The sequence below is a fragment of the Cognatundibacterium jejuense genome (assembly GCF_014284255.1).
GTDB classification, from domain to species: Bacteria; Pseudomonadota; Gammaproteobacteria; order Burkholderiales; family Burkholderiaceae_D; genus Undibacterium; species Undibacterium jejuense.
Window position 1 is genome coordinate 1 of the sequence record NZ_JACOFV010000004.1, and the last position, 230,686, is coordinate 230,686.

General features: G+C 45.9%; 199 protein-coding genes, 2 tRNA genes, 1 other RNA gene and 1 riboswitch (1 of these 203 cut by a window edge). Of the genes, 134 read left to right on the forward strand and 68 right to left on the reverse strand.

The features are described 5' to 3' along the window. The first annotated feature begins 145 nt into the window (after nucleotides 1-145). Together H8K32_RS05510 and H8K32_RS05515 are read left to right on the forward strand one after the other, a co-directional pair. Nucleotides 146-2,035, forward strand: coding sequence for an ATP-dependent nuclease (locus tag H8K32_RS05510; RefSeq protein ID WP_222613024.1), 1,890 nt, complete (start codon nucleotides 146-148; stop codon nucleotides 2,033-2,035). Beyond that, nucleotides 2,022-4,148, forward strand: a complete 2,127-nt coding sequence (locus tag H8K32_RS05515; RefSeq protein ID WP_186911489.1) for a UvrD-helicase domain-containing protein — start codon at nucleotides 2,022-2,024, stop codon at nucleotides 4,146-4,148. The genes H8K32_RS05510 and H8K32_RS05515 overlap by 14 nt, the downstream gene beginning before the upstream one ends. Before the next feature lie 89 nt (nucleotides 4,149-4,237). Here the strand turns inward: H8K32_RS05515 and H8K32_RS05520 are convergent, their stop codons facing one another. Both H8K32_RS05520 and H8K32_RS05525 read right to left on the reverse strand, forming a co-directional pair. Further along, the gene (locus H8K32_RS05520) at nucleotides 4,238-5,875 is read right to left on the reverse strand and encodes a PEP/pyruvate-binding domain-containing protein (RefSeq protein WP_186911490.1); all 1,638 of its coding nucleotides are present in this window, start codon (nucleotides 5,873-5,875) and stop codon (nucleotides 4,238-4,240) included. Then, complete coding sequence (locus tag H8K32_RS05525; protein ID WP_186911491.1) at nucleotides 5,872-7,824, reverse strand: DUF47 family protein; 1,953 nt, start codon at nucleotides 7,822-7,824, stop codon at nucleotides 5,872-5,874. Before H8K32_RS05525 ends, H8K32_RS05520 begins: the two co-directional genes overlap by 4 nt. A 548-nt stretch (nucleotides 7,825-8,372) precedes the next feature. Between H8K32_RS05525 and H8K32_RS05530 the strand changes: the two genes are divergently transcribed. The 3 genes from H8K32_RS05530 (at nucleotide 8,373) to H8K32_RS05540 (ending at nucleotide 13,530) form a co-directional block, all read left to right on the forward strand. Then, nucleotides 8,373-9,260: a type 2 periplasmic-binding domain-containing protein gene (locus tag H8K32_RS05530; RefSeq protein ID WP_186911492.1), complete on the forward strand. Its 888-nt coding sequence runs from the start codon at nucleotides 8,373-8,375 to the stop codon at nucleotides 9,258-9,260. Between the two features lie 767 nt (nucleotides 9,261-10,027). Next, nucleotides 10,028-12,865: an HD domain-containing phosphohydrolase gene (locus tag H8K32_RS05535; protein ID WP_186911493.1), complete on the forward strand. Its 2,838-nt coding sequence runs from the start codon at nucleotides 10,028-10,030 to the stop codon at nucleotides 12,863-12,865. Nucleotides 12,866-13,080: 215 nt separating this feature from the next. Further along, nucleotides 13,081-13,530 carry a bacteriohemerythrin gene (locus tag H8K32_RS05540; protein WP_186911494.1) on the forward strand — a complete coding sequence of 150 codons (450 nt, stop codon included), beginning with the start codon at nucleotides 13,081-13,083 and terminating at the stop codon, nucleotides 13,528-13,530. A gap of 89 nt (nucleotides 13,531-13,619) precedes the next feature. Here H8K32_RS05540 and H8K32_RS05545 read toward each other — a convergent pair whose 3' ends face one another. Then, nucleotides 13,620-15,023, reverse strand: coding sequence for a carbohydrate porin (locus H8K32_RS05545; RefSeq protein WP_343067928.1), 1,404 nt, complete (start codon nucleotides 15,021-15,023; stop codon nucleotides 13,620-13,622). A gap of 217 nt (nucleotides 15,024-15,240) precedes the next feature. Further along, on the reverse strand, nucleotides 15,241-16,245 hold the full coding sequence (locus H8K32_RS05550; RefSeq protein ID WP_186911683.1) for a sodium:calcium antiporter: 1,005 nt from the start codon (nucleotides 16,243-16,245) through the stop codon (nucleotides 15,241-15,243). A gap of 96 nt (nucleotides 16,246-16,341) precedes the next feature. Beyond that, nucleotides 16,342-16,447: riboswitch (yybP-ykoY riboswitch) on the reverse strand. Nucleotides 16,448-16,777: 330 nt separating this feature from the next. Here H8K32_RS05550 and H8K32_RS05555 point away from each other — a divergent pair. From H8K32_RS05555 to H8K32_RS05595, 9 genes are all read left to right on the forward strand, one after another. Beyond that, nucleotides 16,778-17,779 carry a substrate-binding domain-containing protein gene (locus H8K32_RS05555; RefSeq protein WP_222613026.1) on the forward strand — a complete coding sequence of 334 codons (1,002 nt, stop codon included), beginning with the start codon at nucleotides 16,778-16,780 and terminating at the stop codon, nucleotides 17,777-17,779. 12 nt (nucleotides 17,780-17,791) lie between these two features. Continuing rightward, the gene (locus H8K32_RS05560; RefSeq protein WP_186911495.1) at nucleotides 17,792-20,221 is read left to right on the forward strand and encodes an ATP-binding protein; all 2,430 of its coding nucleotides are present in this window, start codon (nucleotides 17,792-17,794) and stop codon (nucleotides 20,219-20,221) included. 399 nt (nucleotides 20,222-20,620) lie between these two features. After that, nucleotides 20,621-21,820, forward strand: coding sequence for a toxic anion resistance protein (locus H8K32_RS05565; RefSeq protein WP_186911496.1), 1,200 nt, complete (start codon nucleotides 20,621-20,623; stop codon nucleotides 21,818-21,820). Nucleotides 21,821-21,853: 33 nt separating this feature from the next. Further along, nucleotides 21,854-23,137 (forward strand): VWA domain-containing protein, encoded by a 1,284-nt coding sequence (locus H8K32_RS05570; RefSeq protein WP_186911497.1) that lies wholly within the window; start codon nucleotides 21,854-21,856, stop codon nucleotides 23,135-23,137. A 71-nt stretch (nucleotides 23,138-23,208) separates the two neighbouring features. Beyond that, nucleotides 23,209-24,009, forward strand: coding sequence for an FHA domain-containing protein (locus tag H8K32_RS05575; protein ID WP_186911498.1), 801 nt, complete (start codon nucleotides 23,209-23,211; stop codon nucleotides 24,007-24,009). A 30-nt stretch (nucleotides 24,010-24,039) separates the two neighbouring features. Further along, nucleotides 24,040-25,446, forward strand: a complete 1,407-nt coding sequence (locus H8K32_RS05580; RefSeq protein ID WP_186911499.1) for a hypothetical protein — start codon at nucleotides 24,040-24,042, stop codon at nucleotides 25,444-25,446. Further along, the gene (locus H8K32_RS05585; RefSeq protein ID WP_186911500.1) at nucleotides 25,443-26,624 is read left to right on the forward strand and encodes a hypothetical protein; all 1,182 of its coding nucleotides are present in this window, start codon (nucleotides 25,443-25,445) and stop codon (nucleotides 26,622-26,624) included. The genes H8K32_RS05580 and H8K32_RS05585 overlap by 4 nt, the downstream gene beginning before the upstream one ends. 71 nt (nucleotides 26,625-26,695) lie before the next feature. Continuing rightward, the gene (locus H8K32_RS05590) at nucleotides 26,696-28,945 is read left to right on the forward strand and encodes a serine/threonine-protein kinase (RefSeq protein ID WP_186911501.1); all 2,250 of its coding nucleotides are present in this window, start codon (nucleotides 26,696-26,698) and stop codon (nucleotides 28,943-28,945) included. A gap of 18 nt (nucleotides 28,946-28,963) precedes the next feature. Next, nucleotides 28,964-29,920: a protein phosphatase 2C domain-containing protein gene (locus tag H8K32_RS05595; RefSeq protein ID WP_186911502.1), complete on the forward strand. Its 957-nt coding sequence runs from the start codon at nucleotides 28,964-28,966 to the stop codon at nucleotides 29,918-29,920. A gap of 62 nt (nucleotides 29,921-29,982) precedes the next feature. Here the strand turns inward: H8K32_RS05595 and H8K32_RS05600 are convergent, their stop codons facing one another. Then, nucleotides 29,983-32,004 carry an ATP-binding protein gene (locus H8K32_RS05600; protein ID WP_186911503.1) on the reverse strand — a complete coding sequence of 674 codons (2,022 nt, stop codon included), beginning with the start codon at nucleotides 32,002-32,004 and terminating at the stop codon, nucleotides 29,983-29,985. A gap of 24 nt (nucleotides 32,005-32,028) precedes the next feature. Beyond that, a complete protein-coding gene (locus H8K32_RS05605) occupies nucleotides 32,029-32,901 on the reverse strand; it encodes a phosphate/phosphite/phosphonate ABC transporter substrate-binding protein (RefSeq protein WP_186911504.1) in 873 nt (290 codons plus the stop codon). Nucleotides 32,902-33,191: 290 nt separating this feature from the next. Here H8K32_RS05605 and H8K32_RS05610 point away from each other — a divergent pair, with 290 nt between their 5' ends. The 8 genes from H8K32_RS05610 to clpB all read left to right on the forward strand — a co-directional run bounded on the left by H8K32_RS05610 (nucleotide 33,192) and on the right by clpB (nucleotide 43,779). Then, on the forward strand, nucleotides 33,192-34,397 hold the full coding sequence (locus tag H8K32_RS05610) for a molybdopterin molybdotransferase MoeA (protein ID WP_186911505.1): 1,206 nt from the start codon (nucleotides 33,192-33,194) through the stop codon (nucleotides 34,395-34,397). Between the two features lie 47 nt (nucleotides 34,398-34,444). Continuing rightward, nucleotides 34,445-34,702: a molybdopterin converting factor subunit 1 gene (gene moaD, locus H8K32_RS05615; RefSeq protein WP_186911506.1), complete on the forward strand. Its 258-nt coding sequence runs from the start codon at nucleotides 34,445-34,447 to the stop codon at nucleotides 34,700-34,702. Between the two features lie 2 nt (nucleotides 34,703-34,704). Continuing rightward, nucleotides 34,705-35,160 (forward strand): molybdopterin synthase catalytic subunit MoaE, encoded by a 456-nt coding sequence (gene moaE, locus H8K32_RS05620; protein WP_186911507.1) that lies wholly within the window; start codon nucleotides 34,705-34,707, stop codon nucleotides 35,158-35,160. A gap of 253 nt (nucleotides 35,161-35,413) precedes the next feature. Then, nucleotides 35,414-35,797: a BlaI/MecI/CopY family transcriptional regulator gene (locus tag H8K32_RS05625; RefSeq protein WP_186911508.1), complete on the forward strand. Its 384-nt coding sequence runs from the start codon at nucleotides 35,414-35,416 to the stop codon at nucleotides 35,795-35,797. Continuing rightward, a complete protein-coding gene (locus tag H8K32_RS05630) occupies nucleotides 35,794-37,647 on the forward strand; it encodes a M56 family metallopeptidase (protein ID WP_186911509.1) in 1,854 nt (617 codons plus the stop codon). Before H8K32_RS05625 ends, H8K32_RS05630 begins: the two co-directional genes overlap by 4 nt. A gap of 150 nt (nucleotides 37,648-37,797) precedes the next feature. Beyond that, a complete protein-coding gene (locus tag H8K32_RS05635) occupies nucleotides 37,798-39,981 on the forward strand; it encodes a TonB-dependent receptor plug domain-containing protein (RefSeq protein ID WP_186911510.1) in 2,184 nt (727 codons plus the stop codon). Nucleotides 39,982-40,061: 80 nt separating this feature from the next. After that, complete coding sequence (pip, locus tag H8K32_RS05640) at nucleotides 40,062-41,030, forward strand: prolyl aminopeptidase (RefSeq protein WP_186911511.1); 969 nt, start codon at nucleotides 40,062-40,064, stop codon at nucleotides 41,028-41,030. Nucleotides 41,031-41,187: 157 nt separating this feature from the next. After that, nucleotides 41,188-43,779 (forward strand): ATP-dependent chaperone ClpB, encoded by a 2,592-nt coding sequence (gene clpB / locus H8K32_RS05645; protein WP_186911512.1) that lies wholly within the window; start codon nucleotides 41,188-41,190, stop codon nucleotides 43,777-43,779. Between the two features lie 186 nt (nucleotides 43,780-43,965). Here clpB and H8K32_RS05650 read toward each other — a convergent pair whose 3' ends face one another. Beyond that, nucleotides 43,966-44,754: an AraC family transcriptional regulator gene (locus tag H8K32_RS05650; protein WP_186911513.1), complete on the reverse strand. Its 789-nt coding sequence runs from the start codon at nucleotides 44,752-44,754 to the stop codon at nucleotides 43,966-43,968. Nucleotides 44,755-44,887: 133 nt separating this feature from the next. Here H8K32_RS05650 and rraA point away from each other — a divergent pair, with 133 nt between their 5' ends. Next, nucleotides 44,888-45,382, forward strand: a complete 495-nt coding sequence (rraA, locus tag H8K32_RS05655; protein ID WP_186911514.1) for a ribonuclease E activity regulator RraA — start codon at nucleotides 44,888-44,890, stop codon at nucleotides 45,380-45,382. Nucleotides 45,383-45,385: 3 nt separating this feature from the next. Here the strand turns inward: rraA and H8K32_RS05660 are convergent, their stop codons facing one another. After that, on the reverse strand, nucleotides 45,386-46,129 hold the full coding sequence (locus H8K32_RS05660) for a helix-turn-helix domain-containing protein (protein WP_186911515.1): 744 nt from the start codon (nucleotides 46,127-46,129) through the stop codon (nucleotides 45,386-45,388). A 119-nt stretch (nucleotides 46,130-46,248) separates the two neighbouring features. Here H8K32_RS05660 and H8K32_RS05665 point away from each other — a divergent pair, with 119 nt between their 5' ends. From H8K32_RS05665 to ftsB, 10 genes are all read left to right on the forward strand, one after another. Continuing rightward, nucleotides 46,249-47,001 carry a hypothetical protein gene (locus tag H8K32_RS05665; RefSeq protein WP_186911516.1) on the forward strand — a complete coding sequence of 251 codons (753 nt, stop codon included), beginning with the start codon at nucleotides 46,249-46,251 and terminating at the stop codon, nucleotides 46,999-47,001. Between the two features lie 160 nt (nucleotides 47,002-47,161). Next, nucleotides 47,162-47,593, forward strand: a complete 432-nt coding sequence (yiaA, locus tag H8K32_RS05670) for an inner membrane protein YiaA (RefSeq protein ID WP_186911517.1) — start codon at nucleotides 47,162-47,164, stop codon at nucleotides 47,591-47,593. 181 nt (nucleotides 47,594-47,774) lie between these two features. Further along, on the forward strand, nucleotides 47,775-48,578 hold the full coding sequence (locus H8K32_RS05675; protein ID WP_186911518.1) for a TatD family hydrolase: 804 nt from the start codon (nucleotides 47,775-47,777) through the stop codon (nucleotides 48,576-48,578). 7 nt (nucleotides 48,579-48,585) lie between these two features. After that, nucleotides 48,586-51,024 (forward strand): DNA internalization-related competence protein ComEC/Rec2, encoded by a 2,439-nt coding sequence (locus H8K32_RS05680; RefSeq protein ID WP_186911519.1) that lies wholly within the window; start codon nucleotides 48,586-48,588, stop codon nucleotides 51,022-51,024. A gap of 14 nt (nucleotides 51,025-51,038) precedes the next feature. Further along, nucleotides 51,039-51,848: an alpha/beta fold hydrolase gene (locus H8K32_RS05685; protein WP_186911520.1), complete on the forward strand. Its 810-nt coding sequence runs from the start codon at nucleotides 51,039-51,041 to the stop codon at nucleotides 51,846-51,848. 17 nt (nucleotides 51,849-51,865) lie between these two features. Continuing rightward, complete coding sequence (locus H8K32_RS05690) at nucleotides 51,866-52,828, forward strand: lipid A deacylase LpxR family protein (RefSeq protein ID WP_186911521.1); 963 nt, start codon at nucleotides 51,866-51,868, stop codon at nucleotides 52,826-52,828. A 110-nt stretch (nucleotides 52,829-52,938) separates the two neighbouring features. Then, a complete protein-coding gene (locus tag H8K32_RS05695) occupies nucleotides 52,939-54,573 on the forward strand; it encodes a CTP synthase (RefSeq protein WP_186911522.1) in 1,635 nt (544 codons plus the stop codon). 5 nt (nucleotides 54,574-54,578) lie between these two features. After that, nucleotides 54,579-55,430 carry a 3-deoxy-8-phosphooctulonate synthase gene (gene kdsA, locus H8K32_RS05700; protein WP_186911523.1) on the forward strand — a complete coding sequence of 284 codons (852 nt, stop codon included), beginning with the start codon at nucleotides 54,579-54,581 and terminating at the stop codon, nucleotides 55,428-55,430. Nucleotides 55,431-55,608: 178 nt separating this feature from the next. Next, complete coding sequence (eno, locus tag H8K32_RS05705) at nucleotides 55,609-56,892, forward strand: phosphopyruvate hydratase (protein WP_186911524.1); 1,284 nt, start codon at nucleotides 55,609-55,611, stop codon at nucleotides 56,890-56,892. Between the two features lie 80 nt (nucleotides 56,893-56,972). Then, nucleotides 56,973-57,332, forward strand: a complete 360-nt coding sequence (gene ftsB, locus H8K32_RS05710) for a cell division protein FtsB (protein ID WP_186911525.1) — start codon at nucleotides 56,973-56,975, stop codon at nucleotides 57,330-57,332. A gap of 25 nt (nucleotides 57,333-57,357) precedes the next feature. On the opposite strand, the gene H8K32_RS05715 is transcribed toward ftsB, so the two are convergent. After that, nucleotides 57,358-58,803 carry a hypothetical protein gene (locus tag H8K32_RS05715; RefSeq protein WP_186911526.1) on the reverse strand — a complete coding sequence of 482 codons (1,446 nt, stop codon included), beginning with the start codon at nucleotides 58,801-58,803 and terminating at the stop codon, nucleotides 57,358-57,360. A 387-nt stretch (nucleotides 58,804-59,190) separates the two neighbouring features. Here H8K32_RS05715 and H8K32_RS05720 point away from each other — a divergent pair, with 387 nt between their 5' ends. The 9 genes from H8K32_RS05720 to H8K32_RS05760 all read left to right on the forward strand — a co-directional run bounded on the left by H8K32_RS05720 (nucleotide 59,191) and on the right by H8K32_RS05760 (nucleotide 69,843). Next, nucleotides 59,191-60,816, forward strand: a complete 1,626-nt coding sequence (locus H8K32_RS05720) for a benzoate-CoA ligase family protein (RefSeq protein WP_186911527.1) — start codon at nucleotides 59,191-59,193, stop codon at nucleotides 60,814-60,816. A 56-nt stretch (nucleotides 60,817-60,872) separates the two neighbouring features. After that, the gene (locus tag H8K32_RS05725) at nucleotides 60,873-63,266 is read left to right on the forward strand and encodes a bifunctional salicylyl-CoA 5-hydroxylase/oxidoreductase (RefSeq protein WP_186911528.1); all 2,394 of its coding nucleotides are present in this window, start codon (nucleotides 60,873-60,875) and stop codon (nucleotides 63,264-63,266) included. Between the two features lie 5 nt (nucleotides 63,267-63,271). After that, on the forward strand, nucleotides 63,272-64,063 hold the full coding sequence (locus H8K32_RS05730; RefSeq protein WP_186911529.1) for an SDR family NAD(P)-dependent oxidoreductase: 792 nt from the start codon (nucleotides 63,272-63,274) through the stop codon (nucleotides 64,061-64,063). After that, nucleotides 64,063-64,596 carry a MarR family winged helix-turn-helix transcriptional regulator gene (locus tag H8K32_RS05735; protein WP_186911530.1) on the forward strand — a complete coding sequence of 178 codons (534 nt, stop codon included), beginning with the start codon at nucleotides 64,063-64,065 and terminating at the stop codon, nucleotides 64,594-64,596. Before H8K32_RS05730 ends, H8K32_RS05735 begins: the two co-directional genes overlap by 1 nt. A 3-nt stretch (nucleotides 64,597-64,599) precedes the next feature. Beyond that, the gene (locus tag H8K32_RS05740) at nucleotides 64,600-65,454 is read left to right on the forward strand and encodes an enoyl-CoA hydratase family protein (protein ID WP_186911531.1); all 855 of its coding nucleotides are present in this window, start codon (nucleotides 64,600-64,602) and stop codon (nucleotides 65,452-65,454) included. 2 nt (nucleotides 65,455-65,456) lie between these two features. Further along, nucleotides 65,457-66,662, forward strand: coding sequence for an acyl-CoA dehydrogenase family protein (locus tag H8K32_RS05745; protein WP_186911532.1), 1,206 nt, complete (start codon nucleotides 65,457-65,459; stop codon nucleotides 66,660-66,662). A gap of 11 nt (nucleotides 66,663-66,673) precedes the next feature. Further along, nucleotides 66,674-67,066 carry a RidA family protein gene (locus tag H8K32_RS05750; protein ID WP_186911685.1) on the forward strand — a complete coding sequence of 131 codons (393 nt, stop codon included), beginning with the start codon at nucleotides 66,674-66,676 and terminating at the stop codon, nucleotides 67,064-67,066. A gap of 3 nt (nucleotides 67,067-67,069) precedes the next feature. Further along, a complete protein-coding gene (locus H8K32_RS05755) occupies nucleotides 67,070-68,587 on the forward strand; it encodes a 3-hydroxyacyl-CoA dehydrogenase (protein WP_186911533.1) in 1,518 nt (505 codons plus the stop codon). Nucleotides 68,588-68,667: 80 nt separating this feature from the next. After that, nucleotides 68,668-69,843, forward strand: a complete 1,176-nt coding sequence (locus H8K32_RS05760; RefSeq protein ID WP_186911534.1) for an acyl-CoA dehydrogenase — start codon at nucleotides 68,668-68,670, stop codon at nucleotides 69,841-69,843. A gap of 115 nt (nucleotides 69,844-69,958) precedes the next feature. Here H8K32_RS05760 and H8K32_RS05765 read toward each other — a convergent pair whose 3' ends face one another. Both H8K32_RS05765 and H8K32_RS05770 read right to left on the reverse strand, forming a co-directional pair. Next, on the reverse strand, nucleotides 69,959-71,293 hold the full coding sequence (locus H8K32_RS05765; RefSeq protein ID WP_186911535.1) for an MFS transporter: 1,335 nt from the start codon (nucleotides 71,291-71,293) through the stop codon (nucleotides 69,959-69,961). A gap of 10 nt (nucleotides 71,294-71,303) precedes the next feature. Beyond that, entirely contained in the window at nucleotides 71,304-72,350 is a 1,047-nt protein-coding gene (locus tag H8K32_RS05770; RefSeq protein WP_186911536.1) for a MerR family transcriptional regulator, read from the reverse strand. Nucleotides 72,351-72,474: 124 nt separating this feature from the next. Between H8K32_RS05770 and H8K32_RS05775 the strand changes: the two genes are divergently transcribed. Then, entirely contained in the window at nucleotides 72,475-72,765 is a 291-nt protein-coding gene (locus H8K32_RS05775; RefSeq protein ID WP_186911537.1) for a helix-hairpin-helix domain-containing protein, read from the forward strand. A gap of 79 nt (nucleotides 72,766-72,844) precedes the next feature. Here H8K32_RS05775 and hslO read toward each other — a convergent pair whose 3' ends face one another. Next, on the reverse strand, nucleotides 72,845-73,771 hold the full coding sequence (hslO, locus tag H8K32_RS05780; RefSeq protein WP_186911538.1) for an Hsp33 family molecular chaperone HslO: 927 nt from the start codon (nucleotides 73,769-73,771) through the stop codon (nucleotides 72,845-72,847). 72 nt (nucleotides 73,772-73,843) lie between these two features. Continuing rightward, nucleotides 73,844-74,368 (reverse strand): gamma carbonic anhydrase family protein, encoded by a 525-nt coding sequence (locus tag H8K32_RS05785; RefSeq protein ID WP_186911539.1) that lies wholly within the window; start codon nucleotides 74,366-74,368, stop codon nucleotides 73,844-73,846. 164 nt (nucleotides 74,369-74,532) lie between these two features. Between H8K32_RS05785 and H8K32_RS05790 the strand changes: the two genes are divergently transcribed. Next, nucleotides 74,533-75,309 (forward strand): ferritin-like domain-containing protein, encoded by a 777-nt coding sequence (locus H8K32_RS05790; RefSeq protein ID WP_186911540.1) that lies wholly within the window; start codon nucleotides 74,533-74,535, stop codon nucleotides 75,307-75,309. A gap of 144 nt (nucleotides 75,310-75,453) precedes the next feature. Here the strand turns inward: H8K32_RS05790 and H8K32_RS05795 are convergent, their stop codons facing one another. Further along, nucleotides 75,454-76,080, reverse strand: coding sequence for a TetR/AcrR family transcriptional regulator (locus H8K32_RS05795; protein ID WP_186911541.1), 627 nt, complete (start codon nucleotides 76,078-76,080; stop codon nucleotides 75,454-75,456). A 144-nt stretch (nucleotides 76,081-76,224) separates the two neighbouring features. On the opposite strand from H8K32_RS05795, the gene H8K32_RS05800 reads away from it, so the two are divergent. Further along, complete coding sequence (locus tag H8K32_RS05800; protein WP_186911542.1) at nucleotides 76,225-77,241, forward strand: zinc-dependent alcohol dehydrogenase family protein; 1,017 nt, start codon at nucleotides 76,225-76,227, stop codon at nucleotides 77,239-77,241. Nucleotides 77,242-77,335: 94 nt separating this feature from the next. On the opposite strand, the gene H8K32_RS05805 is transcribed toward H8K32_RS05800, so the two are convergent. From H8K32_RS05805 to H8K32_RS05830, 6 genes are all read right to left on the reverse strand, one after another. Further along, entirely contained in the window at nucleotides 77,336-77,716 is a 381-nt protein-coding gene (locus H8K32_RS05805; RefSeq protein WP_186911543.1) for a tautomerase family protein, read from the reverse strand. Nucleotides 77,717-77,745: 29 nt separating this feature from the next. Beyond that, nucleotides 77,746-78,225, reverse strand: a complete 480-nt coding sequence (locus H8K32_RS05810; RefSeq protein WP_186911544.1) for a nuclear transport factor 2 family protein — start codon at nucleotides 78,223-78,225, stop codon at nucleotides 77,746-77,748. Nucleotides 78,226-78,283: 58 nt separating this feature from the next. Next, nucleotides 78,284-79,882 carry a 2Fe-2S iron-sulfur cluster-binding protein gene (locus H8K32_RS05815; RefSeq protein WP_186911545.1) on the reverse strand — a complete coding sequence of 533 codons (1,599 nt, stop codon included), beginning with the start codon at nucleotides 79,880-79,882 and terminating at the stop codon, nucleotides 78,284-78,286. 77 nt (nucleotides 79,883-79,959) lie between these two features. After that, nucleotides 79,960-80,493 (reverse strand): carboxymuconolactone decarboxylase family protein, encoded by a 534-nt coding sequence (locus H8K32_RS05820; RefSeq protein ID WP_186911546.1) that lies wholly within the window; start codon nucleotides 80,491-80,493, stop codon nucleotides 79,960-79,962. 450 nt (nucleotides 80,494-80,943) lie between these two features. Continuing rightward, nucleotides 80,944-81,576 (reverse strand): GIN domain-containing protein, encoded by a 633-nt coding sequence (locus H8K32_RS05825; protein WP_186911547.1) that lies wholly within the window; start codon nucleotides 81,574-81,576, stop codon nucleotides 80,944-80,946. A 163-nt stretch (nucleotides 81,577-81,739) separates the two neighbouring features. Beyond that, a complete protein-coding gene (locus H8K32_RS05830; protein WP_186911548.1) occupies nucleotides 81,740-82,297 on the reverse strand; it encodes a GNAT family N-acetyltransferase in 558 nt (185 codons plus the stop codon). 253 nt (nucleotides 82,298-82,550) lie between these two features. On the opposite strand from H8K32_RS05830, the gene H8K32_RS05835 reads away from it, so the two are divergent. Further along, entirely contained in the window at nucleotides 82,551-83,174 is a 624-nt protein-coding gene (locus H8K32_RS05835; protein ID WP_222613027.1) for a flagella assembly protein FlgT middle domain-containing protein, read from the forward strand. 12 nt (nucleotides 83,175-83,186) lie between these two features. Here the strand turns inward: H8K32_RS05835 and H8K32_RS05840 are convergent, their stop codons facing one another. Continuing rightward, nucleotides 83,187-84,881 (reverse strand): acyl-CoA synthetase, encoded by a 1,695-nt coding sequence (locus tag H8K32_RS05840; protein ID WP_186911550.1) that lies wholly within the window; start codon nucleotides 84,879-84,881, stop codon nucleotides 83,187-83,189. Nucleotides 84,882-85,028: 147 nt separating this feature from the next. Here H8K32_RS05840 and H8K32_RS05845 point away from each other — a divergent pair, with 147 nt between their 5' ends. The 7 genes from H8K32_RS05845 to H8K32_RS05875 all read left to right on the forward strand — a co-directional run bounded on the left by H8K32_RS05845 (nucleotide 85,029) and on the right by H8K32_RS05875 (nucleotide 93,885). Further along, on the forward strand, nucleotides 85,029-85,931 hold the full coding sequence (locus H8K32_RS05845; RefSeq protein ID WP_186911551.1) for an alpha/beta fold hydrolase: 903 nt from the start codon (nucleotides 85,029-85,031) through the stop codon (nucleotides 85,929-85,931). Nucleotides 85,932-85,989: 58 nt separating this feature from the next. Then, the gene (locus tag H8K32_RS05850; protein WP_222613028.1) at nucleotides 85,990-87,084 is read left to right on the forward strand and encodes a patatin-like phospholipase family protein; all 1,095 of its coding nucleotides are present in this window, start codon (nucleotides 85,990-85,992) and stop codon (nucleotides 87,082-87,084) included. A 184-nt stretch (nucleotides 87,085-87,268) separates the two neighbouring features. Next, nucleotides 87,269-88,510: a cystathionine gamma-synthase family protein gene (locus H8K32_RS05855; protein ID WP_186911553.1), complete on the forward strand. Its 1,242-nt coding sequence runs from the start codon at nucleotides 87,269-87,271 to the stop codon at nucleotides 88,508-88,510. 122 nt (nucleotides 88,511-88,632) lie between these two features. Beyond that, nucleotides 88,633-91,143 (forward strand): ABC transporter permease, encoded by a 2,511-nt coding sequence (locus H8K32_RS05860; RefSeq protein ID WP_186911554.1) that lies wholly within the window; start codon nucleotides 88,633-88,635, stop codon nucleotides 91,141-91,143. A gap of 43 nt (nucleotides 91,144-91,186) precedes the next feature. Continuing rightward, nucleotides 91,187-91,828, forward strand: a complete 642-nt coding sequence (gene yfcF / locus H8K32_RS05865; protein ID WP_186911555.1) for a glutathione transferase — start codon at nucleotides 91,187-91,189, stop codon at nucleotides 91,826-91,828. A 58-nt stretch (nucleotides 91,829-91,886) separates the two neighbouring features. Then, nucleotides 91,887-92,354 (forward strand): group II truncated hemoglobin, encoded by a 468-nt coding sequence (locus H8K32_RS05870; RefSeq protein ID WP_186911686.1) that lies wholly within the window; start codon nucleotides 91,887-91,889, stop codon nucleotides 92,352-92,354. Between the two features lie 55 nt (nucleotides 92,355-92,409). Continuing rightward, nucleotides 92,410-93,885: a DNA recombination protein RmuC gene (locus H8K32_RS05875; RefSeq protein WP_186911556.1), complete on the forward strand. Its 1,476-nt coding sequence runs from the start codon at nucleotides 92,410-92,412 to the stop codon at nucleotides 93,883-93,885. Nucleotides 93,886-93,894: 9 nt separating this feature from the next. Here the strand turns inward: H8K32_RS05875 and soxR are convergent, their stop codons facing one another. After that, complete coding sequence (gene soxR, locus H8K32_RS05880; RefSeq protein ID WP_186911557.1) at nucleotides 93,895-94,344, reverse strand: redox-sensitive transcriptional activator SoxR; 450 nt, start codon at nucleotides 94,342-94,344, stop codon at nucleotides 93,895-93,897. Between the two features lie 98 nt (nucleotides 94,345-94,442). Here soxR and H8K32_RS05885 point away from each other — a divergent pair, with 98 nt between their 5' ends. Beyond that, nucleotides 94,443-95,498: a questin oxidase family protein gene (locus tag H8K32_RS05885; RefSeq protein ID WP_186911558.1), complete on the forward strand. Its 1,056-nt coding sequence runs from the start codon at nucleotides 94,443-94,445 to the stop codon at nucleotides 95,496-95,498. Nucleotides 95,499-95,560: 62 nt separating this feature from the next. Here the strand turns inward: H8K32_RS05885 and H8K32_RS05890 are convergent, their stop codons facing one another. From H8K32_RS05890 to H8K32_RS05920, 7 genes are all read right to left on the reverse strand, one after another. Continuing rightward, complete coding sequence (locus H8K32_RS05890) at nucleotides 95,561-96,781, reverse strand: SGNH/GDSL hydrolase family protein (protein ID WP_186911559.1); 1,221 nt, start codon at nucleotides 96,779-96,781, stop codon at nucleotides 95,561-95,563. 463 nt (nucleotides 96,782-97,244) lie between these two features. Beyond that, the gene (locus tag H8K32_RS05895) at nucleotides 97,245-98,849 is read right to left on the reverse strand and encodes a sensor domain-containing diguanylate cyclase (RefSeq protein WP_186911560.1); all 1,605 of its coding nucleotides are present in this window, start codon (nucleotides 98,847-98,849) and stop codon (nucleotides 97,245-97,247) included. A 5-nt stretch (nucleotides 98,850-98,854) separates the two neighbouring features. Continuing rightward, entirely contained in the window at nucleotides 98,855-99,265 is a 411-nt protein-coding gene (locus H8K32_RS05900) for a substrate-binding domain-containing protein (RefSeq protein WP_222613029.1), read from the reverse strand. Between the two features lie 30 nt (nucleotides 99,266-99,295). Further along, a complete protein-coding gene (locus tag H8K32_RS05905; protein WP_186911562.1) occupies nucleotides 99,296-100,552 on the reverse strand; it encodes a hypothetical protein in 1,257 nt (418 codons plus the stop codon). 223 nt (nucleotides 100,553-100,775) lie between these two features. Further along, nucleotides 100,776-101,651 carry a peptidylprolyl isomerase gene (locus tag H8K32_RS05910; RefSeq protein WP_186911563.1) on the reverse strand — a complete coding sequence of 292 codons (876 nt, stop codon included), beginning with the start codon at nucleotides 101,649-101,651 and terminating at the stop codon, nucleotides 100,776-100,778. A 191-nt stretch (nucleotides 101,652-101,842) separates the two neighbouring features. Then, nucleotides 101,843-102,967, reverse strand: a complete 1,125-nt coding sequence (gene moaA, locus H8K32_RS05915; RefSeq protein ID WP_186911564.1) for a GTP 3',8-cyclase MoaA — start codon at nucleotides 102,965-102,967, stop codon at nucleotides 101,843-101,845. A gap of 229 nt (nucleotides 102,968-103,196) precedes the next feature. Continuing rightward, the gene (locus H8K32_RS05920; RefSeq protein WP_186911565.1) at nucleotides 103,197-106,175 is read right to left on the reverse strand and encodes a ribonuclease E/G; all 2,979 of its coding nucleotides are present in this window, start codon (nucleotides 106,173-106,175) and stop codon (nucleotides 103,197-103,199) included. 645 nt (nucleotides 106,176-106,820) lie between these two features. Here H8K32_RS05920 and H8K32_RS05925 point away from each other — a divergent pair. The 7 genes from H8K32_RS05925 to ccoS all read left to right on the forward strand — a co-directional run bounded on the left by H8K32_RS05925 (nucleotide 106,821) and on the right by ccoS (nucleotide 113,166). Next, on the forward strand, nucleotides 106,821-107,834 hold the full coding sequence (locus H8K32_RS05925) for an RluA family pseudouridine synthase (protein ID WP_186911566.1): 1,014 nt from the start codon (nucleotides 106,821-106,823) through the stop codon (nucleotides 107,832-107,834). A 109-nt stretch (nucleotides 107,835-107,943) separates the two neighbouring features. After that, complete coding sequence (locus H8K32_RS05930) at nucleotides 107,944-108,603, forward strand: HAD-IA family hydrolase (RefSeq protein WP_186911567.1); 660 nt, start codon at nucleotides 107,944-107,946, stop codon at nucleotides 108,601-108,603. A gap of 11 nt (nucleotides 108,604-108,614) precedes the next feature. Continuing rightward, on the forward strand, nucleotides 108,615-108,980 hold the full coding sequence (locus H8K32_RS05935) for a Rieske (2Fe-2S) protein (RefSeq protein ID WP_186911568.1): 366 nt from the start codon (nucleotides 108,615-108,617) through the stop codon (nucleotides 108,978-108,980). A 21-nt stretch (nucleotides 108,981-109,001) separates the two neighbouring features. Next, a complete protein-coding gene (locus H8K32_RS05940; protein ID WP_186911687.1) occupies nucleotides 109,002-109,988 on the forward strand; it encodes a S49 family peptidase in 987 nt (328 codons plus the stop codon). A 528-nt stretch (nucleotides 109,989-110,516) separates the two neighbouring features. Beyond that, nucleotides 110,517-110,729 carry a heavy metal translocating P-type ATPase metal-binding domain-containing protein gene (locus H8K32_RS20145; RefSeq protein WP_281388436.1) on the forward strand — a complete coding sequence of 71 codons (213 nt, stop codon included), beginning with the start codon at nucleotides 110,517-110,519 and terminating at the stop codon, nucleotides 110,727-110,729. Continuing rightward, entirely contained in the window at nucleotides 110,726-113,020 is a 2,295-nt protein-coding gene (locus H8K32_RS05950) for a heavy metal translocating P-type ATPase (protein WP_186911570.1), read from the forward strand. Before H8K32_RS20145 ends, H8K32_RS05950 begins: the two co-directional genes overlap by 4 nt. A 2-nt stretch (nucleotides 113,021-113,022) precedes the next feature. Next, nucleotides 113,023-113,166 (forward strand): cbb3-type cytochrome oxidase assembly protein CcoS, encoded by a 144-nt coding sequence (ccoS, locus tag H8K32_RS05955; protein ID WP_186911571.1) that lies wholly within the window; start codon nucleotides 113,023-113,025, stop codon nucleotides 113,164-113,166. A gap of 5 nt (nucleotides 113,167-113,171) precedes the next feature. On the opposite strand, the gene mnmH is transcribed toward ccoS, so the two are convergent. Together mnmH and H8K32_RS05965 are read right to left on the reverse strand one after the other, a co-directional pair. After that, entirely contained in the window at nucleotides 113,172-114,233 is a 1,062-nt protein-coding gene (mnmH, locus tag H8K32_RS05960) for a tRNA 2-selenouridine(34) synthase MnmH (RefSeq protein ID WP_186911572.1), read from the reverse strand. A gap of 4 nt (nucleotides 114,234-114,237) precedes the next feature. Continuing rightward, nucleotides 114,238-114,816 (reverse strand): arylesterase, encoded by a 579-nt coding sequence (locus H8K32_RS05965; RefSeq protein ID WP_246447146.1) that lies wholly within the window; start codon nucleotides 114,814-114,816, stop codon nucleotides 114,238-114,240. A 67-nt stretch (nucleotides 114,817-114,883) separates the two neighbouring features. On the opposite strand from H8K32_RS05965, the gene H8K32_RS05970 reads away from it, so the two are divergent. Then, nucleotides 114,884-115,603, forward strand: coding sequence for an ABC transporter ATP-binding protein (locus H8K32_RS05970; RefSeq protein WP_186911573.1), 720 nt, complete (start codon nucleotides 114,884-114,886; stop codon nucleotides 115,601-115,603). Here the strand turns inward: H8K32_RS05970 and H8K32_RS05975 are convergent. Genes H8K32_RS05975 through H8K32_RS05995 form a run of 5 tightly spaced genes read right to left on the reverse strand, consistent with a single transcriptional unit; the run spans nucleotide 115,600 to nucleotide 119,951 of the window. After that, entirely contained in the window at nucleotides 115,600-116,385 is a 786-nt protein-coding gene (locus H8K32_RS05975; RefSeq protein ID WP_390311914.1) for a UDP-2,3-diacylglucosamine diphosphatase, read from the reverse strand. The two genes, H8K32_RS05970 and H8K32_RS05975, sit on opposite strands and share 4 nt — an antisense overlap. A gap of 39 nt (nucleotides 116,386-116,424) precedes the next feature. Beyond that, nucleotides 116,425-116,913 carry a peptidylprolyl isomerase gene (locus H8K32_RS05980; protein ID WP_186911574.1) on the reverse strand — a complete coding sequence of 163 codons (489 nt, stop codon included), beginning with the start codon at nucleotides 116,911-116,913 and terminating at the stop codon, nucleotides 116,425-116,427. Nucleotides 116,914-116,968: 55 nt separating this feature from the next. Then, nucleotides 116,969-117,631, reverse strand: a complete 663-nt coding sequence (locus tag H8K32_RS05985; protein WP_343067931.1) for a peptidylprolyl isomerase — start codon at nucleotides 117,629-117,631, stop codon at nucleotides 116,969-116,971. Nucleotides 117,632-117,645: 14 nt separating this feature from the next. Further along, nucleotides 117,646-118,914 (reverse strand): L,D-transpeptidase family protein, encoded by a 1,269-nt coding sequence (locus H8K32_RS05990; protein ID WP_246447147.1) that lies wholly within the window; start codon nucleotides 118,912-118,914, stop codon nucleotides 117,646-117,648. After that, nucleotides 118,914-119,951 carry a nuclear transport factor 2 family protein gene (locus H8K32_RS05995; protein WP_222613032.1) on the reverse strand — a complete coding sequence of 346 codons (1,038 nt, stop codon included), beginning with the start codon at nucleotides 119,949-119,951 and terminating at the stop codon, nucleotides 118,914-118,916. The genes H8K32_RS05990 and H8K32_RS05995 overlap by 1 nt, the downstream gene beginning before the upstream one ends. Nucleotides 119,952-120,550: 599 nt before the next feature. On the opposite strand from H8K32_RS05995, the gene H8K32_RS06000 reads away from it, so the two are divergent. The 21 genes from H8K32_RS06000 (at nucleotide 120,551) to purL (ending at nucleotide 144,478) form a co-directional block, all read left to right on the forward strand. Continuing rightward, on the forward strand, nucleotides 120,551-121,525 hold the full coding sequence (locus H8K32_RS06000; RefSeq protein WP_186911576.1) for an acetyl-CoA carboxylase carboxyltransferase subunit alpha: 975 nt from the start codon (nucleotides 120,551-120,553) through the stop codon (nucleotides 121,523-121,525). Between the two features lie 9 nt (nucleotides 121,526-121,534). Beyond that, on the forward strand, nucleotides 121,535-122,944 hold the full coding sequence (gene tilS, locus H8K32_RS06005) for a tRNA lysidine(34) synthetase TilS (RefSeq protein WP_186911577.1): 1,410 nt from the start codon (nucleotides 121,535-121,537) through the stop codon (nucleotides 122,942-122,944). Nucleotides 122,945-123,007: 63 nt separating this feature from the next. Next, nucleotides 123,008-123,715, forward strand: a complete 708-nt coding sequence (gene dnaQ / locus H8K32_RS06010) for a DNA polymerase III subunit epsilon (RefSeq protein WP_186911692.1) — start codon at nucleotides 123,008-123,010, stop codon at nucleotides 123,713-123,715. 507 nt (nucleotides 123,716-124,222) lie between these two features. Continuing rightward, on the forward strand, nucleotides 124,223-124,540 hold the full coding sequence (gene flhD / locus H8K32_RS06015; protein WP_186911578.1) for a flagellar transcriptional regulator FlhD: 318 nt from the start codon (nucleotides 124,223-124,225) through the stop codon (nucleotides 124,538-124,540). A gap of 33 nt (nucleotides 124,541-124,573) precedes the next feature. Continuing rightward, complete coding sequence (gene flhC / locus H8K32_RS06020; protein WP_186911579.1) at nucleotides 124,574-125,128, forward strand: flagellar transcriptional regulator FlhC; 555 nt, start codon at nucleotides 124,574-124,576, stop codon at nucleotides 125,126-125,128. Between the two features lie 18 nt (nucleotides 125,129-125,146). After that, nucleotides 125,147-125,956 (forward strand): class I SAM-dependent methyltransferase, encoded by an 810-nt coding sequence (locus H8K32_RS06025; protein ID WP_186911580.1) that lies wholly within the window; start codon nucleotides 125,147-125,149, stop codon nucleotides 125,954-125,956. Nucleotides 125,957-126,096: 140 nt separating this feature from the next. Beyond that, nucleotides 126,097-126,957 carry a flagellar motor stator protein MotA gene (gene motA / locus H8K32_RS06030; protein WP_186911581.1) on the forward strand — a complete coding sequence of 287 codons (861 nt, stop codon included), beginning with the start codon at nucleotides 126,097-126,099 and terminating at the stop codon, nucleotides 126,955-126,957. A 21-nt stretch (nucleotides 126,958-126,978) separates the two neighbouring features. After that, nucleotides 126,979-127,908 (forward strand): flagellar motor protein MotB, encoded by a 930-nt coding sequence (gene motB, locus H8K32_RS06035; RefSeq protein ID WP_186911582.1) that lies wholly within the window; start codon nucleotides 126,979-126,981, stop codon nucleotides 127,906-127,908. 49 nt (nucleotides 127,909-127,957) lie between these two features. After that, nucleotides 127,958-128,506 carry a chemotaxis protein gene (locus H8K32_RS06040; RefSeq protein WP_186911583.1) on the forward strand — a complete coding sequence of 183 codons (549 nt, stop codon included), beginning with the start codon at nucleotides 127,958-127,960 and terminating at the stop codon, nucleotides 128,504-128,506. Nucleotides 128,507-128,558: 52 nt separating this feature from the next. Next, complete coding sequence (locus H8K32_RS06045) at nucleotides 128,559-128,924, forward strand: response regulator (protein WP_162020889.1); 366 nt, start codon at nucleotides 128,559-128,561, stop codon at nucleotides 128,922-128,924. Between the two features lie 52 nt (nucleotides 128,925-128,976). Then, nucleotides 128,977-131,031 carry a chemotaxis protein CheA gene (gene cheA / locus H8K32_RS06050; protein ID WP_186911584.1) on the forward strand — a complete coding sequence of 685 codons (2,055 nt, stop codon included), beginning with the start codon at nucleotides 128,977-128,979 and terminating at the stop codon, nucleotides 131,029-131,031. A 37-nt stretch (nucleotides 131,032-131,068) separates the two neighbouring features. After that, complete coding sequence (locus tag H8K32_RS06055; protein WP_186911585.1) at nucleotides 131,069-131,584, forward strand: chemotaxis protein CheW; 516 nt, start codon at nucleotides 131,069-131,071, stop codon at nucleotides 131,582-131,584. Between the two features lie 62 nt (nucleotides 131,585-131,646). Continuing rightward, a complete protein-coding gene (locus tag H8K32_RS06060; protein WP_186911586.1) occupies nucleotides 131,647-133,359 on the forward strand; it encodes a methyl-accepting chemotaxis protein in 1,713 nt (570 codons plus the stop codon). 80 nt (nucleotides 133,360-133,439) lie between these two features. After that, a complete protein-coding gene (locus H8K32_RS06065; protein ID WP_186911587.1) occupies nucleotides 133,440-134,330 on the forward strand; it encodes a CheR family methyltransferase in 891 nt (296 codons plus the stop codon). Further along, the gene (gene cheD / locus H8K32_RS06070) at nucleotides 134,327-134,935 is read left to right on the forward strand and encodes a chemoreceptor glutamine deamidase CheD (protein ID WP_186911588.1); all 609 of its coding nucleotides are present in this window, start codon (nucleotides 134,327-134,329) and stop codon (nucleotides 134,933-134,935) included. Before H8K32_RS06065 ends, cheD begins: the two co-directional genes overlap by 4 nt. A 50-nt stretch (nucleotides 134,936-134,985) precedes the next feature. Continuing rightward, the gene (locus H8K32_RS06075) at nucleotides 134,986-136,062 is read left to right on the forward strand and encodes a protein-glutamate methylesterase/protein-glutamine glutaminase (RefSeq protein ID WP_186911589.1); all 1,077 of its coding nucleotides are present in this window, start codon (nucleotides 134,986-134,988) and stop codon (nucleotides 136,060-136,062) included. Nucleotides 136,063-136,161: 99 nt separating this feature from the next. Beyond that, on the forward strand, nucleotides 136,162-136,557 hold the full coding sequence (gene cheY / locus H8K32_RS06080) for a chemotaxis response regulator CheY (protein WP_186911590.1): 396 nt from the start codon (nucleotides 136,162-136,164) through the stop codon (nucleotides 136,555-136,557). Nucleotides 136,558-136,584: 27 nt separating this feature from the next. Further along, a complete protein-coding gene (gene cheZ / locus H8K32_RS06085) occupies nucleotides 136,585-137,217 on the forward strand; it encodes a protein phosphatase CheZ (RefSeq protein WP_246447148.1) in 633 nt (210 codons plus the stop codon). A 41-nt stretch (nucleotides 137,218-137,258) separates the two neighbouring features. Next, nucleotides 137,259-138,476: an EAL and HDOD domain-containing protein gene (locus H8K32_RS06090; RefSeq protein WP_186911592.1), complete on the forward strand. Its 1,218-nt coding sequence runs from the start codon at nucleotides 137,259-137,261 to the stop codon at nucleotides 138,474-138,476. 186 nt (nucleotides 138,477-138,662) lie between these two features. Next, nucleotides 138,663-140,339, forward strand: coding sequence for an ArnT family glycosyltransferase (locus H8K32_RS06095; protein WP_186911593.1), 1,677 nt, complete (start codon nucleotides 138,663-138,665; stop codon nucleotides 140,337-140,339). A 137-nt stretch (nucleotides 140,340-140,476) separates the two neighbouring features. Further along, complete coding sequence (gene purL / locus H8K32_RS06100) at nucleotides 140,477-144,478, forward strand: phosphoribosylformylglycinamidine synthase (protein ID WP_186911594.1); 4,002 nt, start codon at nucleotides 140,477-140,479, stop codon at nucleotides 144,476-144,478. A 415-nt stretch (nucleotides 144,479-144,893) separates the two neighbouring features. On the opposite strand, the gene H8K32_RS06105 is transcribed toward purL, so the two are convergent. From H8K32_RS06105 to H8K32_RS06115, 3 genes are all read right to left on the reverse strand, one after another. Beyond that, nucleotides 144,894-146,042 carry a carboxypeptidase-like regulatory domain-containing protein gene (locus H8K32_RS06105; protein ID WP_186911595.1) on the reverse strand — a complete coding sequence of 383 codons (1,149 nt, stop codon included), beginning with the start codon at nucleotides 146,040-146,042 and terminating at the stop codon, nucleotides 144,894-144,896. Nucleotides 146,043-146,343: 301 nt separating this feature from the next. Beyond that, complete coding sequence (locus H8K32_RS06110; protein WP_186911596.1) at nucleotides 146,344-149,919, reverse strand: M1 family aminopeptidase; 3,576 nt, start codon at nucleotides 149,917-149,919, stop codon at nucleotides 146,344-146,346. A gap of 9 nt (nucleotides 149,920-149,928) precedes the next feature. Beyond that, nucleotides 149,929-150,846, reverse strand: a complete 918-nt coding sequence (locus tag H8K32_RS06115) for an ABC transporter ATP-binding protein (RefSeq protein WP_186911597.1) — start codon at nucleotides 150,844-150,846, stop codon at nucleotides 149,929-149,931. Between the two features lie 244 nt (nucleotides 150,847-151,090). Here H8K32_RS06115 and ffs point away from each other — a divergent pair. From ffs to H8K32_RS06130, 3 genes are all read left to right on the forward strand, one after another. Further along, an RNA gene (gene ffs / locus H8K32_RS06120) (signal recognition particle sRNA small type) lies at nucleotides 151,091-151,189 on the forward strand. 264 nt (nucleotides 151,190-151,453) lie between these two features. Continuing rightward, complete coding sequence (locus H8K32_RS06125; RefSeq protein WP_186911598.1) at nucleotides 151,454-151,915, forward strand: cache domain-containing protein; 462 nt, start codon at nucleotides 151,454-151,456, stop codon at nucleotides 151,913-151,915. Nucleotides 151,916-152,411: 496 nt separating this feature from the next. Then, nucleotides 152,412-153,245 carry a potassium channel family protein gene (locus H8K32_RS06130; protein ID WP_246447149.1) on the forward strand — a complete coding sequence of 278 codons (834 nt, stop codon included), beginning with the start codon at nucleotides 152,412-152,414 and terminating at the stop codon, nucleotides 153,243-153,245. 59 nt (nucleotides 153,246-153,304) lie between these two features. Here the strand turns inward: H8K32_RS06130 and H8K32_RS06135 are convergent, their stop codons facing one another. Continuing rightward, a complete protein-coding gene (locus H8K32_RS06135; RefSeq protein ID WP_186911599.1) occupies nucleotides 153,305-154,981 on the reverse strand; it encodes an isovaleryl-CoA dehydrogenase in 1,677 nt (558 codons plus the stop codon). A gap of 170 nt (nucleotides 154,982-155,151) precedes the next feature. Here H8K32_RS06135 and H8K32_RS06140 point away from each other — a divergent pair, with 170 nt between their 5' ends. The 5 genes from H8K32_RS06140 (at nucleotide 155,152) to H8K32_RS06160 (ending at nucleotide 160,287) form a co-directional block, all read left to right on the forward strand. Beyond that, nucleotides 155,152-155,718: a TetR/AcrR family transcriptional regulator gene (locus tag H8K32_RS06140; protein WP_186911600.1), complete on the forward strand. Its 567-nt coding sequence runs from the start codon at nucleotides 155,152-155,154 to the stop codon at nucleotides 155,716-155,718. 37 nt (nucleotides 155,719-155,755) lie between these two features. Beyond that, nucleotides 155,756-157,951 carry a DNA polymerase III subunit gamma/tau gene (locus H8K32_RS06145; RefSeq protein ID WP_186911601.1) on the forward strand — a complete coding sequence of 732 codons (2,196 nt, stop codon included), beginning with the start codon at nucleotides 155,756-155,758 and terminating at the stop codon, nucleotides 157,949-157,951. Nucleotides 157,952-158,032: 81 nt separating this feature from the next. After that, nucleotides 158,033-158,359 carry a YbaB/EbfC family nucleoid-associated protein gene (locus tag H8K32_RS06150; RefSeq protein WP_186911602.1) on the forward strand — a complete coding sequence of 109 codons (327 nt, stop codon included), beginning with the start codon at nucleotides 158,033-158,035 and terminating at the stop codon, nucleotides 158,357-158,359. Between the two features lie 11 nt (nucleotides 158,360-158,370). Beyond that, nucleotides 158,371-158,967, forward strand: a complete 597-nt coding sequence (gene recR / locus H8K32_RS06155) for a recombination mediator RecR (RefSeq protein WP_186911694.1) — start codon at nucleotides 158,371-158,373, stop codon at nucleotides 158,965-158,967. Between the two features lie 78 nt (nucleotides 158,968-159,045). Next, complete coding sequence (locus H8K32_RS06160; RefSeq protein ID WP_186911603.1) at nucleotides 159,046-160,287, forward strand: CaiB/BaiF CoA transferase family protein; 1,242 nt, start codon at nucleotides 159,046-159,048, stop codon at nucleotides 160,285-160,287. Between the two features lie 213 nt (nucleotides 160,288-160,500). On the opposite strand, the gene H8K32_RS06165 is transcribed toward H8K32_RS06160, so the two are convergent. Further along, nucleotides 160,501-161,103, reverse strand: coding sequence for a MarC family protein (locus H8K32_RS06165; RefSeq protein WP_186911604.1), 603 nt, complete (start codon nucleotides 161,101-161,103; stop codon nucleotides 160,501-160,503). A gap of 382 nt (nucleotides 161,104-161,485) precedes the next feature. On the opposite strand from H8K32_RS06165, the gene H8K32_RS06170 reads away from it, so the two are divergent. The 16 genes from H8K32_RS06170 (at nucleotide 161,486) to H8K32_RS06245 (ending at nucleotide 177,561) form a co-directional block, all read left to right on the forward strand. Continuing rightward, nucleotides 161,486-161,674: a DUF1289 domain-containing protein gene (locus tag H8K32_RS06170; RefSeq protein ID WP_186911605.1), complete on the forward strand. Its 189-nt coding sequence runs from the start codon at nucleotides 161,486-161,488 to the stop codon at nucleotides 161,672-161,674. 104 nt (nucleotides 161,675-161,778) lie between these two features. Further along, complete coding sequence (locus tag H8K32_RS06175) at nucleotides 161,779-164,046, forward strand: xanthine dehydrogenase family protein molybdopterin-binding subunit (protein ID WP_186911606.1); 2,268 nt, start codon at nucleotides 161,779-161,781, stop codon at nucleotides 164,044-164,046. A gap of 263 nt (nucleotides 164,047-164,309) precedes the next feature. Then, nucleotides 164,310-164,783, forward strand: coding sequence for a type II secretion system major pseudopilin GspG (gene gspG, locus H8K32_RS06180; protein ID WP_186911607.1), 474 nt, complete (start codon nucleotides 164,310-164,312; stop codon nucleotides 164,781-164,783). Nucleotides 164,784-164,793: 10 nt separating this feature from the next. Beyond that, nucleotides 164,794-165,258 (forward strand): type II secretion system minor pseudopilin GspH, encoded by a 465-nt coding sequence (gene gspH / locus H8K32_RS06185; RefSeq protein WP_186911608.1) that lies wholly within the window; start codon nucleotides 164,794-164,796, stop codon nucleotides 165,256-165,258. Nucleotide 165,259: 1 nt separating this feature from the next. Then, nucleotides 165,260-165,640 carry a type II secretion system minor pseudopilin GspI gene (gene gspI, locus H8K32_RS06190; RefSeq protein WP_186911609.1) on the forward strand — a complete coding sequence of 127 codons (381 nt, stop codon included), beginning with the start codon at nucleotides 165,260-165,262 and terminating at the stop codon, nucleotides 165,638-165,640. Beyond that, complete coding sequence (locus tag H8K32_RS06195; RefSeq protein ID WP_186911610.1) at nucleotides 165,630-166,337, forward strand: PulJ/GspJ family protein; 708 nt, start codon at nucleotides 165,630-165,632, stop codon at nucleotides 166,335-166,337. The genes gspI and H8K32_RS06195 overlap by 11 nt, the downstream gene beginning before the upstream one ends. After that, nucleotides 166,337-167,431 (forward strand): type II secretion system minor pseudopilin GspK, encoded by a 1,095-nt coding sequence (gene gspK / locus H8K32_RS06200; RefSeq protein WP_246447151.1) that lies wholly within the window; start codon nucleotides 166,337-166,339, stop codon nucleotides 167,429-167,431. Before H8K32_RS06195 ends, gspK begins: the two co-directional genes overlap by 1 nt. 6 nt (nucleotides 167,432-167,437) lie before the next feature. Next, nucleotides 167,438-168,694, forward strand: a complete 1,257-nt coding sequence (gene gspL, locus H8K32_RS06205) for a type II secretion system protein GspL (protein ID WP_186911611.1) — start codon at nucleotides 167,438-167,440, stop codon at nucleotides 168,692-168,694. Beyond that, on the forward strand, nucleotides 168,691-169,191 hold the full coding sequence (gspM, locus tag H8K32_RS06210; RefSeq protein WP_186911612.1) for a type II secretion system protein GspM: 501 nt from the start codon (nucleotides 168,691-168,693) through the stop codon (nucleotides 169,189-169,191). The genes gspL and gspM overlap by 4 nt, the downstream gene beginning before the upstream one ends. Nucleotides 169,192-169,216: 25 nt before the next feature. Then, nucleotides 169,217-169,984, forward strand: a complete 768-nt coding sequence (locus tag H8K32_RS06215) for a type II secretion system protein N (protein WP_246447152.1) — start codon at nucleotides 169,217-169,219, stop codon at nucleotides 169,982-169,984. After that, complete coding sequence (gspD, locus tag H8K32_RS06220) at nucleotides 169,981-172,149, forward strand: type II secretion system secretin GspD (RefSeq protein ID WP_246447154.1); 2,169 nt, start codon at nucleotides 169,981-169,983, stop codon at nucleotides 172,147-172,149. The genes H8K32_RS06215 and gspD overlap by 4 nt, the downstream gene beginning before the upstream one ends. A 3-nt stretch (nucleotides 172,150-172,152) precedes the next feature. Continuing rightward, nucleotides 172,153-173,583 (forward strand): type II secretion system ATPase GspE, encoded by a 1,431-nt coding sequence (gspE, locus tag H8K32_RS06225; protein WP_186911614.1) that lies wholly within the window; start codon nucleotides 172,153-172,155, stop codon nucleotides 173,581-173,583. A 5-nt stretch (nucleotides 173,584-173,588) separates the two neighbouring features. Beyond that, nucleotides 173,589-174,809, forward strand: a complete 1,221-nt coding sequence (gene gspF / locus H8K32_RS06230; RefSeq protein WP_186911615.1) for a type II secretion system inner membrane protein GspF — start codon at nucleotides 173,589-173,591, stop codon at nucleotides 174,807-174,809. Nucleotides 174,810-174,820: 11 nt separating this feature from the next. Next, complete coding sequence (locus H8K32_RS06235) at nucleotides 174,821-175,417, forward strand: type II secretion system protein N (RefSeq protein ID WP_186911616.1); 597 nt, start codon at nucleotides 174,821-174,823, stop codon at nucleotides 175,415-175,417. Next, a complete protein-coding gene (locus H8K32_RS06240) occupies nucleotides 175,414-176,232 on the forward strand; it encodes a uracil-DNA glycosylase family protein (RefSeq protein ID WP_186911617.1) in 819 nt (272 codons plus the stop codon). The genes H8K32_RS06235 and H8K32_RS06240 overlap by 4 nt, the downstream gene beginning before the upstream one ends. A 99-nt stretch (nucleotides 176,233-176,331) precedes the next feature. Beyond that, a complete protein-coding gene (locus H8K32_RS06245) occupies nucleotides 176,332-177,561 on the forward strand; it encodes an HD-GYP domain-containing protein (RefSeq protein WP_186911618.1) in 1,230 nt (409 codons plus the stop codon). 64 nt (nucleotides 177,562-177,625) lie between these two features. On the opposite strand, the gene H8K32_RS06250 is transcribed toward H8K32_RS06245, so the two are convergent. Beyond that, nucleotides 177,626-178,606, reverse strand: a complete 981-nt coding sequence (locus tag H8K32_RS06250) for an NADPH:quinone oxidoreductase family protein (protein ID WP_186911619.1) — start codon at nucleotides 178,604-178,606, stop codon at nucleotides 177,626-177,628. Nucleotides 178,607-178,713: 107 nt separating this feature from the next. On the opposite strand from H8K32_RS06250, the gene surE reads away from it, so the two are divergent. From surE to H8K32_RS06355, 21 genes are all read left to right on the forward strand, one after another. Continuing rightward, the gene (gene surE, locus H8K32_RS06255; RefSeq protein ID WP_186911620.1) at nucleotides 178,714-179,451 is read left to right on the forward strand and encodes a 5'/3'-nucleotidase SurE; all 738 of its coding nucleotides are present in this window, start codon (nucleotides 178,714-178,716) and stop codon (nucleotides 179,449-179,451) included. Continuing rightward, entirely contained in the window at nucleotides 179,448-180,302 is an 855-nt protein-coding gene (locus H8K32_RS06260) for a protein-L-isoaspartate(D-aspartate) O-methyltransferase (protein ID WP_186911621.1), read from the forward strand. The genes surE and H8K32_RS06260 overlap by 4 nt, the downstream gene beginning before the upstream one ends. A 75-nt stretch (nucleotides 180,303-180,377) precedes the next feature. Further along, entirely contained in the window at nucleotides 180,378-181,334 is a 957-nt protein-coding gene (locus H8K32_RS06265) for a peptidoglycan DD-metalloendopeptidase family protein (protein WP_186911622.1), read from the forward strand. Nucleotides 181,335-181,507: 173 nt separating this feature from the next. Beyond that, on the forward strand, nucleotides 181,508-182,560 hold the full coding sequence (gene rpoS / locus H8K32_RS06270; RefSeq protein ID WP_186911623.1) for an RNA polymerase sigma factor RpoS: 1,053 nt from the start codon (nucleotides 181,508-181,510) through the stop codon (nucleotides 182,558-182,560). Between the two features lie 114 nt (nucleotides 182,561-182,674). Then, entirely contained in the window at nucleotides 182,675-184,012 is a 1,338-nt protein-coding gene (gene rlmD, locus H8K32_RS06275) for a 23S rRNA (uracil(1939)-C(5))-methyltransferase RlmD (RefSeq protein ID WP_186911624.1), read from the forward strand. 136 nt (nucleotides 184,013-184,148) lie between these two features. Beyond that, nucleotides 184,149-184,574, forward strand: coding sequence for a nucleoside-diphosphate kinase (gene ndk, locus H8K32_RS06280; RefSeq protein WP_186911625.1), 426 nt, complete (start codon nucleotides 184,149-184,151; stop codon nucleotides 184,572-184,574). Nucleotides 184,575-184,659: 85 nt separating this feature from the next. Further along, nucleotides 184,660-185,817: a dual-specificity RNA methyltransferase RlmN gene (gene rlmN, locus H8K32_RS06285; RefSeq protein ID WP_186911626.1), complete on the forward strand. Its 1,158-nt coding sequence runs from the start codon at nucleotides 184,660-184,662 to the stop codon at nucleotides 185,815-185,817. Beyond that, nucleotides 185,814-186,617, forward strand: a complete 804-nt coding sequence (gene pilW / locus H8K32_RS06290) for a type IV pilus biogenesis/stability protein PilW (protein ID WP_343067932.1) — start codon at nucleotides 185,814-185,816, stop codon at nucleotides 186,615-186,617. Before rlmN ends, pilW begins: the two co-directional genes overlap by 4 nt. Beyond that, nucleotides 186,610-187,644, forward strand: coding sequence for a helix-turn-helix domain-containing protein (locus H8K32_RS06295; protein ID WP_186911627.1), 1,035 nt, complete (start codon nucleotides 186,610-186,612; stop codon nucleotides 187,642-187,644). The genes pilW and H8K32_RS06295 overlap by 8 nt, the downstream gene beginning before the upstream one ends. A 2-nt stretch (nucleotides 187,645-187,646) precedes the next feature. After that, the gene (ispG, locus tag H8K32_RS06300) at nucleotides 187,647-188,924 is read left to right on the forward strand and encodes a flavodoxin-dependent (E)-4-hydroxy-3-methylbut-2-enyl-diphosphate synthase (RefSeq protein WP_186911628.1); all 1,278 of its coding nucleotides are present in this window, start codon (nucleotides 187,647-187,649) and stop codon (nucleotides 188,922-188,924) included. A gap of 12 nt (nucleotides 188,925-188,936) precedes the next feature. Then, nucleotides 188,937-190,298, forward strand: a complete 1,362-nt coding sequence (hisS, locus tag H8K32_RS06305) for a histidine--tRNA ligase (RefSeq protein ID WP_186911629.1) — start codon at nucleotides 188,937-188,939, stop codon at nucleotides 190,296-190,298. 14 nt (nucleotides 190,299-190,312) lie between these two features. Then, complete coding sequence (locus tag H8K32_RS06310; protein ID WP_186911630.1) at nucleotides 190,313-190,972, forward strand: YfgM family protein; 660 nt, start codon at nucleotides 190,313-190,315, stop codon at nucleotides 190,970-190,972. A gap of 12 nt (nucleotides 190,973-190,984) precedes the next feature. Beyond that, entirely contained in the window at nucleotides 190,985-192,133 is a 1,149-nt protein-coding gene (gene bamB / locus H8K32_RS06315; protein WP_186911631.1) for an outer membrane protein assembly factor BamB, read from the forward strand. Between the two features lie 5 nt (nucleotides 192,134-192,138). Continuing rightward, complete coding sequence (gene der / locus H8K32_RS06320; protein ID WP_186911632.1) at nucleotides 192,139-193,479, forward strand: ribosome biogenesis GTPase Der; 1,341 nt, start codon at nucleotides 192,139-192,141, stop codon at nucleotides 193,477-193,479. A 175-nt stretch (nucleotides 193,480-193,654) separates the two neighbouring features. Beyond that, a complete protein-coding gene (gene hfq, locus H8K32_RS06325; protein WP_186911633.1) occupies nucleotides 193,655-193,891 on the forward strand; it encodes an RNA chaperone Hfq in 237 nt (78 codons plus the stop codon). Nucleotides 193,892-193,930: 39 nt separating this feature from the next. Then, nucleotides 193,931-195,061: a GTPase HflX gene (gene hflX, locus H8K32_RS06330; protein WP_186911698.1), complete on the forward strand. Its 1,131-nt coding sequence runs from the start codon at nucleotides 193,931-193,933 to the stop codon at nucleotides 195,059-195,061. A gap of 31 nt (nucleotides 195,062-195,092) precedes the next feature. Continuing rightward, on the forward strand, nucleotides 195,093-196,382 hold the full coding sequence (gene hflK / locus H8K32_RS06335; protein ID WP_186911634.1) for an FtsH protease activity modulator HflK: 1,290 nt from the start codon (nucleotides 195,093-195,095) through the stop codon (nucleotides 196,380-196,382). A 1-nt stretch (nucleotide 196,383) separates the two neighbouring features. Next, on the forward strand, nucleotides 196,384-197,286 hold the full coding sequence (hflC, locus tag H8K32_RS06340; RefSeq protein ID WP_186911635.1) for a protease modulator HflC: 903 nt from the start codon (nucleotides 196,384-196,386) through the stop codon (nucleotides 197,284-197,286). Nucleotides 197,287-197,397: 111 nt separating this feature from the next. Next, entirely contained in the window at nucleotides 197,398-198,549 is a 1,152-nt protein-coding gene (locus tag H8K32_RS06345) for an ATP phosphoribosyltransferase regulatory subunit (RefSeq protein ID WP_186911636.1), read from the forward strand. A 3-nt stretch (nucleotides 198,550-198,552) separates the two neighbouring features. After that, on the forward strand, nucleotides 198,553-199,866 hold the full coding sequence (locus H8K32_RS06350) for an adenylosuccinate synthase (RefSeq protein WP_186911637.1): 1,314 nt from the start codon (nucleotides 198,553-198,555) through the stop codon (nucleotides 199,864-199,866). An 18-nt stretch (nucleotides 199,867-199,884) separates the two neighbouring features. Then, entirely contained in the window at nucleotides 199,885-200,427 is a 543-nt protein-coding gene (locus H8K32_RS06355; RefSeq protein WP_186911638.1) for a phosphoribosyltransferase, read from the forward strand. A 151-nt stretch (nucleotides 200,428-200,578) separates the two neighbouring features. Here H8K32_RS06355 and H8K32_RS06360 read toward each other — a convergent pair. Both H8K32_RS06360 and H8K32_RS06365 read right to left on the reverse strand, forming a co-directional pair. Further along, nucleotides 200,579-200,663, reverse strand: a tRNA-Leu gene (locus H8K32_RS06360). A gap of 150 nt (nucleotides 200,664-200,813) precedes the next feature. After that, nucleotides 200,814-200,898, reverse strand: a tRNA-Leu gene (locus H8K32_RS06365). A 157-nt stretch (nucleotides 200,899-201,055) separates the two neighbouring features. Here H8K32_RS06365 and rnr point away from each other — a divergent pair. The 3 genes from rnr (at nucleotide 201,056) to cysE (ending at nucleotide 205,225) form a co-directional block, all read left to right on the forward strand. Then, nucleotides 201,056-203,554 (forward strand): ribonuclease R, encoded by a 2,499-nt coding sequence (rnr, locus tag H8K32_RS06370; protein ID WP_186911639.1) that lies wholly within the window; start codon nucleotides 201,056-201,058, stop codon nucleotides 203,552-203,554. A gap of 77 nt (nucleotides 203,555-203,631) precedes the next feature. After that, nucleotides 203,632-204,378, forward strand: a complete 747-nt coding sequence (rlmB, locus tag H8K32_RS06375; protein WP_186911640.1) for a 23S rRNA (guanosine(2251)-2'-O)-methyltransferase RlmB — start codon at nucleotides 203,632-203,634, stop codon at nucleotides 204,376-204,378. 106 nt (nucleotides 204,379-204,484) lie between these two features. Continuing rightward, nucleotides 204,485-205,225 (forward strand): serine O-acetyltransferase, encoded by a 741-nt coding sequence (gene cysE / locus H8K32_RS06380; protein WP_186911641.1) that lies wholly within the window; start codon nucleotides 204,485-204,487, stop codon nucleotides 205,223-205,225. Here the strand turns inward: cysE and H8K32_RS06385 are convergent. The 14 genes from H8K32_RS06385 to fliF form a co-directional block, all read right to left on the reverse strand. Beyond that, a complete protein-coding gene (locus tag H8K32_RS06385) occupies nucleotides 205,222-206,772 on the reverse strand; it encodes an NAD(P)H-hydrate dehydratase (RefSeq protein WP_186911642.1) in 1,551 nt (516 codons plus the stop codon). The genes cysE and H8K32_RS06385 overlap by 4 nt on opposite strands. Nucleotides 206,773-206,794: 22 nt before the next feature. Continuing rightward, a complete protein-coding gene (fliR, locus tag H8K32_RS06390; RefSeq protein WP_186911643.1) occupies nucleotides 206,795-207,589 on the reverse strand; it encodes a flagellar biosynthetic protein FliR in 795 nt (264 codons plus the stop codon). 18 nt (nucleotides 207,590-207,607) lie between these two features. Further along, on the reverse strand, nucleotides 207,608-207,877 hold the full coding sequence (gene fliQ / locus H8K32_RS06395) for a flagellar biosynthesis protein FliQ (RefSeq protein WP_186911644.1): 270 nt from the start codon (nucleotides 207,875-207,877) through the stop codon (nucleotides 207,608-207,610). 7 nt (nucleotides 207,878-207,884) lie between these two features. Continuing rightward, nucleotides 207,885-208,652, reverse strand: a complete 768-nt coding sequence (gene fliP / locus H8K32_RS06400) for a flagellar type III secretion system pore protein FliP (RefSeq protein ID WP_186911645.1) — start codon at nucleotides 208,650-208,652, stop codon at nucleotides 207,885-207,887. Between the two features lie 5 nt (nucleotides 208,653-208,657). Then, nucleotides 208,658-209,095 carry a flagellar biosynthetic protein FliO gene (gene fliO / locus H8K32_RS06405; protein WP_222613034.1) on the reverse strand — a complete coding sequence of 146 codons (438 nt, stop codon included), beginning with the start codon at nucleotides 209,093-209,095 and terminating at the stop codon, nucleotides 208,658-208,660. After that, the gene (gene fliN, locus H8K32_RS06410; protein WP_186911647.1) at nucleotides 209,092-209,514 is read right to left on the reverse strand and encodes a flagellar motor switch protein FliN; all 423 of its coding nucleotides are present in this window, start codon (nucleotides 209,512-209,514) and stop codon (nucleotides 209,092-209,094) included. Before fliN ends, fliO begins: the two co-directional genes overlap by 4 nt. After that, the gene (gene fliM, locus H8K32_RS06415) at nucleotides 209,507-210,508 is read right to left on the reverse strand and encodes a flagellar motor switch protein FliM (RefSeq protein ID WP_186911648.1); all 1,002 of its coding nucleotides are present in this window, start codon (nucleotides 210,506-210,508) and stop codon (nucleotides 209,507-209,509) included. Before fliM ends, fliN begins: the two co-directional genes overlap by 8 nt. A gap of 4 nt (nucleotides 210,509-210,512) precedes the next feature. Beyond that, nucleotides 210,513-211,022: a flagellar basal body-associated protein FliL gene (gene fliL, locus H8K32_RS06420; RefSeq protein ID WP_186911649.1), complete on the reverse strand. Its 510-nt coding sequence runs from the start codon at nucleotides 211,020-211,022 to the stop codon at nucleotides 210,513-210,515. 220 nt (nucleotides 211,023-211,242) lie between these two features. Continuing rightward, complete coding sequence (locus H8K32_RS06425) at nucleotides 211,243-212,541, reverse strand: flagellar hook-length control protein FliK (protein WP_186911650.1); 1,299 nt, start codon at nucleotides 212,539-212,541, stop codon at nucleotides 211,243-211,245. Between the two features lie 146 nt (nucleotides 212,542-212,687). Beyond that, nucleotides 212,688-213,128: a flagellar export protein FliJ gene (fliJ, locus tag H8K32_RS06430; protein ID WP_186911651.1), complete on the reverse strand. Its 441-nt coding sequence runs from the start codon at nucleotides 213,126-213,128 to the stop codon at nucleotides 212,688-212,690. Between the two features lie 35 nt (nucleotides 213,129-213,163). Continuing rightward, a complete protein-coding gene (gene fliI, locus H8K32_RS06435; protein ID WP_186911652.1) occupies nucleotides 213,164-214,543 on the reverse strand; it encodes a flagellar protein export ATPase FliI in 1,380 nt (459 codons plus the stop codon). Between the two features lie 5 nt (nucleotides 214,544-214,548). Next, nucleotides 214,549-215,238 (reverse strand): flagellar assembly protein FliH, encoded by a 690-nt coding sequence (locus H8K32_RS06440; protein ID WP_186911653.1) that lies wholly within the window; start codon nucleotides 215,236-215,238, stop codon nucleotides 214,549-214,551. After that, nucleotides 215,231-216,226: a flagellar motor switch protein FliG gene (gene fliG, locus H8K32_RS06445; RefSeq protein WP_186911654.1), complete on the reverse strand. Its 996-nt coding sequence runs from the start codon at nucleotides 216,224-216,226 to the stop codon at nucleotides 215,231-215,233. The genes H8K32_RS06440 and fliG overlap by 8 nt, the downstream gene beginning before the upstream one ends. After that, a complete protein-coding gene (fliF, locus tag H8K32_RS06450) occupies nucleotides 216,219-217,928 on the reverse strand; it encodes a flagellar basal-body MS-ring/collar protein FliF (protein WP_186911655.1) in 1,710 nt (569 codons plus the stop codon). The genes fliG and fliF overlap by 8 nt, the downstream gene beginning before the upstream one ends. A 206-nt stretch (nucleotides 217,929-218,134) precedes the next feature. Here fliF and fliE point away from each other — a divergent pair, with 206 nt between their 5' ends. Next, nucleotides 218,135-218,491 (forward strand): flagellar hook-basal body complex protein FliE, encoded by a 357-nt coding sequence (gene fliE, locus H8K32_RS06455; protein ID WP_186911656.1) that lies wholly within the window; start codon nucleotides 218,135-218,137, stop codon nucleotides 218,489-218,491. A 21-nt stretch (nucleotides 218,492-218,512) separates the two neighbouring features. Here fliE and H8K32_RS06460 read toward each other — a convergent pair whose 3' ends face one another. The 10 genes from H8K32_RS06460 to H8K32_RS06505 form a co-directional block, all read right to left on the reverse strand. Then, complete coding sequence (locus tag H8K32_RS06460; RefSeq protein ID WP_186911657.1) at nucleotides 218,513-219,271, reverse strand: flagellar brake protein; 759 nt, start codon at nucleotides 219,269-219,271, stop codon at nucleotides 218,513-218,515. A 12-nt stretch (nucleotides 219,272-219,283) separates the two neighbouring features. Then, a complete protein-coding gene (locus tag H8K32_RS06465; RefSeq protein ID WP_186911658.1) occupies nucleotides 219,284-219,634 on the reverse strand; it encodes an EscU/YscU/HrcU family type III secretion system export apparatus switch protein in 351 nt (116 codons plus the stop codon). After that, nucleotides 219,618-220,715, reverse strand: a complete 1,098-nt coding sequence (gene fliK / locus H8K32_RS06470) for a flagellar hook-length control protein FliK (RefSeq protein ID WP_186911659.1) — start codon at nucleotides 220,713-220,715, stop codon at nucleotides 219,618-219,620. Before fliK ends, H8K32_RS06465 begins: the two co-directional genes overlap by 17 nt. Before the next feature lie 3 nt (nucleotides 220,716-220,718). Continuing rightward, entirely contained in the window at nucleotides 220,719-221,054 is a 336-nt protein-coding gene (locus H8K32_RS06475) for a flagellar protein FliT (protein WP_186911660.1), read from the reverse strand. Nucleotides 221,055-221,060: 6 nt separating this feature from the next. Beyond that, nucleotides 221,061-221,534 carry a flagellar export chaperone FliS gene (fliS, locus tag H8K32_RS06480; protein ID WP_186911661.1) on the reverse strand — a complete coding sequence of 158 codons (474 nt, stop codon included), beginning with the start codon at nucleotides 221,532-221,534 and terminating at the stop codon, nucleotides 221,061-221,063. 26 nt (nucleotides 221,535-221,560) lie between these two features. Continuing rightward, a complete protein-coding gene (fliD, locus tag H8K32_RS06485; protein WP_186911662.1) occupies nucleotides 221,561-223,576 on the reverse strand; it encodes a flagellar filament capping protein FliD in 2,016 nt (671 codons plus the stop codon). Between the two features lie 151 nt (nucleotides 223,577-223,727). Beyond that, nucleotides 223,728-224,111, reverse strand: a complete 384-nt coding sequence (locus tag H8K32_RS06490; RefSeq protein ID WP_186911663.1) for a flagellar protein FlaG — start codon at nucleotides 224,109-224,111, stop codon at nucleotides 223,728-223,730. Nucleotides 224,112-224,193: 82 nt separating this feature from the next. Beyond that, on the reverse strand, nucleotides 224,194-225,993 hold the full coding sequence (locus tag H8K32_RS06495) for a flagellin N-terminal helical domain-containing protein (RefSeq protein WP_186911664.1): 1,800 nt from the start codon (nucleotides 225,991-225,993) through the stop codon (nucleotides 224,194-224,196). Between the two features lie 616 nt (nucleotides 225,994-226,609). Next, complete coding sequence (locus H8K32_RS06500; RefSeq protein WP_186911665.1) at nucleotides 226,610-228,289, reverse strand: GGDEF domain-containing protein; 1,680 nt, start codon at nucleotides 228,287-228,289, stop codon at nucleotides 226,610-226,612. A gap of 28 nt (nucleotides 228,290-228,317) precedes the next feature. After that, nucleotides 228,318-228,965: a response regulator gene (locus tag H8K32_RS06505; protein ID WP_186911666.1), complete on the reverse strand. Its 648-nt coding sequence runs from the start codon at nucleotides 228,963-228,965 to the stop codon at nucleotides 228,318-228,320. A 298-nt stretch (nucleotides 228,966-229,263) separates the two neighbouring features. On the opposite strand from H8K32_RS06505, the gene greB reads away from it, so the two are divergent. Together greB and H8K32_RS06515 are read left to right on the forward strand one after the other, a co-directional pair. After that, nucleotides 229,264-229,812 (forward strand): transcription elongation factor GreB, encoded by a 549-nt coding sequence (greB, locus tag H8K32_RS06510; protein WP_186911667.1) that lies wholly within the window; start codon nucleotides 229,264-229,266, stop codon nucleotides 229,810-229,812. 126 nt (nucleotides 229,813-229,938) lie between these two features. Next, nucleotides 229,939-230,686 carry the 5' portion of a DUF3422 family protein gene (locus tag H8K32_RS06515; protein WP_186911668.1) on the forward strand. Its footprint extends 614 nt past the window's final position, so 748 of the gene's 1,362 nt are visible here — the first part of the coding sequence; it begins with the start codon at nucleotides 229,939-229,941; the stop codon falls past the right edge of the window.

Here is a 230,686-nt window from a genome sequence, read left to right on the forward strand (position 1 = left end):
ATTGGAAAGGCTACCATTGCAACCATTCAGCCGCATCAGCGAACTACTTCCGCACAACTGGAAGCCTGCTCAATAAATCCGATCATCAATCTAAGGATCGGTCAACCTGTGTTGACCGGGTGCTTACCCAGTTAGTGTACGCATCATGGTTAATGTGGCACTTGCAGAGGAGGCTGAATTTAAAGAGGGAGTTTACAGGATTTTTACGGCTGAATATTCAAAGGGTCATAAACTAAACGATAGGCAGCAGTTTGATAAGTTTTACGCATTGCTTTCAAAAGAAACAAGAGTAGGTAAAACTGATGGAAGTCTCTATAAAACTACATTCGTAGATCGTAATGGGGATGCAACAGATAAGTTTTCCCTAAAAAAACTGATAAATATTAAAGAAATCAAAGCAAACCGCCACCTTAAAGAAGGTGTGCTGAGCGATATTTTTAACAAGATAGTTGCTTTTCAGTTCACCAATGACCCTAAATCTCGTTCAAGTTTGGAAACAAGTATAGGAGGGATTAATGTTGAGATAACTGACAAGGTAGGGTCTAAAAGTACTGATATTTCTCAAGTCTTAGGCGAAATCGAAAGTACAGAAAAAGTTGATCTAAGCTTGTCTGGTAACGTTACTTATGATGCCGTTATGAAAGGACTGATCAAATACAACTTCATGGATGGAGATTACAACATACCTGAAGATCAATTTGGCTTGGGCTATATTAATCTGTTGAATATTATTGGTGAAATTATTCATTTTGTTGATAGCTATGAAGACAAAAGTCATCTTAGTCGAATTAATCTACTTTTTATTGAAGAGCCAGAAGCGTTTATGCACCCTCAGATGCAGGAATTCTTCATCAAGCGCATTGATAATGCAGTAACAAAGGCACTTGAGATCGCAAATGCATCTTCAACAGTTAAAAAAACGCTACATTGCCAGATCGCAATTACGACCCACTCGTCTCATATCGTAAATAGTAAGATTCATAGTAGTAATACGTTTAATAATCTCAATTATTTAACAACAATTGATAAATGTACTAAAGTCATAAATTTGACAGATGAGGCCGTGGCTTCCAGTGAAGTTGGCGACACCGACAAAACGCTAAATTTCATTAAGAAGCACATAAAGTATAAGGTCTCAGAGTTGTTCTTCTCTGACGCTATTATTTTTGTTGAGGGTATTACAGAAGAAACCTTGCTAAATTATTACTTGGAAAAACACTCAATTCTTAGTAATTACTATATCTCCGTGTTTAATATAAATGGCGCTCACGGAAAATTGTATTTGCCTTTGGCGAAAAAACTTTGTGTTCCTAGCTTGATTGTGACGGATTTAGATATAAAACGTGCAAAATGTGAGAAGGACGAAAAGCACACAGAAAATGAGTCTTGTGAAGTATGTGGACAGCTGGCTAAAGATGGTGATACGCCTCGTGTACTGGGCTCGGATCCCGGCTTTGTTCAAATCACTAAGCTAGCTGATCGTAAGACAACCAATACGACCCTTAAAGAGTTCAATCAAAAACTGAGAGATAAGTTAATAGATGACGCGGATAAACTTGATGACATTGAGTTTTTTGAAGATGGTAACCTTTATGTGGTATTCCAAAAGGACCCTATTGAAGAGCAACATGCAACTAGTTTAGAAGAGGCGCTAATCTTAACTAACTACCAAAACAATATTATCAATAGTGCAATTGAAAAATGTAAGCCCGATATATACCAGGACATTTTAAATGACGATAATGGGAATAAATTACGAAAAAATTTGATCCATAACTCTTATAAATTACAGAAGAAACTCTCAGACAGTAAGAGCAAGTTCTCTAATGAGTTGCTATTTAGTCTCCTTTCAGCGGACGAGGGGGAGGATATACCGAAGCTACCAAACTACTTAGAAAATGGTTTAGGTTGGCTTGTCACTAAACTGAAAACTAACGATATGCGTTCATTAAGTGAAGCTGAGGAGCTTGTTGCTGTAGAGGCTAAACATGCGACAAATGAAAGTAGAGAGGCTACATCTGATGACAAAAAATGAGATGGCGGAACTACAGATTCAGCAACGTATTATTAAACATGTTGATGACTTCAGAAGCTTTCGCTTTAATGCTGGGGCCGGTGCAGGCAAAACCTATGCCCTTATAGAAACGCTTAAATACGTTGCCGTCAATAAAATAGCAGCTAGCAAGAGTGCTCAAAAAGTGGCGTGTATTACCTATACAAATATTGCGGTAAATGAAATAAAGAGCCGATTAGGTAACTCAGAGACGATACACGTTTCAACAATTCATGAAAGATTATGGGAGATTATTAAAAGGGCTCAACCTGAGCTTTTGTTATGTCATAAGGAAAAGATAGAAGAGGTTATAGATAAAATTAGTTCCAATCTCGACGGTTCCGATAAAGTAAAATTCTATAAGGAGCTTGGGGAGCAACAAAAGAAAGAATTCATTGAGTTTGCTATGCAGACCAAAGATATTTTCTATAAATCAAGAGATTTAGGCGCCAAACTTTTCAAAAATGCTTATAGCAACATTGAGGTTAACAGCCCCGCGTTTCTTGATGATTGCTTTAAAAATGTAGGAAATTTCAAATATGTGGTTGAATTACTATATCAAAATCAAAGACTTAAAGAGTGTCTAAAAAGAATTGATGCAGGAGAAGAGAAACGTGTTAATTATGACAGCAAGGTAAATGCCGACAGACTTCACTACATGAAGTTCAGTCACGATACCTTACTTGAGTACGGATTGAAACTAATTGAAAATTACCCTACTCTTTGCCGCATTATTATTGATAGCTACCCATATTTTTTTATTGATGAATATCAGGATACACATGCCAATGTCGTTAAATTTATCAAAACCATTCATGGCTACGCCATAAAAAACAATAAAAATTGGATGGTGGGCTACTTCGGCGATATTGCTCAGAGCATTTATGACGATGGAGTCGGAGGAAAGATTGCAGATCTTCATGCTGGACTGGTTAATGTCGATAAGATATTTAATCGACGCTCACATCGTCAAATAATTGATGTTGTGAATAAAATCCGTGCTGATGAAATAGTTCAAGAACCTATTTTTGAAGAGCGAAATACTGGTTCGGTAAACTTTTTCTACAATGTATCAGACCAAAAACTAACGACTGCACAACAATTCCTAGTCGAGTATAAAGAAGCTCTGATCAAATGCAATGGAGAGTTAGGAGATGAAGTTGATGAAGATACTAAAATTCACTGCTTGGTATTAACAAATAAACTCATGGCCAGCTTTAACGGGTTTGGTGATGTGTATGAAGTTTATCAAAATTCATCAATCTATTATGATAATTTAAATGCCCAAGTATTATCTCAACAACTGGAAAAACTACACCCAACGGTTTTAACCATCTACCACTTAGTTAAGCTATACCATGACATACAGAAGGGCATAGTTTCCTACTACGATATTTTTGGAGTGGCTAGCAAAAATATGGCTTTTTCCAAGGCAAGCTTGGTTATCCGTGAGTTAGAAAAAAAAGTAGTCAATTCATTCAAAGACTGGATCGACATAATTATTGATAGACTTGAAAATAGTGAGGCTACAGAAGCACTAGCTAGAGCATTAATTAATCGAATTAATTTTGAGTCTCGTAAGATTACTTCTGCCGATGCATTTCAGTCAGCATTGTTAGACGACATTAATACTCTAATGAATGGTGATTCGGAGGCTGAGGATACAGCTAAAGGAAAAATAAATAGTGTTTTAGAGTTGCCAATCAACTCATTAATAAAATGGGCTAATTTTATTGATGGCATTGAAAATAATGAAATTTCTTACCACACCTATCATGGTACTAAGGGTGAGGAGTACGAGAATGTAGCCATTATTTTAGAACATAGCTTTGGAAGAAATAATGCCAATAAATTTAAAAATTATTTTGAGGTTGTGAAAAAAACTCAAGAAGAAGTGGAATTCATATTCGCCGATCCGCATGAGAAAGAAAAACACCTTAACACAAAGCATTTGCTCTACGTTGCTTGCTCTCGGGCGATAAAAAATCTGAGAGTACTGTATTTGGATGATATCTTGGGTATAGAGAATGGCATTAAAGCTATTTTTGGTGATATTAAACCATGGGAAGTAGCTGGAGTTCAAATGTCTGAATGATTGGTTTTTTTCTGATTTATACGATGGCTAGCCACAATTTGAAATGCAGAATGGAGGCGATGCCAGTGTCGCCTCGAACCTACCAATTTTCACTTCTCACGCCTACCATGATGCCCTGCACCTGCTGACTTGCGCAGGGCGCGAAGGCGTTTGAGTAGTGCTTCATCGGGGATCAATACAGCCGCTACTTTGCCGTGATAGATCAAGCCTTCATTGCCGTCGAGGGTGATGATGTCGCCTTCGTGTAGCGTGGTTTCTGCAAAGCTGACGGTGCGGGCTGTCATGTCGATGCGCAGGGTGTTGCAACCGACCAGGCAGACTTTGCCTAGTTGTCTGGCGACGACGGCGGCGTGGGAGGTGCGAGCGCCGCGTTCTGTTAAAAGGCCTGCTGCAGAATCCAATGCGGCAATGTCGCTGGTCTCTGCGTCTTGTCTGACCAGAATCGTGGATACGCCGCCTTTAGCGTGTTCAGCGGCGCTTTGTGCGTCGAGCACGATTTTGCCAGAGACTACGCCGGGGCATGCGGATGCGGCCTTCGCTAAAGGTGCGATGTCGGAAGAGGTTTTGTGTTGTGGTGATAGTCTGATGGTTCCTATCTCTTCTTCTTTTAATTGTTCGGTGCGTTGTAAGGCGGTAGCGGCGTCGATGATATTTTCATCTAGCAAATCCAGTGCAATGCGGGCGCAGGCGAGGGGAGTGCGTTTGCCTGAACGCGATTGCAGCATGTAAAGCACGCCATCCTGGACGGTGAATTCAAAATCCTGCATGTCTGAGAATTCTTGCTCCAGTGCTTGTGCTGCTTCCTGAAGTTTTTGCCACGCTGCTGGTGCAACGGTTGCCAGACCCTGATGAGCGTCAGCATTGCGGCGACCTGAGACCACGTCTTCGCCTTGGGCATTGCTTAAAAAATCAACCCAAAGACCTTGTTCACCTGTGGTTGGGTCTCTGGTAAATCCAACGCCAGCGCCAGAATGTGCCCCGCTATTGCCAAACGCCATGCTTTGTATGGTGACGGCTGTGCCTATTGCCGCGTCGATCTTATTTAAATGCCGGTAGGTGTCTGCTTTGTCTGACATCCATGACGCAAATACGGCGTGAATTGCTCCGGTCAGTTGCACATGCACGTCTTGTGGAAATGGCTGACCGACCTGTTCTTGATAGATTGCCAAAAAGCGTTTGGTTAATGCGCGTAATTCACTGAAATCCAATTCACGCTCGTCGCGTCCCTGGGCGATGATGGCAATCTCATTTTCAAATAAAGACGCCGGGACGCCGGATACGATCTCGCCGTAGCAAGCGACCAGATGACGATATGCGTCCCACACCAGGCGCGGGTTGCCAGTTTTACGCAAAAATCCAGATAAGGTGGCGTCGCTAATGCCAACATTGAGTATCGTTTCCATCATGCCTGGCATCGACACCGATGCACCTGATCGCACTGAAACAATCAGGGGATTGCGGATGTCGCCAAAGACTTCGCCTGCAACGTTTTGTAGTGCGGGTAAGCCGATATCAAAGAGTGGCTTGAAGCATTCTTCCGGACGTTGAGAAAAATCCGTACCGATTACCAAAGCAGGGGGAACTTGCAGCCCGATTTCTGCCATGCGTAATAAATTGTACGCCTTGGTTCCCATGCTCTCACGTCTAGGTTTGTGATTGAAATGGTGATCAGTGTTGTTGCCCGAAATCAGGAAGAAATGTTTAGGCCAGTGTGTTGAAGACGTCATGACGAGATACCTGTTTTAGTGAACACCATCTTACGCAATGCATACCCAGCAGCGAGTAGATGATCAGAAGCTTTTTCGATGATATTGGCCAGATCGCTGGCAAGGCTATACGCCGCGGCTGACGAATGTAGTGAGCGTACGATGGTCATACGTGCCTGCCGCGATAGATCGTCGCACACCCGTTCGGCACGTAGCATGCGCCACAGTGCTTGTAAAAATAAATCGCTGTCTATCGGTTCGCCTAAGACATTGATATGACGTGCAATTTCGATCGCTTTGATTAAATCTTGTATCGCCGCGAGAGTGGTGTTTGCCAAAAGCAGAAGCGCTTGTTTGACTTCTGAGGGGAGTCCCTTGAGCGGTTCAATCAAGGTCATCGAATAAATGAAGATTGCTTCTTCTAAGGCGTCTGCCACATCATCGGATCTTTCGAGTAAGTCCACCACGGGCAGCCATTGGCCGTGCCGTTCTGCGCGCTGTCGTGCATCCATCAATTGATGATCGGCCTGTCTTTCCCAGGCTTTGGCGCGAGATACGACGTCTGTCATGTGCCTGGCTTCTGTGGATTGTCCACTTTCCAGTACGTCGCATAATGCTATCGCAAGTGTATGACAATAGGCAGCATGTTCTGCCAGCAGGTCAAAGCCAAACGTGCGTTGTTTCAGTGCTCGCGCCAGTAGCATTCGGGCTTCGTCAGCGACCAATGCGACCGGTTGTTGCTGGCGCAAAATGCTGCTGCACATGCGCATCAATTCCAGCAAGAATGTCGTGGCAACGGATTCGCCAAGCACTTCATCAAGGCGATCACCGATCCGAAACGCTTCGGTATCGACGGCTTGCATTGCATTAAAAACCAATTGTTCTCCACCAGCCAGCAGCCATGCCATGTGTCCCCATTCTTCTTTTGCCGCACGTTGAAGAATCAAATACGCCTGGTTCTTGTTCAAAAAATGTCGCAGGCGCTTACGGGCGCGGTTCCAGTCAATCACAAAAACAATCCGCGATGCGGCAGCTTCCAGACCATTGAGCAGGTCTTGTCCTTGTGCTTTGAAAATGGCGGTCCCAACCCGGTAAGGCTTACCCGAATTGAGCGCATCGGATTGAACCGGGGCCGATACTGTCCATATAAAGCCAATTTCCTCTAACATTCCTTTAAAGAACTCGAAACGCTCCACATGTAAGTCAGAATAAGTCATGCTCACAGTGTCTTGTTCGACCTCAATGACCAGCACATGCGCGTCGTTCGTGCCAATGTCATTCTGGATGAGCAAGCGTGCGCCATCGCGGGTTACTGCGGTGTCTAATCCGGGGTGAGAGAATTTGAGTGGCGCTGTGCGATGCAATCCGCGCATAAATGCTTGAATGAGCGGGCGGTCGCTATCTTCAATTTGCCATACGTTTGCACCATCGACTATTTCGGTCGCAATCTCGCTTGCCATCGCATTGAGCTGCTTATGCAAATCCATCACTAATAGATGGAAACTGTCTCCATCCTTGCGATTGCCTTGGGTTAGTGCTGTCATTGACTCGTGCGTAAGACCTTCGTCGTCTTTCATCTGCTCAAATTGCTTGATCCAGTGATCACGTCGTGCCGTGATATTGAGTGGAACTGTCCGGTCAGTTTCGCACACGGGGCGCGCCATGATCGTGATATCTGCCGTCAACGCATCGAGCAGTTGATTTAATTGCGGCAATACAAGCGTGTCGCCATCGATATAGGCAGTTTTAATCAACTCAATAGGCCATGTACTACCTTGCAGCCCAGCCTGCGCGAGTTCGGTTCCTAAGTCGCTTAGCGCAGCCGTCGGTGCGTTGGCATGCTGAGCCGCTGACTGAAGTAGTGTCAGATACAGCTTCAATCGATCGTTAGCATTGAGTGCTGATTTGACCCACGCTGGCATCAATAATGATTGTTTTCCAAGTGCTGAGACAGCCTGTTCTTTAAGCATTGAGATTCTCGGTATGAGCAAAATGAATGTTTAAAGTGTAGGTTTGTTAAGTGACAATTGAATGACAAAGCATCACTTTTTGAATTGATAAAAAGCATCAAAACTAAGACGTCTAAATAAGTGTTTTGAGTTCATTTCTCCTCTGATGCGAGCGTCTGATTGTGCAAGTTAGGTGATAACTTTACTGCTTCAGGTTCAAATTTTATTTGATCGAATTTTGATAAATATCAAGTGAAAAAATCTTCCCGAGCGAAAGCTGATAACTGAGTGTTGAAGTTCAGATTTCTTCATGCAATGAGCAGTGGTGTGTTGCATTCAAGACCTGTTGATGGTGAAAAAATAAGGGGGCGTTGACAACTAGGTACATGTATTTGTCCAACGGAAGAGGGAATCACCGATCTTCACACAGAAGTTGAAGATTAAAATGCTCTGTGGAAACAGAAAGCCTTTAAATTAGCGAACTCTGCAGAAAAACCTGCCTTAACAATAAGAAGAGCTGGAATTCTATTTGTCGTTAACAATAAAAATTCTAGGCCTATACTGAAGAAATGAAAGCTATTGCCAGATTGACCCATCTGTTATTACTGATTGTTATCCTGGTAACACCTGTATATTCACGGGCGAAGATGACCCGCGTGATCTATCCCGCAAATGATGTTCATACCGATAAACGTTTTGATGATGTAATAGAAATTTTGCATACGGCGTTGGAAAAAACTAAAGCAAAGTATGGGAAGTATGAGTGCATCCCCAGCAGCACGATCGTTCCTAAAAAACGTTCGATTCAAGAGTTGGAGCAAAATGCAGGTGAAATAAACGTCATCTGGAATCCGACCTCGGAAGAAATGGAAAAGAAATTCTTGGTAATACGCATTCCATTGCGTAAAGGCTTATTAGGTTACCGGATACCATTAATTCGTAAAGAAGATCAAAGCAAATTTGATCAAATCAAAACCGAAGATGATTTGAAAAAATTCACCGTCGGGCAAGGTATCGACTGGGTTGATATTCCTGCTTACACCTCGCGTGGTATCACCGTGATTCAGGCACCTTATGTTCAGCTCAGTGCGATGTTGGCCAACAATCGATTCGATATGTTCCCCAGAGGTGTTGGTGAAATTTTGCCTGAGTACGAGCAATATCATGAACTTTATCCTGATATTGTGATTGAGAAAAATTTGCTGATCTATTATCCGTTTCCATACTATTTCTTTTTTAATCCCGCTGATCGCCAATTGAAAGAGCGCATTGAAGCGGGATTAAACATCATGCGTAAAGACGGGAGTTTTGACGCCATTTTTAATAAATATTATCAAGTGGCGATTAAGCAATTGAATGTAAAAAAACGTCGTCTGATTAAATTGAGTAATCCGGCACTGCCTAAAGATACTCCACTCGATGAGAGTGACCTTTGGTACGCACCCCACGTACGTTGATTGACTTAACTCGCAAACAATGACTCTGTGAGTTTGTATTCGCAGTTCCACTAATAGCGATGCGATGCTGAAGTGATCAATTACCCGAGTTGTTGGATTTTTAGCTTATTAAAATATTAGCTACACTTTTGATGAACAATTTGCTACATTGAATTGCTGGTGAGTAAAACTGAGATGAAAACTCTATCATTGCTCAGGTCTCTTTATATTCGAGTCAGAGAGGGGGAATTATCATCGTCGGATTAACTGACGTTTGCCGTGACGAGGCCACTTCTTTTCGTTCCATATGGCTGTTTGCAATCAACCTGGGGCTGTATGTAATGTCAAATCGACTGAATCACCATATTTCACGAAGACTTATTCTTATCGCGATGGTCTTGTCAGGCGTTTTTATTGTTCTGGGTTTGAGCATTTTCTTCAATTTTGCGGAGCAGTCAAAAGAAAAGCTTCAGGATGATATCAAGATCATTGCCGCTAACAAAAAACAAGAAGTGGAGAGCTTTTTGTTTGAACGTAAGGCAGATGCTGAGAATCTTGCTGGCGAACAGTTTGTAATTGATGCCATATCAGGCGTTAGTGGTGTGAGTCAGTCTGATCTTGCAACAAGCCAAGCTTACCGAGCGATTGATCAGTTAGGTAAGTCGTATGGCTATCATGATGTGAGATTACTTGACCGTTCACTGAATGTAAAACTGGCACTACATCAATCTGGAATTACCCCTTTAGAGCGCGAATGCTTGAATCAGGCTATGGCAAACCGAAGTCCGGTGCTGATTGATATTCATCAGGCCGTAGATGGAATCTGGAGTTTCGGTTATGCAAGACCGGTTTATGCTTTGAATCAGCGTGACGCACCTGTTATTGGTGCAGTCTATCTTGAAGTTTCAGTTGTCAGCACTATCGATAAGATTCTTTCAGCATGGCCCTCGAATTCAAATAGCTCAGAATTGGTGCTGTTTGAGAAGAAAAATAATGAAATTTTTTATTTGAGTGCGCTCCGGTTTGAGCCCGCAAGCCAGCGCTTTAAGCTAAGTCGTCCGATAGAAACGGCGAATCTTGTGGCATCCGAGTTGCTTACTACCAATAGCGCCGCGTTATTGGATGGCATTGATTATCGCGGAATACGCGTGCTGGGAGCTGGTGCGCCAATTACTGGCACGAATTGGTTTTTGCTTGCCAAGACTGACTATGCCGAAGTTATTTTACCTATGAGAGAGTTGGTGTATTCGGCTATTGCAGGCGGCGTAGGGTTTATCTTCGCTTTATTTGCTTTTTTAAATTTCTATTGGCGAATAAAAAATGTGGATGCGATCGTTAAGATGGCATCAATGGATGGTCGGCTAATGGCGGCAAGGCGAGCATCGCTTGACGGTTATTTAACGATAGATGCTCAAGGTCGGATTATTGAAGTCAACGAAAGCCTTGCTAAATTGAGTGCCTTTTCTGTTGAGGAACTTTGCAATAAATATTTGTATGAGCTAGAGGTCGATAGTAGTCCCGAGAAAACTACGCGCAGACTGCAACAAATTCAGGCGGCTGGTAGCACGCGTTTTCGAACTCAACTGAAGTGTCAACATGGCGTGGTGTTGGATGTTGAGGTGAGTGCCGTTTTTGTGCAGCAGCAGGATGTTGGAATATTTAATGCATTTGTGCATGATATTAGTGCTGAACTGGCATCACGAAAAAGGATGGAACGGCTAAACAGCTTCTATCGTTTTACCAGCAATATCAATATTCTCATCTTCAATACTAAAGACCTTGTTCAATTGTTGCAGCAAATATGTCAATCGGCGAACGAAGATGGTGGTTTCGTTCTTGCCTGGGCAGGCCTGCCTGACGAAAAACTTGGGCGTATCGTTCCTGTCACGGCAACTGGAGACGCGTCTGCATACGTCGAAGACTTGATCATTACTTTAGATCCGGCGTTGAATACCAGTCATGGTCCGACGCGTATGTGCATGCTCGAAAAGAAAATTCAGTTTGCGAATGATTTTAAACATGATCCGCGTACCCGTTCATGGTATGAATTAGGAGAAAAATACGGTATCTATTCTTCTGCTGCGATACCGGTTTTGGTCAATAATGAAGCGGTCGCGGTCATCACCTTTTATGCGAATCAGTTGAATTATTTTGATGAGGAGTTTCGGGATTTGATCGAGGAGGTAGGACGAAATATTTCAATCGGATTTCAATTGCGGGAAACGGAGCAGCAACGCGATCGGGAAACGCAACAGCGCATAGAAAGTGAGCAGCGGTTTAAACGTATATTTGAAGTATCTCCTCTCCCAGTACAGATTCATTCATTATCGACACGAAAACTGCTTGCAATTAATAGTGTACATGAGGAGACATTCGGATATCCGCTTGCAGAGATTGCGGATGAGGAAACGTGGTTTGCTAAGGTGTTTGCATCTTCAGACTTCCGGGAAAAAGTCAAAAGCTTGTGGGAAGATAATCTGGCGATGGTCATATCGGACGTGTCGAACAGAGTGATTCGTTCTCCTGAAATTCAATTGCGTTGCAAAAACGGTGTTGACCGCACTGTACGCGGATTCGTGAGTATTGATGCGGATGACGTCATTGTGCAATGGCTTGATCTGACGGAAATCCGGCGAGTGGAATCTGAGTTGGTTGAGCATGAATCGCAAATTCGTGGTTTGCTTGAGCAAACGATTACTGGCATTTATGTTATTCAAGATGAACATATCGTTTATGCCAATGCCCGAATGGGAGAGATTTTAGGACGCTCACCATCTGAGATGATAGGTAAAGACTCTATCGACGTCTTTGATGCATCTCCAGATGCTGTTGAAAAAATCAAGCATGCGCGAAGGGAGTTCAAAGCCGGTACCCGCCAGATTGCAATGAACCTTTCAGCAATGACCAGATTTGGTGACGCTATTATTCTTGGAACGCATGCTAGCAGGGGGTTGTGGGATGGTCGAATGGCAATCATCGTGATGGCGCAGGACATTACGGAGCGATTGCATGCTGAAGAGAGAATCTCGACCTACGTTAAGCAACTAGAGCTCTCAATGCAGAGTACCTTGGAGGTGGTTGCCAAAATGGTCGATATGCGTGACCCCTACACGGCGGGGCATGAGCGTCGGGTCGGATTGATTGCTTTTGATATTGCGAGAGAAATGGGTTGGACCGAAGATCAATGTAAGTATCTTGAATTGGCAGGGTTGGTGCATGATATTGGGAAAATTGCGATCCCTGCGGAAATACTTTCTAAACCGACGCGCTTAACTGCAATAGAGTACGAATTAATTAAATCTCATGCTGAGCGAGGATATGAGATTCTTAAAGATGCAAAATTTCCGATTCAAATTGCAGAAATTATTCGAGAGCATCATGAGCGTATGGATGGTAGCGGGTATCCTCAAGGATTGAAAGGGGAACAAATTTTGCCCGAGGCAAGGATACTGGCGGTAGCCGACGTTGTTGAATCCATGTCTTCGCATCGCCCATATCGCCCCGCAATGGGGATTGAATCTGCATTAAAAGAAATTCGAGAACACCGTGGCACCTTATTTGATGACGCAGTAGTTGATGCTATGTTGCGACTGGTTGTGGAGAAAAAATACTGCCTGCCTTTATGATTTATACTCATTCACCATTGAGAAGTGAATGCGTGTGAAAGTTGAAAGGTGGTCAGTATCATGCGAATTGCGATTCGATACGCGATTTAAACGTTGTTTAAATGCTTGGAAAACGTCAACATCAGGCTTGGCGGAGAATTTTTTGATTGGGTGTTGTAATGTTCGTGTGGAGAGTTTCTCACGTTCTGACATCGGTAAATTGTTGAGGGAGCATCATGTATATCCATTGGGAAAAAACTTTTGTGCTCAATAACGATCTTATTGATACACAGCATCGCATACTCATTTTGTTGTACCGGAAATTGGACATAGCGATTAAGGCTAACGAATCAAGGCAAACTATTCTCAGAATCATGCTGGAAATGAAAAAATTTACTGAATTTCATTTTGTCAGTGAAGAGAATCTGATGCACGAAATTGCCTATCCTGATGTTGATCAGCATGCGTTAGTGCATACAGAACTATTGAAACGCATAGAGTCAATGTTGGTGAAGATTAATCGCCAGCAGGAATTTCCGGAAGATTTGCTGTATTTTTTAAATGAGTGGATATCTGACCACATTTTGCATGAAGACTTGAAAATAGCGAATTATGTAAAAAGCGCGGTGCGCCGCCCGATTGGTGAACATCTTTATGAGCAGTATCTGTTATTAGAAGAGAAATAGTGGATGCTGTATGTCGTTCATCAATGCGGAGAAGCCTGTGAGTTTGCCTATGTTGTAGCTCGTGACAAAAGGCAGTATTAAGCTGCCGATCAGATGTCAGTATGGAAGCGTAAGCCATAAACATTGATCGGGCCGCGATCCATGTTGTAGCTTGGGTTTTTGATTTGTTGATAGTCAATAGTGATGGTCGCGTGTGGATGAACGCGGATGGCGTAGTAGGTTTCCAAAATATTTTCAGCGCCATAATTGAGTGTGCCATCACCAATCAAAACACCAAGCCCGCCCGCTTTAAAGTATCGCTGCGCATCGCCTGAGATGCTATTGCGTGCAATCGCCAGGCCAATCGTATCGTCATGCCGTCCCCAGCGGTCGCCTTTGATTTGGATGCCTGCAGAGAAGCCTTGGCTGATGTCCGTGAATTCGTAAACTTCTTTATCACCGGGTGTTTTGCTGAAACGCGCAAACGCGCCGATGTCAGACGTTAATTCTTGTTCGCCGTTTAAAACGAAGCCATAGTTGGATGCGTAATGGCGATTGGCTGCGACGTCAGGTGTCGTGTTGTTGGCTATCGCACTCTGAACGGCATCGCTGTATTTACTCATTGACGCGTGGTTCAGGTAAGCGAGCAACTTCAGCTTGCCCGGGTGACCTGCGAGTTGGTGGCGTTCTTCCACTTCGGTGATGAATTCAAATTGATGGAAATCAATGCCAGTAATTTTACCGTTTGGAACCAGCGACATTTGATAGATACCATTGCGCCACGTCCAGTTTCCTTGATTCCATTCTGCGGCTACCCCATAAGTGTAGCCCCACATGTCGGCTGCATAATCAAGTGCGCCACCGTCGATCATTGCCCAGTTTAAAAAATCAGAACGTGGATCATGTGCATAGGTATTGTTATCAAAAATGTCGACCACGGCCATCTTGCCGAAGGTCAGTGTGACATTATCGGCGCTATGCGTGCTCGCCAATTGATTGGCACCGGCTTCAACTGCGACTTGTTCGCCGCTAAGCGGAAATACCTGACGTACAAATAAGCGTGGCATGCGAAGGTAGGGCATGTTTGCACCTTCTTTGTAAGCGCCGCCACTGGGAAAGCCAGCCGCACCAAACGAGTGGCTCAAGCCAAAGCCTTGATCGATTTCCGCATTGATCCATAATTCTGCGTTGCGCCATAACTTTGTGCCAGCAAAGAGTGTCACATCCGTTGTCTCTTCCTGACGACCATTCGGATCCATGCTCTGCGGACCGCTATAAGGAGAGGTAAATCGGGGATGTTGTTGCAGGATGGTTGTTACCTGGCCATGCACCGCCCATGTTTCATCAGCTTGCGGAGGCAGAGCCGGGGCGGCTTCATCGGCATGGGCGTGAAGAGCCAGGGCTAAAATTGTGCCGCCAAATGCTACGGCAGCGACGCCTTTGGGCGGTCTGCTTACACGAATTGAGGTGGGGGCGGACTTGTCTGGTACTAAATCAAAAATACGTTTTTTCACACTAGTTTTCTTTATCAATGATGTTATTCGTCGTGTTTTTTGAAAGTTAAAGCAGCGTTTTCTGGATTTTATCGCAATGTGGCATGGCGATCTTCAGTGTTTGACCGATACAGCGAAATACCACTTCGTTCGTCAGTTGAAACGATGATGTCGCATTAAATGTAGCTGACGCAAAGAATTTTCCTTTGAGCTGGGACAAGTCTGCGCGTGTCTTACCTTAGCGTGAAAAACAGCATGCCACCAATAACACGAAGACGCCATAAAAACCACTGACAACGAGTAGTTTTCGGCCATCAACAGCTCCGCGTCGGAATAGCTGCCAAAGAAATACAATCGCAAGCGCTGTGATAATGCCTGAGGCTAGCAGCGGCCCATCAAACAGCCATGGCGTAAAAAATAGCCCCAAGGCACTCGGTATCGTTGCCTGTATCATCATGGCGCCAGAAATATTAGCCAGTGCCAGCCTTTCTTTGCCTTGTTTGACCCAAATGAGCGCGTTCATGGTTTCTGGCAGCTCTGTAGCGACTGGACTCAATAATAATGCCACCAGATGCGGCGACCAATTCAGGGCGGTGCCGATCGCTTCGAGCTGACCGACAAATACATGCGATGCAATGCTAATAACAACGAGTGAGCACGTCACTTGAAGTGCTGCCCAACGCAAAGATGGCTCAGCGACTGAAGGACAGAACTTAAGAGGCTCTAATTGTTCTTCTTCGGGTGCGGTATCGCTGGTTTGAATTTCGCGCCAGACATACAGCGCATAGGTTGCAAGAAATAAAAGTCCCAACCAAGGCTTATAGGTAAATGCCACCAAGCCCAATCCAACTTTGACCACAAAAACGCCAAGAAATGCTGCCTGATCGTGACTCAGGCGAATATGGTCGACTTGTACCTGACGATTAATACGTTGAAGTTTATGCCGATGAAAAATTAATGCCGCGCCAACGACTGCATATGCCAACGTCGCCAATACAAGTGGACCACCCATTGCGGCGCCTATGCCTATGTCTTTTTGGGCTGAAGTTTTACCGAAAGCGACTGCCATAAAAGTGACTGCGCTTTCCGGCAAGGCAGTGCCAAATGCCGCGAGTACTGAACCAATCGCTGTAGCGCCGAGCTTGAGCCTGTGGCCAAACCATTCGATACCGTTCACGAAAAATTCGCATGCAATATAAATCGCGACTGCAGAGAGAGAAAATAGCGTAATAGTGAGAAGCATGGGTCTCAGTGGTCGGGCGAGAATGAGGACAATGGCGCAACCATACGACTCGCCCGACTGGCAAAACGTAAGGTGGCCAAAGGTCTTGCCTGGCTTAACTGCAACAGCAGAAGCTGACCACGCCATGAGTTTTTTTTCTCAAGTTTGTTGACGTGGACTCTTTAGCGGGAACTAAAGATGGCTACTCCCCAATGACAATGGCGAGCATTCTATCAGCCACGTTTTACCTTGTCTGCCTATTTTTTTAGAAATTTAAATACTTGTATGCGGCCAGGAAAATATCTTTTATGCATTATTTATGATCTGTGTAGTGGATCAATTGTCGCTTTTTACTGAATCATTTAATAATTTTTATAGTGGGAAGCATATTTAATACAATTTAATATGTTTTTGTAGGCGAGATGTAATCAATTGCCTATAGTATTAGTAAATCTATTTGAGAGTCCGATTGTCCTTGCTTAAACCATTCCGAGTATTTTGAGTCTGTTTTTGTATTAATTAATTCATTTTCCAGCCTGCGCGCCTGGGTTAAATGTTGGGTTTTTATGAGGAAATTATGAGTGCTTGTCGTTCATTTTTGATTTGCCTGCTGTTTATTTTTTTATGTGGATGTGGGCAAGGCGATAAATCTGGGAATAATTCCACTTCTAGCTCATCTCCAGCGCCGGAACTCTCGTCCAGATATAAAGTTGGGTTGGTTTTGAAAGCCTTTACCAATCCTTTTTTCATTGATATTGAGAAAGGGGCAAGACGGGCTGAGCAAGAGTTGGGTGTTGAACTTATCGTTAAAACTGCGGGGCAGGAAACGGCGATAGAAGAACAAATTCAGATTGTCCAGGATTTGATAGAGCAAAAAGTGAATGCAATAGTAATTGCCCCCGGTGATTCTCGTCGCTTAATTCCAGTGTTAAAAGAAGCGAATAAAGCGGGGATTGTCATCATTAATATCGACAATCAGCTTGACCCTGGCACCTTGCGTAATTCTGGTATGCCGATGATCCCCTTTATCAGTGTCGATAATGAAGGAGCAAGTTTTGATGCAGTGAAGTCGGTGGTCGATAAAATTAGTAAGCCCACCCAGGTCGCTATTATCGAGGGTTTGCCTGGCGCAGAGAACGCGCGCATGCGGATGACGGGGGCAGTTCGCGCTTTTAATTCAAATCAGCTGATACAAATCGTGGCAAAAGAAACAGCACATTGGAAAATTGATGAAGCGTACAAGGTAACAAAGCAGATCTTTGAAAAATATCCGACAGTTAAGGTGATTTTCTGCGCTAACGACATGATGGCATTGGGTGCCATTAAATATATTTCTGATAGTGCTCGAAAGAATGTGCAGATCATTGGTTATGATGCTCTTGATGATGCTAAAGCGGCGGTTCGGGCTGGTAAGATGAAGGTAACTGTAGACCAGCAAGCAGCCTTGCAAGGGTATCAGGGAGTGGTTCTCGCAGTGCGTGCATTGAAGGGGGAAAAATTGCCCTCAGTCCTCACTGTTGACGCGCATTTAGTTTCAATCGATACGCTTAAATAGGTAGAGTGAGTTTTGAAACTCAAGTTCATCAAGTTTAATATCATTTATAAGCTGATTGGCTATCTGGTCATCGTGAGCATCTTGCCACTATTGATTTTTGCTGTCAGTTCCTACGACGTGGTTCAGGAAACTATTCTGGATTTAACCAGTGGATATAGTTCTCAGTTAGTCAATAATCAGCGTGATTATTTACAGTTGCAGTTGCAACAGGTAGATAACCTGGCGTCCCGGATTGCAACGATAGATAAAATCGGCGAGGTTGCCGCTCGAACAGACGCGTTGAATGAAATGAAGCGCGACGCCTATGACGATTTGTCCACTCAGGCAGAAATTCGCCAAAATCTGAATTTATATAGCAGCCTAAAAGGCGTCGCCTCGATCGATTTTTATACTGCAAAAGGGCACCGCTTTTATGTCGGTGAAACTTTAAGCGAGCCGGAAGTCAATAAGCACGTGCGTGACACGATGTACAGAACGGCGTTGGCTTCGGATGGTGCATTGCAGTGGCTGAGTGTGGGCAATAAGTTATACCCCGCATCTGATTCTGAAAAATTACTCACTGCATATAAGATTGTGTGGCGCTATTCCAGCGAAACGCAGTTGTCGGAGCCAGTTGGTATGTTGTTGATTAATTGCTCTACCAGCTACCTCTTTGATCATTTCAGTAAAGTTGATTTGGGACGTGGTTCTTATATGGTGGTTACTGACGCTGATGGGCGGGTAGTTTACGCACCAGATAAGAAAATAGTAGGGCAAAATATGCCCGAAAGCCTCGCGAATTGGCTCAAAAGTGGCAATGAAAAATCAGCTTTGCACATTGATAACCGTGATTATCTCGTCAGCCTTGCGACCATAAAAAATCAGGGATGGCACTTGTTTGGGGTAATTCCTCAGGAAACTTTGCTCGCACCAATGCGAAGATTGACGCAGCTTGTCGGATTGTTGATTGTTCTCAGTTCGATTATTATTTTATTGGCTAGCCATTTATTCAGAAGAAACATGGTTGCGCCCATTCAAGAAATTTCTAAAGGTTTTCGCCGTATTCAAGAACAAAAAAATGACCTGGTTGAACACCTGCCGGTACCCGCAAGCAGGGATGAAATCAGTGAGCTTGTTGTTTGGTTTAATGCCTTTGTAGATGCCCATAAAATGCGTTTGCAATACGAAGAAGAATTGCGCGAAAGTCAATATAAGTTTGCCAGCATTTTCCAGCAGGCACCGATTCCACTGGGGTTGGTTCGCATAGAAAATGGCCAGTTTGTGGACGTTAATGATGTCTGGCTTGCGCAATTTGAATTTTCCAGAGAAGAGATCATTGGCAATACTTCGTTTGAACTCAATGTCTGGGTAGATTTAAATGAGCGCCAAGCCATGTTGGATCAGATCAAGCAAACGCAAGCGACGAGAATCGAGGTTCGCCAGCGAGCAAAGAGCGGTCGTATTTTGATTTGTATTTTATCTGGCCGACCAATCAAAATTCATGAGGAACGACTCTTCATTTTTTCGGCGGTCGACATCACACGCCAGCGTGAAACCGAAAAAGAAATTCAAGAAATTAACCAACAATTAGAATCGCGGGTACAGTCTCGTACGTTGAAATTACAAGAAACCAACGAGGAACTATATGAAGCTCTTGAGTCATTAAAACTCACAAAAAGTGAGTTGGTACGCTCGGAAAAATTAGCCGCGCTTGGTTCCCTGGTTGCTGGTATTGCACATGAATTGAATACTCCGATAGGTAATAGTGTAACGGTGGCAAGCACTTTGCATGACGATACGCGTGATTTACGTCGTTCTGTGAAAGAAGGTAATTTGCGTCGCTCGGCTATTGAGACGTATTTTGATATTATCGAAAAGGGTACCGAGTTGTTGTTGCGCAATCTTGGTAACGCCCATGACCTGATTGCCAGTTTTAAACAAGTTGCGGCGGACCAGGCAAGCAATCAACGGCGTAGTTTTGATTTGAAAGAGACGATTGAAGGAATCATGGTCACTCTGGTGCCTATGTATAAAAAAACTGCATTTGTCATGACTAGCGATTTAGCGCCGGGTATTAAGATGAATAGTTATCCCGGGCCTTTGGGGCAAGTATTGACCAATTTGGTCACCAATGCACTCACGCATGCGTTTGAAGAACGGCGGCAGGGAACGATGCGCTTGACGACGCGTTTGATCGATGAGACTCACGCAGAGTTGGTTTTTAGCGATGATGGTTTGGGTATCCCAACTGAAAATCTCGCACGTGTCTTTGATCCTTTTTTTACGACCAAATTGGGGCAGGGCGGATCTGGTCTCGGCTTAAATATTGTCTACAATATTGTCACTAGCGTGCTTGGCGGAACCGTGCAGCTCGAGTCCGAAGTCGGTGTTGGTACTTGTTTTATTATCACCCTGCCGCTGACGCCCGTCGCGCTCGAAGCACTTACCCAGCAAGGGTTGTAAATTTCCGAAAGCTTCTCATTCAAGATTCATTAGCGACTTCCACGGTTCGCGCATGCGGCTAGTTTTGTGTCTTTAACTTATTCCCCCACTGTTGTTTATCCTTTCATCTCTTATTAAGTGGCATAATTGCAATAATCTAAAAGTCAGACCACATAGATTGGTGATTTTTCGATTGTTCCCCTGGATTCTGTCTGGTTGTAAATATGCAACGGTTTCTGCTGATAAATTATCGGTTAAAGAAAAAAATAATTACCGTTTCTTTTACGCTAATGCGGTGCCAAGATGCAGCTTGTCCAAAATGAATTGGACTTGTAGATGCGGATTTGCAGATGCTCCCCATCCTTGCAGGGAGTAAATAGTGAGATTGATTTTTCAATGGATTTAGATCGGGGTTGCATAATGAGCGAGTCAAAAACAGAAACAGAATTGGTTGTTTCTCCGTTGAATACGGTATCTTTGTACGATGGAAATCCACCTGCCCTGCGTTACGAATTGCAAGCGGACCGGCAAATCGATTTAAACAAATTTACCGATGAGCAAAAAGCGCGTATCAATCAAATCGCTGCCAGTGTATCGTTTTCCGATACCAATAGCCTGATGTCATTTGGCGCTGATGCGCAACGTGAATTGAGTAAACATCTCGATCAGTTATTGGAAGGAATGCGTACCAGCGAAGCAGGGCGTGCGGGAGAAATTACCATTGCACTGGCGACAACCTTGAAAGACCTGAATCTTCCTAAGATCAAACAAGAGGTTGCAGGTCAAAGCAGTCTGGCTGAACAATTTGGGAAAATCCCTTTTGTTGGTGAATGGTTCTCGGCATTACGTGCATTACAGCAAAATCATAAGAAAATTACTGAACATCTGAATGCGATCGAACAAAAATCGCAGGCGCAACTGACTACCCTCAGATCGACCAACGATAAATTGGATCGTCTGGTGCAAGCCAGTATTGACCATATCAAAACCATGGAATTGTATATGGCGGCCGGCCAGATACTGATCAAGCGTGCGCGTCTGGAATTTGAACAAAAACGTGTTGCGGTAGAGCAATCACGCGATGTAGTCGAAATCGCTAAGCTGCGCGACTTTGCTGAGCAAATCAATGCATTTGAAACACGAGTCGTGCGTATGCATGTGGCGCACAGCCAGTCTATCGTCTCGGTGCCAGAAATTCGGGCCACACAAACGGCTGCCATGATAGAAATGAATAATGTCATGGATAGTATTCTGTTCGATCTACCTGCTTTGAAACGGGCAATTCTTAATGTAGCCGCTTTATCGGAAACAGCAAAGGCATCCAAAGCGACGGAAGCACGCCGTGCCTTGTCCAGAGAATTGGGTGGTATAGGTAGCGATCAGTTGCAAGACGCGTATTTAAAAGCGAAAAACAGCCAGGGAGATTTTGCGGCGGATGTTGCTGTACTGGCGCAATCCGCGGATAAATTGTTGCAGACGATCGCGCTTGGTCATCGTCTGGATCTGGAAAACGCCGATAAACGTGAAAAATCCATTAATGATTTGAACGCACTCAATCGTAAATTTACTGAAGGTTTGCTGGAATCTGGCAATCAATTTGTACAAAAAATTTCATCTTAATATCGTCTTAACTGACTCTCGTCGGAGTGTTTTATGTTTCGTATTCAAGGGTTCTTCAACCCATATTTATCTGTAGGTCAGTCACGTCTTGATACGGTATTGACGATTTCTTCGGATGTGCAGATTGTCCCCAATGCAGGTGGTCGAAAAATTGTCGGTTTTGTCCTGGATGTATCGGGTTCGATGGGTGGTGAAAAGCTCTCACAAGCAAAAAATGCTGCACGTCGTGGTATCGATATGTTGTCGGAAGATATGTGGTTCTTTGTGGTCAGTTTTTCAGGTAGTGCTGATATTGTGGTTAAAGCAAGCCCTGCCACTGCGGCGAATAAAGCGTTTGCGCATAGTGCAATTCAAGGTTTGCGCGCGTCAGGTTCAACGTCCATGTCATCTGGACTGAAAGCTGCCTATCACCAGGTCAGGAGTAGTGGCGCCACCATGGCGAGCGTGTACTTTCAGACCGATGGTGAAAATGGTGCTGAAGACAGCATGCATCTTACTGCTGTGATTGAAGAATGCAAAGGCGTGTTTCATTGTGACTGTCGCGGTATCGGTACCGATTGGAAGCCAGTAGAGTTGCGCACCATCGCTTCGGCTTTGTTGGGTACTGCTGATGCGATCACTGATCCAGCCGGTCTGGAAGAAGATTTGCAAGCCTTTTTAAGGCGTTCCATGTCGAAAGGTATTTCAGGCGCGGTATTACGCATCTGGTCGCCAAAAGTCGTCAAGCTACTGACAGTAAAGCAAATGAGCCCTGACATTATGGATCTGATGCCAGTCGCCACACGAATCGATGATAAAACGCTTGATGTGCCGTTGGGAGCTTGGGGTAATGAGGCGCGTGATTTCCAACTTGCCTTTGAATTGCCAGCTGGTGCTGTTGATGAAGAAGTGTTGGCATGCCGTGCGAGTGTTGTTTATCTGGAGGGTGGAATAGAAACTAAAGCCACTTGTGATCCGATCGCAGTCAGATGGTCAGGTGATGACATGCTGACGACACGCATCAGTAAGGAAGTTGCACACTATACCGGGCAAAAAGAATTGGCAGACTCGATCCAGGAAGGGCTTGAAGCGAAGGCCAAGGGTGATGAAGATAAAGCCACGCGTTTGTTAGGACGCGCGGCAAAATTGGCACAGGAATCCGGTAACGAAGAGGTGACGCGTCGCTTGAAAAAAGTAGTTGATGTGATTGATGCCGACGCCGGTACAGTACGCCTGAAAAAGGCTGATAAAGCAGCTGATATGGAATTGGAGTTAGGCGGAACGCGCACGGTGCGCCGTCGTACTGGTGTTGTTGGTGATGTGGTTGGTAACATTTAAGATGACTTTTGACAAGGTTCATCGGATCAAGGTTTACACCATCACACTCTCACTTTAACTGAATTGAAACCATGAGTAATATTTGTCCTAAAGGTCATTTTTCCACGGATATGGATTATTGCTCGGAGTGTGGTGCTCCGATTAAATTATCAGCCGCGAATAATAATGCGCCCGTTGCACCTAAAGTGGCCGATGCAAAACCTGCTTCTGCCAGGGTTGATAATCTGGATTGTCCAGATTGCATGACGCCACGTCGCAGTGGTACTCGCTATTGTGAAGTTTGCCGTTATGATTTTGAACTTGGTGCATCGTTTAATGGCTTGCAGAGTTTAGCTAAGCCAGCACCTACGCCAATACCGCAAATTTCTCCGGTAGTAGCTGCCGAGCCGCCAGTGCTAAAAACTGTTGCAGAGACTGTACCAACGTCACCCGTTGTTCCAGATGTCTGCGTTTCGTCACCCATAGTTAACACGGTGAACAATGTCGCGGATACGACGATGCAGTCGCAGCGCCTCAAGCTCATTATTACGGTCGATTCGACCTTGTACACTGAAAATGATCCGGGAAATCCGTGTCCGGTCGGGGCGCCCGACAGAGAATATCATCTTGATTTGGATGAACAAACTTTGGGGCGGCAGTTTGAAGGTAAGGGCATTTATCCCGAAATCGTCGTTCAGGATCCGGGTATTTCTCGCCGTCATTTGAAATTGATGCGCGACGAAAAAGGAAACCATACGGTTCTCGATTTGGGTTCTGCCAATGGTACCGAACTCAATAATAAACTTATGTTAGCCGGTGTTGTTGCCATGATCAGTCCGGGTGACGAATTGACTCTGGGTATGTGGACACGGATTCGTGTCGAACTTAGATAATCGACACTTACCGTTTTAGGAAAGCTATTTATGTCTTCTGCTATGCTAACTCCAGTCAACGCTCCCGTGGGTGGAACTTTGCAAGATACTTTGCACGTCTCTTTAGTCGAGGCTGATTTGTATCAGGTATCTGAAGTCCCACAGCAACTTAAGCTGAGACGCGCGTTGTGCGTAGCTCTCAGTGTTTGTGTTTTTATTGCAGCTTTTTTTGTTTTCGATAGCTATCGCTCGGTAGTCAATACCGTCGGGAAGGACGCGGTTCCTTCTATTGTCGCCGCTGAGCAAATACGTTCACGATTGGCTGATGCACATACCAATCTCATGGATCTTTTTTTGCTAAAAGAAGAAGCAAATGGAGCATCTGGCAAAGCATATATTGCTGCGATCAATCAGGCGCATAATAAGTTATTGTCGGCGGCGCAAAACATTACTTTTGGTGACGAAGAGCGTAAGCCGATTTTAACGGCAATGACCCTGTTGTCAGAATATGAACGCGTTGTGGGCATGGCTCTGGTTACGAAAGATTCACATGACTTGCTGCTGAAAGCTGACACATTGATGCGTGAGCATATTTTGCCGGCTGTGGTTGAGCTTGATAATGCGAATTTTACACATCTTGCGAGTAGTTATGCCGAGGGCAGGCAAGCTGCAAAAAATTATTTTGTGACGTTCCTGTTGTTGTCTATATTGTTGATCGTGGCATTGATAGAAGCGCAGGTGAAGATGTTTGCAATATTTAAACGTATCGTCAATCCAGTCATGCTATCTGGCTTGTTGGTATTTATCGCCAGCATTTCTTGCATGGCAATTAAAATTGATCAAATATCGTCTGATCTTCGAACTGCCAAAGAAGACGCGTTTGATTCTGTCCACGTGTTATCGCAGGCACAAGCGTTGGCATATTCAGCGAATGCACAGGAAAGTATGTACTTGTTAATGACTGACAAGCAAGTGCAAGCAAAGCAAACTGCTTTGTTCGCTGACGCTGCCGATAAAATTTTCTCGTCTAAAATAGGCGCTGCAAACGCCTTAATTTCTAATCCCAAAGAATTGAAAGGGCATGGTTTGCTGGCTGATGAGTTGGTGAACGTGACCTTCCCTGGGGAACACCAGGCAGCCGTTGATACATTAAAAGCCTGGGTCGAATACGTCTATATTGACAAAGAGATCCGTCAACTCGAAGCCAGTGGCAAACATGAACAAGCGCTTGCTCTTTGTATTGGTAAACTTGAACATCAATCAGACTGGGCGTTTGATCGTTTTAATGCAGCGCTGTCGAAAACCTTGATGATCAACCAGGCCCAATTTGATGATGGCATCGCCCGAGCAATGTCCTCGATAAAGCAACTTGTTTATCTATTGGCGCTTCTGTTATTTGCACCTGTATTGGGAACGATAGTTGGTATCCAAAAACGTCTGGTGGAGTTTCGCGAGTGAGCAATATAGATGATTCGCTAGCGGTCTGGCAACAGCGGCTTGCCGCTATCAGCACGAATGCAAATGAGTTAGCGGATGCTGAGAGTACGAAGCGGATTCGCATCAAACTCAGGGCTGGTAATTATTCGGGTTTGAGTAAAGCTAAAGCAGAACAAGCGACAGCGCAATTAAGTACTCTGGTCGATGATTATTTATTGTTAGCCAAAATAGTCGATGAGGCATTGAATATTGCGCAGCATAGTTTATTTATGTCATCGTCAACTCGCGAGGATAAAATATTCGCCTTGCTGGAAGGCTCTTCCATCGTCAGGACAACCGGGCAAGTGTCGATCAAGAACCGCGACTTGTTAGGCAGTGCTGCGCAGAGTTCGCAGTTGACGCCTGCGGCGCTCTTGCTGATCATGCAAAATGAATTTGAGCAGGCCAGAGATAGCTTAAATCAGTTAGATCTCGCCGAGTCAAGAGGAGCCGAAGCCCTGGTTGGCATCAAGCATGATTACAGCCTGATGGAGCAACGTGCTAAAGGGTTAAAAGCTGAATCTGATCGTCCATCGTTTATCGAAATTCAAGGTTTGCAGGCGGATCCTCTCAATGCCTTAGACGGCATAGAAGCCTTGCGTCGAAGCCTCAGTGTCTGGGCCGCCAAATTGGATGACCTTGAACGTACCAGGCTATCGGCGGAGAAAGAAGTTGAGCAGGCCAAGTTAACGTTAAATGAATTAAGGGATCTGGAGCTGACGTATCACTCACAATGTGAAAATCTCAGTCATCTATGTGGTGCGCAGACTTTAAGCACCTTAAAAATGCCTGGCACTTCACCGATCGCGATGTTGCAAAGCTGGTGCGAGACTTTAGAAAATAGTTTGCATGCCGGTCAATGGTCGGCGGTGTTGGTGGGTATGAGTAGGCTGCAATTGGCGATGACCCAGGCGCAAGCCGACTTAAATCGTGCGATTGCCGAAGTGCAAACCCGATGTGCAGAAGTTGATGAATTAAAAGGACGTTTTGCAGCATATAAAGCCAAAGATCAGACACTCATTATGCAGCACGGTATTGATCAAAGACGACAACAGCTGCGCGTACAAATTGAAACTGATTTGTTGATGCGTCCTTTGGATCTGGAAAATTTACGGGTCAAGGTGTCTCAGTATCAGCAGCAGTTAAGCAAGATAATTTAACCCCATACTGGGAACCGTTTTTTAAAGACCGCTTTTTAATAAGCTCGGATAGTAAAACTTGAGGTGATTTTATGGCAGCGTCCTGTCAATATTGCGGTGGAGTCGTTGTCGACGACGTGTGTGAAGATTGTGGTAAGCCAGCCAGTAAAACGCTGCTAACGGCGGCGACTGGCGGTCTTGGATTGCCGCCGGGAGTTGTTGCGCCGAATCTCTCTGCTGACTTTACGACCGGTAATGTGACCACCGGACGCACCCGCGGATCGACGCGCTTTACCGTCAATTATCCTGTACGTTTACCAGAATCTGGTGGCGCTAAAACTACCCGTCGCCGCGCTGGTATCACCTCCCACTCAAGCACTCGACGTAATGCACTTGGCGGTGGTTTGGTGTCGCTGCCAGATCTGCCGAATCAGGATCCATTGAAACTCTTAATGGCCGATCCTGAAGTACCTTTACATAAACGCCATTGCCCGAAGTGCGATGCGCAGGTGAATCGTGCAAAGGGTTTTTGTCCTGCATGTGGCACCCCTTACGATTTCGTTGCACGACTCAAAGCGGGTGACGTGGTCGCCGGAAAATATGAAATTAAAGGTCCGATTGCGTTTGGTGGTCTGGGTTGGATCTACCTTGGGTGGGATCAGGTGTTACAGCGTTGGGTGGTGCTTAAAGGTTTGCTGAATGCGAATGATGAAGCCAGTGCGGCTGCGGCTGTGGCGGAGCGCCGTTATCTTGCAGTGTTAAAGCATTCTAAGATTGTGGCTATTTATGATTTTGTGAATCAGGGCACTGAAGGTTTTATCATTATGGAGTATGTTGGCGGGCAAACGGTACATAGTTTGCGCAAACAACGCGGCCCATTGCCAGTGACCGAAGCAATTTCCTATATTTTGGGGATTTTACCAGCATTTGCTTATCTGCATGCACAAGGCCTGGTGTATTGCGATTTTAAACCAGACAACGTCATGATTGAGGCGGGGGATGTCAAACTGATTGATATGGGCGCCGTCAGAAAAATTGGTGATCCGAACGGTGATATCTATGCCACGATAGGTTTCTCAGCACCTGAGGCAAGTACCGATCCGATTGCAGTGTCGGATTTGTACACGCTTGGCCGGGCGTTAGCGGTATTGATCATGGACTTTAAGTTTTCTTCTGACTATGAGTTCAAATTGCCTAGCCCAGATAGCGCAGAGGTTTTGGCGGAAAACGAATCTTTGTATCGGTTTTTATTGCGCGCTACGCATACCGATCCGGACGAACGCTTCCAGACTGCGGATGAAATGGGTGAGCAATTATTTGGGGTGTTGCGAGAAATCGTCGCCTTGCAATCGGGACCTAAACCGGTTGATAGCAAAGTGTTTACCGGCGACCGATTAATCCATGCCTCAGCACGCGAATTGGCAACGCAAATCAATCCTTTATCTTTGCCTAATCCTCGTGTCAGGATCGATGATAGAGCCGCAGGTGAAGTGATTTGTGTGCTCAGTATGATGGATGCCAACGAGCAATTGGAAGAACTGCAAAAGCTGGTAGAAAAGAATGGCGACAAAGCGGCCGAACCAAGATTGCGTTTGGTTGAAGTGTTGATCGCGAATAAGGATTTGTTGCCCGGGCAGCGCGATGCCGTGATCGAGTCAACCTTAACTCAGTTGGAAAACGCTGATCCATTTGACTGGCGCGCAAGTTGGTATCGTGGTTTATACCTGATCACGAAAAATGAAGGCGCAAAAGCGCTTCCATATTTTGAGCGCTGTTATTTCGAAATGCCAGGTGAGTTGGGACCGCGCCTTGCAATGGGATTTGCAGCGGAAATTGCCAATGACTTCGAACAAGCCTTGCCGTATTACGATAGGGTAGGGCAAGTCGATCCGGCTTTTGTCAGCGCTCATGTTGGTGCGGCGCGTTGTCATGCTAAAGCGGGTCGTCTCATGGAAGCCTTTAATATTTTACAACGCGTTCCTGGCAATCATGCCTTGCACACAGAAACGCAACTGAGCGTCGGAGAAATGTTGCTCGCCTATCCGCACACTGTCGATATCAAAGTTATGCAAGTGGCAGAAACGGCGATTAAATCTGTGTTGGGCAGTGGCGGCTCGGTATTTCAAATTGCGGGTCGCCTGATTAATCTGTTGGTGGAGCGAACTAAGAGTTCTAATTGGCCAGCGAACACCACATTTTTAGGCGCCGAATACACCGAACATGCCTTGCGGATTGCGGCAGAAGGCCAATTCAGACAGGCATCCAGGTTAGCTAAAACCGAGGCAGAGCGTCATTATTGGGTGGATCAGGCAAATCGCGTTCGCCCAGTAACTTTACTTTAATGATGGCAGGAGTGGATAGTGGATTGTAAGCAGTGTGGTGAAGTGCTTGGTACTGGTTTCTCATTTTGTGAGGCGTGTGGTACCGCGATTTCAGTTGCGACCGAAAGTAATTTGGCTGGTGTTCAATCCAATACGATTAGCATCGCTTGTGCCTGCGGCCATGCTGAATTTGACGTTGATAGTATTTGTGAAAATTGTGGTCGTAAGCAGCAGATAATTGATTTTCCTGATTTGCAGGTTTTAAATGCGATGACTGTCAGTGCCAGCCATCGCGGTCTGCAACATACCGAAAACCAGGACGCGGTAGCAATGCGTGATAGTGATGGAATTTTTTCGTTAGCGGTTGCAGATGGCGTCTCTACTGCTTGTCGTTCTAAAGAAGCAGCACATGTGGCAGTGACAACAGCGTTGGCTAGTTTGCAAACGCACAGTGATATGCGCGCCAGTCAGCGTTTGCAAATCGCCGTCAGCGCAGCCAATGATGCGATCTGTGCGTTGCCATACGATGACCACACGCTGGCAGAACCAGAGGCGACAATAGTATTGGCGATGATAGAAGCGGGACAATTGCATTATGCGTGGGTTGGCGATTCCAGACTCTATGTCGTTCGTCATGAAAATGTAGTGCAGTTGACCGAAGACGATTCCTGGCTCAATCAGCAAATTAAAGCGGGGATCAGCATTAATACCGCACTGAAAGACCGCAATGCTCATTGTATTACTCAATGTCTGGGGATGCGCGATGATGTTCCCGTTATTCATTTTGCCAGCATGAAGTTGGAAAGTGATACGGCGATTTTGTTATGCTCTGATGGATTATGGAATTACTGCGATAGCCCGGCAATGATGTTGGCCTTATTTGATTCACGGTTGACGGTGAGTGAACAATGTCTGAGGCTTGTCAATTTGGCCAATCAGCAAGGCGGGCATGACAACATTAGCGTGATTTTGCATCGTTATTCACCCTCAGTTTGAAATGATGCCTTTGGAGATGTATTTGCTGCGGTGATATTCATCACAATTGATGGGCGATTTTTTTATGTGCCTCTTTGCGCAATGGTGCTTAGTACTTGATTGAGCACCTGACGATTGACCGGTTTGGTCAGATAGCCATCCAGTCCGGCTTCAATCGCCTCTTGCTGTTCACTCGCCATCGCTGAGGCGGTCAGTGCATGGATAGGAGTTCGTTGAGTGATATTTTTTTCTTGCTCGATTCTGCGTATCTCTCTGGTGGCATCCATACCTCCCATGACTGGCATCTGCATATCCATCAGAATTAAATCAAATTTACCCTCTTGCCACATAGTCACCGCTTCGGCACCATTGTTTGCTATACAGGTTTTATGTCCTTGACGGCTCATTAAATTGACCATTAATGCTTGATTGATCGCATTGTCCTCTGCAATCAGAATATTTAATTTTCTGATTTCAGCTGCCTCGGTATGATTTGCGGGTTTCTTTGTTTTAGCCGCTTCCGGAGGAAAATTGACCGGAAGATCCAGGGTGAACTGGCTTCCTTCCCCAACCTGACTATTAATGGTAATGCGACCACCCATCAATTGCGCTAGCTTATTGCAAATACTCAGGCCTAAGCCGGTGCCACCGAAACGCCTTGTGGTTGATACATCCTGCTGTGAAAAAGCATCAAATATGCGATCTTGAACTTCCACAGGGATGCCGATGCCGGTATCTTTTACGCTGATGAGTAAGCGCGTCGGCGCTTCATTGCTGACATAAGCAGATAACGTAATTTGTCCATGGTCAGTAAATTTAATCGCATTCCCAAGCAGATTATTGATAATCTGACTTAAACGAACCGGGTCACCTAATATCAGCTGTGGTAGCTCTGAACTGAGGTCTGTTTTTAAACTTAAATTCTTTTTGTTTGCTGGAAATTCGGCTGCTTTAAATAAATCAGTCAGAAAATCTTTGAGCGAAATTGGAATGGACTCAAGTTCTACCTTATTGGCTTCTATCTTACTGAAATCAAGAATGTCATTAATGATCACTAACAAATTGTCAGCAGAGTGTTTTGCCATCGCTAAAAATTCTTGCTGGTTTTTGTTTAGCGAGCTGTCCAGACATAGATCAATCATGCCGATGATGCCATTCATAGGCGTGCGGATTTCATGGCTCATATTGGCAAGGAAAATGCTTTTTGCCTGATTGGCTTGTTCAGCACTCTCTTTGGCGGTAATTAAGGCTAAACGGGATTTCTCACCCTCGGCTATTAAATGCTCAATATCAGACAAGATAATCGAGATATTTTGTCCTTCCGAGGGTTTGTCTGCAGATTCAGGAAGAAGGCTGATTAAAATCTGTCGCAGTGATTGCAGCGTACTTTCGCGTTCGCTGAGTTCGATGCGCAACTGACTGGCGGTATTTTGCAGGCGTATCAAAGTTTGTCGGACTTCAAGTGGCGCCTCGCTGATCAATGACTCGTTTTCAAGGTCACGTCCTTCCACTGTGCCTAGTGCAAGTACGCTACTTCCCTGAAGTTTGCCCAACCAGTTTTTGAGTGGATACCAAATCAAAATCAATCCGCCGATGAAGCTAGCGAGGGTGAGTGCTAATGCTACCTGCATCATTTGCCACATACGTTCGGCAATTTGCAAATTATCGAAGCTTAAACGTAGAACCCCATAATCGATGCCGCCAACTTTGATGATATTGTTATCGTCAAACAAGTGGTTTTCTACTCGCTCAATAATCCACGAGGGGATGTAGCCATGATTGATCACTGGTTTTTCATGACTACTCACTACACCTTGTTGCAGCGTGATAAATTTGGCCGAAGAAAAATTGGAGCTAACCATCATATGGTCTAAGGTGCGTTTGATAGTGTCAAAGTCCCCTATAACAACACTATCCGAAACACTGTTCGATGCGACGACCAGCATCGATTCCGCCGCTTCTTGTACGTCTTCTATTTCTTGTGTGAAGCGCGTTTCATAGTAAAGCCCAATAGCGGCACACATAAATGACAGCCAGGTCACGGTGTAAAGCGCGTAGACGCGCAAAACCAGAGATTCTGGAAGTAAAAACTTTAGCAAACGCACGTCAGCACCTGTATTGGCAATGCATTAGCGTAAGCTGGGGGGGAGATTTTGATAGAATTTTCTGTAATTAGCATACTCGCTACCATCAGACGGGATAAAGAAGCTGCTTTCCGATAAACCGATTTTTGCCGATGCCTGTTTCAAAATAACTTTTCCGTTTGGATCGTCTTTCATGCCAAAAAAAGCCGCTGCGACTGCTTTGAGGTCAGCAGGGGTAACTTTATTTGATGCCATTAAAGCCAGGTCGTAGTAGGGTTCCGATTTCCATAAGATCCGGAATTTTTTATCTTCACGGACACTGTAGCTGTCGATTAATTGTGAATTGCCTCCGACTGCTTGCACCTGTCCGGAAAATAGTTGTGCCAGTGCGCCATTCTGGTTGCCGCCAAAAAACACGTTTACATTGATTTTTTGCTCCATGAGATGCGCCATGGGGACTTTATAAGCAATCAAAGCTTCAGGGCCGGGGAACGCGATGTCTTTTCCACTCAGTTGCGAGATGTCGGTGATAGCAGAGGTTTGGGGGACGACTATTTCTCCTGAAATAGGCGGAATATTGCGACGCCCAAAAGTTTGCCAGCCAAGTTTTTCGCGTTCTGGTGCAAACAAATGATTGGTGAATGCAAAATCGACTTCTTTTGCAAGTACATAGCTTGTTGTGTCGGCGGAAGTACGACCGATTTTTAAAATGAGTTTGACGCCGCTTTTTTCCGATACGTAGCTGATAATCGGATTCCAATAGGCGGCAGTTAAGTTGATATCGTACTGATTGACGGGAGAAAAGCGATATTCTGAGGCCGCAATAGCATTGTTGCTAATGAGCGTGCTGAGAGAAATGCAGAAAGCTAAGCCTAAACTGTTGTTATATAGAAATGATGGTCTTGTTTTTGCGAACATTGAGGCCTCACTTTATAGATTAGTTTTGTTTCATTATAGTGAGTTTGACAGTTAATCGATGCTTTGCAATAAAATTTGCTTTATTTCACTTAATGTTGTTTCTCTTAGTTTCTCTTAGTTTCTCTTAAATAGGAAATTTTGGTGATGTCGTTTGTACGTCAACATGATCTCGCGACATATTTGCAGGGGCACAAACTGTGGATCGCAGGAGGAACGGCTACAATGAAGGCTGTTAATCCAATTAATGCCGCTACTGCTTTTAACGATTTTCTTATTGGACGTTTTTTACAATGACAGAAAAAAAACCACTTTTGAGTGTTGATCAGGCACTTGAATATATATTGCAAGCCGTGCGTCCGCTGACAGAATTTGAGGCACTTCCGACGATAGACGCATTTGGCCGGATTTTGGCGAAAACACAAGTCTCTTTGCTGGATGTGCCACCAATGGATAATACCCAGATGGACGGTTATGCCGTTCGTGCGGCTGATTGTGTCAATGCTCCCGCCAGGCTGCAAGTGACTCAGCGGATTCCTGCTGGACAAATTGGTTACCCTCTGCTTGCGGGAACTGCTGCACGTATTTTTACTGGTGCCATGATTCCTCCTGGCGCCGACGCTGTTGTGATGCAAGAGCAATGTGTGTCAGACGACGATGAGGTCATCATTAAACATGTGCCGAAAGCCGGGGAGTGGGTTCGTCGTCGCGGTGAAGACATACAGGTTGGCGCAACGATACTCACGGCTGGAACCAAATTAGGTGCTGCCGAATTGGGTCTGGCGGCTTCGGTAGGATTAGCTAGTTTACCAGTGCTACGTAAGCCGAAAGTCGCCGTTTTTTTTACTGGTGATGAATTAGCGATGCCAGGCGAAGAATTAAAGCCCGGTGCTATTTATAACTCGAATCGTTTTACCCTGACTGGTTTATTGCAAAGCATGGGCTGCGAAATAACGGACTTTGGTATTGTCCCGGATACCTTGGAGGCCACGCGCGACACCTTACGTAAAGCAGCGCAAGGGCATGATCTGATTGTGACTTCCGGTGGGGTATCTGTTGGTGAAGAAGATCACATTCGTCCTGCTGTTGAAGCAGAAGGGCGTTTAAACATGTGGCAGATTGCTGTAAAACCCGGCAAGCCGCTGGCATTTGGTGAAGTCGGGCAGGCATTTTTTATGGGCTTGCCAGGCAATCCCGTGTCGAGTTTTGTCACGTTTTTATTGTTTGTCCGGCCATTTATTTTGCGTATGCAAGGCGTTGTTGATGTTGCTCCGAAAGCTTATTCTGTGCGGGCTGACTTTGATTGGCTCAAAGCTGATCGTCGTCAGGAATACTTGCGGGCGCGTATGAATGCAAATGGTGGGCTCGATTTGTTCTCAAATCAAAGTTCAGGTGTGCTGAGTTCAGCAGTCTGGGGTGATGGTCTGGTCGAAGTGAGGGCAGGGCAGGTGATCCATGCTGGTGAAATAGTACGTTTTATACCGTTCTCTTCTTTTTAAGATCGCCTGTTTTTCAGGTTCAACGAATTCGTTCTTTTTTTGGTTCTATGAAAATTCAATTACGCTTTTTTGCCAGTGTTCGTGAAAAACTGGGTGTGTCTGCGCAAACCGTCGAGGTGCCGGAGGAAATTAAAACTGTCGGCGATGTGCGCGCGTGGCTCGCCTTGCGGGGGGCAGATTGGGCAGAGACTTTGTCCGACGAGCAGCCTTTGCGTACGGCGCATGATCACGTCATGTGCGAGGCCGACACCCTTATTGAAGATGGAAAGGAAGTTGCGTTTTTCCCACCAGTGACGGGAGGTTGATCATGGTAGTGCGCGTCCAGATTGAGGATTTTGATCTGAGCACCGAGGTCAGACAGCTACGTGAAAATAATCCACAAATAGGTGCGGTGGTGAGTTTTCTTGGTTTGGTACGCGATCTGAATGATGGGCAAAACGTCAGCGCGATGGAGCTGGAACACTACCCAGTCATGACGGAAAAAGCGTTGCAAGATATTGCTGCACAAGCCGCCGCTCGCTGGACTGTGACCGATAGTCTGATTATTCATCGAATTGGTGTCTTGTTACCCCTTGATCAGATTGTGTTGGTAGCAGTTGCATCACAACACCGCGGCGATGCTTTTGCGGCTTGCGAATTCATCATGGATTATCTCAAAACCCAGGCGCCGTTTTGGAAGAAAGAGCAAACGTCAACTGGCGCACGCTGGGTCGATGCACGCGAAAGCGATGAGTTGGCGCGTAAGAAATGGCAGTTGGATTAGTTGCTTGTGTTAGTTGCTTGTTATTCGTATCTGGTCGGTGTTCGCCGACCTGCTAGCCTCCTTTTCCTCACCCTATCCTGCAAGTCGTTGAGTTTTCTGTCAGTTCGTCTATAGATCACTGTTAAATAGTTAATATATAGAAAAATAGTTCTAGACAAAAGTTTCTAGAACATTTATTCTGGATGTGTTGATGGGTTCACCCATCTATTATCTATTTGCGATCTTCGTTTTCCCACGGAATTAAGGAAAATCTATGACCCAGAAGTCAAACACCCCCAAACCCACTGCGGCAGAAATTAATCTGCTTAAAGTCCTATGGCAAATCGGGCCAGCGACCGCCAAGCAGGTCCATGCCGCTGCGTACGCGGAACGTCCTGAATTGGCGTACGCGACCGTACTGCGCCATTTGCAATTGATGCATAGCAAGGGCATTTTGAAACGCGACGAGAGTCAGCGTTCTCATATTTATGCACCGGTGCAAGAGCAGGATGATATGCAAACCAATTTACTTAAAGACCTGATACAAAAAGTATTTGCGGGTTCCGGCAAGGCATTGGTGATGGCAGCTCTACGCAGTCATGTGAGTCAGGAAGAACGGGCTGAAATCGAACAATTTTTGGGCGAGGATAAATCGTGAATGCCAATTTTTCAGTTGCAGAAATCATAGGTTGGCCTTTACTGCATTTTGTCTGGCAGGGGGTAGTGATCGGCTGCATCGCTGCGTTGGTGTGTGCATTGTTGCGTAATCGTCGTCCAGAAACACGTTATCTGGTTCTTTGTGTGGCCTTATTAATTTGTGTCGGTTGGCCAGCTTTTGGCATCTACCAGCAAGTGATTACTCCGCAGGCGATGGGGCTGGAAGCCGCGCTGGACTTGATTCAACAATCTGGAGGCAGGTTTGATGTGGAATTTGTTAAAGATAACCGTGTCCTTCACACATTACAAAATCAATTACCTTTGATTGTCACCATCTGGTTGTTGGGCGTTAGTCTGATGGTTGCTCGCTTAGTGGTTGGTTTATTGTGGGTCAGGCAGTTAGGACGAAACCTTTTACCTCAGGAGCAGCAACAATTGCAGGTGCATTGGCAGGGGCGCACCCGATTGATGGCGCAGGCATTTGGTTTGCAGCGTCAGGTCGCTTTCAAAATTGATACTCGCTTACAAACACCTGTGACCAGTGGATGTTGGCAGCCAGTAATTGTTATGCCAGCATCCTTGTTGTCCGGTATGTCACCAGATTTGATTGAAGCCTTGTTGGCGCATGAGTTAGCGCATATCAAACGATGGGATTACCTCGTCAATATGGCACAGCACCTCGCTCTGGCGTTCTTGTTTTACCATCCGGCAGTATGGTGGATTTCACGCCGTATGGATATTGAGCGTGAACAGATCGCTGATGACGTGGCGGCAGCGGTCTTAGGTAAGCCAAGAGCATTGGCATTGGCATTGCAAAAGCTCGATGGATGGCAATCGGCACCAAGGATGGCGCTGGCAGCCAACGGCGGACATTTGTTAGCACGCATCAGACGTTTGATGAGACCTGATCAGCAGGCGTGGCGTTGGACGATGGCTTCACCAGTATTAGGTGTGATCTTGAGTTGTGTCGTTGTGAGCGCCGTGGCTAAGTATGAATATCATGTGAATGAAGAACAGACTCAGGCATTGCAAGGAGCATTGCAAGCACTCAAAAGTGACCCGATTGCCGCACCGGTCAAATTATTGGTCAAACTCAATTCTGCGCATGCGATAGTCATTGATGATGCCAGTGGTGAGATTCTGTTGCAAAAAGAGGCAGATAGCACCGTACCAATGGCATCCTTAAGTAAATTGCTGACCGCGATGGTAGTTCTGGATGCGCATCAGAACATGCAAGAAATGCTTACCGTGACCAAAGAGGATGTTGTTGCACTGAAAGGCGCTTCTTCGCATCTGAAACCAGGTAACCGACTGACGCGTCAACAGATGCTGGAAATGACTTTAATCCCTTCGGATAACCGTGCTGCACAAGTGCTGGCGCGTACTTATCCTGGTGGTGAAACTGCATTCCTGGCAGCAGCACAAACGAAAATTGACAAGCTGGGTTTGACCCATATGCATATGGAAGAACCCACAGGCTACAGCAAGAATAACGTAGCAAGTGCTGGGGATTTGGCGCACCTGACACAGACCGCGATGACCTATCCTGAATTACGCAGTATCGCGAGCGCCGCGGCTACTTCTAAAGCGAAGTTGATGGTGTCGTATGGTGTTAAATCGGAAGATAGTAGTCATCAAAATACGAATGTTTTGGTTGGTCAAAAAGGCTGGGATATTCAATTGTCAAAAACCGGTTTCACACGGGTAGCGGGTCGTTGCATTCTGATGCATCTGAATGTAGCCGGAAGAGCCATTACGATGGTGTTGTTAGGTGCTGAAGACCTCGATCAACGAACCGACGATATTCTGCATATCCGTGAGGCAATCGAGCAGCAGTCCACCTCTTCCTGATGGCGCTACTGCTTATCTGATTTTTTGTGGCAGCAGTTGCATATTTTACCGGAAACTGCTGCCAAATCCTCCTGACCATTGATTGAATTACGCCGTGAAGCAATGCTAATTGCAACGCGAATTGCGTAATGGACTCGTGTTGCCTTTTTTATGAAAAAAAATTTTAGTCATTATCCTTTAAAGCAGCTTGTTGCAGCTTCGTGCTTCATAGTCTTTCCAATCGTCGCCGTTGCAGAAGCAGATCAAATCCAAAGTGTGGAGTTGAATGGAATCAATGCCACTAACAAGGTACGGCAAGGTGAACCAACCATAGTCAGTGTATTTGGAAAAGAGGAATTTGCACGCTATGGTGACACAGTCTTAAGCGAGGTCTTGAAACGTTTGCCCGGAGTGACAATCAGCGAAAGTAAAAATAAGGGCACAGTTATTTCTCTGCGTGGGCTTGGCGTTGGATATACACAAATTTTACTGAATGGTGAAACCATGCCAGATGGTTTTGCGATTGATACGATTGCTCCCGAGAACATCGAACGCATCGAAATCATGCGGGTCGCAGGTGCAGATAGCAGTGCGCAAGGGATAGCGGGTAGCATCAATGTCATCTTGAAGAAAAAGACCAGTCAGGATCAGACTGAAGTGAAATGGCGACTTAATCAGCAGCTGGGTTATGTTGACCCGGGATTGACTTTTAGTAGCTCGGGCAAGTCCGGTGATCTGGCATATAACCTCAGCGCTGTACTTGATCGTAGCCGTACTGATAATAACGACAGAATCGATGAATATTTGTTGCAAAAAGCAGCAGCAGATTCAAGGCAGGCTGAAACTTTGCTTTCGGCGCGACAATTGCAACAAGCTGCACAAGTACAACGCGACAGCCTCAGCATCACGCCGCATATCAATTGGCAAATAAATCCGGATCAGACCCTGAGTTGGCAGGGATTTATTAATCAGGTTTATGTACATCAAACCAAGCAAGAAAGTGAAACAACACTTGCTGGTGCAACGACGGATTTTCCACGCAATACCAGTGTCTGGAATGGGCACTTAAGTACCACCCGTAATACGTTTAGTTGGGAACGTAGCCTTGAGAATGACGCTAAATTAAGTCTGATAACCGGATGGAATTATTTTAGACGTGCCTCATTTTTCCAATTCTGGGGAAGTGACGGCGGTGGTCAATTGTTGCAGCATAGAGATGTCAGCGCGGATGCAAATGAAAATGTATTTAAATTGAATGGCAAATATCTGGTGCCAGCGATAAAAGATCATGTGTTGTCCATGGGGTGGGAAACTAGCTATGGAAAAAGGCAAGAACAACGCACAGAACACGATCACGATGCTGGCGAAAATCAGGTTCTTTACACCAATCAGCAATACGATGCGTCGATGACTAAGGTGGCTCTGTTTGCACAGGATGAATGGCGTCTATCTGAAAACTGGCTGAGTTATCTTGGTCTGCGCTGGGAACATGTCAGAGTGCAAAGTGATGTCGCAGGCGACTTTCCACTGACGCATACCGATAGCTTGTTGAGCCCGATTGTGCAAACTGTCTGGAAGCTTGATGAGCAACGACAATGGCGTTTCGCACTCAATCGCACACTCAAAGCACCAACTTTGGTGAATTTGATTCCACGCATTATTCGCATCGACAATGACAATGGGCCGCTGAACCCTGATCAGCAAGGTAATCCGGTTTTACGTGCCGAAAAATCGTGGGGGCTGGATGTCGCTTACGAGCAGTTTAATGCAGAAGGCAGTATGTTGAGTGCCAGTGCCTATATGCGCAAGATTTCGGATGTCACGATCGACTCCTTATCGCAGCAAGCCAACGGATGGTTAGTCATGCCAGTCAATAACGGTAATGCAGTTGTAATGGGGATAGAGCTGGAAACCAAATTTGCGCTGACGGCAATTGACGTGAGTTTGCCTAAAATTAATCTGCATGCGAACCTTAATCGCAATTGGTCGCGTGTGATGAATGTTTCCGGTTCGGATAATGTGATGCCAGATCAGGTGAAGTTCAGCGCAAACTTAGGCATGGATTATCAGCTACAAGCCGGATGGACCTTAGGTGGTAATTATGCCTTCCAAACTCAAGGGACGGAAAGGGCCTCGGCGTATTTATATTCAAGCCAAAATCCGGAGCGTAAGTTGGATATGTATTCCGTCTGGAAAGTCAATCCGCAAACACAGATCAGGCTGTCAGTTAGCAATCTTTTGCATCAGGATAGCCGGCAACGTGCTGATTATGAAGACACGCAAATCCGTGCTGGGCAACAGATCGTCAAAGCCAGTAATGCGGTCTGGCATTTGTTATGGGAGCAGCGTTTTTAGAGGTTGAATTGAGCAGATGTGTGCGATGTCGTTCCAGCTCTGCGTATAATGAGGGATTACTTTCAAGATCAGGAGGCACGATGTCTGATACCCTCAGCTACCCATTATTCCCGGAAATTGAACCGTATCGCACTGGTATGCTACCGGTCGATGATCTGCATACCTTGTACTGGGAAGAAAGTGGCAACCCTAAAGGTCAGCCTGTCTTATTTTTGCACGGTGGCCCGGGCGCTGGAACGTCGCCGGGGCATCGACGCTTTTTTGATCCTGCACACTATCGTATTGTAATGTTTGACCAGCGCGGTGCGGGTAAATCAACGCCGCTCGGTGAATATCGCCAAAACACGACACAATTACTGATCGCAGATATCGAAAAAATCCGAGCGATGCTGGGGGTTGAACAATGGCTGGTATTTGGCGGTTCCTGGGGTTCTACGCTGGCGCTGGCTTATGGTGAAGCGCATCCAGAGGTGTGTCTGGGTTTTATTCTGCGTGGAATTTTCTTGTGCACCAAAGCTGAGGTCGAGTGGTTTGTGAATGGCATGAAATATTTCTATCCAGAGGTTCATCAACGTTTTGCTGAAGGCGTGCCAGAGCAAGAGCGCGGTGACCTGCTGCAAGCGTACGTCAAGCGCTTATTTTGTGATGATCCGGCGATTTATATGGAAGCTGCACGCAACTGGAGTCGCTACGAAGGTTCATGTTTATTCCTGAAGCCGCAAGCGGCAGCGATTGCCAATTTTGAATCGGATGAAGTCAGTCTGGGTATCGGTCGTCTGGAAGCGCACTACATGCTCAATGCCGCGTTTATGGAAGACGACGCCTTGATTAACAATGTTGCAAAAATTGCGCATTTGCCAGCAGTGATCGTGCAAGGTCGTTATGACGTGATTTGCCCACCGGTATCCGCTTATCGTCTGCATCAGGCCTGGCCGACGGCGGCATTTCATTTGATCGGCGATGCTGGTCATGCGGCAATGGAGCCGGGGATTGCGAATGCCTTGGTTCGCGCAACTGAGGAATTTAAGAAGCAAGCTAGTTTTTCATAATTAATTTTCATATTTGCAACATGTGTTGCCCGACGTCATGCAAACTTCGGGCAAGCTTGCGCTATCACAAACAGTTTTGTCTCGTCTGCTCCACACTGCTTGAAAACAGCCCCACAGCCCCAAATTGTGTTGGTAACTAATCATTCAGGAGCAAAAAATGCGTCTCGATAAACTGACTACCAAATTGCAAGAAGCGTTAGCCGATGCCCAAAGTCTGGCGGTGGGCAACGATAATCAATACATAGAACCTGTGCATCTGCTATTAGCACTGATCAATCAGGATGATGGCGGTAGCCGCTCGCTGTTGCAGCGGGCAGGTGTGAATGTGAATGCACTGTTAAATGCCTTAAAAGGTGGTTTGGATCGCTTGCCTAAGGTGTCTGGCACCGATGGACAGGTACAAATTGGTCGTGAACTGACTGGTCTGCTTAACCTGGCGGATAAAGAATCGCAAAAACGTGGCGATGAGTTTTTGGCTAGTGAAATGGTTTTACTTGCTTTGACAGAAGATAAATCCGAAGCAGGTAAATTGTCCCGTGAAAACGGCCTTACCCGCAAATCCTTAGAGACTGCCATTGCCGCGGTACGTGGCGGTGGCAACGTCAATTCTCAAGATGCTGAGGGGCAGCGCGAAGCCTTAAAAAAATATACGTTAGATCTGACCGAACGTGCGCGCTTAGGTAAGCTTGACCCAGTTATTGGTCGTGATGATGAAATTCGCCGTGCAATTCAGGTTTTGCAACGTCGTAGCAAAAATAATCCGGTATTAATTGGTGAACCAGGCGTCGGTAAAACAGCGATTGTCGAAGGCTTGGCGCAGCGTATCGTCAATGGCGAGGTACCTGATAGCCTGAAATCCAAACGCGTATTATCGCTCGACATGGCGGCGCTGTTGGCGGGGGCCAAATACCGCGGTGAATTTGAAGAGCGCCTCAAGGCTGTACTCAAAGAAATCGCCTTGGATGAAGGTCAGACCATCGTCTTTATCGACGAGCTGCACACCATGGTCGGTGCGGGTAAAGCTGAAGGTGCAATGGATGCTGGCAATATGCTTAAGCCAGCTTTGGCACGTGGTGAATTGCATTGTGTTGGCGCAACAACGCTCGATGAATACCGTAAATACATAGAAAAAGATGCAGCTTTGGAACGTCGCTTCCAGAAAATCATCGTTGATGAGCCTAGCGTAGAGGCCACGATTGCTATCCTGCGCGGCTTGCAAGAGAAGTACGAAGTCCATCATGGCGTCGATATTACCGATCCGGCTATTGTTGCAGCGGCCGAGCTGTCACATCGTTACATTACTGATCGTTTTTTACCAGACAAAGCGATTGATTTGATTGATGAAGCGGCTGCCAAAATTAAGATCGAGATTGATTCCAAGCCTGAAGTCATGGATAAGCTTGATCGCCGCCTGATACAGCTGAAGATCGAACGTGAAGCGGTAAAGCGCGAAAAAGACGAGGCTTCGCACAAACGTCTCGGTTTGATCGAAGAAGAAATTGAAAAACTATCGCGCGAATACGCTGACTTGGAAGAAATCTGGAAATCAGAAAAAGCCATCGTTCAAGGTAGTACGCATATCAAGGAAGAGATAGAAAAAATCCGCCTGCAAATGGAAGATGCAAAGCGCAAGGGCGACTGGCAAACCATGTCGCAGCTGCAGTATGGCCGTTTGCCAGAATTGGAAGCGCAACTAAAGCAAGCTGACACACAGGCCGAAAAAAATGAGGCAGGTAGCGGTAAGTTGCGCCTATTACGTACTCAGGTTGGCGCTGAAGAAATTGCCGAAATCGTCTCTCGCGCCACCGGCATACCTGTGTCACGCATGATGCAAGGCGAGCGCGAAAAGCTGTTGCATATGGAAGATGCTTTGCACGAGCGTGTGGTGGGTCAGGAAGAGGCGATTGTTGCAGTCTCGGACGCTATTCGCCGTTCTCGCGCGGGTTTGGGCGATCCGGGGCGTCCTTATGGTTCGTTTTTGTTCCTTGGCCCTACGGGTGTTGGTAAAACCGAATTGTGTAAAGCGTTGGCTGGATTCATGTTTGATACTGAAGAATCTTTGATTCGTATCGATATGAGCGAGTTCATGGAAAAACACAGCGTCGCCCGCCTGATCGGCGCGCCACCTGGTTATGTTGGCTATGAAGAAGGTGGCTATCTGACCGAAGCCGTGCGTCGTAAGCCATACAGCGTAATTTTGCTCGATGAAGTTGAAAAAGCACACCACGACGTATTCAATGTTTTGTTGCAAGTCCTAGACGATGGACGCATGACTGATGGACAAGGACGTACCGTGGACTTTAAAAACACGGTCATTGTCATGACCTCGAATCTGGGATCACATCAAATTCAGGCAATGGAAGGCAGCGATCCTGCGGTAATTAAGATGGCGGTAATGGGGGAAGTGAAAGCGCATTTCAGGCCAGAATTTATCAACCGGATTGACGAGATTGTCGTGTTCCATGCTCTCGATGCCAAAAACATTGGTGCCATCGCCAAGATCCAGCTCAAAACACTGGAAAGTCGTTTGCAGCAAATGGATATGGGCTTGCAGGTCAGTGATGCAGCTTTGTTGAAGATTGCCGAAGCAGGATTCGACCCCGTCTACGGAGCACGTCCTTTGAAACGCGCAATCCAGCAAGAGATAGAGAATCCTTTATCGAAGCAAATCTTGCACGGCAAGTTCGGGCCAAAAGACGTGATTGCAATCAATGCGCATGAAGGCGAGCTGGTGTTTAGCAAAGCCTGATGCTTGGTTGGAATGGTGCTGAGCTGATCGAGCTTAAGCTTATGTCCTACCCTTCTCCCGCATGCGGGAGAAGGGTAGGATCGAGGGTAATTGAACAAGGTAAATATAGCGTGCTTGCAGGATTTCTGCGAAATTAGGTCTGCTTTTGATGAGCGGGTTGCAACCGCCATCAATGTCAACCCTCCTTTACTCGGCCTGTCGAAAAAATATCGTCGGTGACACTCCAAAGGTCTTTTTAAACATCGCAGAAAATGCCGATTGGCTAGAATAACCGAGCTCGGCGGCAACTTGCGATAAGGGCGTGCCATTTGCGATTAATGGATAAGCACGGGCGAGACGCATTTGCTGACGCCAGTCGCCAAAACTCATATGCAACTCTTGCTCAAATAATCTGGTGAGTGTTCGGGTAGAAGCTCCGGCTTTTTTTGCCAGAATTTCCAACGTGTCATTACTGGCGGGATGGGCAAGTAATATTTCACAGAGATGCTTCAAGCGCTTGTCTTTTGGCATTGGCAGATGAATTGGCAAAGGTTTAGCGGAGATTAACTCATCAAGAATGACCTGAGTTAAATGCTGTTCCCGCCGGGTATCAGGTTCGATAAATTCCAGGCTGAAAATCAATTCCCGCAGCAAGTTCGATACTTCTAATACCAGACAATGTTCTTTGTTGAGTGGCGAGTGTTCCGCGTGGATATGAATCGCCCGCAGATTAGATTCGGTTAATAGCCGGACTTCATGCACCATATCTGGCGGTATCCAGATCGCTCGCATGGGTGGTACAAACCATGCAGTTCCATCGGCGATGACTTGTAACGTGCCTTGCGGGGTGTAAGTGATTTGACCGCAGGGGTGGCTATGTGGTGCAAGGTCTTGCGAAATTTTTAAATTACGTGCGACGAGGCGTACCGGCCTTTCTGGCGTCGGTAAATTTGGTGCGGTGACAGGAAGATTATGGGTCAGTATCGGAGTTGCCATATTGGGAATTATGCCATCATCTCAAAACTGCGCGATTTTTTTTGTAGTTGTAAACTTGCTTTTGTTCGTTGGCACTCTACAAACTCTACAACAAGCACGCTAGAATAAGCTCACCAATTGAAAGGATGAAATGATGAGCTTTGCAACCTGTGATCTATGTGATGCCAATGAAGGTAAATTAGCGATTGGTGCGCTGTCAGTATTGCCACCAATTTTTCATGCATATGGTGCTGTAAGTCACTTTTCCGGCCCTGCTAGCACGCTCAAATTATTTGAAGATAATGGTATGGTGCGCACTGTGTTAGAGACCCCGGGGCAGGGGCGCGTTCTGGTCGTCGATGGTGGCGGCAGTTTGCGCTGCGCCTTATTGGGCGGCAATCTTGGGGTGTTGGCACAAAACAATGGATGGGCTGGTGTGATAGTCCATGGCTGTATTCGTGATGTGGCAGAAATCAACGCGTGTCAGATAGGCGTGCGTGCCTTGGGCGTGATGCCAGTACGTAGCGTTAAGCGTGGTGGCGGCGAACACGATGTACGCGTTTCAATTGCTGGCGTTGCCATTCACCCAGGCGATTGGATATATGCTGATCAGGATGGCATACTGATTTCTCAGCAAGCTTTGCAATAATACTTAGCGACGACGTAGTGCAGTAAATTCTTCTGGCTCCCATTCCCGCATCGCTAATAGCAGCGCAGTACCGCGCCGCTTCCTGATGGGGGCGGCTAAACTTTCTGTGTGCAATTCGGCAAATTTGCTCTTGAGCAGACGCAGTTCTGCGTCTAGCTTGCTTAATGCTGCGTCGGTCAGCATGCCGTGGATAAAATTCAGAGATTGATCGTCCTGATGAAATTTGGCTGCCAGAAAATCTGGCATGCCTTTGTGACGAAAATAGTGCTGTATCGGCCCCTCCGGTAGCCAGTCAAAATCCCTTGCCAGATTGAGACGTATGCGATTGCCGGGCAATAAACTTAGTAAGCCTAATTTATCCAGCTTCAGTAAATGCCGCACACATTCAGTCTCTGAAATGCGGTAAGCGCTAATAATGTCTGCATGTGTCCAATGATTAATGGCACACACCGCAACTAACAATAACGTCGTGTCCGCGACCAATTCTCTTTCTTGTGCTAACGCCAGTGTATGCAGGCGTTGGCCTTGGGCATCTGCCTCCTGCATGAGTTCCGCCAGGCTTAATCCTAGCATCTGACTGATTTGCGATAGTCTTTCTATGCTGATGGACGCGGCATTTTCCGCTTGCAGCAGTCGCTTGACACTCGCTTCAGACAAATCGAGTGCCACCGCGACATCGCGGTATGTTTTGCTCTGGAGTTTAAGCTGGTGCTTGATGGTTTTAAGAATTTGGCTAATTTCACTCATAGTCTGGTAGTAAAACGTAATACTTGTATGTCGTTGAGTTGCTACTTTTTTTGAGATGGTTTCATATTTCTATGCTTTTTGGCAAGCTGTGTGTATCAATTTTGAGATTGGATATAAAAATGCACAAACGTTTCGCCCACTTGCCCGCCTTATTGAGTTTGTTGATCGTGATTGGAATGGTATTGCATGGCCCCATCCCTCAACTTGCGCATTACCATGATTTTGCTGATCAATCAAAGTGGATGGGGATGCCACATGCTGCTGATGTATTGAGTAATGTCGGTTTTGTATTGGTTGCTGTAGTTGGGTTTTATTATATGGTGCGAAGCAGTCAACTCATGATTAAAGCCATCAGCTTTCCTGCGTATTGCGTGTTCATTATGAGCTTGTTGCTGACTCCGGTGGGTTCCTGCTTTTATCACCTGGCTCCTGATGATGCGCGTTTGTTTTGGGATCGCTTGCCTATTGCCTTGGCATGCGCAAGTCTTATGTGTGCAGTGCACGCCGAGAATGTTCCTGGTATGGCTAAACTGCGTTCATGCGTAGAGCTATGCCTGGCTTTGGCTTTTGCTGTGTTTTCTGTGTTCTGGTGGAAATGGACATCGGATTTACGTCCTTATTTGTTGTTGCAAGGATTGAGTCTGATCTTGATACCAGTGTGGCAAATGACTTGGCGCGCTCCGAAAGCCGATCGTATCGCTTTTAGTTTGGCGATGATATTGTACGTTTTAGCAAAAATTGCTGAGTTATCAGACGGCGCGATATTGAACTTGACTCACATCGTGAGCGGACACAGTATTAAGCATCTGCTGGCAGCCGCTGCTGCTACGGTGATTGTGTTGCGTCTGTTGCAGAGAGATAGAAAGCTTTGAAATTGGGTAGTGCGTAAGGCGGCTGAAACTCAGGCTGCAATGATGTAAAAGCATGCGTTGCGGGTTGTACCTGCCCTACAGGTTGCAGTATTTCTGAATGCTGGATTGAGGTATTTGTCGGTTTTCAACAAAATTACTCATATTAAACAAGGAAAATGGTATGCCATCAAAAATTCAAGCTCCAACCGGTGCCTTTGTCGCCGCATCTTGGGTTTCTATGCTTTGCGGCGCTGCTGCTTTTGTCATCGGGTTATGGAATTCGACGATGCAGCTTAATGAGCGCGGCTATTACTTTACGGTACTGTTGTTTGGTTTGTATGCGGCTATTTCCCTGCAAAAATCGGTGCGGGACAAATCCGAAGGTATTAACGTGACAGGCATCTATTTTGGCGTATCCTGGTTTGCGTTAATCGCGGCAATCATGTTGCTGGCGATTGGATTGTGGAATGCAAGCTTGCAATACAGTGAAAAAGGTTTCTATGCGATGTCATTTATTTTGGCGTTATTCGGCGCCGTAACGGTACAAAAAAACATTCGGGATATGGCGGTTTTTCATGTTGATGCAGAAGTGACGCATCATCAGGAAGAGTAAATTGGTTCGAATGCATAGAAAATTGTGGTTCAAATTATTTGATGCTAATTGTCAGCTTTGGCAAAATTGATACGTCCAATCCCAATTCCTGTTTGGGCTTGTTGTGCCATATCCTGCATAATCGTGGGATGCGAAATATTAATCAAAATTTGAATCAAATGATTTACTTCAAGGTGCAGGTATGTGGATAGATACGCATTGTCACCTTGATGCCTCTGAATTTAACGGTGGTTCGCTTGCGGTTGCAGAGGCGGCGAGGCAAGTTAGTGTTGATGGTATTGTGATACCTGCTGTGCACAAAAATAATTTTGAGCATGTGGCGCAGTTGGCGCAGCAAGCAAGTAATTGTTTTTATGCTTTAGGTATCCATCCCATGTATGTGCCGACTTCGGATGAGCAGGATTTAGTTTTTTTGCGTGACCGCGTCGCCGGGTTGATGGCACAAGCAAATGACAATCATCGCTTTGTCGCCATTGGAGAAATTGGTCTCGACTTTTTTGTTCCTGCGCTAATGCAAAGTCCTTTGCGTGAGAAGCAAGAGTTTTTCTACGTTGAGCAATTAAAAATTGCGCGTGATTTTGGATTGCCGGTCTTACTTCACGTGAGACGTTCGCAAGACATTATTTTAAAACATTTGCGTCGTATTCAAGTTGTTGGCGGTATTGCCCATGCTTTTAACGGTAGTGTGCAGCAGGCCAATCATTTTGTTGATTTGGGATTTAAATTAGGCTTTGGCGGGGCAATGACTTACACCCGTGCCTTGCAAATCCGCCGTCTGGCAACCGATTTGCCTCTGGACGTTATTGTTTTGGAAACCGATGCGCCAGATATTCCGCCGAGCTGGAATTCACACGGCGTCAATAGTCCCGTGGAATTGCCGCAAATAGGTAGTGTACTGGCTGAATTGCGTGGCATGAGTTTGCTTCACATTGCCGAGGCTACCAGCGCTAATGCAAAAAATGTTTTGCCTCGCATGAGCAGGTAAAAATGCGATGCGGGTGACATGTCTTTTTTTTGTTATGGGTGTCGCCTGTTTGCAGCAACAAGCTACTTTGCTTTCTTTAACGCAGGTTGGCTATCTGATAGCGCTTGCTTCATTGACCTTTCTTGCTGTTCGCCGTTTTATTGATAAAACGGAAAATCCGAATTTCTGGCGTACGCTCAACCGCGGTCTATTCGCTCTGGTTGTAGGTTTTGTCTGGGCAAGTTGTTTTGCACACTTCTATTTGCGCACATCGTTACCGTCAGTATATGAAAATCAGGATATGACGATTATCGGCACGATAAATAGCCTTCCTTTGCAAATGGCAGAGGGGCAGCGATTTAATTTTGCTGTTGAGCAGATTCTCGATAGCAGACTGACGGCTGACGATCAAGCTCACTTTCCGGAAAAATTATCTTTATCGTGGTATTTGAAAAGACAAGCCACTGATGATCCCGAAAATCCCGGCGTTCGACCTGGCGAGCGCTGGCGCTTTAAGCTGCGACTAAAGCGCCCGCATGGGGCTGCTAACCCTGATGGTTTTGATTATGAAGTCTGGCTTCTGGAGCAGGGTATACGTGCTACCGGAACGATTCGTGATGACGCAGTTGGTGGTGCTGTTAATCAGCGTTTGGATGAATTTGTGTGGGGTATCGGTAATCTCGTTGAGCGCGGCCGCGCAATATTGCGTGATCGTATTCATGCAGCCTTGCCAGGGTATCCGTATGCCGGTGTGATTGTGGCATTGGTGATCGGAGATCAACGCGAAATCCCGCAGTCTGACTGGACAGTGTTTAATCGGGTTGGTATCGGTCATCTGATTAGTATCTCAGGTTTGCATATCACGATGGTGGCAGGTATGTTTTCAGGGTTGCTGGCTTTTTTGTGGCGACGTTCTTTTTATCTGAACTTGTCTTTACCTTTGTACGTCCCTGTGCAGAAAATTGCTGCATTAGCTGGAGCAATGATGGCGGTGTTGTATGTAGCGTTGGCGGGTTTTGGTGTGCCAGCGCAACGTACGATGTATATGTTACTCGTGGTCGCAGTGGCGATCTGGAGCGGGCGTATAACGAGCTTTTCTTCAGTGCTTTGTCTGGCTTTGTCCCTGGTGACTTTGCTTGATCCCTGGGCGGTATTGTCGCCGGGTTTCTGGTTGTCGTTTGGCGCAGTTGGCGTGATTATTTTTGCGGCAGGAGGTCAGCTGCAACCTGATACTGATGGGCGTTGGCAGAAAATCGTTCGCGATGTGCGTTTAGCTAGTCGTACCCAATATGCGGTGACGATAGGTCTGGTGCCGCTGACGATGTTGTTATTCGGGCAGATATCTTTGGTGGGGCCGGTTGCCAATGCGGTGGCGATACCTTTGGTAAGTTTTTTTGTTACGCCACTGGCGTTATTGGGCAGTGTTTTACCGATGCCGCTTTCAGGTCATGTGTTAAAACTTGCACATGGTTTGATTCAGCTTTTGGTTTGGTTTTTAGATTATTTAAGTGCATCACCAATGGCTGTGTGGAGTGCCGCCTTGCCTTCATTTTCGATTTTCTTGCTGGCGTTGGTGGGGATGTTGTGGATGTTGTTGCCCAGAGGGTGGCCTATGCGATGGCTCGGAGGGGTATGTTGCTTGCCTCTGGTATTTCAACCGCCGCTGGCAATTGCAAATAAAGATTTGCGGGTGACGGCATTAGATGTGGGGCAGGGTATGGCGTTGCTACTGGAAACTGCGCATCATCGTTTGCTGTACGATACCGGCCCCTCTTACTCTGTTGATTCAGATAGTGGGAGTCGTGTCATTCTGCCGTACTTGAAAGCACGTGGGATTAATGCGCTCGACATGTTGATGATTTCGCACAATGATAGCGATCATTCAGGTGGTGCGCTCAGCATCCTAAGGCAATTGCCTGTGAGTCTGACAAGTAGCTCTTTAGCTTTGGATAGTCCAATTGTGGCGCAATCAGCGCAACATAGGCGATGTCAGGCGGGGCAGGAGTGGGATTGGGATGGCGTGCATTTTGAAATTTTACAACCCGTGCCAGTCAGTTATGAGAGCATCAAATGGAAACCCAACGCCCGCAGCTGCACTCTGAAAGTCACAACCGATCATCATTCCATGTTATTGCCTGGTGATATTGAGGCGATTCAGGAAGATGAGTTGATCAATAGTATTCCCGATAAATTAAAGGCAGATGTATTATTGGCACCACACCATGGAAGTGGTACCTCGTCGACGCCAGCATTTTTGCATGCAGTAAGTCCTTCACTGGGAATTTTTCAGGTTGGTTACCTGAGTCGCTATCATCACCCCAAAGCAGAAGTGTATTCTCGCTACGCTGATTTTGGAATAAATCGTCTAAGAACCGATGAATCGGGTGCAATCACATTACAATTCAGCGCATCATTGCAGTTTTCTCAATTCAGACAGGAACATGCGCGCTATTGGTATGGTCAATAATGCGGTAAATCATTATGAGCGAGCAATCCGGTAAGCCTATTCTTCACTTTGCGCACGGCAATAGTTTCCCTTCAGGGGCGTATCGTGTATTTCTGGATCAATTGCGTTCCTACTATGATGTACGCGTTACCGAGATGTTCGGGCATAATCCTGCCTATCCGGTGACTGATGGTTGGCGTTATCTGGTGCAAGAGCTTATCGACACGCTGGATGCTAATTATCAGCAACCCGTTATTTTGCTAGGGCATTCGCTTGGCGGCATGTTGTCATTGATGGCGGCCAGGGCGCGGCCAGATTTGGTGCGTGGTGTGGTGGTGATTGATTCTCCGGTGGTTGCCGGTTGGCGCGCAATGCTACTGAGATTTTCGAAAATGTTTGGTTGGGCGCAGAAATATGGGCCCGCGCGTTTTTCAGAAAAACGCAAATATGTCTGGAAAGACAAAGAGGCGGCCTATCAACATTTTGCCGCTAAAGAGGCGTTTGCAATCTGGCCACCTGAAGTCTTGTGGGACTATATTAATGCTGGGACAGTGCCTGTTGCTGAAGGGGTGACGCTGCGCTTTACGCGCGAGGTTGAAACCGCAATTTATCTCACCCTGCCGCATGGTATGGGGCGCTTGATAAGGCGCCCGCCTGCAGTGCCGATTGGGTTTGTCGGTGGTACGGAGTCGATAGAGTGTGCCCAGGCAGGCGATTTTTACACCAAGAAATTGATGGCTGAAAATTACGTCCTGATACCAGGGGGGCATTTAATACCAATGGAAACGCCAGTACAAACAGCAGAGGCGGTTTTGAAGATGCTGGCGAAATTAAAATTGAACTGATCTTACGCGAATCGAATATGAAATTTTCTCAAAAAGTTTTGGCATCTTTGGTGGCGTTAGCCTGCATTACGGTGTCTGGCATTGCTGCTGCGAACGACAATGCATCTGCAAACTTTAGTGCTCCTTCCTGGCAGCAAGCAAAAACCGTGATGGATCAAGGCAAGGCGATCTGGATGCTGGAATTGGAAAATGATAGTTTTCTTTTAAACAGAGATGATAAGTTTTATACCGCTGGCGATCATTTGCAGAAGACTTATGTTGTGCAGTCGGATTTGCATTCGGTTGAATATGGATGGCGTATCGCGCAAGACTTATATACGCCATCTGATGTTAAGTTATTGCCGTCGCAGTTGGCGTCAAATGATCACCCCTATGCGGGTTGGTTGTATGGTGGCATATTTAATAATAACGTCGACGTGACCGGTAAAAGCTGGCGCTGGGGTGTGGATATAGGTTGTTTTGGTCAGTGTGCTGGTGGTGCCCGGACGCAGGCGCAATTGCATCGATTGATTACTCAGCCTCTGCCGCAAGGTTGGAGTACTCAGTATCACAATGAACTTGGCGTCGTTTTGTCAGGTGAAATGTCGCCAGGTCGTTTGCTTCCATTTGCTGGCGTTGATATCACACCTAAGGTGCATGCTCGTTTCGGAAATATTTTCACTGATCTGGGCGCAGAAGTTGCGATTCGGTTTGGCCGTTTGAATGCTTTACCCTACCAGCCGGCGAGTTATGGATTTTTACGTGGCGACATGAAAGCGGTTGCTTACAACGCGACGATAGAAGGTGCCTATTTTAGTAAAGACATACCTAAGGTGCATGCAAAAACTGCTGGTGGCGAGATTGAATTGGGTTATGTGTGGCAGGCTGGCAAGTATGGTGCTACTGCCTCGATTTTCCGTCGTGCGAATGAAATAAAAGAAATGTCGAACGCTGTTGGTGCACAAAATGTTGTTAGATTGCAATTTTTGTACGCGATGTAAATATTCGTGAATTGCATATTTTTTAGCTGCATGAGCGGGAAAGCGTGAACTCTGTTCCAGAGTGATGTATAATTCGAATTTCCCGCTTGTGCCGTCTGGCACCTTCTGCAATGACTAAGTTCGTATTCGTTACGGGGGGCGTAGTCTCCTCATTGGGCAAAGGCATCGCTGCCGCCTCTCTCGCCGCCATTTTAGAATCGCGCGGTCTCAAAGTTACTATGCTTAAACTGGATCCGTATATCAACGTTGATCCGGGTACCATGAGTCCATTCCAACATGGTGAAGTTTTCGTGACCGATGACGGCGCAGAAACTGATCTGGATCTGGGTCATTATGAGCGCTTCATCACTGCCAAGATGAAGAAGGTGAATAACTTTACAACAGGCCAGATTTATGAATCCGTGATCCGCAAGGAGCGTCGCGGTGAGTATCTGGGTAAAACTGTTCAGGTTATTCCTCATATCACCAACGAAATTCAAGAGTTCATCCATCGCGGCGCAGCGGGTGCTGACGTTGCACTGGTTGAAATCGGCGGTACCGTCGGCGATATCGAATCCCTGCCATTCCTGGAAGCTGCACGTCAATTAAGTCTGCGTGCTGGCCGTAATGCAGCTGCATTCGTGCATCTGACACTGGTTCCTTATGTTGCTGCTGCTGGTGAATTGAAAACGAAGCCTACGCAACATAGCGTGCAAAAATTACGTGAAATCGGTATTTTCCCTGACGCACTGCTGTGCCGCGCTGATCGTCCGATTCCTGACGATGAACGTGCAAAGATTTCTCTGTTTGCGAACGTCCCAGAAGAGGGTGTTATTTCAGTATGGGACGCAGATACGATCTACAAGATTCCCCAAATGTTGCATGATCAGGGCTTGGATAAGATTGTTTGTGAAAAATTACAGTTGTCTCCAAAGCCAGCTGATTTGACGATGTGGGATAAATTGATTTATGCCCTCGAAAATCCAAAAGAACAAGTTACCATCGGTATGGTTGGTAAGTATGTTGACTTGACTGAATCGTATAAATCGTTGACTGAAGCTTTGCGCCATGCGGGTATTCACACGGAAAGCCGCGTCAATATTGAGTACGTTGATTCTGAAGAAATCGAAGCCCACGGTACTAAAGCATTGGAAAAATACGATGCGATTCTGGTTCCTGGTGGCTTTGGTAAGCGTGGCGTCGAAGGTAAAATTCTGGCCGCTCGCTATGCCCGTGAAAACAAAATCCCTTACCTAGGTATTTGCCTCGGTATGCAAGTTGCACTCATCGAATACGCACGCCACATGGCTGGCCTGACCATGGCGAACTCTACCGAGTTTGATCCGGAGACAGAGCAACCAGTCGTTGCGCTGATCAATGAATGGAAAAATCACGACGGTAAAGTTGAACAACGTGATGAAAATTCTGATCTCGGTGGCACTATGCGTCTGGGTGCGCAAACTTGCGCCATCAAACCAGGCACGTTGGCTGCAGAAATTTACGGCAATGTAGTGACTGAACGTCATCGTCATCGCTATGAGGCGAACAACCATTACCTGACGCGTGTTGAAGCGGCTGGTCTGGTGGTTTCTTCTCGTACAGCGACCGAAGATTTGTGCGAAATCATGGAATTGCCGCGTGAAGTGCATCCGTTCTATATCGGTGTTCAGTATCATCCGGAATTCAAATCAACACCACGTGATGGTCACCCATTGTTCATCGCTTTTGCTAAAGCAGCACTTGCCCATAAAAAGGCACAAGGATAAATAACATGAAGTTATGTGGATTTGATGTTGGTCTTGATCAGCCTTTCTTTTTGATTGCTGGTCCATGTGTAATCGAGTCGCGTCAAATGGCGCTTGATACAGCGGGCTATCTGAAAGAGATCACGCAAGAACTGGGCATACCATTTATTTACAAGTCTTCTTTTGATAAAGCCAATCGTTCCTCAGGTAATTCTTTCCGTGGTTTGGGTATGGAAAAAGGCCTGGAGATTCTGGCAGATGTCAAAAAGCAGATTGGTGTCCCGGTGCTGACCGACATCCATTCCATCGAAGAAATCACACCGGTCGCCGCCGTGGTCGATGTGTTGCAAACGCCAGCATTTTTGTCACGCCAGACAGATTTTATTGAAGCGTGTGGTCGCTCTGGCAAACCAGTTAATATTAAGAAGGGGCAGTTCCTTGCTCCGCACGATATGATCAACGTGATTGCGAAGGCGCGCGCTGCTGCAAAAGCGGCTGGCCTCAATGAAGATAACTTCATGGCTTGCGAGCGCGGCGTATCGTTTGGCTACAATAATCTGGTGTCGGACATGCGCTCGTTGGCGATCATGCGCGAAACCAATTGTCCGGTCGTATTTGACGCGACGCATTCGGTGCAATTGCCAGGCGGGCAGGGCTCATCTTCTGGTGGTGAGCGCCAGTTTGTGCCGGTGCTGGCACGCGCGGCGGTGGCGGTAGGTGTTTCCGGATTGTTTATGGAGACACATCCTAATCCTGCTGAAGCTTTGTGTGATGGTCCAAACGCAGTGCCTTTGAATCGTATGAAAGAATTGTTATCCACCCTTGTTGATCTTGACAGGGTGGTGAAAAAAACGAGTTTCCTGGAAACCAGTTTTTAATTGAAATATGCAAACCTCCTATTGCTGCATAAGTAATAGGAGGTTTTTTTGGCACTTGAGTTTAAGTAATTTTGGTGGCTGTAACGTATCTTTTTTTATAATTAGAAGAACGTTTCATGTGCGCCACTACATCAGATTTTTTACTTTGTTCGCTATATTGATCGTTTAGGAGAATTGAATGAGTGCCATCGTTGATATTATCGGCCGTGAAATTATTGATTCACGCGGTAACCCAACTGTTGAATGTGATGTGTTGCTTGAGTCTGGCGTGATGGGGCGCGCTGCGGTTCCTTCTGGTGCCTCTACTGGCTCCCGCGAAGCGATTGAATTACGTGACGGTGATAAATCACGTTACCTCGGTAAAGGCGTATTAAAAGCCTGCGAAAACATCAATACCGAAATCGCGGAAGCGATCATGGGTTTGGATGCAAATGAACAAGCATTCCTCGATCGTACTCTGATCGACCTCGACGGTACCGAAAACAAAGGCCGCCTTGGTGCAAACGCGATGTTGGCAGTGTCGATGGCGGTGGCGAAAGCCGCAGCAGAAGAAGCTGGCTTGCCGCTGTACCGTTACTTCGGTGGTTCCGGCGCGATGCAATTGCCAGTGCCTATGATGAACGTCATCAACGGTGGTGCTCACGCGGATAATAATCTGGATATTCAAGAATTTATGATTATCCCAGTTGGCGCGCCAACATTCCGTGAAGCAGTTCGCTACGGTGCAGAAGTTTTCCACGCACTGAAAAAAATCCTGCAAGAAAAAGGTTTGACGACAGCGGTTGGTGACGAAGGTGGTTTTGCTCCTTCCGTTGATAACCACGAATCTGCGATCAAAATGATCATTCAAGCGATTGAAGCAGCGGGCTATGAGCCAGGTACGCAAATCGCTCTGGGTCTGGATTGCGCAGCGAGCGAATTCTACAAAGACGGCAAATACCACCTCGAAGGCGAAGGCTTGACTTTGTCTGCGACGGATTTCACTAACCTGTTGGCGACTTGGGTCGACAAATATCCTATTATCTCCATTGAAGATGCAATGGCTGAAGGTGACTGGGAAGGTTGGGCAATTCTGACAGAAAAACTGGGCAAAAAAGTACAGTTGGTCGGCGATGATTTGTTTGTGACCAACACTAAAATCCTGAAAGAGGGTATCCAGAAGGGTATCGCTAACTCGATTTTGATCAAAATTAACCAAATCGGTACTTTGACTGAAACGTTTGCAGCGATTGAAATGGCAAAACGTGCAGGCTACACCGCTGTTATTTCTCATCGCTCTGGCGAGACAGAAGATAGCACCATTGCTGATATTGCTGTTGGTATGAATGCTTTGCAAATCAAAACTGGTTCTATGTCCCGTTCTGATCGTATGGCAAAATACAACCAATTATTGCGTATTGAAGAAGATCTGGGTGAAATCGCGAGCTACCCAGGCCGTGATGCATTCTATAATCTGAAATAATTCATCGTTTTCAGATGAGAAAGGGGGAACGATGTTCCCCTTTTTATTGTTCTTTAATTCAATTTTAAACGCGAGTATTTGTGCGACTGATTGCTGTATGTTTTATTCTTTTGCTGGCACTGATTCAGTACCCTTTATGGTTGGGGAAGGGGGGATGGCTGCGCGTCTGGGAATTTCAGCGCCAAGTAGACCAGGCAAAAGCAAATAACAATAAACTCAAAGAGCGCAATGGTAAACTCGAATCAGAGGTCGCTGATCTGAAAACTGGTACCGACTCCGTTGAGGAGCGCGCCCGCTTTGAGTTAGGTATGATCAAAAAAGACGAAGTTTTTGTTCAGATTCTGGATTCAAATGCAATCATGCCGGCATCTGTTCCGGCAGAAACCACGCAGCAACCACCTCCGAAAGCTGCGGCTAAAAAACCAATCTCAAAGCACTAATACACTGCTGTACAATTTTCCTTCTTCAGTGCAGTTGAACAGTGTAGATGTTTCTTCCAGATAAATCGCTTTTATAGTCGCTGTAGTTCTGGCGCCCAACAAATTGTAATTGCTTCTTTTGCGCTACCCACGTCATTGGCGTTGCATCATAGGGGCTTCTAAACTGGCTATCAGTCGTTGCTACAAAATTCTGTATTGCGTCAACGGTCACGCCTTTGCGGCGTATTTCAGCTTGCAAGCCAACCAGACGGATATAGCCGTCAAGATCGGCGATTTGTTCCATGTATCTAAAATAGCTTTCTGGATGCGCAATCTGAGCTTCGTAAAGGCCTTTGCCTACTGGGTTGTACAAAAAATGAACGAAAGTCGAAAAAGTTTGTTTGTTGGTGTCTTTTGTACGCAGTTTTATTTCATTTTCAGCTTGCTTGAAACCTGATGGCGGAAGATGTGCGGCCTGTATTATCGGTTCAAGATAATTTGCCATCAAATTCATAGTGATATTTGGTTGATAGAACGCTTTAATAAGTAATGCAGAAAATTTTTCTGAAACGGTTTCCGGAGCGCCTGTCACATACCCGGTTGTCAGATTTTTTAAGACAAATTGGGCTTCTTTTTTAAATGAAGAAGCCATTGAAAGTTCCGCTTCGCTCATAGGGCGCAGCATGCCACTCATTTCATTACCATTGCTTTTGAGTACGCGTGGATAGACTTCAATAATTTCACTGATCGCCCTGATTTGCTTTCGAAGTATGGCGCTGACGACGTGTTTGGAAGTGAGTGTCGATGACTGTTGCATCAAGCGGCGTAAGAATTGATCGTTTTTCTTTAACGCATCGATACCTTCTTGTGTTTTTCCATCTGCAATATTAAAAACAGCTTTCGTAATGACCACGTCTGAAGCATTCAGCAACGCTAAGTATTGCGGTAAAGGTGTTGTCACTGAAAAAATTGGCGGCTCCTCAAAATTTGGGAGTTGTTGAATCATTTCATAGCGTTTTAACAGAAGTAAACTCTGTGAGATCATTGTTTCTACTTTATTTCTGTTTAAAATATCTGCCTCAATACAGGTGCTGGTGACATCTCTGCAGCGATCGTTTTGTCGGGTAAAAAGAGTCGTTGTTTTATAACTTGTGCTTTTTGTGTAGTCAGGTCGCAATGGGTCTGCCTTGCTGAGGGTTATATATTTTTCCGTTACTTCCTGCCCTGTTTTTAAGACATCCAGACTTTCATCGGCATCCATTGCAATCAATACAAAGTAGCCATTGGTTTTCGGATCAACAGCATTGGTCGTACCGTCAAGCATGGCTTTTGCCTTTGAATCAAGTGGTTCATCTTTTAGATTGATCAGAATCCCGACAACGATAATAGAGATTGCTAGCGCAGTTACACCACCAATAAAGGTTAGCGTCCAACGCAAAATTTTTCTGATCGGTGAAACCATATTTGAACGTTGATTCAAGGAAATTTCCATGCCTGCTTCCATATTGTTACGTCAGTCTGTTAAGTGATGTATCTGAGGTAAAACATCCCTCATCTCTCGTGCGCATCGGCGATTAAAGATGAGAGGAAATTGTTTATGACAATAAATTAAATTTAAATAAATTGCAATTATTGTATTGTTTTATTGCAACTGTGGTGTGTAACGGACGTGACCCGTGTCGTAAGATTGCTTGACGTTAAATTACGACTTTTATTTAAGTTGTGTTGCTTTTGTTTTTTGAGGTGAAGAGCCATCCTAAAGTTTTTTAGATTTGTCTTTAAAATTACTTTACCTTTAAATAGTTTAGGTTTAAAGTATATTTCACTTGATTGCGTAAGTCCTGAATTCTTCGCCGAAAATGAAGTGATAGGAGGTGACATGGCTATAAATGCACAAACGGTGTCCGCTCATGTGGATACGTTTGCCTACGATAACTTGCCGCCGCGTGAACAGTGGCCAGAGTTGAGTTTTTCTTTGCCCGAGCTGGCATATCCCGAGCGGATTAATTTTGTTGCAGAGATTTTAGATAAAGCCTGCGCACAGGGTTTTGCCGATAAGGTCGCGATACGCACCTACACAGAAGCCTGGACTTACGCGCAATTACAAGAAAAAGTAAATCGCATTGCTCATGTTCTGGTGCAAGATTTAGGGATGGTCGCCGGAAATCGCGTCTTATTGCGCGGTGCGAATCACCCCATGATGGCAGCCTGTTTTTTTGCAGTGATTAAAGCGGGTGGTATCGCTGTACTGACGATGCCCTTGCTACGTGCCAAAGAGTTGGGTGTGATCGTTGAAAAAGCAGAAATCACACATGCACTTTGTTCTTATTCCTTACATGAAGATTTAGAAAAGACCCGCCAGGAGCAACCCCGCTTACAGCACGTGATGTACTTTTGCGGTGGTGACGATTCGCTTGAAACTCGCATGCAATCGAAGTCTGTTGAATTTGCGGCTGTGGATACTGCGGCGGAAGATGTGTGTCTGATCGGCTTTACCTCTGGTACAACAGGTAAACCCAAAGGAACCATGCATTTTCATCGCGATGTATTAGCGATTTGCGATTGCTTTCCACGTTCTACACTCAAATCTGCCGTCAACGATATTTTTATAGGCACACCACCATTGGCGTTTACCTTTGGGCTTGGGGGCTTACTGCTGTTCCCATTGCGGGTAGGTGCAACCGCAGTCTTGCTCGAAAAATTAACGCCAGAATTATTACTCAAAGCCATTGCCGATTTTAAAGCAACGATTTGTTTTACTGCACCTACCTTTTATCGTCAGATGACGGGATTAGTGTCGCAACATGATCTGACCAGCCTGCGTAAAACCGTCTCTGCGGGAGAAGCATTACCAATTTCCACACGTGAAGCGTGGCGTCAGGCGACCGGATTGATCATGATTGATGGCATCGGTGCGACCGAAATGTTGCACATTTTTATTTCCGCTGCTGATGAACAAGTGCGTCCGGGCGCAACTGGTCAACCGATTCCTGGCTATCAGGCCTGCATACTGGATGAGGATGGAAATCAAGTATCGGCGGGTGTGGTTGGGCGCCTGGCGGTGAAGGGGCCCACCGGGTGCCGTTATCTGGCGGATGAGCGTCAAACGAAATACGTATTGAATGGTTGGAATCTCACTGGCGATGCGTATCAGATGGATGCCGATGGCTATTTTTGGTATTGCGCCCGCACTGACGACATGATTATTTCAGCTGGTTATAACATCGCTGGCCCGGAGGTGGAAGAAGCGATTTTATTGCATCCAGCGGTTGCTGAGTGTGCGGTCGTCGGTATTGCTGACGAAGAGCGAGGTCAGATCGTCAAGGCGTTTATCGTTGCCCGGCCTGATGTGGTAGTGGACGATATGTTAGCTAAAGATATTCAAGACTTTGTGAAGCAATCTATAGCGCCTTACAAATATCCACGAGCGATCGAATTTAAAACAGCATTGCCGCGAACTGAGACTGGCAAATTACAGCGTTTTAAATTGCGCGTTGCACAGTGACATGATTTGACGATGATCCCGATGAAGATCATCGAAACTCAATTTTGGGAAACGAGATGAATATTCTTTGCATAGGCGGTGGACCAGCCGGATTGTATTTTGCTTTACTGATGAAGAAGCAATATCCAGCGCATCAGATCACAGTCGTAGAACGCAATCGCCCATACGATACGTTTGGTTGGGGCGTCGTTTTTTCTGATCAAACTTTAGGTAATCTCGTCAAGGCGGATGAAGATACTGCACGTTCGATTTTGCAGGCGTTTAATCATTGGGATGATATTGACACCCATTTTAAAGGGCAGGTCGTTACTTCTGGCGGACACGGCTTTTGTGGGATAGGCAGAAAGCGCTTGCTGAATATTTTACAGGCGCGTTGCGAAGCGCTTGGCGTTAAGCTGGTATTTGAAACTGATGTATCCGATGATCAGGCTTTGGCAGCCCAATATGATGCCGATATCGTGATCGCTTCGGATGGTCTCAATAGCCGCATCAGAACGCGCTATGAGGCGAGTTATCAGCCAGATATTGATACACGCAAATGCCGCTTTGTCTGGTTAGGCACCAAAAAATTATTCTCCGCTTTTACCTTTGCGTTTGAAGAAACCGAACACGGTTGGTTTCAGGCGCATGCGTATCAGTATGACGGTGATACTGCGACCTTTATTGTCGAGACGCCAGAAGAAGTCTGGCTCAAGGCGGGCATAGACAAAATGTCGCAAGAAGAAGCGATTGCTTTTTGCGAGCGTCTGTTTGCCAAATATCTGGATGGTAATGCCTTGATGGCGAATGCTGCACATTTACGTGGTTCTGCGAACTGGATTAAATTTCCACGCATTATTTGCAAAAATTGGGTGCATTGGAACACAGTCAATCAAAAACAAGTACCAGTTATTTTGATGGGTGACGCCGCACATACAGCACATTTTTCGATAGGCTCTGGTACCAAGTTGGCGTTAGAAGACGCGATTGAGTTAAGCAATAGCTTTTCGCAATATGGTGAGCAAGGCATGCAGGCGGTGCTCGATCATTATCAGCAATTGCGCTCGATCGAAGTGTTGAAGATTCAAAGCTCGGCACGTAATTCGATGGAATGGTTTGAAAACGTTTCACGCTACACTGCGCTTGACGCACCGCAATTTGCGTATTCTATGTTGACCCGCAGCCAGCGTTTGTCACATGAAAATCTGCGAGTCCGCGACGCCAGCTATGTCCGTAGTTTTGAGCACTGGATTGCCGAACAAGCGTATGCCAAAGCAGGTGTTCCTATGCCTGCCAGTGCACAAGCAATTCCTCCGATGTTGACGCCTTACAAATTACGCGATGTGGTGTTGAAAAATCGCATTGTAGTGTCACCCATGGCGCAATATTCGGCGGTGGATGGTGTGGCGGGGGACTATCATTTAGTGCACCTTGGTAGTCGCGCAATGGGTGGGGCGGGTCTGGTGTTTGCCGAAATGACTTGCGTCTCTGCGGATGCACGTATTAGCCCAGGATGCCCTGGTTTATATGCGCCGGAACATACGGTGGCGTGGAAGCGCATTGTCGATTTTGTGCATGCGAATACCGATGCCAAGATCGCAGTGCAATTGGGGCATGCCGGTGCGAAAGGTTCCACCCGCGTCGCTTGGGAGGGTATTGATCAGCCGCTGACTAATGATAATTGGCCTTTGATTTCTGCTTCTGAGCAGCGTTATCTGCCTGGTGTTTCGCAATTGGCACGCGTTGCGTCGTTGGCTGATTTGGATAAAATATCACATGATTTTGTGCAGGCAACACAAGCCGCAGAGCAGGCTGGATTTGATTGGCTGGAGTTGCACTGTGCGCATGGCTATTTGTTGTCTAGCTTTATTTCTCCGTTGACGAATCAACGTGAAGATGAATATGGCGGGTCGTTAGAAAACCGTTGCCGTTTTCCTTTGCAAGTGTTTGCCGCTATGCGCGCTGTGTGGCCGCAAGAAAAGCCTATCTCAGTGCGTATCTCCGCGCATGATTGGGTGGAGGGCGGTATCACACCAGACGATGCGGTGCAAATTGCCCGTTTATTCAAAGCGGCGGGTGCTGATTTAATTGACTGTTCCTCTGGTCAAGTGAGTAAAGCTGAAAAGCCCGTGTTTGGACGCATGTTCCAGACGCCGTTTGCTGACCGTATCCGTAACGAAGTGCAGATTCCTACGATGGCCGTTGGCGCTATTTTTGAAGCCGATCATGCCAATAGCATTATCGCTGCTGGTCGTGCTGACTTGTGCGCGATCGCGCGACCACATCTGGCTGATCCGGCATGGACTTTACATGAAGCCGCCAAACTCGGCGTGACCGACATCGCATGGCCGAAGCAATACGTGGCCGGTAAATTCCAGTTGGAACGTAATCTCGAACGTGAACGCCAGATTGCAGCAGCGAGCGCCGGTCTGACGCCGCAGCAAATCGCGGCAAAGTTACTTGAAGGCTGAGCTTGATGATGACCGAAAAAAATCTGAACAATAAGCACGCGCTGATTACTGGTGGAGGTAAAGGCATAGGCTATGCAATTGCTGATGCTTTGCTGGCGCAGGGGCTAAACGTAACGATTGCCGGACGCAATGAGGAAGTCCTCAAGGCTGCAATGAAAAGTCTTAGCAGTGCACATGGCGAACCCGGGATCGCTTACATCGTACTTGATGTTTCTGATTCAAAAGCCGTTGAAATCAACTTTGCACTCGCAGCACAGCAGCTGGGGCCTATCGATATTCTGGTCAATAACGCTGGTCAGGCAAGTTCTGCGCCATTTTTAAAAACCGATACTGCACATTGGCAGCAGATGCTGAATGTGAATTTGATGGGTACGGTCCATTGCACCAAACAGGTACTGCCTGTCATGTTGGAAGCTGGCTGGGGCCGTATTATCAATGTCGCCAGTACGGCAGGTTTGACTGGATATCCGTATGTCAGTGCTTATTGTGCGGCCAAACATGGTGTGATCGGACTGACCCGCGCACTGGCTTTGGAGTTGGCAACCACGGGTGTCACAGTTAACGCGGTGTGCCCTGGTTATACAGAAACAGATATTGTCAAAGAGGCGGTCAGCAATATTATGTCGAAAACCGGTAGAACCGAAGAGCAGGCGCGTGCGGCGTTGGCTTCCGGCAATCCGCAGCAGCGACTAGTGCAGCCTTCTGAGGTAGCTAATACAGTCGCCTGGCTGTGCCAGACTCAGGCAAGTGCCATCACAGGTCAGTCTATTGCCGTTGCTGGTGGCGAGGTAATGTAATGGATACCGAATTGAATAAGGGGGAGCTGGAAGTCAATTCCGATCTGGAAACCCGATTGACTGGCGATCACCATGATTCTTTACGCCTTTGGTTACGCATGCTGTCTTGTACGGTGATGGTAGAAGCAGAGATTCGTTCGCGTCTTCGCAACGAGTTTGGCATTACTTTGCCGCGTTTTGATCTGATGGCACAACTTGAACGTTACCCGGACGGATTGCGTATGGGTGAATTGTCTAAGCGCATGATGGTCACCGGCGGCAATATTACTGGCATTACCGATCAGCTTGAGCAAGAAAACCTGGTGGTGCGGGTGCTTGATCCTAAAGATCGGCGTGCCTACAGTGTCAAGCTTACAGCCAGCGGGCGTGAGGCTTTTCAACGCATGGCAGCGGTGCATGAAAGCTGGATTGCTGAATTATTTTCCGGCATGCCCGGCAAGCAGAAAACCCATTTGTCCGAATTATTATCGCAAGTAAAAAATCACTTGAATGTCTCAATAAGCAAGTTTGAAAATAAGTCTGAACAGGAATAAACCATGAAATACCTCCCGGGACAAACGCATCAATTGCCAGGTGGCCGCCTGCATCTGGCGACCTATGAAGCGCAGCATTTTTATTTTGAAGTGGCAGATACGGTTGCCACGATTATTCTAAATCGCCCAGAACGTAAAAATCCATTGACCTTTGAATCCTACGCTGAACTGAGGGATCTGTTTCGTGCACTTGCGTATGCCGATGATGTCAAAGCGATTGTCATTTCTGGTGCCGGAGAAAACTTTTGCTCGGGTGGTGACGTGCATGAAATTATCGGTCCGCTGACCCAATTAGACATGCCAGGTTTGCTTAGCTTTACGCGAATGACGGGTGATCTGGTGAAGGCGATGCGCGCTTGTCCGCAACCAATTATTGCGGCAATCGATGGTGTTTGCGCGGGTGCAGGTGCGATCCTGGCTTTGTCTTCGGATGTTCGCTTTGGTACGGCACGCAGCAAAACCGCGTTTTTATTTACGCGCGTTGGTCTGGCTGGCTGTGATATGGGGGCGTGCTCGATTTTGCCACGCTTAATTGGTCAGGGACGGGCGTCTGATTTGCTGTATTCCGGACGTTCAATGTCTGGTGAAGAGGGTGAGCGTTGGGGCTTCTTTAATCGCCTGAGCTCACCAGATGATGTGTTATCTGATGCTCGCCAATACGCAAAAAATCTCGCAGAAGGACCAACATTTGCACATGCAATGACAAAAAAAATGTTGCAGCAAGAATGGAATATGGGCGTCGACGAAGCCATCGAGGCAGAAGCGCAAGCACAGGCAATTTGTATGATGACCAATGATTTTCATCGTGCTTATCATGCGTTTGTGGCTAAGCAAAAACCAGTATTCGAAGGAGATTAAGCATGACGCATGTATTATCAAAATCCGATCGTAGTTATCTGGATTGGCCATTTTTTGATCAGCGTCATCGCGATTTGCAACTACAGCTCGATGCCTGGGCTGCGCAACATATTTCAGACGGCCATGGGCATGATGTAGATCAGGCATGTATAGACCTGGTCAAGCAATTGGGCGAGGGTGGTTGGCTTACACATGCGATTGGTGGTAAGACTTACGGTGCGGCGACGGATGTGATTGATACCCGGGCGTTGTGCCTGTTGCGTGAAACCTTGGCGCGCCATTCTGGTCTGGCAGACTTTGCGTTTGCGATGCAGGGCCTGGGTTCTGGTGCGATCAGTTTGTTCGGTGCCGAAGAACAAAAGCAAACTTATTTAAGTGCCGTAGCGCGTGGTGAAAAAATCGCTGCCTTCGCTTTGTCAGAGCCAGAAGCTGGCTCTGACGTAGCAGCAATGCAATGCGCCGCGACACCAGATGGTAATGATTATATTTTAAATGGCGAAAAAACCTGGATCTCTAACGGTGGCATTGCTGATATGTATGTGGTGTTTGCCCGCACAGGTGAGGCACCGGGAGCACGTGGTATTTCGGCTTTTATTGTCGATGCTGGTTCGCCCGGTTTTGAAATTGCCGAACGCATCGACGTGATTGCACCACATCCGCTGGCACGTCTGAAATTTACGCAATGCCGTATTCCGGCCTCCCAACGTATAGGTGAAGCGGGGCAGGGCTTTAAAGTGGCGATGGCGACCTTAGATGTTTTCCGCACTTCAGTTGCTGCCGCTGCGCTGGGATTTGCGCGTCGTGCAATGGACGAGGCTTTACATCGCGCGACAAGTCGCAAGATGTTTAATCAGACTTTAGCTGATTTCCAATTGACACAAGCAAAGTTCGCGCAAATGGCAACGGCCATTGATAGCTCGGCTTTGTTAATTTATCGCGCCGCCTGGCAACGCGATCAGGGGAAAAAAGTCACCAAAGAAGCGGCAATGGCTAAGCTAACGGCGACCGAAAGTGCGCAACAAGTGATCGATGCTGCCTTACAAATGTTTGGCGGTCTTGGCGTCGTATGCGAAGTGCCTGTGGAGCGCCTGTATCGCGAGATTCGTGCATTGCGCATTTATGAGGGGGCGAGTGAAGTCCAGCAATTGATTATTGGAAGAGAATTACTCAAAGAATTTGCTGCGACTACATCAGGAGAAGAAAAATGACGCAAACATTGATGCAAATTCTTCAACCCGAAGGTTGGGCCAGACCACGCGGTTATTCGAATGGTATTGTAGCTAGTGGGCGCACAGTCTGCGTCAGCGGTATGATAGGTTGGGATGCACAAGGACAATTTCATACCGATGATTTTGCCGGGCAAGTGCGTCAGGCCTTGCTTAATATCGTGGAAGTATTGGCACAAGCCGATGCTAGACCAGAGCATATCGTGCGCATGACCTGGTATGTGACTGATAAAAAAGAATATGTTGATGCCTACAAAGAAATCGGCGTTGCTTATTGCGATATCATTGGCAAGCATTACCCAACGATGACTGCAGTGCAGGTGGCTGCGTTGATTGAAGACCGCGCTAAAGTAGAAATTGAAGTCACGGCGATTATTCCGGAGTAATTTATGTTGCGAGTCATTGCGGTGGTGGGGGCTGGTGCGATGGGCAAAGGGATCGCACAGATCAGCGCTCAGGCGGGTTTTCAGGTGCTATTGTTTGATGTGAACACCGCTGCGGCAGAAAAAGCGAGAGCCGATATTTGTTTGCAGTGGGATAAAATGCAAGACAAGGGCAAGCTCAGTCCGCACTTATGTTCGGCAGCCAAATCTAAGTTGCGGGTGGTTGATACCTTGTCGGGATTGGCGTCCAGTGATCTGGTGATAGAAGCCATCATCGAGAACCTGGATGTCAAGCGCGATTTATTTGCACAATTGGATGAGGTGGTCAGTGAACATTGCATACTCGCTACCAATACCTCGTCCTTGTCTGTGACCTCAATTGCTGCAAAGACCCGGCTGCCACAACGCGTGGCTGGGCTACACTTTTTTAATCCCGTACCTTTGATGAAAGTGGTCGAGGTCATCCACGGTCTACGTACTGACACGGCAGTGATTTCGCAATTGCGGATTTTTGTGCAGGAAACCGGACACACCCCAGTGTTGGCCAAGGATACCCCAGGATTTATCGTCAACCACGCCGGACGCGCCTATGTGACCGAAGCGCTTAAAATTCTTCAAGAAAATGTCGCCGATGTCAGTGTTATCGATCAAATCATGCGTAGCGCAGGTTTTAAATTGGGCCCGTTTGAATTGATGGACCTGACCGGGCTGGACGTGTCGCATCCGGTAATGGAAGCAATTTACCAGCAATACTATCAAGAGCCACGTTATCGCCCTAGCCAGATAGCGGCGCAACGCTTGCAGGCAGGTTTATTAGGACGTAAAAGCGGTGAGGGTTTTTATTCCTACCCAACGACCCCTGATCTATCTCCGACGATTCCTGAGTCGGTGGATGCGCGTTGGCATATTCCGATCTGGATTAGTCGGCAAGATACCGAAGCGCATGCCTTGTTATCTGCATTTTTTGCGCACTGTGATATGCCGCTTGATACCAGCACTTCGCCCTCTGAACACGCTTTGTGCATCGTCACCCCCTTTGGCGAAGATGTCAGTACCTGTGTTGTACGAGAAGGACTGGATGCGCGCCGGACAGTGGGGGTGGATACGATGTTTGCAAGCGATGTATCAATGACAGTCATGCTAAATCCCGCGACCGATGCGCATTTGGCGCAACAATTGAAAAGAAATTTGTCAGAATTCAATTGTATTGTCCATTTGATACAGGATAGCGTTGGTTTTGTTGCTCAACGTATCATCGCCAGTATTGTCAATGTCGCCTGTGATATGAGCCAACAGGCTGTTTGCAGCCCGGCCGACCTTGATTTGGCAGTGGTATTAGGGCTGGCTTATCCTGATGGCCCATTAAGCTGGGGCGACAAATTGGGTGCTTCGCGTATACTATTGGTATTGCGGAATATGCTGGACAGCACCGGCGACCCGCGTTATCGTCCTAGTCCTTGGCTGGTACGCAGGGTGCAATTGGGCTTGTCTTTATTGCAGCAAGCGCAAGATGCCAAAAATTGATGTATGTTCAGCTTTGCTTGCTTCGTGATTGTTTCGCTATACCGTAAAAAATTAACACAAAAAATATTCAGGAGAATTAGATGGCTAAGGCAGTATTTAGTTGGGAAGACCCTTTGTTATTGTCCTCGCAGTTGACGGACGAAGAGCGCATGGTGCAAGACGCTGCGCGCGCCTACAGTGAAGAAAGACTCGCACCACGAGTGCTGGAAGCTTTCCGCCACGAAAAAACTGACCCTGCCATCTTCAGAGAAATGGGCGAACTTGGTTTACTCGGTTCGATGATCCCCACCGAATACGGCGGAGCTGGCCTCAATTATGTATGTTACGGTCTGGTCGCTCGCGAAGTCGAGCGCATCGATTCTGGCTATCGCTCAATGATGAGCGTACAAAGTTCCTTGGTCATGGTGCCGATCAATGAATTTGGTAGCGAAGCGCAAAAACAAAAATACTTGCCTAAACTGGCAACCGGTGAGTGGATAGGTTGCTTTGGTTTGACTGAGCCAAATCATGGTTCCGATCCTGGTAGTATGGTGACCCGCGCTAAAGCCGTGCCAGGTGGTTACTCTTTGTCTGGCGCCAAAATGTGGATCACCAATAGTCCTATCGCAGATGTTTTCGTCGTGTGGGCGAAAACTGATGACGGACGTATCCGCGGCTTTATTTTAGAAAAAGGCTGGAAAGGTTTATCTGCCCCGGCAATCCACGGCAAAGTGGGTTTGCGCGCTTCGATCACTGGTGAAATCGTGATGGACGAAGTGTTCGTGCCAGAAGAAAACCTGATGCCGCACGTAGAAGGCTTGAAAGGCCCGTTCACTTGCCTCAATTCTGCACGTTACGGTATCGCATGGGGCGCATTGGGCGCGGCAGAGTTCTGCTGGCATACGGCGCGTCAATACACCATGGATCGTCAACAATTTGGTCGTCCTTTAGCGGCTAACCAATTGATCCAGAAGAAGCTTGCCGACATGCAAACTGAAATCACGCTGGCGCTACAAGGCTGTCTGCGTTTAGGTCGTATGAAGGATGAAGGTACTGCCGCTGTCGAAATTACGTCGATCATGAAACGTAATTCTTGCGGTAAATCATTGGATATTGCCCGCATGGCGCGCGATATGCTCGGTGGTAATGGTATCTCCGATGAGTTCGGCATTGCCCGTCATCTGGTGAATCTGGAAGTCGTGAACACCTATGAAGGTACGCATGACATCCACGCGCTGATACTTGGTCGTGCGCAAACAGGTATCGCTGCATTCTAAAATTTCTGCTTCATTGTGAGTGAAACAAATAAGGCAATTACTGACCAGGTAATTGCCTTATTTATTGTCTTATTTATTGCCTTATTTATTGCCTTACTTTTATGCTTGTAAAGACTTAGCCAGCCTGATTGGCGCTAGCACGATTGTCCTTTACTAGTCGCATCGGTGACGCAAATAGCGCAAATATAACGATCAACATCAACATAGCTCCACAAACAAAGAATAACTGTGTCAGTTGCAGACTACGCATCATCCAACCAGATAGTGCGGCCGATATCGGCCCTATACCCATGAAGATAAACATAAACATACTCATTGCCCGGCCCAGCAGGGCAGGTGGCACCTGCGTTTGTATCCAGGTGAACACCGCGACATGCAGATAGCCACCAAGACTGGCTATCGTCAATAATATCAACACCGCTTGCCAGCTAGATTGCACCAAACCTAAAGGCATAAACAAAAGTGCAATGATAAAATCAATCAATAACATGGTGCCACCCAGCGTGCCAAAACGCAGATTGGGTTTGATGCCAGAAACTGCCATACCTAAGAGTGTTCCTGCACCGTGAGCACCCGCTAATAAACCAAAAGTGCCAGCGCTGTTGTTAAGCTTGGTCGCTAGCAGAGGCATCGCAATTTGCATAGGTCCCATAATAAAAAAGGCGATGGCTGACCAATACATGAAGCAAGTACGTAACTCTTTTTGTTGCCAGCAAAATTGTAAACCTGTGAAGACATTCTTTAAGATACTCACAGCGTCAGATTTATTCTGCGCATCGTCTCTGGTTATCACTTTGTTTAGGGTCCATGCTGAAATCGCATAACTGGCGCAATCCAATAAAAACGCCGCACTGAGCCCAGTTGAGTCTTTAATTCCGGCATTCTCTGATTGCCCACATATCGCAATCAATATACCTGCCATGACGGGACCTAAAAACATACTGACCTGACGTATGCTCAGCGTAATGCTGTTGGCTATTTGAAGCTGCGACAGAGCGACCACGCGCGGGAGCATCGATGTTCCGGCCGGTATGCTAAATGCTGTAGAGATGCCCAGGCTGAGCGCCAAAGCGTACACCATCCATAGACTCAAATGGCCAGAGAAAACTAAACCTGCAAGTGTGGCGAGCAATACGGTATTGATGCACTTGGTGATCATCATGACGCGTTTAGGCGAATATTGATCAACGATGGCGCCACCGATAAAAATAAACAATGCACGAGGCACACCTAACATTGCCAGCACGATTCCTAAGATGAAGGTGTCGCCAGTCATTTTTAACACCAGCCATGGCAGAGCGACCATAGTGAACTGATCGCCCAACATGGAAATCGTACTCCCGCCGATCAGCCAGCGAAAATTCTTATCACTAAATAGAGTTGCTTTTGCCGTTGTCGTTGTCGTTGTCGTTGCAGTTGCTTTTGCTTCTTTTTTTATTTGTGGCTGCATGATTTTTCCTTTAATTCGATTGTTGTCTGATTTCTGCTTCCAAATAAACCAGGCCTTGTCTGGCATAAGTCATCAGTTCCTGGGTTATGCTCCCACCCAACAAGACCCCGCTTTCTTTGGTATGAATTTCTCTCACTTTCGCAATGGTTGCCATGTCACCACCCCACGCGTCTAAAAATAGGCTGCGCCATTTTCTTAATACCGTGAGAGTTTGCGTAGAGGTAGCGGGTATGCCAGCTTGTATGAGTTCACGCACTTCTGAAAAAATTAAATCCCACTCCAAAGAGTGCTTTAGCATTGAACTCCGGAAGCAACGCAATTCGTGCTCACTCAGATATTTTCTGTAAATGCTGTAACGCACTTCAATACTGGCTTGTGTAATGAAATCCATCAATTCGTTGTCGACGCCAGTCAGTGTTTGTAGCGAAGGCTCATTTCTGTGCATCTTGGTAATAATAGTGAGATAGCGTGGAATTGATGGCATGGTCTCATTCATCGTCGTAACCCACCGCACCGCCAGATCTTTCGCCTTTGCATCATCCGGGCGTATTCCAGCCTGCAATAATTTTTTGGCTTCTTTGATCAATTCTTGCATGCGCAAATCCGGAGAGACACTCCCATTTTTATGGTGCCTTAGTTTATGCAGGTCTTCCCGCGTAAAATATTTATCGGCGATACTCATCATTTCCATTACGCCTAACCAGTAATCAAGTTGTGGTTCCTGGTTGGCGTTAAGCAATTCCTGAAGATGTTGAAGCTGGTCGCGTAAAGCAATGCTGCTGGCAATTTGTTGTTCCAGCATAGCCAACTGTTCAGAGACAACATTCTCCAGCCCGACTTGATCTTGCTCTACCAGTGTGGCAATCTCAGCCAGGGACAAATTCAGGCGGCGTAAAGCCTGTATTCGATGCAGGCGAGTAATATCGTCACGGTTGTACAGGCGGTAATCAGACTCAGAGCGTTCTGACGGGCGTAGTAGCCCGATTTTGTCGTAGTGGTGCAGAATGCGTACGGTCAAGCCGGTACGTTTTGCAAGTTCACCAATTTTTAATAACATGGCAAGTCTCCATTGATTTTGCGAGACTATAAAGCCTGACACCGTGTTATGGTCAAGCACATTTTTAGGTGAATCCTGATTAAGCTACAGTGCTCGCGACCTATGATCTGAGAGTAAAGAAAATATGCATCCCGATAAAGTTGACCGCCAGCGTCTTAAAAAATTAACTGACTTACCTAATATTGGTAAAGCGGGCGCAGATGATTTAAAGATTCTTGGTATTGATACGCCAGATCAGTTAGTCGGGCGTTGTCCTTATGAACTATATGAGAGTTTGTGTCGGCTGACAGGCAAGCAACACGACCCATGCGTGATCGACGTCTTCATATCGGTCACCAGGTTTATGAATGGCGAACCAGCGCTTGTCTGGTGGGCTTATACGGAAGAGCGCAAGCTGACGCTTGCTAATGGTTGATTGTCTTTGCGGTGATGGATGCCAGATGGTGCTAGCGAGAGCGCTTTTTGCCATCTGGCTTTATTGGTGCCGAAAAAACTTAGTGCTTAATTTCAGTTGGTGTGACTGTGCCTTCGGCTAACGTTTTAGCAACGAATAACTGCGTGCAATCAACCTGGTCAAAGCCGTAATGTTTTCCGCAGAAATCGCAATTAATATCAAGTCTGCCGATCTCGGCTATCGCTGATTCTACTTCTGCCTGACCTAACATTTTGAGCATATCGCCGACTTTTTCACGCGTGCAGCTGCAATGGAAAACCGGATGCAGAGGATCAAATACGCGTAAAGTTTGTTCCCAGAACAGGCGATGCATCAGTGTTGCAATATCGGTGCTTAACAGCTCTTCGTGTTTCAAGGTGTCGCCCAGCATGACAGCGTGGCTCCACATGTCTTCGCCATCTTCTGCTTGCGCGCCCGAACCGCCGATTTCTGGTAGTTTTTGCAATAGCATTCCGCGGGTGACTTTTTCATTTGCCGCGAGCCAGAGTTTGGTGTCGAGCTGCTCCGAGCGCAGCATGTAATTTTCAATCACGGTCGCGACGGTGTCACCGTCTAACGGGACAATCCCTTGATAAGCCTGCTGCCCTGGCATTTTGTCATTCGGATCAAGGGTAATCACGAAGCGTCCTTGTCCATGGGCATGAACGAGTTCTTTCAGTGTTTCGTGATCTTCGATAACGGCGTCGTCAGCTAATTTTGCGGTTGCTCTAATGCGCAGATCTGCATCACATTCAACAACCATCAACTTAACCGGACCATCACCGTGAATTTGCATAATCATGGTGCCATTAAACTTCAGATTGGCTGACAGTAAAGCAGAAGCTGCCATCAGTTCACCTAAAATGGTTTGCACGGCTTTTGGGTAGACTTTATGAGACAACATCTGTTGCCATGAAGATTCCAGTTCAACCAGCTCGCCACGGACGCCAGCGTTTTCGAACATGAATTTTTGTAAGGTGTCAGTCATTTTTTTACTTTTTCTAAAACGAGTAATTCTTTGTAACGCTCAAGCACTTCTTAAAACATACGAATCGCTGAATTAGTCTATGCGTTTGAGTTCTGTTTTATACAATTGACCACGCATGGCGTAGTTGTCGGTATTCCGGTGCATACCACGAATATCTTGCTCGGTCAGTTCGCGCACTGCCTTGGCTGGTGAGCCTATGATTAGTGAATTGTCAGGGAATTCTTTCCCTTCTGTCACCAATGCACCAGCGCCTACCAGGCAATTTTTGCCGATTTTTGCACCATTTAAAATCACGGCTTGTATGCCTATTAATGAGCCTTCACCGATGGTGCAGCCATGCAACATCGCCTGATGGCCGATGGTGACATTTTTACCGACAACTAAGGGATAGCCGGGATCAGTGTGTAAAATGCAGCCTTCTTGCACATTGCTATTTTCACTGATCGTAATTAATTCATTGTCTCCGCGGATGGTAGCATCAAACCAAATGCTGGCTTTGGCTTCGATTTTGACTTTGCCTATAATTTTGGCGGTGTCAGTAATATAAGCTGAGGCATCGATATCTGGTGCAATGTCGCCTAACTGGTAAATGGGCATATGAATTCCGTAAAATAGAGGCTGAAAAGGGGTGAGGCAAAAGCGCCCCAGCTTCGCTGTGTGCCAAGCGCGTGAATTGCATGCAGCTGAGCTGCTATTTTAACGCTGCCTTAGCACTTACGTCAGATTTAACAAAAAATGAGTATTTTGAAAACGGATTTTTAATGGAATTACGCGCTACCGCCTTGCAAGCTTTACTTGCTACCGACACTGATACCAAATGCGCACTATTGTCTGCCATTCCTGATGATGTGCTGGTTGATTGTGAGAAGCAATTCGCTGTACCAGTTGGCATACCTGGCCGCCCAGAGAAACCAGAACTGATTGCTCCAGGTAAAGTCGGTCGTCGCTCTATGGTAACGGTAGAAGGGCGTGCGATATTGGTTCACGCTCTGGCACATATCGAGATGAATGCAATCAACCTGGCGGCAGATATTTTGTGGCGCTTTGCCGAGATGCCAGAGAAATTCTATCGAGATTGGTTGAAAGTCGCCAAAGAAGAAGCCTATCATTTTCAATTGCTGGAAGCGCATTTGCGCACCATGGGATATCACTATGGTGCTTTTCCTGCGCACAATAGTTTGTGGGAAATGGCAGAAAAGACTACGGATGATTTACTTGCTCGTCTGGCATTGGTCCCACGCACTTTAGAAGCACGTGGTTTGGATGTCACTCCAGGTTTGTCGGCAAAATTAGCGCAAGCCGGAGACAAGGCGGGTGCCGATATCCTCTTGATTATTTATCGTGATGAAATTGGCCACGTGGCGATAGGGAATCATTGGTATCAAAGTCTGTGCGATGCCCAGGGAGTCGACACGATAACAACGTATTCACGTTTGGCAGCGCAATATCAAGCCCCTAAATTACGCGGACCATTTAATCTCGATGCGCGTAAAGAAGCGGGATTTAGTGAAGCTGAGTTGCAGGCGTTGGAAACATGAAAATCTTGTCACGAAGTTTTTTACATTGATTGATCTCGTTGTGCTCGGGAGCACCATTCGAAATTCTGCAGTCCACCCATTCAAATCGACCTCTACACCAAGCGGGATAAAAATGAGGCTCTTCTCGCTGATGCCAGTCTTAGTTTAGTTCGTACCATCGGGTGTTGGCCAGGCTTGCATCGTTAGTTCCACGATTCGTTCTAACGCTGTTAAGCTAGCGCCATCATGCGCTTGTACCGCCATGCCTTGTATCGCCATTGCAATGTACGCGGCTAGTGCGGAGGCATCTGTTTGCGCAGCTAATTCTCCAGCATCGATGGCGAGTTCCAGACGTTTCCGTATTGCTGTTTGCGCAGTCAGGCGAGCGTTGCGTGTTGCTTCGGCAATTGCTACATTATCAGTGGCACTATGTATATTCGCCGTCGAGACCATGCATCCCGCGGCATGCCCGATACTTGTAAATTGAAGTGCTGCGCCATTTAATAGCGTAACAATTGCCTCCTTGGCTGGGGTGGCCGCCGTAAGGGCGGCACTAAAATAGCTTGCGTGTTGTCTTTGGTAGTGCGCCAGCGTTTCAAGGTAGAGCTGGTCTTTGGAGCCGAAGGCAGCGTATAGACTGGGTGCAACAATTCCCATTGCGGCGGTCAATTGTGCGGTTGACGTTCCTTCGTAACCATGGCGCCAAAACAAATCCATTGCAATAGTCAACGCTCGTTCGCGATCAAATACGCGTGGTCTGCCCGCACTTCGCTTGGCTGCAATTTCTGTCATGGCTATTTCCTAAGATTAATTTATTTCCCGACAAGTGGTAATGTCAATTCCCTTATATTATAGCGTTCACTAAATAATTCTTGCGAAATTTATCGACAGCCTTTAATATGTAGTGATCACTATATAAATGTTGAGGAAAATCTTATGCTGACACGTCAATACGAATTAAGCCCCGGTAATCACTACGCTCAATTGAAAATTGGAACACGCGAACTACCTGGTCTGAGTCCGACGCAAATACTTATACGCGTAGGAGCCGCCAGCTTGAATTACCGTGATTTGTTGATTCGGAAAATGCAGGATGACAACCAGCCTCATCTTGTTCCTTTGTCGGATGCGGCGGGCACGGTCGTGGCTGTCGGCAGCGCAGTGGCACAATGGCGTGAGGGCGATAGAGTCAGCCCTGGTTTTTTTGCTGATTGGGTTGCTGGTGCGTTTCGTTTGCATCACATGGCTTCAGCGCTAGGTGGCGGACAAACCAATGGCGTGTTGGCCGAATACATCGTTGCAGATGAGGCAGCAATTGTTGCCGTGCCTGAGCATCTCAGTTTGGCGGAAGCGGCAACATTGCCATGTGCCGGTGTTACCGCATGGCATGCGCTGTTTGAACGTGGAAATTTGCAAGCAGGTGAAACGGTGCTGGTGCAGGGTACTGGTGGTGTAGCGATACTTGCACTACAGTTAGCTGGCGCACATGGTGCCAAGGTGATTGTTACGTCGTCTTCGGATGAGAAATTGGCTCGTGCTCGTCAATTGGGTGCATGGCAGACAATTAATTACCGGGAGCATGCTGATTGGGATCGTGTTGCGTTGGAGATGACGAATGGAACAGGCGTCGATCATATTCTTGAATTGGGTGGTCCGGACACGTATTCACGTTCACTTAAAGCCATCGGCTATGGTGGACGTATTGCACAGATAGGTGTATTGAGTGGATTTGACGCAGCACCGCACATCACGCCTATGCAATTTAAAAATGCTAGTATTAACGGCATTTGTGTTGGTTCGGTTGCCCACTATGCACGTCTGAATCAATTCATCAGTGAGCACAAGATCCATCCTCTGATAGACCAGTCCTTTGCGTATGAAGAAGCGGACGCTGGATATGCCGCACTGGCAGCTGCGGGACATATGGGCAAGTTGGTTATCAACGTTGACTAAGCAGGTGCTTTTACGCAATTTCACTCACGTTAAAGTGCCACAGAATTAACGAGTGAGACATTTTTTGCCTCACTCGAAATTACGTGCCAGAAGCTTATGTGTGTATCAGTCGGCCACCACCAAACGACCAGTTTTCCCACGCTGTTTCCTTAAAACAGACCATCACATTTTCTGTATTGAGACCAGCATTATTGAGGAGTTGCATCAACTCGGTTAATAGTTTTTTCTTCACCTTGGTGCTACGGCCGACTGACCAGAGAATCTCTATCAAAACGAAGTCATCGTTGCGTTCACTGGTGAGGTCCGGGTAACCGGGGTCAAATCGAAAATCCTCTGCATCGAGCTCAATCACGCGTTGGAATTTATCGGTCACAGGCACGCCCGATGACACTAAGGCGGTATGGATGGCGTCAAGTACCAGCGTCTTAAATTTTCCAGGCTTTGGTTTGCGAACAGTAATGGTCACTAATGGCATATTGATTTTCCTTCTGTTGGGTTGAAGAATTACAAACCTAACTCACTCAGGCTTGGGTGATCATCCGGGCGGCGTCCTTGTGGCCAGTGAAACTTGCGTTCTGATTCTGATATCGCGAGATCGTTGATGCTGGCATAGCGTTTTTGCATCAGCCCGTGTTCGTCAAATTCCCAGTTTTCATTCCCGTAGGAACGGGTCCAATTGTTATTCTGATCTTTCCATTCGTAGGCAAAGCGCACCGCGATACGGTTAGCTTCATACGCCCATAACTCTTTAATCAAGCGGTACTCGATCTCGCGTTCCCATTTATGGCACAGGAATTCGACGATTTGCGCACGGCCGCGCGGGAACTCTGCACGGTTACGCCATTCGCTGTCGATCGTATATGCCAGGGATACCTTAATCGGGTCACGACTGTTCCAGCCGTCCTCGGCCATGCGCACTTTTTGCATTGCCGTTTCTCTCGTAAATGGTGGTAACGGGGGGCGTGATTGGTTGGCTTGAGTCATGGCGATCTTCCTTTCTTGTTTTTAAAAATTACACTGTGGTGGTTTACAACTTTTCTGACTAGATATCTAGAACCAGTTTCTGAGATTTCGCCCTTGATACGCAAATACACATACTATGTTTGTGTTCTTCATTACTTAGTACCGAATCCCTATGGTCAGGTGTGCCTTCCAGGACTTTGACGCTACAGGTGCCGCAGTTACCAGCTTCGCATTCAGCATACACTTCTACGCCAGCGGCGCGAGCCGCATGCAAAACCGTTTCGTCAGCGCGTACCATGATCGTCTTTTTACTACGACGCAGCTCAACCCTGATTTCTTGATCCTGGTCGGAAATGATCGCGGCGAATCGCTCGAAATGTACCCGGTTTGCGGCAATCCCTAGTTCCTGGGCTGTTGCCACCACCGCATCGATCAATGTTGTTGGTCCGCACACATAGAATTCTGTATCTGGTGCGGCATCAGATAAGACGCTACTCAGGTTAAGGCGCAAACCTTGGTCGCTGGGGTAGATATGCATCGCAGACCCAAGTTCACGTTTTAGGCGGTCGCTGTATGCCATCTGCTTGAGGCTTCTCCCCGCGTAATGCAGATGGACGGATTGATCCTTAGCTTTCAATTCTTGCGCCATGGCCTTTATTGGCGTGATGCCTATGCCACCAGCGATTAAAATTGCGCTTGTGATATTGAGGTGCAAAGCAAAATTATTGCGCGGCAGATCGCATTGCAGATGCATGCCTATTTCGTAAAGCTGATGGACGGCGATGGAACCGCCACGACCATTTTCTTCGCGCAATACGGCAATCTCGTAGATATCCCGGCGGGATGGGTTAGAGCAGATCGAATACTGACGAGTTTCGCTAGTCCCATCAGCCAGCATCACTGGTACGCGTAAGTGCGAGCCAGCCGTTACTTTTGGCAGATCGCCACCATCGGGGCGACGAAATTCAAACGCTCGCACTCTGGGCGTGAGCTGACGGATGCCTGTGATAACCAGTTCTAAATTGCCATTACCCAGAGAAGTTGGCTTCGTGGAGATGGTTTGCGTGTGCTGTGCTGTTGCTTTTTTCAGATCATCGTTGAGTTGACGGTTCTGCTCTACCAGCTCCGCCATATAAGCTTGTACCTCTTTTTCGGTAAAGCGCGGCGTAATGTGTTGTGGGCAGTTCCACTCTATCGCTTCAACCGTGATGACGACACCGCGCTCGATGCGGGCGCGGTAGCTACCCATCTCGAGTTGCGCGATCAATTGGGGTTGATCCCGCTCATGCACGATCTTGGCTGTGCCCCATATCTTGAGGCGACGGCGGTTGGCATAATCCATTAATATTATTGAGATGCGATTTGTCGCATTGATGTTGCCTACGCTGATGTACTGTGCGTTACCAGAAAAATCAGCGTAGCCTATGTTTTTTTCATCGAGTACTTTTAAGAATCCCGCCGGACCGCCGCGATGTTGTACATAGGGCCAACCATTTTCTGAAATGGTCGCTTGATAAAAACTGTCGCGTGCCATGATAAACTCGGCATCACGCTGCTCGAGAAAATCACGTTTCTCCGCCACTTGTTCAAAACCACGATTCGCCTCCCGGCTGCCGTAAAGACTCTGTGCCGCTTTGACACTTGGGGTAAAAGTAATATCGGCAAATGCCCGTGCCATAGAGTTACTCCTCGGTACACCTGTTAAATGAAAGGACGTTCATTGGGTGACAGGTGCTTGACGTAAGTGGATTGAATTTACAGGCTGACTTTAGGGAAATCAATTTCCAGGCGTGCTGCTTTACCCAGTATGGTTGTTAATAAAGTCATTCCTACGTGGGTAATCACCTCAACAATATCTGACTCAGAATAACCAGCATCGCGCATCTCGACTAACTCAGAGGTCGTTACTTCACCTTGATGTTCGACCAAGGACTGTGCAAATCTTACGATGACCGCTGCTTTGGTATTGTTGCTGGTACCATTGCGGTTCGCTTCCATTTCTGCATAATCTAATCCTGTACCGCGGCCAATTGCAGTGTGGGCGGAGACGCAGTATTCGCAAGAATTTTTTTGTGCGACCGCCAAAGCAATACGCTCACGCGTCTGCGCGTCTAAACTGCCTTCGCCAGCAATGCTATGCAATCCTAAAAAGGCGCGCAAAGCAGAAGGGGAGTTGGCAAACACTTTGAGAAAGTTAGGTACCATGCCCAACTTAGCTTGAATTGCCATCAGCAATTCTTGTTGTTCGGAGGTGGCTGTGGCTGTAGTGACAATATTGATGCGACTCATAATTCTTCCATTCAAAGTTAAGAGGGGTGCTGTAAAGCGTAGGACGTACTTTGAAGTATTCCGAGAGAAAGGAGAATGCTCGTTTAAGAGAATTAATTATTTCGATATGCGGAATAATCGATTCAGAATAGCCATCAACGAAATGAGTGTGCGGCAAGCCTGATGAATGAATTGCCGCCGTCGGCGTAGGACGCACCCAAATCTTTTTGGTCGTGAACGAGCTCTGAAATATCGGAATTGAAATTCGAATACAAAAAATACTCTTTTGATTCAACCTTGAAGATTGCTTTTAAGTTAACGAAGAATGTCGAATAGTTTCTGTCTGGTGCGATTGGATGTTTCTTGAGTTACTGGCGAAAAAGCGAAAAAAAAGCTCTGAAGCCGGTATCTTCAGAGCCACATCTACTTATTTTTATGTACATCCAACACTGCGTGAGCAGCTTTTACTTGTTAGTCACCCGCTTTGATGCTGCCTATGCCTTCTACGGATTTTTTGATGGTACGCGGGTGTCCATAATAGGTCAGACTGCCGATGCCTTGTAAAGTTGCATTTAGTTTTTCAAATGCAGTCACGCTAATTGAGCCGATGCCTTCACCGCGCACGTCGACTTCTTGGGCGCTCACGTCTTTTGTATCAATCGAGCCCACCCCTTGAGAGCGAATTGTCAGGTGGCTGACTTTGCCATTGGCCGTCAAGCTGCCAGCACCTTCGTATAATAATTCAAAATTGTCGCTATTGAGATTATTGATTTTCGTTGATCCCGCACCTTGGAAATTGAATTTTTTTAATTCGGGAACGGTGATGATGATTTGGTCGGCATCTGTTATTTTGAGACGTTTACTTTTGTCAGAAATGGTTAACTCATTCCCAACCACGATAGTGCTAAATTTTTCAATGAATTGGGTATCGCCTCTAAGTGTGATCGACTGGGTTTTTCCAACTTCAACGATAATTTTGCAGGCACTTTGGGTATTAATGATGTTGAAGCTTGAGACGTTGCGGATTTGTTCGTCGGCGAGCACATTGGTGCTTAGAAAGCACAAAGTCAGGCTCATTGCTACAGTAGTCAGGATAGGGCGCATGCGTTTCACCTTAAATTTTTTGGAATATTAGATTAGCGTGTTCTGAACTTTCGAGTTCTTTCGTTTCAGAAGTGACTCGAGTATGGCCGATACGTGTCTGATTCACCATCGTCTTGCGACGAATTGCAAAAAACGCTATCTGAACTGTTTTTTAACTGCGGTTTTAGCTCAATTTGCCGTCATCAAACTGTTTTGCGTGTTTTTCAAAATGCAGCGCATCCATCCATATTCCATTGCGCAAAATTGATGCATGGGAGTGGCCATATTGAGTGAAACCGCATTTGCGTATCACACCTATCGACGGAAGATTGTTGGCGATGATCGTGGCTTCGATACGCCATAACTTTAATTCGGTCAATGCATGCTCAATAATTTTATTGACAGCGGTACTGGCGTAACCTTTGCCGCCATAGCGGGCGCTAAAGCGGTAGCCAAGTGAGGCTTTGAAATACTGTTCACGTTCTATGCCACGTAAAGTGATCCTGCCGATAATTTCTTCACCTAGCCAGACCAGGTAGTGAAGTTCTGTGCGAGCATTGGCTGTCCATTGCGCTTGTTCCAGACTTTTTCGTACGGCTTCTTTGGAATAAAACAGGTCACCGCGGCTGGCGATCCAATGTTCAAAATGCGCCCGATTCTCAAGTTCAAAGGCGAGTAATGCGTCGGCGTAGTCGGGATGCGCAGGGCTGATATGAAGTTGAACGTCAGGACTTTTGGCCATGAAAATAGGAAAAAGAAGTAGGGGAGCAACGGTAAGGTATTTTTTACTTTTCATCATAGCTCAAATACAACTTTTTTTGTTGAGCTATAAGCTAATGAATTGACAATATCTGCCGATAATATAGGGTAGGGTATCGTGTTGGCACTGGTCTGGTTAGATATTTAGCTCAAAGCATGTCCAGTGATGATCTCTTAATTCGTTTCTTATAACCGACTAGTTAATACGTGAAGTTTTGATTTCTTTTGAGGTTAAAATGACCTTGATTCAGCCGCGCTTATTGGCGCTTTTTTTAGTGTCTGTAATGACTTTTGTATCGGGTTTTTGCGCGGCTCAGGCATTGATTCCTGCGCGTGATTCGGGGCGAAGTGTACTACTGACAGGTTTTGCGGTTGCTCACCCTACACAGTTGATTGATATCGACGATATTGCACTGGGTTTTCCCAGAGAGCTGGCGCGGCGGTTGGAACAAGGTCAACAATTTTCAGTCAGAAGCACACCAGAGTTGTTGTCGTTTAATTGGCAATTAAATCCACCGACCCCCAAAATGTTGGCGCAAGTTGCGGAAACGTATAAGGCACGGTATGTCATCTCAGGAGATGTCAGAAATGCTGGTATTCGCATTCAGCCTTTAATGTTCGGTCTTTGGGAAAAGAAAATCCGTGCTTTAGATGTAGAGATTTACGTCTATGATGCACAAGCCGGAACCCTGATAGAAAGTTTTAAATTTACCGGCAGTGCCACTGGCGATGTGTTGGTTGGAAAAGATTATAGTTTCGATGGTGAGGCATTTCGTTTTACGCCGTTTGGAAAGGCGATCGATGATCTCATCGAACAGTCGGCACAAGCGATCAGTTCCAGACTGATCGTTCGTCCCTAGTTTGCAAGAGCTTTAATTAGCTTTGAGTTTGCCGCGTTCTGATTCTTGGCGTCGGAGTATGTGTCTTTGGATTTTGCCGCTGGTGGTCATGGGCAGAGCATCGATGAATTCGATTTCTTTCGGATATTCGTAGGGCGCCAGCTTGCCCCGTACATGGGCTTGCAAATCTTTGATTAGATCTGCATTTCCAATAAAGCCCTTACATAAAACGACATAGGCTTTGACGAGGTTGCCCCGATCTTTGTCTGGCTTCGGTACCACGGCCGCATTCGCTACCGCCGGATGTTGAATCAGGCAGTTTTCTATCTCTGAAGGGCCGATGCGGTAGCCGGCTGCTTTAAACATATCGTCAGCACGTCCTTGATACCATAAATATCCATCTGCATCGGCAATCGCGAGATCGCCGGTACGACACCATTCTCCGCTGTATTTGTTGCGTGTGGTGGCATCATTTTTCCAATATCCCATGAAAAAAACTGGGTCTGGATGACCGTGAACATCGTTGCGATTGACGGCAATTTCACCGATTGTGCCCAGCGGCACTTCGGCTCCTGATTCATTGATTAAAGCGACTCTGTGACCGGGATAAGGGCGCCCCATACTGCCTGCTCGGGCAGGCCAGCGTTGATTGCTGTTGCCAACGATGTAATTGACTTCGGTTTGTCCGAACATTTCATTTGGTGTGACGCGTAGCGCAGCCTGACACCAATTAAAAACTGCTTCGCCCACTGACTCTCCTGCGCTCATAATGGCGCGTAGCTTGAGTTTGTAGTGCTGACGCGGCTCAGGGAAAGCTTTCATCATCATTTTTAACGCAGTCGGGAACAGAAAAGTATTCGTGACCTTGTATTTCTGCAGGAGATAAAACGCGGTCTCAGCACTAAAACGACCTTGATATACGACGATAGGTTTGCCGAAATACAAGGTCGGCAGTAAGGCATCCATTAAGCCGCCGGTCCAAGCCCAATCAGCTGGAGACCAGAACACATCTTTTTCTTGAGGAAACCAGTTTTGTGATGCAACGAAACCAGTGAGGTTGCCGAGGATTGCTGAGTGTGGGATCAGGGCGCCTTTAGGATCGCCCGTGGTGCCGCTGGTGTAAATCAGGATGGCCGGGTCGGTGGCGCGGGTCTTTTCTCTTTTAAAGTTGCTTGACATGTCAGCGACATAGGTTTCCCATTCCAGTGCCGCGAAATTCTTAGGCACCTGGCGGCAATCGACGCCGATCACGGTTTTTAAATACGTGCATCGATCGGCGATTTGCATGTACGCATCGACCCCGCTTTGATCCAGAATCAGGGTCGTTGCTTCACTATGGCCTAAGCGGTACGCCAGTGCTTCTGAACCAAACAAAAAAGATAAGGGCATGATAATAGCGCCCAATTGCAGGCAGGCCATGATCGTGATCGCCATTTCTGGTCGTTGTGGCAAGATACATGCAACGACATCGCCGCGCTGAACCCCTTGCTGACGTAATAAGTTGGAAAGCTGATTTGATTTTTTATATAACTCGGCGTAGCTGGTCTTGCTGCAATTGCCGGCGCTGTCTTCATAAAAAATGGCGGTGCGCTTTGTCTCGTCGGCCCAACGGCGGCAGCAGACGTCGGCAATGTTCAAATGTTCCGGAACTTCCCAATAAAAATCTTGATATAGGCTCTGATACTGATCTTCTGTCGTACAGTTTGGAATTGATTCCTGCAGTTTCATCCAGTCTCCGTTATAATTATCGAACGGTCGTTCTATTATGTGTTATTTTATTTCTGACCATTGTTCTATGCTACTGCATATTGCCATAGCTTCGCACAATTGCTGATAGTAATTTCTGGTAGCTTCCGAAGAAAATTGTATATTGCCATGACATCCACTCATTCATCGATTATTTCTGCTTCGCGTTCTGAATTCATTCAGATTCGCGGCTTACAATACCATGTTCGTCATTGGGGGGAACCGGATGCACCAGTGATTTTTATGCTGCATGGCTGGATGGATGTATCTGCATCGTTTCAATTTATGGTCGACCATTTTACGCAAGACTGGCATGTAATTGCTCCTGATTTGCGTGGCTTTGGTCTGACTGATGCGCCAGGCACGGATGCGTATTGGTTTCCAGATTATCTCGGTGATTTGGATGCTTTACTAGATCATTATGTACCTGACGGTGCGGTGAATTTACTCGGGCATAGCATGGGTGCCAATGTGGTTGGCCTCTATGCAGGTACGCGGCCGGAACGCGTACGTAAATTGGTCAATCTGGAAGGTTTTGGTATGCCGACCACGCATCCAAAACAAGCCCCTGGTCGTTATCGCAAATGGCTGGACGAACTGCGTCAGCAGCCAGAATTGCGTACTTACGCATCGCAATCTGACGTGGCGGCGCGTCTGCAAAAGACCAATCCAAGATTAACCAATGAACGTGCAGCTTTTTTGTCTGAGTTCTGGTCGCGTGAAAATGCCGAAGGACGTTGGGAAATTCTTGGCGATCCTGCACACAAACAAACTAGCCCTTTGCTATTCCGTGTTGAAGAAGTGATGGCATGTTGGGAACAAATTACGGCTCCGGTGCTGTGGATGCAAGCCGATGACACGAACGTCTGGCATTGGATGGGACCAAAAGAAGAAGGGCAAAAAGAAATTGATCGTCGCCTTGCACACATTCCAGATTTGCAAAAAGAAATGATCATGGATGCCGGACATATGTTGCATCACGACCAGCCCGCATTGTTGGCGCAGTTGATTGAAGCATTTTTATTGAAATAATTTATTTCTTTATGCACTCAAGCATTTACACTCTTACCCAATACTTTTTGTAAGTTCAGTGGAAATTAAAGGATTTGGTTTGTCAGAGCATCGTATAGAAAAAAGCCAGCATGCAGAGGGCGAGGGACAGGGTTATCAACGTTGTCTGGTCATGGCAGGTGGGGGATTCCGGTTTGGTTATTACCTTGGGATTTATGCTGCTTGTCAGGAGCGTGGAAAAACGCCTGATGTAATTTTAGCCAGTTGTGGTGCGGCGATAGCTGGCACGATCATCCATCATTTGCCCGACAATGCGCAGCGTTTGACCTGGCTGACTTCGCCTCAAATGCACGCATTTTGGCGTGGACTGCAAGCCAATCCTGAAAAGAGTCTGCTCAAAGCAATAGGCGGTGTCGCCAAACGTGCTTTGTTTGCGAATGATGTTAGACGTATTCCGGATCTGTTTCAGGATTATCTGTTCGATATTCCGGCTGTGCTGCCTTTGCCTGACAATACTCATTACCTGGGCGCGCCGGATCTGGCAATCGTCGCCGGGCGATTATTGTTTTCTAAATCTGAAGTAGGTCAGTTGCGCGGCAATCGGAAATTGTATGCCGAAACTATTTTCTCTAATCATCGCGTAGCAAGCATATTGGATGGCATGTGTTCCCCGCTCGCTAGTGCCGAATGGAAACATAGTGCTGTCGCTGATCAATTGTTATTTGAGACGCAAACACCGGTTGCTGATGCGGTACGCGCATCAATTGCTGACATGTATTATTTCCGTTGTCATCAAATTGGTGAGCATCATTATATGGGCGGCGTGTTGGATCTTTTTCCCATAGAAATTGCTCGCAAATTGGGTCGCGAGGTGATTATGGAACGTAAAGGTTTGTACAATAAATTCATCGATGTACCCGCTTTGCGTTTGGTCATGGGCATACACGGCAATCAACGTTTGCATAAAGTATTTCAGCAGCAGGCGGATTATTGGGTCGATACGGCAGACATGGAGCAGGCGCTGGTCAAGCATCAAATTAGTAAGCAGCTATTCTGGCTGCGCAACCGTTTGGCTTTGCGCATTCCCGAGCGCCACGAAGACTTTGTTGAGATGATTAATTTGCAATGGCAATATGGCTATCGCAAGGCAATGTCGGCGTTTAATGCCAAATGAAATTCTCAACTTGTTAGAACCGCATTGAGCTGCCTTGAGCTCAATGCAGCTCAATGAAGTATTTACACATCTATTAGGATTGCATAGAGATCGTCGCTTCTGCGTTACACTTATACTTTGTAATGCAGCTTTTTGAACTTATATTCAACGACTAATTCCAGCGACTCATTTCTACAATACTAAGATGAACGATAAAACTTCCTACGGCTTTACCACCACTATTCTGCATAGCGACCGCCAAAAAGACATAGAACACGGGTCCGTCCATAAGCCAGTGCATACCTCGGTACTATTTGGATACAAGGATGCGCGTGATTTGGCGCAAGTGTTTCAAGGTAAGCAATCGGGATATCGTTATGGTCGTCAGGGCAATCCGACGGTTGCTGCATTGGAAGACAAAATTACTAAAATGGAAGGTGGAGCATCAACGATCACCTTTGCAACCGGTATGGCAGCTATTGGAGCAGTGTTTCAGGCATTGCTACGTCAGGGTGATCATGTGGTTTCATCCCGATTTTTGTTTGGGAACACCAATAGCCTGTGGCAGACTGCAAAATCTCAGGGCATCGAGTTAAGTTTAGTTGATGCGACCGATGTTGCTAACGTTGAGGCTGTGTTGACACCCGCAACGCGTCTGGTTTTTGTAGAAACAATTGCCAACCCACGGACTCAGATCGCTGATCTGAAACGTATCGGTGCATTGTGCCGTGAACGCGGTATTTTGTTTGTTGTTGATAACACGATGGCGTCGCCGTATCTGTTTCAGCCTAAGTCTGTTCATGCTGGCCTGGTTATCAATTCCCTGACTAAATCGATCGCGGGTCATGGCAATGTGCTTGGTGGCGCAATCACCGATACTGGATTGTTCGACTGGAGTGCCTATCCAAACATTGCCGATAACTTCCGCAAACAAGCCTCCGCGCAACAGGGTATGGCACAAATACGTGCCAAAGGCTTGCGTGACTTTGGCGCAACTTTATCGCCAGATGCTGCACATCAGATCGCGGTCGGCGCAGAGACACTTGCCTTGCGTATGGAGCGCGAATGCGCAAATGCCCTGGCGCTGGCGCAAATGCTGGAGGCGGATCCGCGCGTAGCGGCTGTGTATTACCCTGGATTGCCATCACATCCACAGCACAAGTTGGCAACTGATTTATTCCGCGCTTATGGCGCCTTGCTGAGTCTGGAATTAAAACCAGAAATTGATTGTTTTGATTATCTGAATCGCCTCAAACTAGCTATTAACGCCACCCATCTTGGTGATACGCGTACTCTGGTGATACCGGTGGCACACACAATTTTCTTTGAAATGGGCGCCATACAACGTGCAGAGATGGGTATTGCCGACTCATTGATACGGATATCGGTAGGGATCGAGGATACGCAGGATTTGCTGAGCGATTTCGCTGCTGCTTTGAGCGCTTGATAGATAACTCTGATGGGAATTGTGGTTCCAGGTAGTCTTGCCAATATAAGCAAGTGGGGCAATTCCCGTTATGTTTGTTGGTGAACTCGTAATAACTATTGGTGATCTGACGAAAGGCAATGATGTTTCGACTCTCATGGTGCATGACGATGCGCGATTGGCGCGCTGGTGAATTGCGGTTTTTACTGGTTGCTTTAATAGTTGCTGTCGCTTCTTTGTCGTCTGTCGGTTTTTTCGCCGATCGTCTGCGTAGTGGACTTAATCGCGACGCCCATCAATTGCTGGGTGCTGATCTATTGGTCAGTGCTGATCAGTCAGTCAATCCAGAATGGAAAACCGAAGCGAAGAAGCGTGGCTTACAAATAGCTGAGACCGTGGTGTTTTCTAGCATGGGGATTGCCGGTGAGGGCGATCACGCTTTGGCTAAGCTGGTCTCGCTCAAAGCGGTCAGTCAGCACTATCCTTTGCGAGGTAAGTTGAAGCTGAATCAACACGTGGGCAATGTTGATCGGGAAGTCTTCACTGACGATATCCCTGCACCGGGTACGGTTTGGATAGACCCCTCTTTGCAGATTGCGTTGAATCTAAAGCCCGGCGATAAATTACGTTTGGGTGATATGGCTTTTGTATTCACCCATACTATTGCCGATGAACCTGATCGCGGTGCCGGTTTTATGAATTTTGCACCGCGTGCCATGATCGCAGCGAGCGATTTGGCTGCGACCAATTTAGTGCAAAATGGCTCGCGCGTCACTTACCGTTTTCTAATGGCGGGTGCCAACAAAGAAATTGCGCAATTTCAGACGCATTTAGAATCACAGATTGAGCAGCAAAAACTTAAAGGAGTGCGACTGGAGTCGCTACAATCTGGTCGCCCTGAAATGCGGGCAACGCTGGATAGGTCAGAACAGTTTTTATCGCTCGTCAGTTTATTGTCTGCGATGCTGGCGGCAGTGGCGATCGCCATGGCTGCGCGCCGCTTTATGTTGCGACATCTGGATGCGTGTGCGATGTTGCGTTGTCTGGGTTTGACGCAAAATCAGGTCACGATGATGTACCTGTCAGAGTTTTTGCTGCTGGGATGGTTGGGTAGTATCGTCGGTGTCGCCGTTGGCTATGCTGCCCATTATGTGTTGCTCGAATGGCTGGGTAGTTTACTGGCGAAAGATTTGCCTGCGGCAAGTTGGCTGCCAGCCTTGCATGGTGTCGCCACTGGCTTGTTGCTGTTGGTTGGGTTTGCTTTGCCACCGGTTTTGCAACTGAGAAACGTTCCGCACAATCGCGTTATCCGACGCGAGCAAGATGCGCCGCAAGCCTTAACTATCGTCACTTATGTATTGGGTTTGTCGATGTTTGTCGGGCTGTTGTTATGGCAAACGGGTGATGTGAAATTAGGCCTGCTGACCTCTGCTGGTTTTTTAGTTGGCTTATTAGGGTTTGCGTTGATTTCGTGGTTGTGTGTGATGTCATTGAAGCGCGTGCGCAACGTGTTTCAGTCCACATCGTGGCGTTTTGCAGTCACTGCATTGCAGCGTCGACCAGGAGCCACCGTGATACAGATCGTGGCTTTGGCACTGGGTCTGATGGCATTGCTGTTGTTGACGGTGGTCAGAGGTGATTTGATCTCAGCATGGAAAAAATCAACGCCCGCTGATGCACCGAACCATTTTGTGATCAATATACAGCCTGATCAAAAAGACGAGATCGCGGCAAAGCTTGCGCCATTTGATCATCCATCTATGTATCCGATGATACGTGGACGTTTGATTGCCGTGAATGCCAAAGCTGTGACTGCAGAAACTTACGAGGAAGATCAGGCGAAACGCATGGTTGACCGCGAGTTTAATTTATCGGCAATGAATGAAATCCCAGCATTAAATCAAATTACCGCTGGAAAATGGTTTGATGATAGCAGTGCTATTGAACCTGAGGCGTCGGTTGAGATTGGTATTGCTAAAACACTCAAACTTAAATTGGGTGATCAACTAAGTTTTGACATCGCCGGACAGCAAGTTACGGCAAAGTTGACCAGCTTGCGTAAGCTCGACTGGGGCTCTATGCGGGTTAACTTCTTCATTGTCCTTAATCCAAAATCCATGGTCGATATGCCAGTGACCTGGATCACCGCATTTCGTTTGCCTGCAAATGATGCGCGTTTTGTGAATCAATTAACGCTCGATTATCCGAATCTGACGGTTGTAGATGTTGGTGCCATGATTAAGCAATTGCAGAGTGTGCTGGATCAGGTCATTAATGCAGTAGAATTTTTGTTTTTATTTACGTTGGCGTCGGGCGTTCTGGTGTTGTACGCTGCACTGGCGGGATCACAGGACGTCCGACAACGTGAAGCGGCGTTACTTAGAGCTTTGGGGGCGACCCGCAAGCAATTGTCCCACGCGCAATGGATAGAGTTCCTGCTGATTGGCAGTGTTGCAGGTATATTGGCGGCAAGTGGTGCGTCTGCTGTAGGCTGGGCGCTGGCGCATTTCAGCTTTAATTTTGAATGGAATTTTTCGCCACTAGTGTGGCTTGTTGGTGTATTTATTGGCGCGGCATGTGCCTTGTTTGGTGGATGGGTAGGTTTGCGCAATGTGTTAAATCAACCGCCACTGTTGAGCCTGCGTGAAAGTTGAACCGCTATTGGAATTTGAATTTAAATATTTTTGAAGGATAACTATGGCAAGCCATTCTGAAGACGCTTTGCGTTTATATGTCGATAGCCAATTTTGCAGTCCCTATGCGATGTCAGCTTTTGTCGCCCTGCAAGAAAAGAAACTGCCGTTTGAATTAATCACGTTAGATCTGGCAGCGAAGAAAAATCATGAGAAAGACTTTACCGAAAAATCCCTGACCCAACGTGTGCCAACTTTGCTGCATGGTGATTTTAGTTTGTCTGAATCTTCTGCCATTACTGAATATGTGGATGAAGTATTTGAGGGGCCTGCTTTGTATCCAAAAGACGCAAAGCAACGCGCAAGAGCGAGGCAAGTTCAAGCGTGGTTGCGTAGTGACCTGATGGCGATTCGTGTTGAGCGCAATACGCAAGTTATTTTTTACGGCAAAAAATTTGCACCTCTGTCGGAAGCGGCTTTAGCCGCAGCACAAAATTTATTTTTTGTCGTTGAAACTTTGTTGCCAGTCGGTCAGGAAAATTTGTTTGGTGAATGGAGCATTGCTGATACAGATATGGCCTTAATGTTGCACCGTCTTGTGCAACATCATGAAGCAGTACCAGCACGTCTCGTCGAATATGCACATCATCAGTGGCAACGTGCTTCTGTGCAGCAATGGTTGCAGCAAGGCAGACCAGTTTTGTAGAACATGTCGCACTAATGCGGCAGAGAAATTTCTTTTGTGAGTAGTAATGAATAATGAAATGAAGCACGAAATCAAGCAAGATACTAATCAAGATAATAAGCAAGCAGATCAGCAAGAACAAAACAATGCCGATGCGGAAGAAGAAAAATCGAATTTGTATGCATTGATCGGTGGCGCAGATAATCTGCGTCATCTGGTTGATCGTTTTTATGACTTGATGGAATTGGAGCCGGAGTTTGCAGGTATCCGAGCGATGCATCCGGTACCCATGGATAGTTCGCGCGATAAATTGTTCTGGTTTCTGTCTGGTTGGATGGGTGGGCCAGATTTGTACATCAGTCAGTTTGGTCATCCACGGTTGCGTGCCCGTCATTTGCCATTTGCGATTGCCAGCGCTGAGCGTGATCAATGGCTACGTTGTATGGCGTGGGCGATGCAGGATGTCGGCATTGAAGAAGGCCTGCAGCAGCATTTGATGCAGTCGTTTTACCAAACCGCCGATTGGATGCGTAATACGCCGGGTTGATTCTGCATACTTGCGTGCGCTGCCATACAACTGAAGGTTTCTGCTTTTTGAAAACATGACTACATTTGAACTCGTAATATTTGCGGCATTGCTGCTCGTCCTTATCTTGATCGTGATCATATTGATCCGTACCAGCAGTGCGCAAAAAGATCAGCAAAGTTTGGATTTGCAAACATTGCAGCACTTTCTGCAGACGTCGCAGCAACAGCAACTGTTGAGCGATGAGCGCACGGAGCGTTCGCTGCGCGAGCAAGTGCAATCAACTGCACTGGCGACGCGGCAAGAGTTGGGAACAAATTTTTCACGTTTGCAGCAAGGTATGGCGACGCAATTGACGAGCGTCGCTACCTTGCAAAAAGGGCAGATCGATGGTTTTTCTCAACAATTGGCAAAGCTCAATGAAAGTAATGCCCAACAGTTAGAGCAAATGCGTCTGGCCTTGATACAGCAAAGTCAGAATGCACGTGAAGAGCAGGGCAACAGTCTCAAATTATTTGCTGATACTTTGAACCAGACATTGGTCAACCTCACAGAATCCAACGCCCAGCGCATGAGTGAAATCCGCGCTACTTTGGAGCAAAAAATCCAACAGCTGCAAGCTGAAAATGCCAGCAAGCTGGAAGAAATGCGCAAGACAGTTGATGAAAAATTGCATGCAACTTTAGAGCAGCGTTTAGGTGAATCATTTAAGCTAGTCTCGGACCGGCTTGAAAAAGTCCATCAAGGCTTGGGTGAGATGCAGCAATTGGCGATTGGCGTCGGTGATCTCAAGCGTGTATTGACGAACGTGAAAACACGCGGCACCTGGGGTGAGGTGCAATTGGAGATGGTGCTGGAACAAATGCTGACACCAGATCAATATGCCAAAAACGTCGAAACTATTCCTGGCACTGGTGAGCGGGTAGAGTTTGCCATCAAATTGCCCGGCAAAGACGAGGGTAAAGCCCCCGTCTGGATGCCGATTGATGCAAAATTCCCGAAAGAGCAATACGAACGTCTACTCGATGCAGCGGAACGTGCTGATGCGGAAGGGGTGGCAACCTTTGGTAAAGAGCTGGAACGCGCAATACGTTCTGAAGCAAAAACAATTTCAGAAAAATATGTCTCGCCTCCATTAACGACTGATTTTGCAATTCTTTTTTTACCGACCGAAGGATTATATGCGGAAGTCATGCGCAGACCTGGTTTGGCAGACGATTTACAACGTACGTGCAGAGTGTCAATTGCAGGGCCATCCACTTTGTCTGCGCTGTTAAACAGCTTGCAGATGGGTTTCCGTACCTTGATACTTGAAAAACGCTCATCTGAAGTCTGGCAAGTACTGGGCGCGGTAAAGACCGAGTTCTCTAAATTTGGTGACGTGTTAGCTGCAACCAAAGCGACACTGGAAAAAGCAGCGAGAAACATTGACCAGGCAGAAGTACGCACGCGGCAAATGACGCGCAAGTTAAAAGATGTCGAAGCCTTGCCGGTGGATGCGGCGCAAAATTTGTTAGGTGCGGCAGAGCTTGGCGGTGATGCCGATTTATAATTGATAAATTTATTTGTCTGGGCGGTCACCTAACAGAAAACGCGCCCCGGCACCTTTGCTGGAAACTTGATCTTGCGGGTTGTAAAGCGCGCAAGATTTGAGTGAGAGACAACCGCAGCCTATGCAAGACGTTAATTGATCACGTAGTGCAATCAATGCATCAATGCGTTGCTGTAACAATGGTTGCCAGGCGCTGGAGAGCTTTTGCCAATCGGCTTTATTGGGTGTTCGTTGGTCGGGCAGTTGCTTGAGCGTGACTTCAATTTCTTCCAATCTTAAACCGGCGTTTTGTGCTGCGCGTATAAACGCTATCCGGCGTAAACTGTCCTTTTTGAAGTGCCGACGTTGACCAGCAGCAGTGACGCTTTCTAGCAAGCCCCGTTCTTCATAAAACCGGATAGCACTGGCGTTGATGCCAGCACGCTTTGCTAGTTCGCCTATAGAGATTAAATCTGACATGGGTTGACTCCTTTTAAGAACCCATTTTCTTATAACTTGACTTCAAGTTTACTTGAACTTGTACTCTTGTGCTGTATTCAAATTTATTGGGAGGAAAAATGCTGATCATCAATGAATCGGGTGTCTTACATAGTCTATTGGACGCAAATAAAAAATTCGCACTGGCTGCGAAAGGCACTACAAATCATTGTCCTATGGCTTTGGTTGCGCTAGCAAACATGGGGGCGAGTGATCAAGTATTACAGGAGTTCTTTGATTATTGGCGGGAAACCTTTGCCATTGATGTCACTGCGATGACATCCACCTTAAGTTTTCAATGCCATAATTATCGTCTATGCATAGGACAGGCTTCGTGTTTTTCTGAATTGCAGGCATATTTAACCCAACGAATGCTGGTTGAGGGCATCCGTGCAGTGCTTGCGGAGGTCTTAAATGAGATTCCCTTTGCCCCTGCTAGCGGTGCTTTTCACTCGTTGATCCGCTTAGCTTATGGGATCCGCGCGGAACATAAGGGGGAGGTGGCCGCTGGCTTGGCAGCAATGATAGTGAATAATTTTCCTATACGGTTGTCAACATTAAATTCTGAATTTGATGGGTCAATGGAAGGTGCTTTTGCTCAGCTTTCTTTGGTGTTCGGCGGTCGCAAATTTGCAGGTGAGATGATTACCAGTAAAATGCGTGCAGTGATGGCAGATAAAGAATTTTTATTGATGTGCCCGACACTGCCGCATTGTGATGATGCATTGGCAGGAATGCGAGCGTTGGCAATTCATTGTTATTTCCACACGCAGAATTTTACTGCCTTACATATGGTGACGGCATTGCAGGCATTTTCTGACCTAGCTACACTTATCCCGGAAATGTGGTTTTCACGAATGATGGGTGATCTTTGGGTCGCCTTGTGCGTCGCCTACGTGTCGATAGGGGCGCCAGCTTTGCCACCAGTTCAACCCGTGACCTTATTGATGAATAGTGATGTCCAGGGGCAGGGTGGTCTGAATATGCAAGATTGGGAGGGATTATTTGCGCTGGCACTTCGTTCTAAAGATGATCATGTCATTAAAATGACTTACAGTTGTTTTCTTGAGTATCAAATTGTGCCAAATCCTTTGTATCTTCAATCGGTCAGATTGATTCATGGTCTGGTGAATTGAATCAGTGAACTTGCGCACGCTAACAGGGGGGGGGCATGCGCAAGTTTTTTTATTATCAATCGTTAGTTGCTGCCGATATTGAAGTTTGCTCTCGCGAAGTTCGTCGCATTATCGCCAAGCAGTTTATGCGTGTGTGTAGTTGGGTGAAGTAAATCCCAAAATACAAAGGTATCCGCATTGGTGCAATTGCTGCGAGGCGACCATGCGTAGGTGTAATTCAATGTCGAGCTCGAACTAATATTGAGGCAGGATTGCGTTGTGTTATTCACGCCATATTTGGACGGATTATTTAACAGATCGGTAAATAAGCTATTGGCGTCAAAAATACGAATATTAATATTGTTCCCATAATTTGCCTTGAATGTCGCCACCATATCGGCCTGTTGCTGATTCAACTGTTCAACCTGTTCTTTGACAGATGCCGCATCGGTGCGTGTCGCGAAAACCGGAGCACGTGAGACATCCGGTAAATTGACCAGTAAGATATTTTTTCCGCCGGCCGCAATCAGATTAGTCAGTGCTTTTTGTTCCGCTGCGATAATTGTCGCTACCGTGCGTCCGTAATTGACCAGATCATTGCCGCCAATGAGTAATGTAAATAAGGTATTTTGCGGCTGATAGTTGGGTGCATTTCGGGTATAAGAAACCCAGGATGCTACTTGCTGACTTACATCGGGAATGACAAAGTAGGTGTCGGCAGCGGCACCTGCAACGGCCCAATTGTAGATAGGTAAATTGAGATTGGCCGACAAATAATCGAGCCAGTTTTTGTCATTGCTAAATCTTCCTGCAAAATAGCTGTTCTTGTTCGGCAGCACCCAATCAGTAGCGTTATACATGTTTTGCATGTCCGATAAGCTGTCGCCGAACGCTACGATTTTATTGATGCTGCCGTTCTGAGTGACTTGATCTAAGGTCCAGACCGTGTGGTTTAAAGATGCCGAGCTATCAGCGGCAGCATACATTGCAACAGGTGCCTTGATACCTTGTGAGGAAAGAGTGCTTTGGCAGACTGACTGCAAAGTCGCTTGAGTGGTGGCGCTGTAAAACATATTGTTCAGATCGACATTGCTATACCAGTAGCCATTGATACGGTAGTAGTCATTGCTGCTCGGATCGCGTCCCCATACGTAGGTGGTTGCTGGTGTCAGATTAGAAGCATTGGTGCGGTAAAAACAACGTAAGTAGGTGTAAGTGCTGTTGCCAAACGCGTAGCTTGAGGCGCTTGCCAAGGCTAACAGTGGAATGCAAAGGCTAAGTAAAAACGTTTTTAAGTATTTCATTTTGTCTCCAGAATTTTAAGGTGGGGAGCTCAAAAATCTCCCGTCATCGTCGCTTTTAACTTTGTTCGTGCCGATCTTGCTGCTTCGAAGCGGGGGTTTGCGTGAGTCCTCTGAGATATTGCTGGTTACCATGCTTTAAGTGCTTGTACCGCACGCTGTCGGGCATGATTTGAAACTATTGTTAAATGTTTTTCACTGCTGAGAATTTTCTACTGCGAACGATTGCTGCAATGTGATGAAGATGGCGAAGTGCCAGCATCTTTTTTGAATCGCGGAAAAGTTTCCGCGAAAAAATTGTATGTGTGAAGGGGAGGGGGAAGTTTGTTTTATTCTAGATATTTCACTCTAATTGCATTAAAACTTGCTAAATTCGTTTTAATGCGTTTATTTTTTAAATTTAGTTGAATTTGTCGTTGCGCAAACCTGACGTTGATTTTGGAGTGCGTAAATAATCACGCGCTTTTTAGCTATCTGTCGTGTCGGCCATCCGGTAATCATTGCGTCCGGATTTTTTGACTTCATACATGGCGATATCGGCTTTTGCTAAAACCTCTGCGGGGACGAAGCTAGCCCGATCGACAAAAGTTATACCGATACTGGTGCCTATGCTGGCCCAGCTTCCCGCACTGAGAGCAATTGGGGCAGCGACTTGTGAAATGATTTTTTTTGCGATTTCTTCAGCAATTGTTTGTTTTTGTAGATCGTGTAGCAAAACTATAAATTCATCTCCACCTACCCTGGCGATAAAGTCGCTTTTTCTTAAGGTCTTGTGCAGTATGTTACTGAACTGGATTAGAACCTCGTCTCCAGCCTGATGACCGAGTTGATCATTCACCTGCTTAAACTTGTCCAAATCAATCAGCATGATAAAGAAAGGGCTCCCGCTTTCATTTATATGTGCTTTTGACCGGCGCGCCATCTCTCGCTCAAAACCAAGGCGATTGTATGCACCGGTAAGATGATCAGTGATTGCTAATTGATTTGCATTTTCTTCCCGTAGTTTGCGTTCAGTAATGTCATTCATTAAACCTTGCAATTCGCCATTTTCGGTCGCATGGATAACCAGATGTATCCATTTTTTTTGTTTGCGATGATCGACCTCTACATAAAAATCGTCAGAGAGAACGCGCATTTCATTGATCGCAGTGTCAATCATCAGATGTAAACGCAGTTCTTGACCTTTCATGGTTTCGATGAGTGCGTTGCTAGAGTTCTCTTTTTCTACGCCTAGCATCTGTAGAAATGCGGGGTTACAGGACGTCAATATCGCGTCTTTGTTCATCTGGAAGATGCCTGTTTCTGCGTTATCGAAAATCGTCTGGAATTTTTTCTCGCCCAAAGCATGTTGGATTCTTAGTTCTCTTTCTTCCTCAAGGGTTCCGACTAAATCCGCAATCAGACGATTAACATCGCTGGTTAGTTGCCCTAGTTCATCGTATTTATTTTTTTCTGGTTGCGGAAGCAATTCGCCTTTTTCTGGACGCAGATTATGAAGTCGATCAGAAATTGTTTTGATTGGTCTGGTAATGATGGATAAAACAATATATGCAACTGCGGATGCCATAAGGATGGTCTGTAAAAACAAGAAAGCAGAGATGATCCGTGCTTTTGTTGTACTTTGATCATAAATTGCTTCCTGGTTGACTCTGACGCGGATATGGCAAACCTGTTCTGTTTTGTTGAAAGGGGAGTAAATATCGGTTTGAATGAAATCTGAATCTTTACTGATGGCACGACTTAGGTTATTGCTGGCATTTGGAAGGTCTTTTTTGACTTCGGAGAGCAGGGTCTTATTGTTGAAGATCCGGACTTCTTTAATATTTGTATTTTTTTGTAGATCGTTGGCAACATCATTGCTTAAATTGGTGTCAGACAGGTAGCATGCGACGGCTACGGTGTTCTCTACAGAATTGAGTAATTCTTTGATGTTAGAGATGGCATGTTTTTGTTCAGTACTTGCCAGGTAGAAATACGTAAAGAGTGAAAAAATACTTCCTACCAACAAAGCCATACCAAGCACGGCGCTGGCGCTACGAAAGACGATGCTGGTGCGTATCAGTTCTCTCATCTGGCTTAAGGCAAAGGATTGACGATGTAGATTAGTTTAACCCTTTTATCAATCTTCTTTCTATCTATGTATCCAATAGCGCCTTTATTTTCACTAACAATATTGAGTACGTCATCCATAGACCCTGCCTGAACGGGAGGGGACCCAAATCCAGAAAAGTGCAATCTTGCCCAATAGGAATTGATTTCTGGCAGGTCTTTTCCGGTCAAGGATGAGTAAAATTCTGCTTTTTCAATATCGCTATTTTTTAAATCTATCGGCAGGGCCATTAATCCGTTTGGAAATTTACAACTTTTGCCCATATATAAATTCACAATGTCCGTCTTACTTAATTTGTTAATCCCACTATTCGCATTGACAATGACGACCAACTCTGCCAACGCATTTCTCATCAATGCTATGGCAGTCAGGCTCATCAATAAATGCGTTATCTTTTTCATGTTGAGCTAAAAGATAAAGTTATAAGAGGCACTAATCAAATTGGCATGACCATTCCAGCCGGGCTGGACATTACGTACTAAAAGGTGATCAATATTATGAATTTGGTCGATTTGTACCTTGATATTGCTGCTATTGGTCAGGTCATAGCGAATCCCGGTCGTGAATGTTGTCTGATTATTTTCCTGGCCAATTACTCGGCGATTGATGCGATTGATTAATGTGACTGCTGATGGCGGCATGCCAGGTGTTGTTGTTATATTATTGCCGCCAATTGGACGGACTGCTGATAAGCTTGAGTACGGTGTCCACTTGTTGATCCTGTAACTTAAGGTTAAAAATCCTGCTCTTGAGTGGGGAATAATCAAACTATCTGAATGAATATCATTGAGCATGAATTGCCCTAAAAATGGGCTGTTGTCGTAGACAATACCAAGGGCCGTATAGCGGACAAGCTTATTTTGTAACGAAAGCTCACTCGCTATGGTTGATCCGTTTGGTATGAAGGTTTGATAGGCTGGTGACTGTAGTTTGCCCAATGTTGATGTTAAACGTGGATACTCGTTGGCAATTTGAAGGACGCTGTAAGATAGGCGAGATGTCCAGTAGTCTTGCTCAAATTCAACATGGCCACCTAAAAGTTTGGATCCCGCTAAGGAAAGAATTTGATTTGCATATCCAGTATTTAACTTTTCTCTGGCAATTCCTGAGAAAAATTTGGATGTTATTTTGCCATCTTCTAGGTTGTGGGTATATCGCAAATCTGCGCCATCGAAATACGACAAAATGAGGCTGCCAAAAAAATCGATTGGCGGCCTGATCCAAATATACGAATAGCCAACGTTTTTTGAATCAGCCAACATATAGGCGTCAAAGCCAAGACGGCCTGTTCTGATCGTCAGATTGTCATTTGGCAGGTATCTGAGGTATGCCCAACTTAATTGAGGATGGAATTGGTCGGGATTGCGACGGCTGATGACTTGAATTGCACCATCTAAGGTATCGGAGAATCGACCGTCAACTTGCAAGCCAAGATTACTGTCCATGCCAACATCTGTCTGACGAGTAAAGCCCACGCCATTATTTTGCGATAGGTTGCGAATGATATCGACTTGACGTGTATCGTTATGGACGACACCTAAGGTGCCAAATCCCGAGATGGAAACGTCATTGTTATTTGTTTGAGCAAAACTATGAGATGAGCACCAAAGTGCAGGTAAGGAGAGGGTGTAAAGCAGGATTAATCTGATTGGTGAAGCAAACATAGGTTTTTCCTATATATACTTGACTTGTTTTAATCGCTGTGAGTCTGGGTGTTAGTTTAGCGTACTATTGTGTTTGATTTGGAATGAAAGCGAAGTCGCCTGAAATATTTTATTTTATGCCACTTTGACTTTTTATAACAGGTAGCCTTGTTGTAAATTGCTGAGGCAAACGAAAAAGGCGCTACACATTTAGTATTGTATAGCGCCCATGAGAATGTCTTGTTTATTGTGTTCTGGTTGCTGAAGTGATGATGACTGGCGTCACTGGTACCGTTGGCAAACCTCCTTGAGCAGAGGTTGGTACTGCATCAATCGCTTGCATGACATTGAGACCGCTGAAGATAGTTCCAAACACTGCATAGCCACCGCTCGTAGTCGTTGCGTTAAAAATGGAACTGTTATCAACAACGTTGAAATAAAACTGGGAAGTCGCGGAGTTTGCGACACTGGTACTAGCCATACCTATCGTACCCGCAGTATTACTCAGACCAGTCGCTAATGTACTTTCCAGTGTAATCGCTGGGTTAGTTGGTGTTAGTGCTGTCAGGGTTGGGGTGTAACCGCCAGCCTGAATAACTTGCTTGTCAGCACGATGAAATATGGTGTTCGAATAGAAGCCACTTTCAACATAATTAAGGAAGTTGTCTACTGAAATGGGTGCGGCAAATGGGTTGAGTTCTACGACAATATTCCCCATCGTTGTTGCCAGTGTTACTTGCGGTCTTGCTGCCAAAGGAACGCTCATCGCTGCGAAGTACAGTTGATTGTTTGCAGTGTCCGTGATGGTCATATTGAATGGGCCAACATGGATAATTTTGCAGGTGAATGTGCGCGTGGTATTCGAGCCACCTGCAGACTCAGTCAGATTGGCACAACCCGGATTATTGATGTTAACGCCCTGCTGTAAATTTTGACCGTTAATGACCATCGTTATGGCCTGGCGATATTTTAGAACAGTCGGTGAAGTATTGAGGGTAGGGGAGATGCTAACACTACTAACCGTTGCTAAAACAGCATTGTTTGACGATTTTGAACCGCCGCAGCCGCTAAGAAATACGAGGGATGCGAAGGCACCCAATAACCACGTTGAAGCTTTCAATCTAATCTCCATATCTAAAAAACGAATTGTACTGCGCCTGCCATAAAAAATGCTGCATTTGTCGATGTATATCTTGTCACGTTTCGTGACGAAAATACTGGTCGACATAAATTTTTTACCTGAAAGGCAGTCCTATTGTATAAATTTTTTAAAATAGTCCTGTGAACTGAAATGTCGTCCTGCTGATAATCTCATCCGCCTATGTATGACATTTCAATTTTTTTCTCGCCAGTTTGACTCTTGGATTCTTTCAGGTCACGCAACTCTGAGTAGCGGTCTGTGCGCGATTGCCAGATTGAGGCAATCACATTGGCGACAAGTAAATCAGAGTGATTATCTTTGCTGCGAATAAGTGCGCGCAAATCATGCCCTTCTGTCGCAAACAGACAAGTATATAGTTTTCCTTCAGTTGAGAGTCTGGCGCGGCTGCAATTCTTACAAAAAGCGTTACTGACGCTTGAAATAAAGCCTATCTCTCCTTGATCGTTATTGTGTTTCCATCGCTGAGCGGTTTCACCTTCATAATTAGCCGGCAGCGAGTGTAGCGGCATGCCTGCTGCGTTCAGACGTTGTATGATTTGATGTGATGTAATGACATCGCTCGATTGCCAATGATTGGATGCGCCTACATCCATGTATTCAATGAAGCGCAATATGTGAGGGTTATTTTTAAAATAGCGCGCCATATGAATAATTTCATTGTCATTGACGCCAGCTTTGACCACCATATTGATTTTAATCGGCCCTAAACCAGCTTGATGCGCAGCATCAATGCCGCTTAGTACGTCGGATACGGCAAAATCTACATCATTCATGCGTTTAAAAATCGCATCGTCAAGCGAATCTAAAGAGACCGTAACGCGATTGAGTCCAGCTTGTTTTAAGCTCTGCGCTTTTTTCTTTAATAGTGAGCCGTTCGTAGTGAGCGTTAAATCTGGTGGGGTTCCGTCTGTCGTCCGTACCTCGGCCAGCATAGCGACTAAATCTTCAATGTTTTTACGTAGCAAAGGTTCGCCACCAGTCAGGCGAATTTTTTTTACCCCGTGGCTCAGGAAGATTTTTGCAATCCGTGTAATTTCTTCAAAGCTGAGCAGCGAACTGTGCGGCAAATATTCATAATCCTTGCCGAAGACTTCCTTCGGCATGCAGTACACGCAGCGAAAGTTGCAGCGATCGGTAACGGAAATGCGCAAATCGTGCAAAGGGCGTGCCAAAGTGTCTTTCAAATCACCGTTGGGTAGCTTCATTTGTGCGGGGATGGTGAGAGACTCTCGGTGTCTACGAATATCAATTAATGGAATAAATTTTTCCGTCATCTGGTGCAACTTGAAATAAGTGCTAAGTAATTCAGAACGATACCACGAGATTCAAAATCAGGAGTGATGCTCTGCATATTGAGCATTTTGCTATTTGTGGATTCTGAGCATATGGTGGCGTCGAATAGATACCTGGCTCGCTATTAGTTTACCGAAAATTGTCGTCTTCTCCCGGGCATAAAAAAAGCCGGCAGAGTCAAGGACTTTGCCGGCTTTAGATTGATGCAGATTAACGACGAGTTTCAACCAGAACTAAGGGTTCATCTGAAGCAGGTGGCAAAGGCTTACGCTCGCGTGGAACGCGTGGTGCTGGTACGTTCTTGCTTGCGCTTTCCTGTGCTGCGCGTAGTTTCTCTGGATCAGTGCTAGCCAATTGCAGGCCCGCCGCACTTAACATGTCGTGCATTTGTTCCAGCGGCATTGGTGCTGCAGTTACAACTGGTTTTGCAGTAACTGCTGCAGTTGCAGTTGTTTCATGAGCAACCGGAGTAGCTGCAACCGCTGCCACGATTGCTTCAACTGCCGGCACTGCAGTCGCTGGCTGCGCAACTTCGGTAACGGCAGGAGTCGCTGTTGCAACATTTACCACAGTTTCTGTAGGTGCTACAGGTTCAATGTGTGTTGCCGTAGTTGAAGTAATCGCAATCGTTGCAGCAGGTGTTTCTGCTACCGGGACTGCATCATGGGCGGCGTTTGTAGCGTTGCTGGCCACCATCACTGGTGCCGGCGTCATTGCTGCTACTGGCTCAAAAACCGCAGTAACGGGTGCTACATTGGATTCCACCGCTGCAGGTGTTGGCGCAGCTTCTGTAGTTACTTCTACAGCTACTAAAGTCGGTGCTACCGTTGCAGAAACTAAGGCGGAAGCGTGTGTGGCTACTGGAGTCGCATGCCCAGCTGTTACTTCAGTCATAGCAATGCTTTCTGAGATTGGCGCGCTACCAGATTCAATTGCCAACTCACCTTGCTCATTCATTTCGCCAGGTTCGCGTTCACGACGGTTGCGATTGCGACCACCGCGACGGCGACGGCGACGACGCTCTTCGCTTTGCTCCGCGTTTTCATCCGCGCCTTGCTCAAGGTTTTGTAGTGGCGCTTGTGCTGGCATCACTTCAACAGGCACCGGATCCTGATGCTTCTGGATCAAGTCTTCTGGCTTGGCTTCCGCTAGCAAGGCTTCTTTGCGTTCTTCGCGTTGACGTTGTTGGCGTTCGCGGCGGCCTTCTTGCGGCTCTTTCGGTTCGCGTGGTTCGCGAACTTGTTTCGCTGCTTTTGGTGGGCGTGGCGTTTCTGTCACTGGCGCTTTTGCAGTTTCAATTTTTTCTGCACTTGCCGCTGACGGACGATCTTCGCGTTCGTCGCGATCGCGGTTGCTGCGATTACGATTGCGTTGGTTGTTGCGTTGATTGCGGCCGTTGCGACCATTGCGGTCACGATCAGCAGATTTCTCTTCGGTCACGACAGGTGTTGCTACTTTTGTCGTCGATTCTTTCGATTTACCAAAGAAGAAGCTCATCAGTTTAGCAAAGAAACCTGGTCCGGTTGCTGGCGCTGGTGCGCTTACGACAGGTGCGGGCGTCTCTTTGCGTTCTACAATAGGTGCTGTTTCTGGTGTGATGCTTTTTACCATTGCTTCCTGGCGCGGCTTCACATCTTCTTTTTGGCGTTTGCTGTAACCGATATCTGTATCTACTTGTTCCGCCATAGCGTAACTGGCGTGATGTTCTTCCAGGCGAGGGTCGTCGTGTTTCAGTCGATCGAGTTTGTAATGCGGCGTTTCCAGATGGGTATTTGGAATCAGGATCACAGTGACGCGATGGCGCGTTTCGATTTTCAGAATTTCGCCGCGTTTTTCGTTCAGCAAGAAGGCTGCAACGTCTACCGGTACTTGCACGTGAATCGCAGCTGAATTTTCTTTCATTGCTTCTTCCTGAATAATACGCAGGACTTGCAATGCTGAAGATTCGGTATCGCGGATATGGCCGGTACCATTGCAACGTGGGCACGTTACGTGACTGCCTTCAGACAGAGATGGGCGCAGGCGTTGGCGAGATAATTCCATCAGGCCAAAGCGAGAAATCTTGCCCATTTGCACGCGCGCACGGTCATAGCGCAGCGCATCTTTCAGACGAGTTTCAACTTCGCGTTGATTCTTGGCGTTTTCCATGTCGATAAAATCGATCACGATCAAACCACCCAAGTCACGCAAACGCAACTGACGTGCAACTTCTTCTGCTGCTTCTAAGTTAGTATTGAGCGCAGTTGTCTCAATGTCGCCGCCGCGGGTTGAGCGGGCAGAGTTGACGTCGACAGAAACCAAAGCTTCGGTATGGTCGATAACAATCGCGCCACCGGATGGCAGTGGAACTGTGCGGCTGTAGGCAGTTTCGATTTGATGTTCGATCTGGAAACGTGAGAACAGCGGTACATCATCGCTGTAACGTTTCACACGATGCACCATATCTGGCATTACGTGGCTCATGAATTGCTGAGCTTGTTCGTAGATTTCGTCTGTATCGATCAGGATTTCACCGATATCAGGTTGGAAGTAATCACGAATCGCACGGATTACTAATGAAGATTCTTGATAAATCAGGAAAGCACCAGGAGAAGACTTGCCAGCGCCTTCAATAGCACGCCAGAGTTGCATCAGGTAATTTAAATCCCATTGCAGTTCATCAACATTACGACCGATACCCGCCGTGCGGGCAATCACTGACATGCCAGTTGGCAGGTCGAGTTTGTCCATGGTTTCGCGCAATTCCTGACGATCTTCGCCTTCAACTCGACGTGAAACACCGCCGCCGCGTGGGTTGTTAGGCATTAATACCAGGTAGCGTCCTGCCAGGGAGATAAACGAGGTGAGGGCTGCGCCCTTATTTCCGCGTTCTTCTTTTTCGACCTGAACAACGATTTCCTGACCTTCGCGCAATGCTTCTTTGATGGAAGTGTTACGAACGTCGATGCCTTCTTTGAAGTAGCTGCGAGCGACTTCTTTGAAAGGAAGGAAGCCGTGACGCTCTTCACCGTAGTTGACGAAGCATGCTTCCAGCGATGGTTCGATGCGGGTGATGACGCCTTTGTAGATGTTTGACTTACGTAATTCGCGACCAGCGGTCTCGATATCAATGTCAATGAGTTTTTGCCCATTGACGATAGCAACGCGCAATTCTTCTTGCTGCGTAGCATTGAACAACATACGTTTCATTTTTTTACTCCGTGACCTGATGGTCATCTTTTGCCGTTGCTTCATTCGGTGAAACAACGACTGTACTGGTGCCGGGATGTATGCCAGAACGGAGAATTTGAAGGGGGTGGAAATGCCTTTGGCGCAGCCGCATAACATTGAGTCAGCAATGGGCCAGCAACGATGCTGTATTGCAATGAACCTCAATCCTCTACTGCTTCGCGCTTGGCGCGTGTAATTTTTGCAACAAATTCGAGTGCACATGTCCCCCGCGTTCTCAGGCTTGGTTATATTTGTGCAATAACTAAGCAGAACGCCAGGCGATGCGCAACTTTGGTGTCAGACCATCTTATTTTGTTGTGTCTGACGGAATCGCCTTTATTACAAAAACTACCTAGACAAGCATGCTCATTAACAATTAAACCAGCATCTCTTGTCCAACTTATCCTTACATTTCAAGCTCTCTGATACAACCTCGTCTAACTTATGCCCGATAGCAACAATTGGTCGCTACCTTGGTACGCAAACGAGGGCGCATACACATCTTTTTCCATCATATTTGCAAACTGGCGAGGCTGATGGACTTGCCCCTGTGTAAAATAGCTGTTTATTTCTCTTACACTGCTAAAGCGTAATTGCTGAAGCGAAAATGATTATATATTCAAAATGAAGGACTTAGCGACAATTAATAGGGGTGAGCATCAAAAACAGATGCAAAATGTTCCCCACGAGCAGCCTTCAGCGTCACAGCCGAAAGTCCAAATGCTGACAATCTCTGAAGAAGAGGCTGGGCAGCGCATTGATAATTTCCTTTTGCGCATCTGTAAAGGCGTGCCAAAAAGCCATGTTTACCGCGTTTTGCGATCTGGCGAGGTGCGAGTCAATAAAGGTCGAATCGATCAGTTATACCGTTTAGTGGAGGGGGACGTTGTCCGTATTCCTCCTATACGTATGGCCGAGCCATCGACACAAGTAGTGCCTAAGTTAGAATTCCCGATTGTTTTCGAAGATAGTCATTTGTTGATTATCGATAAGCCAGCTGGTGTTGCGGTACATGGTGGATCGGGAGTTAGTTATGGTGTCATTGAACAATTACGTTCATCGAGGCCTGAAGCTAAATTTTTGGAGTTGGTACATCGACTAGACAGGGAAACATCAGGGCTATTGCTGATCGCCAAAAAACGCACAGCATTAACAAACTTGCATGAGCAAATGCGTGACGGTCTGACCGATAAGCGATATTTTACTTTGGTGTATGGTGATTGGAAGAATGCCCGTCAGCATGTCAAATTACCATTGCATAAATATACAACAGCTGATGGCGAGCGACGAGTCAGGGTGCAGGCAGACGGCATGGCTTCACATACTGTATTTTCTTTGAAGAAAAAATTTAAAGAATATGCATTACTAGAGGCGGAACTGAAAACAGGTCGGACTCATCAAATTCGCGTGCATTTATCGGCCAGCGGTTTCCCTATTGCCGGTGATGATAAATATGGCGATTTCCCTCTTAATAAAGCCTTGCAAAAAGCGACATCTGAGCGCGGATCATTAAAACGCATGTTTTTACACGCTCATCAAATCACTTTTACCCATCCTGAGACGGGTAAATTAACAACCGTGAATGCACATTTGCCAAAAGAGTGTGAGGACTTCTTGCGCAGCCTTTCTGGCGCCTGAAAGTCTTGATGGCTTACTAATGGTATTATCTCGTTATTGAATAGCAACTTTGATGCCTTTTTTGTAATTTTTACCAAATATTATTTACATAGGCATCGCACTTATAAATATGGCAAAAAAGCAATTTGATTTTATTGTTTTCGACTGGGATGGCACCCTCATGGATAGCACAGCCACGATCGTCAAATGTATACAGGCGGCAGCCCGTGATTTGGGTTTGCCTGTGCCAGATGATAGTGCTGCTGCCTATGTGATCGGTCTTTCGCTGGCAGAAGCAATGGCTGCGGCGCTACCTGATGTTGATCCTAAGTATTATCCGCGTATGGTCGAACGTTATCGCTATCATTATCTTGCTAAGGATCACGAACTTCCATTGTTCAATGGAGTGCGTGAAATGCTCAGTGATCTGGCTCAGCAAGGATATTTTTTGGCAGTGGCTACAGGAAAAAGCAGGGTCGGTCTGAGTCGTGCGCTGCACACTGCTAATCTGACCTCAGTATTTGATGCTACCCGTTGTTCGGATGAAACGTTTTCCAAGCCACATCCAGCGATGTTGCAAGAGTTGACGCGCGAACTCGGTCAGGAAATGCAGAGAACCTTAATGATCGGCGATACCACTCATGACCTTCAAATGGCAGCTAACGCTGGCGCTGGTGGGGTTGCTGTGGAATATGGTGCTCACGCGCCGTCGTTGCTTGCTGCTTTGAATCCTTTGTATTCGGCATCCAGTGTGCACGAGTTGCACCAGTGGCTCAATCAACATGCCTGATCGGAGAATATATGACGTCAATATCGATTTGTGCTTCGGATGAGTTAATTGAGGGGGGACTGGGCGTTCGTTTTCCATTGACAGCGGGGAGCGATGATGCAACGGGTTTTGTAATTCGTTATGCTGGTGCCGTGCATGGATATCTGAATCGCTGCGCGCACGTACCGGTTGAACTCGACTGGAATCCTGGTGAATTTTTGGAGTCTAGCGGCCTTTACATTATGTGCGCGACACATGGTGCAATTTATGAGCCCGAAACCGGACATTGTTCAGGTGGTCCTTGCCGTGGTAGTCGTTTGAGAAAAATACAAGTCAGTGAAAACGATGGCAAAGTCTTTTGGCATCCTGATGATTATATCCAGCCCGTCATTGCGTAATTATTGAAGGTTTTTATGGAAATGCAGAATAAAGATTTGCCTGCCTCAGGTGTGCAAGAAGTGGTTGGCCAAGCCTCTCATTGGGAGCGAGAAACTTTGGAAAAATTGGCCTTTGCAAGCTTGCAAGAGCAAAAATTACAACGTCGCTGGGGCATATTTTTCAAATTGGTCTTTATTGCGATCCTTGTATTTGGAGTTTATCGATTTGGTGGTCTGTTTCAAACGGAGGTCGACAACAATGTGCAGCACACCGCTTTAGTTGAAATTGACGGCGAGATTGATGCTGAAGGTAGTGGTAGTGCGCATGACGTTATCCCTGCACTTGATCGCGCGTTCGCGGAGTCAGGCTCGGTGGCCGTTATTTTACGCATCAATAGTCCTGGCGGTAGCCCTGTTCAGGCAGGCATGATTAACGACGAAATTGTGCGTTTGCGTGCGCAGTACCCAGAGAAAAAATTGTACGTAGTCGTGGATGAAATCTGTGCTTCTGGCGGCTACTATATTGCTGCCGCAGCGGACAAAATTTTTGTTAATAAAGCCAGTGTAGTTGGATCTATCGGCGTATTGATGGATGGTTTTGGATTCACCGGTCTAATGAATAAATTTGGTGTCGAACGACGCTTGATGACGGCTGGTGAAAACAAAGGATTCATGGATCCTTATTCACCAATGACGGAAAAGCAAAAAGCCTACTCTCAGGCAATGCTCAATGAAATTCATCAGCAGTTTATCGATGTTGTTCGCAAGGGTCGTGGTAACCGCCTCAAAGAAACACCTGAAACTTTTTCAGGTTTGTTTTGGGTCGGTAGTAAGGCCGTAGAGATGGGTTTAGCTGATGGTTTTGGAACAGTGGATTCTGTTGCACGTGATGTAATCAAGGCGGAAGATGTTGTCGATTACACCCAAAAAGACGATTTGCCAGAACGCGTACTGAAAAAATTTGGTGCTTCCGTCGGTAGTGCTGCGATGTCTACATTGACCAAATCCAGCAAGCTGACTTTACATTGATGCATTGAATTAGTTTAGTTAATTTTTTAAATCCTTCGTCACGCTTGATAGTTTTAATTATCTTCCACTCGTCGGGTAGTTGCTCTATATTGAGGGCGTAACTGGTTCAAAACGGGAGGTCGATATAAAATTTATTTCGTTTCCAAGGCGGTTTGCATCTGAGCCCCGGTTGTAGTTTGTTTTGCCGGTTATGTATGAAGTGGATGGAAGACAATTAGTGTTGTAACTCTCCGTGGAGTGAAGCGGATTAGAGGTCTCTAAGATTCCTCATCGAATAGTCAGAAACATGAAGAAACAAAAAGGCGGTAGTGCAATGCTACCGTCTTTTTGCTTTTTTAATTCCGAAACATGTTCTGCAATAGCGTCAATATCGTTTTGAAGAGCGATAGAGTTTGTTCGTAGCTTAAATGGTGTTGCGGCATATCAAAGATTGAATAAGCGTAATCGGTTAAGATAGTATTATTGCCAATTTCTATCCCTACTTTCCGTTCGTTTCTTATGGCGATCTCACTTTCTCATTTGTTGGAGATGTTGCCTTTTCACACTCAACGTGTAGAAAAGATCGATTGCTATCATTGCGGCGAAAAAATGCGCGAAACCAAAGCCTTGTATATCAAATTTAATGGACAACCAAGGGCGGTTTGCTGCCATGGATGTTTGGCAATATTGCATGCGATTGAACGCAACAAAATGGTAGGCGAGTATTTGCAAACTAAATTGGTGCAAACGGAAGTGCTATGAGTATTATTTCAGATTTTGATCATAAGCCCGATTCTGTCATCGCGAGCCAGCAACAAGAAAACCAATTAATTCAATCCGAAAAGATCAGCCTGTCCGGCATGCATTGCGCTGCCTGTGTGCAACTGATTGAATTTCGGGTTCGCCAATTGCCTGGTATAAATTTATTTAAAATTAATACCGCGACCCATAAGGCAGAGGTCGTCTGGCAGTCAGAAAAAAATAATATTAAAAATATCATTTCTGCGATTATTCATCTTGGGTATGGTGCATTGCCAGCCACTCAATCGCCCGGCGAATTTGAAAAAAAAGAAAGCAAGCTTGCTTTGTGGCGCTTATTTATCGCTGGTTTCGCCATGATGCAAATCATGATGTATGCGTTTCCAGCGTATTTAGTGCCAGTTCCGCAGGTTGATGGTGATCTGACGCCCGATCTTGATAAATTGCTCAAAATCGCCAGCATGTTGATTGCGGTACCAGTAGTCGGTTTTTCTGCTTTGCCGTTTTTTAAGGCAGCGTGGCGGGACCTGAGAAATCGTCATATTGGTATGGATGTGCCAGTGTCGCTGGGAATATTGCTGACATTTTTTGCCAGTGTCTGGGCAACATTTCGTGGCGGTGTCGTCTATTACGATTCTGCAATTATGTTTGTCTTTTTGTTGCTGTCCGCACGTTTGATCGAAAGCAAAGTCCAACAAAAGACAACGACAGCACTCAGGGTGCTTACGCAACTGGTACCGGTCTCTGCACAAAAATTGATAAGTTATCCGCAAAGTCGCGAAGTTTTGACGCTGGACGCGTCAGCTTTGCACATCGATGATCTGGTTTTGGTTGCGCCTGGTGACCATATTCCGGCAGATGGCATTGTGCTGGAAGGCCATAGTGAATGCGACGAAGCACTGATGACAGGTGAGTCGCGCCCTGTGCTTAAGACAGTTGGTGATAATGTGATCGCAGGTGCTATCAATACGAATGGTACTTTAATTATCAAAGCGCTTAAAGTCGGTATGGAAACGCATTTGTCGTCATTGATAGAGATGATGGAAACTGCAGCGACCGAGAAGCCGCCGATAGTTTTGTTGGCGGATAAACATGCAAGCCGCTTTTTGAGTATTATTTTGTTGATTGCATTACTGACAGGCATCTTCTGGACTTTTTTCGAGCCGGACCGTGCTTTGTGGATTGCGATTAGCGTCATTGTCGTGACTTGTCCTTGCGCCTTATCATTAGCGACTCCTGGTGTGATGTCTGCCGCTATCGGCCTGTTAGCAAAAAATGGTGTGCTTATAAAGAATGGTAAGGCGATTCAGACGATGGCTGAAGCGACGCATTTTGTCTTCGATAAAACTGGTACTTTGACCGTTGGCAAACTCAGAGTGGCGCAGCAATTGCTGCAACGAGATGTACCGCAGGCCGAGAGTATTGCATTTTTGTTGGCATCGGGCTCGGGGCATCCTGCTGCCAGAGCGATAGCCGATGCGTTGGCTGCGCAAAATGAAAATACGTCAGAAATGCAAGTGACGAACATGCATGAAGTGGCTGGCGGAGGGATAGAGGCGTTGATTGATAATCGCTCTTATCGCTTGGGTAGTATCGATTTTGCGCTTGGTTTGGCTTCAACATCCGGTTTAAAAGATCCACAGTTTTTTGAGATTCCAACGGCGATGCGCGAAGCAACAGTTTCCGTGTTGGCGGATGAGGATGGTGTGATGATGGTGTTCGCTTTGGCCGACACCTTACGCGTTGATGCCATTGAAACAGTCAAAAAGTTACAGGCGCGCCACAAAAAAATATTGTTGTTGTCTGGTGATCGTGATGAGGTGGTGCAAGCCGTTGCGCGTGATTGTGGGATTGACGATGCCAGAGCAAATCTTAGTCCCGCAGATAAATTCAATATTGTCCAGTCTTTGCAGGCTGAAGGGGCAATCGTAGTGATGGTGGGCGATGGTATGAATGATGGTCCCGCTCTTTCATTGGCGAACGTTGCTGTTGCGATGGGGCAGGGTGCACCAATATCTCAGACCCGTAGTGATGTGTTGCTGATGTCTAATCGTTTGAGTGACCTCGATTTTGGATTTGTCGTAGCCAACAAAGCATTTCGTTTAATCAGAGAAAATCTGATCTGGGCAATAGCTTACAACTTGTTTGCGATTCCGGCGGCTGTGATAGGTTGGCTGGAGCCATGGCACGCCGCATTGGGCATGTCCTTGAGTTCGCTGATTGTCGTATTGAATGCACTGCGCTTGTATTTGTTGCCGCAGCCTGAGTATGCAGTGACAGAAGTATTAATTTAATTATGGACATTTTATATCTCTTAATCCCACTAAGCTTAGTCTTAGTGTTTGCGATTGGTGGCGTATTCTGGTGGGCTATCAATAACCGCCAATTTGAAGAGTTAGATCAAGAGGGGCAACGCATTCTGGAGGATGTTGATGGCTGAACAGATTATTCATAGGAAATAATTTTTTTTGCGCTCAATTCAAAATCTGCATTGCTTAAGCCTGCTTGATTTATCTGTTGCGCCTGATTGAACTTGGAAAAATTACGTGCTATCGATTTGGTGTAGGCGGGGTCATAGTGCTCCTCCAATAAGCTTTGCACCACATTGGCAATATTCCCATCTAAAGCTTGCTTCTTCCAGAAACTTATTTTTTCGTTTCCATGCAAATGGCTGAGAAAGTTGAGTTGATGGTTGAGTTGTTGCGGATCTTGTACAAAATGTGCGTAGTCTTCCATTAGTAAATTTACTCTTTCTGACATGGGCATAGATATTGAAATGCAAGGGGACTCGCGTATCTTGCTCATAATAGCTTCCGGTACTCGCAAATTGCCAACTTTTTTGCTCTCAGCTTCAACGTAGATAGTACGTTCATGGTCTGCATTTTTTAATACATTCCAAATCCGACTTTCAAACATTTTTTGAGAGGGTTGTTTTTCGGTTGGAATATCGCCCAATACAGAGCCACGATGTTGCGCTAGTTGTTCGAGATCGAGAACTTGTTCGCCGAGAGATGTGAGCGTGTTCAATAAGCGACTTTTTCCACTGCCAGTTGTGCCACACAGAACTTTCCATTGCGCAGCATTTGCAAGCTCCGAAATCGATAGATTGACGTGTTGACGGTAGGCTTTGTAGCCACCTTGTAGCTGTGCAACTGGCCAGCCAATTTTCGAGAAAATAAACGCCATGCTGCCACTGCGGTTGCCGCCGCGCCAGCAGTAGATCAAGGGGCGCCAGGATTTTCCTTGTTGCTGAAATTGGGTATCAAGGTGGCGACCAATGTTCATTGCGACCAATCCTGCACCGAGCCGTTTCGCTTCGAATGATCCAACTTGCTTATACATCGTTCCGACTTGTATCCGTTCTTCATCACTCAGTACCGGGCAATTAATCGCTCCAGGGATATGGTCTTCAGCAAATTCGGCAGGACTACGGACGTCAATGATGCAATCAAATTGGGCAAGTTTTTCGGCAATACTGTCGAAATAAATCAGTTCGGGATATTTCATTGGCTTATTTCGTCAGTAAAGGCATTAACTGCGGCCAGACGTTATTTAAAATCAAAGGATGGGCGTTGGCGATAGGGTGAATTCTGTCGGCTTGGAAAAGATCATCCCGTTCGGCAATTCCTTCAAGTAAAAAGGGAACCAAATGTATCTTTTGCTCTTTGGCGAGTTTTGCGTAAAGCGAGAAAAAACTCTGGGTATATTCTTTGCCGTAATTTGGTGGAACTCGCATGCCAACTAGAATTACCTCCGCATTCGCCTTTTTGGCAGTTGTGATCATGGCGCGGAAATTTTCTTCTGATGCAGCAAGAGCTAAGCCACGCAAAGCATCGTTGCCGCCTAATTCAATAATTACTATGTCTGGTTTGAGTTTGTTGACCAGAGCCGGTAGTCTGGTTTTTCCACCACTTGTCGTTTCTCCACTGATACTAGCATTAATCACGGTAGAATTTGGGTTGGAATCTGCCAGTTTTTTTTCCATTAAGCTAACCCATCCTTGGCCGCGAACTAAGCCATATTCTGCCGACAAGCTATCACCAAGCACCAAGATAGATTTTGATGCAGAATGTGCGTAAGCGAACGGCATTAAGCTGCTCATCAACAGGAAAAGCAGGGCTCGAAGCATAAATTGACGACAGGATAAAAAAGACAGCATGACACATCCTAAAGTAAGCAAACAAACGGCAATAGAGGTTAATAACCTGGTCAAGCAAGTCGAAGACGCAAGTGGATATCTAAGTATTTTGAACGGTATTGATTTTACCGTGCAAGCAGGAGAAACGCTTGCAATTGTTGGTGCGTCAGGTTCCGGTAAGTCAACCTTGCTAGGTATTCTGGCTGGCTTAGACATTCCCAGTTCAGGATCGGTTCATCTGGCTGGGGTTGATTTATTTGCATTGAATGAAGACCAGCGTGCGCAATTTCGTAAAGAGAATTTAGGTTTTGTTTTTCAGTCTTTCCAGCTGTTGATGCATTTGACGGCGTTGGAAAATGTCATGTTGCCGTTAGAGTTGCGTGGCGATAAAGATGCAAAGCAAAAATCGGAAAAAATGCTAGAGCGCGTTGGTTTGTCTTCGCGTTTAAAACATTATCCGAAATTTCTCTCTGGTGGCGAGCAGCAACGCGTTGCGTTAGCCAGAGCATTTGTGACTGAGCCGCCCCTTTTATTCGCTGACGAACCCACTGGTAGTCTTGATGCGGTTACCGGTGAGGCGGTTATTCAGCTTATGTTTGCGCTAAATCGGGAACGCAATTCTACCCTTGTTTTGGTGACGCATGATCTTTCGATTGCAGCACGATGTGGCAGAACCTTGACGATTGCTGCTGGTCATTTAGTTAGCGATGAGCTGTCGTCCAGCGTTGTATCAACTTAGCTTGTGATCTCGCAGTGATTGAGGCTGATGCGGTGAATTTTTCCATCTTTATCGATGGATATCCAGCCGCCCCGAGGATTTGCTTCATCACAATCCCAATCTGGTAAAACATAACGATATTGCCCTTCATGCTCATGTAAAGCGGGGCGGTGTGTGTGTCCGTGAATCAGGTAGTGGCAAGCGGTGGATGCGAACAGTTGCTCAATTGCAGACGAATTGACGTCCATGATAGAAAGTTCTTTCTGGCTTTGTTGCATCTTACTGCTTTCGCGCATTCCCTGGACTATCGTTTTTCTTTGTGCAAGGGGGAGGGCAAGAAAATTGCGTTGCCATTCAACATTGCGAACTTGAGCGCGGAATTGTATGTAACCAATGTCGTCAGTGCATTGTTCGTCGCCATGGCATATGGCGATTTTTCTTCCCGCGACCATGATGACGCTTGGGTCTTGGAGTAGCTTTATTCCGGTCGCTGACGCAAAATCCTGGCCGATTAAAAAATCGCGATTGCCCGCAATCCAGAATAATTGGACTCCTGCTGCAGTTAGTTTATGCAAGCTTTGCACAACTTCAGCATTATATTTGTCGTGAATATCATCGTCGCCAACCCAATACTCGAACATGTCTCCCAGAATGTAGAGTTGTTCAGTTTTTGTTCCTTGCTCTGCCAGGAAATTCAAGAACGCACGGGTGGTTTTCGGTAGCGATGGGCTAAGATGGATGTCGGAAACAAACAGCGCAACCATTTTGGGTTGCGCTGCTGTTTGCTTTTCGGAATTTTTCACACTCAATCGAATAATGTTCTGAAAAAGCAGTTGAATTAATTAAATGACTTCAACTTTTTCGATGATGACGTCTTCAACTGGTACGTCCTGGAACATGCCTGAACGTGATGTTTTAACACCTTTGATTTTATCAACGATTTCTTTGCCTTCAGTGACTTTACCAAATACACAGTAGCCCCAGCCATCTTGGCCAGGATAGTCGAGGAAGCTGTTATTTGCCGTATTGATGAAGAACTGTGCTGTTGCAGAGTGTGGTGCGCCAGTACGTGCCATCGCGATTGAGTAGCGCTCGTTTTTTAAGCCATTGCTAGCTTCATTTTCGATTGCATCCAATGTATCTTTTTGGTTCATGCCAGGTTCAAAGCCGCCGCCCTGAATCATGAAGCCGTCAATGACACGGTGAAAAATAGTCCCAGCATAATGACCGGAAGCTACATAAGCAAGAAAGTTAGCAACGGTTTTCGGTGCTTTTGCTTCGTCCAGCTCAATCGTGATTGCGCCGTGGTTAGTAGTCATGAGAATGGCCATAATATTCCTTGGTAATGGGGTGAAAATAAGGGATGAAAATAAGGTATCAGGAAATTTATTTTATAACAGTTGCTGATTCTATGATGATGTCCTTTTTGGGGACATTTTGCATCATGTGTGAATCACTTGTTTCAACAGCTTTAATTTTTTCAACGACATCCATGCCTTTGATAACTTTGCCAAAGGGCGTATAGCCGGCAGTGGCAATTAAGGCTTGCTTTCGTGGTGCTTTGGTCATGTTGCCACGGTAATTAAATTCTACAGGATCGCCTGCAGGTAAAGGCTGATGATTTAAAAAATCATTATCTCTGACATTGATGAAAAATTGGGCTGTTGCCGAATTCGGATCTTCTGTACGCGCCATTGCAATGGTACCCAGATCGTTCTTCACCCCTTTTTCCAAAGCCAGCGCTGCCTCGGAGGCGATGGGCTTGCCAGTTGGTTTTTCTTTCATATTTTTATCGTAGCCACCGCCCTGAATCATGAAGTTATCAATTACGCGGTGAAAAATCGTGCCTTTGTATTGACCCGCTTTGACATATTTAATGAAGTTATCAACTGTTTTTGGTGCAGCCTCAGGGTAGAGCTCTACCACGATTTCGCCTACATTGGTTTTGATTGATACTTTAGGTAATTCGTCAGCGAATGTCTGTGCGGTACTCAGGCTCAGCATAGCACTGAGTAACAGCCCAATTAATTTTGTAGTTGCTGATTTCACTTTAACTCCTGTATTTAGACGGTTGTTTCATAAACAATTCGCCATTTGTTTGACTCTTTGAGCCAATACTGGCGCTTACGGACACTTGTTTTGATTTTGCCGGATTGTGTTTCCTGAGTGAAAGTACTTACAATAATTTCATCTTTTCCAGGATAACGGAAATGCGTGACATTCTTCAATTGTATGACGGGATTTGTCCAAGCTTCCCAATTTTGCCTTTGTTTTGAAAACCAGGCATTTAAATCTTCTCCTTGGAGAGATTTAAAGTTGCGCGAGTAATTGGCAAAGATGCGATTAGCATTTTTGCTTTCTATATCCAGTCGCCAGTCATCGAGTAACTTTGCGGCAAACTGGCGATCTGCAAGCCACTTTGCCTGATTTTCAAACTCTACCTGATCACTGATGATGACAGGTGTTTTACCTATATCAACCAAGGCAGAGATTTTTAAGAAATCAGGGTTAGTTAACACGACGCAGCCATCTGAAGCAAGCGGTGGACGGCTGAAATTGGCTGAGGGCATCCCATGTAACCAGATGCCGGAGCCACTGCGTCCATTAATTTTGTCCCATTCATTGGGATAATTCAGGGGAAGTGCGCCAGGGCCATAAAAATCAGGCAATTTCCCACCGGAGAGTCGACTGGTAATGTAATAGACGCCTAAAGGCGTTTTTTGATCACCTTCTTTGAATTTGTTGATCCCGAATCGGCCGTGACTTATGTAGTGGTCGCTCAAGAGTTTAGGTTGGCCACCAACATTTTCATAGAGATATAGTCGGGACTTATTGGCGTCGACTACCAGTACTTGCTTTTGATCGTCTCGGAGTTGCAGAACCATTTTCGGAATCAATGCCGGATTTGGGCGTTCGCGATAGGATTTGATACGCATTGCAGCTTCATCGCGCATTTCCTTGAGCTTGTCCGCCTGCGCATTTGCCCCGGCACCGAAGCTGGTAACTGGCCGTGCATGCATCATCAGCAAATCACCCCGAATCAGATGAGCTAATTGAAAATGCGGATAGGCTCCAATTAATTGATCTACCTTTTCCTGCGCCGCTTGTAATTTGTTATTGGAAAGATTTTGGTAAACCTCGATCAGTAACGTATCCGGATTGGGTGAGTCGGAGCTCATTTCAGATGCGGACGCTTTGCTTGCATGTGTCTTAGCCTCAACCATCGATGCTGGCAACAGCGTTGCCAGGCACGAAAGTAAGGTAAAGGCGCAGCTATGCTTCTTCGCAGCCAGTAATTTGGTCGAAGTATGTTTAAACGCAGAGAAAAACATCAGCTACCCGCGCGCTCCTGCTTGATTTGCCACTTGCCATCTTGCTTGATCATGACCAAAGTCTTGCGGCTATTTGCTGTCAACTGATCGGATGTGTAAATCTGGCGAAACTTAACGGTGGCTTCATTGTCATCAACGCTGACTTTAATGCTTTCGAGCTTTACGTTGATACGACCTTTACCTTCAATGCGATTGCGGCGTTCTTCAGCCCAGGACTTACGTGATTCGCCTTTCGGGGTCTGGAAATCTTTTGCGTAGTGCGTCAAATAAGCGTTGGTATCTTTATTGCTCCACGCCTTTGCCCAATTCTCTACCGTTTTGATGACTTCATCGTCGTCTTTGTCAGTAGCAGGAGCTGGTTTGGATTTTGTACTGACTGGATCAGCTTTGGCTGGGCTGGCCTCTGGTTTGCTTGGAGCTTCAGCTTTGACGGGGGGGGCAGGTGTTGCAGTCGGAGCTTTCGCGGGGGAAGCCTGAGCAATAAGGGTGGCTGGGGCAGGGTTAATTTTTGGGTTGACGCCACCTGAGTTGCCGACCAGATTTCTTACCATAGTCAGTTTTAGTTTGGCAGTGGCGTTGCCTGAATCTAATTGCAATGCCTTGTCATAGGCCTGACTCGCCAGCTTGGCATAGACGTCACCGAGATTTTCGTGCGCAGTCCCGTATGTAGGATTAGTGCGGATCGCCATTTCCAGCGAAGCACGCGCTTTATCGTATTGTCCCGAAGCCGCGTATAAAACCGCCAGATTGTTATATGGCTCTGGTAATTCAGGATAGTCGTCAGTCAGTTTAGAAAAAACAGTAATTGCTTCTGCTGATTTGTTTTGCTCAGTAAGAATGAGCCCCTTCAAAAAGCGCAATTGCGCATCTTTGGGCTTAGTAGTCAGCGCATTATCGACTTTTTGCAAAGCTTCAGTTGTTTGCCCGGCGCGAAGCAGTTTTCCTATATCGCTTGCTTCATCCGCGAAGGATGAGGTCGCGATAAGCGCTAGAGATAGAGTGGAAATAACAAAGATACTTCTAATGGTTTGGCGCATGGTGTTCTGGCTTAGATTTATCAGAGGTTGACTGAACATGAAGGCGGTAATGTTATACTGAAACTATAATAAAGTGCCATCTTATCAAATAAGTGCGGCACAATGGGCTTTTGATCATAGAAACATGCTACTGGGGCACACTATCATGTGTTTTTTGGGGAAAAAAGCCAAAATTATTTCCCAATTAGCTCTTTTGGGGGCTTGGAGTTCACTTAATTTGCTCTCAATGTGGTGCTTAAATTGTCCTGAGGTTAAGAACTCACGGTTTTACGGCCACCCAAATTGACGGAAAATAAGCGGAGTAGGGCGCAATTCTCGTCTGATAAAATTTTCGAGCATGTGAAGCTGGACAGAATGGTTGTTTTTGATATTTAATCTGCTCCGTTCAAATATTTTCTTGCAATTCTCCGTTTCTGACGGGGAGCGATTTGGAAATATAAATATTGGCAAATCTGACAGAGCAATCTGAGGTCTTAACTACTCTTATTGGTCTGTGGATTAATGAGAAGTTATGGCGCACGCTAACTCCTTTTATTGGCTTTTGCCTTAAATTTGCCTAATAAAGCTTTTTTTAACTCGTGTGGATTTAAGGGGGCACGATGACTAAAACGACATTCCTGAGTTTTGAGCAATCTATTGCTGAACTAGAATCAAAAATTGAAGAGTTGCGATTTGTTCAAGATGATTCCGCGGTAGATATCTCTGAAGAAATTGATAGATTATCTAAAAAGAGTCAGATGTTGACTAAAGATATCTATGCAAAGTTGACTCCATGGCAGGTATCGCAGATTTCGCGTCATCCTCAACGTCCATATACTATGGACTACATTAATCAGATTTTTACTGATTTTCATGAGCTCCATGGTGATCGAAGTTTTGCAGATGATTTGTCAATTGTCGGTGGATTGGCTCGCTTTAACGGTCAGGCCTGTATGGTCATTGGTCACCAAAAAGGCCGTGACACCAAGGAACGCGCATTGCGTAATTTTGGCATGCCAAAACCAGAAGGTTATCGCAAGGCGATGCGTCTGATGAAACTGGCTGAGAAATTTGATATCCCCGTATTTACGTTTGTTGATACGACTGGTGCCTGGCCAGGTATCGATGCCGAAGAGCGCGGACAATCTGAAGCGATTGGCCATAATCTATATGTCATGGCTGAACTCAAGGTGCCTTTGATAGCGACCATCATTGGTGAAGGTGGTTCTGGTGGTGCCTTAGCATTGGCTGTAGGCGATGCGGTGTTGATGTTGCAATATGCGACATATTCAGTGATTTCTCCTGAGGGATGTGCTTCCATTTTATGGAAAACCTCTGATCGCGCAGCAGACGCTGCGGAAGCCTTAGGTTTGACAGCGCACAGACTGAAGGCTATGGGTCTGATCGATAAAATCATTAATGAACCGCTGGGTGGCGCGCATCGCGATCCTAAGCAGATGTGTGCTCTGGTCAAACGCGCACTCGCCGATACACTGCGCCAGTTCCAAGGCGTAAAAACCAAAGATTTGTTAGCGGCACGTCATGAGAAATTAATGAGCTATGGCAAATTTAAGGAAACTAAGGTGTCAGAATAAGTTATTCGAATGACATTACGTAGTTTAAGTGGTGCACTGATGCATCACTTTTCTGAGGCCTTAAATTCGATTTTTTTGGAATCAGGAAAAGCCCCTCCTGAATGTGGTCTGGCTGTTGCTTATAGCGGCGGCTTAGACTCATCTGTTTTATTATCCCTCACTGCTGAATATTGTCGTTTGCGCGGCATCCCTCTTGACGCGTTCCATGTACATCATGGACTCAGTCCGAATGCGGACGATTGGCTTGTACATTGCGAATCAAACTGCCAGAAATTGGGTATCTCTCTTGCCTTCGAGAAAATTGTTGTCACCAACAATGAAGGTGATGGTATTGAGGGAAGCGCAAGAAAAGGTCGTTATCTTGCGCTTGGTAGAATGAGTGTTGCATCGAAAACTCAAATCTTGCTTTCAGCTCATCATCAGGATGACCAAGCGGAAACCTTGTTGATGCAGATGTTGCGCGGATCAGGTGTGGCTGGGCTCTCCGGTATGAATCGTTTTAATTTTGCACCCGGTTTATTTGGCACGCCATCGGTAATGATGATGCGACCTTTGCTTGATGTTTCTCGGTTGGAGCTCGAACATTTCGCGCGCGAAAATCAAATCTCTTACATCCAGGATGAGTCAAATGAGGACGGTCGTTATCTTCGTAATGCGTTAAGGCTTCAGGTGATGCCTGTTCTTGAGCAGATTTCGCCAGGATTTGCCGGTCGCATGTTACGTACGGCAAAGCATATGCAATCGGCGCAAAATTTGGCGGAAGCTTTGGCAGGGCAAGACCTTGCGCATTGTTTGTCGGGACAGATGCTGGATCTTGACCTCCAACGCATGCGCACATTAAGCGCCGAACGGATTAATAATCTATTTCGTTTGTGGCTTTCTAAGTTTGATGTGCGTATGCCATCTACTTCACGCCTGAATGAGATTTGCAAGCAGCTATTTGAGGCCAAAGGCGATGCCCGAATAACGATTTATCATGAGAAACTGGCAATTCATCGTTATCAGGAAAAAATCTACGCAGCGGATCGTGCGCGCGAAGCAGTTGACGACGCATTGAGTGTTGCGTTTACCTGGAATGGAGAATCCTCGATGCCATTTCCTGATTTTCATGGGACGTTACATTTCAGACGTGGAAGTCGCGGATTGAGTCCCGATTGGTTGCAGCAGCAAGCGCTTTGCTTGCATTTGCGGCGCGGGGGTGAGCGTTTGAAATTGGCAGAAAATAGATCAACCCGCGATATGAAGAGTCATTATCAAGCGCTGCGTATCCCATTTTGGGTGCGTCAACAATTGCCTTTTGTATCTATTGGTAGCGAGCTTGTATATGCCGCAGGGGTTGGAATGCAGTCGCAATACTGTTCGGAATCTGTCAATACTCAAGTGGGAACTCATTTAGTGCTTGACTGGGTTGCTGATTAGCCTGAATCACCATTGCTATTTGTTTGCGGCATGAAATAATAAGGTAAGTAAATGAAAAAAATTCTGAGACAAATCGTTTTAGATACGGAAACAACGGGTTTAAATGTCCGGGATGGCAACCGTATTATTGAAATTGGCTGCGTCGAGTTGATAGATCGTAAATTAACTGGCAATAACTTTCATCAATACATCAATCCAGAACGGGAGTCGGAGGAGGGGGCGCTCGCCGTCCACGGTTTGACTGCCGAGTTCTTGAGTGATAAGCCTAAATTTGGTGAGATATCAAAAGAGTTTTGCGAATACATTCAGGGTGCTGAGGTTGTTATCCATAATGCACCGTTTGATCTTTCGTTCTTAAATGCAGAATTTTCCCGCTTGGGTCTTGGTTTGTTCGGCGATTATGTCGAAACTGTTATTGATACCTTGGTGCAGGCAAAAGAATTGCATCCAGGTAAGCGAAATTCGTTGGACGCCTTGTGCGATCGTTATGAAATTTCTAATGCTCACCGCAAGCTGCACGGTGCTTTATTGGATGCTGAGCTGTTGGCGGATGTTTTCTTGGCAATGTCACGTGGGCAAAATAGCTTTGCCATTGATCTGGAAGAGGAAGTTGCGCCTGTTGTTCAGGAGTCGCAAGTGATTGATCTTCCTGTGGGTGAAGTATTGGTCAGGCCTGCAGATGAGGTTGAGCTAACGGAGCATGAAAATCTCTTGTCCGGGCTGGATAAGCAGTTACGTCAATCATGTATCTGGCGTACACCGGTTCAGTAAATTGCTGCATTCTTGTTTTTTTGGCTATTAAATCCCCCTCAAATGAGGGGGATTTTCTTTTTGGCGAGAGGATAGCTGTTGCGATTTTGCATAATTACATGTTGGAAGTAAAAAAAATCAAAAAAAAATTAAAGTTTTTCTGATCACCACCGTTAATAAAAGTAAGAAAAATATTTTTAAATTTTTTTAAAAAACCCTAAAGTTCCTGTTTTTTTTGCCGTTAATGATATTAAGAGAAAACACTAATTTGGTGTTTTTACATTTAAGTGTTTGATTTTGTTGGGAATTTTTCCGATATAGTGGAAAAAATAAAATTCAATATAAACAGCATATTTTTTATGTTCGTTATCAATTATTTCTTGTAGGATTTTTTCCTACGAGATTATTCCTATTTTTCTGGAATTAAATCCCGTGTATTGCCTATACACGGCGTTTTTGCGTGCGCTCACAATCTGTCTCACTGGCAACGGAATATGGCCTTTGAAAAATGGAACGGAGGGTGGGAACATGACACAGAACGATATGATGGCTGAAATTCGCGACGCAAACCTGAGCTACTTAATGCTGGCGCAGCAAATGATACGTGCTGATAAAGCTACTGCTATCTTCCGCCTCGGCATCGGAAAAGAGATCGCGGACTTGATCGAAGGTTTGAATAATTCACAAATCTTGAAATTGGCTGGTTCAAATATGATGCTGGCCCGCTTCCGGTTTGAAGATAGTTCAATTCTTTGTATGCTGACCAACTACAACAAAGAACGTGCACTCGCGCATTCACATGCGGCAATCCTGATGGCTGGACAACCAATTGAAGAAATTCATTGAGTTGTTTCGATATTCTTTTGGATGGAGGCTGTGATGGCTATTAAAAGTGTAGTGACTGAGGCGCATGAAATTCAATTGGCTGTAGATCTGGTCAATCTTGGCGCGAGATTGCAGTTGCTTGAGTCAGAAACATCTCTGTCTCGAGAACGTTTGCTCAAGATTTATAAAGAGTTGAAGGGCGTTTCTCCACCAAAAGGGATGTTGCCTTTTTCTACGGATTGGTTTGTCACCTGGCAGCCAAATATTCACTCTTCTTTGTTTATGAATATTTACAAATACCTCAATGAGCATGCCGAGGTGTTTGGTGTTGAAGCAATCGTCAAGGCATATCGTCTGTACCTCGAGCAAGTTGGTTGTGCTTCTGCTGATGATGCGGTACTTTCATTGACGCGTGCGTGGACTCTGGTGAGATTTTTTGAGGGAAAAATGCTAACATTTGCAAAATGTTGTGAATGTGGCGGGCATTTTGTTGCGCATTCTCTTGATTTGCACGATCATTATAAGTGTGGTCTTTGTCATGTCCCTTCGAGAGCGGGCAAGACTAAAAAGGCTGAAGACGCCGATTCTTCTTTGGAGATGGTGGCTTAATAATCTTTGGGAGGGGTCTTGGAATTAGCGTCATCCAACAGTCGCGAAAGCCATGTTCCTCCGGAGATTAAAAAAATAAATTCTCCGGCTGTACGCGCACTTCTCATTCAAGTTGCATCACTTGCCGTATGTGTGACGCTTGCCTTTGCAAGTAAACACTTGTTGGGCTACTTAATTCCATTCTTCGTACTTCTTGCGTTGCAATCCACTGCATCCTTAAGCCTTGCTTACGTCTGTGGGCTGGATTGGTGGTGGTGCGTCATCGAATTCTTTTTTCCTGTTGCAGTTGTTTTTGCACTGTATATACGGCTTCCACCGATAATCAGCTTGTTGTTGTTTTTTGTTTTGTTTCTGATTTTCGGTTCAACTTTTCGTACTCGCGTACCTTATTATCCATCAGAAGCTACTTTGCCAGCTGCCATCCTTGAGTTGCTTCCTGACGAGCAAGATGTCAAATTTTTAGATGTTGGTAGTGGTTTTGGTGGCTTACTTTTTGACTTGTCAAAGGCGCGTCCCCAATGGTCTGTCGCTGGTGTGGAGATTGCAATGTTTCCATGGTTAGTAAGCGTTGCGCTTGGGAAATTTTATGACATTAAAAATTTGAAATTTTCCCCGGGGAAATACGAAGACCTTGATTTTTCAAAATTTAATGTTGTTTTCTCTTATTTATCGCCGGTTGTCATGTCAGAAATATGGATGAAGGTGCAAAATGAGATGTCGCCTGGCACTCTTTTTTTAAGCTACGAATTTTGTGTTCCTGATGTTCCGGCCTTTGCTGAGATACAAACGGCGGAAAATGCACCTGTGTTGTACGTTTGGAAAATTTAATGTAGCAATGGGGTATTTAATTCTCTGAATCAACCTTTTTTAACTCTTATTTGTTGCATTTCGAGTGCCTCCTATGGATTGGACTGCTATGATAGGAGAAAGTTATTTAAGCGTAGATTTTCCTTCAAGGAGTAAGTTCCGTGTTAGTCATCGTTGGCTATATTGTCGTTATGGGTTCGGTGTTTGGCGGCTTCGCAATGGCCGGTGGCCATTTGGCAGTCTTGTTTCAGCCATTGGAGTTGTTAATGATTGGGGGCGCGGCTGTTGGTGCTTCCCTGGTAGGAAATAATGCCAAAAGTCTCAAGGCAACTTTGAAGGCTGTGCCAGGTGTTTTTAAAGGGTCCAAATATACCAAAGCTTTATACATGGAATTGATGACTATGTTGTTTGACGTCCTGACGAAGGTGCGCAAAGAAGGTTTAATGTCAATTGAAGGTGATATCGAGAAGCCAGAAGAAAGTCCGTTGTTTAGTAAGTACCCTGCGATTGTACATGATCATCATATGATGGAATTTATTGGTGATTATTTACGGTTGATGGTATCGGGCAATATGGACGCGTTTCAGATCGAAAATTTGATGGATAATGAGTTGGAAACTCATCACCACGAGGCTGCTGTTCCTGCTCATTTCATTGCAAAGTTAGGTGACGGTCTTCCGGCATTTGGTATTGTTGCTGCTGTGATGGGGGTGGTGCATACGATGGAGTCAGTGGGTATTCCACCTGCTGAACTGGGGATATTGATTGCGCATGCTTTGGTTGGTACGTTTTTGGGTATTTTGCTGGCGTATGGTTTTGTTGGTCCTTTGGCTGGGCTGATGGAGCAGCAAATGGATGAATCTTCTAAAACTTTTCAATGTATCAAAGTGACTCTGCTGGCAAGTTTGAATGGGTATGCGCCTGCCTTGGCGGTTGAGTTTGGTCGCAAGGTTCTGTATTCAACTGAACGTCCGACGTTTAGTGAGCTTGAAGAGCATATTAAGCAGTCCAAGTCAAAATAATATGACTGGAGAAGGTTAATTATGGCAAACGAAGAATTACGCCCCATCATTGTTAAGCGCATTAAAAAAGTGGCTGGCGGTCATCATGGTGGTGCGTGGAAAATCGCATACGCAGATTTTGTGACGGCGATGATGGCATTTTTCTTGTTGATGTGGTTGCTTGGTTCGACAGCAAAGGGGAATTTGCAGGGTATCGCTGAGTATTTTCAGACACCTTTAAAAGTGGCTATGGCTGGTGGTGATGGTAGTGGTGATAGTTCGAGCGTGATTAAAGGTGGTGGTAAGGATCTCAGCTTGCGAGAAGGGCAAAATCGCAAAGGAGACATTGAAGCGCAAAAGAAATCGTATAACCTGCAAGCAGCAGAGGCAGCGTTAGCAAAAGCAGATGCCGAGAGATTGAAGGGCTTGAAAGCGCGGATTGAGGCAGTGATTGAATCAAACCCTACCCTTAAACAATATAAAAAACAGCTCTTGCTCGATATAACAACTGAAGGTTTGCGGATACAGATGGTCGACGAGCTGAATCGTCCGATGTTTGCCTCCGCTAAAGCGGAATTGCAACCTTATACAAAGGAAATCTTACACGAAATTGGTAAGGCGTTAAATGAAGTTCCGAATAGAATTAGCTTGTCTGGACACACCGATGCTGCCCCTTATGGTATGGGTGAAAAAGGATATAGTAATTGGGAGTTGTCAGCGGATCGAGCAAATGCATCACGACGTGAGTTAATTTACGGCGGTATGGATGAGTCTAAAGTGTTGCGTGTAGTCGGCTTATCATCTTCTGTTTTGTTTGATAAAGATGATGCCTTAAATCCGATTAATCGTCGCATCAGCATTATTGTTATGAATAAAAAAGCCGAAGAGTCTGCATCACAGGATGGTGGATCAGTTGAAGTAACTAGCCAGGCAGATTCGAGCACGGAAGTTTCTGTCAGTCGGGAAAAGTAGTGCTTGAAATTATTTCATTGGCTTAGATTATGCGGATAGGATGCTGAAGATGTCCAAAAAGAAAATGTTGGGCTCCCACGTTAAAGAATTGCTGTCTGGCGTGTCAGACCATGGAAGCGCCCATTTGTCAGAAGTGGAGACAGATCTTGCGCAAACCGCATTGTTGCTTGGTGAGGCAATAGAAAAACTCGGAGTCAGTTTCCTAGCTTTGCATTCTGCTGTGTTGAAAGAGCAGGATGAAATTTCCATGATTATTGATGCGGGATCTATTTCTGAAGATAGCATTGATCGCTTAAAAACTATTCAACAAGAAATAGCGCAACATATCAATTCAGCTGTAACTTGCTTGCAATTCCAGGACCTTACTAGTCAACTTATTTCACGTACGATGCAGCGTTGTGAGGGGTTGCGTGAAGTGTTGACTGCTCTCGGTGTGGTTGGGGATGATCTTGCTACTGATACAGAAAGTGATGATATTGCCCATTTGTTGAAAGAGACGACGTTGCGTTTGGAAAAACAGAGTGCGGATCTGAAGGATTTGTTGAGAAAAGCGGTTCACCAAAAGCATCTGGATAGTGGTGATATTGAATTATTTTAGTTTGAAAAAACCCTCAAGGCATTTTGCCTTTAATTGGTAAAACGGAGTAATTATGGCCAAGACAATTTTAGCAGTTGACGATTCTGGCTCTTTGAGACAGATGGTCGCTTTTAGTCTGAAAGCTGCGGGATATCAAGTCATTGAAGCTGTAGACGGGCAAGATGGGCTTGAAAAGGCACGTAACCAAGTCGTTGATTTAGTTTTGACTGACCAAAACATGCCACGCATGGATGGTCTTACTTTGATTAAGTCTTTAAGAGGTCTGGCAACATACCAACGGGTGCCAATTCTAATGCTGACAACTGAGTCCAGTGATGACATGAAGGCAAAGGGGCGTGCTGCGGGAGCGAATGGTTGGTTAGTTAAGCCTTTTGATCCTCAAAAATTAACGGAAGTAGTAAAAAAAGTAATCGGCTAAGTAATGTCGCTTTGCATTTTTGTCGTGCCAATGTAAATCTCGGAGTTTAATAATGACGATTGACATGAGTCAGTTTTTCCAAGTCTTCTTTGATGAGGCGGATGAGCTTCTGGCAGAGAAGGAAAAATTGTTGCTTGCGGTCGATATTTCCGCTCCTGATCCAGAGGATCTGAATGCTATTTTTCGTGCGGCGCATTCAATCAAAGGTGGCGCGTCGACATTCGGCTTGAATGACATGACAGAAGTCACGCATGTCTTAGAGTCGTTGCTGGATAAAATCAGAAAAGGTGAAATGGCGTTAACGGGTGATCACGTTGACGCTTTTTTGATCGCCAAAGATATTCTTAAGATGCAATTGGACGGTCATCGCTTAGGGACGCCGGTTGATCAAGATGCGGTAGCGGATGTCAGGATGTTATTGCAGTCGCTGTCGCAGGACGTTCCATCGTTTACTCCGCCTCCGCCTCCGCCAGTCGAAGTCGTTGATCATGGCTCCATTGTTTATAAATCTGCTTATAGAATCGAACTACCAAATGTCAGTGAAGGTGATGCCAGTGCTTTGATGGCTGAGTTGGGTTTACTTGGCATGATATTACGCGGCGATGCTCATGCTGACAAGGTCGTCCTTCACTTGCGAACCAATGAAGGTAAAGATGACATTATCTCCATTTGCTCGTTTATTTTAGATCCGGATTGCCTTTCGATCACCGAAGAGGCATTGCCAGAACAAAGTGCTCAAAAGCAGGATGCGCAATCAGAAGAAGATTTGGGTTATGGGTTTTTCGAGCCCCTTGAATCGATGTTCCCGCCTCTTGAAGGTCAATCCGAAACGAACAATGGGCCGGATAATTCAAGTTCTTCAGTTTCTAATATCGTCAATCCGCTTGTAAATATTGAGAAGAAAGTCGCTGTAAAAAAAGAAAGTGAAAAAAGCCACACTTCTCAAGAGTCTTCTACGATCCGGGTTGGGATCGAGAAGGTAGATCAACTGATTAATCTGATTGGTGAGTTGGTAATAACCCAGGCGATGCTAGAGCAACGCACCCAGGATCTGGATCCGATTGCTAATGAGCGACTGCTCAATAGTGTCGCGCACCTCACGCGCAATACGCGTGATTTGCAAGAAGCAGTCATGTCGATTCGTATGATGCCGATGGACTATGTATTCTCGCGTTTCCCACGCATGGTCAGAGATCTGGCAACAAAACTCGGCAAAAAAGTTGAATTCGTTACTTATGGTGCCTCGACAGAGTTGGATAAGGGCTTAATCGAGCGCATTGTTGATCCGCTGACTCATTTGGTAAGAAATAGTATCGATCATGGTATCGAAATGCCTGCTGCACGGAAAGAAGTCGGTAAGAGTGAAACTGGTCGTCTTTCTTTGTCTGCTGTTCATCAAGGTGGGAACATCGTAATTGAAGTCAGTGACGATGGCGGCGGTCTGCATCGCGAAAGAATCTTAGCTAAAGCGCGTCAGAATGGTTTAACCGCTCCTGATTCGATGTCCGATCCCGAAGTGTGGCAACTCATTTTTGCTCCAGGATTTTCCACGGCTGAAATTGTTACTGACGTTTCTGGTCGTGGTGTCGGTATGGATGTGGTTAAACGTAATATTGCTGCGATGGGCGGCGTGGTAGATATACGTTCCGCAAAAGGTTATGGCACCACGATTATCATTTCTCTTCCTTTGACGTTGGCGATTCTTGACGGTATGTCGATTAAGCTTGGTGAAGAGATTTATATCTTGCCGTTAGGTTTTGTTGTTGAATCCTTGCAGCCCGCGAAAGAGGATGTCAAAGAAGTTAATGGTAAAGGCAAAGTAATTAAAGTCAGGGATGAATATTTGCCGCTCGTTCCGCTCTACCAAAAATTTGACTTGGAGCCGAAATTTTTAGACCCATCAGAAGGTATCGTGGTGATTGTTGAGGTCGATGGTAAAAAAGCGGCGCTGTTTGTTGATGATCTGGTTGGTCAGCAACAAGTAGTTGTCAAAAACATTGAATCCAATTACAAGAAAATCCCGGGTATATCTGGGGCTACTATCTTAGGTGATGGTGGTGTTGCTTTCATTCTAGATGTGTCGGCACTCCTGAGATCAGTTAAATGATATCGAAACAGTAACTTATTTATATGAAGGACAAGAAATGACGCAAGGTGCACAATCTATTAATGACCAAAATTCACACGGCGGACACGCAGAAGCAGATATTGCCGGGCATGAATTTCTCGCATTTACTTTAGGTAATGAGGAGTATGGTATTCATATTTTGAAAGTGCAAGAAATTCGTGGTTACGAGGCGGTAACGCGAATTGCCAATGCGCCAGAATTTCTTAAAGGCGTCATCAATTTGCGTGGGATTATCGTGCCAGTAGTTGATATGCGCATTAAGTTTAATTTGGGAAGTCCGACATACGATCAGTTTACGGTGGTCATTATTCTCAATATCGAGGGCCGTATCGTAGGGATGGTGGTCGATAGCGTGTCTGACGTGACGACTTTAATGCCGGACCAGGTTCGTCCTGCGCCGGAAATGGGGACAACATTTAACACTGAATTTTTGATTGGGTTGGGAACGTTGGAAGACAGGATGTTGATTTTGGTTGATATCGACAAATTAATGTCGAGTCCAGAAATGGGTTTGGTTGACCATTCAGTTTAGACCAGTGGCCATTGAACTTTTCTTTGGCTAGCTGAAGTAGTAACTTTTTTGGAGATAAGTGTATGAATTTGCGCAATTTAAAAATTGGTGCACGATTAGGAATCGGTTTTGCACTTATCTTGGGTGGAATTGTTGTAGTAATGCTTTTCGTTAATGCAATGAGTTCCTCTAATCGAACAGAAATGACTGAGCACCTCAGTCTGGCGAGTCAAAAGCAAGCATTGGCAAATGCAATGAAAAACTCCCTTTATGAAGCTGGTATCGCTATGCGTAATATCGGCATTCAGTCCGATGTCGGAGAGATGCAAAAAGAAGAGGGAAAAGTAAAAGCTCAGCGAAAAGTTTACCAGGAAGCAAAAGAAAAAATTTCTCTCCTCGGTCTGAGTGATGAAGAAAAAAGTATCTTGAGTGATGTAGAAAAGCTCGACAAGCAAAGTGAGCAACCGTTCAAAGATGCAGTTGGGCAAGCATTGGCATTTAATGGCGAAGGAGCCGTCAAGATCATTACGACAGTTCTTGAGCCGTTAAGCAGTAAGTCAATTGCAGGAATTAATAAGCTAGTTGAGTTGCAAGATGCTACTTCGAAAGATGTTTTTGAATCGTCGGCCAAGACGGGGGCAAGGCTCACGTATAGTTTATATTTGATCTTGCTATGCGCCTTGGGATTGGGTGCGTTTTTTGCCTGGATATTGACGAATAGTATTACTAAGCCATTGACCGAAGCGTTGGAATTAGCAGAGACAGTAGCAAGCGGGGATTTACGTAGCCAGGTCACGGTAGAAGGTAGTGATGAAGTCGCGCTTTTGCTAGCTGCGTTGAAAAACATGAATGATAGTTTGGCTGCTACTGTTGGTCAGGTTCGTAATGGGACTGAAACAATTACTGTGGCGTCTCAGGAAATCGCCTCTGGAAACGCCGACTTGTCTAGTCGAACTGAATCTCAAGCTAGTTCTTTGGAAGAAACGGCAAGTTCGATGGAAGAGCTGACTAGCACGGTACGTCAAAATGCAGATAATGCACGTCAAGCAAATCAACTCGTCGTTTCAGCATCAAGTGTGGCAGTCAAAGGGGGGGCGGTAGTCGGGCAAGTTGTCAGTACCATGGGATCAATCAAAGAAAGTTCTCGCAAGATTGTTGACATTATAGGTGTTATCGACGGAATCGCATTTCAAACCAATATTTTGGCCTTAAACGCCGCAGTAGAGGCCGCGAGAGCCGGAGAGCAGGGACGTGGATTTGCAGTGGTTGCTGCCGAAGTACGTAACCTTGCACAGCGAAGCGCCAGTGCGGCGAAGGAAATTAAGTCCCTGATAGGTGACTCTGTTGACAAAGTTGACCAAGGTAGTAAATTGGTTGATGAGGCTGGTAAAACCATGAATGAAATAGTCACTAGCGTCCAACATGTTGCCGACATTATGAGTGAAATTACTGCTGCAAGTCAGGAGCAAAGCGCAGGTATTGAGCAAGTTAACCTCGCCATTACGCAAATGGATGAGATGACCCAGCAAAATGCCGCTTTGGTTGAGCAGGCAGCAGCAGCGGCTGAAAGTATGGAAGAGCAAGCAATCGCCCTGGGTCAGGCGGTCAGCGTATTCAAAGTGAATGCGACGTCCCAAGTTAAAACATCTTTTGCTCCAGTTAAAAAGACTACCGTTAGTCAGAGTCCAAAAATAAAAGCGAAGGCGATCAGTTCAAATCTTTCTAGTGCAAAAGCATCAAAACCAAAAGCTGAGTCGGCTCCAGTGGGTGACGGTGATGCCTGGGAAGAGTTCTGATTTCCTTGTTTATTGCTGAGTTTAATCGACGGTAGAGTAGCGAAATTTGCTCTTGTCTGGAATTGAGAATAAGGAAAAAAATGGCGGCGAAAGAAAAGTCTGAAGGGTCTAAAGAATTTGAGTTTCATGCGCGTGACTTTGATCGTGTCAGAGATCTTATTTATAAACGAGCTGGAATTTCTCTCGCCGACAGCAAACAAGAGATGGTGTACAGTCGCCTAGCCAGGCGTTTGAGAGCGACTGGTATCAATTCGTTTTCAGATTATTTGAACACGCTTGAAAGAGAGCATGAAAGTGATGAGTGGGAAGCTTTTACGAATGCATTGACGACCAACTTAACATCATTTTTTCGCGAGGAGCATCATTTCCCTATTTTGGCGGAGCATGCCAAGAATAAGAAGGAGTCCTTGCAAATTTGGTGTTCCGCAAGTTCTACCGGTGAAGAGCCTTATTCGATTGCGATGACGCTCTGTGAAGCTTTTGGGAGCTTGCGCCCACCAGCTCAAATTATTGCTACCGATATCGATACCAACGTTTTAAATACGGCTTCAAGAGGTGTCTACAATATAGACAGAATAGAAAAATTATCTGCTGATCGTGCAAAAAAGTTTTTTCTTAAAGGTAAAGGTGCTCAAGAAGGCTTGGTTCGCGTCAGGCAAGAATTAAGAGATATGATTACTTTCAAACAGCTAAATTTATTAGAAAATAGCTGGGCTTTGAAGGGGCCATTTGATGCAATTTTTTGCCGCAACGTAATGATTTATTTTGACAAGCCGACTCAAGGAGCAATTTTGAAGAGATTTGTTCCTTTGATGAAGCCAGATGGTTTGTTATTTGCGGGACATTCAGAGAATTTTCTTTATGTGTCAGATGACTTTAAGTTGAGAGGCAAAACTGTGTACGAACTTGCCAGCTTGCATTCTGCCCATGGAAAGGGTGTCGCAAATCATGCGCACAAAGGTGGCCTATGAGTCAATTGAGTGAAGAGCACTTCGCGACGAATGTCTATTACGATCGAACATTTGACTGTGATGCAGCAAAAATTTTACCAGGTGAGTTTTATTTCACAAATAAGGATATGCTGATTGTCACAGTGTTGGGTTCCTGTGTGTCAGCGTGCATTCGTGATCGCGTCTCGGGTGTTGGTGGTATGAATCATTTTATGCTTCCCGATACGGGTGGTGATGCTGATAACCCTGTATCGGCTTCGATGCGATACGGCACCTACGCGATGGAGGTCTTGATTAATGAGTTGCTCAAGGCTGGAGCAAAACGTGAGAATATGGAAGCAAAGGTTTTTGGTGGTGGAAACGTTTTGCGCGGATTTACAGCGATCAATGTCGGGGAGCGAAATGCCAAATTCGTGCTCGATTATTTGAAGGCGGAGCGGATGCGTGTTATTGCTGAAGATCTGAACGACATTTATCCTAGAAAAGTCTATTTTTTTCCAAAAACAGGCAAAGTGCTTGTTAAAAAGTTGAAAGTTGAACACAACGATACGCTGAAACGTCGCGAACAGGATTATGCAAGTAGGCTGAAGTCGACGTCGGTTGGTGGTGAGGTGGATCTGTTTTGATCCAAACGCCATTGTTCCTAACAGCAGGCTCGTGAATACGGGGTTTTACAATGAAGATTAAAGTTTTAATTGTTGATGATTCAGCTCTGATTAGAAGTGTCATGACTGAAATCATTGGTAGTCAACCAGATATGGAAGTCGTTGGTGTTGCACCAGATCCACTAGTGGCTCGTGAATTGATTAAGCAAACCAATCCAGATGTGTTGACGTTGGACGTTGAAATGCCAAAAATGGACGGGCTGGACTTTCTTGAGCGTTTGATGCGTTTGCGTCCTATGCCCGTGATTATGGTTTCTTCGCTGACAGAGCGCGGTTCAGAGATAACGATGCGTGCTTTGGAGTTGGGGGCGGTGGATTTTGTTACAAAGCCTAAGTTGTCGATTCAGAGCGGAATGCTGGAATACGCAGAACTTATCGCGGACAAAATCAGGATTGCGTCCAAGGCAAGAATCCGTCCGCGAACGATGAGCGTTGCAGGTCAACAAAAGTCTACGCAGGATTCCTTGCCGATGGTAAGAAATCCTTTGACCAGTAGTGAGAAACTCATCATTATTGGAGCGTCAACGGGTGGTACTGAGGCTATTAAGAGTTTTCTGGTTCAAATGCCTTCAGATTGTCCTGGTATTCTCATTACACAGCATATGCCAGAAGGTTTTACCCGGTCTTTTGCTAAGCGACTTGATGGCTTGTGTAAGATTTCGGTATCTGAGGCAGCAGGGGGGGAGCGTGTGTTGCCCGGGCATGCTTATATCGCACCTGGACACTCACATTTATTGCTAGGACGTAGTGGTGCAAACTATGTTACCCAACTTGATACCGGTGAACCGGTTAATCGTCACAAACCTTCGGTCGATGTATTGTTCCGGTCAGCAGCAAGTTTTGCCGGTAAGAACGCGGTCGGTGTTATATTGACAGGTATGGGTAAAGATGGTGCTGCAGGCATGCTTGAGATGAAAAACGCCGGCGCATATAATTTTGCGCAAGATGAGGCTAGTTGTGTTGTATTTGGGATGCCTAGGGAAGCAATAGCGGCTGGCGCAACACATGAAGTTGCTTCTTTGAATGACTTGCCTGCAAAAGTGTTACATTATCTTGCAACGCAAGGAAGCCGTGCTTTAAGGGTTTAATCGATAAGAAATCATGCTTAACTGCAATTTCAACACCTTTTAAACTTAATTTGACCGATAATACTAATAACTGTAATTAAAGAAATAGTGGAGTGATTCATGGCCGATCAAAATCTGAAATTTTTAGTTGTAGATGACTTTTCTACCATGCGCCGCATCGTGAGAAATTTGCTGAAAGAATTGGGTTATTCCAATGTCGATGAAGCAGAAGATGGCGCAATGGGGCTCGCCAAATTAAAAAATGGCGACTTCGATTTCGTTATCTCCGACTGGAATATGCCAAATATGGATGGGTTGACTATGCTTCAGCATATTCGCGCTGATCCAGCTTTGTCAAAATTGCCAGTATTAATGGTAACGGCCGAAGCGAAAAAGGAAAACATTATTGCTGCGGCTCAGGCAGGTGCTAATGGTTATGTCGTTAAGCCTTTTACGGCTGCGACTTTGGATGAGAAGCTTTCGAAAATTTTTGAAAAGCTGGGTAAGCCTGCATAAGCAGAAATGCAAAGTACTGGGGTCAATATGGGTCAAAATATAAATCAAAATACTCAGCAAGAAGATCTCCTGTCAAGAGTCGGGCACATGACGCGGCTATTGCATGATAGCTTGCGCGGTTTGGGTCTGGATAAGTTGTTAGAGCGGGCAGCAGAAGATATTCCTGATGCGCGAGACAGGCTTGACTACGTGGCTCGCATGTCGGAGCAAGCTGCTCAACGCGTATTAAATGCGACAGACATCGCGATTCCTTTGCAAGAAGAATTGGATGTTGGTGCAAAAAAAATTAACTCGTCTTTGCAAGCATTTGCTTTGCAGCCTGCAACTCCTGAACAATATCAGGAACTAACGCAAGAGATGATCCAGTATTTGACGTTGGTAAGTAATAATAGTGCTGAAACCAAAGCCCATTTGATGGAAATCATGATGGCGCAAGATTTTCAGGATCTTACCGGACAAGTCATCAAGAAAGTAACCGTGTTGGCTCAGAATCTTGAGCAGCAGCTCGTGCAATTGCTTATCGATTATTCTCCAGGTGACAAGAAGAAAGAAGTGGCAGATGGATTGTTAAATGGGCCGCAGATTAATCCTGAAGGGAAAGCTGATGTTGTCGCCAATCAAAGTCAAGTGGACGACCTTTTGGATAGTTTGGGTTTTTAAAATTTTTGTTTTCGACAAATTATATTAATAGCAAAGTCGACATGATTGAAGATAATTTTATTTTACGCGAACCTTTACTTGATCCCAAGCAGCGAGTAATAGGTTTTCAGTTTTCATGGCTACAAAAAGATCCGAACGCCGAAACTAGCTTAGAAAACCTCAATCATTTGCTTGAGTTTGTTGCTGGTCACCTCAACGATGACGATAAAGGTTTTTTATTAGGTGACAGTCTGCTTTTTCTAGAGGCCGCACCTGAGCTGTTGCAGGCTGAAGGTTTGAGTTTATTTCCTCCTAAAAACACAGTGCTTATTTTGCATAAGAAGTATTTTGCAAATGAAGCGACTCTGGAGGCGGTTAAAAAACTACGCACGCTGGGCTTCGGAATTTGCTTACGCGGGGCTGAAATTACAACGCTGGAGCGTTCGTTTTTTGCCTACGTTTCGCATATAGAAGTAAAGCTAAACGCATCCAACTTTGCATCACAAGCAAAGGTTTATGCTAGCCTAAAGCAGTCAGCGGTAAAAATGGTCGCTCGCAACGTAGCAACCTGGCAGGATTTCGACGCGTGTTCCGCTTTAGGGTTGGATAGTTTTGTAGGTAAGTTGCATTTGACACCACGTCCGAGTTCTGCGCCTAAGGCGCTGAACTCGTCACAGACGACTATTTTGCAATTGATGGAGATGGTCAGAAAAAATGCGGATGTTCAGCAGTTAGAGTTGGTGGTCAAGAGAGATCCGACTTTGGCATATAAATTGCTGCGCTACATTAACTCTGCAGGATTTGGTTTGCGAACTGAAGTGCAGTCTTTAAAACATGCAGTACAAATGCTGGGATATAGTCCTTTGTACCGATGGTTGACGGTATTACTGGCAACTGCGAGTAGCAGTGGGTATTCGCCTGTTTTGTTAGAAACTGCAATCGTCCGTGGTCGCTTCGCTGAAGTGCTCGGGCAAATGAAGATGTCAAAGGCTGAGGCTGAAAATTTATTCGTGGCCGGTATGTTTTCGCTATTAGATCGCTTGCTTGGTTTGCCAATGCAAGAAGTTTTGTCTTCTATTCAACTTCCGGATGTTGTTACTGATGCGTTGATTTCAAGAGGCGGTATTTATGGCCCTTATCTGGCATTGGCTGAGGCAAGTGAATTAAATAGTACTTTGGTTGGGTCTTTGGCTGAATCAGTCAAAATATCGGCTGAGGACGTGAATGCCGCGCATTTGGCATCACTAGTTTGGGCCAAAAACGTTGCATCGGCTGCGTGATTGTTTGTAATGCTTGAATATGGCAAGCGTGAGCGCTTGCCATTTTTGTTTGGACTTACCCAAAAAGCAACTCAACGGAATGATGGTTCGTTGTTGTACAATTTGTACCGCACGACTGACAAGCTCGTTGAGGAAAATTTTGCGTAAGTCCTATTTGTTGTGGTCATTTTGTTGAATTGTTATTGAATGCAAGTACAGAAAACACCTCTATTTCCTGATATGCCACGTTGGTTGGTATGGGTAGTGGCTATCTATTTCGTAGGGTTTAGATTGGGTGGATATGCTGTGCTCGATAATAATGAAGGCTTATACGCCGAAATTTCGCGAGAAATGCTGCATTCCGGAGACTGGGCACAGTGGATCATCCCGCATCTGAACGGACTTTCCTACATGGAAAAACCACCCTTGTTGTATTGGTTGACCGCCATGTTTTTTGGAATGTTTGGTGAGGCGGAGTGGGTGGTCAGATTAGTGCCAGCTTTGTCGTGTCTTGGATGTGTTGGACTCATTTTATGGTTTGCGAGACAAGTGAACCGAGAAACTGCCGGTAAATTTGCAGCAATCGTTTTCGTATCCGCTTTGGGTGTGACCGCAATGGCGAGAACGCTGATGTTTGACATGTTGCTCACTGTGTTTTTAACCGGTGCAGTGATGCATGCTTATCTCTATCTCGAAAGCAGGCAACAGTCTTTACTGTACCGTACGATGGCGTTGCTTGCATTTGCGTTGCTAGCTAAGGGATTTGTGTCGCTGATATTGTTTTCAGCGATCATTGGGTCTTACATATTGATAAGTTCAAGCTCGATCGGTGATTTCTTTCAGCGTCTGGGTCTGTGGTTTAACTGGCGCGGATTGTTGGTATTTTTTGTTATTTCCGCACCATGGCATATCGCCGCCATGATGACAGAGCCGATTTTTGCCTGGTTTTATTTTATCAATGAACACATATTGCGTTTTCTCGGAAAGCGCGAACCACACGATTATTATGCAGGGGCATGGTGGTACTACATTCCACGGGTGTTGATATTTTTATTTCCTTGGTCGTTACTCTTACCAAGTTTGCTCTTCGCTAAGGGGCAAGTGCTTCAGGATAAGAAGCTACATTTGTTTCTCTTTATGGCATGGTTGATGCCCGTGCTGTTCTTTTCTAGTTCTAGTGCTAAAGCAAATTACTATTTGGTTGCGGTCATGCCCGTGGCTGCTATGCAATTGGCGTTTATGGTCGAAAGTAAAATAAAAGCAGCAAGCTGGAGGATGTTGGTACCCGGGATTGTTTTGATTGCATTCTGTTCGTTCGCAATTTGGTGGTTGCTCACTGCAAGCCACGACAGTATGAACGGGTTGTTAATTGGTGGCATTGACGCATCAAATTTTGTTTTGTATAGCTTGATCGGATTACTCATCGCTGTTCTGGTTAGTATGGTAGTGGCGTTTAGCGTGACAAGGATAGGGGTGTTTGCTTATCTGTTATTGCCGGTGTTGAGCTTGCCAATATTGTTGGAAACATTGACTGCATTGGATGATGTTAATTCAGCGCGTTCGACGATTAGCTTTTTGCAGAAAAATAATGCTGCATCTGAGGTTTATTTATTCCATGTATTTGAACAGCAATCCTCGGTTCCATTTTATTTAAAAAAGCCAGTTAAAATCGTTGAGAGTCATAGCAGTGATTTGTTTTGGGGAAATAAATTACATAAAAATAACATTGTCATTGATGATGCTGAATTCATGAAAGTGATGACGACTGGAACGGTATCTTTGCTTGTTGTGAAGCAAGATTTGGATGAATTCAAGCAAAAAAATTATTCCAAACAGTTCAAATTGATCGCACAAATCGGAAACACTTCCATTTTTTCAAATTAAGTCAGAGATTTGTGCTGATTTAATTCGCGCTGTTCTGGAGTGCGCCTTGGCATCAAGGTATAATCACGGTTTTCTCGTCCAACCTGCGATAGTTAGAGAGAAACTGTCTCGCGCTATTGCCCAATACCTCTCACGCCATGTTGATATTGTCAGGCTCTAATGCCCTGTCTGCTTTTCGTACTTCCAATCTTCTTAACCGTCTGCAAGAAGTTGATGCCAATATTGTTGGTGTCACTGCAAGATATCAACATTTTGTTGATGTCAGCTCTGCGCTTCAAGAAACTGAAATTGATCGCCTGAAAGCGCTGCTGGTGTACGGCGAATCATTCAGCGGAACCGAGGAGGGTGAGACTTTTGTCGTGATCCCGCGTCTCGGTACGATTTCTCCGTGGGCTAGTAAAGCGACTGAAATTGCCCTCAACTGCGGCATGCCTCAGATTCGCAGGATTGAGCGTGGTGTCAGTTATTTTGTACAAATGAAAACTGGCTTTTTTGGCGGCACGAAAGAGATCAAGCAAGCGAACCGTGATGTGATAGCTGCATTGTTGCATGATCGCATGACAGAAATGGTCTTGTCGCATACCAATGAAGCACAGGCATTGTTCAGTACGTTGGAAGCTAAGCCATTGGCATTTGTCGATATTCTGGTTGGTGGCAAACAAGCATTACTCGAAGCCAATACAACGCTGGGGCTTGCGTTGTCGGACGATGAAATCGACTATCTGGTTGATGCATTTAACACGGTAAAGCGTAATCCTACTGACGTCGAGTTAATGATGTTCGCACAGGCGAATAGCGAACATTGCCGCCATAAAATTTTCAATGCAGACTGGACCATAGACGGCGTCACTCAAGACAAGTCTTTGTTCAAGATGATCAAAAATACCCACGAATTACACCCTCAAGGGACGGTGGTAGCATATAGCGACAATTCATCGATTATCGAAGGCGCAACGGTTCAACGTTTTTATCCAAAGAATGGTGAGCAGGGCAGTGTTTATCAGGCATCTGAAGAACTGACTCACATTTTGATGAAGGTGGAAACGCATAATCACCCGACCGCGATCTCCCCATTCCCTGGTGCTTCCACTGGTGCTGGTGGTGAAATTCGTGATGAAGGTGCAACAGGTCGTGGTGCAAAGCCAAAAGCTGGCTTGTGCGGTTTTACGGTCTCCAATTTGCACATTCCTGGTCATGTACAAGCTTGGGAAAATGCCAGCGATTGCAATACCGGCGAAAAGTCTGCTGCAGTTTACGGTAAGCCAGATCGCATCGCATCTGCTTTGCAAATCATGGTCGATGGACCATTAGGTGGCGCGGCATTTAATAACGAATTTGGTCGTCCAAACCTGGGCGGTTATTTCCGTACCTATGAACAAAACGTTGCTGGTACCATCTACGGCTATCACAAGCCGATTATGATTGCAGGTGGTATTGGTAATATCTCCGCCAAACACACACTCAAAAATGATTTGCCGGTTGGTAGTCTGTTGATACAACTTGGTGGACCAGGCATGCGTATTGGTATGGGCGGTAGTGCTGCCTCATCGATGGCAACTGGTACCAATACGGCGGATCTTGATTTTGACTCGGTACAACGTGGCAATCCGGAGATGGAACGTCGTGCGCAAGAGGTGATCAATTCCTGCTGGCAAATGGGTGATGACAATCCGATTTTGTCGATTCATGACGTTGGTGCTGGTGGCTTGTCGAATGCATTTCCTGAAATTACGAATGATGCCAAGCGTGGTGCGATTTTCGATTTACGTAAAATCCATCTCGAAGAAAGCGGCATGGCTCCAAAAGAGATTTGGAGTAACGAATCGCAAGAACGCTACGTCATGGCAATCGCCTCAGAAAGCCTTGAATTATTCCGCAGTTTCTGTGAGCGTGAACGTTGCCCGTTTGCCGTCGTTGGTACCGCCACTGAAGAACGCCAATTGAAGGTGATCGACCCTGAACATAACAATTCTCCGGTTGATATGCCAATGAATGTATTGTTGGGCAAACCACCTAAGATGCATCGCATTGTTGAGCGTGTTCAAAAAGCATTTGCGCCTTTGGATTTGACTGGCATCGATTTGCGTGACGCTGCGCATCGCATTCTGAGTTTACCAACTGTTGCCGATAAGTCTTTCTTGATTACGATTGGTGATCGTAGCGTTGGCGCAACCACCGTGCGTGATCAGATGGTTGGTCCATGGCAGGTGCCTGTTGCTGATTGCGCAGTCACTACCATGAGTTTTGAAGGCTATCTGGGTGAAGCGATGTCCATGGGTGAGCGCACTCCGTTGGCCGTTATTGATGCACCAGCGTCGGGCCGTATGGCAGTGGGTGAGGCAATTACCAACATCGCAGCAGCACCAATCAAAGAAATTTCAGATATCAAACTCTCCGCCAATTGGATGGCTGCATGTGGTCAACCAGGGCAAGATGCAGCGCTGTTTGATACAGTGAAAGCAGTCGGCATGGAATTGTGCCCGGCGCTGGGTATTAGTATTCCAGTCGGTAAAGACTCTTTATCCATGCGTACTACATGGAAAGAAGATGATCAGAATAAATCGGTCATGTCACCGGTATCGTTGATCATTTCTGGTTTTGCTCCTGTCTACGATGTTCGCAAGACATTGACGCCACAAATTCGTCTCGATCAGGGCGATACCAGTCTGATTTTGATTGATCTCGGCCGAGGTAAAAACCGTCTCGCCGCATCTTGCTTTACGCAAGTGATGCAAGCAATCGGTGATCAAGCACCTGATGTGGATAGTGCCGAAGATTTGAAAGCCTTCTTCGCAGCGATTCAACAATTAAATCGTGAAAATAAAGTCCTGGCGTATCACGATCGTTCGGATGGTGGCTTGTTTGCGACGCTGTGTGAAATGGCATTTGCTGGCCGCGCAGGCTTGTCGATTAATCTCGATATTCTGACGATGGAAGCGGAACATGCAGCCGATCAGGGTGACGCTAAAAATTGGGCAGGGCAGGTTGCTGAGCGTCGTAACGATTTGACGTTACGCGCTTTGTTCAATGAAGAGCTCGGTGCGGTAATACAGGTTCGTACAGAACAACGTTCTGAAGTCATGGATGTATTGCGTGCACATAATTTAGGTGCATGTAGCCACATCATCGGCAAAGCACACCAGGGCGACAATATAGGCTTCATGCGCGATGCCAAAGAAATCTTTACTGAGGCACGGTCTTCATTGCATCAAATCTGGAGTAAAACCAGCTGGCAGATCGCGCGTATGCGTGACAACCCCGCTTGTGCAGATGCAGAGTATGCCCGCATTCTGGACGTGCAAGATCCAGGTATGCAGCCAAAGATCAGCTTTGATATGCAAGCGGATATTGCTGCACCATTTATCGCAAAAGGTGTTCGTCCAAAAGTGGCAATCCTGCGCGAGCAGGGCGTCAATTCCCACATTGAAACTGCCTATGTGATGCATAAATCAGGATTCGAATCTGTTGACGTCCATATGAGCGATTTGATTGCCGGACGTGTTAAATTAGCGGACTTTAAAGGTTTAATCGCAGTCGGTGGTTTCTCTTACGGCGACGTATTAGGTGCAGGTGAAGGTTGGGCCAAAACCATCTTGTTTAACAGCATGATGTCTGAACAGTTCTCAGCGTTCTTCCATCGCAACGATACATTTGGTCTGGGCATCTGTAACGGATGTCAGATGATGAGTAACTTGAAGTCGATTATTCCTGGCGCAGAAGCGTGGCCTAAATTTACCCGCAATAAATCGGAACAATTTGAAGCCCGCTTTGCAATGGTAGAAGTGCTCGAATCAAATTCCATTTTGTTTGATTGCATGGCGGGTACACAGACCCCAATCGCTGTCGCACACGGTGAAGGCTTTGCTGATTTCTCAACCACTGGTGACATCACTAAAGTGCAAGCGGCAATGCGTTTTGTCGATCATCGTGGACAAGCAACAGAGGCGTATCCATACAACCCGAACGGTTCTCCGCAAGGCATTACTTCGGTCACCAATGCAGATGGTCGTTTTACAGTCATGATGCCGCACGCGGAACGCGTATTCCGCTCCGCTATTCATTCATGGCATCCAGATGACTGGGCAGAAGACTCACCTTGGATGCGCGTTTTCCGTAATGCGCGTAAATGGGTGGGTTAAAGTTTTCACTTGCTAAGACAATGTAGTTTGTTGAATAAAAAAGCTCTCGCACAAATTGGCGAGAGCTTTTTTTGCAAAATCGAAATGCAAAACTTAAACTAGGTAACTTGAGATGTGCCCGTATATCAATTGTCCAGTTAATGGTGGTGAACTGGTGTTGATTGTTCGCGGTGATTGGCTCAGTTGTGCCCTGATTAGCCGGTCGACATTCTCCAATGCGGACGTTCAAATCTTTTCAAATTTTGGCATTTGGCAGCAAAGATCATAATGTAAGCTTTCGACCAATGGTTGCGGCCGCATCTCGTCGGCGCCAGATTCACCAAATGCCGACGCGCGTTCAAACGACGAATAAACTGCCTTATAGTTTTTTTGCAAAGACTTCAAAGCGAACAACAAAATACACTATTACTCGTGATTAGTTTGTAGCAGCAGGGGTGTAAAGCTTCAATAATTGCGCCTTGTATTCGGCGATTGGCTCTAGTCCTACCTGAGCGCGTCGTTCATCGAGATGAGCCTCGTCTTCGACTGGTTGCAATTCGACTTTGCCATCCTTGATTTCAGCCTGCGATCCATACCGTTGCTTCTTTCCTTCCACAATCAATACGCGGTCAATACTTAGTGCCACTGTCGACCAAGCGAGGCCACCACGTTCTGCCTCTGCCTTCAACCATGGTAAGCATTGCTCCAGCAACGGACCATCTTCATGTTGCACGATCAACCACGCGGCTTTAGCACCGGCAGTCCCAACTAATTCCGCGCCTGGCCAACCTTTAGTCGCAATAATTTCTCTCAGGCGCGCTACATTGCCTGTATCTACTTTTTTTGTCTCCTCCGAGTGCGACTGATCCTGTGCCTGAATCCAGTGCATACGGGCGTCTTGGTCTGCAGCTGCCATTTTTTCGAGTTCAACCGCTAGGGCAGGATCGCTGCCGCGTTCCCGGAAAATTGCGAAATCAACTTTCGCTTTAGGACTAGGGACTACGACCATTTTTCCTAATGAGCTCCAATCCGGTGCGATGACAGCTAACTGATATCGTCCAGGGGCAAGGCTGATCTGAAAGTGACTATCGTGCACTTCGCCGTAAAACGTATCACCGGCATCATTGCTCACCCTATTTGCCGCGACAATCAATCCCTCCGGGATTAGCCCTGAAGGCGCATGTATTTCTCCTTCAAAAGTCGATGCGCTAGTTCCCAGTTGAAAAATCTGCTTGTCGAGCGTCCCGGTTTCAGGTACCGACAAGAGTCCAAGAAAGGCGGAACCCAGCTTTGGAAAGGTCGCCGTTGCGCCATATGAGCCACCCGGGAGATCATTGAATTTGAAGTGGCCTTCCGCGTCTGTGTGCGTGATATGACGTACCCGGTGCCCATCAACCATCTGCGGCTTCTCGGGTGTTGCGGCAACAATGGCATTAGCAAGCGGTTTACCGTTTGGGTCTTTTACAACCCCGGTCAGCTCGCCTGCGAAGGTCGCGGTTGAGATAAGCAGCAAGGGAATCAAGGCAATCGAAACAAGACGGGGAACTGGATATATCATGAGGTAGCTATGTTGAAAAGTGGACATTGGTCATTACTTGTACTTCATGTGTGAGCTCTGTGAACTAAAGCTGCCCGGCAAAATTAATATTACATTATCGGATTGCGGCTTTGCCTGACTGACGGTTTCGTGCCGATTCCGAGCAATACTCCCTAACCGCGAATGACTCAAAAGTGGCACATTACTGGCAGTCGTCGTATGGAAATCGAAATTGTTTTCACGATAACAGTTGCGCGCGGTGTTGACAATCGGTGCTGCATCAGACCCGGGCTGCTAAAATGAAAAGAGGAGGGCGTGCCTCCTCTTTTAACGCGCAAGTAAAAAAAACTTATGATTTGCTATTGAGTATATCGACTTTAACCAGATTGTCATCCGGCGTTCTGTCTATGTACTTGTTGTCAGGGTCGATGCCAGCTTTTGCAGGCTCACCTTTGACAATAACCGTGAACGACATGTTTTTACGATCAATAAATCGACGTTCGCGTAACAAGGGGTTGCCATCTTTGTCGTCGACACCGATATCCATCCATTCATGCAATGGGACTTCTTTCTCAGCGCCTAATTCGTCTGCTTTGAACTTTCCAGCTTCGATTTTCATGCTGACTTCATACTTGCTATCGCTTAATGGCTTAGCAGTTGCGGACAGTGCACGGTTTTCAAACAAAATAATAGAATCAAACAAATCGTCGATCAGCGATTGTTTGTCGGCTGGTGTCACCTTACGAATCGCATCAACTAAGACTCGGCTATTTGGATAAGGTGCACCTTTCCCGCCATATTGATTAATCACATCTCTTAAGGCTTCGTTGACTTTATCTTCGCCAATCTGATCCTGCAGCAGATACATGACAACGCTACCTTTGCGATAGTGCAGGTATTGTTGATTTTCGTTTAAAGCTAAAGGCAGCTCTTTTTTGCGCTCTTGTCCGCGCCCCATGAGGTAACGGTCTAATTCAAATTTCAGGAATCGGCGCATTTTCGCATCACCATATTGATGCTTCATCACCATCAGAGCTGAATACTGTGCCAGCGTTTCTGAAAGCACGGTAGCCCCTTGCGTATTTCCGGCAAGAACCTGATGTGCCCACCATTGATGCGCTACCTCATGAGCAGTAACATAAAACGGATAATCAAGATCTTTTGGGTCACTATCGTCTACCTTGGCAATAAATCCTATCGATTCAGAAAAAGGAATCGTATTCGGAAAAGCCTGCGCGAAACCTTCGTACCTTGGGAACTCGATAATCCTGACCATGTTGTGTTGGTAAGGGCTATAGTTTTTGGTGTAGTAGTCGAGCGATTTTTGTACGCCTAGGATCATACGATCGAGGTTGTATTCGTGTCCCTTTTGGTAGTCAATCTCAATAGCAACATCGTTCCACTGTGCTTTTTTAACTTCGTATTTTCCCGATTGGAAAGCATAGAAATTCCAGATCGGTTTATCTAGACTGTAATGGAAGTAGCGACGTCCATCTTTGCTCCATTCGCGGTCGAATTTACCAGGAGCTATCGCCATCTGATCCGCATTGGTTGAGACGACAGCGTCAAAGTTGATCAGGTCAGCATCATTCGAGATATAGTTATTTTGGAGCGCTTTGACGTCGTCGCGTGCCGCCATGCGTTCTTTCTCTTTCAAACCCAACTTACGCCTATCCTTATCTTCAACCAGTTCGACGCCTGCTTGATAGCCGATGTGTGGCATCAATTGGCTATTGAAGAAAGTACCGTTATTGAGGACTGTTTTGCTTTGGCTCATGCCTAAGAACGTTTTTGGGTCAGCAGTAAGTTCAAAATGCAGTGCCATTTTTTCACCGGCCAGCAAGGGCTGCTTTAGCGTATAGCTGTAGAAGCCATGGGCGCGATCATTGATTTTTGTCGTGTTTTCTCTATCGAATTTGAAATCATTAATTTTGACCTCATCATCTTGCGTGATAAATATCTCATTAATCGTGGTGTTGCTACGATTCGTCAAAACATAATCACCGCTGATATGAGCGCTACGATTGTCCGGGAAAATATCGACATTCATTTTGACGTCGGTAATGCGCGGTTGCGGCACAGCTTCAAATTGCTTGTATTGCTTCTCGTAATTTGCCTGATCCGTTTGTTTGCCGTAAGTATTTTTGTAAGTATTCAGAACGTTATAGAAATAAAACAAAATGCTGCCCGTACCAATAAAGCAAATCGCACCAACGGCCGCAATAAAGCTTGTCGAGCTACCAGAATTTAACTTGGCAAGGCGAACCCGGCCGCGCCAGTCGGTTGTCGTTCCACGCACCCAGAACAACATTGAAGCTGCGACCAGAATCAGTGCAGCGCCAGCCCAATAGGCCTCGGTCCAACGGAAGCGAGGCAGGAAGTGGCCATAGCCGTTCATTGCGGAATAAGTGATGCTTGGAGTATTTCCGTAGACCAGCATAGGATGCTCAAAGCCAAGACCTGGTAAAGATACCTGTCCTACGTAATAGGCAATCATCAAGAAATAGCCAACGTATTTATTATTGACGATGACTTGAATTGCCATCGCTAACACGGCAACTAGCATGTAATCTGGCCACTGCATCAGGAATAATTGATACACGTATTCTGATATTTCGTAATTGTGATAACCCTTAATGGTTTGGAACGCAATCCCGAATACCATCAGTACAAACAGCAAAATGCCTTGCAATAAAATGAGTGAACTTAGCTTAGACAGAAATGGAAGTGCATTGGGAATGGGCAGGGTATCAAATAACTGTGATATTTTTGCATCGCGCTCACGCCATACCAATTCGCCAGCATAAAACGTGGTAATGATCAGCATAAAGAGCGCAAAGCTTCCACTTAGTACTTCCAGCACAGCGTAAGTCACAGGATAGGTCGATGTGCCGAACATTTTTGTAATAACCGGTGCGGTCGATGCCATAAACAGGATGCCGCACAAGGCAATCGCGATGAAGTAAATATTTTTTACGGTCTCACGCAGATTCAATTTTGTTTGTGCAACAAATATGTGCCACAAGCTCATTTTGGAGAAGTTGGTGTGCACTACTTGAACTTGTTTAATAACTGGTGCTGCTTGAGCTAATTCTTTCTTTTGCTTACCACTGATATTGGCGGCAGAAAAATTGAAACGCCAGAAGCATAGTCCCATCATGATGATGCCAAAGGCACCCCAAATCAGGCGATTGGTCAGATAGATGCCGCTTAGAGGAACCAATCGGGTGTTTTTGTCTGCGACACTCCAATATTCGGTGAGATGACTAATAGCTCTGGAACCAAATGGGTCAATCAACGCAGCAAGCGTCTTATTATCCAAATCACCGAGCAGGTGGCCAGATGCTAAATAGCCGATGAGTAAGAATACGCTTGCCACATAAACTGGCAACATGCGACGTAGCAGCGCACCCATCGTGAAAAACAAGGCGCCAAAAATCAAAAAATTTGGAATTAAAGAATAGAGATAAGGGAGTATGTAAGCCATCGGTTGATTCGGTCCAAGACGCACCGCTTCAAGGCCCGGTAAGTAGCAGCCTAACCATGCACCAAGCCCGACGCTGGAAAAAATGGCGATCAACGTCAAAAAAGCACCGAGGAAACGTCCAGATAAATATTGATATTTGTTAATTGGTGACGTGTAAAAGAAATGCCAGATATTGTTTTCGGTATCTTGCTGGATAGCGCGACCCATCATCGCGGCAACGATCACCGTTCCAAAGAAGCCTAAAAATGTAATGGTCTGCGAAACCGATGAAGGCGCGTTAATATATGTTTTACCTCCAAAGCTGACCGTTGCACCCGAAAATACTCCACCCGCTGCCGCCATCCACAGCATCGCCAATGAGAAAAACATGAGAAAGTAAACGTAGGTAGATATGCTGCGGAATTTTTGCCGCAGCTCAAAAGACATGATAGCTAACATACTCACTCCTTAAGCGACGCGGACATTGCTGTTGTGATTGACATGTACATCTGTTTTGAGAAGACCTGCCATCGCCGCGAAGTAGACATCTTCTAGGTTGCCATGTGCTTGAGTAAATCCGTCTGCAGGTTGGTGGTCAGCGTAGACGTGGATTAAAGTGCGACCTGATGTGAGGCGACTAGATATGACACTGTAATTCTGTTGGAATTGAGTAAGCTCGGATTTTTCTATGAAGCGCTTCCAGATTTTGCCTTGAATCGAATCAATTAAGGGTAAGGGCTGTCCTTTTAAAATCACTTGTCCCTTATTAATTACCGCCATGTTATTGCAGAGGTCGGCGACGTCTTCCACTATATGTGTGGACAGAATCACGATTTTGTCATTACCAATGTCGGACAGAAGGTTATGGAAGCGTACTCGTTCTTCCGGATCGAGACCTGCAGTAGGTTCATCGACGATGATCAATTTTGGATTGCCGATCAGTGCCTGCGCAATACCAAAACGCTGACGCATACCGCCAGAAAAACCGCCTACGTGTTTGTTTTTTACATTATATAAATTGGTCTGATGAAGTAGGGCTTCAACGACTTCCTTGCGCTCTTTTCGGTTATCGATCCCCTTAAGTAACGCAAAATGTTCCAGCAAATCGTAGGCACTCACTTTGGGGTAAAGACCGAAATCCTGTGGCAGATAGCCGAGTAGGCGACGAATGTCATCTTTATGGGTGCGGATATCAATGGCGTCCAGATGCGCCGTTCCCGAATCTGCATCTTGCAGTGTCGCGAGGGTGCGCATTAATGTTGACTTGCCGGCGCCATTTGGGCCGAGTAAGCCAAACATGCCGGCTGGGATAGTCAGGCTGATATCGTTTAAAGCTTGTACACCATTACTATATTGTTTAGAAAGATGTTGTATGCGAAGTTCCATTTTGCGTCCCTGGTTGTTATTTTGAAAAGATATCTCATCATCCTTATGGGATTTTGAGATGTCAAGAATTTAATCTAAAGTAATGAAGATTTCTACCGCGATAAGACGAAACTCATTTTTATGTGGATAGAATCCAAAAAAATCGTCATAGAATTCGAAGTTCTTGTATGAAATAACCAAGGAAAGTGATTCCTGATTTTATAAATGCCTCCACGGCTGAGTTGTTTGCGCTATAATTGCCGCTGGCGGGCCCCTGCGCATTGCGGCATGGCCAATCTGGTCAGGTCGGGAACGAAGCAGCCACAGTCATTTCCCGCAAGTGCCGCAGACCAGGCTCGCCAACTTAGTATTTGGTCTTTCCATCTCAATCTTCCTGCTTACTTTTCTGTATTGCGCTTCTGTTTTATTTCTCCCCTTAATTTCCCTTTGTTTTTCATTGCACTTCTCTAATTAGCTTGTCTTTTGAGATTTTTTAATTAATCTGATAAATGAATTTGTACATCTATTGTTTTGCAAATTTAGATCGGTACTTGTTCTCACAGTAAAATTTTCCAAGGGTATTGCTTGGGCATTATTTTACTTTCGACATACATTCAGGGAGGCAAGCATGTTACTTCTACGTAGAAGCATATTCATTAGTTTATTTAGCTTGTTGTTGGTTTCGCCAGTATTTGCAGCTGGCGATAGAGCTAGCCCAGATGAGGCAGTGGCGATGGTTAAAAGAGGTCTGAGCTATATTAAAGAAAATGGTAAAGAAAAAGCCTTTGTCGAGTTTGCCAATAAATCCAACAAGGATTTTCATGACCGTGATTTGTACCTTTTTGCCTATGATCTCAATGGCGTAAACTTGAGTCACGGAAATAATCCAAAAATGAATGGCAAGAATATGATTGACTTGAAGGTCGGAGATAAGTTTGTCGTCAAGGAAATGTTGGCGGTTGTGAAGAGCGCAGGGAAGGGATGGGTAGAGTATCAGTGGCCTAATCCCGTGACAAAAATGCTCGAAACTAAATCAACTTATGTAGAAAAAGTGGATGATTATTTTATTGGTTGTGGCGTGTATAAATGAAGTGCTGTCATCATGATCTTCCAAGAAATTTTATAAAAAAATCGATGGTAAGATAGCATTTTTTGCTGGTTTTAATTTCAACATAAGTTATATTTTTTCTTATTTCCACATCGAAACAGATCTTATTTGTTGATGTGATCAATAGCGGCGTAATGGAGTTGAAGGTGTTGCCGTGAGCTATATATCGTACTTTGCCATAATAGCCCTTAAGACGATTCCTTCATATTCATAGGAAGTGGCGATAAGCGCAAAATTGCCGAGTAATCCCCTATCAATAATAATTTCACCAACTTACCCAATACAATCATTGGGTAGTGATTCGCTTTGTGTGGTCGGTATCTTGGCCCCATATCTATGGACTGGGTCGGTGTTCGGTGTTGTTGCTGTTATCCAGTTCTCGTGGTGTTATTTCATTTCTTATGTTGGTTTGTTGGATATCAAGACCATTGGCAAATAAAACGTAATGATGTTTGAAATTATAAGTGCGGAGACTTGAATGAAAAATAGACGTCAAAAAAATAAGCAGCAAGTTAATGCTTCTGCTTTAAGTCAGCGCTTTTTTTCTTTTCTATCGCGACCGCTATTGCTGGCTGGCTTACTGTTGAGTATTCCGGCATTTTATTTGTTACTCGATGGTGAGACAGATTCGCTGCGTTTTTATGGACGTCTAAGCTACGCTTGTTCAGCATTATTGATGTCCTTGGATACCATGATTCAATGGCGCCGAAACCGCGTAGGACGTCATCGTAGTGGCAAAATGGCTCTGGATATAGGTATTATCTGTGGCTGTATTCTTAGTGCCTTGCCCGCACCATCTGATTGGGGCGTGGTGCAATGGTTGTTGCGACTTGCTTTGTGCGCAGCCATCGTGTTGCGCATCGCTACGTTAGTGCTGCAGCAGGTCAGGCCTGGGCATCTGGCGAAAATGATGTCCTTAGCAGTACTTATGCTGACTTCAGCGGGTGCTGGATTTTATTGGTTGGAACCAAATGTCAATACGTATTCGAATGGCGTCTGGCTGGCCTTTACGACTGTAGCGACAGTGGGTTACGGCGACATTGTTCCATCGACGCCAGCGTCTAAAATATTCGCGGTTTTTATTGTGCTTTTTGGCTACGCTATGTTCTCGATCGTAACGGCAAATATTGCGGCTCTATTTGTGGGGGAGGAAGAAGCGGCGCTTGAGCGCGAACTACACGCAGATATTCGCGCTTTAAGTCGCGAGGTGGCGGGTTTGCGTGAAGAGCTGAGAAGCCGTGATGCGCTGTATGCAAATTTGTTGCATGGATCTGGGCAGGTCGAGTCAACTCTGCAGAGCAGTCAACGATGAAATTTGATTGCTCCGCATTGAATGTACGTCTGCTGTGTTTGATTTTTTTTAGCGGGTTTTTAAGGTGTAGCTGGTTGTTGAAATGGTGGAAATGCACGGTAAAGGATGCTTTGTTGTAATTCAATGCTAACCGCACAATTGAGTGTGCCGTAGACCTTGCCTCCGTGCGCATCGTATCTGCTACGCGAAAAAGCATCGGCAATTGCAGTAGGTGCCAGTTCGTGCATAAGCAGGCTTTGTGCAGCAAGAACTAATTTTTGTGTAAATCGTCTGGCGTTCATTTCCTGGTGTTCTGGGGTTGCACTCAAATCAGTGGTGAGATCGCTTGCCATTTTTCTGACCGTCGCGGATGTTGATGCATTCAATTCGGCGATCAGCAATTGCATTCCTTCTGGGTCTCTTTCTATCGCTCGTAATACGTCCAGGCACATGACATTGCCAGATCCTTCCCAAATCGAGTTGACCGGGGCTTCTCGATACAGTCTTGCCATGGGGCCGGTTTCTACATAACCATTACCACCCCAGACTTCCATGCATTCACCGGTGAATTCTAATGCGCGCTTACAGATCCAAAATTTTGCCGCAGGTGTGAGGATGCGTTTCCATGCTTTTTGTAGCGGGTCATCTGGATGATCCAGGGCTTGCGCTAATTTCAGCATCAGATAGCTTGCAGCCTCACTTTCCAATGCTAGATCACAAAGCACGTTGCGCATCAAAGGCTGCTCGATCAGAAGTTTGCCAAACGCCTGACGATGGCGAGCGTGGTGCATCGCTTGGCTCAGTGCTTGACGCATCAGCGCGGCACTGCCGATCACGCAATCGAGTCGGGTCAGGTTGGCCATTTCGATAATCGTTGGAATCCCTCTTCCTTCGGCGCCGACCATGATGCCAAAAGCGTCCATAAATTCTACTTCGCTGCTGGAGTTGGATTTATTACCGAGTTTGTCTTTGAGTCTTTGTATGTGAATGGAATTTTTGCTGCCATCAAGTCTCCAGCGTGGAACAAAAAAGCAGGATAAACCTTTCTCTGTCTTCGCCAGTACCAGATGCGCATCACACATGGGTGCAGAAAAAAACCACTTGTGGCCAGTCAGCAAATAAGCCTCACCACGTCCTTCCTTGCCATTGTTGTTTATTGGGCGGGCGATCGTGGTGTTGGTGCGCACATCAGAGCCGCCTTGTTTCTCGGTCATGCCCATGCCGATCAGGATCGATTTTTTTTGTGCAATAGGTATATCGTTGGCATCATGTTCGTTACTAAATAACTTGTCCTTTAGTAGTGAAAAAAGCACAGGTTCATTTTTAAGCACTGGAATGGCAGCGAAAGTCATTGTCGTCGGGCAAAGTGAACCCGATTCAACTTGCGCTTGCATGAAATAGCCCGCAGCGCGCGCTACATGGGCACCTGCTTTGGGATTTGCCCATGGTGCGGCGTGCAGGCCTTGCTGGCGCAGTAAGCCAAGGAGTTGATGCCAGCTCGGATGAAAGTCGACGCGGTCTACACGCTCGCCGATACGGTTGTGGGTGTGTAGTTCTGGCAGGTGCCGGTTGGCAAGTTCGCCGAGTTGTAGTGTGCTGGCGCGACCGAGTAGTTCACCGGACTGTTGTAGTGTTTCAGTTTGCCAGTCGGCGCCAAAATAACTGACCGCATGCATTAATGCGCTGTCCTGAGTGAAAATATTGTAGTCTTGCAGCTCCGGAACCTGATTGCTTATTTCATGAGTGTGCCATTGCATGTCGTCTCCTTGAGTTGTTCTTATGTATTAACAATGTTAATGCTAAGTTTTAAATTCAGTGTAACGTTTAAATCTTTGCCGTATGTTCGTGTTTGTAATTCGAAAAAATATAAATGAATGATGTCGCGGAATCACTAAAATCAAGGCGCAGGCCGGTGCAGCAGCGTTCAATGTTGACTCAGGGAGCAATTCTGGAAGCTTTTGTTCGGCTTTTGGTTGAGAAGGGTTATTCCAGTCTGACCATGCGCGATATCGCTTTGGTGGCAGGTATAGGGGTAGGTACTTTGTATGAGTATTTTCCTGGTAAGAGATCGATTGCTGCGCATTGTATGCAGCAGCGTTTTTTGAATGTAGGCGTATGTATGGAGGCTTGGATAGTAGAAAGGCAGGGCAGGCCATTACTTGAAGGGATGCAGTATGTGCTTGATCGTTTGATTGAATTGCACGCAAAGCAAGTTGAAGAATGGTCAGCCTTGATTTTATTAGAGAGACAAATCTCTGATAGGAGGGCTTTTAATGCTTTGTATCTTAAAATAGCGGATATTTGGGGGATGCTATTTCGCGCTAGTTGCGATCTTGATCAATATCCGGGCAAACTGCCAGAGTTGGTGCATGCGGCGGTCTATGGCGTGTTATATCAAACTCTAATGTTGTCGCCCCAAAAGTTGAAAAATCCAGAATTTTCTATGCAGTTAAACGCTTTGGTGATGGGATATTTGCAAATTCCATCATGCTGATCACTTTTCCGCTTTCTGAATAGGGTAAAATCTCAGAATGTCTTATCAAGTTCTCGCCCGAAAATATCGTCCCAAAAGCTTTGAAACGCTGGTGGGGCAAGAGCACGTGGTCCGTGCTTTAACTCATGCGCTCGAGCAGCAGCGGCTGCATCACGCCTATTTATTTACAGGAACACGTGGGGTAGGTAAAACGACCCTGTCACGGATACTGGCTAAATCTTTCAATTGTGAAAAAGGTATCACTGCAAACCCGTGTGGCGTATGCGATGCTTGTACAGCAATTGATGCGGGGCGTTTTGTTGATTACATAGAAATGGATGCGGCGTCAAATCGCGGCGTCGATGAAATGGCGTCCTTGCTGGAGCAGGCGATTTATGCACCGTCGAATGCACGTTTTAAAGTGTATATGATCGACGAGGTGCACATGCTCACCAATCACGCATTCAATGCAATGCTGAAGACTTTGGAAGAGCCGCCTGAACACGTCAAATTTATTTTAGCGACGACCGATCCGCAAAAAATCCCGGTGACGGTGTTGTCGCGCTGCCTACAATTTAACCTCAAGCAAATGCCGCCTGGCCACATTGTTGGTCATCTGGAAAATATTCTCGGGCAAGAATTCATAGAATTTGAGCAACCTGCTTTGCGCTTGTTGGCGCAGGGTGCGCATGGCTCTATGCGTGACGCTTTGTCTCTGACAGATCAGGCAATCGCATATGCCGCTGGCAAAGTCAGTCTTGAAGCAGTGCAGGGCATGTTGGGAGCATTGGATCAGTCCTATCTTATTCGCTTGCTGGACGCCTTAGCTGTCAATGATGGTAAGAGTTTGCTCGATGTCGCGGACGAAATGTCGGCAAGAAGTTTGTCTTACAAAGCGGCCTTGCAGGATTTGGGTACCTTATTGCATCAGATTGCTGTCGCACAAATGGTACCGGCTGCTGTCGGGGATGACTTGCCTGAACGCGAGCATGTATTGCGACTGGCAAATACGTTTAGCAAAGAAGAGGTGCAGTTGTTTTATCAGATTGCGGTACACGGCCGCAATGAATTGGCTTTGGCGCCGGACGAATATGCTGGTTTTAGCATGACCTTGTTGCGTATGCTGGCATTTCGGCCTGTCGAGGGCGGGGCTTTAGTTTCAGTCAATGATGTCGGTAGCCCACCTGCGCTTAACGTCAATCGCGGAACCGTTGTGCCAGCAAACGCAACTGCTCCATCTACTCGTGTTGCAGCGCCGGGGGCGTCAGCCGCATTGTCGGTATCAACGGCTGCTAAGGCCGTGGTTACCCCAGTAAATGCGGCGGCTCCTGTAGCCACTCCTGCTAGTGTTGCAAAACCTGTGAGTCCGGCGATGGCCGCTTTGGCAGCCGCACGGGCTGCAAGTGCCAAAAGTGCGGGGGCAAAACCTGCCACAGTAAATCCGGAACCTCTTGAAAGAGTTGAGCCTGCTGTTGCTTCTATGGCTCCTGCCATCGATGTACAAAAAACGCCGGCACCATTGACTCCATCAGCACCAACGACACAAGCGACGCCATCGGCACCAGTCTCGAGTGAATCTACGATAGCGAGAGCCGTTCCACCTGCGCCAGTGATGAATCGTGTCGCTCCAGTTACGGTGATGTCCGAGATGCAGCCAGTCGAGATGGATGACATGCCACCACCCTGGGATGAGGATGTATTTGAAGCCTCTGCGCCAGCTACAGTTCCGGTAGCCAGGCAGCGTCCAGCTGTGATAACTTCTCAAGCTGAAACTTTGACGGACCCCGTACCGCAGCATTTGGCTGAGATGCCAGCAGTTGAGCCTGTCAGCGCTGATCGTAGCTTATGGAGTGGCGTGGTACCTGCCCTGGAATGGGATGGGCAATGGCCAGTGCTAGCTGCTAGTTTGCCCGTACGCGGCGTGGCGCAACAATTGGCACAGCAAAGTGAATTGATAAACTGCAGGCAGGATGGCAATGCATTTGTATTTGAAATTCGCGTACCTTTGCCGACGCTGTTGTCCGCAGGTAGCGTAGATAAACTGTCTGCTGCGCTATCGGATCGTTTCTCGAAAACTATTCGGGTGGAAACAAAAATCGGTGCGGTCGAACTCACCGCCAATGCGAGGGCGGTTGCTGAGCGTGAAGTGCGTCAGCAACAGGCAGAGCAAGCGATTCAGAATGATTCGTTTGTCCAGACCCTAATGCGCGAATTTGGTGCTGCAATTGTGACCGGTAGTGTTCGTCCAGCTTAATGCAGATCACTTTATCTATTATACAAACCGAATAAACCGAATTAAATTTAATTTATTCCTTTCTTTTCAGGAGATATTCTTATGATGAAAAACCAACTCGCAGGATTGATGAAGCAAGCTCAGGCTATGCAAGACAACATGAAAAAAGCCCAGGATCAATTGGCTTTGATTGAAGTTGAAGGTCAGGCTGGCGCCGGTTTGGTTAAGGTTGTGATGACTTGCAAAAACGATGTAAAACGCGTCACTATCGATCCATCCTTGTTGGGTGATGATAAAGATATGCTAGAAGATTTGGTTGCAGCTGCTTTTAACGATGCGGTACGCAAAGCAGAAGCGACTTCCCAAGAAAAAATGGCTGGACTGACAGCGGGTATGCCGTTACCACCTGGCTTTAAAATGCCATTTTGAGCGTCAAAAACGTGAAAAAAAGCGGTAGCCTTGAAAATCTATCTGAGGCTCTGCGCCGTTTGCCCGGCGTTGGGCCTAAGTCTGCCCAGCGCATGGCGTATCATCTTCTGCAACATGATCGTGAAGCTGCATCAGCCTTGGGGCATGCGTTACTAAATGCGGTAGATCGCATTCAGCATTGCGCCGCCTGCAATACCTTTACTGAAATCGATGTTTGCGAAACTTGTCAGAATCAAGAACGTGATACACATCTGTTATGTGTGGTCGAGACTCCTGCAGATCAGATGATGATAGAGCAAACTTTAACCTACAAGGGTTTGTACTTTGTCTTGATGGGGCGCTTATCTCCTTTGGACGGTATTGGACCTAAAGATATTTATCTCGATAAGCTTATCACCCGCGCTACCAATGGCACAGTCACTGAAGTCGTGTTGGCCACCAATTTCACTAACGAAGGTGAGGCTACTGCGCATTACATCAGTGAAACTTTGAAGGCGCGCGGATTAAAAGTGAGTCGTCTGGCGCGTGGTGTTCCTGTTGGTGGCGAACTTGAGTATGTTGATGCTGGAACCATTGCGCGTGCGATGTTGGACAGACGAGCTACCTGAGCCGGCTGTTCTGTTTAATGTGCGCTGAAGTTCAACTTATTCCTAAATTTATCGCAATTTTTTGTCAGGCTTATCCCTATGGCAGCGCAAAAACATGGTCCTTTGGCAGGAATTAAAGTTCTCGAATTAGGTACGCTGATTGCTGGGCCATTTTGTTCGCGAATGTTGGCAGAGTTTGGTGCTGAGGTTATTAAGATTGAATCGCCGGAAGGTGGCGATCCCATACGCCAATGGCGTGTTCTAAAGGATGGTACGTCTTTATGGTGGAGCGTACAGGCGCGTAACAAAAAGAGCCTGAGTCTCAATATGAAAAGCCCCGAAGGACAAGAAATTGCACGGCGCCTTGCCTTAGATGCCGACATCATCATCGAAAATTATCGCCCAGGTGTTTTGGAAAAATGGAATCTCGGTTACGAGTCCTTAAAGGCAATCAATCCAGCGACCATCATGGTGCGGCTATCTGGTTATGGACAAACAGGTCCGATGCGGGATCAACCCGGCTTTGGGGCAATTGGCGAAGCTATGGGAGGTTTGCGTTATGTCTCTGGTCATCCTGATCGCCCACCGGTAAGGGTTGGCATCTCCATTGGCGATTCTGTTGCAGCTTTGCATGGTGTGATAGGTGCAATGATGGCACTGCGGCACCGCGACGTGACCGGTGGTCGTTGGAACGGTAAGCGCGCTGATCAGTGCGTTGCGGGGCAAGGGCAGATGGTTGATGTCGCCTTGTATGAATCGGTGTTTAACTTAATGGAATCGTTAGTGCCTGAGTTTGATGTCGCTGGCGTCGTGCGTGAACGCACAGGAGGTGCTTTACCTGGTATTGTTCCGTCCAATACATATACAACCAAAGATGGTGAAAATATCGTTATTGCCGGAAATGGTGATGCAATTTTCCATCGTCTGATGAAGGCAATACAGCGCAATGATCTGGCGGACGATGTTCAGTTGATGCGTAACGATGGACGTGTTCCACGTACTGCTGAAATTGATGGTGCGATTCAAGTTTGGTGCGATACCCAGACAATAGACTCCCCTTTGTCAATATTGCAGGCTGCTGATGTTCCCGTCGGTAAAATTTATTCTGTGCGTGACATGCTGTCCGATCCGCAATTTTTGGCGCGGAATATGTTTGAGCAGCATCATTTTGAAGATGGGACGGCGGTTAAAGTACCAGCGATGACACCCAAGATGTCCGAGACACCTGGCGTTACGCAATGGCTAGGTCCGAAGTTGGGCCAACATAATGAAGAGATTTTGCATCAGCTTGGGTATACGAACGAGCAAATCGCAGAATTCGCTCATAAAAATATCATATGAATCCACATGCTATGCATTGAGCGTAGACGACGATGTTTAATATCTTTAAGTAACCAGTAAGGCTGAGGCAGGAAAATGAATCGACAGCTTCTTAAGCAATTTTTGATTGCCCTTATATTATTTTTATTGGGCTATTTTTCGTTTAATTACAATTTGTTTGCTGCGGAAATGGATTCCTTATTGCCGCAGCAAACAACTCTTACAGGTTTATCATTAGCCCAGTGATTTAATATATTCCCTGATGCCTGTAAGCAGCATTTCAATCGACATGGCTGCAAGGATTAAGCCCATCAGGCGTTCAAACGCTGTCATGACCTGCGCACCCAAAACGCGTTGCATGCGTTCTGCGCCAAGTAGAACAACCAGCCAGACAATTGCGACTGCAGTTAATGCACCAAGATGAACTAAGATCTCTGAACTGTTATCAGAAGAAAATAATAAAACGGTCGCAAGTGAGGATGGTCCCGCCAAAGCAGGAATAGCTAGAGGCACGATAAAAGGTTCGTGATTTTCCTCGGTGCCACCAAAAACGCCACCTTCCTGAGGGAAGACCATGCGCAGCGCAATTAAAAACAAAATGACACCGCCGCCAATGCGTATGGATACTTCTGATAACTGCAACGCAGTTAAAAAGCTTTTTCCAAAAAACATAAACAACAGTAGCAAAATGAATGCAATCGCGCATTCGCGCACGATCACACGCCAGCGGCGTTCAGGTGAAACGTGGGATAAGGCACTCACGAAGATTGGAACGTTGCCGAAAGGATCCGTTACTAAAATCAACAGTATCAGTGTCTGCAAAAAATCTTTGGCCATGAATTTCTTTTTCTAAAAACGGTGAGCCAGCGGCTATTCAGATGTGAATGCCAGTATCAGCATTGCATCACTCGGACTCATCATTGGTGTTGATCGTGATAGGGGGCAAATTTTGACGCAAAATAAGAGGAAAATAATTTCGTTTATTGTCAAAAATACCGTAAAAATAAGCATATTGCAGCAAAAAACCTGCCATTTTCGTGCTTAAAACTCGTTAATGTCAATTATAGTGCATCTTAGTGCTGACTAACGAAATGCATTACTGAACGCAGCGCGAAGAATTAGCGTTATTATCTTGCACGTCAAGACGCGAACGATCGTCTTATTTTAAAGTGCGGGTTGATAATTCGCATGTCGAATCAGAATTTTTATGGTGTTTCATATGGACAAAGCAAGCGAGCGCCCCGATACGCCTTGTGTTGCGGTTTGTTCTACAACTTTTGATGACGTATGTCGTGGTTGTGGAAGAACGGTGGTCGAAGTGGCAGAGTGGGTGTTTATGAATCAGGAGCAAAAAGAAGTTGTGTGGCAAAGGATACTTGCTGAAGGTTATCCGCGGCGAAATAAATAAAAAAGTGATAAGTTTGTTCCTTTTTTTTTTGTGTGCAGAATTCGGGTTGGAATAAAAGCAGATTGAAGTTTAAATAAAAAAATGCATTAAACGGAGACTTGAGAATGACAGAAGAAAAAAAATCAGGAAGGCGTCGCTTTATCTTGGGAGGTCTCGGCGTCGCAGGTGCGCTGATCGTCGGTTGGGGTTTTATGCCACCGCGTCAACGTCTGCATGGGGCGCATGATCTGCCCGTTGACCAAAATGAAATCGCCTTAAATGGTTGGATCAAAATTGCTAAAGATGGCATGGTCACAGTCGCTTTGCACAAAAGTGAAATGGGGCAGGGAATACATACTGCCTTGCAAATGTTAGTGGCTGAAGAGTTAGATGTCGCCATGTCGCAGATAAAGACGATGGCGGCACCTATCGATAAAATTTACGGCAATGTAGCTATGTTGGCAGATGGTTTGCCGTTTCATCCGGATGATAACGGCACAATCAAGCATATTGCGCAATGGATGACCTCTAAAACCGCGCGCGAACTTGGATTGCAAGTCACTGGTGGGTCGTCTAGTGTTAAAGATGCGTGGTTGCCAATGCGTGAAGCTGGTGCAGCAGCGCGTGCAATGTTGGTTGCCGCCGCGGCAAAAGAATGGTCCGTACCAGTGGGAGAGTGCCTCACTGAAAACGGCGTTGTTTTACATTCTTCTGGTAAAAAACTCTCCTACGGTGAATTGGCTGCAAAAGCAGTTGAATCGCAGCCAGGTCTTGTAAGTTTAAAAGATCCTAAAAATTTCCGCATCATTGGTCGTCCGCAAGCGCGAACAGACACGACGGCGAAGGTAAATGGTACTGCACAGTTTGGTATTGATGCACATCCTGAAGGGATGGTCTATGCTGCATTGAAATTGAGCCCGACAATTGGCGGCAAGATCAAGCGTATCGATGCTAAGTCAGCATTGGCAATGGCGAATGTATTAAATGTGATTGATCTCTCCAAATCGCTGGATGATCGTTCCGTTTCTGGCGTTGCTGTGGTGGCTAAATCTTACTGGGAAGCCAGAAAAGCAATAGGCGCCGTTGTTGTTGATTGGGATGCAGGAGTGCATAGTCAACTTTCAAGTGAAACCGTGTTTAAAGAACTGGCGCAAAAACTTGATGCAGAGGCTGGTTTTACTTATTACCAGCAGGGTGATGCAGAGGCGATGCTTGTTTCAAAGGCGGCGACAAAAACGATCTCAGCAGAATATCGGGCGCCATTTCTTGCGCATGCAACGATGGAGCCGATGAATTGCACTGCGCAATTTAAGAATGGTCAATTGGAGCTGTGGGTATCGACGCAAGTGCCAAGCATTGCTGTCGACGTAGCTGCGAAATTGGCCCGAATTTCTGCGGAAAAAGTGCATTTGAATATGTGCTTCTTAGGCGGTGGCTTCGGCCGCCGTCTGGAGGTGGATATGGTGTTGCAAGCTGTGGCGATCGCCATGCAGACCAATGGTTTGCCAGTCAAGTTGATCTGGAGTCGCGAAGAAGACATGGCGCACGACATGTATCGACCTGCAGCGATGGCGCGTTTTAATGCTGCGCTGGATGACAAGGGTAATGTCGTTGCTTACCAGAATAAATCGGCTTCTGGTTCGGTAACACATCAGGTTTTGCAGCGCACTTTCGGTGTTCCAGGGGCAGGGCCTGATAAGACAACGGCGGAAGGCGAGTTTGATATGCCTTACCAATTTGCGAATCAAAAAATTTCTCATGTGATTGTGCCGACACCAGTGCCACTCGGTTATTGGCGTTCGGTGGGGCATTCTCACAATGCTTTTTTTAAAGAAAGTTTTATTGATGAGTTGGCTCATGCTGCTGGTAAAACACCGGTTAGTCTCCGACGCGAACTGTTGAGTAATAACCGACGTCACCTGGTAGTGCTGGATGCGGCGATGAACAAAGCGGGGCAGGCACCTGAAGGGCGTGCGCACGGGATTGCTTTGCACCGTTCATTTGGTAGTATCGTAGCGCAGGTGGCCGAGGTCTCTGTGCAAAACGGACAAATTCGCGTGCATAAAGTCGTTTGTGTCGTTGACTGTGGGATTGCAGTCAATCCAAATATCATTACTCAGCAAATGGAATCGGCGATTGTATTTGGTCTGAGCGCTGCGCTGCATGGCGAAATAACGATTAAAGAGGGTAAGGTTACCCAAAGTAATTTCCATGACTATGCAGTGCTGCGTATGAATGAGACGCCACAAATTGAAGTCGAAATTATCAAAAGTGCGGAACCGCCCGAAGGAATAGGTGAGCCAGGCGTGCCGCCAATTGCACCGGCGGTGGCTAACGCGGTGTTTGCTTTGACCGGTCAGCGCTTACGAAGTTTGCCATTGAAATTAGCTTAGTCTGTGGCGTCAATTTGTAACATTGCGTGGACGCTAATAGATACTCTGGATGAGTATATTTTTTTGCTCTTATATTGTCCTTATATAGTGCTGAGTGTAGATTGAATATTCTAAATTAATGGGGGAGTATCGTCACTTATGGTTTTTTTTGTTATTTTTAAGTAACAAATACTAGGTGTGCTATATTCCCGATTTATACTTCCGTGCGCACTAAGTACCGGATGATGTGGCTTATTTAAATTTCATTTTTAATAGAAGCGTTTATGTTGAATTCTGAATCTATTGCAGTATCCAAGTCCTACACCCACCAGAAGCACCAACGCTCGCGTGGTTTCACGTTGATCGAGATTATGGTTGTTGTGGTAATTATGGGAATCTTAGCTGCGTTGGTAGTGCCAAAATTAATGGGTCGTACCGATGATGCGCGTATTGCTGCTGCAAAGCAGGATATTTCTACCCTCATGCAGGCATTGAAGTTATATCGTCTTGATAATCAACGCTATCCAACAACAGAGCAAGGCTTGCAAGCTTTGATTTTGAAACCGAGCTCTGGTCCGGCTGCAAATGGATGGAAAACCGGTGGTTACATCGATAAGTTGCCAAAAGATCCTTGGGGTAATCCTTATCAGTACCTTTCGCCTGGGCTGAAGGGTGAGGTTGATGTGTTTTCTTATGGTGCTGACGGTCAGGCAGGTGGTGTTGGAAATGATGCTGATATAGGTTCCTGGGACTTATAAAGTCTGATACATGAAAACTCGACGCCGCAGGCAACACGGCTTTACGCTTCTGGAGTTGCTCGTAGTAATGGTAATTGCTGGAGTGATGCTTGGTGTGGTCAGTTTTAATGCTATGCCGAGCCAGCGGCAGCGATTAGAAAATGACGCTAAGCGTATTGCGTTGCTATTGCAGTTGGCACGAGATGAAGCTATTTTGCGCAATACACCGGTGGCCTTTGATGCTGATCAATACGCTTATCGATTTCTGGTACGTGAGGACAGGGTGTGGTCGCCGCTCAAGGATGATATGTTGCGCGAGCGTGATTTTGAATTGTCGCCTGTCGAGTTGCATATTGAACCTGCCCAAAATCAGACTGGCGTCAGAATTATTTTTGGACGCGAACCAGTTGATAAGCCCTTCGTGCTGACGCTTAAAGTGCCTGATGGCAGTGTCAAAATTTCGGCTGATGGTATCGGTCATTTTTCAGTGGAATAAGATGCGCCTGAACATTTCTCGTCAATCTGGATTTACCTTGCTTGAAGTTTTGGTAGCATTGGTGATCGTTGGGACAGCATTGGGGGCGAGTTTGCGTGCTGTTGGTAGCCTCACTCAAAACAGTAACGATTTGCGCGTCTCCTTGATGGCAACCTGGTCTGCAGAAAATCGTCTCGCGCAAATTCGTCTTGCGCGTGAATGGCCGCCTTTGGGTGATAGTAATTTTGATTGTCCACAGGCCGACTTGCATCTGGTATGCGAAGAACATGTTATTGCCACGCCCAATCCCTCTTTCCGACGCGTCGAGGTACTTGTGTTCGAGAACAATAAACCTGATCGACGCATCATCAAATTGACGCAGGTGGTTCCGAATGCACTGTAAGTCGCGGCGCTTTAGTCAAATTACCGGGTTCACTTTAATTGAATTGCTGGTAGCAATTACCATTTTGGGAATAGTTGCCGTACTCGGATGGCGTGGATTAGATTCTATTGTTCGTGCCCGCCAGACTTTAAACGGTGAAATGGACCAAACACGTGGGATACAAATTGCGTTTGCGCAGATAGAAAATGATTGTGCTCATGTGATGGACGCTAATATGCTTCCGGGAAACAGCGTATTAACCGCTGCGGGCAGTAAGTTAATGATCATTCGGTCTGTGTTCGAAGATAACCTTCCAATACGTTTTCAGGTGGTTGTTTTTAACGTGGTTGATGGCGTACTCTCCCGGCGTGAATTAAGCCCTACTCGCGAGACAGCAGTGTTATTGGCTCAATGGCAAAGTGCTGCCGAAGATTTAGATGGGACGCCTTCAATACCGTTGCAAAGCAAAGTAGAGTCGTTTTCTCTGCGTACCTGGAAAGTCGGAGAAACTGGCTGGCGCATGAATGGCGACAATGTGGTGAATGCTGGTGATACGGCAACTTCTGCGAACCCTGTCATTCCACCTAATCCAGCTAATCCTGCAAACCCTTCAGGTGCAAGTGCAAAGAGCGCGACCTTGGCAGGCGTTGAGGTTTCTATGCAGGTACAAGGTCGTGAGGCTCCTATGACGAAAATTTTCTTGTTAGGGGCAAACTGATGCGAGAATTGATTCAATCTACCCGGCAACTTGATCCTCGCTATCCAATGCGACAAACCGGTGTCGCCGTTGTTACCGCATTGTTGTTGACTACGTTGGCTATCACTATTGTCGCTAGTTTGTTTTGGCAGCAGCAAGTGCAGGTTCGTTCAATTGAAAATCAGCGAATGCAACTGCAGAAAAAATGGATTCTACGCGGTGCGATTGACTGGGCACGATTGATTTTGCGTGAAGATGCGCGCCATTCAACAGCAGATTATCTGGGTGAGCCTTGGTCGGTAAAACTCGAAAACACACGCCTTGATCAATATGTGGAAGATGGAAGTACCGATGCTAAGGACAGTGATGCAACACTCTCAGGTCAGATCGTCGATGCGCAAGCATCCTATAATCTGAATAACCTAGCCACCAATGGTAAGGTCGATCCAAGAGAGATTGCAGTGTTTTCGCGATTATTGACCAATCTGCGTCTGCCCGGTGGGTTGGCAGCCACTGCTGCAACCGCCATTGCTCAAACTCAACCAAAATTAACGCAAGCCTTAAATCCTGATTCCACTGGTGCAGCTACTAGCACGAGTAATGGAGCAACTCTTGCTGCGAACAATCCTGTCAATAATCCTGCCAGTGGTGCCGTCGAGACAAATACGACATCCTCTAGTAGTAATACTTCAGTACAATTCTTGCGATTTACTCAAGTTGATGATTTACTTGCGGTTCCGGGATTTACGCCGGATATGTTGAGGAGCTTGCGACCTTTTGTCGTTGTTTTGCCCAGGACCGGTGGAATTACGCCAGTGAACGTAAATACCGCGCCAGCTGAGGTGATTTCTGCAAGAATCGATGGTGTAAGTATGGGAGACGCAGCACAAATGATTGCAAGTCGGGATACCGCTTTTTTTGCAAATGCCGCGGACTTTACGCATAGATTTAGTGATAAAACAAAAAATATTGGCCCTTCAGACGTTGATATTAAAACGGGGTTTTTTATAGTAAACGGAAAAGTAAAGATGAGTCGCTCTGCACTAGATGTCAGTGCGTTGGTGTCGAGAGCGACTGATGGAACAACAACGGTACTTTGGGTAAGAGAAAATTAAAAAATAATGGCAAGCACACTCTATATTTCTTTGCCCTCAAGGGTGGCGGTTCAAGCGAAACCCGATTGGCTCTCGCAAGCGCTGCCTTTTGCTTTGTTCTCAGCAGAAGGTCAGTTGTTACAGCAAGGCCATAAAAATTTTACAGAATTAAAATCTCTGGCTTCCGGTGCACGCCAACTGAGCTTGCTTTTTGCAGCGAGCGACGTCAGTTTGCTGAGCACTCAAGTACCGCCTATGTCTGCCGCGAAATTTAAGATGGCACTTCCGAATTTGCTGGAAGAGCAGATCGCTGGTGATCCCTCTGACGCAGTTTTGGTTGCGAGTCCTGTTGCAGATGGTACGGCCACCATCGCCGTTGCTGATCGCCATTGGGTTGAACAATTGGCGGCAATGGTAAAAGATTGGCCAGTAAAGAAAATTACCGCGTATCCCGCACAACTTGCGATCGCCATTACAGGTGAGCCTCAACAGGCCGTTGCAGTTTTAGAACGCAAGGATGGCGCCTTGAGCTTGTTGTTGCGTCAAGCTTCACTCCAGGGTATGGGTTTAAGTCTGGCAGAGGATGAGCAGGAAAATGCGATCAGTATGCTGGGCATGCTTGCGCCAGAGTCTCATATAGATTTGTATGTCTCCGCAAATGAAGTCGATAGCTATCAGGCAAGTCTCAAACAACAAAATTTGGGTGAGCGTTTCGCTGTCCAGGCAATTGGGTGGGTAGTCAGAGTTGGTGGTATCAATGCGCAGACACCGGATTTAATGTCTGATATATCCGATATTCATAAGCCTGCCATCGATTGGTCGCGTTGGCGTTGGCCTTTACGTCTGATGGCAATGATTTTGCTCGTCAATATTATTGCACTAAACCTCGAATGGTTTAGTTTGAAACGGTCTGCAAAAAGCTTGAATGACGCTTTAGTTCAGACATATAAAACTAGTTTTCCGAAAGAGACAACGATTCTTAATCCGCTCGAACAAATGCGTCAGAAAGTGAACCTTACAAAAAAAATGGTGGGGCAATTTGCTGCCGATGATTTTGTCGTCTTGTCTGCTCAGTTTTCGCATGTGTGGGACAGAGTGATGCTTGGTAAGCCAACGGCGATTGTGTCCATTGAATATAAAGAGCATGGTTTGGAAGTGAAAGTAAAATCAGTTGCTGCTATACCGGTGGAGCCGTTGAAGGCGGCATTGGCAGAGCAATCTATGCGCTTAAAAATCACCTCTGATGGTGTGTTGCATGTGACTCAGGGCGAGGTGAAAGAATGAAACATCAATTAGTCCAACAATTTGAATTGTTTTGGAGTGAGCGCGATCAGCGTGAGCGCAAAATGTTGTCTTCTGCTGCCGTCGTCATCGTTTTGACTTTGGTGTATCTTATATTCTTAGATCCAGCCATCAGCGGTAGGCAAAAATTGCAAACGCAAATACCTGTTTTGCGGCAGCAAGTGGCTGAAATATCGGCCCTAAGCGGTCAGCAAATAAAATTAGCCGCCAGTTTGTCGCAGATCGTTGAGCCAGTGACGAAGGACATTGTCGAAGCAAGTTTGTCGGCTCGCGGTATCAAAACACAGTCACTCAGTGTAACGGACGATATTGTTAGAATTCAAATTCAGACAGTGGCTTATTCTAATATGATGGATTGGTTGCTTGAGTCGCAACGAGCATCAAGGCTGACTGTAGAGGAAGCGAAAGTTGTGGCTTTACCAGAAAACGGACAAGTGTCGGCCACGTTAATTCTGAAGCAGCAGCGCGGTGGGTTGTAACATGGTGTCTCCGGGTTCGGTTTCAATGAAAATTGTCTGGGTAGTGATTGCGATTCTAAGTGTTATTGGCACAGTGTTTTGTTTTCTTCCAGCTAGTTGGATGGGCGTGTTGATAGAGCGCCAGACTCAAGGGCGCTTGAGTCTGTGTGATGTACAGGGTTCTTTTTGGAATGGTTCTGGTTTTATTGGCGTTGCGGCAGGAATTAATGATCCAGTGACGCCATTGTTTCCGGGACGTTTCTCCTGGAAAATTTCGCCCTTAATTTTATTGACGCAGTTAGATATGGAATTGCAAAATTCGCAGGCTTTATCCATTCCTGTGAAGCTTACTGGTAATTTTTCTGAGTGGCATGTAAGCCCATCCGTGTTAGTTTTACCGACTGAAAGATTGGAAGGTTTAGGCGCGCCGCTTAATACGATAGGGCCGTCCGGTAAATTGCATTTATCGTGGAATAATTTGCAGTTCGTCAGAGATGGGTCGATATTGAATGCGCAAGGGCAGTTGCAATTAAATCTCTCAGAAATGGCGTCAAAGTTATCGCCAGTGAGACCCTTGGGTAGTTATAGAATGGCTTTTGATTTGCAAGGAACAAATGCAAATATCAATTTGGTCACGGAAGCTGGGCCAATGATGCTGAGTGGGAGTGGTGCCCTAAAGGCGGGCCACTTTCAGTTCTCTGGCAAAGCCTGGGCACAAGAAGGACAAGAAACAAAGTTGGCAAATTTGTTGAATTTGCTGGGGCAACGCCGTAAAGACGGCGACAAAGATGTCATCGCGTTAGAGTTCAAATGAAAACATTTCCATTAAAAAGCAAGGCAGCTATGATCCGCAATTCCTTCCGTAAACCACTGCATCACTTTTCCGCGATCACTGGTGCGGCTGTGTTGAGTGCAGGTTGTATTTTTAGTGCTGCAGCCCTGGCGCAGGCGCCAGACAAGAACACAGCTGATTTAAATTTTGTTGGTGCTGATATCGAATCCGTCGTTAAAGCTATCGGGCACTATACAGGGACCACTTTCATTATCGATCCTCGCGTAAAAGGACAGGTGAATCTGGTTTCCGAAAAACCGCTGACGAAAGATCAGGCATTTAAGCTACTTACTTCGACTTTACGTTTGCAAGGCTATGCAGTGGTCTATGCCGATGGATATTACAAGGTTGTTCCGGAAGCAGACGCAAAATTGCAGCCAGGACCAACGCAATCGATACAGAATGAGAGAGGGGAGCCAGTTAAAGGGGATCAGGTAGCAACACAAATCTACCAATTGAATTATGAATCTGCGGCAAATATTGTGACGGTATTGCGTCCTCTGATTTCGCCAAATAACACTATCAATGCAAACCCAGGTAACAATACCGTCGTTATTACAGATTATGCAGATAATCTAAAGCGGCTGAATAAAATTATTGCTGGTTTGGATGTGCCTGCAACCGTTGATTTGGATGTTATTCCAGTCAAGCATGCAATGGCGACTGATATTGCGGCGATGGTCAGCAAGTTGACTGAAAATAACGCGGGTCCTGCAGATGCCGGAAAAGCAGTGTTGATGGCCGATCCGCGTACTAATTCATTGTTGCTTCGTGCACCTTCTCAAGCGCGGGCGAATTTGATTAAATCCCTGATTACTAAACTTGATCAGCCTACTGCCTTGCCCGGCAATGTTCATGTTGTGTACTTGCGTAATGCGGAAGCTGTGAAATTGGCGCAAACACTGCGCTCTATCGTTACTGGCGATACCAGTGAGCCACAATCCAATAGTGGCTTATCAAATACAGGATCATCACCAAATGCTAATACTGGTTCTGCGCAAAATGGCTTTAGTATTGGCGGAAACAGCACAGGTACGAGCAGCGGCTCGTTACCCATCAGCAGTACTAGTAAATCTGGTGGTGGCGGTAACAGCGCAGCGGGATACATACAAGCGGATGCGGCAACGAATACACTCATTATTACGGCCAGCGAAGCGGTTTATAAAAACCTGCGGACGGTTATTGATCAGCTTGATGCCCGTCGGGCACAGGTATATATCGAAGCATTGATCATTGAAGTTAATGCGAATAAAGAAAATGATTTTGGCGTTCAATGGGCGGGTCTGTCGGGGAACTCGAATAGTAGTTACCGTGTTGGCGGCGGTAGTATTTTTTCTACCGGTAACAATAACCTCGCAAACTTAGCGACCAATTCGTCTCTTCCAAGCAATGGTTTGTCTCTCGGAGTTTTCAAGCAAATCGGTGGTAAATTGACTCTTGGTGCATTGGCTCATATGGTCGATAGTGGTGACGGAACAAATATCTTGTCGATGCCAAATCTGGTTACTTTGGATAACGAAGAAGCAAAAATTATCGTTGGCCAAAATGTCCCATTTATCACTGGTCAATTTACAACTTCCGCTGCGACCGGTTCCGCTGGGGTTAATCCATTCCAAACGATTGAACGTAAAGACGTCGGTTTAAAGCTTACTATCAAGCCTCAAATTTCTGAGGGTGGTACAGTGAAGCTTGCCATATATCAAGAAAGTTCAGCGGTGGTTGCAAGTTCTGCTACCAATCCATCTGGTCCGACAACAACGCAACGTTCGATTGCCACTAATGTGTTGGTTGAAGATGGTTCGATTTTGGCTCTGGGCGGTTTGATTTCTGACACCGTTGGAGATACAACAGAAAAAGTGACAGGTTTAGGTGATATACCGATTATCGGCAATTTATTTAAGTATCAAACGGCAACTCGCAATAAAACAAACTTAATGGTGTTCCTGCGCCCGACGGTGATACGTTCTGCTGAAGATAGTAATAACGTTTCCGTTGATCGTTATGACTACATGCGTACGCAGATGCCAGTGCCAAAAGGCGGCAGTGCCGCTGCATTGTTACCAGAAATGGAAAAGGGCAAACTGATGACGACGCCGATGACGATTCCGGTTCCGGTGGCGAAGACGAATAATCCAGAAAGTAAATAAGCCATGTTAGAAAACCGCTTGTTGCCGTACGGGTTTGCGCGTGATTTTTTGGTACTTGCAAGTCGCGATACGTCCTTGCCAGATGCACCGGTTGAGATATCTGTTTCTCAGAAAACGGCTCCAGCGGCTATTGCTGAGGTTGGTCGAAAATTTGGAAAAATCAAGCTTAATGTGCTCACTCCTGAAGCACTCAACGACTTGATCGCAAAAGCTTATGCGGGTTCTGGTGGCGATGCAGCTGATGTCGTTGGTGAAGTTGAGTCTGATCTTGATTTGGCAAAATTGATGCTGGATATGCCCGCAATCGAAGACTTGCTTGAGTCCGCAGATGATGCTCCAGTCATCCGAATGATCAATGCCTTATTGACGCAGGCTTTGCGCGATGGCGCATCTGATATTCATATTGAGCCGTTTGAGCAAATTTCAGTCGTTCGTTTCCGTGTCGATGGTTCCCTGCGTGACGTGGTTCGCCCACGTAAAGCGATTCATGCCTCCCTGATCTCTCGTATCAAAATCATGGCGCAGCTGGATATTGCCGAGAAGCGTTTGCCGCAAGATGGTCGTATTACACTGCGTATCGGTGGTAAGCCGGTGGATGTACGGGTATCAACTTTACCAACTGGTCACGGAGAGCGTGCTGTATTGCGTTTGTTGGATAAAGAAGCGGGGCGTCTTGATCTCAGTAATTTGGGGATGAGCGATGATGTGTTGCAGAGTTTTGATAAACTGATTTCGCAGCCCCACGGTATTGTGTTGGTGACCGGACCTACTGGGTCTGGTAAAACAACGACTCTTTACGCGGCTCTGTCACGCGTGAATGCAGGTACAACCAATATTCTGACGGTCGAAGATCCAATTGAATATGAGTTGGCTGGTGTAGGGCAAACGCAGGTCAATGCGCGCATCGATATGACGTTTGCGAAAGCCTTGCGTGCCATTTTACGTCAAGATCCTGATGTCATTATGATTGGTGAAATTCGCGATCTTGAAACGGCGCAAATCGCGGTTCAAGCGTCGTTGACTGGTCATTTGGTGTTGGCGACCTTGCATACTAATGATTCTGCAGCTGCGGTAACGCGCTTGCTGGATATGGGGATAGAACCCTTCCTGTTGTCTTCCTCCTTGCTCGGTGTAGTAGCTCAGAGACTCGTGCGTAAATTGTGCGTACATTGTCGTCGTGAGGAGGGCGGAAGATGGCATGCCGTCGGTTGCGAACATTGCGGACACACAGGCTATCAAGGGCGTCTGGGGGTGTATGAGCTATTACAGACCACTGAAGAAATTCGCGCACAAATTCATCATCAGGCTTCTGAGGCTGAGATTCGGGCCGCTGCCCAGCATAATGGCATGAAAACCATGCGCGAAGACGGTGATCGCTGGATTAAAAACGGTGTGACAACGCAAGAAGAAGTATTGCGCGTAACTAAGGAATAGAGACTGTGCCTGCATTTCGATATGAAGCAATAAACGGCGATGGGGTTACCAGCAAAGGGGTACTTAACGCCGATAGTGCTAGAGCAGCGCGCAGTGATCTGCGAGCTCAGGGCTTAGTTCCTGTGAGTGTTGAATCCATTCTTAATCAAGCCGATGCTGGTGGCGCAAAGAAACGAGCTTTGTTTGCGGAACGCTTATCTAGTGTTGAACTCGCTTTATTTACGCGCCAATTAGCAAGTCTGTTGGAAGCCGGGCTGCCATTGGAGCAATGTCTTTCTGCTTTGCTTGAGCAATCTGAACGTACTTTTATCCGCGATATCATTGCCTCCATTCGGTCTGAAGTAATGGCCGGTGCTGCTTTGTCAGATGCCTTAAAACAGCATCCAAATGATTTTGCTGAAATCTATTGTGCTTTGGTTGCTTCCGGCGAGCAGATTGGCCATTTGTCGCGCGTGTTATCGCGTCTGGCGGACTATATTGAACGTCGGAATGCGTTGGTGCAGAAAGTTAAATTGGCTTTCACGTATCCAGCTATCGTGACGGTCGTGGCATTTGCGATTGTTATCTTCTTGCTGACCTACGTGGTTCCGCAGATTGTTTCAGTATTTGCTAATACCAAGCAAAAATTACCGTTCTTGACGGTAATGATGCTGGCGATTTCTGATTTTGTGCGCGCCTATGGTTGGTTGGTTGCATTGATTGTTGTTACTGCTTTTGCTTTGTGGCGTACAGCCTTAAAAAATCCAGACGTTAAAATGCGTTGGCATAAGTGGTTGTTGACTGCACCGGTTTACGGAAAGTTTGAGCGTAGCTTAAATACCGCGCGATTTGCTAGTACTTTAGCGATTACTACGGGTTCTGGAGTGCCAATTTTGCGGGCATTGCAAACCAGCCGTGAAACGCTCTCTAACGTCGCTATGCGTGAACAGGTCGAAGACGCAACAGCAAGTGTACGTGAGGGTGTTGGACTTGCCCGTGCATTAGCTGCGCACAAGCATTTCCCACCGATGTTGATACATATGATACGTGCCGGTGAAGTGACTGGCGAACTGCCCGCTATGCTGGAGCGCGCTTCGAGTGCGCAGGAGCAGGATCTTGAGCGACGCGCGTTGACTATCGCAGGCTTGCTTGAGCCGGTATTGATTCTGGCTATGGGTGCTGTCGTGTTGTTGATTGTGTTGGCGGTGTTGATGCCAATTATTGAAATTAATCAGCTGGTACGCTGATAAGGAATGAAATGAAGCGCTTGCCTCTTTTGTGTAGCTTTTTAGCTTTTATTTTGTTGTGCGTGTCTTTGAGTTTTTGGGGGATACGGGTATTTAAGCCTGCTGATCGCAGTGTCGCGCGACCAGCGCTGGATAATAATATTGAACCCGGAGCAGGGCAGTGGGGTGGTATTTTCGGAGGTGCTCAGGCTGATCAGGCTATTGCCAGTAATTACGAGCTTAAAGGGGTAATTATCGCCAAGAAATCGAATGAAAGTCTGGCGATCGTTGTTGCCAATGGAAAGCCAGCGCAAACTATTCCTCTCAATGCTGAAATTGCTCCAGGTATTATTCTTAAAGAGGTGGCGGATAAATATGTCATGATCTCGGAGTCCGGTGTGATGCGACGTGTTTCCTTGCCGGAAAACGCGATAATTAATGTGATTCCAGGCTCTGTAAGAGTGCAACCGGGTGATATGCCACCAGTCTCACCGATTGCACCCATTGCTTTTCCTGCTCGCTCGAACCAAATTACCCCTTCACCTGGGAATGCGCCAGTTCAACCCATGATTAGCGCTGGATTCCCTACTGCTTCACTTCCATCGATGGGTGGCGGAACCGAAAAATGAAGGGCAGTACAGCGTTTCTACCTATTGAAATACAATTAGCGCTGAGAACAGTGCACGAATCCTGGCGCGATCCTGTTGAACTTGGGTTGGCTGCAATGCACGCCGCTGACCCCACATATTTTGAGCAACTCTGTTCGAATGGATTTTTGCCGACCGACGGAAGATTATTTGCGGCATTCGAGCTACCAATCGAGGATGTTAGATATGTATTGATTGGCGAGGGGCCATATCCGCGCGAGGATAGCGCTACTGGTGTTTGTTTCATGGACGGTGCAGTGAAACAAATCTGGTCCCCTGATGGGGCTGGCTTGTCTAAAAAAGTTAATCGTGCAACTTCTTTGCGTAACTTTATAAAAATGTTATTGGTTGCTGATGGTCGGCTTGATGAAAGTGTCACGAGTGGTGAAATAATGCGTGGTATTGCTCAAACTGCATTGGCACCAGATTCCGGTTTTATTCAGACATTGCCTGAATTGCAGCAAAATCTACATAAAAATGGTTTTCTTCTATTAAATGCTTCACTGGTTTTCCGTACCTCTGTGGCACCCGCCAGGGATGGTAAATCATGGCAGATTTTCTTGCAGACTATATTTGCAGCATTACACTCTCATTCTGTTTCATTTGGAAAAGTGCCATCCTTGATTTTGTGGGGTAAGATTGCTGAGCAACTCCAAAGAATTCATGAGACTTCGTTATTTCCGCAAATTGTGGCTGAACATCCTTACAACCTGAGTTTTATTAAAAATCGCACGATGCAGAATTTTTTCAGGCCTATGCAATTGCTAAAAAGTTGCTCAAAGGAAAAATTTTGTTAGAAATGGTAAGCTTTTAGTGGCTTAGTGTGGGGCTTTGTAGAATAATTTGGCGTTAGTGTTTGCGTGATTTCACCGGACAGATTTTTGCCTAAGTGGTTTATGTTAAAAAAAATTGAAGTGACACAATTAAGAATCGGAATGTACCTCCATGAGCTATGTGGTTCGTGGATAGATACGCCATTTTGGAAGAAATCCTTCGTTCTTGCTGATCCAAATGAATTGGCAGAAATTCAAAAGACAAAAATCCGTGAAGCATGGATAGATACCAGTAAGGGATTGGATGTCTATCAAGAACAGGAGTCGGGGACTGTTGAACCGGTTAAACCCGAAATTCCTGTGCCAAAACCAGTTGTTACACGTCAAACCGGACCGGTCTCTATGGGTGATGAGCTAGGTCGCGCGTCAATGATTGTGAGTAAATCAAAAGAGGCTGTATTTTCCATGTTTAGCGAGGCACGCATGGGGAAAGCCGTTGATGTCGGTAATGCTAAGGAAATGGTTGAAGAGATCGCGGACTCAGTCATGCGTAATCCTGGTGCCTTGATTGGTCTGGCTCGTCTGAAGACCAAGGATGACTACACTTACATGCATTCGGTGGCCGTATGTGCTTTGATGGTCTCGCTGGCAAAGCAATTAGGATTAAGTGACGAGGAAACTCGCGAGGCAGGTCTGGCAGGATTGTTGCATGACATCGGTAAAATGATGATTCCTGCCGAGATTTTGAATAAACCCGGAAAATTAACCGACGATGAATTCGTTGCTGTGAAAGCGCATCCGGTGGCAGGTCACAAAATGTTATTAGAAGCAAAAGGCGTTAGCGCTGTGGCGCTTGATGTTTGTCTGCATCACCATGAAAAAATGGATGGAACCGGATATCCTTATGGATTGCAGGGGGAGCAGATTAGCTTGTTGGCCAAAATGGGTGCGGTGTGTGATGTCTATGATGCGATTACCTCAAATCGACCGTACAAGCAAGGCTGGTGCCCAGCGGAGTCAATACGCAAGATGGCCGAGTGGAGTAAAGGTCACTTCGACGAAAAGATATTTCAGGCCTTTGTGAAAAGTATTGGTATTTATCCGGTTGGGACCTTGGTTCGGTTGGAATCCGGGCGTTTAGGTGTCGTGGTTGAGCAGCAAGTTGGTAAGTCGCTGCTCGCCCCGAAAGTCAGGGTATTTTTTTCCATCAAATCAATGTCGTATATTGCGCCGGAGTTGCTTGATCTGGCGGGTCCTGGTTTGCAAGATAAGATAGCTAACCGTGAGGATGTGTCGAAATGGGGCTTAAAAGATATTAACCGCTATTGGTTGGGTGAAGCGGCGCCATTTTGATCTGCAATTCAAAGTCACAAAACTCCGTCTTTGTAAGACGGAGTTTTATTTTTTGAGGAGCCATTTATCTCTCGGGACGAATCACGATTTTTCCGGTAACTTTGCGTGCTGCCAGATCATTGAGTGCCTGCGCGGTTTCGTTTAAGGCGTAACGAGCAGAAATATGCGGCTTGATTTTTCCTTGGTGAAGCCAGCCGATTAATTCTTTCATCGCGGCCAGATTATTTTTGGGCTCGCGTTTAGCAAATTCACCCCAAAATACGCCGACTAAAGAGGCGCCTTTGAGAAGCATTAAATTGAGTGGTAGTTTAGGAATTTCACCATTTGCAAAGCCAACTACCAGATAGCGTCCGCGCCATGCAATTGAGCGGAACGCCGGTTCGGCATAGATGCCGCCTACTGGATCGTAAATGACGTCCGGTCCTTTGCCTTCGCTGGCCTGTTTAATCGCTTCACGCAGATCGACATTGCTGTAATTAATTAACACGTCCGCACCGTGTTGACGGCAAATTTCTAATTTTTCGTCAGTAGAGGCTGCCGCAATGACTTTCGCACCTAGTGCTTTTCCTATTTCTATTGCAGCAAGGCCAACCCCACCTGCGGCACCTAATACCAGCATCGTTTCACCAGCTTTAAGTTGTGCCCGATCAACAATTGCATGGTGGGACGTCCCATAAGTAAGCGTAACCGCAGCTGCCGTATCAAAATCCATTCCTGGAGGCATAGGCATGACGGCGTTGGCGGGTGCAACAACCTGTTGTGCAAAAGCACCGTAGCCGATGAAGGCGATGACTTTGTCGCCTTTTTTCAGATGAGTAACTCCATCGCCAACGGCATAAACTTCTCCGGATAGTTCGCTACCAGGAGTGAACGGCAGTTCGGGCTTAAATTGATATTTATTCTGTATGATCAAGACATCGGGGAAATTGACGCCTGCGGCCTTGACTTGTATTCCGACTTCACCGAATCCCGGTGTTAAATCTGGCAAATCCATAATTTCCAAGGTTTCAGGAGCGCCCCACGATTTACAAACAACAGCTTTCATTTATCGCCTCCATTTTTAAATAGTACGACCGTTTAATTTTTTGATTATGCCGCAAAAAAGTCACATCGGCAGAAATTTGTTTTTGCGCTTCGGTTAGAATGTGGATTATGAAAATCTTAATTAGTAATGATGATGGTTATCTGGCTCCTGGCATCGTGATGCTGGCATCTGCTTTAGCTGAATTTGCTGATGTGACAGTGGTGGCTCCAGATAGTAATAGATCGGGTGCATCGAATGCGTTGACCCTTGATCGACCTTTGACTGTGCAACGTGCCGCGAATGGTTTTTATTTTGTGAACGGTACGCCGTCGGACTGTGTGCATATTGCGCTGACCTCCATTATGAAAGAGATGCCTGACTTGATCGTTTCTGGTATCAACCAAGGTCAAAATATGGGAGACGATACCCTGTATTCGGGGACTGTGGCAGCTGCGACCGAAGGTTTTTTATTTGGCATCTCTGCGATTGCCTTTTCCCAAGTCAATAAGGGGTGGGCGCATCTGGATGTTGCAACTAAGTATGCGTCCGATCTGGTGAAATTTGGTTTTCCTGAGTTGCCGCGACCTTATTTGCTGAACGTCAATATTCCAAATCTTCCGCTGCATGAAATTAAAGGGATACGCGCCGCCCGTTTGGGAAAACGCCACGCTTCGGAGCCAGTCATTCCTATGTTGGATCCACAAGGAAGGGAAATATTTTGGATCGGGCCTCCGGGGGGGATCCGTGATGGCGGTGAAGGTACTGATTTTGACGTCACTTCAAAGGCATATGTTGCAGTAACGCCATTGCAAGTGGATTTGACTAACTTTAAACATCTGGACATGCTCGCCATGACTTTTGAATGACGACGGCAAAAGAAAAGCGTTTTCCACTTCCTTTGTCTTCGGTCGTAGAACGTAAGGATAATGCAGGGCGCAATCGCATCGCTACCAGTGTTTCTACGCAGACAGCGATGCAAAATTTAGGGCGTGATACGAATTCGACACCACGTACAAATCCGGTGTCAGCTTGGAATTCTACAAAAGAACAAAAGCCTGTCGTGCTTAATACCTCGGATAGTCCTTTGGTCTCCGAGGCTGTCAGGCGCGCGATGGTCGCCAGGGTGGCTCAGCAGGGAGTGAAAGACACTACTGTATTGGAGGCATTGCGAACTATACCGCGCCACTTGTTTTTAGAGTCTGGTCTTGAAAGTCAGGCATATATAGACGCTTCTTTGCCTATTGGCCATCATCAAACTATTTCGCAGCCATATATCGTTGCCCGAATGTTAGAGATTCTGCGTAATGATGTGAAGCTCGACAAGGTGCTTGAGATCGGTACCGGTTGCGGCTATCAGGCCGCAGTCTTATCTTTAATTGCTAAGGAAGTGTATTCCATCGAAAGAATTAAGGCATTGCACGAGCTGGCAAAGAATAATTTGCGGCCTATGCGCATTGCCAATATTCGTTTGCATTATGGCGATGGGATGCTTGGTTTGCCTCAGGCCGCGCCTTTTGACGGTATCATATTGGCTGCAGCGGGTATGGAAGTGCCGCAAGCGTTATTGGTTCAGCTAAAAGTCGGCGGGCGACTAATTGCTCCTGTCGGTGGTCGGCACCAGGTATTGCAACTCATTGAGCGGGTTTCTGAGCATGAGTGGAGCAGCGCAGTTGTTGAAAATTGTCATTTTGTGCCTTTACATTCTGGCGTCGTCTGATTATTTGGGGTAAATGTGGTTATTGATAAAAGTAAAAATTCTGGTCTGGAATTCAAGGGCAATTTTGTAATGAGAATGAAAAAAATAGATGACGTTAAAAACCTTGTTGGCCTCGGTTGCATAAGTTTTTTGATGTCTGCTTGCACGACGACTCCCAACAAGGCGCCAGTTGTTGAGCGTGCCTCAGTTCCGGTAACCGAGGCTAGTGTTGTGATTCCGGTTGCGAAACCAGTTGTCCGACCACCAGAGATTACTAAGGGAAGCTATGTTGTAAAGCGTGGCGATACTCTGTATCGAATTGCGCTAGATCACGGGCAAAGTTATAGTGATTTAGTGGTGTGGAATAGCTTGAAAAATCCTAACGATATCAAGGTTGATCAGGTGTTGCGAGTCGCTCCGCCAGATGCGGCTAATGGTATCCAGGGTGTGCAAACAGTCGCTGTGTCTGGTACGTCTATTGATGTAAAACCTTTATCGCAGCCTCCTTCATCGAGCAACAAAAATAGCCCTAAGGGTGATAAACGTCCTTATTCAGAGACTGTACTGGCTGAATTGCAAAAACCAGAGAGTGGCACACCTACGGTTGTTAAAAACGACGTTGTAAATCCTGTTGTTCCATTAAAGTCAGCGGAAAAGGCGCCCGATAAAGTTGTTGCAGATAATGAGGCGGTTGATTGGATGTGGCCAGTGGATGGTAAGGTGTTGACTGGATTTGACGATGCAAAAAATAAGGGTTTGGATATTTCGGGTAAGATGGGGCAAGAGGTGCTGGCAGCCGGTGCTGGGAAGGTGATGTATGCTGGAAGTGGAATCCGTGGCTATGGTAATTTAGTAATTATTAAGCATAGCAGTAGCCTGCTTTCGGCGTATGCTCACAATAAATCTATTCTCGTAAAAGAGGGGCAAGCTATTACTAAAGGGCAAAAAATTGCAGAAATGGGAAATTCTGATAGTGATACTGTTAATCTGCACTTTGAGATTCGTCTGCAGGGAAAACCAGTTGATCCTATGAGATATTTGCCGGCGCGTTAATTTGCTTGTTATGCATGCTGTCTGGATGCACTTTGTCACATAAATAGTGTTGTAAAATGATTAAAATGTGGTAATAATTTGCCATTAACGGTAGTAGAAATTTGATGATCACAGGCAGTGTGCGGTTATGAGGTATTTCCGAGTTTAATCATATTTACTATTCAGACAAAATTATGCAAAAAAGTGCGATCAACCAAAAGTTGGACGTTTCCTCCTATGAGGAGGCGGAGGCATTGTCGATTGAAGTAGATGATGGTATTGATGTGGATGCACTGACGGACGCTGCTGAGGTGGGTGCTGATACTGATGATCGTGAGGCTCAGGCAGTTGATCCTGTTTCGCTTATTGTTGCGCCAATTGATGAGCTGAAAAACGTATTGGCGGCTGAGCTTTCGACCGATACGACGCAATATTATTTGAATCAAATTGGTACCCGGCCCCTTTTTGATTCCAAGGAAGAGTTACACTTTGCTACTTTAGCTAAGCAAGGAAATTTCGAGGCTAGGCAAAAAATGATTGAACACAACCTTCGCTTGGTTGTGTCAATTGCGAAGCACTACATTAATCGCGGCGTTGCTCTTTTGGATATGATAGAAGAGGGTAATCTTGGGTTGATGCATGCGATCGATAAGTTTGAACCTGAGCGTGGCTTTCGTTTTTCGACCTATGCGACCTGGTGGATACGACAGAGTATTGAGCGGGCCATCATGAATCAGGCGCGCACAATACGCTTGCCAGTGCATATGGTGCGTGAGCTCAATCAAATCTTGCGTGCTAAATACCATTTGGAGTCGCAGCGACGAGATGGTCGGGATGCTAATTTGGAAGATATCGCCTTGTTGGTGGATCGGCCGGTTGACGAGGTTCAGGATATTTTGGCCTTGTCAGAACATGCGACGTCGCTCGATACTCCTTTGGATAATGATCCGCAATCCAGTTTAATGGATATGTTGCCTGGTGATAGCGATGATGGTCCTGATATTCGCGCTGAGCATCATGAGATGACTGTCTTGGTGCGTGATTGGTTGGCAAAATTGCCGGATAAGCAACGTATTGTGGTCATTCGGCGATTTGGTTTGGATAATGATGACCCTGCTACCTTAGAAACATTGGCTGATGAAATGGGGATAACCCGTGAGCGGGTACGTCAGATCCAGCAAGAAGCCTTGATTAAATTGAAGCGGTCGTTCTTGTCTAGAGGTGTAGGTAGAGACTCTCTAATCTGAAGAGGTGTTCACTTATTTGCGAATAGCGCGGGTGAAACGCCGCAGTTCTTTTATAATTCCGCTTTTGATCTTTATCTTTTACATGGCGCGACTGAAGTTGGCGCCGATATTCCCATGAATAAAATAGAAATACGTTCTTTTGATATGGACGCGCGTGGTGTTGGTCATTTGCAAAATGAAGATGGTACGCAAGGAAAAGTGGTGTTTGTTGAAGGTGCATTGCCAGGTGAATTGGTTAGCTTTAGTTCTTACAAAAAGAAGCCAAGTTGGGAGGTAGCAACTTTATCTGAGGTGCATCGGACTTCATCGCAAAGGGTGGATCCAAAATGTGAATTCTTTGGTACTTGCGGCGGTTGTTCTATGCAGCATCTTGAGCCTGATGCACAAGTGGCAATGAAGCAACGCGTTTTGGAGGATAACTTGTGGCACATCAGCAAGGTAAAGGCTGAAACCATGATGCGCCCAATTTACGGTCCAACCTGGGGTTATCGCTATCGTGCGCGTCTGTCAGTGCGCCATGTGATTAAAAAAGGCACGGTGTTGGTTGGTTTTCATGAGAAAAAGTCGCGTTATGTGGCGAATATGGAAACTTGTAAGATCTTGCCGCCCCACGTTTCGGCAATGTTGATGCCTTTGCGTGAGTTGGTTGCCTCTTTGTCTATCATTGAGCATTTGCCGCAAATTGAGTTGGCCATCGGTGAAGGGGTGACTGCAATGGTGTTGCGCATCATGGCGCCATTGGCCGCAGATGATGAGGTGAAGTTAAAAGCTTTTGCTGATCACCACAAGGTGCAATGGTGGTTGCAAACGAAAGGTCCTGAAACTGCCGAGCCATACTACCCTTCAACTAGCGATCTGCATTACCTGCTACCAGAATTTGGTGTCAAGATGCCGTTTAAGCCTACCGATTTCACGCAGGTGAATCATCATATTAATCGTGTGCTAGTGGCAAAAGCGTTGCGCTTGCTGGATCCGCAAAAAGATGAGCGTATTGCTGATTTATTTTGTGGTTTAGGTAATTTCACTTTGCCTATTGCTACACTTGCAAAACAGGTAGTTGGGATTGAGGGGAGTTCTACGCTGACTGATCGTGCGCTCGAAAATGCTGTTCACAACGGTTTATCTGAAAAGACCTCATTTAGCACGCGCAATTTGTTCGAGGTGACGGCGGAGGATTTTGTTAAGCTGGGTAAATTCGATCGCTTTTTGATTGATCCCCCTCGTGACGGTGCGATGGCGGTGTGTCAGGCTTTGGTAGATTTAACGCAAGTTGCGCCCGACCTCAAGCCTAAGCGACTGGTCTATGTATCTTGCAGTCCATCAACTTTGGCACGCGATGCCGGCATTTTGGTCAATGGCGCTGGTTATCGTTTGAGTTACGCAGGAGTTGTTAATATGTTTCCGCATACCTCCCACGTTGAGTCTATGGCGGTCTTTGATTTGGTTTCTTAAACTGGCAAATATATGCTTGGTATTTTTACGGTCTTTCTTTAAAGACATGTTGTATCAAGTGTTTCATGCTAAAATCTAGGGTTAGATGAATTCTAGAGTTTTTGTCTTAACCCTTTCTTTTTATTGGAGTTTTCAGATGGCTATCGAACGTACATTATCTATTATTAAACCTGACGCAGTTGCAAAAAACGTGATTGGTCAAATTGTCAGCCGTTTTGAAACTGCTGGTTTGAAAGTTGTTGCTGCTCGTTTGACGCAATTGTCCCGCGCTGAAGCTGAAGGCTTCTACGCTGTTCACGCTGCACGTCCATTCTTCAAAGATCTGGTTGATTTCATGATCTCTGGTCCAGTATTTGTACAAGTATTGGAAGGCGAAGGCGCGATTTTGAAAAACCGCGACCTGATGGGTGCAACTGATCCTAAGAAAGCTGAAAAAGGCACAATCCGCGCTGATTTCGCTGAATCTATCGATGCAAACGCAGTTCATGGCTCTGACGCTGCTGAAACAGCTGCTGTTGAAATCGCTTATTTCTTCCCAGTACTGAACGTGTACTCACGTTAATTTGTATTAAGTAGTATTTAAAGAAATTGAAGTAATTGATGCCCCGTCTCGCAATGCTGCGATTCGGGGTGTAAGAAAGAAACACATGACGGCACTCATAAATTTATTGGATCTAGATCCGGAACAGCTCGTTGCGTATTGTGGCGAATTGGGTGAGAAGCCGTTTCGTGCAAAGCAGTTGCAACGATGGATACATCAGTTTGGTGCAAGCAGTTTTGATGAGATGACAGATCTCGCAAAATCCTTGCGCGAAAAACTTGCTACCAGAGCGGTGATAACTGCTCCCGCGGTGATTAGTGACCACACTTCGCTCGACGGTACTCGTAAATGGTTGGTAGATGTGGGGCAGGGAAATGCTGTTGAAACGGTGTTTATTCCTGAGGAAAATCGGGGTACTCTGTGTATCTCTACGCAAGCCGGATGTGCGGTAAACTGCCGCTTTTGTTCCACCGGCAAGCAAGGATTTAATCGTAATCTGACTGTGGCGGAAATCATTGGTCAGCTATGGATGGCTGAGTTTGAGTTGCGTCGTACTAAAGGCATCCCTATGGGGCCTAAGGGTGAGCGCCAGATTACGAATGTAGTCATGATGGGTATGGGTGAGCCCCTGTTGAATTTTGAGCCTACTGTTACCGCGTTGCGCTTAATGCTTGATGATAATGCCTACGGTTTATCTCGTCGTCGTGTGACGCTCTCCACAAGCGGAGTGGTGCCGATGATGGATAAGTTGTCGCAAGAATGCCCGGTGGCGTTAGCTGTGTCTTTGCATGCGTCAAACGACACTCTGCGCGACGGTTTAATTCCGTTGAATAAGAAGCACCCGTTGTCAGAATTAATGGCTGCATGTAAGCGTTATCTCGCGTTTGCGCCACGCGATTTTGTGACGTTTGAGTATTGTATGCTCGATGGCGTGAATGACACTGATGCGCATGCGCGTGAGTTGATACAGTTGGTGAAAGATGTTCCTTGTAAGTTCAACTTGATTCCGTTTAATCCATTTCCTGAATCTGGCTTGAAGCGTTCTGCAAATCCGCGAATTAAAGCGTTTGCGCAGGTCTTGTTGGATGCTGGCATTGTTACGACAACGCGTAAAACACGTGGGGATGATATTGATGCCGCCTGTGGGCAATTGGCGGGTGAGGTGAAGGATAGAACCCGTGTGCAAGAGCGCATGCAAAAGATGGCCGAGTATCAGAAGAAGTTTGGTGAGAATTTTGGTAAGATCGTGGAGATCACTCAGTGAAAATTTTTGGATCGTATCGTTGGATGGGAAGAGTTGCTCTTCTTTCTTTTTTTCTTGTTTTGTCTGCTTGTGCCTCAAAACAGTTGGAGGGGCCTTCGGATGATTCAAATCTTTCTGTTGAAAAGCAGGATGCACAAAAACGTGCTTCTATCAGAATGCAACTGGCAATCAGTTATTACCAGCAAGGGCAATATAAAGTTGCTCTTGATGAGATCAAGCATGCGTTAGCTATTTCCCCTGATTTAGTCGATGCCTACAGTGTTCGAGCCTTGATATTTATGGGTACTGGCGAAAAAAAATTAGCTGAAGATAACTTTTTGTATGCATTGAAACTTGCTCCGGATAATCTGGATATTGCGAACAATTATGGTTGGTTTTTGTGCCAGAATAAGCGCGAAAAAGAGGGGCTGGTTTACCTCCAGAAAGTGCTCCAAAGTCAGACTTATGCTTCTTCAAAAGCATACAACGCTGCAGGTATGTGTAGCTTGAATATGGGTGATAATGCGGCGGCCGAAAAATATTTTATGCAAGGGTTTGGGGTTGATCCGGCGAATTCAGGTTTAAATACTAACCTGGCAAGAACTTTATTTTTACGTGGTGAATATGCAAAGGCCAGGTTTTATATTGGTCGCGTCATACAGCAGGATGTGCTGACACCTGATGTTTTGTGGCTTGCCATAAAAATTGAGCATAAGTTGCGTGATGATGCTGCATTAAATAGTCTGTCTGCGCAATTGCGAAAGCGTTATCCAGACTCCCCTGAATTTAGTCTCTTGCAGAGAGGTTTGTTTGATGAATGAGGTTGGCTTAAATCCTTTATCTGAATCGATGGCTTCTGGTTTAGTTGAGGAGAAACCAGTTGAGCTTCTTGATACTGCTGGTGCGAAGTTGTCTGCTGCACGTCAGCAATTGGGATTGAGCCTTGAGCAAGTGGCAGAGCAGCTTAAGCTATCGCATAGACAAGTTCTGGCGATCGAAAGTAATGAATTTGATAAATTACCCAAGATGGTGATTGTCAGGGGCTTCGTCAGATCATATGCAAAATTGCTGCGGGTTGATCCTGCGCCGATCATTGCTTGTCTTCCGGGGGAGGTAAGTTCCGTTGAATTAGATACGGATTTGCGGCCAACTCTAGCGACGCCTTTTCTTGAGTCTAAATCTCATTTTCTCGGCAGGGCCGAGAATCATAACAAGAAGTACATGTTAGGTGCTGGCATTTTGGCTGTTGCTGCACTCTTGTTTGTTCTTGCGCAGCATTTCGAGCAGGCGGAATGGTTTAAATCATTGTTTGCACATTCAGATGCTGCGAAACCAGTAGTGGAGCAGGTTTCTGCATCACTTCCTCAAGTTGATAATGTGACGCTGCCAGCGTCTCAGATCGACGTGTTTCCACCGGATGTCGTTGCTCAGGCAGGCACGGTGGTAGAGCGTGTTGCTGCTTCCGAAGCGGTGGTAACACAGACGGCGTCACCACCAACGCCAGCGCCGGAAGTGAAAAGTGTGCAGTCAAGTGTGATGCCTGCGACCAATGTCGTGGCTCCTGCTTCCAGTGTGCCTGTTGTCGCGTCGAGTGGTAGTGCGTTATCTGCGAATAATAAGTTGCATCTGAAGTTTCGCCAGGATTCATGGCTGCAGGTGAAAAAAGAGTCTGGTGAGGTAATTACATCTCATTTGGCAAGGGCTGGGACTGAAGAGTTTTTTGATGTGAAAGAGCCGGTTCAGTTGAGATTGGGAAATGCGCATGGTGTTGATGCGGTCCTACGCGGCGTTGCACTTGAAATTGTCCCTCCTAAAGATACGAATGTCGTTAATTTAAGCGTGAAGTAAGCATGAAACCATTTTTATCGGAAATCGCTTCCGGGCCTTTGGCAAGGCGTTCTAGTCGCACTGCAAAAATTGTCTATGGCAAGAAAGAAGTATTAATCGGCGGCAATGCTCCAGTCGTTGTGCAATCGATGACAAACACGGATACTGCTGATGTCATTGGAACTGCGATTCAGATTAAAGATCTGGCGCGGGCCGGCTCTGAGTTGGTGCGAATTACAGTTAATAATCAGGAGGCCGCAGCGGCGGTGCCTGCAATCCGTGAACAGCTCGATCGTATGGGCGTGGATGTTCCGTTGATTGGTGATTTTCACTATAACGGACATATATTGCTTAGGGATTATCCCGAATGCGCCCAAGCATTGTCTAAATATAGGATTAATCCCGGAAATGTGGGGCAGGGGGCGAAACGCGATACGCAGTTTGCGCAGATGATAGAAATGGCATGTCGATACGATAAGCCAGTGCGCATCGGTGTTAACTGGGGAAGTCTGGATCAGGACTTGCTGGCGCGGATTATGGATGAGAATGCATCATTGGCTGATCCAAGAACTGCTCAGTCAGTGATGTATCAGGCATTAATTACCTCAGCCATTGAAAATGCACAGCGTGCAGAAGAGTTGGGTTTGGGTAGTGACAAGATCATTTTGTCGTGCAAAGTGTCAGGCGTGCAGGATTTGATTGCAGTTTATCGTGAACTTTCTGCGCGTTGCGATTATCCATTGCATCTCGGCCTGACTGAGGCGGGCATGGGAAGTAAGGGAATTGTTGCCTCGACAGCAGCGATGGGTGTTTTGTTGCAAGAGGGGATAGGCGATACAATACGTATTTCTTTAACCCCTGAACCAGGTGGCGATCGTTGTCGTGAGGTGATTGTTGGTCAGGAAATTTTGCAAACCATGGGTTTGCGAAAATTTACGCCAATGGTAATCGCTTGCCCGGGTTGTGGTCGTACGACGTCGACAGTATTTCAGGAATTGGCAGACGATATCCAAACGTTTTTACGTGATCAGATGCCAGTCTGGAAGAAGCAGTATCCTGGTGTTGAAAATATGAATGTCGCCGTGATGGGGTGTATTGTGAATGGTCCGGGTGAATCAAAGCACGCAAATATCGGTATTAGTTTGCCAGGTACGGGTGAATCACCAGCTGCGCCAGTGTTCATTGATGGCACAAAAGCGATGACCTTGCGCGGCGATCGCATTGCTGAGGAATTTCAAGCTATCGTGTTGGATTATGTGCAGAAGCGTTACGGAAGTGCTGCAGAAGTTGAGAGTAATTAAACTAGGCTGACCATGTCGGAAAATAAAAAAATAGAAAAAATCGTTGGTGTTAAAGGGATGAATGACCTTCTTCCATCCGACTCTGCTTTGTGGGAGTTGTTTGAGAATACGGTGCAGTCAGTTTTAAAGAGTTATGGTTTTCAACAAATTCGCACACCTATCGTTGAAGCTACTCCATTGTTTTCACGCGGCTTGGGTGAAGTTACTGATATCGTCGAAAAAGAGATGTACTCGTTCGAAGATTCAATGAATGGCGATAAATTAACGTTGCGACCAGAAGGTACTGCAGGCATTGTGCGTGCCGCTATCGAACATAATTTGGTCTACGATGGTCCGAAACGTTTGTGGTACACCGGCCCTATGTTCCGCCATGAGCGCCCACAGCGCGGTCGCTATCGCCAATTTCATCAGGTGGGCGCTGAAGCTTTGGGCTTCAGTGGTCCTGATATTGATGCAGAATTGATTATGCTATGTCAAAGGTTGTGGGATGATTTAGGTCTGCAAAATGTGCGTCTGGAATTAAATTCCATCGGTAACGCGGCAGAAAGAAATGCTCATAGAGTAGCCTTGATTGCTTATTTTGAGCTGCATACGGACATGCTTGATGCTGAAGCACAACGTCGCTTGCACTCAAATCCATTGCGAATTCTGGATACGAAAAATCCAGCGATGCAAGACATGGTTAATGCTGCGCCAAAGTTGCTTGATTATTTAGGTGAAGAGTCCCTTGCTCACTTTGAGGGTGTGCAGAAGATCTTAAGAGCTAATAGCATTCCATTTAAAATTAATCCGCGTCTGGTGCGTGGAATGGATTATTACAATCTGACAGTATTTGAGTGGATTACCGACGAACTTGGCTCTCAGGGTACGGTTTGTGGTGGTGGGCGTTACGACTCGCTCTTTGCAACCTTTGGTGGTAAGCCTACTCCGGCATGTGGTTTTGGTATGGGTATCGAGCGTCTGATCGAATTGATGAAGGCAGCTGGCGATACTCAGCCTTCAGCGATTTGCGACGTATATCTGGTGCATCAAGGTAGTGATGCGCAAATGCAAGCGTTTGTCTTGAGCGAGAGATTGCGTGATGCAGGTCTTGATGTTGTGTTACATTGCGCAACTGCGACAGGTGTCGGTAATTTCAAAGCGCAAATGAAAAAAGCAGATGCAAGTGGCGCCGCTTATGCCGCCATTATCGGCGAGGATGAACTTGCCAGTAATAGCGTTATTATCAAAACCATGCGCTCTGATAATCAGGAAAATAACCAAATCAGTGTGCCATTTGATACTGTAATTGATTATTTGGTTGACCAAATTGTCGGTGCAGAGTCAGATGCGGATTGTTGCGATGACCCAAATCATATTCATATTCACCATTAATAAAACATAAGAACATGGCTTACGATCTAGAAGAGCAGGAACAACTTGCAACCCTTAAAGCAATCTGGAAACAATATGGTAATTTGATTACCTGGATTTTAATTATCGCATTGTCCGCCTACGCAGCATGGACTCAGTGGAGTAATTATCAAAGCAATCAATCTGGTCAGGCATCTCAGTTGTATGAGGAAATGCAAAAATCTGTGGCAGCAAAAGACGATGCGAAAGTACAACGTGCTGCAAATGATTTAAAAGAAAAATTTGCGAGTACTTCGTATGCATCGATGGCTGCTATGGTTGCTGCTAAAAGTGCATTTGATGCAAATGATCTGACATCTGCAAAGTCGCAATTGCAATGGGTAGTTGATAAGAGTAAGAATGATGATTACAAAGCGATCGCAAGGATTCGTTTAGCCGGAATAGCCTTGGATGAAAAAAATTACGAACTGGCTATGACGCAACTTTCCGGAGAATTCCCGGTGGATTTGCAGGCCGAGGTTTTTGATCGTAAGGGGGATGTTCTGGTTGCACAAGCAAAAATTGATGATGCACGTAAAGCATATCAGGCTGCCCTTGAAAAAATGACAGATAAAAATTCGGCACGTCAATTGGTGCAAATCAAACTGGATGCGATAGGCGGTTCTGCGGCTGATGCAGTTGTCGTAAATAAATAACAGGAGTTGTTCATGCAATTTTCCGCCAAATTAATTTCGGTGGCTGCGTTTTGTCTTTTGGCGGGATGCTCATCTTTAAACCCATTTGCTTCTAAGCCTGATCCAAAAAAACTCCCAGCACCACTAGTGGAGATCAAGTCAACGATTGCTGTTAAGCAGGCTTGGTTGGTTTCGATTGGCTCATCAGCAAATTATGTTTTTAGTCCTGCGGTGGACGGTTCTAGTGTTTATGTGGCAGCTGCAGACGGTACGTTGGCAAAAATTGATGCTACTTCTGGTCGTTCCGTTTGGCGTATTAATGCCGGATTTAGTCTGACTGCAGGCGTTGGTGCAGGATTGGGTTCTGTTGTGGTTGCTGGTGGGAAAGGGAATTTGTTCGCTTTCGATACTGATGGTAAATTACGTTGGAAAGTGCAAGAATCGTCTGAAATCCTTTCAACTCCTGCGATTGGTGCAGGGTTGGTTGTTATACGTAGTAATGACAATCGGATTAGTGCTTATGATTTAGAAACTGGTGCGAAAAAATGGTCCGTCGAGCGTCCATTGCCGCCGCTTATTTTACGAGCAGTGCCCGGCTTGTTGGTGGTCGGTGATCAGGTTATAGTGGCTTTGCCTGGCGGGCGCATGTCTTCTTTGGCGCTTAAAAATGGTGGCTTGCGTTGGGAAGCTGTTGTTGGTGAGCCCAAAGGTAATACTGAGCTCGAGCGTGTTGCTGATGTATCCGGTCTGCCAGTGGTGGTGGGTAAGGATGTTTGCGCGACGTCGTACCAAGGGCGAGTTGGTTGTTTTGACTTAAACACAGGTTCGCCACGCTGGGTAAAAAATATTTCTAGCGAAGTTGGTGGGAGCGCAGATGAGCGTTTCATGTTCGCATCAGATAGCGTTGGCACTGTAAATGCATTTAATCGTGATGGCGGGTCTAGTGCCTGGCGTAATGATAAGCTTGCTCGTCGTCGTTTATCGGCCCCTATTTCCTTTGGTCGCAGCGTAGCTGTGGGCGACTTTGAAGGTTACGTTCATTTTCTCTCAAGAGAAGATGGTTCTTTCATTGGTAGAGTTGCTACCGATGGTAGTCAGATTTTAGCTGCCCCGATTGTGGTTGGTTCAAATCTGATTGTTCAAACAAAATCAGGATCAGTGGTTGCTTTTGCAGCCGAGTAATACAAATGAAGCCGGTTATCGCACTTATAGGCCGACCTAACGTCGGCAAATCCACGCTGTTCAATCGGCTTACCCGTTCACGCGACGCATTAGTGGCAGACCTTCCTGGTCTGACTCGCGATCGCCATTATGGTGAAGGTCGTGTTGGGGAGAGGCCCTTTTTAGTTATTGATACTGGAGGTTTTGAGCCAGTTGCCAAAGAGGGTATTTTGCATGAAATGGCTAAGCAAACCAAGCAAGCCGTTGCTGAAGCTGATGTCGTTATTTTTATTGTTGATGGTCGTCAGGGTTTGACGCCACATGACAAGACCATCACCGATTTCTTGCGAAAATCAGGCCGCTCTGTGATGCTAGTTGTCAACAAAGCTGAGGGCATGAGATATTCTGCCGTTACCGCTGATTTCTACGAATTGGGCATGGGGGATCCTTATGTGATTTCTGCAGCTCACGGTGATGGTGTTGCTGATTTGGTCGAAGAATCACTTAACATTGCTTTTGCTCAACGTCCGCCAGAAATGGAGGAGCCAGTTGATGTTGTTCGTGGTATTAAAATAGCCATTGTCGGGCGTCCTAATGTCGGTAAATCGACTTTGGTTAATACCCTGCTCGGTGAGGATAGGGTCATTGCGTTTGACATGCCGGGCACTACTCGTGATTCAATAGAAATTCCGTTTGAGCGGGATGGTAAGCATTATTCTTTGATTGATACGGCGGGTATTCGTCGTCGTGGTAAGGTCTTTGAGGCAATCGAGAAGTTTTCTGTCGTTAAAACTTTGCAATCCATCTCTGAGGCGAATGTTGTGTTGCTGCTGTTGGATGCGCAACAGGATATTTCCGAGCAAGATGCCCATATTGCTGGCTTTATTCTGGAGTCTGGTCGTGCATTAGTGGTTGGTGTCAATAAATGGGATGGACTGCAAAGTGATCGTAGGGATGAGATTAAATTTGATATCGAACGTAAGTTGAATTTCCTGACGTTTGCAAAGTTCCATTTCATTTCTGCTTTAAAATCAACTGGTATTAGCCCATTGATGAAATCGATTGATGCTGCCTATGAAGCAGCGATGGCTAATTTATCGACCCCTAAATTGACCCGTGCTTTGATTGAAGCTGTTGAGCATCAACAACCGAAGCGCAAAGGATCAATACGTCCGAAATTGCGTTATGCACATCAAGGCGGTCAGAATCCGCCTATTATTGTGATTCACGGTAATGCATTGGAGGCGGTCGGTGATGTGTACAAGCGTTATTTGGAAAAACATTTTAGAGAGACGTTCTCATTGACGGGGACCCCGCTGAGAATTGAAATGCGTTCTGGTAAAAATCCGTTCGATAAGTCTAAGTAAAGAAAAATAAGTTCTTGAGAAACATATTAATGTTGATTTTTTTCGGTTAAAGAAAATCGTATTATTAAGTTTTCGAATAAAATTCAATTACAGTTGTTTTGTAATTACTATGGGATTACTTGAAATATTTCAAATAATCCCCAACTCCTGATCACAACAACACAATGGAGCTGTTATGAGCAATAAAGGGCAACTTTTACAAGACCCGTTTCTGAATGCACTGCGTAAAGAGCATATTCCCGTGTCTATCTACTTAGTTAACGGTATTAAGCTGCAAGGTCATATTGAATCCTTTGATCAATACGTGGTTTTGTTAAGAAATACCGTGACTCAAATGGTTTATAAGCACGCTATTTCTACGGTGGTTCCGGCACGTGCTGTTAGTATTGCTACTGAGTCTGAGGCTGAGTAATTTTTTGATTCCTTCTATTTTTTGTATATGTCCTTGAGCATGCGCGCAGCCTTGGTAGGCGTCGATTTTGGCAAGGACGATTTTGCAGCTGGCTTGGAAGAGCTTTCTCTGCTGTCACAATCTGCTGGGGCTGACCCTATAAGTGTGGTTACGTGTAAGCGTTCCAGACCGGACGCAGCGTTATTTATTGGCAGTGGTAAAGCAACTGAAATTGCAGATATCGTTGCTGATGAGAAACTTGATCTGGTTATATTCAATCATGCGCTTTCGCCTGCTCAGCAACGTAACCTCGAGCGACACCTGAAGATCAGGGTGGTTGATCGCACGAGTTTGATTCTGGATATTTTTGCGCAACGGGCAAAAAGCCACGAAGGTAAAGTGCAAGTTGAGTTGGCTCAGTTGCAACATTTGGCTACGCGCTTGATTCGTGGTTGGACGCATCTGGAGCGTCAAAAAGGCGGTATAGGTTTGCGCGGGCCGGGCGAGACGCAGTTGGAAACAGATCGTCGCTTACTTGGTGAGCGAGTAAAAATGTTGAAGTCGCGCCTTGAAAAGTTACAGCAGCAGCGTGAAACGCAGCGTCGTTCACGTGATCGTAGCAAAACCTTTTCAGTATCTCTGGTTGGCTATACCAACGCGGGTAAATCAACCTTGTTCAATTCATTGACGAAGGCGGGCACGTATGCGGCCAATCAATTGTTTGCTACGTTGGATACTACTTCACGGCGCCTGTATCTGGGTGACGCGGGTAGCGTGGTGATTTCTGATACCGTTGGCTTTATTCGCGAGTTGCCGCATCAATTGGTAGCCGCTTTCCGCGCAACTTTGGAAGAGACTATACATGCGGATTTGTTATTGCATGTTGTTGATGCTAATAGTCCTGTCCGGGCAGATCAGGTAGAGCAGGTGAATCATGTTCTGAAAGAAATTGGCGCAGATCATATTCCGCAATTAATGGTTTGCAATAAAATCGATCTGGCGGCTCTCGAGCCGGCGGTCGTACTAAACGAGTGTGGTAAAATTGACAGAATCTTTCTGAGTGCAAGAACAGGTGCTGGCTTGGACCTGTTGAGACAGTCCATTGCAGATTTTGCTATCCAAAAGGCGTCGGAAACAGCAGGAGTAAAGATTGCTCCTGATGAAGCTGATGCAAGATTTAATATCCTGTAGCTCAACCTTCTATTCATTGGAAATCAAGAGAATGATTGGTTCATTTCTAAAAAGAATTGGTGTGACTTTGTCATTGAACGATCCTCAATGGGGCCGTGGCTCCAAGAATAGCAATCAGGATGACAAAAAATCTCCTGATACCCCGCCCGACCTAGAGCAAATCTGGAAGGATCTGAATCAGCGCTTAAACCGCTTTCTGGGTCAAAAAGGCGATGGCAGCGGTGGTAATGGTGGTAATAGCTTTAATTCTGACCCTGTAAGTGCGAAGTTGGGCGTCGGGGCTATCCTGCTTGTCTTCTTATTTGTCTGGTTGGTCAGTGGCGTATTTATCGTCCAAGAAGGTCAGACTGCGGTAATTACGACATTTGGTAAATATACGCATGTTACGGGTGCTGGTATGAACTGGCGTTGGCCTTACCCTATCCAAAACCACGAAATCGTAGATGTATCGCAGGTGCGCACGGTGGAGGTTGGTTATCGTTCAAATGTCAAAAACAAGCAGGCTCGTGAGTCTTTAATGCTCACTGATGATGAGAATATTGTTGATATTCAGTTTGCCGTTCAGTACAAACTTAAAGATGCCGTTGATTGGTTGTACAGTAATCGTGATCAGGATGAAATGATACGTCAGGTTGCGGAAACTGCGATTCGTGAAATCGTCGGTAAGAGTAAGATGGATTTCGTCTTATATGAAGGCCGCGAAAAAGTAGCGTCTGACGTAGGCGCTCTTATGGAGCAGATTTTGAATCGCTATAAGGCTGGTGTGCAAATTGCAAACGTGACTATGCAAGGTGTGCAGCCTCCTGAGCAAGTGCAAGCAGCATTTGATGATGCAGTTAAAGCAGGCCAGGATAAAGAGCGTCAGAAAAATGAAGGTCAGGCGTATGCGAACGATGTGATTCCTAAAGCGCGTGGCGAAGCATCGCGACTGTTGCAAGAGGCTGAAGGCTATAAGTCGCGTGTAGTCTCAAATGCAGAGGGTAATGCTTCTCGCTTTAAGCAAGTGTTGAATGAATATCAGAAAGCACCGGTTGTTACCCGTGATCGTATGTATCTGGAAACGATGCAACAAATCTTCGCGAGCACTAGTAAGGTGATGATGGATACCAAGTCCGGGAATAACATGGTGTATTTACCTTTGGATAAAGTGATGTCGCAAAACGAAGCCGCATCTGCCAAGTCGAATGTGGCGACCCAGGTTCCGTCTGCAGTCCAATCTTCTGTGTTGAATGAGCAAATCCCAACGATAGAAATGCGTAGTAATAAAGACGAAAATAGATCTCGGGAAAATCGTGATTCCCGCGACAGGGAGGTACGTTAATATGAATAAGATTATGTCTTTTCTGGCGATATTTGTTGGTCTATTGTTAGTTGCTTATTCAACTATATTTGTTGTTAATCAAAAAAACTATGCCATCGTTTTTGCATTCGGCGAGGTGAAATCGGTCATTAGTGAACCCGGTTTGCATTTCAAGTTGCCTCCGCCATTTCAAAATGTATTGTTTCTGGATAAGCGAATTTTAACCATTGACGCTGATGAGGCTGATCGTTTCATCACTGCTGAGAAGAAAAATATTCTGGTTGATTCTTACGTGAAATGGCGTATCTCTGATCCTAAGCTGTACTTCGTCAGTTTTGCTGGTGAAGAACGCGGTGCGAGAAATCGGCTGTCGCAAATTGTTAAAGCGGCACTCAATGATGAAATTACCAAACGTACCGTACGTGAAGTGATATCGGGTGAGCGCGGCAAGGTAATGGAAGCGATTCGTAGCAAGGTGACTGAAGAAGCACGCCAAATTGGCGTGGAAATTGTTGATGTGCGCCTCAAGCGTGTTGATTATGTTGAACAAATCAATAATTCTGTGTATGACCGTATGAAAGCTGAACGTTTGCGTGTGGCAAATGAGCTTCGTTCGACCGGTTCAGCTGATTCGGAAAAAATTAGAGCGGATGCAGATCGTCAGCGCACCGTGTTGTTGGCGGAAGCTTATCGTGAATCTGAAGAAATGCGCGGCGCAGGTGATGCCGAGGCTTCGCAGATTTATGCCAAGGCTTTTGGTCAAAATCCGGAATTTTACAAATTTTACCGTAGCCTTGAAGCATATCGTGCAAGCTTCAAAAGTAAGAGTGACTTCGTGGTGGTGGATCCAAGTTCAGACTTTTTTAAATATTTTAAAACCCCTGGGGTATCTAGTGGTGGGGCTAATGCAGTAAAATCTAAGTAATTCAGAAATCATCTCCAGCAAATAGCGATCTGTACCAATTGTGGTACGGATCGCTATTTGCTGGATGCCTGTCGTAAATACGTATTTGTTAATTTTTTTTGATTGTTTTTCATGCCGAATTGGCTTCTCCCCGAAAATATTGCTGACGTCCTGCCTTCTGAGGCACGTAAGATCGAAGACTTGCGCCGAGTTTTTCTTGATCACTTCAGATTGTATGGCTACGAGCTGGTAATGCCGCCATTGCTTGAGTACATCGAATCCTTGTTGACTGGCGCTGGTCAGGACATGGATTTACGCACTTTTAAGTTGGTTGATCAGGTTTCCGGACGTACCATGGGCCTGCGTGCAGATATGACTACCCAGGTGGCTAGGATTGATGCGCATTTGTTGAATCGCGCGTCGGTGACTAGACTTTGCTACGCTGGCAATGTGTTGCACACTAAGCCTTCTGGTTTGCATGCAACCCGTGAGCCAATACAAATTGGTGCTGAGATCTATGGTCATGCGGGTTTAGAAGCTGATGCTGAAATCCAGGAATTGGTATTGGCGAGTCTGGCATTGGCTGGAATTCGCGAAGTACGTCTGGATTTGTGTCACGTGGGGGTTTTGCGCGCGATTCTCGACCTTGATTCCGAGGCAAAGAAGCAGGAAAATGTTTTATTTTCTTTGCTTGAGGCGAAGGATTTGCCTAGTATAGACATCGTTAGTCGTGAATTGTTGCCGGAGGTACGGGCGGCTCTGATGCTGTTGCCAACTTTGTATGGTGATGTTTCTATTTTGAAGATCGCAAGAGAAAAACTGCCTGCGGTGAATGGCATTATTAATGCGCTTGATGAGTTGGAATATCTGGCTAGCTTGGTGGGGCCTGCACAGGTGACCATTGATTTGGCTGATTTGAGAGGCTACCACTACCATAGTGGCGTGATGTTTAGTGCTTTTGTGCATGGCTTGCCAAACGCGGTGGCACGTGGCGGGCGTTATGATCATGTGGGTGAGGCTTTTGGTAGGGCACGTCCGGCGACCGGATTTTCATTGGATTTGCGTGAGCTGGCACGATTGATGCCAGTAGCTGAGCGCAAGGATGCGATTCGTGCCCCGTGGAGTCGAGACGTTGGTTTGCGCCAAAAAATAGCAGAATTACGTAATGAGGGGGAAGTGGTAATTCAAAATTTCCCCGGGCACGAGAACGAACAAGACGAATTCGACTGCAACAGAGTGGTCGTATTCGATGGTGATCAATGGATTCTTCAAAATGTAGGTTGAGTGATGTCAAACAATAAAACTCCAAAAAATGTCGTTGTGATCGGAACCCAGTGGGGTGACGAAGGTAAAGGTAAAATCGTCGACTGGTTGACTGATCACGCACAAGGTGTTGTGCGTTTTCAAGGTGGTCACAATGCTGGTCATACTCTGGTTATTGGTGGTCAGAAAACGGCTTTGCAATTGATACCATCGGGTATTATGCGTGAAGGTACTGCTTGCTATATCGGCAATGGTGTTGTGTTGTCAGTTCCTGATTTACTCCGCGAAATTGATAAGTTGCAAGCGAACGGCGTTGAAGTTGTCTCTCGTTTGAAAATTTCCGAAGCTTGCCCAGTTATCTTGCCTTACCACACGGCATTGGACGCGGCACGTGAAGTGGCTCGTGGCGCCGCAAAAATCGGTACGACGGGGAAGGGTATTGGTCCAGCCTATGAAGATAAAGTTGCGCGTCGCGCTATTCGGGTCGCTGACTTGCTTAATGCCGAACGCTTTGCTGAAAAATTAAAAGAAAATCTGGATTACCACAATTTTGTGCTGACCAATTATCTCAAAGCACCAGCGGTTGATTATCAAAAAACGCTCGATGATGCTCTGGCTCTTGTGCCACGTATCCGTCCTATGGTTGCGGACGTGTCTAGTGCCCTGTATGCAGCTCATAAGGCAGGCGCCAGCTTGTTGTTTGAGGGTGCGCAGGGTAGTTTGCTCGACGTTGATCATGGTACTTATCCGTTCGTGACATCAAGCAACTGCGTTGCGGGTAACGCTGCTGCGGGTGCAGGTGTTGGTCCTAACATGTTGCATTACATTTTAGGTATTACGAAGGCCTACACGACGCGCGTCGGTTCTGGTCCGTTCCCATCTGAATTGCCGACCGATCAAGGCGTTGGCAAGCATTTAGCCAGTGTCGGTCATGAGTTTGGGACTGTGACGGGTCGTGCCCGCCGCTGTGGCTGGTTTGATGCAGCTTTGTTAAAGCGTTCTGTCCAAATTAATGGTGTTTCAGGTATGTGTCTGACTAAGTTGGATGTGTTGGATGGTATCGAAACATTGAAGCTATGCACAGGCTATAAGCTGGGTGATAAGGTGGTTGATATTTTCCCGGTAGGTGCTGAAGAGGCTTCTTTGTGTGAAGCGATCTACGAAGAAATGCCCGGATGGTCGGAATCGACTGTTGGGGCTAAGAGCATGGAAGAGTTGCCTCTGAATGCTCGCAATTACATTGAGCGCATTCAGGCTCTCGTTGGGGTGCCAATTGATATGGTGTCAACTGGCCCGGACCGCGAGGAAACTATTGTATTGCGCCACCCGTTTGTTTAAAGAAGGAAAAATAAAAATATGAATACACCTGCCTCTACAGATAAAGATTTGTGGGTTTCCTGGGATGCGTATCACCGCTCCATTGAGCAATTAGCACTCAAAGTGCATGAATCTGGCTGGAAGTTTGATCAGGTATTGTGTCTGGCGCGCGGTGGTTTGCGTCCTGGCGATATATTCTCCAGAATATTCGATGTTCCTTTGGCAATTTTATCTACCAGTTCGTATCGCGAGGATGCGGGTACAGTTCAGGGGTCTTTGGATATCGGTAAATATATTTCCATGACCAAGGGTACCTTGCAGGGTCGTGTGTTGGTGGTGGATGACCTGGTTGACTCGGGCGTCACACTGGAGCGCGTATTGCATCACTTACGTGAACATTTCCCAGCAGTGACGGATGTGAAGTCGGCGGTAATCTGGTATAAAGCTTGCTCATCTGTGGCTCCTGATTATCACCTTGATTATCTGGCGACAAATCCTTGGATTCATCAGCCGTTCGAAGAGTACGATAGCATTCGTCCTCATCAATTGAATGCCTGGTTGAAAAAGGGTGAATCTGCATAAATTGCATTAAAAAACGGAAGCGAATGGGCTTCCGTTTTTCTTTGGGTGCTTGTTTTGGATTAGATGTATTTGGTTGGCGCTAGGTGTGTGTGGCTTGAGATGCGCGGATGCAAAAAAGCCCGTTGACGAATCAACAGGCTTTCGAATGCTGTGGTGCCCACGGAGGGACTCGAACCCCCACACCTTGCGGCACATGGACCTGAACCATGCGCGTCTACCAATTCCGCCACGTGGGCAACGGAAGGCGTGATTATAGATGAAATGCACCTTGTTTGGGGGAATATTTAAAATATTTAGATTTTTATTTTAAAAGGAGGTCTGGATGCGGATGAGGGTGATTAAATGCAAAAAAGCCCGTTGACGAATCAACGGGCTTTCAAATGCTGTGGTGCCCACGGAGGGACTCGAACCCCCACACCTTGCGGCACATGGACCTGAACCATGCGCGTCTACCAATTCCGCCACGTGGGCAACGGAAGCCAGCATTATAGAGCGTTTGCTTGTAGTGTCAAGAGTTCACCTGGTTCTTGTTGAAGAATTGTTAGGCATTTGACGTTTGCTCCGGTAAACTAGGAGGATGTCTTGTATAGTCAGGGCGTGATCTAACTTTTAAAGAAATTAACATCATTTGAATAAGCATTTATACCCCATTCCTAGCCGCGAAGAAATTCTGGGCGTCCTTCGTACGAATAAGGCCAAACTGACTGCAAACGATATTGCAGAAAAGTTAGGCGTGAAACCCGAGGAGTTTGATGGCATGACGCGACGATTAAACGCGATGGAAAGAGACGGTCAAATCAAGCCTGATCGTTCTGGTCACTATACACTCGCTAATCAAGAAAATTTTATTTCAGGAAAAGTAAATAGCCATCGAGATGGTTATGGCTTTTTGATACCTGATGACGGTAGTGATGATTTGTATTTGCCCGAGCGGGAAATGCAAAAGGTGTTGCATGGAGATAAAGTCACGGCGCGCGTTGTAGGCACTGATCGCCGCGGGCGCCTTGAAGGCAGCATTATCGAGATTCTGGAGCGTGCCAACACGCATGTGATAGGTCGCTTGTTGAATGAGAATGGAGTCTGGGTTATCGCTCCTGAAGATAATCGTTTTAGCCAGGATATTTTGCTTGCAGGTTCCCCGGGAAAGGCGAAAGCCGGTCAGGTAGTCAGTGTTCAGCTTACAGAGCAGCCTACCCGCTATGCACAGGCCGTTGGAAAGATAGTCGAGATACTCGGTGATATTGACGACCCGGGTATGGAAATTGAAATTGCTGTGCGTAAGTTTGGTGTGCCACACGTGTTTTCTGAGGCAGCGCAAAAAGCTGCTGCTAAATTACCTTCAGAAATTCGTCCTAAGGATTTGGAAGACAGAGTTGATCTGCGCGATATTCCACTTGTGACCATTGATGGCGAAGACGCGCGCGATTTTGATGATGCCGTTTATTGTGAGCCGGTAAAAATCGGGCGCAGTAAAGGATATCGTCTCTTGGTTGCGATTGCCGATGTGAGTCATTACGTGGCTCCAAATGACGCGTTGGATCAGGATGCTTTGTTGCGTAGCACTTCCGTATATTTCCCGCGTAGAGTTATTCCTATGCTGCCCGAGAAGTTATCGAATGGTCTTTGCTCGCTCAATCCTGATGTCGATCGTTTGACGCTGGTTTGTGATATGGTAATTACACAAGATGGTGTTGTGAGTGCCTATCAATTTTACCCTGCAGTGATTCATTCCGCTGCACGATTTACTTACACTGAAGTGGCAGCGGTCTTAGGTAACACCAAAGGGCCAGAGGCGGCGAAGCGTTTACCATTGGTGCCGCATTTATTGCATCTATATGAAGTGTTCCAGGCGCTGTTGAAAGCGCGCCATGTGCGTGGTGCGATCGACTTTGAAACAACTGAAACCTATATCGTTTGCAATGCCGCTGGCAAGATAGAAAAAATTATCCCACGCACACGTAACGATGCGCATAAGCTGATTGAAGAGTGTATGTTGGCGGCCAACGTCTGTGCGGCAAACCTGTTGGAAACCTATAAGCATCCGGGTACCTATCGTATTCATGCGGGACCGACTAAAGAAAAGCTGACGCAGGTCAGAAATTTCTTGAAACAAGTTGGTTTGTTTTTAGGTGGTGGTGATTCACCTTCTGCTTCTGATTACGCGGCATTAATGGATAAAATTAAAGGCCGTCCAGATTCGCCATTATTGCAAACAATGTTGCTGCGTTCTATGCAGCAAGCAGTTTATAGCCCAGATAATATCGGTCATTTTGGCTTGTCATACGAAGCGTACGCGCACTTTACGAGTCCGATCCGCCGTTATCCTGATTTGTTGACGCACCGAGCGATTAAGGCAATATTGCAAGGTAAAGTCTATGAACCGAAAGGGATAGATCTGAGCCTTTTGAACACCTCTATTTCGAACTCGGCACGCAAGCAGTTAATTGCTGATAAAGCAGCCGGTAAAAAGAAAATTGAGAAAGATCCAACGATTTGGGACTCTTTAGGTACGCATTGTTCTGCCAATGAGCGTCGTGCTGACGAGGCGTCGCGCGATGTTGAAGCTTGGTTAAAGTGTTATTTCATCAAAAATAAATTGGGTGAAGAATTCATTGGTACCATTTCTGGCGTGACCCAGTTTGGTATTTTTGTTCAGCTTGACGATATTTACATTGAAGGTTTGGTACATATCACGGAGTTGGGCGCTGATTACTTCCAATTTGATGAGGCACGCCACGAATTGCGCGGTGAACGTACTGGTAAGCGTTACCAACTCACCGATAAGGTCAAAGTTCAGGTGAGTAGGGTAGATCTGGATGCGCGTAAAATTGATTTAAGTATCGTGCAACCAGCTGGATCCAGTGCGCCATTATGGAGTGGTGCGGCAGAAAAGGCAAAGAAGCAAATACCTGGCACTCCGGTGAATAAAAGTGCTAAGGCTGTAAAAAATGCATCCAAGCCTGTTGTTGCAAAAAAGAGCTTTGCTGCAGAACGGCAGGAAAAATATAAAGGGGCATCCTCTGATGCCAGAGTGAGTAGTGTCAAGCAAAAAGGCGCTGCGAGTGGTAAAAAAACAGTGTCCGCTACTGGAAAAGCGACAGGGAAACCTGTAAAAAAAAGACGTTAAGCTAAAGACCTTAAGATCGAGATATAAAGATCAAGACGTTGATTAAGTTAAGCTGAGTTACATTAATAAAGAGTAATATGAAAAGTAAAATGATTTTTGGCTTCCACGCCGTCACTTCAAGAATTCGTCATGAAGCATCAACAGTGGAAGAGATTTACGTTGATTCGGAACGTAACGATCGCCGTATGCAAGATTTGCTGATCGCCGCTAAAGCGGCTGGTGTTCGCATTATTCATGCTGACGATCAACGCTTATCGAACATCGTGGGGACACGCCGCCATCAAGGTGTTGTGGCTAAGGCTGGTGAATTGTCACTGGCGCGCAATCTCGACGAACTATTGGATGCCATTGATGGGCCACCGTTACTGTTGGTGCTGGATGGAATTACCGATCCACATAATCTTGGTGCCTGCCTGCGTGTAGCTGACGGTGTTGGTGCTCATGCCGTTATCGCACCGAAAGACCGTGCGGTTGGTTTGAATGCTACTGCTGCTAAGGTGGCAAGCGGTGCTGCCGAAACTGTGCCGTATATCACGGTAACCAACTTAGCACGCACCTTGCGTGAATTGAAAGAGCGTGACGTTTTATTGGTCGGCACATCTGACGATGTGGATAGCAAAACTATCTACGATGTTGATTTCAGCGGCGGTTGCGCCATTGTGATGGGTTCTGAGGGCGAGGGTATGCGCCGATTGACACGCGAAACCTGCGATGTGCTGGTAAGTGTTCCAATGTATGGAACGGTTGAAAGTCTGAATGTTTCGGTTGCTTCGGGTGTATGTTTGTATGAAGCGCGCCGCCAGCGTTTGCCTAAAGCGGTCTGATGATTATCTGAATTCAGTCGTATTCTCATGAAAAAAAATGCGCTTCGGCGCATTTTTTTTAAATACGCTACTATCTTGCTGTACCTCATTTTTCATAGTTATCCCTATGTTCAGTCGTTTCCGCGAAGATATCGCGAGTATTATTGCTAAAGACCCCGCCGCCCGTAATGCTTGGGAAGTGATCACCTGTTATCCCGGATTTCAGGCAATCGTCATGCACGGCTGGGCAAAATGGTGCTGGGTGCGTGGTTTTAAGTGGTTAGGACGTTTTATTTCACATATTGCAAGGGTTCTCACAGGTATAGAAATTCATCCTGGGTCGACGATTGGTCGCCGGGTATTTATCGATCATGGCTTTGGCGTGGTGATTGGTGAGACGGCAGAAATCGGTGACGATTGCACGATTTATCAGGGAGTTACTTTAGGTGGTACTTCTTTATCCCGTGGAGCCAAAAGACATCCCACGTTGGAAGCGGGGGTCATCGTTGGTGCTGGCGCTAAAGTGTTGGGTAGTTTTACCGTTGGTGCGGGTGCGAAGATAGGCTCGAATTCTGTGGTGGTGAAGCCTGTTCCCGCTGGTGCTACTGCGGTAGGTAACCCAGCCCATATTATCAAAAAAGAAGTCAGCTCGCCGGATGTTGGCGGGGCGCAATTGTTTTCCGCTTACGGTGTTACGCAAAACAGTGATGACCCGATTTCTAAGGTCTTGCATAAATTGATTGATCATGCAGTATCGCAGCAGGAGCAAATTGAAAAGCTGACTGCTGCGATTGCAAGTGCCGGTATCACCTGTGAAGTGCAAAGCGATAAGTTAAATGCCGAGCAAATCAATACGCTGGTCGATTAATTGGCCAGACGTTGATTATCCACGAATGCATTGAGGCAATGACGTATTGCCTCAGGTAGTTCGCTGGCGATCATACCTATCGGACCGACGCCCGCTTCGACCAATGTATCGGCGGCGGCGCCATGAAGCCATACTGCTAATTGAGCGGTTTCAAAGCTATTCAAGCCCTGCGCCAGTAGTGCACCGCAAAGACCTGCTAGCACATCACCGCTGCCGCCAGTAGCCAAGCCAGGATTACCTGTCGTATTAATTCGTAGTCGTCCCTCAGGATCTGTGATAATCGTTCCTGAGCCTTTAAGTACTACAACACATTTGAATTTGTCTGCAAGGAGCAAAGCTGCCTTGCAGCGATCTTGCTGAACCTCTTTTGCAGATATGTGTAGCAGTCTTGCGGCTTCAAGTGGATGAGGGGTTAGTATGCTTGACGCAGTTCTGCCCATCAATAAGTCATTTAATTCTTTGTTAGCTGCGATGAGGTTAAGAGCATCAGCATCAATAACTAGTGAGATCTCAGACGATAATGCTTTGCTCAATATAGTCTTTGCAATATCAGAATGTCCCATACCCGGACCGATAACAACGATCTCTTCCTTCATTTGAAGGTGCTGAGCGTCTTTGTACATGATTTCGGGGTGCAGCGTGTCGTAATCGATTGCAGGGTGCAGCAAACTTACATTGACTTTTCCTGCGCCTGAATACAACGCCGTACGCGCCGCTAATACACTTGCACCCAGCATGCCTTTGTCGCCGCCGATGACAATCACTTCACCATAGCTACCTTTGTGACTGTTCTGTTTTCGTTCAGGTAATTGAAAGTTAAATCTGGAAGCATGGTTCAATAAAAGTTTGCTTTCTTCAGTGACTGGCGACTGTATCCCTAGATCATTGACAATCACTTCTCCGGCGTAATCTTTGCCATCGGCGGTATGTAAGCCTGGTTTATTCGCGATGAAAGTGATAGTTGCATCGGCTTTAACCGCAACATTTTTATCAGCGTCGTCTGTCACTAAGGTTCCAGTGTCGGCATTTAAACCGCTAGGAACGTCGATGGATAAAATAAATATCTGCTTTTTGTGAGCTAGTTGATTGACGCCGTTGATCACCTTTTCATAGCTGCCTGAAATAGTTCTTTTTAAACCAATTCCAAATAAGCCATCAATGATGATGCTAAAGTCCAGCTTGAGCAGATCGTCCAGAGCGTCGCTATTTTTGAAAATCACTTTTCTCGAGAGTGCTTTGTCAAAGGCTTTTTTCCCATCGGCCGAATATTTTTCTGGGTCGGCGCATAGAATGACGATGACGCTATAACCGTCTTTTGCTAATTCCGCAGCGGTAGCGCAGGCATCTCCCCCATTGTTGCCGGGGCCCGCCAGTATTAAAGCGGGAAGCGCTTTTTTCTTAATTAACTGTTTGGCTAAATTGGCAGTTGCTTTCCCCGCTTTTTTTATGAGGTTGGCGTGTGGAATCTCGTTGATCGTATTTGCTTCCAGATCGCGGATGGTCTGAATATTGAGAAGATGCAGATCGGCCAATGTGATGGTATTCATAGGTCTCGTAAGATGAGGTGGATCACGGTATTTGATGTGGTGGCGATTTACCTAAAGTTTGCATGGTTTCTATACCCTGCTGAAATAAATTTTCAATTGGGATAGATAGATATGGAAGAATCGCCGCTAATATTAAAAAACCCACAGTGATAGTAATGGAGAAACCAATACCGAAGATATTTAATTGAGGTGCCGCGCGGGTCAGAATGCCGAGGGCAACGTTGGTTAGTAACAGCGCTGCAATCAAAGGTATGGAAAGTCTCAGTCCAGCAATAAATATTTGCTCACCCCAAATAGCTAACCTGTGAAAATCAAAGCCACTTTGTAATGTGGTGGAAATCGGTATGCTCTTAAAACTGTCCATCAACGCCAACAGTAAGGCATGATGCACATTTAGTGAAAAGAATAGCACCGTCGCTACCAGCACTAAGAATTGCGAAACTGCCGAAGTATTTCCCCTCGTTTGAGGGTCGAAGAAAGAGGCAAAGCCTAATCCCATCGTCATGCCTGCCACCGTTCCAGCCATTTCAATGGCGGCAAATACGAGGCGCATCACAAAGCCCATACCAAGTCCTATGACAAATTGTTGCGCCAGTATCATCATTCCGGAGAAGGAGAGGGCGTCTGCATTTGCGAAGGGGGGGGGCGTTGGAGTAACGATAAGCGCGATAATAATTCCGAATCCGAGCTTTATCCTGAGAGGAATTGTTCTGTTTCCGAACGGGGGAGCAACTGCGATGAGTCCTAAAACTCGGGTTAATGGCCACAGGAAAGCCATTACCAGATCAATCAAGTCTTTGCTTGCAAACGAGATCATGAATTTTTCATGAAAGTATTAACCTGCCATGGTCGCGATGCTGGAAAACATCTGCTTCATATAGTCAGTTAAGACGCTCAGCATCCATGGTCCGGCAATAATTAAGGTGGTAAAAATCCCGACCAATTTAGGAATAAATGAAAGTGTGCTTTCGTTAATTTGAGTCGCCGCCTGAAAAATGCTGACCATCAAACCTATCAATAAGGATACCAATAAAAGTGGTCCTGCCAGCATGAGCGTGACTTCTATCGCTTGTCGCCCCAAGGTCATAACATATTCTGGAGTCATAAATACCTCAATAAAAGCTCTGTGCCAATGAGCCTATGATTAATTGCCAACCATCGACTAAAACAAATAACATGAGTTTAAAAGGAAGTGAAACGATGGAGGGAGACACCATCATCATGCCCATAGACATCAAGACACTTGCAACGACCATATCGATAATAAGAAAAGGAATGAAAATCGCAAAACTTATTTGAAATGCAGTTTTTAATTCGCTGGTGATATAAGCGGGAATCAATATTCGGAACGTGACGTCTTCAGGACCTTGTAACTTAGGCGAGTTAGACATTTTAACATACAGGGCAAGATCGGCTTGTCTGGTTTGCTTCATCATAAATTGCTTTAACGGCGCCCCACCTTTTTCCATGGCTTCAGTCATCGTGATTTTATTTTCTGAAAATGGTACATACGCATCCGTATAGATTTTATCCAAAACTGGCCCCATCACGAATAGGGTGAGGAATAGGGCTAAGCCAATCAAAACCTGATTTGGAGGGGATGATTGCGTACCCAAAGCTTGTCTGAGCATGGAAAGAACGATGATGATTCGGGTAAAACTCGTCATCATTAACAATACAGAAGGCAGGAAACTCAGTGCAGTCAGAAACACGAGTGTTTGAATGCTGAGTGAATAATTTTGACCCCCGCCTGGCGCAGGCGTGGACGTGATCGCTTGCAATCCACCCGACGTTTCAGCGTGAGAGAGCAAAGGAAGGCAAAAGCAAAGAAAACAGACTAATTGGAGAATGTGAGGCAGTGGGACGCGCAGTGTTTTCATGCAAATTATTTTATTTCGTTAGGCGCGTTATTGCGCTTGTCCATGGTTCGTTTTAACCAATCTTGAAAAGCACCCGCCGCAGGTGACTGTGTTGTTGGCGGCAAGTCTCTTTTTGGAATGTTTCCCAGGTTACTAATGTTATTCGCTGTAACGCCGAGTATCATCCACTGTTCGTCTATTTCAACCACCAGCACACGTTCTCGCGTGCCGACATTGATGCCACCGATGATTTTCAAAGGAAGCTTATTTCCCGCTGCGACAGGTCCAATTCGTTTTAATAGCCATGCTGAACCGAACATCACCAGTAATATAAAAACTAAAGCACCGGTGATCTGTAAAAATCCAACGCCAGAATTGACTGCCGATGTGTCAGCGGCAGACGAAGGCGGGGAGGCGCAGATAAACAAAAATGCCGCAAAAATTTTTAGTAAGGTGGTCATCATTTATTGAGCTTACGAATCCGTTCCGCAGGTGTGACAATATCCGTTAGACGAATACCAAACTTATCGTTCACCACAACTACTTCGCCCTGCGCAATTAGACAGCCATTAACCAAGACGTCCATCGGTTCGCCGGCCATACCGTCAAGTTCGACAACGGAACCTTGCGCCAATTGCAGAAGGTTTTTAATTGCAATTTTTGTTCTGCCAAGCTCAACGGTTAACTGAACTGGGATATCCAGAATGAAGTCGATATCGTTGTGTGTTTCGGTGGGGGAACTTTTTGCACTGAAATCATTAAAGATGGCAGCACTGACTGCTGGTTCACTTTTTTGACTTGCTACCGCTTCTGCTTTTTCTTGTTCAGCAATGGCGGCACCCCAATCGTCTTCACTTATTGGCGTATCTGCATTGTCATCCATGATTTTCTCCTTGAGCTACTTCTTGTACGCTGGAATTGAGTAATTTTTCCACGCGTAAAGCATATTGTCCGTTAAAGACGCCATATTTGCATTCCATAATAGGCGTGCCATCGACTTTGGCTGAAACGATTTCTGGCACATGCAGTGGAATAATGTCCCCAGTTTTCATGTTCAGTATATCTTCTAAGGTCACTCGGGTTGTGCCTAAATCTGCGACAATTTCCACTTCTGCAATCTGGATTTGTTGCGTCATCAGTCTGACCCAGCGTTTATCTACCTCTAGTGTCTCACCTTGTAAGCTACTGGTCAGCACGTCGCGAATTGGTTCTATGGTCGAGTAGGGCATGCAAAAATGCATTTCGCCACTCACCGGACCTAACTCTATGGTGAATGTGGTCGATACGACGACTTCGTTTGGTGTTGCGATATTGGCGAACTGAGTGTTCATTTCTGAGCGGATGTACTCAAACTCGATCGGATACACGGGTTCCCATGATTTTGCGTAGGTCTCGAAAATAATATCCAGAATACGATGAATAATTCTTTGTTCTGTTTGCGTAAAATCACGACCCTCAACCCGCGTATGGAATCGCCCGTCGCCGCCAAATAAATTATCTACCAACAGAAAAACCAGGCCAGGATCGAGTACGATCAGTGCTGTACCGCGTAATGGCTTCATGTGTACCAGGTTGAGGTTGGTAGGTACGACCAGATTGCGGATGAATTCGCTATATTTTGATACGCGTACAGTGCCCACTGAGACCTCGGCACTGCGCCGTAAAAAATTGAAAAGACCAATACGTAAAAGTCGTGCAAACCGTTCATTGATGATTTCCAATGTAGGCATGCGACCACGAACGATACGTTCTTGCGTGGCAAGATTGTATGTCCGTACCCCGGAAGTATCCTCTTGGGACTGAGAATCATCCTGGTCTCCCGTTACGCCTTTTAGAAGGGCGTCGACTTCTTCTTGGGAGAGGAAATTATCGGACATGTTTTTACTGAATAACGAAAGAGGTGAAATATACAGCACCAATCTTTTGCGGTTCGGCTTTCGCCGCAAATGGTTGGCTGACCTTTTCTATAATTTCCTGAACTAGTTTTTCCTTGCCTTCGACAGAGATAATTTCTGACGCTTCTTTGCTTGATAATAACAATAACAAACGGCTACGCACCTGAGGCATATTTGCTTTGATTAAATTTGCTTGTTCTTCGCCCTCAACTTCTAAGGTCATTGTTACTTGCAAGTATTTGTCGCCACCTTCAGATTGCAAATTCACTGTGAATGGCTCCAGTGGAAGGAAGGCGGCCGCTTTTGCAGGCTCAAGCTTTTGTTCTTTTTCTTTATTTGCCGAATGCTTCTTTGATAGAAAAATAGCTGCCCCGCCCCCCACACCAGCCAGTAACAGAACTGCAGCGGCAATGATGATGATTAGTTTTTTCTTTGATTTTCCAGCAGGGGCGGCATCGCCATGCTCTGGAGCTGCTTTCGCAGGTGCTTTCGCCATGTTTATCCTCTCGGTGGGCTATGTTAGCCACGATATTCCATATTATCCACGAAAGAAGGTGTTATACAACTGAGGAAAAGAAGGGTAAATCTTCCTTATTTCAGGCATGTCGTCATAAGTAAGGCTCAATATCAGCAACCTCGTTATGCTTTAAATCCTCAGTAATAAACCTTCCGTGCTTATTCTACATGGTTGAGAGGAAGTTTTTCCAGTGTGGCATTCAAGCGAAGGTATCCACTTCCCCAATTTTTGATGTAAACACGCGGGTTGGCGATGTTAATGCTGGAGTGATCTCACCGGTTATCGCACTCGAACGCGAGTTTGTTGTCTGATGTTGAGAACTTGGTTGGTAGCCGCTACCTTGTTGACCCTGACCGGAGGATTGCGTGTTGACAGAAAATCCAGATAATTGGATGCCTGCGTCGCTCATCATTTGGCGTAGTTTGGGTAAAGACGATTCGAGCGCTTCTCTGACCTCAGGTTGCGCACACATAAACGATGCGCTTGCATGCTCATTACTCACCTTTAAGACGACTTGTAGCGGTCCCAGGTCGGGTGGATTTAAGCTTAATTCCGCAGAATGGATACTTTCCCCAACCATCCAGAGTACCTTTTGCCCAATTGCCTTGTCCCAACCCGTGCTGCCAAATGCTTGTGTGATCTGACCGTTATGCATCAAGCCGGAATTGGCGGCAATTTGTGCAATGTTGGGCAATTGTTCATGTGGCGCAATGGCTTGTGGGGCAACAGGAATCACAGGGAGTGCATCTTTATTCAGTGCACTATTGGCACTTCGCGATTCTTCTAAAGGATCTCCGTTTATAAAAGCTTTGCCCGTCGATGCAGCTTGCGTTGCACTGACTGTCAGGTCCTCTTTAGTCTTTGCTGAGGCGTCATTCTTTGATGCTTCGGACAATGTTTTGGCGAAATTGCTGTTATCGGTGTTCAGAGGTTCTGTTGTTTTTGGAGCGTCGTTCCCTGGGGTTTGGTCTGATTTTAAGCTGGCAATCATTGCCGTACTCGTCTCAGAAGTTGTGGCTAATTTAGTGTCTGAAACTTGTGTAGTTTGATCGATTGGATCGCCCCTTGCAACTTTACCAAGTTCAGCAGGATTTTTAATTTGGTTGGCAAACTGCGCAATGGCTTGTGAAATTGTCGTATCAGCGTTTACCGCGGAACTTAAATTGGGATCAAGCGTTGACTTTGCACTAGCAAGGGTGTTGCTTTCGTCTGTTGATGGACTATTGTTTGCTGCGAGTTGATTGGGAACCGAAGCCATGGCACCGAATAGAAGCATGAGGGGATTGTCTGGGTCATGCTTATCTGCACTTTCATCCTTTTTCGTGGCTTGATCAACTTTAGATAAGGATGGCGATGTTGCTGGTGTGGATGGGCTTGCATTTGCAGATGCGCTTGAATTAGTAGCAGATTTACTTTCTGTCTTTTGCTTATCATTGCTGACAGGTTTGCTATTTCCGCTATTTTGGTCCGGACCTTGAGTCGAATTTGCTGAACTCATTTCCCTATTAAAATGCGCATTAAACGAATTTTCCTCGCTAGCTGACGGGCTACTTTTAGGTGGCTGGTTCGTCGCGGTTTGATTCAGCATTGCGCTTACAATATTTGCCGTTTTCATAAAATGTGCCACTTATCTTCTTAGTAAGGTTACGACTTGTAAAAATAGGTGCGAGCTGCAAAATCATCGGTTTGTTTTTGGTCGCGCTTGGCCTCTTTTTGTTGTAATGCAGACTTTGCGCGCTGATCCAAAGTGTTATATGAGAGTCGTTTTTTCTCGCTCGCTTGCCATGATTCTTTGGCTATTCCTATCCTACGTTCCGCTTCTTTGACAACAAATCGTTGTCCATCGACTGCACTATCAAGTTTCTCGAGGAAACTCATGAAATTACCGTATTGACTTGCACTAATCCCTTTTGATGCATTTTCTTTAAAACGGACGTCATAGTCATCACGATATTGAATGAGCAGGTCGAGTTTGGCGATTGTTTCTTCGTGGTAGCGAATCGCTTTGCCCAATTTTTTCGCTGCTTCATCCGTCTCTCGTTCAGCGATTTCAATTAAGGTATCGATGGGGGATTTGTTTGCCATATGTTCCTAAGTATAGTGCGGTCTTTTGCGTTCTATCATTGGAATAGAGCACGAAGTCCATCCATGCTCTCGCTTATGGTGAATTTTTGTTGGATATCTTGCTGAAGAAAGGCGGAGATCCTGGGCTGTAAACGTATTGCTTCATCCAATAGCGGGTCTGATCCGGGTGCGTACGCACCAACGCTGATCAAGTCGCGACTTCGCTCATATCTTGAATACAATTGTTTTAAGCGCCGCGACAATTGTTGGTGTTCGGGTGTCGTAATGCTGTGCATGGCACGGCTGATCGATTGTTCGATGTCAATAGCAGGGTAGTGACCGCTTTCAGCCAAGGTGCGATCCAGAACGATATGTCCGTCTAGGATAGCGCGCGCTGCGTCTGCGATAGGATCTTGTTGGTCATCGCCTTCAGTAAGTACTGTGTAAAAGGCGGTGATTGAACCTCCACCTTCTTTACCATTGCCAGCTCTTTCAACGAGGATAGGTAGCTTTGCAAAAACTGAAGGAGGATAACCTTTTGTTGCTGGCGGTTCACCAATCGCGAGTGCGATCTCCCGTTGCGCCATCGCATAACGGGTTAGTGAGTCCATAATGAGTAAAACGCTGTGGCCTTTGTCCCGGAAATATTCCGCAATAGTTGTGGCATAGGCAGCACCCTGCAGACGCATCAATGGTGGTGCATCAGCAGGAGCGGCAACCACCACTGAGCGTTCTAGTCCCTCTTTGCCAAGAATTTGTTCGATAAACTCTTTAACTTCACGTCCACGTTCGCCAATCAATCCGACCACAATGATTTCTGCTGTGGTATATCGTGCCATCATGCCTAGTAGCACACTTTTACCTACCCCGGAACCTGCAAATAAGCCAAGTCGCTGACCACGTCCAACGCTCAGCATGCTATTAATGGCGCGTACGCCGACATCCAGCGTCTCGACGATGGGGGCGCGTTCTAGTGGATTGTAAATTCTGGCACTTAAAGAAGCGGAGTCGGGTGTATTAAGTGGCCCAAGCGTATCTAATGGCCGACCATTTCCATCCAAAACGCGACCAAGCAACTGGTAACCGACCGGAAGCTTTCTACTGCGATCGGTGACCTTTTTATTATTTTTATCAAGGACTGTCGCGGCTTGTGCTGGGAAAACTGGGGCCCCAGGCGTGACACCTTCTAAGTCGCTGTGAGGCATCAGAAACAATCGGTCGCCATCAAATCCTACAACTTCTGCATCAACAATTGCACCGGAGCTTAAATGAATAATACAAGCACTTCCAACCGGCAGCCTCAATCCAACCGCCTCCATGACTAAGCCTGTTACTTTGGTGACTCTGCCAGCAGTCAATGGTTCGCTGGTTTCCTGTGCGAGCTCTTTACTATCAGTGAGCAAAGATTTCCAGCTTTTCGTTATTGTTGATTCCATGATGTTTACTCAGAAACTGCAATATTTGAATGCAAAAATTCGGTGAGTCGGTTCCATCTGGTTTCTATGCTGGCGTCGACAAGATTGTAAGCCGTTTCAATTTTGCAGTCGCCTCTTGAAAGTTGTGCATCACTGACGATTTTCCAGCCATCTGAATTCAGTACATCACCCATGGTATTTTTGATGGTGGTTGCATCCAAGGGATTAAGCAAGATATTAGCTGGCTGTTGTATTGATGGGAGTTGTGCAATTGCATCCTCTACAATCGGTAGTATTGCGTTGGGATCAAGTGCCAACTTTGTCTTCAACATATTCTCAGCGAGGCTAATGGCGAGTTCGAGTAATTCCTGGCCTGTGTTTTTACCAGCAGCATCGATTTCCAGAATGAAATTCCGTGCGAGATCTTGCATTGACTGGATTTCAGGTTTCATTGTGTCTTCTGCGGCTTGTAAGCCTTCCGCCTGACCCTCGCGTAAACCTTTTTCATAGGCTTCCTGATATCCCGTAGCATATCCTTCGTTATGTGCATCTGTTTTGATCTGATCAATTTCTTCCTGGCTGATCGTTGGTACCGGAGTCTCAGGAATCAATTGCGCCTGTGTTGCTGCAATGTGACTAGGACGAGTTTCCCCAAAAGATGCCAATTCCCATCGTTGGTAAGCAGAGACATCTTTCTTTAACATGGTGTTAGACATACGAGTCTTCACCTTTTGAGCCGAGCATGATTTGACCTTCGTCTGCTAGTCTGCGCACGACCAGCAAAATTTGTTTCTGTTGAGCTTCTACCTCAGAGAGGCGAACGGGTCCTTTTGATTCCAAATCTTCACGCATCATCTCAGCTGCACGTTGCGACATGTTTTTGAAGATTTTTTCACGCATATCTTGATTGGCACCTTTGAGTGCAATAATCAGTGAATCTGACTGAACTTCGCGTAACAGAAGCTGGATGCCTTTATCGTCGATCTCTAAGATGTTATCGAAAACGAACATTTCATCCATGATCTTCTCAGCCATGTCGCCATCATATTTACGCAGATTGTCCATGACGGACGCTTCATTTTCTCCGCTCATGAAGTTCAAAATTTCAGCGGCAGCGCGCACGCCACCGATAGATTTTTTCTTCAGACTTTCATTGCCAGTCAGTAATTTGGTCAGGACGTCGTTAAGTTCCCGCAGAGCTGTTGGTTGAATGCCATCAAGGGTAGCGATACGTAGTACTACGTCATTGCGCAATCGTTCGGTGAAATTATTTAAAATTTCGCAAGCTTGATCACTTTCCAGATGTACAAGAATGGTTGCCACGATTTGTGGATGTTCATTTTTGATCAGTTCAGCGACTGACGGTGAGTCCATCCATTTTAAACTTTCAATCCCGCTCGCGTCTTTACCGCCAAGTATCCGGTTAAGCAAGGATGAGGCTTTATCGTCACCGAGTGCTTTGGTTAAGACATTTCGGATGTACTCGTCTGAATCAAGTCCTACTGACGAGCTGATATCTGCTGCAGCTTTAAAGTCATCTAACACTTTAGAAATTCTTTCATGCGGAATAGCACCTATCGTTGCCATTGCAGCACCAATTTTTTGTACTTCTCTAGGGCCAAGGAACTTCATTACTTCGGCTGCACCGTCTTCACCGAGTGCAAGTAAAAAAGTTGCTGCCTTCTGTACGCCTTCGTCACTCATTATTTACCCATGTCTTGATTACATTAGCCACAATTCTAGGATCATCTTTTGCAAGTGTTCGGGCCATCTCTAAATTCATTTCGTAACTTTGTGATTGTTTCACAGCCTGCATTGCCTCTTCGCTTGAAAGATTAACTACTGTAGCACCCCCATCTTCCTCAGCAGCTTTTTCTTCAGCCTCAATCCGTTCTTTTTCGGCTTGCTCTTGCTTCTCTTTTTCCGCCTCTTGATCTTTACCCATGATCTTATACAAGATGGGTTTTAGATAACCAAAGAACAGGTAAGCAAGAACGGCGGCGACTAAGGCATATTTCCCCAGTTCCTTTGCCAGCGCGATATTGTCCGGTTGTTTCCATAGCGGTACTTCCAATATAGTTTCTTTCTCGGGTCCAGCAAAGGGGCTGTTTACAACGTTGAGTGTATCTCCGCGTTCTTTATTGAAGCCCATTGCTTCTTTGGCGAGGTTTGTAATTTCATTTTTCTCAACGTCTGTTAGTGCGCGGGTCGTCACTTTGCCGGATTTATCGGTTTCCGTTTTATAGTTGAGCACAATGGCCACCGAGATGCGTTTTACGCCCCCCATGTTTTGTTGTGTGTATCGAACTGTTTTATCAACTTCGTAATTGATCGTTGCATCTTTCTGCAAGAGCGCAGCATTAGATGCCGCGGAAGCGGTAGCATTTTGTCCGGTGCCTACGATTGGTGCAGTTGCTGGAGCGGGCGGTTGATTGGATAGCGCGCCCGGGATGCCAGAGGGATTGTTGTTCTTATTGTAGCTTTCACTTGTTTGCTGACTGCGTATCGTCGATGCTTCCGGTGGGGAATTAGGGCGATAGCTTTCAGCAGCCTGTTCGCTTCTGGAAAAATCAATGTCCGCAGTTGCTTCTGCGCGAACATTACTTTTACCTACGATAGGTGTAATGATGGACTCAACACGTTTGACGATATTGTCCTGAAAGTCTTGAACATACTTGATTTGTGCCGGATCTAAATTGTTGCTGCCAGATTGCTTGTTTGGGTCTGATAATAAATTGCCGTTTTGATCGACTATAGAGACGTTTTTAATTGATAGTTCAGGCACGCTGCTGGCGACCAAATGCAGAATGGCGTTAACTTGCGCCTGATCTAAAATTCGTCCTGGATAAAGATTAAGAAGTACAGATGCTGTTGGGTTCTGTTGATCTCGAACAAAAACGTTTGGCTTGGGTATTGCTAAGTGGACTCGTGCAGCTTGTACTGAGGACACAGATTGAATTGTCTTTGCCAATTCTCCTTCAAGAGCGCGTTGGAAATTTACCTGCTCCAGGAATTGAGAAACGCCGAGTTTTTGATTTTCCATCAACTCAAACCCAACATTGCCCCCTTTGGGTAATCCTTGTGTTGCTAATTTAAGCCTTGCATCATGAACTTGATTGGCGGGCACTAAAATTGCCGTGCCAGAATCAGAGTACTTGTAGGGCACATTCATTTGTTGAAGAGACGCGACAATAGCGCCTCCGTCTTTGTCATTGAAATTGGAAAATAAGACACGATAATCAGGTTGCTGACTCCATAACCAAATTCCTACCATGATCGCCAATATTAATGCCGCACCAGCAGAGAGGAGGGCAGTGCGAACCCCAGGTGTCTGCGGTAGGCCAAGAAAACGTGGCAATTCCACAGCGGGGGTTGTGTCCAAGATGGTGTTTTCAGCTGTTGCCATAAATCACCTTATCAATTTTGGGAGTGTGAAGATGTCGTTGCATATACCTAAGCCAATGTGGTTTTTTCCTTGTTGTTTATTTTGGACCTGTTTTGCAATTTCAATCTTCCGATAAAAGCCCGTTTATCGGCTCTTATTGGGCAAATGCACATTGCCGTCAATGGTAATGTAATGCTTGTGATAATTTTAGGTTGGTAGGAGGATATATGGGTATTGCAGGCATAGACCGCAGTCAGATAGATGCGATGGTTGCACAATTGAAAACAGTTGCTGCAAAAATGGAGCAAAGTTCGGGTGTCGCACCCCATGTCATGGGCGCGGAGTCACCGAATACTTCAAAGTTGAATTTTGCTGACGCACTAAAAGCGTCGTTGGATCACGTTAATAAAGTGCAAACTGACTCACAAAAACTGGGGGAGCAATTTGCACTCGGTGATGATAAGGTGAGTCTGGCCGACGTGATGATATCTATGCAGAAGGCCAGTATTTCATTTCAAACGACTGTTCAGGCACGAAATAAGCTAGTGACTGCCTATAACGACATCATGAACATGCAAGTTTAATTTTGATGTTCAAGTAGCGAATTAGCCTATGCCAGTCATTTTGGCATTACGTTCTCTTTCTAACTTCATAATATATCTTTGAATGTTAGAGAGAACTGAATTAGATAAGTTAATAAATTGACATCCAATCCGACGATTGGATTTTCCATTTAACAGAACCAATTCTTGATGATTTCTAATTTGCAAAGTAATGTCTACCAAGCCGACAGTAGGAAGATCTAATTTGCAATGCTCGAATGTTTTTCCAGCAGAGCAATCGAGTACTTTTTTCTCATCAAGTATTGCAACTCCACCGCAGCTAATGTCGACCAGGCTAAATTTGATGATTTCTAGTTTTCCATCAATATCTACTGGCATGCTCACCTTGATCGGAGTCGATAAAGGTGTATTGATTCTATAGTATTCACGGCGCTGTAACCTGATCAGGTTTGGTGGAATCGCAAATTGCAAAGCAGGGCGATTTTCAAAATCGATCAGTTCTAAGTTCGCACTAGAAAATTGGATGCCAATTTTATCCAATAAACCTTCGAACGAAACGCGTGGCGCTTCGACGATTCTTTGATTAGCAAGTTTTCCCGGCGCACTATCGACGATCATCAGATTGTTTTCTTCATCGATATCCAAAATGGACGTAATAAAAACTTCACTACCACTATGGATTAGCATACTGATAAGTTGATTGCTATCACGCAGCCCCTTGAGTAAAGAGATAATTTCTCTTCGGGAATCTACCTGATAAGGACTTTGGTTTTCGGTCCCCAGTGTTGGTGAAATTTGCATAATTCAGCTTAATTATTTTTCGTCAAAGTTTGTTGGTACGAATGAAATGCTGGGAGGTAAGTCTGTTTTATTTGCCCCAATATTGTCTTCTGATTTTTCTTTGTCAATATGGTAAAGCCAAGCAAGAAGTTCTGCAACCACACGGTAGAGCGTGGGTGGAATATCTTTGTCTAAATCGACCTTCATTAGTAATGATACCAACTCTTTTGACTCATGAACATGAATACCGCATTCTTTTGCTTTGGCGATAATAGTTTCTGCAACCAAACCTTTGCCTTTGGCAACTACTTTTGGGGCGCTGGCGCCGGTTTCATAGGCAATGGCAACGGCATTTTTATTTGCGGTGTTATTCGTCGTTGTCATGGTATTTGACCGTAAAGCTATCTAATGTTGTGCCGATTGCGTTCATACTGATTGCAAATTCAGGGGCGTGTGCCCTCAGCGCTTTTTCTGTTGCTTCTAAGTCAGTATCAATTGTTACGCTTAGATGATTGCCGGATAACTGAATTTTTGTTGCCACAGCCCCAAGTGACGGCAGCGTAAAGCGCACTTCACTTTGCCAATATGTTTCATTGTTGTCTTTGGGTTGGTTTGGTTTTTTTTGAGGGTTGTCGCGTCGGATTTCAAATTCTATCTTTTGTCCGGCAATGAGTTCACCCTGCCAGCGCAGACTATTGTTTTCCAGTGTGTGAAACTGCTGTTGAATAATTTGCGTTAGTTCTTTGTAGGGGCTATTTTCGCCAGTTTTTAAACCTGCATAGCTATTATCAAGTGTAGGAAGTTGTGATTGAGGTTCCAATGACAAGTCGACAATTGTTTTTTTTCCTTCGACCCAGTCGGCTAAGTGCGATTCATAAAACACACCACTGGTTGAAATCTCTTTATGTAATAACGTACTCACTTTTTGTGTATCTTGAAGCTCAGTGAGTTCGGTTAGCATTGGCTTGGAGGTGCTTGCATGTAAGCTTTGTCGGTTTTCGCTGGGTCTCAGCAGGATGTCGATGAGCTTGCTGAAGTTGCTCAATACAGTAACGCTACTTTGTTGGCTGCCTAAGTTTGGATTGTTGTTTGTGCCTGCTTGCTGGTACTGAGCCGCTTTTATTTCGCTGGCGGCGTTCGTCAGAGATTTTCCAGTTGTCAGGGTTGACGTTTCGGTGGCTTTGCCTGCTTCCTCTGGAATACTAGAGGGATTAATTCGAATGTCGACGATGTCACCGATCTGACTTTCTTTTTGCAAAGAGATGTTTGCGACTACTTTTCCAATTTGAACCTGATAACTTCCATCAGCTAGTTTAGCCAGAACTTGTCCTTTGACATCTTTGGCGTCACCTGGCTCGCCCAGATTTAAAAGTAGTTGCTGCTTTGCTGATTTTGCTAGCGTGGTTAGGGAACTCGCCTCAATAGTTCCGATGAGGTTATTAGTGCTATCAAGGCGGTTCGACATGTTTTAGAAGGTTTTTGCGGCTCCGTAAGCCTGGTTCAGCTTACGCGATGTACTGTTGCTTTTAATAAGATCCGCTAACTCAGCCATCCAGGGTTCCGTGATGTCGCGAATTTCTTTATCATCCGCCAGAATTTTTTTAATCATGCGAATTTTTTGCTCTCTCAATTCTGGTGTGAGAGGAACAGGTATTTCATTTTTTTGAATGATCGCAACGGTCGAGCTGCAATTGGATTCCAATTGGCAAAGTAGCTCCCAATCTCGCTCACGCGCCGCACGCAGCATCTGATCGGTAATGACTGCCACATTTTCATATAAAGAGATAAGTTCTATGCTTTCCATGCTGAATCAGGCCTCAAATGCGTGGGTTTGTTTTGATTGTAATGGGTCGATATTCATTGCTTGTGGAGGTGTAGCTTGTACTTGAGCTGCTGGATTGATTGCCTCCCAGGTCGTTTTTAAATCGCGTAACAAGCTTTGAACTTCTAGCATTTTTTCTTCTTTGTTTCCTGCGTTCGCCAAGAGCAATTCGCGGCTCATGTATTCATAAAGTGCATCAAGATTAAGCGCAATTTCTCCACCTGCATCCTTATCCAGGCTGGCTCTCAATCCATTGTCAATAATAGATATGGCGTGCGAAATGGATTTGCCTTTTTTTGCGATTTCATTGTTTTTCATTTGCTGAATCGCATTGCCAATCGCAATGATTGCGCCGTCGAACAGCATAACAATTAGCTTGTGCGGATCGGCCGCCATTACACCGGTTTCCTCACTAATTTTGGTGTACGCATTTGCGCCGTATAATTTCGATGAGCCAAACATACTTAGTCCTTTACGATTGACTAAAATCATTTATTGGTAGAGCCATTAAGGATGCCAATTTGTGACGTTAAAAAACTTGATCTGGACTGAAGGCTGGCAACTAAAGTATCAAGTGCACTATACTGCGCTTGATACGCGGCCTGTTTTACTGTTAGTTGGGCGTTCAGCGTATCAGTCTGTTTTTTTAAATCTTTTAGCGTATTGTTAAATCCTGAGATTGCGTTGGGAATTAATCCACCTGTACCGATAACGCTATTAACGACGCTATTTAGTTTGTAAGCAAAGCCTTGGGAGAAATATACCGTTCCACGGGATCCGGTGGCGCCGCCATTTACAATCACCTGCAAACCGTCTGACGCAGAGCCACTTGCACCAGTAAGAATTTGACCGTTACCTGTCGCAACTATGCCATTGAGTGTGCCAGCAACATCTTTACCCGCGAAGCCTGCAAATGCTGTACCAGTTAATGCTGAAATATTGGTGCCAGTTCCGTTTGCGAGACTAATAACGGATTTGCTGCCATAGCTACCGGAACTTAAGTTGAGATAACCATTACTATCAATCGATGCGACTACTGATAATCCACCCGCTGATAGAGTAGATGTGCCATTTATCGAAGACTGTACCAGTGACGCTAGTTGTGTCGCATTATAAGTGCCGGCGGGCAGGTTCACAGACGCGGAAACACCATCCAAGTTAACATTAATCGCAGTGTTTGCTGCAATTGTGGTCGTCGTGCTATTTAGATTTAGATTGCCGACTAACGAACCCTGGGTAGCAATTTGCGTTATATTTAATGCATAATTGCCGGCCTTGGTATTTGCTGTTGAACCTACTTGTCTCGTAAGACTGTCGGTCGATTGACCTACTGCTGCAAACAAACCACCGACATCGGTAAAGTTATTTGTCAAAGCGGTCTGTAGTTTGCCGGCATCCGCGGCGAGAGACCCATCTTTTTGAAACGTAATACCGATTTGTGCAAGGTAGGTAAAATTACCACCAAGCCCGGTGACTGCATTACTAAGGGTGCTGCGGAGTTGGTTCTGTACCGTAGCTACTGTTGGATCGCCTAATAGAGCACCCGCAGCCTTGGTAGTTGTGTTATACGACGTGAGCTGTGCAATGGTGCTGTTAATATTGTTATAGGCCGTAACGAAAGAATTTACGGCAGTGGTTACTGCAGTAGTGTTTGCCGCAATACTAACGGACGTGGTACCAACCTTACCTAATTTTAAGGTTACACCTTGGATGGAAGAGCTCACGCTATTTGTGTTGCTGGAAACCGCAATTCCGTTAATGGTTAGATTTGCACTTTGACCAGCATTAATCTCTTTGAAATTCTGTGTGCCAGATGGGTCGTTAGAAAGCAATCCCTGAAGGGCAGTATCACCACTGACACTAATTTTCATGCTTGAGGTCGCACCTGTGCTGTTTGAGGCGAAAACAAGGTGGTAAGGTGTTGCACTTCCATCGCCGATAATAGATGCCTTGACGCCTATGTTCGCATTGTTAATGGTATCGCGAATACCTTGCAGAGAATTATTACTACTATTGATTGTAATTGAACCTGTTGATTGAGTTGCATCTTGGGTGAACGTAGCGCCTGTATACACCCCATTGCTCGAAGTTCCACCGCTGATGGTACCGAACTGAAAAGTGACAGTAGTACTTTGACCAGTGCCTATTGTGTTGGTTGTGGACGTTTGGCCTGCGCTGGAGATTGATTGTCCTTGTGCTAGCTGAGTCACATTCACATTGTAGGTGCCGGCAGTTGCTACACTGGATGTCGAAGCACTGACAATCGCGTTATCACCAGAGGTGGCAGTTAGGTTGCTAAAAGTTGCAGGGTTGCTTAAGGTCGTTAAGGAACTTTGAAAGGCACTGATTACACCACTGAGTGCGCCGTAGGCGGTTACATCAGAATTGTAACTGGCTTGCTTTTGTTGGATTGCAGTCAGAGGTTGACTCTCAATAGCCATTAATTTACTAATAATGCTATCCAGAGGCAATCCTGAAGCGACGCCGATTGAAGATACGGACACAATAGTTCTCCTTTGCTAGCCCTTACTGTATCAAATCTGGCGGGGTTCCAATTTGTATGACAGAGGGGTATTTCCCCGCTATATTTAAAAATAAGCCTTAAAACTTATGTACATTCCTATAAACATCGGTCTCGTTCTACTTTAGCTTACTTCAGGCTTCCTGCTTAATAAGCAATCCCTGTAATTTATCCAAAGATTGAGAAATTTCAAGTGCTTGTTCCGTTGGAATCTGGCGCAGTACTTTATTGGTGCTTTGATCGACGATTTTTACCACCACGCGCTTGCTACTTTGGTCGACACTAAAACGTACATCTTGCCCGCGATCTTGTAGGGTTTTATTGATATCGCCAATTGCTTTATTTAATTGGCTTGGGTCAGTCGGCTTTTTTGTCTCAGTTTCCGATGTTACTGCAGGCGCTGAACTCTGAGCTGTATTTGTATTACTGACAGGTGAGGCTGTGCCTGGCGTGGCAGTATTTTTATCGACGGCGATCAATCCGGGAGGCGTTGCGCTTCCTATAGAAGGTATGTCCATGATCTTGTCCTTCAATGTAATATTCCCCTGATCAACGATGATCAGGGGAATGTTCTACTTCATTGGCTTTTTAAGCTATTAATTAACGTAACAGAGCGAGAACGCCGTTAGGTTGTTGGTTAGCTTGAGCCAGAATCGCAGTACCAGCTTGTTGTAATACTTGAGCACGTGTCATATTTGCTGTTTCTGACGCAAAGTCAGCATCTTGAATACGGCTACGAGATGCGGCTAAGTTTGTTTGTGAAGTCTGCAAACTAGTCACAGCTGAAGTAAAGCGGTTTTGGAATGCACCCAATGATGCACGTGAACCATTGACTGAGGATAATGCTGCATCGATCGTCGCCAAGGCGGAGGTTGCACCTGAAGCACTGCTTAAATCAAGGGAGGACAAGCCAGCACCAACCGTTGTTGTCGCTGTAACAGCAGTTAAACTCAAACCAACGCTAGTTGCTGCAGTACTTGCGCCTGCCGCTGTTGTTGTTGTTGCTGCTGCAAAACCCGAACCTGCAAGACCATTGGCAGTAGCAACTGTAGTGATTGAAGCGCCTGTTAATGAAGTAAGCTTGATGATACCAGCTGCGGATGTTGTGGCAGATACACCGGTTTTTGATGTAATGGCGTTGATTGCGTCTGCTACGTTTTGTCCCTGTTGGCTTAAAGTTGCGGCACCCTTGACTGCTCCAATGTCGAAACCATTAATTGTCAGGTCACCAGCAACAAGATTGGTTGATACTGTTGCTGCTGCGCCACCAACAACTTGGGTCTGAGCACCATTCGCTACTTGGATACCATTAGAGTTAGTTGATGTGAGAGTTAACTTGGCGGCAATCGTAGTAACGCCGGCTGTAACAGCTGCAAAACCGGTAGTCAGACCAGTGTTGACATCATTTGCACCTGCATTCCCAGATTTTTCGATGGTAATATTTCTACCATCTGCTGCGTTCAAGCTTACAGCGCCACTTGTGGTGTCGTAGGTTGCTGTCACGCCAGATTGAGTTGATACTTTATTGATTGCAGCTGCAACGGCTGCGGCATGATCTGGTACTGCCGTACCACCTGCAATTGCGCCAATATCAACGCCATTAATTTTAATATCGCCAGCAGCAAGTGCAGCAAATGTAGTGGCTGTTGTACCGCCAATTACGTTCGCTTGAGCTGTCGCGGTGATGCCTGTGCTACCTGTCGATTGGTTGATTGCGGCAGCTTTTGCGATTGCACTACCAGTACCGTTTTTGAAGGAAACACCATCAGAAGCTGTTCCGCCGATACTTACACCATTGAGAACCAAGCTACCAGCGCCAACAGCGTCAGTGGCAGTTGCTGTACTAGCCAGAGATGATGTATAGCTAGAACCGGAGCCAACACCCAATGCACTTGATTTTGCGCTTGAGATTGTACCGATCGTGATTTGATCGTTAGAAGTACCGTTAGCGCCAACCTGGAAAGTTTGGTTAGAGAAAGAGCCATCCAACAAGTTAACGCCGTTGAAGTTTGATGTGCTAGCAACGCGGTTGATCTCTGAGATCAATTGGCTTGCTTCGTTATTCAGAGCCGCACGATCAGATGCGCTGTTTGTGCCATTGGCTGCTTGTACGGCCAAGTCACGAATACGTTGCAAGTTAGAACCGATTTGAGATAAGTCGCCCTCAGCAGTTTGCGCTAAAGAGATACCGTCGTTCGCGTTACGTGCAGCTTGGTTTTGACCGCCCAGCTGTGAAGTCATACGTTGAGAAATTGCCAGACCTGCAGCGTCATCTTTTGCAGAGTTAATACGCAAACCGGAAGACAGACGTTGCATCGCAGTTTGCAGCGAAGATTGAGACGTGTTCAGGTTGTTTTGCGCAACCATCGATGCGATGTTGGTATTGATGAATGAAGACATTTTAATACTCCTTGCCTAAGTTATTTAAATCGGGGTTTAAGCCTCAAACTTTGGTCTGTCCTGATGACTGTTGCACCGCCGTTGTTTAGGGTTACGGTCAAGTCTTAAAAACGTTTAGGACATTTCTGCAAATAAATATTATTTTTTTTGCTTAAGTTTTTAAATTTTCCCCGCTACACGGCAGCATTTTTAAATACTTTAGGGCTTAACGCACATTCTTTTATGGGTTCGTATTGACCTTTTTGGAAGGCATTGGCAACTTTTTAGTCGATGAATTACGGAGAGTGTTGCTTCTTAAACATCTGAGTCATGATTGTCTGGCAATGCATCCGCGGATGATATCTACCTTGAATTTAGTGTCCGTCATGTGGTTTGAACCCATTGTCCGATGAGCCATGTAAAATGATCAGGCGGATGTAAACAGAAGTCGATATATTTGCGTATTATTGAATGTACTCTCAACAGTGTTCAACTGGAGAGATTATCTTTTGCAGTTGCCAAGAAGCTCGCTTTATTGAAGTATTCACGGAAAATTAATTCTTCGTTGGTAGGATCAAATTTCATGTACCCCACATGCAAGCGTGAAGGGATTTTTCTTTTAAGTAATGCCGGCGGACTAATCCGCCATCGCAACCCGATTTTTCCCTGACTGTTTCGCTGAATACATTGCTTTGTCCGCTCGTTTGATCAAGGCTTCTTGTGTCTCACGTGGCGCGCGCAGTGCAACACCGGCGCTGAATGTGATGAATAAGCGTTTCTCATCAGCCGTAAAGAAGTGCTTAGTCAACTCGCGTTGCACTCTTACCATTGCCTGCGATGCTTCCTCAAGTTGAGTTTCAGGCATGATAATGACAAACTCTTCGCCACCATAGCGTGCAATGACGTCAATAGAGCGCAGGGTTTGCTTTACGATACGTACCAGGTGTATCAGGGCCTCGTCACCCGCTGCATGTCCATGAGTGTCATTGAGTTTTTTGAAATTATCCAGATCCAATAGAGCGACGCATAATGGCGTATTGCGACGGTCGGCGCGATCCGCTTCGCGTTCAAAAATATCATCCATGCCGCGGCGGTTCAAACTACCGGTTAATTGATCTTCGCGGACTAACTCGCTCATTTGGGCAAGTTTGTTTTCGAGGTCTTTAATCTTGATTTCGGCTTCGACGACTTCTTTTTGTGCGGCAACAATGATGTCGCGTGATCTGACGGCCTCAGATTGAACGGTACGTGTTTCTTCCAGAATATTGCCAATGATGCGGCTCACCTGACCGGTATCTTTCGCTGTGCTAATCTCAATCGCGTAATCATCCATTTTGTGCTGATACGCATCGGTGCTGTGAACCATGACGTCAAGTCTGTCGACGAACGCTGTCATCATGTTTTTGACTGAATTTTTCGATTCAACCAATGTGTTTTTGAGTGCACCTTGCTTGTAGATAACTTCTTTAAGGCTACGCGTCGCTTCTTGCAATGCCCGGTGGTCGATAGGGCCTGCAATCAAATTTTGTACGACTTCAATCTGGCCTCGCAGCCAATTGTCATTGTCAAGTAAGTCGTGAATGTTGGACAGGAGCAAATGAAATAGTCGCAACAGCAATTCTTGTTGTTCTGCGCTATCGCCACTTTGTAGTTCGATTTGGAAGCACAATTGCTTGAGGCGTGAAGCCAATAGATTGAACGAACTCTCTGATTCAGCTTCTTTTACTGCCATTCCTAGTGCTTCAGATTCACTAGCCAGAGCGGGTGAGGTCGGTTTTAGTACGGCACATAGTGCGAGGGATAAAGTCCGGTAGAGAAGATCCTTGAGCAATTTTTGACGTGGGTCATCGACAGACGGTAAATCAACTAAAGGGATAGAAGTACTATTGCTTGGCGGCGCCGGTATCGGATCTACCAGGCTCATTGTTTTTGGCGCGGGCGCTGCAGGTGGCGGCGGTGCCGTAATGTGCTCGGTTAAAAGCTCCAATGTTTTGCTGTATTCTTCCCAATTGCCGCTCTTTGCGGCACGACTAAAACGATAGCCAAAGGTTGAAAGTTCTCCTTTGGAATTTTGCAGACTTGTCGCAAAGCTAGATAGCAAGTTTTCTGCCGCAGACGGCTCAGCGGCAACTGGATCATCGATTTTTGCAGGTGAAATTGCATTTTGACTGGTAGTCGTGATTCCCGCAATTTCATTATATAGTTTCTGATATGCATCAGGCGTTGGCGCAACTCGCTGTATTGCCAATTGACGAAACGTTTCACGAGCAATATCAGTTGGACTTTTAAGTTGCGGGTTATTCGGTTTGTTTGACATTTTGCGCCGCCAGCTAAGGTTGATGCATCTAGTCTACCAGCTGATTCTTAATTGCGTAATGTGTAAGCTCTGCGTTGTGACGTAATTTCATCTTTAAGAGAATTCTTGAGCGATATTCGCTAATGGTTTTTACAGATAAAGACAAATCTTTGGCAATATCGCTAACTGATTTCCCTGAGGCAATCATCGTCATCGTTTGGAACTCGCGATCAGATAAAGTTTTGTGTAACGCGTCTTCATGCTCCTGATTCAGGTTGTTAGCTAATTCTTGAGCCAATTGTGGACTGATATATTTAAGACCGCTTGCGACCTGGCGAATCGCATTTACAAGGTCTTCTTTGCTGCATTGTTTGTTCAAATATCCCGAGGCGCCAGCTTTGAGTGATCGAATTGCATATTGATCTTCACGATAGATCGAAAACATAAGCACTTGAACTTCAGGTTTCTCGGCTTTGATCTGCTTTAACACTTCGATGCCGTTTTTGTCACCTAAAGCGATGTCAAGCAGCATCACTTTATAATCGTGTTGTCGTGACAAGCGGATAGCATCGAGCCCCGATCCTGTCTCAGCCACCACGCCAATATCTTGCGTAGCGCTGATAATACTTTTAATGCCTTCCCTTACCACTGTATGGTCGTCGACCACGATGAGTTTAATCGAAGAAAATTCGGTCATGCACAATTCCATTTCTATGTCATATCAGTACTGTGGCATACAATGTGCCTGCCGCACTATATCTTGAATGTCCCTAGAGTAATGCCGATCTTTTTATGATTCAGCAATCTTCGTTTTTTTTTACTCATTTGCTTCGTCATAATAAAATTATCTGGCATTAGCTCTCTGCCTATACAAATGATGATGTTTTTCATTTCCTAGCATAGGTGAAGCTCAAAAAACATTATTCTATAAGGGATGCTATAGATACGGTGAGAAGATGCGAATTTATTTGATCTGCTTGAATAGAATGTAAAAAATGAGTAAAGCGTTTGTTAAAGAATCAGAGTCGGACGACGAAGATGATGTTTCTGCACCGGCAATACCTGCTGGGGCAAAAAACTATATGACACCTCAAGGCCATCAATCCATGAAGGAAGAATTTTTGCGCTTGATTGATGTTGAGCGTCCGGAGGTCGTTAATATTGTCTCTTGGGCCGCCTCAAACGGTGATCGCTCAGAAAACGGTGATTATATTTATGGAAAACGACGTTTGAGAGAAATAGATCGGCGTATTCGTTTTTTGAGTAAACGCCTTGATATTGCTGAAGTTGTTGATCCGCGTGTGCATCATGGGTCGGATCAGGTTTTTTTTGGCGCTACTGTGGTTTATGAGAATTTGAATGGGGATGAAGTGACTATTACCATCGTCGGTGTGGATGAATTTGACCCATTGCAAGGTCGTATCAGCTGGATCGCGCCAGTCGCCAGAGCACTGACAAAAAGCAGGATTGGTGATACGGTGATTCTTAAGACGCCCAACGGTGTTGATGAGCTGACGATACTTGATGTGATCTATCCGGAATAAGCGAATACTAGGCTATTCTGCCATGATGTCTGATCGGAGCGTTGCAGGTTGGGCTGATGCTTGTCATCGGCGTGTCGCTTATTTCAGGCATCTTGTTGTGCATGCTGTTAAATTTTGGTGAACGCTATGGCACTTAATTCGATGCTCATTAACCATCCGCTGCGCATTCCTCTCGCTGCTGAAGTGCATTCCAGACCATCTTTGCGTTTGCAGTCGCCAGAAATGCTGACGCATATCGCAGTATTTGCGCGCAGTGATGCCAAAATTGCAGGGGATAATGCTGAAACGCAATTGTCGATATTGGCTGATTTCTGTCAATATTTTGGTGTCGCTTGTCCTGGCGTGGAGGCAAAATATTTTTTCCATGATTTTGGTCACTTTCGATTGAAATGGGAGTGCCATACGGAATTTGCTACCTATTCTTTTTTGGAAAATGGTGCTGAAGAGCTCCAAGGGGTGAGTAAGTCGGTTTTTAGCGTGGATGGATTCGAAAAAAATCCCTTGCGCCACGTGCCCCAACAATGGTTGTCAGCCCTTGATGGTAAAGTCATGGTTGCTGCACACATCGCTTTATTACCCGCCCAATTATATGGGCGCGGAGACGCGGCTGCGATGCGTAGTGTTTTTGACGGTGCGTTATTGGTCGGTAGCGAAGTCATTTCTCGTGGCGAAGTCTGGACAGATTTTTTAATTAAGGCGGATGGTTTTAGTCGCTTTATTGTCAAAGATTTTGGTTTTCTTGAGCAGCAACCTGGTCGTATCGTACAAAGAATTTTAGAAATTGAAACTTATCGGATGATGGCTTTGCTCGGCTTGCCTCAGGCGCAAGCGGCGGTGCCAGTTTTAAATAGCATAGAAAATGAATTGGTAAAGT

Bases quoted from the DNA above. Each gene is read 5' to 3' on its own strand.
- hslO (WP_186911538.1), bottom strand. From the start codon at position 73,771: ATGACTGACACCTTACAAAAATTCATGTTCGAAAACGCTGGCGTCCGT.
- rlmD (WP_186911624.1), top strand. From the start codon at position 182,675: ATGAATAAAATAGAAATACGTTCTTTTGATATGGACGCGCGTGGTGTT.
- H8K32_RS05625 (WP_186911508.1), top strand. From the start codon at position 35,414: ATGACCCAGAAGTCAAACACCCCCAAACCCACTGCGGCAGAAATTAAT.
- yiaA (WP_186911517.1), top strand. From the start codon at position 47,162: ATGCCATCAAAAATTCAAGCTCCAACCGGTGCCTTTGTCGCCGCATCT.
- H8K32_RS06350 (WP_186911637.1), top strand. From the start codon at position 198,553: ATGTCAAACAATAAAACTCCAAAAAATGTCGTTGTGATCGGAACCCAG.
- H8K32_RS05860 (WP_186911554.1), top strand. From the start codon at position 88,633: ATGTTTCGACTCTCATGGTGCATGACGATGCGCGATTGGCGCGCTGGT.
- H8K32_RS05515 (WP_186911489.1), top strand. From the start codon at position 2,022: ATGACAAAAAATGAGATGGCGGAACTACAGATTCAGCAACGTATTATT.
- H8K32_RS06245 (WP_186911618.1), top strand. From the start codon at position 176,332: ATGTTAAAAAAAATTGAAGTGACACAATTAAGAATCGGAATGTACCTC.
- H8K32_RS05750 (WP_186911685.1), top strand. From the start codon at position 66,674: ATGCAAATTCTTCAACCCGAAGGTTGGGCCAGACCACGCGGTTATTCG.
- H8K32_RS06505 (WP_186911666.1), bottom strand. From the start codon at position 228,965: ATGACCGAATTTTCTTCGATTAAACTCATCGTGGTCGACGACCATACA.
- H8K32_RS05690 (WP_186911521.1), top strand. From the start codon at position 51,866: ATGAAATTTTCTCAAAAAGTTTTGGCATCTTTGGTGGCGTTAGCCTGC.
- motB (WP_186911582.1), top strand. From the start codon at position 126,979: ATGGCAAACGAAGAATTACGCCCCATCATTGTTAAGCGCATTAAAAAA.
- fliG (WP_186911654.1), bottom strand. From the start codon at position 216,226: ATGAGTGACGAAGGCGTACAGAAGGCAGCAACTTTTTTACTTGCACTC.
- gspE (WP_186911614.1), top strand. From the start codon at position 172,153: ATGTTAGAAAACCGCTTGTTGCCGTACGGGTTTGCGCGTGATTTTTTG.
- H8K32_RS06240 (WP_186911617.1), top strand. From the start codon at position 175,414: ATGAAGGGCAGTACAGCGTTTCTACCTATTGAAATACAATTAGCGCTG.
- H8K32_RS05900 (WP_222613029.1), bottom strand. From the start codon at position 99,265: ATGAGCCTGACTGCCATAGCATTGATGAGAAATGCGTTGGCAGAGTTG.
- H8K32_RS05760 (WP_186911534.1), top strand. From the start codon at position 68,668: ATGGCTAAGGCAGTATTTAGTTGGGAAGACCCTTTGTTATTGTCCTCG.
- H8K32_RS05890 (WP_186911559.1), bottom strand. From the start codon at position 96,781: ATGAAATACTTAAAAACGTTTTTACTTAGCCTTTGCATTCCACTGTTA.
- H8K32_RS05650 (WP_186911513.1), bottom strand. From the start codon at position 44,754: ATGGCAACTCCGATACTGACCCATAATCTTCCTGTCACCGCACCAAAT.
- H8K32_RS05800 (WP_186911542.1), top strand. From the start codon at position 76,225: ATGCTGACACGTCAATACGAATTAAGCCCCGGTAATCACTACGCTCAA.
- H8K32_RS06260 (WP_186911621.1), top strand. From the start codon at position 179,448: ATGACGACGGCAAAAGAAAAGCGTTTTCCACTTCCTTTGTCTTCGGTC.
- H8K32_RS05905 (WP_186911562.1), bottom strand. From the start codon at position 100,552: ATGTTTGCTTCACCAATCAGATTAATCCTGCTTTACACCCTCTCCTTA.
- H8K32_RS05590 (WP_186911501.1), top strand. From the start codon at position 26,696: ATGGCAGCGTCCTGTCAATATTGCGGTGGAGTCGTTGTCGACGACGTG.
- gspI (WP_186911609.1), top strand. From the start codon at position 165,260: ATGCGCCTGAACATTTCTCGTCAATCTGGATTTACCTTGCTTGAAGTT.
- H8K32_RS06105 (WP_186911595.1), bottom strand. From the start codon at position 146,042: ATGTCCACTTTTCAACATAGCTACCTCATGATATATCCAGTTCCCCGT.
- H8K32_RS20145 (WP_281388436.1), top strand. From the start codon at position 110,517: ATGTTGCCTTTTCACACTCAACGTGTAGAAAAGATCGATTGCTATCAT.
- tilS (WP_186911577.1), top strand. From the start codon at position 121,535: ATGACATTACGTAGTTTAAGTGGTGCACTGATGCATCACTTTTCTGAG.
- H8K32_RS05510 (WP_222613024.1), top strand. From the start codon at position 146: ATGGTTAATGTGGCACTTGCAGAGGAGGCTGAATTTAAAGAGGGAGTT.
- H8K32_RS05940 (WP_186911687.1), top strand. From the start codon at position 109,002: ATGCAGAATAAAGATTTGCCTGCCTCAGGTGTGCAAGAAGTGGTTGGC.
- gspG (WP_186911607.1), top strand. From the start codon at position 164,310: ATGTTGAATTCTGAATCTATTGCAGTATCCAAGTCCTACACCCACCAG.
- H8K32_RS06490 (WP_186911663.1), bottom strand. From the start codon at position 224,111: ATGGACATACCTTCTATAGGAAGCGCAACGCCTCCCGGATTGATCGCC.
- gspK (WP_246447151.1), top strand. From the start codon at position 166,337: ATGCGAGAATTGATTCAATCTACCCGGCAACTTGATCCTCGCTATCCA.
- hflC (WP_186911635.1), top strand. From the start codon at position 196,384: ATGAATAAGATTATGTCTTTTCTGGCGATATTTGTTGGTCTATTGTTA.
- H8K32_RS06040 (WP_186911583.1), top strand. From the start codon at position 127,958: ATGTCCAAAAAGAAAATGTTGGGCTCCCACGTTAAAGAATTGCTGTCT.
- moaA (WP_186911564.1), bottom strand. From the start codon at position 102,967: ATGACGGAAAAATTTATTCCATTAATTGATATTCGTAGACACCGAGAG.
- H8K32_RS06115 (WP_186911597.1), bottom strand. From the start codon at position 150,846: ATGGAACTTCGCATACAACATCTTTCTAAACAATATAGTAATGGTGTA.
- H8K32_RS05785 (WP_186911539.1), bottom strand. From the start codon at position 74,368: ATGCCCATTTACCAGTTAGGCGACATTGCACCAGATATCGATGCCTCA.
- hflK (WP_186911634.1), top strand. From the start codon at position 195,093: ATGATTGGTTCATTTCTAAAAAGAATTGGTGTGACTTTGTCATTGAAC.
- rpoS (WP_186911623.1), top strand. From the start codon at position 181,508: ATGCAAAAAAGTGCGATCAACCAAAAGTTGGACGTTTCCTCCTATGAG.
- H8K32_RS05635 (WP_186911510.1), top strand. From the start codon at position 37,798: ATGAAAAAAAATTTTAGTCATTATCCTTTAAAGCAGCTTGTTGCAGCT.
- H8K32_RS05995 (WP_222613032.1), bottom strand. From the start codon at position 119,951: ATGCGCCAAACCATTAGAAGTATCTTTGTTATTTCCACTCTATCTCTA.
- H8K32_RS05555 (WP_222613026.1), top strand. From the start codon at position 16,778: ATGTTGGGTTTTTATGAGGAAATTATGAGTGCTTGTCGTTCATTTTTG.
- H8K32_RS06310 (WP_186911630.1), top strand. From the start codon at position 190,313: ATGGCTTACGATCTAGAAGAGCAGGAACAACTTGCAACCCTTAAAGCA.
- H8K32_RS06110 (WP_186911596.1), bottom strand. From the start codon at position 149,919: ATGTTAGCTATCATGTCTTTTGAGCTGCGGCAAAAATTCCGCAGCATA.
- surE (WP_186911620.1), top strand. From the start codon at position 178,714: ATGAAAATCTTAATTAGTAATGATGATGGTTATCTGGCTCCTGGCATC.
- H8K32_RS05770 (WP_186911536.1), bottom strand. From the start codon at position 72,350: ATGTTATTAAAAATTGGTGAACTTGCAAAACGTACCGGCTTGACCGTA.
- purL (WP_186911594.1), top strand. From the start codon at position 140,477: ATGTTGATATTGTCAGGCTCTAATGCCCTGTCTGCTTTTCGTACTTCC.
- H8K32_RS06065 (WP_186911587.1), top strand. From the start codon at position 133,440: ATGGCGGCGAAAGAAAAGTCTGAAGGGTCTAAAGAATTTGAGTTTCAT.
- fliE (WP_186911656.1), top strand. From the start codon at position 218,135: ATGGGTATTGCAGGCATAGACCGCAGTCAGATAGATGCGATGGTTGCA.
- H8K32_RS05895 (WP_186911560.1), bottom strand. From the start codon at position 98,849: ATGAGAGAACTGATACGCACCAGCATCGTCTTTCGTAGCGCCAGCGCC.
- H8K32_RS05525 (WP_186911491.1), bottom strand. From the start codon at position 7,824: ATGCTTAAAGAACAGGCTGTCTCAGCACTTGGAAAACAATCATTATTG.
- H8K32_RS05990 (WP_246447147.1), bottom strand. From the start codon at position 118,914: ATGTTTTTCTCTGCGTTTAAACATACTTCGACCAAATTACTGGCTGCG.
- H8K32_RS05775 (WP_186911537.1), top strand. From the start codon at position 72,475: ATGCATCCCGATAAAGTTGACCGCCAGCGTCTTAAAAAATTAACTGAC.
- moaE (WP_186911507.1), top strand. From the start codon at position 34,705: ATGGTAGTGCGCGTCCAGATTGAGGATTTTGATCTGAGCACCGAGGTC.
- H8K32_RS05725 (WP_186911528.1), top strand. From the start codon at position 60,873: ATGAATATTCTTTGCATAGGCGGTGGACCAGCCGGATTGTATTTTGCT.
- H8K32_RS05855 (WP_186911553.1), top strand. From the start codon at position 87,269: ATGAACGATAAAACTTCCTACGGCTTTACCACCACTATTCTGCATAGC.
- H8K32_RS05870 (WP_186911686.1), top strand. From the start codon at position 91,887: ATGAAGCACGAAATCAAGCAAGATACTAATCAAGATAATAAGCAAGCA.
- H8K32_RS06235 (WP_186911616.1), top strand. From the start codon at position 174,821: ATGAAGCGCTTGCCTCTTTTGTGTAGCTTTTTAGCTTTTATTTTGTTG.
- H8K32_RS06145 (WP_186911601.1), top strand. From the start codon at position 155,756: ATGTCTTATCAAGTTCTCGCCCGAAAATATCGTCCCAAAAGCTTTGAA.
- H8K32_RS05665 (WP_186911516.1), top strand. From the start codon at position 46,249: ATGCACAAACGTTTCGCCCACTTGCCCGCCTTATTGAGTTTGTTGATC.
- H8K32_RS06130 (WP_246447149.1), top strand. From the start codon at position 152,412: ATGAAAAATAGACGTCAAAAAAATAAGCAGCAAGTTAATGCTTCTGCT.
- cheA (WP_186911584.1), top strand. From the start codon at position 128,977: ATGACGATTGACATGAGTCAGTTTTTCCAAGTCTTCTTTGATGAGGCG.
- H8K32_RS06060 (WP_186911586.1), top strand. From the start codon at position 131,647: ATGAATTTGCGCAATTTAAAAATTGGTGCACGATTAGGAATCGGTTTT.
- H8K32_RS05930 (WP_186911567.1), top strand. From the start codon at position 107,944: ATGGCAAAAAAGCAATTTGATTTTATTGTTTTCGACTGGGATGGCACC.
- H8K32_RS06055 (WP_186911585.1), top strand. From the start codon at position 131,069: ATGACGCAAGGTGCACAATCTATTAATGACCAAAATTCACACGGCGGA.
- H8K32_RS05565 (WP_186911496.1), top strand. From the start codon at position 20,621: ATGAGCGAGTCAAAAACAGAAACAGAATTGGTTGTTTCTCCGTTGAAT.
- bamB (WP_186911631.1), top strand. From the start codon at position 190,985: ATGCAATTTTCCGCCAAATTAATTTCGGTGGCTGCGTTTTGTCTTTTG.
- H8K32_RS06465 (WP_186911658.1), bottom strand. From the start codon at position 219,634: ATGACAACGACGAATAACACCGCAAATAAAAATGCCGTTGCCATTGCC.
- H8K32_RS06250 (WP_186911619.1), bottom strand. From the start codon at position 178,606: ATGAAAGCTGTTGTTTGTAAATCGTGGGGCGCTCCTGAAACCTTGGAA.
- H8K32_RS06165 (WP_186911604.1), bottom strand. From the start codon at position 161,103: ATGGCCAAAGATTTTTTGCAGACACTGATACTGTTGATTTTAGTAACG.
- soxR (WP_186911557.1), bottom strand. From the start codon at position 94,344: ATGTCAGATTTAATCTCTATAGGCGAACTAGCAAAGCGTGCTGGCATC.
- ndk (WP_186911625.1), top strand. From the start codon at position 184,149: ATGGCTATCGAACGTACATTATCTATTATTAAACCTGACGCAGTTGCA.
- H8K32_RS05790 (WP_186911540.1), top strand. From the start codon at position 74,533: ATGGAATTACGCGCTACCGCCTTGCAAGCTTTACTTGCTACCGACACT.
- hisS (WP_186911629.1), top strand. From the start codon at position 188,937: ATGTCGGAAAATAAAAAAATAGAAAAAATCGTTGGTGTTAAAGGGATG.
- H8K32_RS06195 (WP_186911610.1), top strand. From the start codon at position 165,630: ATGCACTGTAAGTCGCGGCGCTTTAGTCAAATTACCGGGTTCACTTTA.
- H8K32_RS05840 (WP_186911550.1), bottom strand. From the start codon at position 84,881: ATGAAACTGCAGGAATCAATTCCAAACTGTACGACAGAAGATCAGTAT.
- H8K32_RS05685 (WP_186911520.1), top strand. From the start codon at position 51,039: ATGAGCGAGCAATCCGGTAAGCCTATTCTTCACTTTGCGCACGGCAAT.
- H8K32_RS06215 (WP_246447152.1), top strand. From the start codon at position 169,217: ATGAAAATTGTCTGGGTAGTGATTGCGATTCTAAGTGTTATTGGCACA.
- H8K32_RS05575 (WP_186911498.1), top strand. From the start codon at position 23,209: ATGAGTAATATTTGTCCTAAAGGTCATTTTTCCACGGATATGGATTAT.
- H8K32_RS05715 (WP_186911526.1), bottom strand. From the start codon at position 58,803: ATGGAAATTTCCTTGAATCAACGTTCAAATATGGTTTCACCGATCAGA.
- H8K32_RS05570 (WP_186911497.1), top strand. From the start codon at position 21,854: ATGTTTCGTATTCAAGGGTTCTTCAACCCATATTTATCTGTAGGTCAG.
- H8K32_RS05675 (WP_186911518.1), top strand. From the start codon at position 47,775: ATGTGGATAGATACGCATTGTCACCTTGATGCCTCTGAATTTAACGGT.
- H8K32_RS05805 (WP_186911543.1), bottom strand. From the start codon at position 77,716: ATGCCATTAGTGACCATTACTGTTCGCAAACCAAAGCCTGGAAAATTT.
- fliS (WP_186911661.1), bottom strand. From the start codon at position 221,534: ATGTTTGGCTCATCGAAATTATACGGCGCAAATGCGTACACCAAAATT.
- H8K32_RS05820 (WP_186911546.1), bottom strand. From the start codon at position 80,493: ATGAGTCGCATCAATATTGTCACTACAGCCACAGCCACCTCCGAACAA.
- H8K32_RS05970 (WP_186911573.1), top strand. From the start codon at position 114,884: ATGACACATCCTAAAGTAAGCAAACAAACGGCAATAGAGGTTAATAAC.
- H8K32_RS05795 (WP_186911541.1), bottom strand. From the start codon at position 76,080: ATGACAGAAATTGCAGCCAAGCGAAGTGCGGGCAGACCACGCGTATTT.
- H8K32_RS06385 (WP_186911642.1), bottom strand. From the start codon at position 206,772: ATGAATACCATCACATTGGCCGATCTGCATCTTCTCAATATTCAGACC.
- H8K32_RS05765 (WP_186911535.1), bottom strand. From the start codon at position 71,293: ATGCAGCCACAAATAAAAAAAGAAGCAAAAGCAACTGCAACGACAACG.
- fliR (WP_186911643.1), bottom strand. From the start codon at position 207,589: ATGATCTCGTTTGCAAGCAAAGACTTGATTGATCTGGTAATGGCTTTC.
- H8K32_RS05830 (WP_186911548.1), bottom strand. From the start codon at position 82,297: ATGGCCAAAAGTCCTGACGTTCAACTTCATATCAGCCCTGCGCATCCC.
- H8K32_RS05950 (WP_186911570.1), top strand. From the start codon at position 110,726: ATGAGTATTATTTCAGATTTTGATCATAAGCCCGATTCTGTCATCGCG.
- H8K32_RS06500 (WP_186911665.1), bottom strand. From the start codon at position 228,289: ATGTCAAACAAACCGAATAACCCGCAACTTAAAAGTCCAACTGATATT.
- H8K32_RS05745 (WP_186911532.1), top strand. From the start codon at position 65,457: ATGACGCATGTATTATCAAAATCCGATCGTAGTTATCTGGATTGGCCA.
- H8K32_RS05935 (WP_186911568.1), top strand. From the start codon at position 108,615: ATGACGTCAATATCGATTTGTGCTTCGGATGAGTTAATTGAGGGGGGA.
- yfcF (WP_186911555.1), top strand. From the start codon at position 91,187: ATGGCAAGCCATTCTGAAGACGCTTTGCGTTTATATGTCGATAGCCAA.
- H8K32_RS06475 (WP_186911660.1), bottom strand. From the start codon at position 221,054: ATGGAAAGCATAGAACTTATCTCTTTATATGAAAATGTGGCAGTCATT.
- der (WP_186911632.1), top strand. From the start codon at position 192,139: ATGAAGCCGGTTATCGCACTTATAGGCCGACCTAACGTCGGCAAATCC.
- rlmN (WP_186911626.1), top strand. From the start codon at position 184,660: ATGACGGCACTCATAAATTTATTGGATCTAGATCCGGAACAGCTCGTT.
- gspM (WP_186911612.1), top strand. From the start codon at position 168,691: ATGAAACATCAATTAGTCCAACAATTTGAATTGTTTTGGAGTGAGCGC.
- H8K32_RS06355 (WP_186911638.1), top strand. From the start codon at position 199,885: ATGAATACACCTGCCTCTACAGATAAAGATTTGTGGGTTTCCTGGGAT.
- H8K32_RS06345 (WP_186911636.1), top strand. From the start codon at position 197,398: ATGCCGAATTGGCTTCTCCCCGAAAATATTGCTGACGTCCTGCCTTCT.
- H8K32_RS06295 (WP_186911627.1), top strand. From the start codon at position 186,610: ATGAATGAGGTTGGCTTAAATCCTTTATCTGAATCGATGGCTTCTGGT.
- mnmH (WP_186911572.1), bottom strand. From the start codon at position 114,233: ATGAAATATCCCGAACTGATTTATTTCGACAGTATTGCCGAAAAACTT.
- H8K32_RS05815 (WP_186911545.1), bottom strand. From the start codon at position 79,882: ATGGCACGGGCATTTGCCGATATTACTTTTACCCCAAGTGTCAAAGCG.
- H8K32_RS06075 (WP_186911589.1), top strand. From the start codon at position 134,986: ATGAAGATTAAAGTTTTAATTGTTGATGATTCAGCTCTGATTAGAAGT.
- H8K32_RS05755 (WP_186911533.1), top strand. From the start codon at position 67,070: ATGTTGCGAGTCATTGCGGTGGTGGGGGCTGGTGCGATGGGCAAAGGG.
- H8K32_RS05610 (WP_186911505.1), top strand. From the start codon at position 33,192: ATGACAGAAAAAAAACCACTTTTGAGTGTTGATCAGGCACTTGAATAT.
- H8K32_RS06150 (WP_186911602.1), top strand. From the start codon at position 158,033: ATGATGAAAAACCAACTCGCAGGATTGATGAAGCAAGCTCAGGCTATG.
- fliP (WP_186911645.1), bottom strand. From the start codon at position 208,652: ATGAAAACACTGCGCGTCCCACTGCCTCACATTCTCCAATTAGTCTGT.
- fliL (WP_186911649.1), bottom strand. From the start codon at position 211,022: ATGGCGAAAGCACCTGCGAAAGCAGCTCCAGAGCATGGCGATGCCGCC.
- rraA (WP_186911514.1), top strand. From the start codon at position 44,888: ATGAGCTTTGCAACCTGTGATCTATGTGATGCCAATGAAGGTAAATTA.
- H8K32_RS06460 (WP_186911657.1), bottom strand. From the start codon at position 219,271: ATGCAAATTTCACCAACACTGGGGACCGAAAACCAAAGTCCTTATCAG.
- H8K32_RS05530 (WP_186911492.1), top strand. From the start codon at position 8,373: ATGAAAGCTATTGCCAGATTGACCCATCTGTTATTACTGATTGTTATC.
- H8K32_RS06125 (WP_186911598.1), top strand. From the start codon at position 151,454: ATGTTACTTCTACGTAGAAGCATATTCATTAGTTTATTTAGCTTGTTG.
- greB (WP_186911667.1), top strand. From the start codon at position 229,264: ATGAGTAAAGCGTTTGTTAAAGAATCAGAGTCGGACGACGAAGATGAT.
- gspL (WP_186911611.1), top strand. From the start codon at position 167,438: ATGGCAAGCACACTCTATATTTCTTTGCCCTCAAGGGTGGCGGTTCAA.
- H8K32_RS06175 (WP_186911606.1), top strand. From the start codon at position 161,779: ATGACAGAAGAAAAAAAATCAGGAAGGCGTCGCTTTATCTTGGGAGGT.
- H8K32_RS05660 (WP_186911515.1), bottom strand. From the start codon at position 46,129: ATGAGTGAAATTAGCCAAATTCTTAAAACCATCAAGCACCAGCTTAAA.
- gspH (WP_186911608.1), top strand. From the start codon at position 164,794: ATGAAAACTCGACGCCGCAGGCAACACGGCTTTACGCTTCTGGAGTTG.
- H8K32_RS06095 (WP_186911593.1), top strand. From the start codon at position 138,663: ATGCAAGTACAGAAAACACCTCTATTTCCTGATATGCCACGTTGGTTG.
- cheD (WP_186911588.1), top strand. From the start codon at position 134,327: ATGAGTCAATTGAGTGAAGAGCACTTCGCGACGAATGTCTATTACGAT.
- H8K32_RS05835 (WP_222613027.1), top strand. From the start codon at position 82,551: ATGACCTTGATTCAGCCGCGCTTATTGGCGCTTTTTTTAGTGTCTGTA.
- H8K32_RS05695 (WP_186911522.1), top strand. From the start codon at position 52,939: ATGACTAAGTTCGTATTCGTTACGGGGGGCGTAGTCTCCTCATTGGGC.
- cysE (WP_186911641.1), top strand. From the start codon at position 204,485: ATGTTCAGTCGTTTCCGCGAAGATATCGCGAGTATTATTGCTAAAGAC.
- H8K32_RS05845 (WP_186911551.1), top strand. From the start codon at position 85,029: ATGACATCCACTCATTCATCGATTATTTCTGCTTCGCGTTCTGAATTC.
- H8K32_RS05605 (WP_186911504.1), bottom strand. From the start codon at position 32,901: ATGTTCGCAAAAACAAGACCATCATTTCTATATAACAACAGTTTAGGC.
- H8K32_RS05740 (WP_186911531.1), top strand. From the start codon at position 64,600: ATGAAATACCTCCCGGGACAAACGCATCAATTGCCAGGTGGCCGCCTG.
- H8K32_RS06090 (WP_186911592.1), top strand. From the start codon at position 137,259: ATGATTGAAGATAATTTTATTTTACGCGAACCTTTACTTGATCCCAAG.
- fliK (WP_186911659.1), bottom strand. From the start codon at position 220,715: ATGTCGAACCGCCTTGATAGCACTAATAACCTCATCGGAACTATTGAG.
- H8K32_RS05875 (WP_186911556.1), top strand. From the start codon at position 92,410: ATGACTACATTTGAACTCGTAATATTTGCGGCATTGCTGCTCGTCCTT.
- fliQ (WP_186911644.1), bottom strand. From the start codon at position 207,877: ATGACTCCAGAATATGTTATGACCTTGGGGCGACAAGCGATAGAAGTC.
- H8K32_RS05580 (WP_186911499.1), top strand. From the start codon at position 24,040: ATGTCTTCTGCTATGCTAACTCCAGTCAACGCTCCCGTGGGTGGAACT.
- H8K32_RS05980 (WP_186911574.1), bottom strand. From the start codon at position 116,913: ATGGCCATTCTCATGACTACTAACCACGGCGCAATCACGATTGAGCTG.
- H8K32_RS05735 (WP_186911530.1), top strand. From the start codon at position 64,063: ATGGATACCGAATTGAATAAGGGGGAGCTGGAAGTCAATTCCGATCTG.
- H8K32_RS05720 (WP_186911527.1), top strand. From the start codon at position 59,191: ATGGCTATAAATGCACAAACGGTGTCCGCTCATGTGGATACGTTTGCC.
- rlmB (WP_186911640.1), top strand. From the start codon at position 203,632: ATGAAAAGTAAAATGATTTTTGGCTTCCACGCCGTCACTTCAAGAATT.
- cheY (WP_186911590.1), top strand. From the start codon at position 136,162: ATGGCCGATCAAAATCTGAAATTTTTAGTTGTAGATGACTTTTCTACC.
- H8K32_RS06440 (WP_186911653.1), bottom strand. From the start codon at position 215,238: ATGTCTAACACCATGTTAAAGAAAGATGTCTCTGCTTACCAACGATGG.
- ispG (WP_186911628.1), top strand. From the start codon at position 187,647: ATGAAACCATTTTTATCGGAAATCGCTTCCGGGCCTTTGGCAAGGCGT.
- H8K32_RS06140 (WP_186911600.1), top strand. From the start codon at position 155,152: ATGTTGACTCAGGGAGCAATTCTGGAAGCTTTTGTTCGGCTTTTGGTT.
- fliN (WP_186911647.1), bottom strand. From the start codon at position 209,514: ATGGATGACAATGCAGATACGCCAATAAGTGAAGACGATTGGGGTGCC.
- H8K32_RS06265 (WP_186911622.1), top strand. From the start codon at position 180,378: ATGAAAAAAATAGATGACGTTAAAAACCTTGTTGGCCTCGGTTGCATA.
- H8K32_RS06000 (WP_186911576.1), top strand. From the start codon at position 120,551: ATGACTAAAACGACATTCCTGAGTTTTGAGCAATCTATTGCTGAACTA.
- H8K32_RS05810 (WP_186911544.1), bottom strand. From the start codon at position 78,225: ATGACTCAAGCCAACCAATCACGCCCCCCGTTACCACCATTTACGAGA.
- pip (WP_186911511.1), top strand. From the start codon at position 40,062: ATGTCTGATACCCTCAGCTACCCATTATTCCCGGAAATTGAACCGTAT.
- H8K32_RS05680 (WP_186911519.1), top strand. From the start codon at position 48,586: ATGCGGGTGACATGTCTTTTTTTTGTTATGGGTGTCGCCTGTTTGCAG.
- moaD (WP_186911506.1), top strand. From the start codon at position 34,445: ATGAAAATTCAATTACGCTTTTTTGCCAGTGTTCGTGAAAAACTGGGT.
- hflX (WP_186911698.1), top strand. From the start codon at position 193,931: ATGCGCGCAGCCTTGGTAGGCGTCGATTTTGGCAAGGACGATTTTGCA.
- fliI (WP_186911652.1), bottom strand. From the start codon at position 214,543: ATGGAATCAACAATAACGAAAAGCTGGAAATCTTTGCTCACTGATAGT.
- flhC (WP_186911579.1), top strand. From the start codon at position 124,574: ATGGCTATTAAAAGTGTAGTGACTGAGGCGCATGAAATTCAATTGGCT.
- H8K32_RS06170 (WP_186911605.1), top strand. From the start codon at position 161,486: ATGGACAAAGCAAGCGAGCGCCCCGATACGCCTTGTGTTGCGGTTTGT.
- H8K32_RS05520 (WP_186911490.1), bottom strand. From the start codon at position 5,875: ATGACGTCTTCAACACACTGGCCTAAACATTTCTTCCTGATTTCGGGC.
- H8K32_RS05825 (WP_186911547.1), bottom strand. From the start codon at position 81,576: ATGCGCCCTATCCTGACTACTGTAGCAATGAGCCTGACTTTGTGCTTT.
- H8K32_RS05730 (WP_186911529.1), top strand. From the start codon at position 63,272: ATGATGACCGAAAAAAATCTGAACAATAAGCACGCGCTGATTACTGGT.
- H8K32_RS06045 (WP_162020889.1), top strand. From the start codon at position 128,559: ATGGCCAAGACAATTTTAGCAGTTGACGATTCTGGCTCTTTGAGACAG.
- H8K32_RS05925 (WP_186911566.1), top strand. From the start codon at position 106,821: ATGAAGGACTTAGCGACAATTAATAGGGGTGAGCATCAAAAACAGATG.
- H8K32_RS06425 (WP_186911650.1), bottom strand. From the start codon at position 212,541: ATGAGTTCAGCAAATTCGACTCAAGGTCCGGACCAAAATAGCGGAAAT.
- H8K32_RS06135 (WP_186911599.1), bottom strand. From the start codon at position 154,981: ATGCAATGGCACACTCATGAAATAAGCAATCAGGTTCCGGAGCTGCAA.
- gspD (WP_246447154.1), top strand. From the start codon at position 169,981: ATGAAAACATTTCCATTAAAAAGCAAGGCAGCTATGATCCGCAATTCC.
- clpB (WP_186911512.1), top strand. From the start codon at position 41,188: ATGCGTCTCGATAAACTGACTACCAAATTGCAAGAAGCGTTAGCCGAT.
- cheZ (WP_246447148.1), top strand. From the start codon at position 136,585: ATGGGTCAAAATATAAATCAAAATACTCAGCAAGAAGATCTCCTGTCA.
- fliF (WP_186911655.1), bottom strand. From the start codon at position 217,928: ATGGCAACAGCTGAAAACACCATCTTGGACACAACCCCCGCTGTGGAA.
- H8K32_RS05540 (WP_186911494.1), top strand. From the start codon at position 13,081: ATGTATATCCATTGGGAAAAAACTTTTGTGCTCAATAACGATCTTATT.
- flhD (WP_186911578.1), top strand. From the start codon at position 124,223: ATGACACAGAACGATATGATGGCTGAAATTCGCGACGCAAACCTGAGC.
- H8K32_RS05965 (WP_246447146.1), bottom strand. From the start codon at position 114,816: ATGCCGTTCGCTTACGCACATTCTGCATCAAAATCTATCTTGGTGCTT.
- hfq (WP_186911633.1), top strand. From the start codon at position 193,655: ATGAGCAATAAAGGGCAACTTTTACAAGACCCGTTTCTGAATGCACTG.
- H8K32_RS06495 (WP_186911664.1), bottom strand. From the start codon at position 225,993: ATGTCTTCATTCATCAATACCAACATCGCATCGATGGTTGCGCAAAAC.
- ccoS (WP_186911571.1), top strand. From the start codon at position 113,023: ATGGACATTTTATATCTCTTAATCCCACTAAGCTTAGTCTTAGTGTTT.
- H8K32_RS06160 (WP_186911603.1), top strand. From the start codon at position 159,046: ATGGCAGCGCAAAAACATGGTCCTTTGGCAGGAATTAAAGTTCTCGAA.
- fliJ (WP_186911651.1), bottom strand. From the start codon at position 213,128: ATGGCAAACAAATCCCCCATCGATACCTTAATTGAAATCGCTGAACGA.
- kdsA (WP_186911523.1), top strand. From the start codon at position 54,579: ATGAAGTTATGTGGATTTGATGTTGGTCTTGATCAGCCTTTCTTTTTG.
- fliO (WP_222613034.1), bottom strand. From the start codon at position 209,095: ATGATGACCACCTTACTAAAAATTTTTGCGGCATTTTTGTTTATCTGC.
- eno (WP_186911524.1), top strand. From the start codon at position 55,609: ATGAGTGCCATCGTTGATATTATCGGCCGTGAAATTATTGATTCACGC.
- H8K32_RS05885 (WP_186911558.1), top strand. From the start codon at position 94,443: ATGCTGATCATCAATGAATCGGGTGTCTTACATAGTCTATTGGACGCA.
- fliM (WP_186911648.1), bottom strand. From the start codon at position 210,508: ATGTCCGATAATTTCCTCTCCCAAGAAGAAGTCGACGCCCTTCTAAAA.
- H8K32_RS05550 (WP_186911683.1), bottom strand. From the start codon at position 16,245: ATGCTTCTCACTATTACGCTATTTTCTCTCTCTGCAGTCGCGATTTAT.
- H8K32_RS05920 (WP_186911565.1), bottom strand. From the start codon at position 106,175: ATGAAACGTATGTTGTTCAATGCTACGCAGCAAGAAGAATTGCGCGTT.